Source organism: Lysobacter sp. TY2-98 (assembly GCF_003367355.1).
GTDB lineage: Bacteria > Pseudomonadota > Gammaproteobacteria > Xanthomonadales > Xanthomonadaceae > Cognatilysobacter.
Window position 1 is genome coordinate 1,251,495 of record NZ_CP031413.1, and the last position, 228,343, is coordinate 1,479,837.

Annotated in this window: 208 protein-coding genes, 7 tRNA genes and 3 pseudogenes (2 of these 218 only partly in view); 87 read left to right on the forward strand and 131 right to left on the reverse strand. The window is 67.3% G+C overall.

Going from position 1 to position 228,343, the window contains the following annotated elements:
• Nucleotides 1–1,100: the beginning of an NAD-glutamate dehydrogenase domain-containing protein gene (locus DWG18_RS05875; protein ID WP_115646236.1), read on the reverse strand. It extends 3,856 nt beyond the left edge of the window; the window shows 1,100 of its 4,956 coding nt (coding positions 1–1,100); its start codon is at nt 1,098–1,100; its stop codon lies off the left edge, out of view.
• 136 nt (nt 1,101–1,236) lie between these two features.
• Nucleotides 1,237–2,421: an acyl-CoA dehydrogenase family protein gene (locus tag DWG18_RS05880; protein WP_343195084.1), complete on the reverse strand. Its 1,185-nt coding sequence runs from the start codon at nt 2,419–2,421 to the stop codon at nt 1,237–1,239.
• Nucleotides 2,422–2,538: 117 nt separating this feature from the next.
• Here DWG18_RS05880 and DWG18_RS05885 point away from each other — a divergent pair, with 117 nt between their 5' ends.
• From DWG18_RS05885 to DWG18_RS05900, 4 genes are read left to right on the forward strand one after another with little or no spacing between them, the layout of a single operon-like run.
• Nucleotides 2,539–3,498: a metalloregulator ArsR/SmtB family transcription factor gene (locus DWG18_RS05885; RefSeq protein WP_115646240.1), complete on the forward strand. Its 960-nt coding sequence runs from the start codon at nt 2,539–2,541 to the stop codon at nt 3,496–3,498.
• Nucleotides 3,495–4,589 (forward strand): homocysteine S-methyltransferase family protein, encoded by a 1,095-nt coding sequence (locus DWG18_RS05890; protein ID WP_115646242.1) that lies wholly within the window; start codon nt 3,495–3,497, stop codon nt 4,587–4,589. Before DWG18_RS05885 ends, DWG18_RS05890 begins: the two co-directional genes overlap by 4 nt.
• A 13-nt stretch (nt 4,590–4,602) precedes the next feature.
• A complete protein-coding gene (gene metH, locus DWG18_RS05895) occupies nt 4,603–7,389 on the forward strand; it encodes a methionine synthase (protein ID WP_162823894.1) in 2,787 nt (928 codons plus the stop codon).
• Between the two features lie 28 nt (nt 7,390–7,417).
• Complete coding sequence (locus DWG18_RS05900; protein ID WP_115646246.1) at nt 7,418–8,080, forward strand: hypothetical protein; 663 nt, start codon at nt 7,418–7,420, stop codon at nt 8,078–8,080.
• 4 nt (nt 8,081–8,084) lie between these two features.
• Here the strand turns inward: DWG18_RS05900 and DWG18_RS05905 are convergent, their stop codons facing one another.
• The 5 genes from DWG18_RS05905 to DWG18_RS05925 are packed head-to-tail and all read right to left on the reverse strand — an operon-like array spanning nt 8,085 to nt 12,144.
• Complete coding sequence (locus DWG18_RS05905; protein WP_115646248.1) at nt 8,085–8,717, reverse strand: DUF2058 family protein; 633 nt, start codon at nt 8,715–8,717, stop codon at nt 8,085–8,087.
• 9 nt (nt 8,718–8,726) lie between these two features.
• Entirely contained in the window at nt 8,727–8,957 is a 231-nt protein-coding gene (locus tag DWG18_RS05910; protein WP_115646250.1) for a SlyX family protein, read from the reverse strand.
• Entirely contained in the window at nt 8,954–10,291 is a 1,338-nt protein-coding gene (locus DWG18_RS05915; protein WP_115646252.1) for a UDP-glucose/GDP-mannose dehydrogenase family protein, read from the reverse strand. The genes DWG18_RS05910 and DWG18_RS05915 overlap by 4 nt, the downstream gene beginning before the upstream one ends.
• 31 nt (nt 10,292–10,322) lie before the next feature.
• Nucleotides 10,323–11,117: an FKBP-type peptidyl-prolyl cis-trans isomerase gene (locus DWG18_RS05920; protein WP_205289406.1), complete on the reverse strand. Its 795-nt coding sequence runs from the start codon at nt 11,115–11,117 to the stop codon at nt 10,323–10,325.
• Nucleotides 11,118–11,151: 34 nt separating this feature from the next.
• The gene (locus DWG18_RS05925; RefSeq protein WP_115646256.1) at nt 11,152–12,144 is read right to left on the reverse strand and encodes an FKBP-type peptidyl-prolyl cis-trans isomerase; all 993 of its coding nucleotides are present in this window, start codon (nt 12,142–12,144) and stop codon (nt 11,152–11,154) included.
• Nucleotides 12,145–12,323: 179 nt separating this feature from the next.
• On the opposite strand from DWG18_RS05925, the gene DWG18_RS05930 reads away from it, so the two are divergent.
• The 5 genes from DWG18_RS05930 to DWG18_RS05950 all read left to right on the forward strand — a co-directional run bounded on the left by DWG18_RS05930 (nt 12,324) and on the right by DWG18_RS05950 (nt 15,684).
• Nucleotides 12,324–12,545 (forward strand): hypothetical protein, encoded by a 222-nt coding sequence (locus tag DWG18_RS05930; RefSeq protein WP_115646258.1) that lies wholly within the window; start codon nt 12,324–12,326, stop codon nt 12,543–12,545.
• Between the two features lie 4 nt (nt 12,546–12,549).
• Nucleotides 12,550–12,921 (forward strand): GntR family transcriptional regulator, encoded by a 372-nt coding sequence (locus tag DWG18_RS05935; RefSeq protein ID WP_115646260.1) that lies wholly within the window; start codon nt 12,550–12,552, stop codon nt 12,919–12,921.
• Complete coding sequence (locus DWG18_RS05940; protein WP_115646262.1) at nt 12,918–13,805, forward strand: ABC transporter ATP-binding protein; 888 nt, start codon at nt 12,918–12,920, stop codon at nt 13,803–13,805. Before DWG18_RS05935 ends, DWG18_RS05940 begins: the two co-directional genes overlap by 4 nt.
• Complete coding sequence (locus DWG18_RS05945) at nt 13,802–14,848, forward strand: hypothetical protein (RefSeq protein WP_240318610.1); 1,047 nt, start codon at nt 13,802–13,804, stop codon at nt 14,846–14,848. The genes DWG18_RS05940 and DWG18_RS05945 overlap by 4 nt, the downstream gene beginning before the upstream one ends.
• 128 nt (nt 14,849–14,976) lie before the next feature.
• Nucleotides 14,977–15,684: a hypothetical protein gene (locus DWG18_RS05950; RefSeq protein ID WP_115646264.1), complete on the forward strand. Its 708-nt coding sequence runs from the start codon at nt 14,977–14,979 to the stop codon at nt 15,682–15,684.
• Between the two features lie 453 nt (nt 15,685–16,137).
• Here DWG18_RS05950 and DWG18_RS05955 read toward each other — a convergent pair whose 3' ends face one another.
• Nucleotides 16,138–17,547, reverse strand: a complete 1,410-nt coding sequence (locus DWG18_RS05955) for a class II fumarate hydratase (protein ID WP_115646266.1) — start codon at nt 17,545–17,547, stop codon at nt 16,138–16,140.
• 108 nt (nt 17,548–17,655) lie between these two features.
• Here DWG18_RS05955 and purB point away from each other — a divergent pair, with 108 nt between their 5' ends.
• From purB to DWG18_RS06010, 11 genes are all read left to right on the forward strand, one after another.
• Nucleotides 17,656–19,032 carry an adenylosuccinate lyase gene (gene purB / locus DWG18_RS05960; RefSeq protein ID WP_115646268.1) on the forward strand — a complete coding sequence of 459 codons (1,377 nt, stop codon included), beginning with the start codon at nt 17,656–17,658 and terminating at the stop codon, nt 19,030–19,032.
• A 1-nt stretch (nt 19,033) separates the two neighbouring features.
• Nucleotides 19,034–19,930, forward strand: a complete 897-nt coding sequence (gene bla / locus DWG18_RS05965) for a subclass B3 metallo-beta-lactamase (protein WP_205289407.1) — start codon at nt 19,034–19,036, stop codon at nt 19,928–19,930.
• Nucleotides 19,927–21,102, forward strand: a complete 1,176-nt coding sequence (locus tag DWG18_RS05970) for a cupin domain-containing protein (RefSeq protein WP_240318611.1) — start codon at nt 19,927–19,929, stop codon at nt 21,100–21,102. Before bla ends, DWG18_RS05970 begins: the two co-directional genes overlap by 4 nt.
• Complete coding sequence (locus tag DWG18_RS05975; protein ID WP_115646272.1) at nt 21,099–21,995, forward strand: GNAT family N-acetyltransferase; 897 nt, start codon at nt 21,099–21,101, stop codon at nt 21,993–21,995. Before DWG18_RS05970 ends, DWG18_RS05975 begins: the two co-directional genes overlap by 4 nt.
• 208 nt (nt 21,996–22,203) lie before the next feature.
• The gene (locus DWG18_RS05980) at nt 22,204–25,032 is read left to right on the forward strand and encodes a 2-oxoglutarate dehydrogenase E1 component (RefSeq protein ID WP_115646274.1); all 2,829 of its coding nucleotides are present in this window, start codon (nt 22,204–22,206) and stop codon (nt 25,030–25,032) included.
• A gap of 58 nt (nt 25,033–25,090) precedes the next feature.
• Entirely contained in the window at nt 25,091–26,329 is a 1,239-nt protein-coding gene (sucB, locus tag DWG18_RS05985) for a dihydrolipoyllysine-residue succinyltransferase (protein ID WP_115646276.1), read from the forward strand.
• Between the two features lie 60 nt (nt 26,330–26,389).
• Entirely contained in the window at nt 26,390–27,820 is a 1,431-nt protein-coding gene (gene lpdA / locus DWG18_RS05990) for a dihydrolipoyl dehydrogenase (RefSeq protein ID WP_115646278.1), read from the forward strand.
• Nucleotides 27,821–27,895: 75 nt separating this feature from the next.
• On the forward strand, nt 27,896–28,756 hold the full coding sequence (locus DWG18_RS05995; RefSeq protein WP_115646280.1) for an SAM-dependent methyltransferase: 861 nt from the start codon (nt 27,896–27,898) through the stop codon (nt 28,754–28,756).
• A gap of 8 nt (nt 28,757–28,764) precedes the next feature.
• Complete coding sequence (locus DWG18_RS06000; RefSeq protein WP_115648061.1) at nt 28,765–29,358, forward strand: TIGR00730 family Rossman fold protein; 594 nt, start codon at nt 28,765–28,767, stop codon at nt 29,356–29,358.
• Nucleotides 29,359–29,375: 17 nt separating this feature from the next.
• Entirely contained in the window at nt 29,376–30,365 is a 990-nt protein-coding gene (locus DWG18_RS06005) for a YhdH/YhfP family quinone oxidoreductase (protein WP_115646282.1), read from the forward strand.
• Nucleotides 30,366–30,423: 58 nt separating this feature from the next.
• Nucleotides 30,424–30,789: a response regulator gene (locus DWG18_RS06010; RefSeq protein ID WP_115646284.1), complete on the forward strand. Its 366-nt coding sequence runs from the start codon at nt 30,424–30,426 to the stop codon at nt 30,787–30,789.
• Between the two features lie 67 nt (nt 30,790–30,856).
• Here DWG18_RS06010 and DWG18_RS06015 read toward each other — a convergent pair whose 3' ends face one another.
• Together DWG18_RS06015 and DWG18_RS06020 are read right to left on the reverse strand one after the other, a co-directional pair.
• Complete coding sequence (locus DWG18_RS06015; RefSeq protein WP_115646286.1) at nt 30,857–31,765, reverse strand: DnaJ C-terminal domain-containing protein; 909 nt, start codon at nt 31,763–31,765, stop codon at nt 30,857–30,859.
• A gap of 110 nt (nt 31,766–31,875) precedes the next feature.
• Entirely contained in the window at nt 31,876–32,358 is a 483-nt protein-coding gene (locus DWG18_RS06020; RefSeq protein WP_115646288.1) for an Hsp20/alpha crystallin family protein, read from the reverse strand.
• A gap of 140 nt (nt 32,359–32,498) precedes the next feature.
• Between DWG18_RS06020 and DWG18_RS06025 the strand changes: the two genes are divergently transcribed.
• Nucleotides 32,499–32,978 carry a peroxiredoxin gene (locus DWG18_RS06025; protein WP_115646290.1) on the forward strand — a complete coding sequence of 160 codons (480 nt, stop codon included), beginning with the start codon at nt 32,499–32,501 and terminating at the stop codon, nt 32,976–32,978.
• A 3-nt stretch (nt 32,979–32,981) separates the two neighbouring features.
• Here DWG18_RS06025 and pbpC read toward each other — a convergent pair whose 3' ends face one another.
• The 11 genes from pbpC to pssA all read right to left on the reverse strand — a co-directional run bounded on the left by pbpC (nt 32,982) and on the right by pssA (nt 52,211).
• Nucleotides 32,982–35,252, reverse strand: coding sequence for a penicillin-binding protein 1C (gene pbpC / locus DWG18_RS06030; RefSeq protein WP_240318642.1), 2,271 nt, complete (start codon nt 35,250–35,252; stop codon nt 32,982–32,984).
• Nucleotides 35,253–35,419: 167 nt separating this feature from the next.
• Nucleotides 35,420–35,956 (reverse strand): hypothetical protein, encoded by a 537-nt coding sequence (locus DWG18_RS06035; protein ID WP_115646294.1) that lies wholly within the window; start codon nt 35,954–35,956, stop codon nt 35,420–35,422.
• 28 nt (nt 35,957–35,984) lie between these two features.
• A complete protein-coding gene (locus tag DWG18_RS06040) occupies nt 35,985–40,934 on the reverse strand; it encodes an alpha-2-macroglobulin (RefSeq protein ID WP_115648062.1) in 4,950 nt (1,649 codons plus the stop codon).
• Between the two features lie 271 nt (nt 40,935–41,205).
• A complete protein-coding gene (gene gyrA / locus DWG18_RS06045; RefSeq protein ID WP_115646296.1) occupies nt 41,206–43,854 on the reverse strand; it encodes a DNA gyrase subunit A in 2,649 nt (882 codons plus the stop codon).
• Nucleotides 43,855–44,235: 381 nt separating this feature from the next.
• Nucleotides 44,236–45,294 carry an S-methyl-5-thioribose-1-phosphate isomerase gene (gene mtnA, locus DWG18_RS06050; RefSeq protein ID WP_115646298.1) on the reverse strand — a complete coding sequence of 353 codons (1,059 nt, stop codon included), beginning with the start codon at nt 45,292–45,294 and terminating at the stop codon, nt 44,236–44,238.
• Nucleotides 45,295–45,340: 46 nt separating this feature from the next.
• The gene (locus DWG18_RS06055) at nt 45,341–46,093 is read right to left on the reverse strand and encodes a DUF3011 domain-containing protein (RefSeq protein WP_115646300.1); all 753 of its coding nucleotides are present in this window, start codon (nt 46,091–46,093) and stop codon (nt 45,341–45,343) included.
• A gap of 96 nt (nt 46,094–46,189) precedes the next feature.
• Complete coding sequence (gene epmA, locus DWG18_RS06060; protein ID WP_115646302.1) at nt 46,190–47,167, reverse strand: EF-P lysine aminoacylase EpmA; 978 nt, start codon at nt 47,165–47,167, stop codon at nt 46,190–46,192.
• On the reverse strand, nt 47,164–49,515 hold the full coding sequence (ligA, locus tag DWG18_RS06065) for an NAD-dependent DNA ligase LigA (RefSeq protein ID WP_115646304.1): 2,352 nt from the start codon (nt 49,513–49,515) through the stop codon (nt 47,164–47,166). Before ligA ends, epmA begins: the two co-directional genes overlap by 4 nt.
• 4 nt (nt 49,516–49,519) lie before the next feature.
• Complete coding sequence (locus tag DWG18_RS06070) at nt 49,520–50,614, reverse strand: class III poly(R)-hydroxyalkanoic acid synthase subunit PhaC (RefSeq protein WP_115646306.1); 1,095 nt, start codon at nt 50,612–50,614, stop codon at nt 49,520–49,522.
• Nucleotides 50,614–51,543 (reverse strand): poly(R)-hydroxyalkanoic acid synthase subunit PhaE, encoded by a 930-nt coding sequence (locus DWG18_RS06075; protein ID WP_115646308.1) that lies wholly within the window; start codon nt 51,541–51,543, stop codon nt 50,614–50,616. Before DWG18_RS06075 ends, DWG18_RS06070 begins: the two co-directional genes overlap by 1 nt.
• A gap of 50 nt (nt 51,544–51,593) precedes the next feature.
• Nucleotides 51,594–52,211, reverse strand: a complete 618-nt coding sequence (gene pssA / locus DWG18_RS06080) for a CDP-diacylglycerol--serine O-phosphatidyltransferase (RefSeq protein ID WP_115646310.1) — start codon at nt 52,209–52,211, stop codon at nt 51,594–51,596.
• Nucleotides 52,212–52,392: 181 nt separating this feature from the next.
• Here pssA and DWG18_RS06085 point away from each other — a divergent pair, with 181 nt between their 5' ends.
• Nucleotides 52,393–54,189, forward strand: a complete 1,797-nt coding sequence (locus DWG18_RS06085; RefSeq protein WP_115646312.1) for a DUF1800 domain-containing protein — start codon at nt 52,393–52,395, stop codon at nt 54,187–54,189.
• 10 nt (nt 54,190–54,199) lie between these two features.
• Nucleotides 54,200–55,657 carry a DUF1501 domain-containing protein gene (locus DWG18_RS06090; protein ID WP_115648063.1) on the forward strand — a complete coding sequence of 486 codons (1,458 nt, stop codon included), beginning with the start codon at nt 54,200–54,202 and terminating at the stop codon, nt 55,655–55,657.
• Between the two features lie 162 nt (nt 55,658–55,819).
• On the opposite strand, the gene pnp is transcribed toward DWG18_RS06090, so the two are convergent.
• The 25 genes from pnp to tpiA form a co-directional block, all read right to left on the reverse strand.
• The gene (gene pnp / locus DWG18_RS06095) at nt 55,820–57,928 is read right to left on the reverse strand and encodes a polyribonucleotide nucleotidyltransferase (protein WP_115646314.1); all 2,109 of its coding nucleotides are present in this window, start codon (nt 57,926–57,928) and stop codon (nt 55,820–55,822) included.
• Nucleotides 57,929–58,043: 115 nt separating this feature from the next.
• Nucleotides 58,044–58,304, reverse strand: coding sequence for a 30S ribosomal protein S15 (gene rpsO, locus DWG18_RS06100; RefSeq protein WP_027082997.1), 261 nt, complete (start codon nt 58,302–58,304; stop codon nt 58,044–58,046).
• A 161-nt stretch (nt 58,305–58,465) separates the two neighbouring features.
• Nucleotides 58,466–59,458 (reverse strand): tRNA pseudouridine(55) synthase TruB, encoded by a 993-nt coding sequence (gene truB, locus DWG18_RS06105; protein ID WP_255417411.1) that lies wholly within the window; start codon nt 59,456–59,458, stop codon nt 58,466–58,468.
• A gap of 10 nt (nt 59,459–59,468) precedes the next feature.
• Nucleotides 59,469–59,858 carry a 30S ribosome-binding factor RbfA gene (rbfA, locus tag DWG18_RS06110; protein ID WP_115646316.1) on the reverse strand — a complete coding sequence of 130 codons (390 nt, stop codon included), beginning with the start codon at nt 59,856–59,858 and terminating at the stop codon, nt 59,469–59,471.
• Between the two features lie 3 nt (nt 59,859–59,861).
• A complete protein-coding gene (gene infB / locus DWG18_RS06115; protein WP_115646318.1) occupies nt 59,862–62,450 on the reverse strand; it encodes a translation initiation factor IF-2 in 2,589 nt (862 codons plus the stop codon).
• Nucleotides 62,451–62,571: 121 nt separating this feature from the next.
• Nucleotides 62,572–64,083, reverse strand: a complete 1,512-nt coding sequence (nusA, locus tag DWG18_RS06120) for a transcription termination factor NusA (RefSeq protein WP_115646320.1) — start codon at nt 64,081–64,083, stop codon at nt 62,572–62,574.
• 5 nt (nt 64,084–64,088) lie between these two features.
• Nucleotides 64,089–64,694, reverse strand: a complete 606-nt coding sequence (gene rimP, locus DWG18_RS06125; protein ID WP_115646322.1) for a ribosome maturation factor RimP — start codon at nt 64,692–64,694, stop codon at nt 64,089–64,091.
• A gap of 162 nt (nt 64,695–64,856) precedes the next feature.
• Nucleotides 64,857–64,933, reverse strand: a tRNA-Met gene (locus DWG18_RS06130).
• 79 nt (nt 64,934–65,012) lie between these two features.
• A complete protein-coding gene (gene nuoN, locus DWG18_RS06135; protein ID WP_162823895.1) occupies nt 65,013–66,467 on the reverse strand; it encodes an NADH-quinone oxidoreductase subunit NuoN in 1,455 nt (484 codons plus the stop codon).
• Nucleotides 66,468–66,477: 10 nt separating this feature from the next.
• Entirely contained in the window at nt 66,478–67,992 is a 1,515-nt protein-coding gene (locus DWG18_RS06140; protein ID WP_115646324.1) for an NADH-quinone oxidoreductase subunit M, read from the reverse strand.
• 31 nt (nt 67,993–68,023) lie between these two features.
• A complete protein-coding gene (gene nuoL / locus DWG18_RS06145) occupies nt 68,024–70,180 on the reverse strand; it encodes an NADH-quinone oxidoreductase subunit L (protein WP_115648066.1) in 2,157 nt (718 codons plus the stop codon).
• A 13-nt stretch (nt 70,181–70,193) separates the two neighbouring features.
• Complete coding sequence (gene nuoK, locus DWG18_RS06150) at nt 70,194–70,508, reverse strand: NADH-quinone oxidoreductase subunit NuoK (RefSeq protein ID WP_115646325.1); 315 nt, start codon at nt 70,506–70,508, stop codon at nt 70,194–70,196.
• 8 nt (nt 70,509–70,516) lie between these two features.
• Nucleotides 70,517–71,158, reverse strand: a complete 642-nt coding sequence (locus tag DWG18_RS06155) for an NADH-quinone oxidoreductase subunit J (RefSeq protein WP_115646327.1) — start codon at nt 71,156–71,158, stop codon at nt 70,517–70,519.
• A 7-nt stretch (nt 71,159–71,165) separates the two neighbouring features.
• The gene (gene nuoI / locus DWG18_RS06160; RefSeq protein ID WP_115646329.1) at nt 71,166–71,654 is read right to left on the reverse strand and encodes an NADH-quinone oxidoreductase subunit NuoI; all 489 of its coding nucleotides are present in this window, start codon (nt 71,652–71,654) and stop codon (nt 71,166–71,168) included.
• Between the two features lie 16 nt (nt 71,655–71,670).
• Complete coding sequence (nuoH, locus tag DWG18_RS06165) at nt 71,671–72,732, reverse strand: NADH-quinone oxidoreductase subunit NuoH (RefSeq protein WP_115646331.1); 1,062 nt, start codon at nt 72,730–72,732, stop codon at nt 71,671–71,673.
• Nucleotides 72,733–72,735: 3 nt separating this feature from the next.
• A complete protein-coding gene (gene nuoG / locus DWG18_RS06170) occupies nt 72,736–74,967 on the reverse strand; it encodes an NADH-quinone oxidoreductase subunit NuoG (RefSeq protein WP_115646333.1) in 2,232 nt (743 codons plus the stop codon).
• Nucleotides 74,964–76,331 carry an NADH-quinone oxidoreductase subunit NuoF gene (nuoF, locus tag DWG18_RS06175; RefSeq protein ID WP_115646335.1) on the reverse strand — a complete coding sequence of 456 codons (1,368 nt, stop codon included), beginning with the start codon at nt 76,329–76,331 and terminating at the stop codon, nt 74,964–74,966. Before nuoF ends, nuoG begins: the two co-directional genes overlap by 4 nt.
• Before the next feature lie 7 nt (nt 76,332–76,338).
• Nucleotides 76,339–76,866: an NADH-quinone oxidoreductase subunit NuoE gene (gene nuoE, locus DWG18_RS06180; protein ID WP_115646337.1), complete on the reverse strand. Its 528-nt coding sequence runs from the start codon at nt 76,864–76,866 to the stop codon at nt 76,339–76,341.
• 25 nt (nt 76,867–76,891) lie between these two features.
• Nucleotides 76,892–78,187, reverse strand: a complete 1,296-nt coding sequence (locus DWG18_RS06185) for an NADH-quinone oxidoreductase subunit D (RefSeq protein ID WP_115646339.1) — start codon at nt 78,185–78,187, stop codon at nt 76,892–76,894.
• Nucleotides 78,184–78,924, reverse strand: a complete 741-nt coding sequence (locus DWG18_RS06190) for an NADH-quinone oxidoreductase subunit C (protein WP_115646341.1) — start codon at nt 78,922–78,924, stop codon at nt 78,184–78,186. The genes DWG18_RS06185 and DWG18_RS06190 overlap by 4 nt, the downstream gene beginning before the upstream one ends.
• On the reverse strand, nt 78,921–79,487 hold the full coding sequence (locus tag DWG18_RS06195) for an NADH-quinone oxidoreductase subunit B (RefSeq protein ID WP_115646343.1): 567 nt from the start codon (nt 79,485–79,487) through the stop codon (nt 78,921–78,923). The genes DWG18_RS06190 and DWG18_RS06195 overlap by 4 nt, the downstream gene beginning before the upstream one ends.
• Nucleotides 79,488–79,500: 13 nt before the next feature.
• Nucleotides 79,501–79,857 carry an NADH-quinone oxidoreductase subunit A gene (locus DWG18_RS06200; RefSeq protein ID WP_115646345.1) on the reverse strand — a complete coding sequence of 119 codons (357 nt, stop codon included), beginning with the start codon at nt 79,855–79,857 and terminating at the stop codon, nt 79,501–79,503.
• Nucleotides 79,858–79,951: 94 nt separating this feature from the next.
• Nucleotides 79,952–80,036 (reverse strand) — tRNA-Leu (locus tag DWG18_RS06205).
• 94 nt (nt 80,037–80,130) lie between these two features.
• Nucleotides 80,131–80,595, reverse strand: coding sequence for a preprotein translocase subunit SecG (secG, locus tag DWG18_RS06210; RefSeq protein ID WP_115646347.1), 465 nt, complete (start codon nt 80,593–80,595; stop codon nt 80,131–80,133).
• A gap of 20 nt (nt 80,596–80,615) precedes the next feature.
• Nucleotides 80,616–81,368 carry a triose-phosphate isomerase gene (tpiA, locus tag DWG18_RS06215; RefSeq protein WP_115646349.1) on the reverse strand — a complete coding sequence of 251 codons (753 nt, stop codon included), beginning with the start codon at nt 81,366–81,368 and terminating at the stop codon, nt 80,616–80,618.
• Nucleotides 81,369–81,428: 60 nt separating this feature from the next.
• On the opposite strand from tpiA, the gene DWG18_RS06220 reads away from it, so the two are divergent.
• Both DWG18_RS06220 and DWG18_RS06225 read left to right on the forward strand, forming a co-directional pair.
• Entirely contained in the window at nt 81,429–81,956 is a 528-nt protein-coding gene (locus tag DWG18_RS06220; RefSeq protein ID WP_115646351.1) for a DNA-deoxyinosine glycosylase, read from the forward strand.
• A 7-nt stretch (nt 81,957–81,963) separates the two neighbouring features.
• Nucleotides 81,964–82,635 (forward strand): DUF6445 family protein, encoded by a 672-nt coding sequence (locus DWG18_RS06225; protein WP_115646353.1) that lies wholly within the window; start codon nt 81,964–81,966, stop codon nt 82,633–82,635.
• A 62-nt stretch (nt 82,636–82,697) separates the two neighbouring features.
• Here DWG18_RS06225 and DWG18_RS06230 read toward each other — a convergent pair whose 3' ends face one another.
• The 11 genes from DWG18_RS06230 to prmB form a co-directional block, all read right to left on the reverse strand.
• The gene (locus DWG18_RS06230; RefSeq protein ID WP_115646355.1) at nt 82,698–83,639 is read right to left on the reverse strand and encodes a 2-oxoglutarate and iron-dependent oxygenase domain-containing protein; all 942 of its coding nucleotides are present in this window, start codon (nt 83,637–83,639) and stop codon (nt 82,698–82,700) included.
• A 61-nt stretch (nt 83,640–83,700) separates the two neighbouring features.
• Complete coding sequence (gene glmM / locus DWG18_RS06235) at nt 83,701–85,050, reverse strand: phosphoglucosamine mutase (protein ID WP_115646357.1); 1,350 nt, start codon at nt 85,048–85,050, stop codon at nt 83,701–83,703.
• The gene (accD, locus tag DWG18_RS06240; RefSeq protein WP_115646359.1) at nt 85,047–85,925 is read right to left on the reverse strand and encodes an acetyl-CoA carboxylase, carboxyltransferase subunit beta; all 879 of its coding nucleotides are present in this window, start codon (nt 85,923–85,925) and stop codon (nt 85,047–85,049) included. The genes glmM and accD overlap by 4 nt, the downstream gene beginning before the upstream one ends.
• 120 nt (nt 85,926–86,045) lie before the next feature.
• Nucleotides 86,046–86,840 carry a tryptophan synthase subunit alpha gene (trpA, locus tag DWG18_RS06245; protein ID WP_205289408.1) on the reverse strand — a complete coding sequence of 265 codons (795 nt, stop codon included), beginning with the start codon at nt 86,838–86,840 and terminating at the stop codon, nt 86,046–86,048.
• Between the two features lie 140 nt (nt 86,841–86,980).
• Nucleotides 86,981–88,210, reverse strand: a complete 1,230-nt coding sequence (trpB, locus tag DWG18_RS06250; protein ID WP_115646363.1) for a tryptophan synthase subunit beta — start codon at nt 88,208–88,210, stop codon at nt 86,981–86,983.
• 46 nt (nt 88,211–88,256) lie between these two features.
• Entirely contained in the window at nt 88,257–88,925 is a 669-nt protein-coding gene (locus tag DWG18_RS06255) for a phosphoribosylanthranilate isomerase (RefSeq protein WP_115646365.1), read from the reverse strand.
• The gene (gene truA / locus DWG18_RS06260; RefSeq protein WP_115646367.1) at nt 88,922–89,755 is read right to left on the reverse strand and encodes a tRNA pseudouridine(38-40) synthase TruA; all 834 of its coding nucleotides are present in this window, start codon (nt 89,753–89,755) and stop codon (nt 88,922–88,924) included. Before truA ends, DWG18_RS06255 begins: the two co-directional genes overlap by 4 nt.
• A complete protein-coding gene (locus DWG18_RS06265; protein WP_115646369.1) occupies nt 89,752–91,455 on the reverse strand; it encodes a FimV/HubP family polar landmark protein in 1,704 nt (567 codons plus the stop codon). Before DWG18_RS06265 ends, truA begins: the two co-directional genes overlap by 4 nt.
• An 82-nt stretch (nt 91,456–91,537) precedes the next feature.
• Entirely contained in the window at nt 91,538–92,551 is a 1,014-nt protein-coding gene (locus DWG18_RS06270; protein WP_115646371.1) for an aspartate-semialdehyde dehydrogenase, read from the reverse strand.
• 133 nt (nt 92,552–92,684) lie between these two features.
• Nucleotides 92,685–93,776: a chorismate synthase gene (gene aroC, locus DWG18_RS06275; protein WP_115646373.1), complete on the reverse strand. Its 1,092-nt coding sequence runs from the start codon at nt 93,774–93,776 to the stop codon at nt 92,685–92,687.
• 4 nt (nt 93,777–93,780) lie between these two features.
• The gene (gene prmB, locus DWG18_RS06280; RefSeq protein WP_115646376.1) at nt 93,781–94,713 is read right to left on the reverse strand and encodes a 50S ribosomal protein L3 N(5)-glutamine methyltransferase; all 933 of its coding nucleotides are present in this window, start codon (nt 94,711–94,713) and stop codon (nt 93,781–93,783) included.
• A gap of 82 nt (nt 94,714–94,795) precedes the next feature.
• Between prmB and DWG18_RS06285 the strand changes: the two genes are divergently transcribed.
• The 3 genes from DWG18_RS06285 (at nt 94,796) to DWG18_RS06295 (ending at nt 96,824) form a co-directional block, all read left to right on the forward strand.
• Nucleotides 94,796–95,434 carry an SCO family protein gene (locus DWG18_RS06285; protein ID WP_115646378.1) on the forward strand — a complete coding sequence of 213 codons (639 nt, stop codon included), beginning with the start codon at nt 94,796–94,798 and terminating at the stop codon, nt 95,432–95,434.
• Nucleotides 95,431–96,276, forward strand: coding sequence for an archaetidylserine decarboxylase (asd, locus tag DWG18_RS06290; RefSeq protein ID WP_115646380.1), 846 nt, complete (start codon nt 95,431–95,433; stop codon nt 96,274–96,276). Before DWG18_RS06285 ends, asd begins: the two co-directional genes overlap by 4 nt.
• Before the next feature lie 83 nt (nt 96,277–96,359).
• Nucleotides 96,360–96,824, forward strand: a complete 465-nt coding sequence (locus DWG18_RS06295; protein ID WP_115646382.1) for a hypothetical protein — start codon at nt 96,360–96,362, stop codon at nt 96,822–96,824.
• Between the two features lie 61 nt (nt 96,825–96,885).
• Here DWG18_RS06295 and DWG18_RS06300 read toward each other — a convergent pair whose 3' ends face one another.
• Complete coding sequence (locus DWG18_RS06300; protein WP_115648067.1) at nt 96,886–98,529, reverse strand: transglycosylase SLT domain-containing protein; 1,644 nt, start codon at nt 98,527–98,529, stop codon at nt 96,886–96,888.
• A 129-nt stretch (nt 98,530–98,658) separates the two neighbouring features.
• Here DWG18_RS06300 and DWG18_RS06305 point away from each other — a divergent pair, with 129 nt between their 5' ends.
• Together DWG18_RS06305 and greB are read left to right on the forward strand one after the other, a co-directional pair.
• Nucleotides 98,659–100,146 carry a helicase HerA-like domain-containing protein gene (locus DWG18_RS06305; protein ID WP_115646384.1) on the forward strand — a complete coding sequence of 496 codons (1,488 nt, stop codon included), beginning with the start codon at nt 98,659–98,661 and terminating at the stop codon, nt 100,144–100,146.
• Nucleotides 100,147–100,181: 35 nt separating this feature from the next.
• A complete protein-coding gene (gene greB / locus DWG18_RS06310; protein ID WP_115646386.1) occupies nt 100,182–100,685 on the forward strand; it encodes a transcription elongation factor GreB in 504 nt (167 codons plus the stop codon).
• On the opposite strand, the gene DWG18_RS06315 is transcribed toward greB, so the two are convergent.
• Complete coding sequence (locus DWG18_RS06315) at nt 100,686–101,306, reverse strand: hypothetical protein (RefSeq protein ID WP_162823734.1); 621 nt, start codon at nt 101,304–101,306, stop codon at nt 100,686–100,688. It abuts the gene before it with no gap.
• A gap of 40 nt (nt 101,307–101,346) precedes the next feature.
• A complete protein-coding gene (gene rimO, locus DWG18_RS06320) occupies nt 101,347–102,735 on the reverse strand; it encodes a 30S ribosomal protein S12 methylthiotransferase RimO (RefSeq protein WP_115646390.1) in 1,389 nt (462 codons plus the stop codon).
• A gap of 127 nt (nt 102,736–102,862) precedes the next feature.
• Here rimO and DWG18_RS06325 point away from each other — a divergent pair, with 127 nt between their 5' ends.
• The 8 genes from DWG18_RS06325 (at nt 102,863) to pcp (ending at nt 108,925) form a co-directional block, all read left to right on the forward strand.
• On the forward strand, nt 102,863–103,525 hold the full coding sequence (locus DWG18_RS06325; RefSeq protein WP_115646392.1) for a dienelactone hydrolase family protein: 663 nt from the start codon (nt 102,863–102,865) through the stop codon (nt 103,523–103,525).
• The gene (locus tag DWG18_RS06330; protein WP_205289409.1) at nt 103,522–103,932 is read left to right on the forward strand and encodes an HIT family protein; all 411 of its coding nucleotides are present in this window, start codon (nt 103,522–103,524) and stop codon (nt 103,930–103,932) included. Before DWG18_RS06325 ends, DWG18_RS06330 begins: the two co-directional genes overlap by 4 nt.
• Entirely contained in the window at nt 103,932–104,609 is a 678-nt protein-coding gene (gene pxpB, locus DWG18_RS06335; RefSeq protein WP_115646396.1) for a 5-oxoprolinase subunit PxpB, read from the forward strand. Before DWG18_RS06330 ends, pxpB begins: the two co-directional genes overlap by 1 nt.
• Nucleotides 104,606–105,565: a biotin-dependent carboxyltransferase family protein gene (locus DWG18_RS06340; protein WP_115646397.1), complete on the forward strand. Its 960-nt coding sequence runs from the start codon at nt 104,606–104,608 to the stop codon at nt 105,563–105,565. The genes pxpB and DWG18_RS06340 overlap by 4 nt, the downstream gene beginning before the upstream one ends.
• Before the next feature lie 231 nt (nt 105,566–105,796).
• Nucleotides 105,797–106,594: a 5-oxoprolinase subunit PxpA gene (locus DWG18_RS06345; protein WP_240318612.1), complete on the forward strand. Its 798-nt coding sequence runs from the start codon at nt 105,797–105,799 to the stop codon at nt 106,592–106,594.
• Entirely contained in the window at nt 106,594–107,271 is a 678-nt protein-coding gene (locus tag DWG18_RS06350) for a DUF969 domain-containing protein (protein ID WP_115646399.1), read from the forward strand. The genes DWG18_RS06345 and DWG18_RS06350 overlap by 1 nt, the downstream gene beginning before the upstream one ends.
• On the forward strand, nt 107,268–108,248 hold the full coding sequence (locus DWG18_RS06355; RefSeq protein ID WP_240318613.1) for a DUF979 family protein: 981 nt from the start codon (nt 107,268–107,270) through the stop codon (nt 108,246–108,248). The genes DWG18_RS06350 and DWG18_RS06355 overlap by 4 nt, the downstream gene beginning before the upstream one ends.
• 29 nt (nt 108,249–108,277) lie before the next feature.
• Nucleotides 108,278–108,925, forward strand: coding sequence for a pyroglutamyl-peptidase I (gene pcp / locus DWG18_RS06360; RefSeq protein ID WP_115646400.1), 648 nt, complete (start codon nt 108,278–108,280; stop codon nt 108,923–108,925).
• Between the two features lie 155 nt (nt 108,926–109,080).
• Here pcp and dcd read toward each other — a convergent pair whose 3' ends face one another.
• Nucleotides 109,081–109,650, reverse strand: coding sequence for a dCTP deaminase (gene dcd / locus DWG18_RS06365; protein ID WP_115646402.1), 570 nt, complete (start codon nt 109,648–109,650; stop codon nt 109,081–109,083).
• Between the two features lie 57 nt (nt 109,651–109,707).
• Nucleotides 109,708–110,631, reverse strand: coding sequence for an iron-sulfur cluster carrier protein ApbC (gene apbC, locus DWG18_RS06370; protein ID WP_162823897.1), 924 nt, complete (start codon nt 110,629–110,631; stop codon nt 109,708–109,710).
• A gap of 471 nt (nt 110,632–111,102) precedes the next feature.
• On the opposite strand from apbC, the gene DWG18_RS06375 reads away from it, so the two are divergent.
• Nucleotides 111,103–113,949, forward strand: coding sequence for a TonB-dependent receptor (locus DWG18_RS06375; protein WP_240318614.1), 2,847 nt, complete (start codon nt 111,103–111,105; stop codon nt 113,947–113,949).
• A 78-nt stretch (nt 113,950–114,027) separates the two neighbouring features.
• Here DWG18_RS06375 and DWG18_RS06380 read toward each other — a convergent pair whose 3' ends face one another.
• Nucleotides 114,028–115,593 carry a sulfotransferase gene (locus DWG18_RS06380; protein ID WP_115646406.1) on the reverse strand — a complete coding sequence of 522 codons (1,566 nt, stop codon included), beginning with the start codon at nt 115,591–115,593 and terminating at the stop codon, nt 114,028–114,030.
• A 163-nt stretch (nt 115,594–115,756) separates the two neighbouring features.
• Between DWG18_RS06380 and DWG18_RS06385 the strand changes: the two genes are divergently transcribed.
• From DWG18_RS06385 to rnfB, 3 genes are all read left to right on the forward strand, one after another.
• Nucleotides 115,757–116,182: a DUF2147 domain-containing protein gene (locus tag DWG18_RS06385; protein WP_115646408.1), complete on the forward strand. Its 426-nt coding sequence runs from the start codon at nt 115,757–115,759 to the stop codon at nt 116,180–116,182.
• A gap of 117 nt (nt 116,183–116,299) precedes the next feature.
• On the forward strand, nt 116,300–118,384 hold the full coding sequence (gene metG, locus DWG18_RS06390; RefSeq protein ID WP_115646410.1) for a methionine--tRNA ligase: 2,085 nt from the start codon (nt 116,300–116,302) through the stop codon (nt 118,382–118,384).
• A 36-nt stretch (nt 118,385–118,420) separates the two neighbouring features.
• Complete coding sequence (gene rnfB / locus DWG18_RS06395) at nt 118,421–118,858, forward strand: Rnf electron transport complex subunit RnfB (RefSeq protein WP_115646412.1); 438 nt, start codon at nt 118,421–118,423, stop codon at nt 118,856–118,858.
• A gap of 9 nt (nt 118,859–118,867) precedes the next feature.
• Here the strand turns inward: rnfB and DWG18_RS06400 are convergent, their stop codons facing one another.
• From DWG18_RS06400 to DWG18_RS06425, 6 genes are all read right to left on the reverse strand, one after another.
• Nucleotides 118,868–119,809 (reverse strand): TraB/GumN family protein, encoded by a 942-nt coding sequence (locus tag DWG18_RS06400; protein ID WP_162823735.1) that lies wholly within the window; start codon nt 119,807–119,809, stop codon nt 118,868–118,870.
• Nucleotides 119,809–120,735: a DUF1684 domain-containing protein gene (locus DWG18_RS06405; protein ID WP_162823736.1), complete on the reverse strand. Its 927-nt coding sequence runs from the start codon at nt 120,733–120,735 to the stop codon at nt 119,809–119,811. Before DWG18_RS06405 ends, DWG18_RS06400 begins: the two co-directional genes overlap by 1 nt.
• Nucleotides 120,714–122,516, reverse strand: coding sequence for a DNA mismatch repair endonuclease MutL (mutL, locus tag DWG18_RS06410; RefSeq protein WP_115648072.1), 1,803 nt, complete (start codon nt 122,514–122,516; stop codon nt 120,714–120,716). Before mutL ends, DWG18_RS06405 begins: the two co-directional genes overlap by 22 nt.
• Nucleotides 122,517–122,595: 79 nt before the next feature.
• Entirely contained in the window at nt 122,596–124,041 is a 1,446-nt protein-coding gene (locus tag DWG18_RS06415) for an N-acetylmuramoyl-L-alanine amidase (protein WP_240318644.1), read from the reverse strand.
• Between the two features lie 102 nt (nt 124,042–124,143).
• Nucleotides 124,144–124,617 carry a tRNA (adenosine(37)-N6)-threonylcarbamoyltransferase complex ATPase subunit type 1 TsaE gene (gene tsaE, locus DWG18_RS06420; protein ID WP_115646417.1) on the reverse strand — a complete coding sequence of 158 codons (474 nt, stop codon included), beginning with the start codon at nt 124,615–124,617 and terminating at the stop codon, nt 124,144–124,146.
• Complete coding sequence (locus DWG18_RS06425) at nt 124,614–126,068, reverse strand: NAD(P)H-hydrate dehydratase (protein ID WP_115646419.1); 1,455 nt, start codon at nt 126,066–126,068, stop codon at nt 124,614–124,616. Before DWG18_RS06425 ends, tsaE begins: the two co-directional genes overlap by 4 nt.
• 22 nt (nt 126,069–126,090) lie before the next feature.
• Between DWG18_RS06425 and queG the strand changes: the two genes are divergently transcribed.
• Nucleotides 126,091–127,182 carry a tRNA epoxyqueuosine(34) reductase QueG gene (gene queG, locus DWG18_RS06430; RefSeq protein ID WP_115646420.1) on the forward strand — a complete coding sequence of 364 codons (1,092 nt, stop codon included), beginning with the start codon at nt 126,091–126,093 and terminating at the stop codon, nt 127,180–127,182.
• A 38-nt stretch (nt 127,183–127,220) separates the two neighbouring features.
• The gene (locus DWG18_RS06435) at nt 127,221–127,781 is read left to right on the forward strand and encodes a TfoX/Sxy family protein (protein WP_115646422.1); all 561 of its coding nucleotides are present in this window, start codon (nt 127,221–127,223) and stop codon (nt 127,779–127,781) included.
• Nucleotides 127,782–127,850: 69 nt separating this feature from the next.
• On the opposite strand, the gene pgi is transcribed toward DWG18_RS06435, so the two are convergent.
• From pgi to pcnB, 6 genes and pseudogenes are all read right to left on the reverse strand, one after another.
• Nucleotides 127,851–129,365, reverse strand: coding sequence for a glucose-6-phosphate isomerase (gene pgi, locus DWG18_RS06440; protein WP_115646424.1), 1,515 nt, complete (start codon nt 129,363–129,365; stop codon nt 127,851–127,853).
• A gap of 3 nt (nt 129,366–129,368) precedes the next feature.
• Entirely contained in the window at nt 129,369–129,749 is a 381-nt protein-coding gene (gene panD, locus DWG18_RS06445) for an aspartate 1-decarboxylase (protein ID WP_027082941.1), read from the reverse strand.
• 81 nt (nt 129,750–129,830) lie between these two features.
• Nucleotides 129,831–130,691, reverse strand: coding sequence for a pantoate--beta-alanine ligase (gene panC / locus DWG18_RS06450; protein ID WP_115646426.1), 861 nt, complete (start codon nt 130,689–130,691; stop codon nt 129,831–129,833).
• A 3-nt stretch (nt 130,692–130,694) separates the two neighbouring features.
• Nucleotides 130,695–131,516, reverse strand: coding sequence for a 3-methyl-2-oxobutanoate hydroxymethyltransferase (gene panB, locus DWG18_RS06455; RefSeq protein WP_115646427.1), 822 nt, complete (start codon nt 131,514–131,516; stop codon nt 130,695–130,697).
• 4 nt (nt 131,517–131,520) lie between these two features.
• Nucleotides 131,521–132,015, reverse strand: a complete 495-nt coding sequence (gene folK / locus DWG18_RS06460; RefSeq protein ID WP_115646429.1) for a 2-amino-4-hydroxy-6-hydroxymethyldihydropteridine diphosphokinase — start codon at nt 132,013–132,015, stop codon at nt 131,521–131,523.
• Nucleotides 132,012–133,304, reverse strand: a pseudogene (gene pcnB / locus DWG18_RS06465) (polynucleotide adenylyltransferase PcnB); the annotation flags it as partial. The gene folK and the pseudogene pcnB, both read right to left, overlap by 4 nt.
• Before the next feature lie 128 nt (nt 133,305–133,432).
• Between pcnB and DWG18_RS06470 the strand changes: the two are divergent.
• Nucleotides 133,433–133,508, forward strand: a tRNA-Glu gene (locus DWG18_RS06470).
• A 120-nt stretch (nt 133,509–133,628) separates the two neighbouring features.
• Entirely contained in the window at nt 133,629–133,952 is a 324-nt protein-coding gene (fdxA, locus tag DWG18_RS06475) for a ferredoxin FdxA (RefSeq protein ID WP_115646432.1), read from the forward strand.
• 67 nt (nt 133,953–134,019) lie between these two features.
• On the opposite strand, the gene DWG18_RS06480 is transcribed toward fdxA, so the two are convergent.
• Nucleotides 134,020–134,517, reverse strand: coding sequence for a hypothetical protein (locus tag DWG18_RS06480; protein ID WP_115646434.1), 498 nt, complete (start codon nt 134,515–134,517; stop codon nt 134,020–134,022).
• 13 nt (nt 134,518–134,530) lie between these two features.
• On the reverse strand, nt 134,531–135,433 hold the full coding sequence (gene dapA, locus DWG18_RS06485; protein ID WP_115646436.1) for a 4-hydroxy-tetrahydrodipicolinate synthase: 903 nt from the start codon (nt 135,431–135,433) through the stop codon (nt 134,531–134,533).
• A 167-nt stretch (nt 135,434–135,600) separates the two neighbouring features.
• On the opposite strand from dapA, the gene DWG18_RS06490 reads away from it, so the two are divergent.
• The 5 genes from DWG18_RS06490 to DWG18_RS06510 all read left to right on the forward strand — a co-directional run bounded on the left by DWG18_RS06490 (nt 135,601) and on the right by DWG18_RS06510 (nt 139,742).
• The gene (locus DWG18_RS06490; RefSeq protein WP_115646438.1) at nt 135,601–136,161 is read left to right on the forward strand and encodes a glycine cleavage system protein R; all 561 of its coding nucleotides are present in this window, start codon (nt 135,601–135,603) and stop codon (nt 136,159–136,161) included.
• An 8-nt stretch (nt 136,162–136,169) separates the two neighbouring features.
• On the forward strand, nt 136,170–136,643 hold the full coding sequence (locus tag DWG18_RS06495) for a peroxiredoxin (RefSeq protein ID WP_115646440.1): 474 nt from the start codon (nt 136,170–136,172) through the stop codon (nt 136,641–136,643).
• A gap of 77 nt (nt 136,644–136,720) precedes the next feature.
• Nucleotides 136,721–138,118: a PhoH family protein gene (locus DWG18_RS06500; RefSeq protein WP_115646442.1), complete on the forward strand. Its 1,398-nt coding sequence runs from the start codon at nt 136,721–136,723 to the stop codon at nt 138,116–138,118.
• Nucleotides 138,115–138,909, forward strand: coding sequence for a bifunctional hydroxymethylpyrimidine kinase/phosphomethylpyrimidine kinase (gene thiD, locus DWG18_RS06505; protein WP_115646444.1), 795 nt, complete (start codon nt 138,115–138,117; stop codon nt 138,907–138,909). Before DWG18_RS06500 ends, thiD begins: the two co-directional genes overlap by 4 nt.
• Nucleotides 138,906–139,742 (forward strand): alpha/beta fold hydrolase, encoded by an 837-nt coding sequence (locus tag DWG18_RS06510; protein ID WP_115646446.1) that lies wholly within the window; start codon nt 138,906–138,908, stop codon nt 139,740–139,742. The genes thiD and DWG18_RS06510 overlap by 4 nt, the downstream gene beginning before the upstream one ends.
• A gap of 137 nt (nt 139,743–139,879) precedes the next feature.
• Here DWG18_RS06510 and DWG18_RS06515 read toward each other — a convergent pair.
• The 9 genes from DWG18_RS06515 to DWG18_RS06555 form a co-directional block, all read right to left on the reverse strand.
• Nucleotides 139,880–139,956 (reverse strand) — tRNA-Arg (locus tag DWG18_RS06515).
• Nucleotides 139,957–140,059: 103 nt separating this feature from the next.
• Nucleotides 140,060–140,152: transfer RNA gene (locus DWG18_RS06520), tRNA-Ser, on the reverse strand.
• A 66-nt stretch (nt 140,153–140,218) separates the two neighbouring features.
• Nucleotides 140,219–140,422 carry a carbon storage regulator CsrA gene (gene csrA / locus DWG18_RS06525; RefSeq protein ID WP_115646448.1) on the reverse strand — a complete coding sequence of 68 codons (204 nt, stop codon included), beginning with the start codon at nt 140,420–140,422 and terminating at the stop codon, nt 140,219–140,221.
• A gap of 116 nt (nt 140,423–140,538) precedes the next feature.
• On the reverse strand, nt 140,539–143,184 hold the full coding sequence (gene alaS, locus DWG18_RS06530; RefSeq protein ID WP_115646450.1) for an alanine--tRNA ligase: 2,646 nt from the start codon (nt 143,182–143,184) through the stop codon (nt 140,539–140,541).
• 126 nt (nt 143,185–143,310) lie between these two features.
• Nucleotides 143,311–143,739, reverse strand: coding sequence for a regulatory protein RecX (locus DWG18_RS06535; protein WP_115648073.1), 429 nt, complete (start codon nt 143,737–143,739; stop codon nt 143,311–143,313).
• A 534-nt stretch (nt 143,740–144,273) separates the two neighbouring features.
• On the reverse strand, nt 144,274–145,302 hold the full coding sequence (gene recA / locus DWG18_RS06540) for a recombinase RecA (RefSeq protein ID WP_115646452.1): 1,029 nt from the start codon (nt 145,300–145,302) through the stop codon (nt 144,274–144,276).
• A gap of 154 nt (nt 145,303–145,456) precedes the next feature.
• Nucleotides 145,457–145,648, reverse strand: a complete 192-nt coding sequence (locus DWG18_RS06545) for a DUF1508 domain-containing protein (RefSeq protein WP_115646453.1) — start codon at nt 145,646–145,648, stop codon at nt 145,457–145,459.
• 8 nt (nt 145,649–145,656) lie between these two features.
• The gene (gene lexA / locus DWG18_RS06550; RefSeq protein ID WP_115646455.1) at nt 145,657–146,280 is read right to left on the reverse strand and encodes a transcriptional repressor LexA; all 624 of its coding nucleotides are present in this window, start codon (nt 146,278–146,280) and stop codon (nt 145,657–145,659) included.
• A gap of 45 nt (nt 146,281–146,325) precedes the next feature.
• A complete protein-coding gene (locus DWG18_RS06555) occupies nt 146,326–146,823 on the reverse strand; it encodes a CinA family protein (protein ID WP_115646457.1) in 498 nt (165 codons plus the stop codon).
• Nucleotides 146,824–146,954: 131 nt separating this feature from the next.
• Here DWG18_RS06555 and mutS point away from each other — a divergent pair, with 131 nt between their 5' ends.
• Entirely contained in the window at nt 146,955–149,507 is a 2,553-nt protein-coding gene (gene mutS, locus DWG18_RS06560; protein ID WP_115646459.1) for a DNA mismatch repair protein MutS, read from the forward strand.
• Nucleotides 149,508–149,510: 3 nt separating this feature from the next.
• On the opposite strand, the gene DWG18_RS06565 is transcribed toward mutS, so the two are convergent.
• On the reverse strand, nt 149,511–150,140 hold the full coding sequence (locus DWG18_RS06565; RefSeq protein ID WP_115646461.1) for a TMEM175 family protein: 630 nt from the start codon (nt 150,138–150,140) through the stop codon (nt 149,511–149,513).
• 228 nt (nt 150,141–150,368) lie between these two features.
• On the opposite strand from DWG18_RS06565, the gene DWG18_RS06570 reads away from it, so the two are divergent.
• Entirely contained in the window at nt 150,369–151,019 is a 651-nt protein-coding gene (locus tag DWG18_RS06570) for a DUF937 domain-containing protein (protein WP_162823737.1), read from the forward strand.
• 133 nt (nt 151,020–151,152) lie between these two features.
• Here the strand turns inward: DWG18_RS06570 and DWG18_RS06575 are convergent, their stop codons facing one another.
• The 6 genes from DWG18_RS06575 to ffh form a co-directional block, all read right to left on the reverse strand.
• A complete protein-coding gene (locus DWG18_RS06575) occupies nt 151,153–151,566 on the reverse strand; it encodes an RNA-binding S4 domain-containing protein (RefSeq protein ID WP_115646463.1) in 414 nt (137 codons plus the stop codon).
• Between the two features lie 88 nt (nt 151,567–151,654).
• On the reverse strand, nt 151,655–152,065 hold the full coding sequence (gene rplS, locus DWG18_RS06580; protein ID WP_115646464.1) for a 50S ribosomal protein L19: 411 nt from the start codon (nt 152,063–152,065) through the stop codon (nt 151,655–151,657).
• Nucleotides 152,066–152,180: 115 nt separating this feature from the next.
• Complete coding sequence (gene trmD / locus DWG18_RS06585) at nt 152,181–152,975, reverse strand: tRNA (guanosine(37)-N1)-methyltransferase TrmD (protein ID WP_115648074.1); 795 nt, start codon at nt 152,973–152,975, stop codon at nt 152,181–152,183.
• 102 nt (nt 152,976–153,077) lie between these two features.
• Complete coding sequence (gene rimM, locus DWG18_RS06590) at nt 153,078–153,629, reverse strand: ribosome maturation factor RimM (RefSeq protein WP_115646465.1); 552 nt, start codon at nt 153,627–153,629, stop codon at nt 153,078–153,080.
• The gene (gene rpsP, locus DWG18_RS06595; protein WP_115646466.1) at nt 153,629–153,886 is read right to left on the reverse strand and encodes a 30S ribosomal protein S16; all 258 of its coding nucleotides are present in this window, start codon (nt 153,884–153,886) and stop codon (nt 153,629–153,631) included. Before rpsP ends, rimM begins: the two co-directional genes overlap by 1 nt.
• A gap of 108 nt (nt 153,887–153,994) precedes the next feature.
• Nucleotides 153,995–155,362: a signal recognition particle protein gene (gene ffh, locus DWG18_RS06600; RefSeq protein WP_115646468.1), complete on the reverse strand. Its 1,368-nt coding sequence runs from the start codon at nt 155,360–155,362 to the stop codon at nt 153,995–153,997.
• 84 nt (nt 155,363–155,446) lie between these two features.
• Here ffh and ccsA point away from each other — a divergent pair, with 84 nt between their 5' ends.
• The 6 genes from ccsA to DWG18_RS06630 all read left to right on the forward strand — a co-directional run bounded on the left by ccsA (nt 155,447) and on the right by DWG18_RS06630 (nt 161,394).
• Nucleotides 155,447–156,247 (forward strand): cytochrome c biogenesis protein CcsA, encoded by an 801-nt coding sequence (gene ccsA, locus DWG18_RS06605; protein ID WP_115646470.1) that lies wholly within the window; start codon nt 155,447–155,449, stop codon nt 156,245–156,247.
• Nucleotides 156,248–156,335: 88 nt separating this feature from the next.
• Nucleotides 156,336–156,788 (forward strand): MarR family transcriptional regulator, encoded by a 453-nt coding sequence (locus DWG18_RS06610; RefSeq protein ID WP_115646471.1) that lies wholly within the window; start codon nt 156,336–156,338, stop codon nt 156,786–156,788.
• Between the two features lies 1 nt (nt 156,789).
• A complete protein-coding gene (locus tag DWG18_RS06615) occupies nt 156,790–158,265 on the forward strand; it encodes an efflux transporter outer membrane subunit (protein ID WP_115646472.1) in 1,476 nt (491 codons plus the stop codon).
• Nucleotides 158,262–159,443: an efflux RND transporter periplasmic adaptor subunit gene (locus DWG18_RS06620; protein WP_115646473.1), complete on the forward strand. Its 1,182-nt coding sequence runs from the start codon at nt 158,262–158,264 to the stop codon at nt 159,441–159,443. The genes DWG18_RS06615 and DWG18_RS06620 overlap by 4 nt, the downstream gene beginning before the upstream one ends.
• A 16-nt stretch (nt 159,444–159,459) precedes the next feature.
• Nucleotides 159,460–159,813, forward strand: a complete 354-nt coding sequence (locus tag DWG18_RS06625; protein WP_115646474.1) for a hypothetical protein — start codon at nt 159,460–159,462, stop codon at nt 159,811–159,813.
• Between the two features lie 30 nt (nt 159,814–159,843).
• Nucleotides 159,844–161,394, forward strand: coding sequence for a DHA2 family efflux MFS transporter permease subunit (locus tag DWG18_RS06630; RefSeq protein ID WP_115646475.1), 1,551 nt, complete (start codon nt 159,844–159,846; stop codon nt 161,392–161,394).
• A 59-nt stretch (nt 161,395–161,453) separates the two neighbouring features.
• Here DWG18_RS06630 and DWG18_RS06635 read toward each other — a convergent pair whose 3' ends face one another.
• The 9 genes from DWG18_RS06635 to murJ all read right to left on the reverse strand — a co-directional run bounded on the left by DWG18_RS06635 (nt 161,454) and on the right by murJ (nt 171,682).
• Nucleotides 161,454–161,843: a DUF805 domain-containing protein gene (locus DWG18_RS06635; protein WP_205289410.1), complete on the reverse strand. Its 390-nt coding sequence runs from the start codon at nt 161,841–161,843 to the stop codon at nt 161,454–161,456.
• A gap of 83 nt (nt 161,844–161,926) precedes the next feature.
• The gene (gene radA / locus DWG18_RS06640) at nt 161,927–163,333 is read right to left on the reverse strand and encodes a DNA repair protein RadA (protein ID WP_115646476.1); all 1,407 of its coding nucleotides are present in this window, start codon (nt 163,331–163,333) and stop codon (nt 161,927–161,929) included.
• A 72-nt stretch (nt 163,334–163,405) separates the two neighbouring features.
• Nucleotides 163,406–164,374, reverse strand: coding sequence for an aldose 1-epimerase (locus DWG18_RS06645; RefSeq protein ID WP_162823738.1), 969 nt, complete (start codon nt 164,372–164,374; stop codon nt 163,406–163,408).
• 191 nt (nt 164,375–164,565) lie between these two features.
• Nucleotides 164,566–164,641, reverse strand: a tRNA-Thr gene (locus tag DWG18_RS06650).
• A 67-nt stretch (nt 164,642–164,708) separates the two neighbouring features.
• Nucleotides 164,709–165,659 (reverse strand): 4-hydroxy-3-methylbut-2-enyl diphosphate reductase, encoded by a 951-nt coding sequence (gene ispH, locus DWG18_RS06655; protein WP_115646478.1) that lies wholly within the window; start codon nt 165,657–165,659, stop codon nt 164,709–164,711.
• Between the two features lie 9 nt (nt 165,660–165,668).
• Nucleotides 165,669–166,178 carry a signal peptidase II gene (gene lspA / locus DWG18_RS06660; protein WP_115646479.1) on the reverse strand — a complete coding sequence of 170 codons (510 nt, stop codon included), beginning with the start codon at nt 166,176–166,178 and terminating at the stop codon, nt 165,669–165,671.
• A 49-nt stretch (nt 166,179–166,227) separates the two neighbouring features.
• The gene (gene ileS, locus DWG18_RS06665; RefSeq protein WP_240318645.1) at nt 166,228–169,023 is read right to left on the reverse strand and encodes an isoleucine--tRNA ligase; all 2,796 of its coding nucleotides are present in this window, start codon (nt 169,021–169,023) and stop codon (nt 166,228–166,230) included.
• Between the two features lie 75 nt (nt 169,024–169,098).
• Nucleotides 169,099–170,049 (reverse strand): bifunctional riboflavin kinase/FAD synthetase, encoded by a 951-nt coding sequence (locus DWG18_RS06670; RefSeq protein WP_115646481.1) that lies wholly within the window; start codon nt 170,047–170,049, stop codon nt 169,099–169,101.
• Nucleotides 170,050–170,086: 37 nt separating this feature from the next.
• The gene (gene murJ / locus DWG18_RS06675) at nt 170,087–171,682 is read right to left on the reverse strand and encodes a murein biosynthesis integral membrane protein MurJ (RefSeq protein WP_205289430.1); all 1,596 of its coding nucleotides are present in this window, start codon (nt 171,680–171,682) and stop codon (nt 170,087–170,089) included.
• A gap of 149 nt (nt 171,683–171,831) precedes the next feature.
• Here murJ and rpsT point away from each other — a divergent pair, with 149 nt between their 5' ends.
• A complete protein-coding gene (gene rpsT / locus DWG18_RS06680) occupies nt 171,832–172,104 on the forward strand; it encodes a 30S ribosomal protein S20 (RefSeq protein ID WP_115646483.1) in 273 nt (90 codons plus the stop codon).
• Between the two features lie 197 nt (nt 172,105–172,301).
• On the opposite strand, the gene cgtA is transcribed toward rpsT, so the two are convergent.
• The 3 genes from cgtA to rplU form a co-directional block, all read right to left on the reverse strand.
• The gene (gene cgtA / locus DWG18_RS06685) at nt 172,302–173,393 is read right to left on the reverse strand and encodes an Obg family GTPase CgtA (protein WP_115648075.1); all 1,092 of its coding nucleotides are present in this window, start codon (nt 173,391–173,393) and stop codon (nt 172,302–172,304) included.
• A 133-nt stretch (nt 173,394–173,526) separates the two neighbouring features.
• Nucleotides 173,527–173,778, reverse strand: coding sequence for a 50S ribosomal protein L27 (gene rpmA, locus DWG18_RS06690; protein ID WP_115646484.1), 252 nt, complete (start codon nt 173,776–173,778; stop codon nt 173,527–173,529).
• 12 nt (nt 173,779–173,790) lie between these two features.
• The gene (rplU, locus tag DWG18_RS06695; protein WP_115646485.1) at nt 173,791–174,111 is read right to left on the reverse strand and encodes a 50S ribosomal protein L21; all 321 of its coding nucleotides are present in this window, start codon (nt 174,109–174,111) and stop codon (nt 173,791–173,793) included.
• Between the two features lie 299 nt (nt 174,112–174,410).
• On the opposite strand from rplU, the gene uvrA reads away from it, so the two are divergent.
• Together uvrA and DWG18_RS06705 are read left to right on the forward strand one after the other, a co-directional pair.
• The gene (gene uvrA / locus DWG18_RS06700) at nt 174,411–177,299 is read left to right on the forward strand and encodes an excinuclease ABC subunit UvrA (protein ID WP_115646486.1); all 2,889 of its coding nucleotides are present in this window, start codon (nt 174,411–174,413) and stop codon (nt 177,297–177,299) included.
• Nucleotides 177,300–177,700: 401 nt separating this feature from the next.
• Nucleotides 177,701–178,117, forward strand: coding sequence for a thioesterase family protein (locus tag DWG18_RS06705; protein ID WP_115648076.1), 417 nt, complete (start codon nt 177,701–177,703; stop codon nt 178,115–178,117).
• On the opposite strand, the gene DWG18_RS06710 is transcribed toward DWG18_RS06705, so the two are convergent.
• Nucleotides 178,114–178,566 carry a copper chaperone PCu(A)C gene (locus DWG18_RS06710; RefSeq protein WP_115646487.1) on the reverse strand — a complete coding sequence of 151 codons (453 nt, stop codon included), beginning with the start codon at nt 178,564–178,566 and terminating at the stop codon, nt 178,114–178,116. The genes DWG18_RS06705 and DWG18_RS06710 overlap by 4 nt on opposite strands.
• A gap of 85 nt (nt 178,567–178,651) precedes the next feature.
• On the opposite strand from DWG18_RS06710, the gene DWG18_RS06715 reads away from it, so the two are divergent.
• Nucleotides 178,652–179,431, forward strand: coding sequence for an enoyl-CoA hydratase/isomerase family protein (locus DWG18_RS06715; RefSeq protein WP_115646488.1), 780 nt, complete (start codon nt 178,652–178,654; stop codon nt 179,429–179,431).
• On the opposite strand, the gene DWG18_RS06720 is transcribed toward DWG18_RS06715, so the two are convergent.
• The 3 genes and pseudogenes from DWG18_RS06720 to DWG18_RS06730 form a co-directional block, all read right to left on the reverse strand.
• Nucleotides 179,432–180,286, reverse strand: a complete 855-nt coding sequence (locus DWG18_RS06720) for a sulfurtransferase (RefSeq protein ID WP_115646489.1) — start codon at nt 180,284–180,286, stop codon at nt 179,432–179,434. It abuts the gene before it with no gap.
• Nucleotides 180,283–181,078: pseudogene (locus DWG18_RS06725) on the reverse strand (CoA pyrophosphatase). Before DWG18_RS06725 ends, DWG18_RS06720 begins: the two are co-directional and overlap by 4 nt.
• A gap of 84 nt (nt 181,079–181,162) precedes the next feature.
• On the reverse strand, nt 181,163–181,855 hold the full coding sequence (locus tag DWG18_RS06730) for an FKBP-type peptidyl-prolyl cis-trans isomerase N-terminal domain-containing protein (RefSeq protein ID WP_115646490.1): 693 nt from the start codon (nt 181,853–181,855) through the stop codon (nt 181,163–181,165).
• A 220-nt stretch (nt 181,856–182,075) separates the two neighbouring features.
• On the opposite strand from DWG18_RS06730, the gene DWG18_RS06735 reads away from it, so the two are divergent.
• The 14 genes from DWG18_RS06735 to rnt all read left to right on the forward strand — a co-directional run bounded on the left by DWG18_RS06735 (nt 182,076) and on the right by rnt (nt 194,448).
• Nucleotides 182,076–182,870, forward strand: coding sequence for an enoyl-CoA hydratase-related protein (locus tag DWG18_RS06735; RefSeq protein WP_115646491.1), 795 nt, complete (start codon nt 182,076–182,078; stop codon nt 182,868–182,870).
• Between the two features lie 50 nt (nt 182,871–182,920).
• Nucleotides 182,921–183,238, forward strand: coding sequence for a hypothetical protein (locus DWG18_RS06740; RefSeq protein WP_115648077.1), 318 nt, complete (start codon nt 182,921–182,923; stop codon nt 183,236–183,238).
• Nucleotides 183,239–183,573: 335 nt separating this feature from the next.
• A complete protein-coding gene (nth, locus tag DWG18_RS06745) occupies nt 183,574–184,254 on the forward strand; it encodes an endonuclease III (protein ID WP_115648078.1) in 681 nt (226 codons plus the stop codon).
• Nucleotides 184,255–184,343: 89 nt separating this feature from the next.
• Nucleotides 184,344–185,624 (forward strand): OprO/OprP family phosphate-selective porin, encoded by a 1,281-nt coding sequence (locus DWG18_RS06750; protein ID WP_115646492.1) that lies wholly within the window; start codon nt 184,344–184,346, stop codon nt 185,622–185,624.
• 205 nt (nt 185,625–185,829) lie between these two features.
• A complete protein-coding gene (gene pstS, locus DWG18_RS06755; RefSeq protein WP_162823898.1) occupies nt 185,830–186,834 on the forward strand; it encodes a phosphate ABC transporter substrate-binding protein PstS in 1,005 nt (334 codons plus the stop codon).
• Between the two features lie 145 nt (nt 186,835–186,979).
• Entirely contained in the window at nt 186,980–188,065 is a 1,086-nt protein-coding gene (pstS, locus tag DWG18_RS06760; RefSeq protein WP_115646494.1) for a phosphate ABC transporter substrate-binding protein PstS, read from the forward strand.
• 96 nt (nt 188,066–188,161) lie between these two features.
• Nucleotides 188,162–189,124 carry a phosphate ABC transporter permease subunit PstC gene (pstC, locus tag DWG18_RS06765; protein ID WP_115646495.1) on the forward strand — a complete coding sequence of 321 codons (963 nt, stop codon included), beginning with the start codon at nt 188,162–188,164 and terminating at the stop codon, nt 189,122–189,124.
• On the forward strand, nt 189,124–189,972 hold the full coding sequence (gene pstA / locus DWG18_RS06770) for a phosphate ABC transporter permease PstA (RefSeq protein ID WP_115646496.1): 849 nt from the start codon (nt 189,124–189,126) through the stop codon (nt 189,970–189,972). Before pstC ends, pstA begins: the two co-directional genes overlap by 1 nt.
• A gap of 29 nt (nt 189,973–190,001) precedes the next feature.
• On the forward strand, nt 190,002–190,811 hold the full coding sequence (gene pstB / locus DWG18_RS06775; protein WP_115648079.1) for a phosphate ABC transporter ATP-binding protein PstB: 810 nt from the start codon (nt 190,002–190,004) through the stop codon (nt 190,809–190,811).
• 18 nt (nt 190,812–190,829) lie between these two features.
• The gene (phoU, locus tag DWG18_RS06780) at nt 190,830–191,525 is read left to right on the forward strand and encodes a phosphate signaling complex protein PhoU (protein WP_115646497.1); all 696 of its coding nucleotides are present in this window, start codon (nt 190,830–190,832) and stop codon (nt 191,523–191,525) included.
• A 206-nt stretch (nt 191,526–191,731) separates the two neighbouring features.
• Nucleotides 191,732–192,133, forward strand: coding sequence for a hypothetical protein (locus DWG18_RS06785; RefSeq protein ID WP_115646498.1), 402 nt, complete (start codon nt 191,732–191,734; stop codon nt 192,131–192,133).
• A 10-nt stretch (nt 192,134–192,143) separates the two neighbouring features.
• Complete coding sequence (locus DWG18_RS06790) at nt 192,144–193,010, forward strand: DUF692 domain-containing protein (protein ID WP_115646499.1); 867 nt, start codon at nt 192,144–192,146, stop codon at nt 193,008–193,010.
• A complete protein-coding gene (locus DWG18_RS06795; RefSeq protein WP_115646500.1) occupies nt 193,000–193,755 on the forward strand; it encodes a putative DNA-binding domain-containing protein in 756 nt (251 codons plus the stop codon). Before DWG18_RS06790 ends, DWG18_RS06795 begins: the two co-directional genes overlap by 11 nt.
• 27 nt (nt 193,756–193,782) lie before the next feature.
• Nucleotides 193,783–194,448, forward strand: coding sequence for a ribonuclease T (gene rnt / locus DWG18_RS06800; RefSeq protein WP_115646501.1), 666 nt, complete (start codon nt 193,783–193,785; stop codon nt 194,446–194,448).
• A 4-nt stretch (nt 194,449–194,452) separates the two neighbouring features.
• Here the strand turns inward: rnt and DWG18_RS06805 are convergent, their stop codons facing one another.
• The 6 genes from DWG18_RS06805 to DWG18_RS06830 form a co-directional block, all read right to left on the reverse strand.
• Nucleotides 194,453–195,199 (reverse strand): anti-sigma factor, encoded by a 747-nt coding sequence (locus DWG18_RS06805; RefSeq protein WP_162823739.1) that lies wholly within the window; start codon nt 195,197–195,199, stop codon nt 194,453–194,455.
• 2 nt (nt 195,200–195,201) lie between these two features.
• Nucleotides 195,202–195,762 (reverse strand): sigma-70 family RNA polymerase sigma factor, encoded by a 561-nt coding sequence (locus tag DWG18_RS06810; RefSeq protein ID WP_115646503.1) that lies wholly within the window; start codon nt 195,760–195,762, stop codon nt 195,202–195,204.
• Nucleotides 195,763–195,932: 170 nt separating this feature from the next.
• Complete coding sequence (locus DWG18_RS06815; protein WP_115646504.1) at nt 195,933–196,205, reverse strand: hypothetical protein; 273 nt, start codon at nt 196,203–196,205, stop codon at nt 195,933–195,935.
• Complete coding sequence (gene rlmB / locus DWG18_RS06820) at nt 196,205–196,966, reverse strand: 23S rRNA (guanosine(2251)-2'-O)-methyltransferase RlmB (RefSeq protein ID WP_115646505.1); 762 nt, start codon at nt 196,964–196,966, stop codon at nt 196,205–196,207. The genes DWG18_RS06815 and rlmB overlap by 1 nt, the downstream gene beginning before the upstream one ends.
• A gap of 153 nt (nt 196,967–197,119) precedes the next feature.
• Nucleotides 197,120–199,405, reverse strand: coding sequence for a ribonuclease R (gene rnr / locus DWG18_RS06825; RefSeq protein ID WP_240318646.1), 2,286 nt, complete (start codon nt 199,403–199,405; stop codon nt 197,120–197,122).
• Nucleotides 199,406–199,600: 195 nt separating this feature from the next.
• Nucleotides 199,601–200,599, reverse strand: coding sequence for a CorA family divalent cation transporter (locus DWG18_RS06830; protein ID WP_115646507.1), 999 nt, complete (start codon nt 200,597–200,599; stop codon nt 199,601–199,603).
• Between the two features lie 104 nt (nt 200,600–200,703).
• Between DWG18_RS06830 and DWG18_RS06835 the strand changes: the two genes are divergently transcribed.
• The gene (locus DWG18_RS06835) at nt 200,704–201,327 is read left to right on the forward strand and encodes an RES domain-containing protein (protein ID WP_115646508.1); all 624 of its coding nucleotides are present in this window, start codon (nt 200,704–200,706) and stop codon (nt 201,325–201,327) included.
• Nucleotides 201,328–201,384: 57 nt separating this feature from the next.
• Here DWG18_RS06835 and DWG18_RS06840 read toward each other — a convergent pair whose 3' ends face one another.
• The gene (locus DWG18_RS06840) at nt 201,385–201,573 is read right to left on the reverse strand and encodes a hypothetical protein (protein ID WP_115646509.1); all 189 of its coding nucleotides are present in this window, start codon (nt 201,571–201,573) and stop codon (nt 201,385–201,387) included.
• A gap of 379 nt (nt 201,574–201,952) precedes the next feature.
• Between DWG18_RS06840 and DWG18_RS06845 the strand changes: the two genes are divergently transcribed.
• From DWG18_RS06845 to DWG18_RS06865, 5 genes are all read left to right on the forward strand, one after another.
• Entirely contained in the window at nt 201,953–203,158 is a 1,206-nt protein-coding gene (locus DWG18_RS06845; RefSeq protein WP_115646510.1) for a DUF6161 domain-containing protein, read from the forward strand.
• 7 nt (nt 203,159–203,165) lie between these two features.
• A complete protein-coding gene (locus DWG18_RS06850; protein WP_115646511.1) occupies nt 203,166–204,044 on the forward strand; it encodes a hypothetical protein in 879 nt (292 codons plus the stop codon).
• Complete coding sequence (locus tag DWG18_RS06855; RefSeq protein WP_115646512.1) at nt 204,041–204,835, forward strand: hypothetical protein; 795 nt, start codon at nt 204,041–204,043, stop codon at nt 204,833–204,835. The genes DWG18_RS06850 and DWG18_RS06855 overlap by 4 nt, the downstream gene beginning before the upstream one ends.
• Before the next feature lie 55 nt (nt 204,836–204,890).
• On the forward strand, nt 204,891–205,838 hold the full coding sequence (locus DWG18_RS15250; RefSeq protein ID WP_162823740.1) for a HEPN domain-containing protein: 948 nt from the start codon (nt 204,891–204,893) through the stop codon (nt 205,836–205,838).
• Between the two features lie 345 nt (nt 205,839–206,183).
• A complete protein-coding gene (locus DWG18_RS06865) occupies nt 206,184–207,098 on the forward strand; it encodes a DUF72 domain-containing protein (protein ID WP_115646514.1) in 915 nt (304 codons plus the stop codon).
• A gap of 132 nt (nt 207,099–207,230) precedes the next feature.
• Here the strand turns inward: DWG18_RS06865 and DWG18_RS15255 are convergent, their stop codons facing one another.
• The 5 genes from DWG18_RS15255 to DWG18_RS06890 form a co-directional block, all read right to left on the reverse strand.
• Nucleotides 207,231–207,485: a hypothetical protein gene (locus tag DWG18_RS15255; RefSeq protein ID WP_162823741.1), complete on the reverse strand. Its 255-nt coding sequence runs from the start codon at nt 207,483–207,485 to the stop codon at nt 207,231–207,233.
• A gap of 1,507 nt (nt 207,486–208,992) precedes the next feature.
• Entirely contained in the window at nt 208,993–209,187 is a 195-nt protein-coding gene (locus DWG18_RS06870; protein WP_115646515.1) for a hypothetical protein, read from the reverse strand.
• A gap of 279 nt (nt 209,188–209,466) precedes the next feature.
• Entirely contained in the window at nt 209,467–209,895 is a 429-nt protein-coding gene (locus DWG18_RS06880; protein WP_115646516.1) for a hypothetical protein, read from the reverse strand.
• Between the two features lie 2 nt (nt 209,896–209,897).
• On the reverse strand, nt 209,898–211,088 hold the full coding sequence (locus tag DWG18_RS06885) for an integrase arm-type DNA-binding domain-containing protein (RefSeq protein WP_115646517.1): 1,191 nt from the start codon (nt 211,086–211,088) through the stop codon (nt 209,898–209,900).
• A gap of 180 nt (nt 211,089–211,268) precedes the next feature.
• Nucleotides 211,269–211,353: transfer RNA gene (locus DWG18_RS06890), tRNA-Leu, on the reverse strand.
• Between the two features lie 230 nt (nt 211,354–211,583).
• Here DWG18_RS06890 and parC point away from each other — a divergent pair.
• The 3 genes from parC to DWG18_RS06905 are packed head-to-tail and all read left to right on the forward strand — an operon-like array spanning nt 211,584 to nt 216,899.
• Nucleotides 211,584–213,827 (forward strand): DNA topoisomerase IV subunit A, encoded by a 2,244-nt coding sequence (parC, locus tag DWG18_RS06895; protein WP_115646518.1) that lies wholly within the window; start codon nt 211,584–211,586, stop codon nt 213,825–213,827.
• Between the two features lie 37 nt (nt 213,828–213,864).
• Complete coding sequence (locus DWG18_RS06900; RefSeq protein ID WP_115646519.1) at nt 213,865–214,521, forward strand: thiopurine S-methyltransferase; 657 nt, start codon at nt 213,865–213,867, stop codon at nt 214,519–214,521.
• Between the two features lie 44 nt (nt 214,522–214,565).
• The gene (locus DWG18_RS06905) at nt 214,566–216,899 is read left to right on the forward strand and encodes a penicillin acylase family protein (protein WP_115646520.1); all 2,334 of its coding nucleotides are present in this window, start codon (nt 214,566–214,568) and stop codon (nt 216,897–216,899) included.
• Between the two features lie 18 nt (nt 216,900–216,917).
• Here the strand turns inward: DWG18_RS06905 and DWG18_RS06910 are convergent, their stop codons facing one another.
• The 7 genes and pseudogenes from DWG18_RS06910 to DWG18_RS06940 form a co-directional block, all read right to left on the reverse strand.
• Nucleotides 216,918–220,202, reverse strand: coding sequence for an EAL domain-containing protein (locus tag DWG18_RS06910; RefSeq protein WP_115646521.1), 3,285 nt, complete (start codon nt 220,200–220,202; stop codon nt 216,918–216,920).
• Nucleotides 220,203–220,303: 101 nt separating this feature from the next.
• Entirely contained in the window at nt 220,304–222,010 is a 1,707-nt protein-coding gene (asnB, locus tag DWG18_RS06915) for an asparagine synthase B (protein WP_115646522.1), read from the reverse strand.
• A 282-nt stretch (nt 222,011–222,292) separates the two neighbouring features.
• Nucleotides 222,293–222,664 (reverse strand): VOC family protein, encoded by a 372-nt coding sequence (locus DWG18_RS06920; protein WP_115646523.1) that lies wholly within the window; start codon nt 222,662–222,664, stop codon nt 222,293–222,295.
• Between the two features lie 31 nt (nt 222,665–222,695).
• Complete coding sequence (locus DWG18_RS06925; protein WP_115646524.1) at nt 222,696–224,147, reverse strand: UdgX family uracil-DNA binding protein; 1,452 nt, start codon at nt 224,145–224,147, stop codon at nt 222,696–222,698.
• Nucleotides 224,147–225,379, reverse strand: a complete 1,233-nt coding sequence (locus DWG18_RS06930) for a putative DNA modification/repair radical SAM protein (protein ID WP_115646525.1) — start codon at nt 225,377–225,379, stop codon at nt 224,147–224,149. The genes DWG18_RS06925 and DWG18_RS06930 overlap by 1 nt, the downstream gene beginning before the upstream one ends.
• 73 nt (nt 225,380–225,452) lie before the next feature.
• Nucleotides 225,453–226,058 (reverse strand): annotated as a pseudogene (locus DWG18_RS06935) (UdgX family uracil-DNA binding protein); the annotation flags it as partial.
• 101 nt (nt 226,059–226,159) lie between these two features.
• Nucleotides 226,160–226,849: a DUF3298 and DUF4163 domain-containing protein gene (locus DWG18_RS06940; RefSeq protein WP_115646527.1), complete on the reverse strand. Its 690-nt coding sequence runs from the start codon at nt 226,847–226,849 to the stop codon at nt 226,160–226,162.
• Here DWG18_RS06940 and DWG18_RS06945 point away from each other — a divergent pair.
• A complete protein-coding gene (locus DWG18_RS06945; protein ID WP_115646528.1) occupies nt 226,839–227,057 on the forward strand; it encodes a hypothetical protein in 219 nt (72 codons plus the stop codon). The two genes, DWG18_RS06940 and DWG18_RS06945, sit on opposite strands and share 11 nt — an antisense overlap.
• Before the next feature lie 17 nt (nt 227,058–227,074).
• Here the strand turns inward: DWG18_RS06945 and DWG18_RS06950 are convergent, their stop codons facing one another.
• The 3 genes from DWG18_RS06950 to DWG18_RS06960 form a co-directional block, all read right to left on the reverse strand.
• Nucleotides 227,075–227,788 carry a pseudouridine synthase gene (locus tag DWG18_RS06950; protein ID WP_115646529.1) on the reverse strand — a complete coding sequence of 238 codons (714 nt, stop codon included), beginning with the start codon at nt 227,786–227,788 and terminating at the stop codon, nt 227,075–227,077.
• A 60-nt stretch (nt 227,789–227,848) separates the two neighbouring features.
• Complete coding sequence (locus DWG18_RS06955; RefSeq protein WP_115646530.1) at nt 227,849–228,121, reverse strand: GNAT family N-acetyltransferase; 273 nt, start codon at nt 228,119–228,121, stop codon at nt 227,849–227,851.
• 62 nt (nt 228,122–228,183) lie between these two features.
• On the reverse strand, nt 228,184–228,343 hold the 3' end of the coding sequence (locus DWG18_RS06960; protein WP_115646531.1) for a rhomboid family intramembrane serine protease. It continues 437 nt past the right edge of the window; 160 of the gene's 597 nt are visible here — the last part of the coding sequence; its start codon lies beyond the right edge, outside the window — the gene reads right to left on this strand; it ends in the stop codon at nt 228,184–228,186.

Genomic DNA, 228,343 nt, shown 5'->3' on the forward strand with positions numbered 1-228,343 from the left:
TTGCCGCTGTGGCCATCGGTCGGCAGACCCGACTTCTCCATCACGTGCTCATAGCGACGACGCACCAGCGGGATGTCCCACGGGCGACGGCTGTACGCGCTCGACGTGAAGAGGCCGAGGAAGCGGTCTTCGCGCACCGGCTTGCCGGCCTTGTCGAAGCTCAGCACGCCGATGTAGTCCATGTAACCGCGGCGGTGCACCGTGGCGCGCGCGTTGGTCTTGGTCAGGATCAGCGCATCGACCGAACCCGAATGCTCCATGTAGTGCGCGGCCAGCGTCGACAGCGGGCGCGGCTTGCCGCGCTCTTCGCCATGCAGAAGACCCAAGCCAGTGCCCGGCACCGCCTGCAGCACTTCCTGCTTGCCCTGCTTCACGACTTCGTATTCGCGGAAGCCGAGGAAGGTGAAGTGGTTGTCGGCGGCCCAGCGCAGGAACTCCTGCGCCTCCTGCACATTCTCGGCCTTGAGCGGCGACTTGCGATTGCCGAGGTCGTCTGCGACCTGCAGCATCTTCGCCTGCATCGCCGACCAGTCCCCGACCATCGCACGCACGTCTTCGAGCACGCGTCGCACTGCGGCCTCGATCTCGGTCATCGATTCCGCGCTCTGGCGGTCGATCTCGAGGTGCATCAGCGATTCGCGCTCGCCCTCGCCCACGCCGGTCACGCGGCCCGCGCGATCACGCGCGATCTTGACCACCGGATGACCCATCACGTGCACGGCGATGCCGCGCTCGGCGAGGGCCAGCGTCACCGAGTCGACGAGGAACGGCATGTCGTCGTTGGCGACCTGCAGCACGGTGTGCGCGGACTCCCAACCGTTCGTCTTGACCGTCGGGTTGAACAGACGCACCAGCGCCGTGCCGGGCTTGCGGCTGCGCATGAAGTCGAGGAAGCCGGCGGCGAGCGACGCCCAAGCTTCCGGCGAGTGCTGCGGGAATTCGTCCGCGCTCATGCGCTTGTAGAAAACGCGCGCGAAGGCTTCGGCGAGGCCCTGCTGGGCCTTGGGCAGCGTCGCGGTCAGCGCCTTGGCGATCTGGTCGACAGCGGCGGCGTCATCGACGCGGCGGGCGGTGGTTTTGGCGGTGCGTTTCGTGGTCATGTGAGGCGATTCCCTGTGCCGACATCCGTACGCCGGCGTTCGGATCCTTCAAAAAGGAAACGCCGGCGCCGGCATCGCGCCCGGATGTGCATCCGGGCGTCGACGCCGATTCGCCGGCGAGCTGCTCATCGCGGGCTCAGCGCAGGCCCGTCTCGTTGCGTGCGATCACGAGGCGCTGGATCTCGCTCGTGCCCTCGTAGATCTCGGTGATCTTCGCGTCGCGGAAATAACGCTCGATCGGCATTTCCTTGGAATAGCCCATGCCGCCGTGGATCTGCAGCGCCTGGTGCGTAATCCACATCGCGGCCTCCGATGCGGTGAGCTTGGCGATGGCCGCCTCGTTGCTGAAGCGCGCGCCGCCCTTGTCGAACTCGCCCTTCTGCCACGCAGCGCGAAGCGTCAGCAGCAGCGACGCATCGAGCTTGCACTTCATGTCGGCGATCTTCGCCTGCGTCATCTGGAACGTGCCGATCGCGGCGCCGAACGCCTTGCGCTCCTTCACGTAGCTCAGCGTCGCTTCGTACGCGGCGCGCGCAATGCCAATAGCCTGCGACGCGATGCCGATACGCCCGGCGTCGAGCACGCTCATCGCGATCTTGAAGCCTTCGCCTTCGGCGCCCAGCACTTCATCGGCCTGCACGACGTAGTCATTGAACTCGATCTCGCACGTCGCCGACGCACGGATACCGAGCTTCGGCTCGGTCTTGCCGCGGCCGAAGCCTGCGCGCGTGGTGTCGATCATGAAAGCGGTGATGCCGCGCGCGCCCTTGTCCGGGTCCGTCATCGCGAACAGCACGATGTACTTGGCGACCGGGCCGGAGGTGATCCAGCTCTTCTTGCCGTTGACGAGGAATGTGCCGTCGGGCTGCTTGGTGGCCTTGCAGCGCATCGCGGTGGCGTCGGAACCCGACTGCGGCTCCGTCAGCGCGAACGCGCCGATCTCGCGACCTTCGGCAATCGCGCGCACGTACAGCTGCTTCTGCGCCTCGGTGCCGTACTTCAGGATGCCGTTGCAGAAGAGCGAGTTGTTCACCGACACGATCGTCGAATGGGCGGCATCCGCCGCCGCGATTTCGACCATCGCGAGCACGTAGCTGATCGGGTCCATGCCCGCGCCGCCGTATTCGGCTGGCACCTCGATGCCCATCAGGCCGTTCTCGCCCAGCGTGCGGATGTTGTCGAGCGGGAACTCGCCGGTGCGATCGAAGTGCTCGGCGCTCGGCGCGATCTTGTCCTGCGCGATGCGCCGCGCCACGTCCTGGATCATCAACTGCTCTTCGGTGAAGCGAAAATCCACGTCGGCACCTCGAATTGGGCGAATGACAGCAAAGCCCGCAAATTGTACCGGGATGAACGTTCCGGCCGCCTCCCCGCTTGACCCCCGCGCCCCCGCGGCAGACACTTATCGCTCTATCGCGATACGTTGATAAAGCGCCACATGGACCTCGAAGCCTGGTCGGGCCAGCTCAAGACCTTCGCCGACGCCACCCGCGTGCGCCTGCTCGCCCTGCTGGAGCATGAAGAGCTCACGGTGGCCGAGCTCTCGTCCATCACCCGCCTTGCCCAGCCGCGCGTGTCCACCCACCTTGCGCGCCTCAAGGAAGCGGGCCTCGTGCGCGACCGCCGCGCCGGTGTGTCCGCCTATTACCGCTTCGACGACGAAACGCTGGACCCGGCCCAGGCCGCGCTGTGGCGCATGCTGCGCGACGGGAGCAACGACCCGCTGCTGCGTCAGGACGCCGAACGCGTTCCGGGGGTTCTGGCCGCACGCGCCGTCGAGCAGAACTGGGCGGACTCGGTCGCAGGCGACATGGAGCGTCACTACTCGCCGGGTCGTACCTGGGAGGCGCTCGCGCGCTCCGCGCTGCCGCTGATGGAAACCGGCGACGTGCTCGACATCGCCTCGGGCGACGGCGTGCTCGCTGAGCTCATCGCCCCGCACTCGCGGCGTTATGTCTGCCTCGACGCCAGCAGCAAGGTGGTCGTCGCCGCGTCCGAACGCCTGCGTCGCCTGGGCAATGTCGAGGTGCACGAAGGCGACATGCATGCCCTGGCGTTCGACGACGGCAGCTTCGACCTCGTCGTGCTGATGCACGCGCTGACGTACGCCGATGAACCCGCGAAGGCCGTTGCGGAAGCCGCGCGCGTCCTGCGCCCGGGCGGACGCCTGCTGCTCAGCAGCCTCGCGAAGCACGAGCATCGCGCGGTGGTCGAGGCGTACGGTCACGTCAACCTCGGCTTCAGCGAGAAGGATCTGCAGCGTTTCGCGACAAAAGCCGGGCTCGACGTGCTGAGCAGTGGCGTCGTCACGCGCGAACGCCGCCCACCGCACTTCGAAGTGCTTTCGATCATCGCGCGCAAGCCGGACGCCGCAGCGCGCGGGAGAACCCCACGATGAAGACACTGCCCTACGTGAATCCCGAACGCGCCGCGACGCTGGAGAAGCTGCTGGCCGAGCGCATCCTCGTGCTCGACGGCGCGATGGGCACGATGATCCAGCAGCACGAGCTGTCGGAAGCGGACTACCGTGGCACGCGGTTCGCCGAAGGTTTCGACGCCAGCCGCACCCTGGACGCACACCAGCACGGCACCGGCTGCGGTTGCGCGCACGACCAGCGCGGCAACAACGATCTGCTCAGTCTCACGCGCCCGGAAATCATCGCCGGCATCCATCGCGAATATCTACTCGCCGGTGCCGATCTGGTCGAGACCAACACGTTCAACTCGACGTCCATCTCGCTCGCCGACTACGGCCTGTCGCACCTCGCGCGCGAACTCAACGAGGCCGGCGCGCGGCTCGCGCGTCAGGTCTGCGACGACGTCGAACGCGAGGACGGTCGCCCCCGGTTCGTCATCGGCGTGCTCGGTCCGACCAGCCGTACCGCGTCGCTCAGCCCCGACGTGAATCGCCCCGGCTATCGTGCAGTCACGTTCGACGACCTGCGCCTCGCCTACCGCGAAGCCGCCGACGGACTGATCGACGGTGGCGCCGACGTGCTGATGGTCGAAACCATCTTCGACACGCTCAACGCCAAGGCCGCGCTGTTCGCGATCGAGGAAGCCTTCGATGCACGCGGCGCGCGTCTTCCCGTGCTGATCTCGGGAACCATCACCGACGCATCCGGCCGCACGCTGTCCGGGCAGACGGCCGAGGCGTTCTGGTATTCCGTCCGCCACGCCCGCCCGCTCGCCATCGGTCTCAACTGCGCGCTCGGCGCCAAGGACCTGCGTCAGCATGTCGACGTGCTCGCACAGGTCGCCGACGCCTTCGTGAGCGCGCATCCGAACGCCGGCCTGCCGAACGCGTTCGGCGGTTACGACGAAACGCCCGAGGACATGGCCGAGGTGATCGGCGAGTTCGCGCGCTCGGGTCTCGTCAACGTGGTCGGGGGCTGCTGCGGCACGACGCCCGCGCATATCGCGGCGATCGCAAGCGTCGTTCGCGGACTCACGCCACGCGCATTGCCGCGACTCGCCGACGCGGCCTGATCGCTCCTTTCGAATCACACGCGACGTCGCGGGACGTCGCACGCACTGCAGACCGATGACCGAACTCATCCCCTACACCCGCCTCGCCGGTCTGGAGCCGCTCGTCGTCACGCCGCAGACTAACTTCGTCAACGTCGGCGAGCGCACCAACGTCACCGGATCGGCGCAGTTCAAGAAGCTGATTCTCGACGGCCGCTACGACGAAGCGATCGTCGTGGCGCGCCAACAGGTGGACAACGGCGCGCAGATCATCGACGTCAACATGGACGAAGGGATGCTCGATTCCGAGCACGCCATGGTGACATTCCTCAACCTGATGGCCGCGGAGCCCGACATCGCGCGCGTACCGGTGATGGTCGACAGCTCCAAGTGGAGCGTGATCGAAGCCGGGCTGAAATGCCTGCAGGGCAAAGGCATCGTCAATTCGATCTCGCTGAAGGAAGGCGAAGCCGAGTTCCTGCGGCAGGCGCGGCTGGTGCGTCGCTACGGCGCGGCGGTGGTCGTCATGGCCTTCGACGAACAAGGCCAGGCGGACACGGTGGAGCGCAAGGTCGACATCTGCTCGCGCGCTTACGAACTGCTGACCGGCGAAATCGGTTTTCCGCCGGAAGACATCATCTTCGACCCGAACGTGTTCGCGATCGCGACCGGCATCGAAGAACACGACGATTACGCGGTCGCCTTCATCGAAGCGGCGCGCGAACTCAAGCGTCGCTTCCCGCACAGCCACATCTCCGGCGGCGTCTCGAACGTCTCGTTCTCGTTCCGCGGCAACGAGCCGGTGCGCCAGGCGATCCACGTCGTATTCCTGTACCACGCGATCCGCGCGGGCATGGACATGGGCATCGTCAACGCGGGTGCCCTGCCCCTTTACGACGATCTCGAGCCCGACCTTCGCGAGCGCGTCGAGGACGTGGTGCTCAACCGTCGCAGGGACTCGACCGAACGCCTGCTCGAGATCGCCGACAAGTACAAGGGCAAGAAGGGCGAGAAGAAGGTCGAGGACCTGCGCTGGCGCGAGAAGCCGGTGCGCGAACGTCTGAGCCACTCGCTGGTGCACGGCATCGACGCGTTCATCGACGGTGACGTCGAGGAGGCGCGCATGCTGTCGACGCGTCCGCTCGATGTCATCGAGGGGCCGCTGATGGACGGCATGAACGTCGTGGGCGACCTGTTCGGCGCCGGCAAGATGTTCCTGCCGCAAGTGGTGAAGTCGGCACGCGTGATGAAGAAGGCGGTCGCCTACCTGCTGCCGTATATCGAAGCCGAGAAGTTGCGCACCGGCGACACGGGGCGCTCGAACGGCAAGATCGTGATGGCGACCGTGAAGGGCGACGTGCACGACATCGGCAAGAACATCGTCGGCGTCGTGCTCGCCTGCAACAACTTCGAGGTCATCGACCTCGGCGTGATGGTGCCGGCGCAGGTCATCCTCGACCGCGCCAAAGCCGAGAACGCCGACCTGGTCGGCCTGTCGGGGCTTATCACGCCTTCGCTGGAGGAAATGAGCCACGTCGCGCGCGAAATGCAGCGCCAGGGCCTCACCATGCCGCTGCTGATCGGTGGCGCCACGACCTCGCGCGCGCACACCGCGCTCAAGATCGACCCGCACTACAAGGCGCCCACGATCTGGGTGAAAGACGCCTCGCGTGCCGTCGGCGTCGCGCAGTCGCTGATCTCGATGGATCTGCGCCAGCCGTTCGTTGCCGCGAATGAAGCTGACTACGCCGAGATCCGCGAGCGTCATCGCAATCGCGGTGACGGCAAGCGCCTTGTTTCGCTCGAGAAGGCACGTGGGCAGCGTTTCGACGGCGGCTGGGACACGCACGCTCCGTCGGCGCCCCGCGTCACCGGCCTGCATGTGTTCGACGACTATCCACTCGCCGAACTCGTCGACTACATCGACTGGACGCCATTCTTCAACACGTGGGAACTCGCGGGTCGCTACCCCGAGATCCTCGAGGACAGCATCGTCGGCGCGCAGGCGCGCGAGCTGTATCGCGATGCGCGCGCAATGCTCGATCGCATCGTCAACGAGCGCTGGCTGCGTGCAAGGGCGGTGTTCGGCATCTGGCCAGCGCAGGGCGTGGGTGACGACGTGGACGTGCGTATCGTCGCCGGCACGGCCGCCACGGCGGGGCCGCGGCATGCCGCGGCGGCTGATGACGTCGCCGACGCGACCGTGCGTCTGCATTTCCTCCGCCAGCAGGTCGACAAGCCCGCGGACCGCCCCGATTTCTGCCTCGCCGATTTCATCGCGCCGCAGGACAGCGGCCGCGAGGACTGGATCGGCGCATTCGCGGTGACTGCCGGTCTCGGCATCGAAGAGCACGTCGCGCGCTTCGAAGCGCAGCACGACGACTACAACGCGATCCTGCTGAAGGCGCTCGCGGACCGTTTGGCCGAAGCCCTCGCCGAACGCCTGCATCAGCGCGTACGTCGCGAGTTCTGGGGATACGCGTCGGACGAGACACTCGACAACGATGCGCTGATCGCCGAGCGCTACGTCGGCATCCGCCCAGCACCGGGTTATCCCGCCTGCCCCGAACACAGCGAGAAGGCCACGCTGTTCCGGCTCCTCGATGCGGCGAAGAACACCGGCGTGGAGCTCACCGAGAGCTTCGCGATGTATCCGGCGTCCTCGGTGTCGGGCTACTACTTCAGCCACCCGAAGAGCCAGTATTTCGTGGTCGGGCGCGTGTCGAAGGAGCAGGTCGCAGACTACGCGCGCCGCAAGGGTGTCGAGGTCGCGCAGGCCGAACGTTGGCTGGCGTCGAATCTCGACTACGATCCGGAGTAACGGCGTCGTCGTCGCCTCTCCGGTCACCATGGACAACGTGCAGTTCCTCCTCGAGCACGCCGCCCCGGGCCGCATTGGCCTGTGCGGGGGACGCGACCCGATCAGCCGCCTGATCCGCAAGGCGCAGGCGCCACTGACCGACGACGGCCACCGCAGCCTGTGGTCGCACGCGTTCCTGTTCACCGAGAAGCGCGTCGACGGACGCTGGTGGGTCGTCGAGTCCGACCTGGATGTCCGCTACAAGCAGGTCCGCCTCGGCGCCCAGGAGAATCGTCTCGACCGCTACTTCGACGCGGAAGCGTTTCCGAACGTCGCCGTGCTGGACTTCGGCCTGGACGCGTCGCAGGCCGCTGCATGCCACGCCGCCGCGCTGGATGTCGTGTCGGGACTCGCGCACTACTCGCTCAGCGAGCTCGTCGGCACATTGCTGGGCATGCACAGCACGCGGCTGCGTCGGCGCGACAACCTACTTGCGCGCGAAGGCGCCCTCTACTGCTCGGCGCTCGTGCAGCACTGCTATGCGGCCGCGGGCGTCGAACTTCTGCCCGGCGTGACCGGCAAGAACGTCACGCCGCACGACCTGGCTGCGTCACCGTTGCCGCACACGGCGCACCGACTGGTGCGCGATCTCGGCGTATCGAAAGTGCGACGCGTCGTGCACCAGGTGGCCGACGCACTCGGCGTCGACTGACGCGTTACCAGACCAGATCGTCCGGTATCTGGTACTGCGGGTCGCTGTACGGATCATCGCTAGCCGGCGCGTTCGGATGGACGCGCAACGCAACCGCCTGCGCGAAGATCGCTTCGGCCTCGCCGAGCACCTGCGCGGTCACCAGCACGTAGCGACCGTCGAGCTGCACCACGCCGAGTTCGCCCGCATTGAGCGCGCGCAACTGCTCCGCGTTGACGTAGATGCGCTTGATCTTGCCGCCGTAGGGGAAGTGACGCGCGATCTCCGCGTCCTTGTCGTTGAGCGACTTGTCCTTCAGGAATTCCGAGAGCTTCGCGCGTGCCTCGCGACGCAGGCGTGCCTCTTCCTGACGCGCAGCCTCGGCGGCAATGCGCTCATCCTTTTCCCGCTGTGCACGCAGCGCATAGGCCTTGCCGAGATCGATCTCTTCCTGCGAGCGCGGCTTGCGCGGCGGCGCGCCGCGTCGATCCGCCGGACGCGCGTCCGGACGACCGCCCTTGCCCGCCGGGCGACGCTCATCGCGGCGCGGCGCGCCCGACTTGCCGCCGGGACGATCGTTGCGTTTTTCGGGCTTGGCAGGCGCCGGGGCGGCCTTGAAGCCGAGGCCGAGAAGCTGGTCGCGAAGGCTGTCAGTCATGACCGTCGATCAGTAATGCGGGGGTGGCGGCTCGAGGCCGGGATCGCCGGTGAGGTCACTGGAGAGGCCCGCGCGGATCTGTCGCAGCTCGTCGAGCGCGCGCTGCAGCATCATGACCAGGCGCCCATTCTCCGATCGCAGATCGGCGAGCGCGTCGCTGAGCTCACCCAGCGAGTGTTCCTGGAAGGCGAGCCGCGTTTCCAGTTCGACGAGGCGATCGTCGAGCGTCGATTCGCTCATGCGATGACCGAACGCCCGCGACCGATGCCGTAGTACGCGAGACCCGCGGACTCGACTTCATCGGGGTGGTAGAGATTGCGACCGTCGAACAGCACGGCGTCCGTCAGCCCTGCGCGCAGGCGCGCGAAGTCCGGGCTGCGGAACTGCTTCCACTCGGTGATGACGACGAGCGCATCGGCGTCGACGAGCGCGGCGTTCGCGCTGTCGCAGAGCACGAAGTCGTCACGATCGCCCACGATGCGCCGGGTCTCCTCGCGCGCCTCCGGATCGTAGGCACGTACTTTCGCGCCCGCGTCCAAGAGCTGCTGCAGCAGCACGAGGCTCGAGGCTTCACGCATGTCGTCGGTGTTCGGCTTGAATGCCAAGCCCCACAGCGCGAACGTCTTGCCGGCGACGTTGCCACCGTAATGGCGCTGGATCAGCTCGAAGAGATGCTGCTTCTGACGGTAGTTGACCGCCTCGACCGCGTCGAGGAGTTCGGCCTTGTAGCCCACGCCCTGCGCGGTGCGCGCAAGCGCCTGCACGTCCTTCGGGAAACACGAGCCGCCGTAGCCGGCACCCGGGTAGATGAAGTGCCAGCCGATGCGCGGATCGGAACCGATGCCCTGGCGCACCATCTCGATGTCCGCACCCACGCGCTCGGCGATGTTCGCCATCTCGTTCATGAACGAAATCTTGGTCGCGAGCATCGCGTTCGCGGCGTACTTGGTCAGCTCCGCCGAACGCACATCCATGACGACGATGCGTTCGTGATTGCGATTGAACGGCGCGTACAGGCGCTTCAGTCGATCGATGACCTGCGCATCGCTCGCACCGATGACGATGCGGTCGGGACGCATGAAGTCGTTGACCGCATCGCCTTCCTTCAGGAACTCCGGATTCGACGCGACACCGAATTCGATGTCGACGCCGCGCGCCTTCAACTCAGCCGCGATAGCATCGCGCACCTTGTCCGCGGTACCGACCGGCACCGTCGACTTGTTGACGACGATGCCGGGGCGATCGAGGTGCCGGCCGATCGTGCGCGCCACGGCGAGCACGTACTGCAGGTCCGCGCTGCCGTCCTCACCGGGCGGCGTGCCGACCGCGATGAAGATCACCTCGCCGCGGACGACAGCGTCCGCGGCGTCGGTGGTGAACTGCAGGCGGCCGGCGGCGTGATTCGCACGCACCATCGGCGCGAGGCCCGGCTCGAAGATCGGGATCTCGCCGCGTTGCAATGCCGCGACCTTGCCCGCATCGATGTCGACACAGACCACGTCATGGCCGACATCCGCCAGGCAGGTGCCCGTGACGAGGCCGACGTAGCCGGTGCCGAAGATGGTGACGCGCATCAGGCGCTCCGTTCCGTGCGATCAGGCGCGATCAATGCGCGGGCGACGTGCCGGCGCCATTCGGATTTGCGATGCCGACGAGTTCGACCTCGAACACCAGCGTCGCGTTCGGCGGGATCGGACCGCCCGGCGTGCCCTGCTCGCCATAGCCCAGCGACGCCGGGATCCACAGGCGGTACTTGCTGCCGACCGGCATCAGCTGGATGCCTTCGCGCCAGCCCGGCACGACGGCGTTGAGCGGAAGCGTGGCGGCGCCGCCGTGGTCTTCCGAGCTGTCGAACTTGGTGCCGTCGAGCAGCTTGCCGGTGTAGTTCACGGTGACCTGGTCGTCCGCCTTCGGCTTCGGACCGGTGCCCTGCGTGATCACCTGGTACTGCAGGCCGCTCGCGGTGGTCTGCACGCCGGCGGCCTTCGCGTTCTTCGCGAGGAACTCCTGGCCTTCCTTCGCGTTCTTCGTCGCTGCCTGCATCTGTTCCGCAATGCGCTTGGCCTGCAGCTTCTGCGCGAATGCTTCGCGGATCTGCTGCGCCTGCTGTTCGGTCATCAGCGGCTTGCTGCCGTCGAGCTGCGCCTTCAGGCCCTTCTCGAGCGTCGGAAGATCGATCTCGTCCTTCACCTGCTTGAGCGTCTGGCCCATGTCCATGCCGATCATGTAGCTGACGCGGGCCTTTTCGTCCTTCAGCCCGGGAATGGCGTTCGGGTCCTTCTTCGCATCGGCCGCAGCGTCGGTCTTCGGCGCGGTCGCGTCCTTGTTGCACCCCGCAGCGGCGAGCAGCGCGACGGACAGCGTGCTCAGCGCCAGCAGGCGCATCGGAGAAACGTTCATTCAAAATCCTCGTTCGGGGCGGCGGCAGCCGCGGTCAGGGCGAGATCGCCAGCAGTTCGACATCGAAGGTGAGCGCGGAGTTCGGGCCGATCTGCTCGCCCGCACCCTTCTCACCGTACGCCAACTGCGACGGAATCCAGAAGCGGTATTTCGCGCCGACCGGCATCATCGACACGCCTTCCGTCCAACCCGGGATCACCTGGTTGAGCATGAATTCGACCGGCTGGCCGTTCTTGTACGAGCTGTCGAACACCGTGCCGTCGAGCAGCTTGCCTTCGTAGTTCACGCGGACGCGGTCGGTCGGCTTCGGGCGCGCGCCCGAACCCTGGCGAAGCACCATGTACTGCAGGCCCGACGGCGTCGAGAACACGCCCTTCTTGGTCCTGTTCTCGGCGAGGAACTTCTCGCCGGCTTCCTTGTTGGTGCCTGCCTGCGCGGAACGCTTGGCTTCCATCTTCGCCTTCATGGCGGTGGTGAACTCGGTACGCACACTGTTGCGCGTCGCTTCGTCGAGTACCGGCTGCTGGCCCGCGAGCAGGCCCGACAGTGCCTGGAACACGATCGGGAAATCGACCTCGTTCTTGATCCCCGCGAGCGACGGACCGAGGTCCGCTGCAACCAGGCGCGCGACTTCGGTCTTTGAAACTTCCGGCACCGGGCCCTGCGTCGGTTGACCGCGACGCGCGGCGATGCGCTGCATGAGCGCCTTGTTGATCTGCGCAGCCTTCTCGCGATCCACCTGCGGCGCCTTCCCCGCAACGACGTCGTCGACGGTTGCGCGGAATGTCGCGATGTCGAGATCCGGAGCGATCGGCATGAGCATCTGCGACAGATCGAACGCCACGACATAGCTCGCCTTCTGGCGCGGCGTGGCGAGCGACTGCGCGGTGATCTGGGACGTAGCGGACGCGGCCGCGGCGGGCTTCGCAGGCGCCTTCGTGGGGGCCTTGGCAGCCGGCGGCGCCGCGAACGCGACAGCGGCGGTCGAGGCGAGCAGCGCGGCGAGGCCGCGTGCGGTCAGGTTCATTGCACGACTCCAGGTGCGGGCGCCGGATCGGCGCGAGGGGCCGTATTGTCACGGCCCGTCCTGAACCGGGCAAATCGGAGAGCGGCCGTATGCCATCAGTTGGGGATGCGGTTGTTGACGCTGGCCGAATCGGTGTTATAGTTGCCTACAACACCGGTCTACCAACGAGGAGGTTTGCCATGTACCGCAGGCTCCGTAACAGCCTGAATGCGCTCGTGGTCACGGCGGCCGTATGTGCGACCGGGGCCTTCGCGGCCGCGTCGATCCCGTTCACACCCGCCACGCCCGTCGTCGCTGCACCCGCCGTCGCTGCCGCCGTGGGCGCCCGCAAGGCCAGCAACACCAATCGCATCCGCCACGCGTTGGCGATGCCCTATTTCTCCTTCCTGCCGAGGGGCTGATCCCATGGCCGCCATCCAATGGAGCGACGGCGCTCCGATCTACCGCCAGCTGAAGGAGCGCGTCATCGCGATGATGCTCGACGGCCTCCTCAAGCCGGGCGATCCGCTGCCCTCCGTGCGCCAGGTCGCCGCGGAGTACCAGCTCAACCCCATCACCGTGTCGCGGGCCTACCAGGAGCTCGCTGACGAATCTCTGGTCGAAAAACGCCGAGGACTGGGCATGTACGTCACCGAAGAAGCCGCGAGGAAGCTGCTGGTCACCGAACGCGACCGTTTCCTCAACGAGGAATGGCCGCAGGTGATGGAACGCATCGCCCGCCTCGGGCTGAAGCTCGAGGAACTGATGGCCGCCGGCCGTAAGGAAGGCACGCAATGAACGCCCAGGTCGCCCCGTCCTCTCCCGCCCCGGTGGTGCGTGCGCGCAACCTACGCAAGGGCTACAAGAACAAGATGGCGCTCGACGGCGCCACGTTCGAGATCCCGGCCGGTCGCATCGTCGGCCTGATCGGTCCGAACGGCGCCGGCAAGACCACCGCGCTCAAGGCCATGCTCGGCCTGATCCCGTTCGACGGCGAACTCAGCGTGCTCGGCCGCAACCCCTGCACGCAGCGCGACGACCTCATGCAGGACGTCTGCTTCATCGCCGACGTCGCGGTGCTGCCGCGCTGGATCCGCGTCAAGGAAGCGATCGAGTTCGTTGCCGGCGTGCATCCGCGCTTCGACATGGCCAAGTGCGAGCGCTTCCTCGCCGGCACGCAGCTGAAGCCGAACCTCAAGGTTCGCGAGATGTCCAAGGGCATGATCGTGCAGCTGCACCTCGCACTGGTCATGGCCATCGATGCCAAGCTGCTGGTGCTCGACGAACCGACGCTCGGCCTCGACATCCTCTACCGCAAGCAGTTCTACCAGCGCCTGCTCGAGGACTATTTCGACGAGGAAAAGACGATCATCGTCACCACCCACCAGGTCGAAGAGATCGAGCACATCCTCACCGACGTGCTGTTCATCCGCGACGGCCGCATCACGCTCGACGCCGCCATGGACACGCTCGGCGAGCGCTACGTCGAAGTGCTGGTGGACGGCGCGCATCTGGATGCCGCGCGTGCACTGAAGCCGATCGACGAACGCGCCCTGCCGTTCGGCAAGACCGTGATGCTGTTCGACGGCGTTCCGGAAGCCCAGCTCGCCACGTTCGGGGAAACCCGCACGCCCGGCCTGGCCGACCTGTTCGTCGCCACGATGAAGGGGACCTACGCATGAACGCCATGACCGACACGATGCCGCGCGCGAAAGTCGCCGCGCCGCATGCCACACACAAGTTCAAGCTGCTGCTCAAGCGCGAGTACTGGGAGCACAAGGGCGGCTTCTTCTGGGCCCCCTTCATCGCCGGCGGCGTGTTCCTGCTGCTGACGCTGATGGGCGTGATTACCGCGGAGGTGTTCAAGAGCCGCGCCGCCGACCACAACATCGATATCAACGGCGCACACGTGCAGGTCGGCGCACTCGACCTCTCCAAGCTCACGCAGCACCTGAGCCCGGAGGATCTGCGCCAGTTCGGCGGCGCGGTCGACCTCACGCTGATGATGTCGGCCGGCATCCCCTTCATCGTGCTGGGCTTCGTGGTGTTCTTCTATGCACTCGGCTCGCTGTACGACGACCGTCGCGACCGCAGCGTGCTGTTCTGGAAGTCGATGCCGCTGTCGGATTCGCAGACGGTGCTGTCCAAGCTCGCCAGCGCCACCCTGGTAGCGCCGGGTTTGGCCGCCCTCGCCGGCATCGCCACGATGCTTGTCCTGATGGTGATGCTCAGCCTGCTCGCGCTGGTCCATGGCGGCAATCCGTTCACGCTGCTCTGGGGCCCTGCAAGCCCGCTGTCGGTCGCCACGACGTTCATCGCCGCGATTCCGGTCTACGCAGCGTGGGCGATGCCGACGATCGGCTGGCTGATGCTCTGTTCGGCCTGGGCACGCAGCAAGCCCTTCCTGTGGGCTCTGGTGATTCCGGTCTTCGCGGGCATCTTCGTGAGCTGGTTCGACGTGCTCCACGTCTTCAATCTCGACACGGCGTGGTACTGGCAGCACATCTTCCTGCGACTGCTCGGCAGCACCTTCCCGACCATGCTCGGCGCCGCGGCGAACCTCGACACGATGCAGATCCATGGCCCGGAAGACATCGCCAGCCTGACGACGATCCGCTCGCTGTACTCGCTGTTCGCGACGCCGTCGATGTGGGTGGGTATCGTCGCCGGCTTCGGCATGATCGTCGCCGCCATCCGCCTCCGCCGCTGGCGGGACGAGGGGTGAGCAGGAGGCGCTAGCGAGGCACCGCCTCGCGCCTCCTGCGAACGCCGGGCGCCCAGCGCCCGGCCGGGCGACGAAACTCTCCCCAGCTCGCCTCATAACCGCTTCGCTGCTGTCCCCAGGACCTCGCCATGAAAACCCTCTACACCGCCCTACTCGCCACCGCCCTCCTCGCCAGCGTCACCGCCTGCCAGAAGAACGACCCGCAGCCCGCTAACGGCTCGAAATCGGCGTCAACGACCGGTGTTGGCGACGGCCTCGGTGACGGCGTGGGCGACTCGGTCGACCGCGCGATGAACGAAGCGCGCGTCAAGCTGCAGAACGAGAACGTCAAACTCAGCGAGGGCGGCCGGCATGCCGAGATCACGCCGAAGGGAGACCTGATCATCGACGGCAAGACCATCGCGATCAACGAGGAACAGCGCCGCCTGCTGCTCGAACATCGCGCGCACATCCTCGAGATCGCCGGCGCCGGCATGGACATCGGCAAGGAAGGCGCACGCATGGCCGGCCGCGCGGTGACCGAGGCGATCAGCGGCATCTTCAGCGGCAACACCGACCGCATCCACGATCGTGTGGAAGCACAGGCACAGGGCATCAAGAAGGCGGCCGCGGCGCTGTGCGACAAGTTGCCGGCGATGTACGCGTCGCAGCAGCGCGTCGCCGCGGCGATTCCGGAGTTCGCACCCTTCGCGAAGATGAAGTCGACCGAGCAGGACAAGTGCCACGCCGACATCAATTCGGACGACAAGGCGGATTCGGAGTCGAAGTCGGATGCCGACGGGGATTCGGACAACGAAGCGGCAACGGCGGCGAACGCGGCCGCGAAGTCCAACTGATCGTCGACGAACGCTGGAAAGCTTCAACGCGCCGTCATTGACGGCGCGTTGCCGTTTGTGGGATCCGAAACACCTTCAGAGGAAGCTGCGATGGCAGGCGGCCCGGTGGGCCGGGCCATGTGCGCCTGTCGCGATTTCGCCAACCCGCGAAGTGCCAGTGGGAAACTGGAGCTCGCGTTATCCGGGGCCTGCGACCGAGCCACTGGCATCTGCAAACCGCCAGCGGCGCGCTCCATCGCAATCGGGTGGACGCGTGGCGCAGCCCGCGCCAGTGGCAAGTTCGCCGGGCGACGTCGCTATGCGCCTGCTCGTGCGGGCCAGCGCCGTGCGGTCGCGGTTTGCGATGGGCACAAAGCAGTCCGTCGCAGGCCGTGATTTTCGGCGGCTGGTCGGCGCCAGTGGGGCGCAGGCGTTCGCAAGTTGCGCGAGGCAGTGCGTCGCAAGCGGCCTCGCTCACCCGCCGCCGGACATCCCCTCGCGAATGCCGCCCTTCGTGAGCGCCGCGGGATCCAGCAACCGCCGCAACGCATCGCGCGACATGCCCGTTGCTTCGGCCGCGACGTCGAGCACCGGCCGCCCTTCCTTGTAGGCCTGTTTCGCGATCGCCGCCGCCTTCTCGTAGCCGATCACCGGATTGAGCGCGGTGACCAGGATCGGATTGCGATCCAGCGCTTCGCGGATCCGATCGCTGCGGACCTTCACTCCGGCGATCGCGCGGTCCGCCAGCAGACGCATGACGTTCGACAGCAGGCCGATCGAATCGAGCAGGTCGTACGCGATCAGCGGCAGCATCACGTTGAGCTGGAAGTTGCCGCTCTGCCCGGCGACGGTGATCGCGGTGTGGTGACCCATCACCTGCGCGCAGACCATCGCGACGGCTTCCGGAATCACCGGATTCACCTTGCCCGGCATGATCGAACTGCCCGGCTGCAGGGCCGGCAATTCGATCTCGCCGAGCCCCGCGAGCGGCCCCGAATTCATCCAGCGCAGGTCGTTCGCGATCTTCATCAGCGCGACCGCCAGCGCATTGAGCTGGCCCGATAGCTCGACCGCGTCGTCCTGCGAGGCGATGCCCTCGAAACGATCGGCAGCAGGCGTGAACTTCACGCCGGTGGCCCGTGCCAGCGCCTTCGTCACCTGCTCGCCGAACTTCGGGTGCGCGTTGATACCGGTGCCCACCGCGGTGCCACCGATCGGCAGCCGCTGCAGGCGCACCAGCGCGTCCTCGATGCGCATGCGCGCCGAATCCAGCTGCGAGGCCCAGGCGCCGAATTCCTGCGCGAACGTCACCGGCATAGCGTCCATCAGGTGCGTACGGCCGGTCTTGGCGACCTTGGCGAGCGAGCGGCCCTTCTTCGACACCGTGTTCTGCAAGTGCTTCAGCGCGGGCAGCAACTCGCGCGTGCAGGCGATCGCCGCGGATACGCGGATGGCGGTAGGAATGACGTCGTTCGAGCTCTGGCCGAGATTGACGTGATCGTTCGGATGCACGCGTCGCCGCGTGTTCGAGGCCACGTGCGCGACCACCTCATTCGCGTTCATGTTGCTCGAGGTGCCCGAGCCGGTCTGGTAGACGTCGATCGGGAAATGCGCGTCGAACTCACCGTCGGCCACGCGCCCGGCAGCGGCAGCGACCGCCTTGGCGAAGGCTGGATCGAGCAACTTCAGGCGGCCGTTGACCTCGGCCGCCGATGCCTTGATCAGCCCCAATGCTTCGATGAAGCCGCGCGGCATACGCTGTCCGGAGATCGGGAAGTTCTCCACCGCCCGCTGCGTCTGCGCACCCCACAGTGCGTCGGCCGGTACCTCCAGCTCGCCCATGCTGTCGTGTTCGATGCGGACATTTCCGTCGTTCCCGGCCATCGTCGTCTCCTGTCGAAGCGGCCAGCGTACGACGCGCGGCGTCAACGCGTGCCGGGGCCAAGCGCCCGCGGCAGGTAAAATCGCCGCTCCCTCCCCGCCCGGCCCGCCATGTCCCCGTCCGTCGAAACCTCGCTCCTCGCCCTTTCGCCGCTCGATGGCCGCTATGCGGGCAAGGTCGACGCGCTGCGGCCGGTGTTCTCCGAGTTCGGCCTGATCAGGGCGCGGGTGAAGGTCGAGGTCGAATGGCTGATCGCGCTCGCCGCGGAGCCGGGCATCGCCGAGCTTCCGGCCTTTCCCGATCCCGCGGTCTCCCGCCTGCGCGCATTCGCCGATGGCCTCAGCGTCGCCGATGCCGCACGCGTCAAGGAAATCGAGCGCACCACCAACCACGACGTCAAGGCGGTCGAGTACCTCATCAAGGAAAAGCTCAAGGACGACGCCGAACTCGCGCCCGCGCTGGAGTTCGTGCATTTCGCGTGCACGTCCGAGGACATCAACAACCTCAGCTACGCGCTGATGCTGCGCGAGGCGCGCGACGACGTGATGGCGCCGCGCCTGCGCGAACTCATCGCCAAGCTGCGCGACATGGCGCACCAGCACGCCGCATTGCCGATGCTGTCGCGCACCCATGGCCAGACCGCGTCGCCGACGACGGTGGGCAAGGAGCTCGCCAACGTCGTCGCCCGCCTGGAACGCCAGCGCGAAGTGCTCCAAGCGCTGCCGATGCCGGGCAAGATCAACGGCGCGGTCGGCAACTACAACGCGCACATCGCGTCGTATCCCGACGTCGACTGGGCCGCGTTCTCGCAGCGTTTCGTGCAGTCACTGGGCCTGAGCTGGCAGCCTTACACCACGCAGATCGAGCCGCACGATGGCGTCGCCGAGATCAGCGATTCGATGAAGCGCATCGGCACGATCTGCGTGGATCTCTGCCGCGACGTCTGGGGTTACATCTCGCTCGGCTACTTCAAGCAGGCGGTGAAGGCCGGTGAAGTCGGCAGCTCGACCATGCCGCACAAGGTAAACCCGATCGACTTCGAGAACGCGGAAGGCAACTTCGGCATCGCCAACGCGCTGTTCGAACACTTCGCCGCGAAGCTGCCGATCAGCCGCTGGCAGCGCGACCTCACCGACTCCACCGTGCTCCGCGCACTCGGCACCGCGTTCGGCCATGCGCTGATCGGCTTCGACGCGCTGAGTCGTGGCCTCGGCAAGCTCAGCGTGAACCCCGATCGCCTCGCCGCGGATCTCGACGCAGCGTGGGAAGTCCTCGCCGAAGCTGTGCAGACGGTGATGCGTCGCTACGGCCTGCCGCAGCCCTACGAGCAGCTCAAGGCGCTCACCCGCGGCCATGGCATCAGCGAGCAGGCGATGCGCGAGTTCATCGCCAGCCTCGACTTGCCGGCGGACGCCAAGCAACGCCTCGTCGACATGACACCGTCCACCTACATCGGCCGCGCCGCCGAACTCGCCCGGAACGTCTGACGTGCGGGCCCTCGCCGTCGCGCTCGCCCTGGCCATCCTGTCCGCACCTGCGAGCGCGGCGGTCAAGCCGGCTGCGCCCGCACCCGCCACGACCGAACCCAACCGCTGCGCCGATGACGCCGGCTGGGATGATCCTGCCGTACCGCGGCACGTCTACGGCAATACGTGGTACGTCGGCACCTGCGGCATCAGCGCGTTGCTGGTGACGTCGAAGGATGGCCACGTCCTGATCGATGCCGGCACCGAAGCCGCGGCATCGCAGGTCGAGGCGAACATTCGCGCACTCGGCTTCCGCGTCGAGGACATCCGCGCGATCGTCGGCTCGCATGCACATTCCGACCACGCGGGCGGCCTTGCGAAGTTGCAGAAGGATTCGGGCGCGCCGCTGTACGCGCGTGCTTCGGCGGTGCAACCGCTGTCGACCGGCAACGCGGACCGCAGCGACCCGCAATTGCTCGCGCTCAAGCCGTTCCCTGCCGTTGCGCACGTCGAAACCATCGACGACGGCGGCCACGTGCGCGTCGGCGCAATCGACCTCACCGCGCACGCGACCCCTGGACACACGCCTGGCGGCAGCAGCTGGACGTGGCGCGAATGCGAACGCGATCGCTGCGTCGACATGGCCTATGTCGACAGCCTCAGCGCCGTGTCGGACGACGTGTATCGCTATTCCGACGACGCCGCGTACGTCGCCGCGTTCCGCACGACGCTTACCGCCGTCGCAGCACTGCCCTGTGACGTGCTGGTGACGCCGCATCCGTCGGCCAGCAACCTGTGGGCACGCGTCCCGCCCGTATCGTCGAAGCCGCTGATCGACGCCGGTGCATGCCGCGCCTACGCGCTGGGCGCGACGCAGCGCCTCGACGCACGCCTCGCGAAGGAGGCCGAAGCCAAATGATCGAGATCGATGCTCGCGGAAAATCGCTGCTCGGCATGACCCCGGCGCGCTTCCTGCGCGACTTCTGGCAGAAGAAACCGCTACTGATCCGCAACGCCTTCGCCGACTTCGTGACGCCGATCGAGCCGGAAGATCTCGCCGGCCTCGCCTGCGAGGAGTTCGCACTGTCCCGCATCATCCAGCACGACCGCGCGAGCGATCGCTACACGCTGCGCACCGGCCCGTTCGCCGAGGACGAGTTCCCCGGCATGCCCGACCACGACTGGACGCTGCTGGTGCAGGACGTCGACAAATGGGACGCGGACGTCGCCGCGATTCTCCCGCGTTTCGATTTCCTGCCGCGCTGGCGCGTCGATGACGTGATGATCTCGTTCGCGGCCACGGGAGGTTCCGTCGGCGCGCATGTCGACCAGTACGACGTCTTCCTTCTGCAGGCCCAGGGCCATCGTCGCTGGCAGATCGATGCGTCGAAGAATCCGCCGCTCGATTTCCGCGACGACGCCGACATCAAGCTGCTGCGCGAGTTCACGCCGACTCACGAGTGGGTGCTCGGTCCGGGCGACATGCTGTACCTGCCGCCGGGCGTGCCGCATCACGGCGTGGCCGAGGATCCATGCCTGACGTTCTCCGTCGGCATGCGCGCACCGTCGTCGGCCGAGCTGCTCGGCGATTTCGTCGACACGCTCGCCGCCGAGGCCGATGAAGCGTTGCGTTATGCCGATCCGGATCTTGCGCCGGCAAAGGACAGGTTCGAGATCGACGACGCCGCGATGACGCGCGCGATCGAGGCGCTCAACGCGCTGCGCATGAACGACCAGGATCGCCTGTCCGACTGGTTCGGCCGATTCATCACTGCGTACCGCAGCAGCGGGATCGTTGCGGCGCCGGGCCCCGCGATCGATCGCGCGTCGATCGAGCAGGCACTGACCGAGGGCGAGACGCTTCATCGCAATCCGTTCTCGCGTGTCGCCTGGCGCAGGACTGCGCGTGGCGCACTGCTGTTCGTCGCCGGACATTCATTCGCGATGCCCGTCGCGGACGCGAAACGTCTTTCCGCCGCTGCGGAACTCGACATCGGCGGTTACACGCGACTCGGCGATGCCGCGCGCGAAGCCGTCGCCGACCTCGCGGCCGGCGGCCACTACCAGCTCGCCGGAGGCGAAGAGGAATGAGCGACTTCCGCGTCGAACGCGTCGACTACGGCACGGCGCTGTCCGAACTGCGCGCGATCCGCGACGTCGTCTTCGTCGGCGAGCAGCGCGTGCCGGTCGAGATCGAACGCGACGCGCTCGACGCCAGCTGCACGCATGTGCTCGCGCGCGATGCCGATGGTCGCCCGATCGGTACTGGCCGCCTCGCGCCCAACGGCAAAATCGGCCGCATGGCAGTGCTGGGCGAGTGGCGCGGTCGTGGCGTCGGCCGCGCGATGCTGCTGCGACTGCTCGACGCCGCGCGCGAAGCCGGCCTGTCGGACGTGATGCTGCACGCGCAAGTCGACGCTGAACGCTTCTACGCCGCCGACGGCTTCCTGCCGGTGGGAGACCGATTCGAAGAGGCCGGCATCGTCCACCAGGAAATGCGTCGGTTGCTCGACCGACCGGCCGCGGTCGAAACGGCCGCGCAGGCGATCGCGGCGGTGGTGGGCATCGCCACGAATACGCGCCGCGCGATGGTGATCTACAGCCGCGAGCTGGATCCCGGATTACTGGACCACCCGAACGTCACGACGGCACTGCGCCGACTCGCCACCCGCGGCGGCGAGATCCGCCTGCTGCTGCAGGACGTCGCCGCGCCGCAGCGGGCGCACGCCCCACTGATCGCGCTGGCCCAGCGCCTGTCGTCGGCCTTCTTGGTCCGCGTCATCGAGGAGCCAGTCGACCTCACCTATCCGTCCGCCTTCGTCGCCAACGACACGGGCGGCTGGTACTTCCGGCCGCTCGGGCATCGGCTGGACGGCGAGACCCAGCTCGACGGCGCGGCCCGTGTCCGGCAGCTGCGCACCGTGTTCGACAGCGCCTGGGAACGGGCACGCCCGGCGACCGAGTTGCGCGCGCTGGGGATCTGACCGCCGCGGTCGCGACGTCGCGAAATCCGCTTTCCTGCGGCGATCTCCGCGGATCGGACCCGCTCGCGGCGTCGATCCGCATCGGCGGACGTCATCGTTTCGGGCACGGGCCGGCCGCATCCCGCTATAATTCCGCGTCTTTCGCGCCCGATCGCGACATGCGGCGCGAACTACCCACCTCCCCGCCGAGCCAGACGCCACCGCCATCGTGGATAGCCTTCTGAAGCAGTTTGCCCAGACCTCCCAACTCGGCGCGAACGCCGCCTACGTCGAGGATCTGTACGAGCAGTACCTGGTCGCACCGGACAGCGTCGACCCGAAATGGAAGGCCTACTTCGATGGCGTGAAGAGCGGCTCGACGACTGAGGTGCCGCACTCCGCGGTGCTCGAGTCGATCGCCGAGGCCGGTCGCCAGGCGGCCCGTGGTGCTCTCGCCAGCTGCGGTAGCGCCGCCGACGAGCGCCAGTACGCGGTCGGCAAGCTGATCGTCGCCTACCGTTCGCGCGGCCACCTCGCGGCCAACCTCGATCCGCTCGGCCTCGAGAAGATGCCGCCGGCGCCGGACCTCGAACTCGCCTTCCACGGCCTGTCCGAAAAGGACCTGTCCGCCGAATTCAGCACCGGCGGCGTGGGCGGCAAGGACCGCATGAAGCTGGCCGACCTCGTTGACCTGCTCAAGCGCACCTACACCGGCACCGTCGGCGCCGAGTTCATGCACATCGCCGAGTCCGACCAGCGCCGCTGGATCTACGAGCGCATGGAAAAGGCCGGCGGCCGCTACGCGCGCAGCGCCGACGAGCGCAAGCGCGTGCTCGAGCGCCTGACGGCCGCCGACGGCCTCGAGCGCTACCTCGGCACCAAGTACGTCGGCCAGAAGCGCTTCTCGCTGGAAGGCGGCGACTCGCTCATCCCGCTGCTCGACGACATGGTCCGTCGCGCAGGCACGCAGGACGCCAAGGAAATCGTGATGGGCATGGCCCACCGCGGACGCCTCAACGTGCTGGTCAACACGCTCGGCAAGCCGCCGCGCGACCTGTTCAACGAGTTCGAAGGCAAGTTCGAGCACGTGCACAGCGACCTCGCCCACCAGGGCGACGTCAAGTACCACATGGGCTTCTCCGCCGACGTCGCCACGCCGGGCGGCCCGGTGCACCTCGCGCTGGCCTTCAATCCGTCGCACCTCGAGATCGTCGATCCAGTGGTCGCCGGCAGCGTGCGCTCGCGCCAGACGCGCCGCGGCGATGAGAGCCGCAAGCAGATCCTGCCGGTGCTGATGCACGGCGACGCCGCGTTCGCGGGCCAGGGCGTGGTGATGGAGCTGTTCCAGATGTCGCAGGCGCGCGGTTTCGCCGTCGGCGGCACGGTGCACATCGTCATCAACAACCAGGTCGGCTTCACCACGAGCGAGCGCCAGGACGCGCGTTCGACGCTGTACTGCACCGACGTGTCGAAGATGGTCGGCGCGCCGGTGCTGCACGTGAATGGTGACGACCCGGACGCCGTGCTGTTCTGCGGCGAACTCGCCCTCGATTTCCGCAACACGTTCGGCAAGGACGTGGTCATCGACCTCGTCTGCTACCGCCGCCACGGCCACAACGAGGCCGACGAGCCGGCGGCGACGCAGCCGCTGATGTACCAGGTGATCCGCAAGCACCCGACGCCGCGCGAGCTGTACGCGAAGCGCCTGATCGCCGAGAACGTGATCACCGAGGCCGACGCACAAGCGATGGTCGACGCGTATCGCGCGAAGATGGACGCCGGCGAAGTCACCGCTGAAGTCGTCGACGTCAAGCCCGACGAGTTCACCCCCGACTGGTCGAGCTTCCTCACGGGCAAGCTGTCGGACCCGGTCGATACGCGGTTCGACCGTACGAAGCTCGTCGAACTCGCGACCGCGATCAACACCGTGCCGGATCGCATCACGCTGCATCCGCGCGTCGCCAAGATCTACGACGACCGCCGCAAGATGACGGCCGGCGAGCAGCCGGGCGACTGGGGCTTCGCCGAGAACCTCGCCTACGCGACACTGCTCAAGGAAGGCTACAAGCTGCGCCTTGTGGGCCAGGACTGCGGCCGCGGCACGTTCTTCCACCGCCACGCGATCCTGCACGACCAGAAGACCGACGAGTACTACTTGCCGCTGCGCGAGCTGGTCGGTAACCCGGCGGACGTCGCCGTGATCGACTCGCTGCTGAGCGAGGAAGCGGTGATGGCGTTCGAGTACGGCTATTCGACGGCCGATCCGATGACGCTCGACATCTGGGAAGCCCAGTTCGGCGACTTCGCGAACGGCGCGCAGGTGGTGATCGACCAGTTCCTGTCGTCCGGTGAAGCGAAGTGGGGTCGCCTCTGCGGTCTTGCGCTGTACCTGCCGCACGGTTACGAAGGCCAGGGCCCCGAGCACAGCTCCGCCCGCCTGGAGCGCTACCTGCAGCTGTGCGCGCTCGACAACATGATCGTCTGCACGCCGACGACGCCGGCGCAGGACTTCCACATGATCCGCCGGCAGATGCGCATGACCACGCGCAAGCCGCTGGTCGTCATGACGCCGAAGTCGCTGCTGCGCCACAAGCTCGCGGTGTCGACGCTGGACGAACTCGCGAACGGCGAATTCCAGAAGCTGATCCCGGATTCGGTGACGACGCCGAAGAAGGCCAAGCGCGTCGTCATCTGCGGCGGCAAGGTCTATTACGACCTGCTGGAAGACATGCAGAAGCGCGGCGCCGACGATGTCGCGCTGATCCGCATCGAACAGCTGTATCCGTTCCCGCGCAACGAACTCAAGGCCGAGCTCGCGAAGTATTCGACCAAGGATGTGGTGTGGTGCCAGGAAGAGCCCATGAACCAGGGCGCGTGGTACCAGATCCGCCATCACCTCGTCGCCTGCCTCGGCGCGAAGCAGTCGATCCACTACGCGGGTCGCTCGCGCTCGCCGTCGCCGGCAGCTGGCCACTTCGCCGACCACGTCCGCGAACAGCAGCAGCTGATCGCCGACGCGCTGGTCAATCCGCTCAACGGCGAGGTGTCGGAGGAGTAATCCGTCGACGCCGCGCCAACGCTTGCTGCACCCTTCTATTTCTCAAGGACGCTTTTCCATGAGCACCGAAATCAAGGTTCCCGTGCTGCCCGAGTCGGTCAGCGACGCCACCATCGCCACCTGGCACAAGAAGCCCGGCGACGCGGTCAAGCGCGACGAGAACCTCGTCGACCTCGAGACCGACAAGGTCGTGCTCGAAGTGCCCTCGCCCGTCGACGGTGTGCTCAAGGAAATCAAGTTCGACACCGGCGCGACGGTCAACAGCGAGCAGGTCATCGCGATCGTCGAGGCCGGCGCTGCGGCCGCAACGCCCGCACCCGCTGCCGAAGCGAAGTCGGACAAGGTGATCGACGCCAAGAACACCGCGGCCACCACCGCCGAAGCGCAGCCGATCGTGCCGAAGGCCGCCGCTCCGGCCGCTGCCAGCGGCCAGGCGTCGACCACGAATGCCCAGCTGCCGCCGGGTGCGCGCTTCGCCGCCGAGACGTCGGGCGTCAACGCCGCAGACGTGTCGGGAACGGGCCGCCGTGGCGCGGTGACCAAGGAAGACATCGTCAATTACGCGAAGTCCGGTGGCGTCGGTGCCGCGGGCGGCGCGCGTCCGGAAGAGCGCGTGCCGATGACGCGCATGCGCGCGCGCATCGCCGAGCGCCTGATGCAGTCGAAGAACTCGATCGCGATGCTGACCTCGTTCAACGAGGTCAACCTCGGCAAGGTCATGGCGATGCGTTCTGAGCTTCAGGACGATTTCGTCAAGGCCAACGGCATCAAGCTCGGTTTCATGAGCTTCTTCGCCAAGGCCGCGGCGAACGCGCTGCAGCGCCACCCGATCATCAACGCCTCGGTCGACGGCAACGACGTGATCTATCACGGCTATGCCGACATCTCGATCGCGGTGTCGACCGACAAGGGCCTGGTGACGCCGGTGCTGCGCAACGTCGAGCGCATGTCGTTCGCCGACATCGAGAAGGGCATCGCGGACTACGCCAAGAAGGCGCGCGACGGCAAGCTCGGCCTCGACGACCTGCAGGGCGGCACGTTCACGATCACCAACGGCGGTACGTTCGGCTCGCTGATGTCGACGCCCATCGTCAATCCGCCGCAGAGCGCCATCCTCGGCATGCACGCGATCAAGGAGCGCGCGATCGTCGAGAACGGCCAGGTCGTCGCGGCGCCGATGATGTACATCGCGCTGTCCTACGACCACCGCATCATCGACGGCAAGGACGCGGTGCTGTTCCTGGTCGACATCAAGAACCAGCTCGAGAACCCGCACCGCATGCTGCTGGGCATGTAATGCCCGCCGGGCCCCGCCTCGCGCGGGGCTTTTGCGTCAAGCGAACAAGGAATATCTGAGATGAGCGAACAGCAGCAATTCGACGTCGTCGTCATCGGCGCCGGCCCCGCGGGCTACCACGCCGCCATCCGCGCCGCGCAGCTCGGCCTGAAGACCGCGTGCATCGACGCGGCGCTCGGCAAGGACGGCCAGCCGGCCCTCGGCGGCACCTGCCTGCGCGTGGGCTGCATTCCGTCCAAGGCGCTGCTCGATTCGTCGCGCCAGTTCTGGAACATGCACCACATCTTCGACCAGCACGGCATTTCGTTCTCGAACGAAAAGATCGACGTCGGCACGATGGTTGGTCGCAAGGACAAGATCGTCAAGCAGTTCACCGGCGGCATCGCGCAGCTGTTCAAGGCGAACAAGATCACGACGTTCTACGGCTTCGGCCAGCTGCAGCCGGGCAACGTCGTGGTGGTCAAGCAGCACGACGGCAGCACCGTCGAACTCAAGGGCACGAATGTCATCATTGCCGCGGGTTCGGATTCGATCGAACTGCCGTTCGCGAAGTTCGGCGAGCACATCGTCGACAACGTCGGCGCGCTCGACTTCACCGAAGTGCCGAAGCGCCTCGGCGTGATCGGCGCCGGCGTGATCGGCCTCGAACTCGGCAGCGTGTGGAACCGCCTGGGTTCGCAAGTCACGATCCTCGAAGGCCTGCCCAACTTCCTCGCAGCCGCCGACGGCGAAGTGGCGAAGGTCGCGGCGCGCGAGTTCAAGAAGCAGAACCTCGATATCCGCCTCGGCTGCAAGGTCTCGAACACCGAGGTCAAGAAGGACGGCGTGCACGTCAGCTACACCGACGACAAGGGTGCGACGCAGGAACTCGTGGTCGACAAGCTGCTGGTGGCCGTCGGCCGCCGCGCCGCGACGAAGAACCTGCTCGCCGACGGCACGGGCGTCAAGGTCAACGAGCGCGGCCAGATCGAAGTCGACGAGCACTGCCACACCGGCGTCGACGGCGTGTGGGCGGTCGGCGACTGCGTGCGCGGCCCAATGCTGGCGCACAAGGGCTTCGAGGAAGGCATCGCGGTCGCCGAACTCATCGCCGGCCTGCCGGGCCACGTCAACTTCGACACGATTCCGTGGGTGATCTACACCGAGCCGGAGATCGCCTGGGTCGGCAAGACCGAGGAGCAGCTCAAGGCCGAGGGCATTCCGTACAAGGCCGGCAGCTTCCCGTTCGCCGCGGTGGGGCGCGCGGTCGCGATGGCCGAGCCCGCGGGCTTCGTGAAGGTGCTCGCGCACGCGGAGACCGACACGGTGCTCGGCATGCACCTGGTCGGCGCGAACGTGTCCGAACTCGTGCACGAAGGCGTGCTGACGATGGAGTTCAAGGGTTCGGCCGACGACCTCGCCCGTATCTGCCACGCGCATCCTTCACTGTCGGAAGCCGTGCACGACGCCGCGATGGCCGTCCACAAGCGCGCCATCCACAAGGCGAACTGACCGTCGCATCCGCGTTACCCGGGGCCGCCGTCATCCTGCGATGATGGCGGCCTCGTCGTTTTCGGAGAGCCCGCCATGTCCGACGAAACGCCTGTTCGCAACGTCTCCGACACCGCGCGCTGGGTCGCGATCTATCGCGCGATGGAAAGCGAGCGCAACGACGCGATCTTCAATGATCCCTACGCGCGACGCCTCGGTGGCGAGCACGGCGAACGCATCGTGCGCGAGATGCCGCGCGGCCGCACGATGGCATGGCCGATGGTCGTGCGCACCGCGGTGATGGACGACATCGTGATGCGTTGTGTTCGCGAAGGCGCGCGCACCGTGCTCAACCTCGCCGCAGGCCTCGACGCCCGTCCCTACCGTCTCGACCTGCCCGCCGACCTGCGCTGGATGCACGTCGACCTGCCGGACATGCTCGCCTACTTCCGCGACGCGATGGCCGGCGAAACTCCGCGCTGCAGGCTCGAGTTCCACGCCGTCGACCTGCGCGAGGCCGACGCGCGCCGCGCGCTGTTCGCCGATGCCGCGACGACAGGCCCGGTGCTCGTCATCAGCGAAGGCCTGCTGATCTACCTCGAGCCCGACGACGTCGCCGCCCTCGCCCGCGACCTGCACGACGTCGCGCGCGCACGCTGGTGGCTCAGCGACCTCGCGTCGCCGCTGCTGATCAAGCGCTTCACGAAGCAGTGGGACAAGAAGCTCGCCGCCGGCAATGCGCCGTTCCGCTTCGCGCCGGCCGAAGGCACTGCGTGGTTCGAGCCGATGGGCTGGCGCGAGCGGGAGTTCCGTTCGATGTGGGACGAATCGCTGCGCCTGAAACGCACGGTGCCGTTCGCACCGCTGTGGGTACTGCTGTCGAAATTGCAACCGCGCGAGAAGCGCGATGCGATGCGCCGGATGTCGGGCATCGTGCTGATGGAGAGCGTGGACTGATGCGTGAGATCCGTTCCGTCGCCGTGTACTGCGGCTCCAATGCCGGCAGCCGGCCGATCTATGCCGAGCGCGCGGTCGCGTTGGGCCGGCGCCTCGCCAAGGACGGCGTCAGCGTCGTGTATGGCGGTGGCAACGTCGGCCTGATGGGCATCGTCGCCGACGCCGCGCTCGAGGCCGGTGGCGAAGTCATCGGCGTGATTCCCGAGCAGCTGGTGAACTGGGAAGTCGCGCATCGCGGGCTGACGCGCCTCGAAGTCGTCGCCGACATGCATACGCGCAAGGCGCGCATGTTCGATCTGTCGGACGCGTTCGTCGCGCTGCCCGGCGGCTTCGGCACGCTCGACGAGATGTTCGAGATGCTGACCTGGCGCCAGCTCGGCCTCGGCGATCGCCCCTGCGCCTTCCTCGACATCGACGGGTTTTATTCGCCGCTGATGTCGATGCTCGATCGCATGGTCGCCGAGCGCTTCCTGCATCCGGAGCAGCGCACCGACCTGTGGCATGGCGACGACATCGACGCGATGCTCGCCTGGATGCGCGCGTACCGTCCCGCGCAGGCGGACAAGTGGATGGACGAGAAGCGTCGGCGCGAGATCCGCTGAGCACGCGAGGAATATCGATGAGCCCCACCAACTTCCGCGCCTTCCGCATCCACGACGACGAACGCGGCTATCGAAGCGGCGTCGAGAGCATTTCGGTCGACGACCTTTCGCCCGGCGAAGTCGTCATCCGCACCGCGTATTCGTCGGTGAACTACAAGGACGCGCTTGCCGGCACCGGCAAAGGCAAGATCCTGCGGAAATTCCCGTTGGTGGGCGGCATCGATGCCGCGGGTCACGTGGTCGAAAGCCGCGACCCGCGTTATCGCGAGGGCGACGCGGTACTCGTCACCGGCAGCGGACTGTCGGAGACGCGCGACGGCGGCTACGGCGAATACGCGCGCCTCGAAGCGGAATGGACGATCCCGCTGCCTGCGGGCCTCGACCTGCGCGAAGCGATGATCCTCGGCACCGCGGGCTTCACCGCTGCGCTCGCGCTGTATCGCATGCTCGAAAACGGTCAGACGCGCGACCACGGGCCACTCGCGGTGACGGGTGCAACCGGCGGCCTCGGCTCACTGGCCGTCGACATCTTTACGCGGGCCGGTTTCGAGGTGCACGCGATCAGCGGCAAGCCGGAACACGCGGACTACCTGCGCGCACTCGGAGCAACGGACGTCCTCGGCCGCGATGCCCTGGCGACGACACGCCCTATGGAAAGCGCACGCTTCGGCGGCGGCCTCGACAACGTCGGGGGCGCGATGCTGGCCAGCCTGCTTGCGCAGACCGCGCCCTACGGCAACGTCGCGACCGCCGGCCTCGCGGCGTCGCACGACCTGCCGACCACGGTCATGCCCTTCATCATTCGCGGCGTGTCGCTGCTGGGCGTGGCGTCCGCGGGCACCGCGCGCGCGATCCGCGAACGCGTCTGGGCCCACCTCGCGTCGGACTGGAAGCCCGCCCATCTGGACCGCATCCTGACCCGCGAGGTCGACCTCGACGGCCTGTCCGGCGTTTTCGACGGGATGCTGGCCGGGGGTTCGTTCGGCAGAACACTGGTGCGCCTGTAACGCTTGCGGTTCTGAGGCCTCGCCCCGTTAGAATCGCGTCAACCTCCGAGAGCGCACTATGGCCCGAATCCTCATCGTCGACGACTCGCCCTCCCAGCTGATGGGCATCCGCCGCCTCGTCGAGAAGCTCGGGCATGAAGCCCTCACCGCGGAAGATGGCGCCGCGGGCGTCGAAGCCGCCAAGCGCGAGCTGCCGGACCTCATCCTGATGGACGTGGTGATGCCGAACCTCAACGGCTTCCAGGCGACGCGCGCGATCACGCGCGAAGCCACCACCAAGCACATCCCGATCGTCCTCGTAACGACGAAGGATCAGGACACCGATCGCGTCTGGGGCATGCGGCAAGGCGCGAAGGCGTACATCACCAAGCCGTTCAACGACAACGACCTGGCCGAGATCATCGGTCAGTTGATGCCGGGCTAAGCGCGCGCATCGTGTCAAAGAAAAGCCGCGCATTGCGCGGCTTTTTCTTTGCCCGTTCGCAAGTGTGTTACGCGCGTTCGTCCTCGAACGCATCACGCAGTGCTTCGTAGGCCTGGATCTGCCCCACGGACTGCGCACGCGGCGCGGTGATTTCCAGTTCCACGATCTGGTCACCCGGCGGATCACCGGGAAGCCCGCGTCCACGCAAGCGCAGCTTGCGGCCCGCGTCGGAGTTCGGCGGGATGCGCAGCTCCACGCCGCCACCCAGCGTCGGCACGTGCACGGTCGCGCCGAGTGCGGCATCCCACGGCGTCACCTGCGCAACGTGGATGATGTTGCGGCCATCGACTTCGAACTGCGGATGCGCGGCGTATTCGACCTCGAGCAGGAGATCGCCACCGTTCGAGCCCTGCCCGGCGAGCCGGATCACCTGCCCTTCGCGCACGCCCTTGGGTATGCGCACGTCGAGCGTGCGGCCGTTGATACCGATGCGTACCGATTTGCCTTCGTAGACCGCTTCCAGCGGCACCGCGAGCTTGGCGCGGGTGTCGCTGCGCGGCGGCGCGCCGCGACCCATGCCCGGCCCCGGCCGCCCGCCACCACGGCGCGCCTGCCCGAACAGGCTTTCGAAGAAGTCACTGAAGCCGCCGCCCGCGCCACCGCCGGCGAAGATCTCCTCGAAGTCGACGCCGCTCCCGCCGAAATCCCCGTAATCGCCGAAGCCCTGCGGGCCCGGCTGCACGTCGTCGCCCGGGCGATAGCCGCGCGCGCGCAATTGGTCGTAGGCCTTGCGCTTGGCGGGATCACGCAGCGCCTCGTAGGCCTCGTTGACGGCTTTGAAGCGGTCCTCGGCGTCGGCCTCCTTGCTGACGTCGGGGTGGTACTTGCGCGCCAGCCGGCGGTAGGCCGTCTTGATCTCGGCGTCGCCCGCACTGGGCTCGACGCCGAGAATCTCGTAGTAGTCCTTGAACTGCATCCAGCGCTCCGCGGGTGGGGGAAACGGAAACGGCCCGCAGGCGATGCCGACGGGCCGTCAGTGTAGTGGGCGCGTCCGGACGGCGCCGTCGCGACCCTGCCCGCCCGCGGTTACTGACGCGTCGCGTCGCCCTGAACGCCCGCACCGACCTGGATGCGGCGTGGCGTCGTTTCCGGACGCTTGGGAATGCTGATCTCCAGCACGCCGTTGCGGCCGTTCGCCGTGATGCCCTCGGCATCGGCGCTGTCCGGCAGCGCGAAGCGGCGATGGAACGTGCCGTAGCGCCGCTCGACGCGTGAGTAGCGCCCGGTCTGCGCATTGATCTCGCTCTTGCGCTCGCCGCGGATCGACAGGATGCCCTTGTCCATCAGGACCTCGACGTCCTGCGGGTCGACGCCCGGAAGGTCCGCGAAGATGACGAAGCGGTTCGGCTCTTCGACGATGTCCACGCGCGGCGCCCACTGGCTGGTCACCACCGACGACTCGTCGGTGCCGTTTTCGCCCGCGTTGAAAAAGCGCTCGAAGAGCTGCTTGAACTCGTCCTGGAGCTGCGACGCGCCCGGACGCTGCTGTGGATACTGGTTCAGGCTCATGGCCGGTGTCCTCCCTCGTTGAATGGCGGCGATGCCGCGCTGTCGCGATACGTAGGGCCCGCGCCCAGCCTTTCAAGAGTCGACGCGCGCATCCGCCGACGGCCGTACACTGGCTTCAGACACCAGACAGGAGCACCCCCATGGCCCAGCCCGGCGATCGCATTCCCGAAGTCGTCGTCCAGCAGATCACGTCGAACGGGATCGAGAAGACCGACACGCACTCGCTGTTCGGCGCCGGCAAGTCGGTCGTGTTCGCCGTGCCCGGCGCGTTCACGCCGACCTGCTCCGAGCGTCACCTTCCCGGCTTCATCGAACACTTCGACGAGTTCCGTCGCCGCGGCTACGACGTCGCCTGCATGGCGGTGAACGATCCCTTCGTCATGCAGGCCTGGATGCGCAGCGCCGGCGTGCCGGACGGCATGGTGATGGTGGCCGACGGCAATGCCGAGCTGACGCGCGCGTTGGGCCTCGACCTCGACGCCTCCGCCTACGGCATGGGCATCCGCTCCAAGCGTTTCGCGATGGTCGTTGCCGACGGGGTGATCGAACAGCTGTTCGTCGAAGCGCCCGGCGAGTTCCGGGTGTCGACCGCGGAAAACCTGCTCGACGCGACGGCGTAAGCCTCAGCGCGACAGCACGTCGAACGAAATCCGCGCCCACGCGCCGCCCTGCGCGAGGGCGGTGAGCACGTGCGCGCCGGGTTCGGCGAGTTGCAGCGGCAGCGTCGCTGCGCCCGCGGTTTGCGCAACGAAGTGTCCGTCCAGCAGCCAGCGCACGTCGTCGTTCGTACCCAGCGCACGCACTTCGACGTGCACGGGCTTGCCGTCGCCCGAGGCGAGTGCGGCGCCGTCACGCACACCATCGATGTGCAGCGCCGTGGCGACGGCGCGGCTGTCGTCGCTGCAATCAGGTGCGAGCGGTGGCAATGACGACATCTCGCGCTCGCGCTGCGTCAGCCACGGCGAGGCGAGTACCGGCCAGCGCGCGATCGCGATGGTGCGACGCTCGTGAGGACGCGCGCAATCGGCCGACAGGCGCTGGCCGGATGCCGCATCGACCTCGATGTCGTCGCGACCGGCATTCCAAGCGCGCGCCTGCCGTTCCGGTGGCGTCGGCGGGATCGTGCCGTCGAGCACCCATGCGGTCATGCGGCGATGGCACAGCGACGCGGGTTGCGCGTCGACCGGTGTTCCCAGCGGCCAGCAGATCTCGGCCTCCGACACGGACGCCGGCTTTCGCGACGCCACCGCGCGTGCTCGCGGCAGGCTGTCGACGACCTCGAACAGCAGCGGCAGCGCAGTCACCGCGCCGTACTGGCCCGGCATCGGCGTGCCGTCCGGACGGCCGACCCACACGCCCACGGTGTAGGCCGGCGTCGCGCCGATCGCCCAGGCGTCGCGGTAGCCGTAGCTCGTGCCGGTCTTCCACGCGAGCGGTGCGCGTCCACGCGTGTCGAACAGATCGCCGACCGTGCCCGGTCGCGGCGTCCGCTCGAGGATGTCGCGGATGATCCAGGCCGCGCCTTCGGACATCACCCGACGATCGACCTGCGGATCGCGCGGCGTATAGCGCACGCGTCCCGATACGCCGCCGCGCGCGAGCGATGCATACGCGCCGACGAGATCCTCGAGCTTCGCGCCGGTGCCGCCGAGGATCATCGACAGGTTCGGCGTGGCGCCATCCGGCCATTTCAGGCGCAGCCCGGCATGCGCAAGGCGCGCATCGAAGCGCACGGGGCCGAGCCGGTCGAGCAGGTCCACTGCGGGCACGTTGAGCGAAAGACGCAGGGCTTCCGCGGCGCCAATCGGTCCGTTGAATGCCGCGTCGAAATTGCCGGGGCGGTAGTCGCCGAACGACTGCGGCGCGTCGACGAGCAGCGTTTCCGAATGGATCAGGCCGTCGTCCAGCGCCATGCCGTACAGGAACGGCTTGAGCGTAGAACCTGGCGAGCGCCACGCCCGGACCATGTCGACGTGGCCGAGGCGCGCGTTGTCCTCGATGTCGAGCGACCCGACGTAGGCGCGCGCCTCCATGGTCGCGTTGTCCACGACGAGCAGCGCAGCCGACGTGCGCTCCGGCAGCGTCGAGAAGTACGCGGCGACGCGATCCTCCACGACGCGCTGCAGGTCGAGGTCGATCGTCGACGCGATGCGCGCCTCGCGCGGCGACGCGCTGCGCAGGCGCTGCGCCAGCAGTGGCGCGAGTCGCGGCGCCTGCAGCGATCGCGCGACCACCGGCTCGACACGCGCATCGGCGGTGTCGTGAGCGGACCAGATGCCGAGCGTCGCCATGCGCGCGAGCACCTTGTCGCGTGCGGCGCGCGCCGCTTCGGGGTGGCGATCGGGACGCAGGCGACTCGGCGCCTGCGGCAGCACTGTCAGCAGCGCGGCCTCCGCGTGTGACAGCCGCGACGCGGGTTTGCCGAGGTAGGCCCAGCTCGCCGCTTCGACACCTTCGATCGCACCGCCGAACGGCGCGTGGTCGAGATACAGCTGCAGGATGCCGCGCTTGCCGACATGCACTTCGAGCTGCAGCGCGCGGAAGAGCTGACGGATCTTCCCGCCGACATCGCGTGGATGCGGATCGAGGATGCGTGCGACCTGCATCGTCAGTGTCGAGCCACCCGACACGACGCGTCGATACCGCACCACCTGTCCACCCGCCCGCGCCAGCGCATACGGATTGATGCCCGGATGCCGCCAGAACCAGCGGTCTTCGTAACCGATCAGCGCCTGCAGGTAGAGCGGCGACACCGCGTCGGCACGCACCGGGTAGCGCCAGACGCCGCGACTGTCGGCGAAGGCGCGAAGCGGCGTACCGTCGCGTGCGAGCACTACCGCGCCCCCGTCGCGCGGATTCGGCAGTGGCAGCGGGAATGCAAGGTCGAGCAGCATCGCGGTGACGAGCAGTAGCTCGATCGCGAGTACGCCGGCCAGCACGCGGCGGCCAGATCCGCTCGCACGGCGAATCCGATCGGCACGCGCTCGCAAGCGGCCCGCCGCTATCGCGCTGTCGAGCATCCCGCGAATCCGCTGCATAAAACGCGTAGCCACGCGATTCCTCAGTGCGGCCGCGGCAGCCCGTCGAGATAGGATCGATCGAAACCAACGACCCGGGCGCCACCTTCATCGATGTGTGTCACACGCACGAGGCGCACGTTGATTACCGTCGCGACGAGCGCCGCGAATGCCAGCAGACCGAACAGCCACGACGGACCGTCGATGTCGGCCATCTCGATGCCGAGAATCGCGGCGAGCGAACCGAAGAACGCGACGAGCCCCACTGCCAGCAACGTCCGGCGACGACGTCGATGCGGCTCGCACAGCGCCGGCGATAGTTGCACGCGCTTGCGGACGATCAGCGCGACGATCGCGTACAGCACCAGGTTGAGCAGGATCAGTACGTACCAGCCGCTCGAGTGCCAGTACATCGTGCGTCGCTTCGGCGTACCGGCGGCAGGTGCGTTGCAGCGGATGCAACGCGGCGGAAGATCCATGCCGCGCGGCACGAAGACGCCGAGGCCGTCACGAACGCAGCCGTCGTGATGACGCACTTCGAGTTCCGCGGCAGGCGACTGGTACGGATTGACGACAGACAAGCGACCTCCCCTGTGATGCAACGGCGCCTCAGTGGCCCGGCTCGACGACATTCACCTTGGCCGGCAACGCCTTGCCGACACCTCGGATCCAAGGGCGGTACATGTCCTCGACCAGCGACGGCGGCACGGTGTACGTGCCGGGCGTGACGGCACGAACCATGTAGAACACGCGCGACGTATCGCCCGACGACAGCTTGAGCGCGGCGACGTAGCGGTCCTCGCGGAACTCCTCGTGCTTCATGTCGGCGGCGTTCTTGCGGTCGGCGAGTTCGATGCCGTCGATGCTGACGTCGGCCCACTGCTTCTCGTCGCCGAGATTGAAGTTCTCGATTTCCAGCCCCGCGGGCAGCAGGTCCGTGAGCAGCGCATCGGGCACGTCGTCCTGCGGCGTGATCGCCACGGAAACGATCAGCGCGTCGCCCTCTTCCAGCTTGCCGCCGTCCCACGGCTGACCATCCGGGGTGTACCACTTGCGGACGATGCCGATGCGCGAGTTGTCGAACGGCGGCGGATCACGCGGGATGCCGGCGACGTCGATGGTCGCGTACAGCGTGCCGCTTCCGGTCGGCGCGAACGCCACCCCGCCGCGCAGCGCCTGCATGTCGAACACGCGCGCCTGCAGCTTCGCGGCGGGTGCGTCAGTCGTCGCGCCATTGACGCGCCACGTGCCGGCGACCTGCCGCGACGTATCGACCATGAGCTGCTTGCCCAGGCGCGCCAGCGCGACCTGCTCCTGCGTGCTGAAGTACATGCCGTACGGCGAGCGACGTGCGTCGATCTCGCGCACCAGGGCCATGAGGCGCGTGTCGAACGCCTTGGGCGCGAGGCCGTGGCGCTTCGTCAGCGCGAGCATGAGCGCGTCGTCGCGCACGCGGCTGCCGTAGTCGCCGAGGTAGAACGGACGCGCATCGGGATCGCGATCGAAGCCGTCCTGGATTGCACGCACACCGCGCGCGCGGTCGCCCTGCAGCGCGAGCGCAAGGCCGAGATGCACCAGCGGCAGGCCGGTCTCGCTCTTCTTCCGGTCGTTGTCGTACAGGCCCCGCAGCGTGCCCAGCGGCGCGCGGTTGACGCGGGCAAGCACGTAACCGGCATGCGCCTGATAAGCGAAGCGCAGGTGCTCGCGGTGATCGTAGCCGTAGAACCCGCTGCTGCCGCCGAGCAGGTCCTCGCTCATCGCCTTGAGCGCTTTCTGCAGGACGTTGTCCGGAATCGCGAAGCCCGCATCGCGCGCGTCGAGCAGGAACTCGGCGACGTACGGCGTCAGCAGTGGATTCACCGAATCGTCGTCATCGCCCCACATCGAGAAGTGGCCCGACGCCACCTGCATGCCCGAGATGCGCGCGAACGCGCCGTTCATGCGCTGCAGGCGCTTCTTCGCGTCGAGGCCTTTGACGCCAAGCGCGCGTGCGGTGGCGTCATCGAGCATGAGGCCGGCGTAACCCTTGCTCGTGGTCTGTTCGATGCAGCCGTACGGGTAGTCGATCGCGCCCTGCAACGCGGCGGCGAACGGGATGGGCGGGTTCGGACTGACCGTCAGCCGTGCGGCGACGGAGTCGGCAATCAACCCGTCAGCGAGGTCCGCCGGCAACGTGGTCGAGGCCGGTGCCTCGAAGCTCGTCGATCGCGTGCGCACCACCTCGGGCCACGCCGGACGGACCGGGAGGTCGAAGCCACGATCGATGCGCGTGCCGTTGCCATCGACGCGAATGCGCACGCGGCCGACGCCGAAGCCTTCCTTCGCCGTCAGCGGGAACGTCAGCGAGACCTTCTGCTCCGGCGCCAGCGTGAGGCTGCGTGCGCCGTCGGCGATACCGAGCGGCCCGGTCGTGTCGACATTGACCTTGAAGCTGCCGGCCTTGCCAGTGAAGTTCTGCACGTCGAGCGTGACGCGGCTTGCATCACCCGGCGCGAGCACACGCGGCATGCTCGGCTCGGCCAGGATCGGCGCGCGGATGGTGCTCTCCTTCGCGTTGCTGCCGAAACGTCCGCCGGAATAGACGACCGCGGATACGCGCAGCGTGCCGTTGAAGTCCGGCACGGCGACCTTCAGATGGGCGATGCCCTTGGCGTCGAGCGCCACCGGGCCTGCGAACAGGTCGACCGTCTGCACGTGCGCGGTCGGGCGACGCGCTTGCGGCAGCGTGGGCAGCGCCATGTCGCCACCGAACTTCAGGCGCGCGGTGCCACCGTCGAAACTCTCGATCACGCGACCGTAAATGTCGTAGGCGTCGACCCCGAGCCGGCGCTGCGCGAAGAAATGCTTGGCCGGATCCGGCACCGGGAACTGCGTGATGTTGAGGATGCCTACGTCGACCGCGGACACCACGACGTGCGCGCGTTGACCGGCGAGCTGCGGTACCGCGATCGTCACCGGCAGGTCGCGCTCGGGGCGTGTCTTGGCCGGCACCGAAATACCGACCGCCACGCGACGATCGCGGCGATCCATCGGCACGTGGGCGACGCCCACCGCACGCGCGGGTGTCACCTTGCTGGTCGCGCTGCCGCCACGGAAGACGAGCGCGCTCACGTAGACGTCGTGGCGCTCCCAGTCCTTGGTCACCGGGATTTCGAAGGTGCTGCCGGCCTTCACGTCGACGGACTGCACGTACAGCATGTGGTCCGATTCCACGACGATGAGGCCGCGCCCCGGATTCGGCGGCGTCACCTTTACCTTGAGCGTGTCCCCGGCGCGGTAGCCGGTCTTGTCGAGCGCGAGCTTGACCTTGTCGGGGCGCGCATCGAGCCCGCGGTTCTCGTCGTTCCAGCTCCAGCCCGCGGTGAAGGGATAACGCGACGTGAGCTTCGTGACCGGGTCGTAGACGTCGACGCGGTAGTCGCCCCACTCCACCGGGAAATCGAACGGCACGGCGTCATTGCCGGCATCGACCTTGGTCGTCTGCACGTTCTCGAAGCGACGGGTGAACGCGTAGTCCCAGCCGCTGTCTTCGTCGTAATCCCAATGGTAGTCGCGGCGCTCGCGCACCAGCGTGACCTTCAAACCCTTCGCTGGGCGCGGCTGCCCCTGCGCGTCGACACGCATGAGCTGGAAACGTGCATTGCTGTTCGCGTCGGCGCCGTCGTCCGGATCGAACAACGGGCGCACGCCGACCAATGCATCAGCAGGCCACATCACGCGCTTCACGCTGCGGTTGACGCTGCGTCCGCCGGTTTCGTACACGCTGCCGCTGAGCATCACTGCGATCGGAGAGACCGGCTTCGCTTCCTTCGGCAGCGGGATGTCGCTGTCGAGGCGGCCGTTCGCATCGAGCGTCGTGTCGAGCACGTCTTCGGCCTTGTCCGGCAACGCGAGCGTCGCGTCACCGAAGAAGTAGCCCGGGAACTGCTGGTCGAACGGATGCTGCTCCACCGCGATCGCCAGGCGCGCCGTAAAGCGATTCCCCGCGGCAGGCGCGCCGTAGAGGTAGTCGCCCTGCACGTGCAGTTTCAGCGGCTGGCCCGGCGCAACGACCGGCTGCGCGGACAGATCCAGCTTCAGGCGTTCGGGCAGGAATTCCTCGACGCGCAGGGTCATGCCCTGCACGGCGTCCTTGCTTCCCGGATCGGTGCGGAACTCGACGCGCCAGCGGCCGGTCGGCGCTTCCGCGGGAATGATCTGATCCTGGCGCACGTAACCCTGCGCATCAGGCTGCAACCGCGATTCGATCAGCGTCTTGCCGTCGGGCTGCACGTAGCGCACATAGATCGGTTGCGACGCCTTGCCCGCGGCAGCCGCGATCGGATTGCCGTCGTGATCGCGCAGCAATGCCGAAAGATGCACCGTCTCGCCCGGGCGATACAGGTCGCGACCCGCCCAGGCGAACACGTCGAACCAGGCTTCCTCGCGCCCGGCGACCGCGAACTCCGACAGGTCGAGCGCCGGCTGGTTGAACGGCAGCATGGTGACGTCGCTGCCGCGGCGCGCGACGAGTACGTGCGCTGCGTCCAGTTTGTAGTCGAGCAGCGCGTTGCCGTTGCCGTCCGTGCTGCCCTTGAACACGTGCTCGCCCTTGGCGTCGAGCACGCGCAGGTCGACCCCGCCGGTGCCCGAACCGTCGAGCAGCGACGCGGTGTGGACGAACAGCTTGTCCTTGTAGGCGCGGACGTGCAGGCCGAGGTCGCTGACCGTGAAGAACGCGGTCTCGAAGTCGTCGCTGAACTTGCCGGCCTTCTTCATCACCGCGAAGTAGAGACCGGGCTCCTGCAGCTCCTTGATGTCCTGGATCGGCAGGTAGGTCAGCACGCGCTCGTTCGGCTTGCCGCCGAGCACGAAGCGGTTGACGTACACCGCGTCGGCGATGCGCGAGAGCGAGGCATGCTCCTCGCTCTGATTGTCGAGATCCCAGCCGCCGCGGCGGCCGCCGCGCTGGTACTCGGCAAAGAACTTCGGCAGTTCGGTGTCGCGCACGCGCAGGAACTCGACGTCCACTTCCGGCACGTTGATCGACACCACCGGCAGGCCGCGCGTCTCGCGCGCCGGCAGCACGCTGCCTTGCGAGGCGAAGCCGACGACGGGATCCAGCGGGCCGGTATAGACCTTGCGCTCGAGCTCCTTGCCGATGCGGCTGCCGTCCGCGGCGGTCAGGCCGGGATAGGCGACGACGACGTAGTTCTTGCTCGGTTCGACATGGCGGAAGCGCAGCACCTTGCCGCCGTCGTCCAGCACCCAGCCGCCATCGACGTGGCCGCCCTTGTCGTCGCGGACGACGATGAGCTTGTCGAACTCCTGCGTGGACGCGAGCGGTCGACTGAATTCGACCGCGATCGCGAGCTCGTCGTCCGCCTTGTCGGGATAGGCCGACGCCAGGGTGAATTCGCCCGGAGCGACGCGCTTGGCGTGGATGGCCTCGCCACTCGGTGCGGGCAGCTCGCCGTCGGTGTCGCGCTTGCAGCCACCGAGGCCGAGGGTGAGTGCGAGGAGAAAAACGATCAGCGCGCCGACGTGGCGCGCGGCTGCGGATCCGTCCGCCCGATGCATGCGTTGCATGCCTGCCCCCTTCGAGATTCCGCGAAGTATTGGGCATCCATTTGCGCGCGCAATCGCATCCCGACGGACGGCGACACACGTCGGACGGTGGACGTTTGGGGTGCCCTTCGACGTTCCCGGAACTGACACGCCAGCCTGTCAGCGGACATTGGCTTGGGCGAGGACGTCGTACCGCGGCAGCACGTAACGCACGCGGGAACGCGCCGGATCGACAAAAAAAACGCCGACACGAAGGTCGGCGTTTTCATTCAACCCGGCGGGATCACGCCCCGGGCGTGTCGTCACCGATTTCCGCTTCGGTGACGACCGCGTCGGCCGTCGTCGTCGGACCAGCCAGCATGTCGCCTTCTTCGTCCAGCGACACATCGACACGCTCGATCGCCTGCAGGCACTCGCCCTCGCCGAGGCGGATCAGCGTCACGCCCTGCGTGTTGCGACCGACCTGCGAGATGTCCGCCGCCGGCGTGCGCACCAGCGTGCCCGCGTCGGAGATCAGCAGCACCTCGTGATGGTCGGACAGCTGGATCGCGCCCACCATGTCGCCATTGCGCTCCGTCGTCTTCAGCGCGATCACGCCCTGCGTGCCGCGCCCCTTGCGCGGGAAATCCTCGAGCGGCGTCCGCTTGCCGAAGCCGCGCTGGCTCGCCGTGAGGATGTCGCCGTTGCCGTCGACCACGATCAGGCTGACAACCTTGGCGCCGTCCGCGCCCTCCTCGCCCTCGGCCAGGCGCATGCCGCGCACACCGGTCGCGCCGCGACCCATCGGGCGCACTTCGCTCTCGGAGAAACGCACCGCCTTGCCGTTGCTCGCGAACATCATGATGTCGCGCGTGCCATCGGTGAGCTCCGCATTGACCAGCGCATCGCCCTCGTCGAGCGAGATCGCGATCTTGCCGCGCTGCAGGCGGAACGCGAACTCGGTCAGCGGCGTCTTCTTGACCGTGCCGTTGCGCGTCGCGAAGAACACGTACTGGCCTTCGGTGTACTCGCGCACCGGCACCACGGCCTGTACTTGCTCGCCGGCTTCCAGCGGAATCCAGTTGATGATCGGACGGCCACGCGAGGCCGCGCTGGCCTCCGGCAGCTGGTGTACCGACAGCCAGAACACACGGCCGGCGCTGGTGAACGTCAGCAGCGTGTCGTGCGTGTTCACCAGCCACAGCTGGTCGATGAAATCCTCGTCCTTCGTCTTGGCCGCATTGCGACCGCGGCCGCCGCGCTTCTGCGCGCGGTACGCCGCCACCGGCTGGCGCTTGGCGTAACCCGCGTGCGACAACGTGACCACCACGTCTTCTGGCGCGATGAGGTCAAGGATGTCGAGGTCTTCCTCGCTCTGGCGGATTTCGCTGCGGCGCGCATCGCCGAACTCGGCCTTGAGGTCGAGCAGCTCGGTGCGGATGACTTCGCGCAGGCGATCGGGATTGACGAGAATCTCGATCAGGCCGCGGATCGTCTCCAGCAGTTCCTTGTACTCGTCGGTGAGCTTGTCCTGCTCGAGGCCAGTGAGGCGATGCAGGCGCATCTCGAGGATCTGTTGCGCCTGGGTCTCGGTGAGCTGGTAACGCGGAACACCGTTCTCGTCGCGCAAGCCGACGCCGGCCGGCAGGTCGTCCGGGCGCGACGCATCCGCACCCGCCGCGGCGAGCAGCGAACTGACGAGTCCGGCGTCCCAAGTGCGCGCCAGCATGCGCTCACGCGCTTCGACCGGATTCGCCGACGTCTTGATCAGCTCGATCATCTCGTCGATGTTCGCGAGCGCGACCGTCAGGCCTTCCAGGATGTGCGCACGCGCGCGCGCCTTGCGCAGGTCGAAGATCGTGCGACGCGTGACGACTTCGCGGCGGTGGCGCACGAAGGCTTCGATGATCTCGCGCAGGTTCAGCAGCTTCGGGCGGCCGTCGACCAGCGCCACCATGTTGATGCCGAACACCGACTCCATCTGCGTCTGCTGATAGAGGTTGTTGAGGATGACGTCGGCCGATTCGCCGCGCTTGACCTCGATGTAGATGCGCATGCCGTCCTTGTCGGACTCATCGCGCAGCTCGCTGATGCCTTCGAGCTTCTTTTCCTTCACCAGCTCCGCGATCTTTTCGATCAACCGGGCCTTGTTCACCTGGTACGGGATCTCGGTGACGATGATGGCCTCGCGGCCGTTGTCCATCGTCTCGATGTCGGCCTTCGCACGCATGCGCACGCGGCCGCGGCCCGTGCGGTACGCGGCGACGATGCCGGCGGTGCCGTTGATGATGCCTGCGGTCGGGAAATCCGGGCCCGGGATGAACTCCATCAGGCCTTCGACGTCGATATCGGGCTGATCGATGAGCGCGATCGTCGCGTCGATCACCTCATTGAGGTTGTGCGGCGGGATGTTCGTCGCCATGCCGACCGCGATGCCGGCGGAGCCGTTGACGAGCAGGTTCGGCACACGCGTCGGCATGACGGTGGGCTCGAGTTCCTTCTCGTCGTAGTTCGGCTGGAAGTCGACGGTTTCCTTGTCGATGTCCGCCATCAGCTCGTGCGCGATGCGCGACATGCGCGCCTCGGTGTAACGCATGGCTGCAGCGGAGTCGCCGTCGATCGAGCCGAAGTTGCCTTGGCCGTCGACCAGCATGTAGCGCAGGGAGAACGGCTGCGCCATGCGCACCAGCGTGTCGTAGACCGCCGTGTCGCCGTGCGGGTGGTACTTACCGATGACGTCGCCGACGATGCGCGCCGACTTGTAGTACGGCCGGTTGCTGTGCGCGCCCAGTTCGTTCATCGCGAAGAGCACGCGACGATGCACCGGCTTGAGGCCGTCGCGAACGTCGGGGAGTGCGCGGCCCACGATCACGCTCATGGCGTAATCGAGGTAACTGCGGCGCATCTCGTCTTCGAGGTTGACCGGGATGATTTCTCGGGCGAGTTCCGTCATCGGGATTCCGTCTGGGACGAAGGACACCCCGCCCTCGGACCGTTTCCGGTGCGCTGTTCAGCACGGCCGGAACGGTGGCGTCGGAGGGGTATCCGCAAGAGGTGAAATGTTACCACGCGCGCAGTTTTACCGCACGCGATTTCTGGCGGAAAAACAATAACTTACGGGCACTACAGCCGCTTCGGTGGGTGACTGCTCGATGGCGCCACCATTCGGTTCGCAGCGTGATTGATCGCGACGCTGTTTCAGCGCCTCCAATGGAGCCCCGGGAGGCGACGCTGGACGCCACGAAACTCGGCACCGCACGATCGGGGCTGGCGGCCCGGCGAAGCGCTTCGCTTCATCGCGCGGGTGCTCGACGCACCGGGACGCGCGCTTACCTCACCCCCCGAAAGCCGCCCGCATCGCTGCTTCGTCGGGCCGTTCGATCACGCCGCGCTCGGTCACGATGAAGTCGATCAGCTCGTGCGGCGTGACGTCGAACACCGGGTTCCAGGCCTCGACGCGCTCGGCCGCCGTGCGCACACCACCGAGCGAGAACAGCTCGGTCGCCTCGCGCTCCTCGATGTGGATGGCGTCGCCGTTGGGCGTGTCGAGATCGACCGTCGACGACGGCGCCGCGACCATGAACTTGACCCCGTGATGGCGCGCGGCGATCGCGAGCTGGTAGGTGCCGATCTTGTTGGCGGTATCGCCGTTCGCGCAGATGCGGTCGGCGCCGACGACCACCCACTGCACGCCGCCCGTGCGCATCAGGTGCGCGGCGGCCGAGTCGGCGATCAGCGTCGGCACGATGCCGTCCTGCTCCAGCTCCCACACCGTCAGCCGCGCGCCCTGCAGCCACGGCCGCGTTTCGCCGGCGTAGACCTTGTCGATGCGACCTTGCGCAACACCGGCCCGGATCACGCCGAGCGCGGTACCGAAGCCGGCGGTCGCCAGCGAACCCGTGTTGCAATGCGTGAGGACGCCACTGCCCGGCGCGATCATCGCTGCACCGAGCGATCCCATGCGGCGGTTGGCGGCGAGGTCTTCGGTCGCGATGGCTTCGGCCTCGCGAAGCAGCACGTCGCGCCAGTCGGCGCCGGCACCTTGGACCGCACGGCGCAGGCGCGTGAGCGCCCACGCGAGGTTGACCGCAGTCGGGCGCGCCGCATTAAGGCGCGCGAACGCCGCATCCAGCTTCGACATCGCTTCCGCGCCGTCGGCCGCGTCAACGTCACGCGCCGCAAGCACGGCACCCCAGCCCGCAGCGATGCCGATCGCCGGCGCGCCGCGCACGGTCAAATTCGCAATGGCATCCGCGACTGCGACGGAGTCGTCGCAGCGCACGTATTCGACAGTGAACGGAAGCTTGCGCTGGTCGAGAAGTTCGAGGGCGTCACCCGTCCAGCGAATCGGACGGACGCGGTCGTAGCGGTCGAAATCGAAGTCGGCATTCATCCGGCCATTCTACGGGCCGCCATGCCAACGGGCCGGCGATACCGAGTTAGCGACCGCTGGCGATCGTGCCGCCGCCGACCTCGAATTCCGCGCGGCAGCCCTGGTCAACCCAGACACCGCGGTGGTCAACGCCCCAGGTATCGCCCTCGATGCACGCCGTATGCGACAGCTGCTTCACGAGACGCACGTTTTCGCGCGAGGTGATCGCGCACGTATGCAGCCGGTTGTTGTCGGACGCGCACTGGAAGCGCGTGGCCGCCGGCGGCGTCGGACGCGCCCAGCCGCCGCTGCCGACGACGCGGAATTCCGCGCGGCAGCCGCCGCTCACCCACACGCCTTCGCTGTCGAGCCCCCACGACTGGCCGCGGATGCACTGCGAACGCGAGAGCTGGCGAACGATCTCGATGTGCGTGCCACGGCGCGTCGCGCAATGCGTCCAGCGACCGCTGTCGGAGCCGCAGCGGAACAGGCGATCGCCACCACCGATCGTGCCGATCGAACCCGCACCCTCGCCGTTCGACAGCGCGAGGAATTCGCCACGACATCCTTGCGTCACCCAGATCGAACCGCGCGTGCGGCCCCAGGTTTCGCCTTCGAGGCACGGCGACTTGGAAAGTTGCTTGAGCAGCCGTGCGCCGCCGCTGGCATCGGCGGGACATTCCTTGGTGTGGCCATCGGACGACTCGCAGCGCAACGTGCGGCCGTCGGGCACTTCACCGCCCCACGCGCTCGCGCGCGGCGACACGACGAGGCACGCACCGACGCCGATCACGAAACCGATCGCACCGCGCCTCACCATGACTGCCTCCGGACTGCCCCTTCACGCCGACTGTAACCCGGCGAGGTGAACGTTGCTCGTCCGTAAGCGGCGCGGTCGGTGTTCATTTATCCGGCGTCAGGCGCGCGCGAAATCGAAGGCCAGAACGTCCGCTATGCGGGGCGTGGCTTGCAGGGCCATCAGCAGGCGATCGACCCCCAACGCCACGCCCGCGCACGCCGGCAAACCATGCGCCAGCGCATCGAGCAACGCTTCGTCACGCGGCACCGCGGCCGCGCCTTGTGCGCTGCGTCGAAGAATGTCCGCGTCGAACCGGCGCCGCTGTTCGTCGGTGTCGGCGAGCTCGTGATAGCCGTTCGCGAGTTCCAGCGAACCGAGATAGAGCTCGAAGCGTTCGGCGACCGGCGGATCGCCGTCGCGCACGCGTGCGAGCGCGCACTGCGATGCCGGGTAGTCGTGCACGATCGTGATCGTGTCGTCGGGGAACGCGGGCTGGATGCGATGCGTCATCAGCAGATCGAGCCAGTCGTCGCGCGACAGGCCGTCGGGATCGATCTGCACGTCGCCCAGTGCTGCGCGCAATGTCCCGATGTCCGCGCGATGCGCGTCGATGCCGACGTACGTGCGATACAACTCGGCATACGTCGTCTCGTCGACTCGCGCACTCCGCCCGACCAGCGCCAGGCACGACTCGACCAGTTCCGCGGCTTCGCGCGCCAGCGCGACGTGGTCGATACCGAGCCGATACCACTCCAGCATCGTGAACTCGGGATTGTGACGGCCACCCGCCTCGCCATCACGGAACACGCGACCGAGTTCATAGCAGTCGCCGACTCCGGCTGCGAGCAGGCGCTTGAGCGGAAATTCGGGCGAGGTGCGCAGCCAGCGCGTGCGCGGCGCGCCGTCGGTGCGGCCGCTGAACTCGAGCGCAAACGAGGCGATGTTGGGATCGGTATTGCCCGCGCGCGACATCACCGGCGTCTCGACCTCAAGTACGCCGCGCTCAGTCATGTAGTCCCGGATGCGACGATTGACCGAGGCACGCAACCGCAGTGCATCCAGCGTCGCCGACGGCCGCCACGTGGCGTCGCTCATCCGACGCCGTGCTCTGCGAGGAATGCGGCCAGGCGCGCCTCGTCCCAGACGTCGATACCCAGCTGCTGCGCCTTCTCCAGCTTGGAGCCCGCACTCTCGCCCGCCACCACAAAACCTGTCTTCTTGGAGACGCTGCCCGCAACCTTCGCGCCCAGCGATTCCAGCTTCTCGCCCGCCTGTTCGCGCGTCATCGACGACAGCGAACCGGTGAGCACGACGGTGACGCCATCGAGCACGCCGGCGGATGTGGATGCAGCGGGCAACAGGTCGAGCAGTCGCGCCTGCGACGCGACCGACGCCTCGAGCAGCGCCGCGTTCGCCCTGTCGTCGCGCCAGACCGTAAACGATTCGACGACCGCCTCGGGCACTCCCGCAGCGGAGAGCGCTTCGGCGTCGACACTCACCAGCATCGCGCGATCTAACGCTGCCGCGATCTGCTCCGCACGAATCCGCGTGACCTTCGGGATCTCGAGATCCACGAGCAGGGTCGCCACATCCAGGCGCTCGCGCAGCTTGGCCGACGGCGGATGTTCGTCGCCGGGCATGACGCCGCGTTCGAGCAGCGTGTCGATCACCTGCTGGTTGCCGGGCTGGTCGAAGAAATGACCGAGCGAGCGAGCGACTTCGCCGCCGATGTCGGGCAGCGCCTTGAACAGCGGCCACGGCAGGCGGCGCACGGTATCAAGCGAGCCGAACCATGCAGCCAACGCCTTCGCGGTGCTCTCCCCCACGTGTTCAATACCCAGCGCGAACAGCAGCCGCTCGAGCGTGGTGTGACGGCTGCGGTCGATCGCCGCCAGCAGGTTTTCCGCCCATTTCGTGGCGACCTTGCCGCGCGCCTTCGTCGACGTTTCAGGCTCCGCATCTTCGGCGTCGCGCGCGTCGACCTCCCGCTTCATCGCGAGCAGGTCGTCCAGCGTCAGCGCATACAGATCGCCGAGTTGCTTGACGTAGCCGAGATCGCAGAGGTCCTCGACGATGCGATCGCCAAGGCCCTCGATATCCATCGCGCGACGCGACGCGAAATGCCGCACCGCTTCCTTGCGCTGCGCCGCGCACGTGAGTTCACCCGAGCAACGCCATACCGCCTGCCCTTCCTCGCGCACGATTTCCGAGCCGCAGACCGGGCATGCCGTCGGCATCTGCCACGGTGAGGTACCGCGCGGACGTTCGGACTCGACGACGCGCACGATTTCGGGAATGACGTCACCCGCGCGTCGCACGATCACCGTGTCGCCGATGCGCACGTCGAGACGCGCGACCTGGTCGGCGTTGTGCAGCGTGGCGCTGGTGACGACGACGCCTGCGACATGCACGGGACGCAGACGTGCGACAGGAGTCGCAGCACCGGTGCGACCGATCTGGATCTCGATGCCTTCCAGCACCGTCATCTGTTCCTGCGCGGGGAACTTGTGCGCGATCGCCCAGCGGGGAGCGCGCGAGACGAACCCCATCTCGCGCTGGCCCGCGTAATCGTCGAGCTTGTAGACAACGCCGTCGATGTCGAACGGCAGCGAAGCGCGGCGCTCACCCATGCCGCGGTAGTAATCGAGTAGACCGTCGACGCCGCGCACCACCGCGTTCTCGCCACTGACGGGAAAACCCCAGTCGCGCAGCTTCGCGAGCACGTGCGAGTGCGTGCCGGGCAGCGTCCCGCCTTCGACCGCACCGATCGCATACGCGTAGAACGCGAGCGGACGCTGCGCGGTGATGCGCGGGTCGAGCTGGCGCAGCGAACCCGCCGCACCGTTGCGTGGATTCGCGAGCGGCTTCAAACCCTCGGCAAGCGCCTTCTCGTTGTAGGCATTGAACGCCGCGATCGGCATGAATACTTCGCCGCGCACCTCGAGCACGGCCGGCCAGCCGCCGCCCATCAGGCGCAGCGGCACGCTGCGAATCGTGCGCACGTTCGCGGTTACGTCCTCGCCGGTCGCGCCATCGCCACGCGTGGCCGCCACGGCCAATCGACCCTGTTCGTAGCGCAGGCTGATCGCGAGGCCATCGAGCTTGGGCTCGACCGAGAACGCCGGCGCGGTGACGTCGAGCGTCTGCTCGATGCGACGCACGAAGTCGCCGACTTCCTCGTCGGTGAATGCATTCGACAGCGACAGCATCGGCACCGCATGACGCACCTGCGAGAACGCCGTCGCCGGCGCATTGCCTACGCGTTGGGTCGGCGAGTCCTCGCTCGCGAGATCCGGGTTCTCCGCTTCGAGCGCGAGCAGCTCGCGCATCCAGCGGTCGTACTCGGCGTCGGGCACCGACGGATCGTCGAGGACGTAGTAGCGGTGGTTCGCCTCCGCAATCAGGCGGCGCAGCTCGTCGATGCGTGCAACGGGTTTGGACATGCGGTCAGCGGGCGGTCTTCGAGCGCTGCGAGAGCCAGTCGTGGATGCCCTGAGGAATGTCGCGCTGCGCACGACCCGAGACGTAGATGCCGATGTGGCCGCCGCGGAACGAGAGCTCGCTGTAGTCCTTGCTGCCGACGAGGCCGCGCAGCGGCTTCGATGCATTCGGTGGCACCAGGTGATCCTGCTCGGCGTAGATGTTGAACACCGGCATGTCGATCGCCTTCAGATCGACGGTGCGATCGCCCACGCGCACCGTGCCGTTGACCAGTCCGTTGTCCTGATAGAACTGCTTGATGAATTCGCGGAACGCTTCGCCGGCGAGATCCGGCGAGTCGAAGATCCAGGTCTCCATGCGCAGGAAGTCCTCGACCGCGCGCTTGTCTTCGAGGATGTCGACGAGCCCGACGTACTTCTGCACGAGCAGCCGATACGGCTTCAGCGTGAGGTAGCACCAGTTCATGACGTCGGCCGGCACGTTGCCGAGCGTGTCGACCATGAGGTCGACGTCCAGCGCCCGCGCCCAGCCTGCGAGCATGTTGTCGTCGGTATGGAAATCGACCGGCGTCACCATCGTGACGAGGTTGCGCACCTTGCGCGGATTCAGCGCGGCGTAGCACAGCGAGAACGCGCCGCCCTGGCAGATGCCGAGCAGGTTGACCGCATCGACGCCGTGCGACTTGCGCAGATGGTCCACCGCGCCGCCGAGGTAGCGCTGGATGTAATCCTCGAGCGTCTGGAAGCGATCCGAGCGATCCGGATAGCCCCAGTCGATGATGTAGACGTCCTGCCCGCGTTCGAGCAGGCCGCGCACGATCGACTTGTCACTCTGCAGGTCGACCATGTACGGACGGTTGACCAACGCATACGCGATCAGCAGTGGCACCTTTTCGGTGGCTTCGATGCCATCGCGGCGGAAGCGGTACACCGCGACCTTGCCGTCCCGCCAGACTTCCTCGCGCTCACTCGCACCGACGTCGACCGGGTCCAGCGCCGACAGCGTTTCCATGCCCTTGCGCAGGCGCGACTGCACCTGCAGCGCCTCGCGCGCGAGCGCGTCGAGGCCGATATCGATCGGCGATCCGAACGGCGTGTCCATCAGCGTTTACCGGTTTTGCGCGGCGCGGCCTTGGGGGCGCGCGGCTTGGGGGATTCGGCTTGTTCCGGCGTCGGCGCTGCGCCCGCGCGCGGCGCGCTCATCGCCTCGATGGCTTCGCGAAGGCGACGCAGCTCGCGTTCGAGCTGCGCGACCTTGCGATGCGCGGCGTCGACTTCCGCACGCCCGGGAATGCCCCACTGGGCGCAGGCCAGCTCGACTTCCTTCTGCATGGCGGCGCGCACGCGCATCTGCGCGTTGACGTAGTCGCCGAATGCGGACTGGAAGCGATCGCCGAGGGCGACGTCGGCATAGGCATCCTCCGCGGCGTCGATCCACAGGTCGAACAGGCCGCGCGCGCTTTCGACCGGTTTGCCGTCGTTGCCGCGCTGGGCGAGCAGCGATTCGAAGCGCGCGAAGGCGTCCTGCCCCGCTTCCGCAATGATCGCGTTGAACGCCTGCGAGGCCTGCTGGAACTCGGTCGCCGCCTTCGCGAATGACTGCATACGTTCCTGATGCTCGCGCGTATAACCGAACGCCGGCAGATCGAACGGGCCGCGAGGCGCGCCGTTCGCGCCTGCGCCGAAAAACGCGGCGGGCATGAAAGCGTTCGCGAAACCCGCCTGTGCGAACGGGTTGTCGCCGAGCATCGATCGCCATGCGCGCGTGATATCCGCGGCGTTCGTTTCGACGCTGCCGCCGAACTGCGCGGCCAGCTGCTGCATCTGCGTCATCCACTGGCCGGCGAGCGCGGTCGGATCGAACGACGACGCCTGCGGCGCGGCAGGCTTCCACCATCCGAACGGATCGCTCGGCGCCGGTGCGGGCGCAGCGCCCATCGCGCCGAACCACTGCTGGCCGAGGCGCTGGAACGTGGCGGGATCGAATGCGGGAAATCCGAAGCCCGCGGCTCCGAACGGGGATGTCGACATGGTGGCCTCCGATCGAATGCCGATGATAACGAACGCGGCCGACGCGGCGGTTACGGCTTGGGAATGTGCAGCGTCTTGCTGATCATCAGCGAGCCCGACAGCGCGAACATCAGCACCAGTGGGTGAAGCTGCCACGGACCGAGATGGACCACCCCGCCCCACACGTCCGGACCGATCGCGCCGCGTATCGCGGCGATGGCCAGGACGACGACCAGCACCAGGCTGGTCGGAATCGGCGTGCCCTCGAAATACTTCACCTTGCCTTCGGTGCCCGACAGCTGCTCCGCGGTGACGTTGTAGCGCGCGAGTCGGCTGACGCCGCAACCGACGAAATAGCTCAGCACGACCCAGTCCCACCCGCCCTGCAGGCCGCAGGCGTACGCCAGCGCTGCAGGGGCGACGCCGAACGAGATCACGTCGGCCAGCGAGTCGAGTTCGCGACCGAGCGTCGACGCCGACTGCCGCCAGCGCGCGACACGGCCGTCCAGCGCATCGAACACGAAGGCCAACGGGATCAGCGCCATGCCGGTGAGCAGGTCACGGACGACGCCATCCTGCAGGAAGCGCATGGCCGCGAAGATCGCGCCCGAGCCGCAGAACGCGTTGCCAAGGGTGAACCAGTCCGCGAGCTGGAAATCGCGGAGCATCGAGAAGTGGCGTTGCTTCATCGGGCGCCTGTCCGGTGTTTCGCGGCAGGGTGCCAAACCAGGTGTGACGCCGGCAACAGCAATTCACTTTGCCAACCGGCGGCTGCCAATGTTTTGACACGCAGCCGTGACGGCGCACCCGGTTCGGCATGTCACTGATTTCTATAGTCCCCCGCACTGGAGGGGGATCCAGGGACAGGACATGAAGCGATCGAACTACCCGATGCGGGCCAACCGCGTCGCCCGCCGCGGTGCCTTCTGGACAGTGACGCGCCGCCCCTCCGTACAGGGCCCGACGCTTGCGCAGAAGTACGGCGACGGCCAGCGCATCCGCAGCCAGCCCTTCATCCGCAGCGTCAGCCCGGACGTTGGTGAGGCTGCGTCCCAGCTGCCCGCCGACGTGCTCACCCTCGCCCGTGCGCCGTTCGCGGTGCGCATGCTGCGCAACCTGAGCTTCGGGCCGACCAAGGCCGCGATCGCCGAGTTCCAGGGCCTCGGCTCGACCGACGTACAGCGCCTCGCGAACTGGGTCGACTGGCAGCTCGATTACACGTCGATCGACGACAGCGCGGTCGACGCACGCTTGTCGCGCGGTGGCTACGTCGCGCTGGGCAAGTCGCTCACGCAGCTGTGGACGGACCACGTCGCGCCGAACCCCGCCTGGGAAGTGCGCATGTTGCCCGCGCTCGAGATGCAACGTGCGGCGTTCGTGCGCGCGACCTACTCGCGTCGCCAGCTGCTCGAGATGACGGTGGATTTCTGGCACGACCACTTCAGCGTCTACGGCTACGACTATTCCGCCGGCCCCGTGTTTCCGAGCTTCGATCGCGACGTCATCCGCAAGAACGCGTTCGGCAACTTCCGCACGATGCTCGAGGACGTGGCGAAGCATCCGTCGATGCTCTACTTCCTCGACAACTACTCGAACACCAAGGCGGGCCAAAACGAGAACTGGGCGCGCGAACTAATGGAGCTGCACACGCTCGGCACCGAACACTACTACGGCTTCCAGGATCCCTCGACGCTGCCGCGCGATCCTGCCGATTCGACGTATCCCGCGGGTTACACCGACATCGACGTCTACGAAGTCGCCGCCGCGTTCACCGGCTGGACACTGCGGGACGGCAACTGGCAGTACCCGAATGAGAACGACGGCAGCTTCGTCTATCGCGCCGCGTGGCACGACACGAATCCAAAGACGATCCTCGGTAAGCAGTACTTCCCCGAACAGCCGGACATGAAGGACGGCCGCGACGTCCTCGACCGCCTCGCGTCGCATCCGGCCGTCGCTCGCCACATCTGCGCGAAAATCATTCGTCGCTTCATCAACGACGTGCCGTCGCAGTCGCTGATCTGGAGCGCGGCGCAGGTGTTCCGCGACAACTGGCAGGCGCCCGACCAGCTGACCAGGGTGCTGCGCCACATCCTCAACTCCACGGGGATGTACAACGCGTGGGGCAACAAGACGCGCAAGCCGTTCACCGCGATCGTCGCGGCGATGCGTGCCGGTGGTTCCGACTGGACGCTCGCGACCACCGGCGATCGCAGCAACGAGTTCGCGTGGCGCTTCGGGTTCACCGGCCACACGCCGTTCGGCTGGCCGGCGCCGAACGGCTATCCGGACATCACCGCGCCGTGGTCGGGCTCGAACAGCTACGGCCAGACGTGGCGCATGCTCGACTGGCTGACCGACACCACCGACGGTAGTTTCCCGCTGATCCCAGTGCTTGCGAATACGCGCGCGGACGTCGCGGCGGGATCGTGGACCGCGAACAACCTCGTCGACTACTGGTGCAACCGGTTGCTCGGTTACATCCTGGATGCGACGCGCCGCCAGGTGCTGGCGAAGTTCCTCGCGCAGAACGGTGACCCGGCGACATACGTGATCACCGACACCGAGGCGTGGTCGGGCACCGATCTCAAGAAGCACTACAACCAGTCGCGGCTCAAGAGCATGGTCTCGATGATTCTGCTCTCGCCCGAATTCCTGAGCCGCTGAGGGCGACGTCATGTACACGACACGATTCACCCGTCGCCAGTTCCTCAAGGGCGTTTGCGCGACCGCCGCAGCCACGGCGATCGGCCCGAAGCTCATGTTCGGCAACGACGCGCACGCAGCCGGCGCCGACGGCGATGTCGTGGTCATGCTGTTCCTGCGCGGCGCGATGGACGGCCTCAACTTCGTCGTGCCATTGGGCAGCAGCGATCGCACGTACTACGAGGCGGTGCGCCCGAATCTCAACATCGCGGCCAGCGGCACGTATGGCGCGTTGCCGCTGACATACGCGGACGGCAGCGGCAGCGACTTCGGCCTGCATCCGTCAGCGACCGGCTTGCGTGATCTATGGAACGCGGGACGCGTCGCCATCGTCCATGCCGCTGGCCTGACGAACTCCGCGTCGCGCAGCCACTTCGATGCGCAGATGGCGATCGAACAGGGCGTCGCCCGCGGGCTCAACACGGGTTGGATGGCACGTGCGGTATCGACACAGGCGGGCGTCGCGAACGCGAGCATGGCCGCGCTGGCCTGCATGCCGCGCGAGCCCGTGTCGCTCAACGGCACGACGCGCGCGATCACGATGGACAGCCCGTCCGACTTCCAGCTCAACCTCGGCAACTGGGCTTGGATGAAGACGCGCTCGGATTCGCCTGCGGGCCTCGTCGGCATGCAGGAGACGCTAAAGCAGCTGTGGAGCGGGCAGACGGCGCTGGAGTGCAACGGCGCGCTGGCCGAGACCGCGTTGCGCGTCGTCGGGGCGCAACCCTATGCCGCGGTGCCTGCAGGCTGGCCCACGACGCAGATCGCGCAGGAACTCTGGACCGTAGCGCAGTCGATCAAGTTCGGCATCGGCCTGCGCTATGCGGCCGTCGATCTCGGCGGCTGGGACACGCATGACGCACAGGGCACGGCGGGCTCCGGCTACCACTACTACCAGAACAAGATCGCCGAACTCTCGCAGGCGCTGTCGGCGTTCCAAGCCGAGCTGGAAGCGAACGGCAACACGGGACGCGTCACGACGATCGTGATGTCCGAATTCGGACGCCGCATGCGCCAGAACGCCGCGGGCGGCACGGACCACGGCTATGGCAATCCGATGCTGGTGATGGGTGGCGCGGTGAACGGCCGACGACTGTACGGCCAGTGGCCCGGCCTCACGGGCACGGTGATCGCCGCAGCGAACGGTGATCTACCGGTGACGACCGACTATCGCCGAGTCGTCTCGGAAATCCTCATCCGTCGCATGGGCAACAACAACCTGTCGACGATCTTCCCCGGCTATTCGGGCTACACCCCGCTCGGGATCATGCAGGGCGCCGACATGACCGCCGCGATGGCTCCGATGAGGGCGAGTTCCTCTGCGATGGCGGCAACACCGCAGCAGAGCGAACAGGACATCGCGATCGAACAGGCGCTGCGTGCACGTGGTGGTTCGGTGCGCGACCAGATCCTACGCCGCATGCTCTGATCGTTCGAAGCCGGACATGAGAAGAGCGGGCATTGCCCGCTCTTTTCGTTTGCGCCGCTTTCGCGACCTCCTGGGTACCTGTCCGCGACTTTGGTTCACCGCCAGACAAAGAAAAAGCGGGCCGAAGCCCGCCTCTTCCGAATCCAGCAACGACCGCCGCGCTTACGCCGCCGGCGTGCCCTCGCCTTCCTCGACGGCCTTCATCGACAGGCGGATGCGGCCCTGCTTGTCGACTTCCAGCACCTTGACCTTCACCACGTCGCCTTCCTTCAGCTTGTCCGAGACCTTCTCGACGCGCTCATTGGAGATCTGCGACACGTGCACGAGGCCGTCCTTGCCCGGCAGGATCGTGACGAACGCGCCGAAGTCCATGATCTTGGCGACCTTGCCTTCGTAGATGCGGCCCGGCTCGACGTCCGAGACGATCTGGTCGATGCGCGCCTTCGCGGCCTGCGCGGCAGCGGCGTTGACCGAAGCGATGACGATGGTGCCGTCGTCCTGGATGTCGATCTGCGTGCCGGTTTCCTTGGTGATCGACTGGATCGTCGCGCCACCCTTGCCGATCACTTCGCGGATCTTGTCCGGGTGGATCTTCATGGTGAGCAGGCGCGGCGCGTACTCGGAAAGCTCCGTGCGCGCGGTGGTGATCGCCTTCGCCATCTCGCCGAGGATGTGCAGACGGCCCTGCTTCGCCTGGGCGAGCGCGACCTTCATGATCTCTTCGGTGATGCCCTGGATCTTGATGTCCATCTGCAGGGCGGTGATGCCTTCCGACGTACCGGCGACCTTGAAGTCCATGTCGCCGAGGTGATCCTCGTCACCGAGGATGTCGGACAGGACGGCGAAATCGTCGCCTTCCTTGATCAGGCCCATCGCGATGCCCGCGACCGGCGCCTTGATCGGCACGCCCGCGTCCATCAGGGCCAGCGACGAACCGCAGACCGACGCCATCGACGACGAACCGTTCGACTCGGTGATCTCGGACACGACGCGGATCGTGTACGGGAACTCTTCCATCGTCGGCATCACGGCGAGGATGCCGCGCTTGGCGAGGCGACCGTGGCCGATCTCGCGACGCTTCGGGCCCATCATGCGGCCGGTCTCGCCCACCGAGTACGGCGGGAAGTTGTAGTGGAACAGGAAGTGTTCCTTGTACTCGCCCGAGACGGCGTCGATGATCTGGCCATCACGCGCGGTGCCGAGCGTCGCGACCACGAGCGCCTGCGTCTCGCCGCGCGTGAAGAGCGCCGAGCCGTGGGTACGCGGCAGCACGCCGATCTTGCTGTCGATCGCGCGAACCGTCGTCAGATCACGCCCGTCGATGCGCTTGCGGGTGCGGAGCACCGACTGACGCATCGTCTGGTATTCCTGCTCGCCAAATTCCTTGGACAGGTCGGCCGGGTTCCAGCCGTTGGCCTCGGTATGCGGCTGCAGCATCTCGAGCGCGGCCTTCTTCAGCGTCTGGATCGACGTGCGACGCTCGGCCTTGTTGACGACCTGGTATGCGGCGCCGAGGCGATCACCGATCGCGTTGCGCAGCGCATCGATCATCGACTCGTTCTTGGCCGGCGCTTCCCAGTTCCACGACTGCGTGCCGGCTTCGGCGACGAGCTCGTTAATCGCGTTGATCGCAACCTGCTGCGCCTGGTGACCGAACATCACGGCGCCGAGCATCACGTCTTCCGACAGCACGTCAGCTTCGGACTCGACCATCAGCACGGCGTCCTTGGTGCCGGCGACGACGAGCTCGAGCTGCGATTCCTTCAGCTGCGACGCCGTCGGGTTCAGCACGTACTGACCGTTGATGTAGCCGACCTTGGCCGCGCCGATCGGGCCCTGGAAGGGCGCGCCGGTAAGCGCGAGCGCGGCGGACGCGCCCAGCAGCGCCGGGATGTCGCCGTCGATTTCCGGATTGAGCGAGACCACCGTGGCGATGATCTGGACTTCGTTCTTGAACTCTTCCGGGAAGAGCGGACGGATCGGACGATCGATCAGTCGCGACGTCAGCGTTTCCTTCTCCGTCGCGCGGCCTTCGCGCTTGAAGAAGCCGCCCGGGATGCGGCCACCGGCGTAGAACTTTTCCTGGTAGTCGACGGTGAGCGGGAAGAAGTCCTGGCCTTCACGTGCCGTCTTGGCCGCAACGGCCGCAACGAGCACCACGGTGTCGTCCATCTTCACGATGACGGCGCCGCCCGCCTGGCGGGCAATTTCGCCAGTCTCGAGCGTGACCTGATGGGCGCCGTACTGGAAGGTCTTGGTAATTTTCGCCACGTTGTGTAATTCCTTGAATCGCTTGGTTTCGTCCGGAGCCCCTGCCCCGGCCGGTACATCTTCGTATCCAAAAACGAAACCGCGGCGCATCACTGCGCCGCGGTCGGTATCTCTCTTAGCGGCGCAGACCGAGCTTCTCGATCAGGGCCTTGTAGCGCTCGTTGTCCTTGCGCTTCAGGTAGTCGAGCAGGCTGCGACGGCGGTTGACCATCTGCAGCAGGCCACGACGCGAATGGTGATCCTGCTTGTGGATCTTGAAGTGGCCGGTCAGCTGCTCGATGCGTGCCGTGAGCAGGGCGACCTGCACTTCCGGCGAGCCCGTGTCGTTCGTGCCGCGGGCGTGCTCGCCAATGACCTTGGAGGTATCGATGGACATCGTTTTTCCTTGAGACGCGGAACCTGCAGACACGCTCGGCGACGGAACTACCGCGCCGACGCACCGCCTGGTCCGTCGGGTGAAAAGAAGGGGTGCCCGAAAAGGGCGCGCGTATTGTAGCCGCGGGGGTCCACCCCAACAAGGCGAATCGCACTCCGCCGCTAAGCGGCCGGGGTCGACGCCCAGCTGAAAAGCCGCTGCGGACGAAGCCGTCCGCCGTCGATCGTCGCCAGACCCAGCACGCGCCCGGCGTGATCCCCCACGACCACGAGATCGGCATCGCCGTGGCTCGCCGCGCTGGACGCGCCGGACGCATCGGCACCGAGGCGCGCCCCGGTCGGAATGGCCGCTTCCCCGGGCATTTCGACCGACTGCCCGTAGCCGAAGCGGCGCGCGGTATCAGCGTCCAGATCGACGCGCGCGCGGTGCGCGAGGCCGGCCTCGATCGAGATCAGGCAGCTGTCGAGCGCGTTCTCACCCTCTGGAGCGCGCGTCCGTATCTCCTCGAGGGTCCACATGCGTGGCGTGCGGAACGGATCGACCCAGAGCCGCCGCAGCGTCGTCACATGCGCGCCGCAGCCGAGCGCCTCGCCGAGGTCGCGCACGAGGCTGCGTATATAGGTCCCCGAGCCGCATTCGACAGCCAGTCGCAGATCGTCGCCTTCACGCCCGACCATCTGGAACGACGCCACTTCGACGTCGCGTTCGGGCGCCTCCACCGCTTCACCGCGCCGCGCACGGGCGTACAGCGGTTCGCCGCCCTGCTTAAGCGCCGAATAGATCGGCGCGCGCTGGCGGATGCGGCCACGCAACGGCGTGATCGCGGCGTCGATCGTCGCGTCGTCGATGACCGGAACAGGACGTTCGCGCAGCACGGCGCCATCGGCATCGTCGGTATCGGTGGTGGCGCCGAGGCGCGCGACGGTCTCGTACGCCTTGTGCGCACCGAGCAGCAGGCCGGCGATCTTCGTCGCTTCGCCGAAGCAGACCGGCAGCAGGCCGGTCGCCAGCGGATCCAGGCTGCCGGTGTGGCCGGCCTTCTCCGCGCGGAACAGATGACGGACGCGCTGCAGCGCCTGGTTGGAACTCATGCCCGACGGCTTGTCGAGCAGCAGGATGCCGTCGAGACGACGGAAACGCGTCTTGCCGTTCACGGAACCTCGCTCAGGCGTCGCGCGATGCGTTCGCGTCGTCGTCGGCGTCCTGGATCGGCGGATTGGCGTGCAGCAATTGTTCAATGCGCTCGCCGCGATCGAACGAGGCGTCGTAATGGAAATGCAGTTCCGGCACGTGCCGTAGCTTCATCGCTCGGGCAAGTTCGTAGCGGATCTGCTTCGCCGCCTCTTTGAGGCCTTTCAGCGCCTCTTCGGCACGCTCCGGCTGCAGCGCGGTGACGAAGACCTTGGCGTGCGCCATGTCGCGCGTGACTTCGACGTCGGACACGCTCACCGAAGGAAGTCCCAGCTCGCGCACAGCCTCGTGCACGAGCGTGCCCAGCTCACGGCGGAGCTGGGCGGAAACGCGATCGGTGCGATGGAAGCTCTTGGACGGCATGGGTCAGAGCGTCCGCTGGACCTCGATGCGCTCGAAGCATTCGATCTGGTCGCCCGGCTTGATGTCGTTGTACGCCTTTACGCCGATACCGCATTCGGTGCCCTGACGCACTTCGTCCACGTTCTCCTTGAAGCGACGCAGCGACTCGAGCTCGCCTTCGAAGATGACCGTCTGCTGGCGCAGCACGCGGATCGGCTTGCTGCGCTTCACCACGCCCTCGACGACCATGCAGCCCGCGACCGCGCCGAACTTCGACGAACGGAACACGTCGCGCACTTCGGCGGTACCGATGATCTCCTCGCGGATCTCCTTGCCGAGCACGCCCGACGCGATCTGCTTCACCTGGTCGATGACGTCGTAGATGATCGAGAAGTAACGCAGGTCGACGCCCTGGTTCTCGATGACCTTGCGCGCCGACGCATCGGCACGGACGTTGAAGCCGATGATCGTCGCCTTCGACGTCGCCGCCAGCTGTGCGTCGGACTCGGTGATACCGCCCACGCCCGAACCGATCACATTGATGCGGATCTGGTCGTTGGATAGGCCGGTCAGCGAGTCGCGCAGCGCCTGCACGGAACCCTGCACGTCCGCCTTGACCACGAGGTTGAGCGACAGCTGGCCGGCGCCCTCGCCCATCTGCGCGAGGATGTCTTCCATGCGGTTGCCCGGCTGCGCGACGAGGCGATGCTCGCGACGCTTGGCGTCACGCTGTTGCGCGACGTCCTTCGCCAAGCGCTCGTCGTCGACGACGACCAGGTCGTCGCCCGCATCCGGCACGCCCGACAGACCGAGCACCTGCACCGGAATCGACGGGCCCGCCTTGTCGACCTGCTTGCCGTTCTCGTCGAACAGCGCACGCACGCGGCCGTACTGCACGCCGCAGACCACGTAGTCGCCCTTCTGCAACTCGCCCGACTGCACGAGCAGCGTGGCGACCGGGCCGCGGCCCTTGTCCAGCGACGACTCGATAACGACGCCGGTCGCACGACCGGTCGGCACTGCACGCAACTCGAGCACTTCAGCCTGCAGGCTCAGCGAGTCGAGCAGGTCATCGACGCCCGCGCCGGTCTTCGCCGACAGCTCGACCATCTGCGTATCGCCGCCGAATTCTTCCGCGACGATGTCGTGCGCGAGCAGTTCGTTCTTGACGCGGCTCGGGTCGGCGTCGGACTTGTCGATCTTGTTGATCGCGACCACCAGCGGAACGCCCGCAGACTTCGCGTGCTGGATCGCTTCGATCGTCTGCGGCATGACGCCGTCGTCGGCCGCGACCACCAGGACCACGATGTCGGTCAGCTTCGCCCCGCGGGCACGCATCGCCGAGAACGCGGCGTGGCCCGGCGTATCGAGGAAGCTGATGACGCCCTTCGGCGTTTCGACGTGGTACGCGCCAATGTGCTGCGTGATGCCGCCGGCTTCGCCCGACGCGACCTTCGTGCGACGGATGTAGTCCAGCAGCGACGTCTTGCCGTGGTCGACGTGGCCCATGATCGTGACGACCGGCGGACGCGGCGTCTTCTCGCCCTGCGTCTCCTCGACGTGCGCGATCAGCAGCTCCTCGGCCGAGTTCTCGGACGCGCGAACAGCCGTGTGGCCCAGCTCCTCGGTCACGAGCACCGCGGTGTCGTGGTCGATGGCCTGGTTGATGGTCGCCATCACGCCCATCTTGAAGAGCGCCTTGACGACATCGCCGCCCTTGAGCGCGAGCTTCTGCGCGAGTTCGGCGACGGTGACCGTCTCGCCGATCGCCACTTCACGCCGCACCGGTGCGGTCGGGCGCTGGAAGCCGGTACCGGTACGGCTCTGGTCCGGCTGGCGACGCTGCGGCCTGCCACCCGGCTTGCCGCGTCCACCCGCGCCACGGCGCGCGCGGTCGGCGGCGCTGAGGTGCATCTGACCGGCAAAGCGGCTGGCGCGGTCGTCGTCCTCGACGCCCGCGACCATCGCGTGCGAGCCGCGGGTCTTGTGGGCAGGCGCATGCGCCGGGGCGCGCGCCGGTTCGGCCGCACGCGGCGCCGGGCGGCCATGACCGCCGGTCGGACGGCGCGTTTCCGTCTCCACCTCGGCTGCCGCCTGCTTCTCGCGCTCGGCTTCAAGGCGAGCGCGCTCGGCGGCCTCCGTCTCGAGACGCGCGCGCTCGATTTCCTCTGCGCGGCGACGGTCCGACTCGGCCAGACGCTGCTGCTCGTCGAGGTTGCGCTGACGCGACTCCTCGAGCTTGCGCAGGATCTCGGCGCGCTCGTCGGTTTCACCGCCCGCAGAAGCCGCACCCACTTCCGGGCGCACCAGCGTGACTTTCTTGCGGACGACGACGTCGACCGTCTGCTTCGCCTTGCCGCCGCCCACAGTGATTTCCTGCTTGCGGCTGCGGTTGAGCGTGATCTTCTTGGCCGCGTCGGCCTCGGCGCCCGCACCGTCGCTCTTGCCGTGCGCACGCTTGAGGAAGCCGAGCAGCTTCACCTTCTCCATGCTGGTCACGACCTGATCAGGGCCGCTGAACTTCATGCCGGCTTCCGCCAGCTGTTCCAGCAGCTTCTCGACCGGTGTGTTGACCAGTTCGGCGAGCTTGCGAATCGTGGTTTGCTGCGACATTCGGTTTCCGTTTCTCGTTGCGCGGCCGAAGCCGGGCGTATCCGTTGAATTCTAGCCCGGGCATCCCGCAGCCCCGTCACCGGGGCGGCCGCCGGGCCGGTGCCGGCGGCCTGTCAGCCGCTTACTCGCCGCGTTCCAGACGGGCGATCTCCTCGGCACGAGCGGCGAGGATCAGCGCCGCGGCGCGCTCCTCGTCCAGACCCTCGATGCCGAATTCCGCCACCTCGTCGGCGCCCAGCTCGGACAGGTCCTCGCTGGTGCGGATGCCGTTCGCGGCGAGCGCGTGGGCCGTGGCCTCGTCCATGCCTTCGAGCGCGAGCAGGTCGTCGGCAGGCATCTGCCCCTCCAGCGACTCCTCTTCAGCCAGCGCATCGTTGAGCAGCGAGTCGCGTGCACGCGAACGCAGTTCCTCGACGATGTCCTCGTCGAAGCCTTCGATCGCCAGCAGCTCGCCGACCGGCACGTAGGCGATTTCCTCGACGGTGTTGAAGCCTTCCGTCACTAGGATGGCCGCGATTTCCTCGTCGACTTCGAGCTTGTCCTGGAACAGCTGGCGCGACGCGGCCTGTTCGGCCTCGCTCTTGGCCTGCACCTGGTCGGCGGTCATGACGTTGAGCTGCCAGCCGGTCAGGCGGCTGGCGAGGCGCACGTTCTGGCCACCCTTGCCGATCGCCTGCGCGAGGCGCTCTTCGGCGACGGCGAGATCCATCGAATGCTTGTCCTCGTCGACGACGATCGACTGCACTTCCGCCGGCGCCATCGCGTTGATGACGAACTGCGCCGGATTGTCCGACCACAGGATGATGTCGACGCGCTCGCCGTTGAGCTCGTTGCTCACGGCCTGCACGCGCGAACCGCGCATGCCGATACAGGCGCCGATCGGATCGGTACGGTTGTCGTGCGCGAGCACCGCGATCTTCGCGCGGTCGCCCGGATCACGCGCGCAGGCGCGGATCGTGACGAGGCCCTGGCCGACTTCCGGCACTTCGAGCTTGAACAGCTCCATCATGAATTCGGGTGCGGCGCGGCTGATGAAGATCTGCGGGCCACGCGGCTCCGGGCGCACGTCGTACAGGAAGCCGCGCACGCGGTCGCCGGTGCGCAGCACGTCGCGCGGGATGCCCTTGTCCTTCGGGATGATCGCTTCCGCGTTGCCACCGAGGTCGACATAGATATTGCCGCGCTCGACGCGCTTGACGATGCCCGTCACCAGCTCGCCGATGCGATCCTTCCATGCATCGATGACCTGCTGACGCTCGGCCTCGCGCACCTTCTGTACGATGACCTGCTTCGCAGCCTGCGCGGCGATGCGGCCGAACTCGGCGTTCTCGACCTGCTCCTCGATGAAGTCGCCGACTTCGACACCTTCGACTTCGTCGACGGCATCCATCAGGCGGATCTGGCGATCCGGCGACTCCATGACGACGTCATCGGCCACGACTTCCATGCGGCGGAACGTCTCGTAGCTGCCGTCCTTCCGGTCGATCGTGACGCGCACCAGCACGTCCTCGTCGTGGTACCGCTTCTTCGCGGCCGACGCGAGCGCGGCTTCGATCGCTTCGAAAATGACGTCGCGCGGGACGCCCTTCTCGTTGGCGACCGCGTCCACGACCATCAGAAGTTCCTTGCTCATTTCGATTACTCCGCCTCGGACGGGTTCGAACCCGCCGGCTTAGGTTGGGTGTTCTTCTTCGGCGCCTTGGCAGCCTTGCCACGGCCCTTCGATTCCTTCTGCGGCGCGTAGCCCAGGGCGACCCAATCGGGCACCAGGCGCGCCTTTTCGACGTTGCCGATCGCGATATCGATCGCCAGCGGCTGACCGCCGATGCCCTCGACCTCCATACGCACGACGTCGCCTTCGACGGCGACGATGCGGCCCTGCAAGCGACGGCGCCCATCCTGCGGCAGCTTCAGCGTGACCTTGGCTTCCTCGCCCACGAAGCGCGCGAATTGCGGCGCGGTGAACAAGGGGCGATCGACGCCGGGCGACGACACTTCCAGCGTGTAGTGCACGCTGATCGGATCCTCGACGTCGAGCTGCGCCGACACTTCGCGGCTCACGCTCTCGCAGTCCTCGATGCCCACCATGCGACCGTTCGCGGCATCGGCTTCCGGCACGTCGATGTAAAGGCGCAGCACCGCGCTGCCCGGGGCGGGCAGGTATTCGACGCCGACCAGCTCAAGGCCCAGGGCCTCGACCGTCGGTGCGAGAAGTCCGGTGATCTGTGTGGCTTTGTCCGCCATGCGCTCTACTCCGCTCCGGGCGGCATTGCCGCGTCCGAAAACAACAAGGGGCCCATTGGGCCCCTTGTCCGGTGCTGCTGGATGTCGGTCGATCGCGTGGAGCCGCGATCGTCGAGCCCAAGCATTGTTTCGTCGGCGAACCGCGTTGCCTTCGAATCAATGTGGTAGCGGGGGCAGGATTTGAACCTGCGACCTTCGGGTTATGAGCCCGACGAGCTGCCAGACTGCTCCACCCCGCATCAGGCCGACGATTGTATGGGTGTCACGTAATTCGCGCAAGCCTGAATCGCGCGTCTTCTACGGCCATTCGGCGAACGCTCAGGCGAAGGCGCGCTGGCACCACGCCATCACGGGGCTCCACGCAAGGCCGAGGCCCAGCAGGCCGAGGGCATTGACCGCGAAGATGATGCGAAGCGGGCGCGCTGCGACGACCGGTTGTGCATCGCCGTCCGCCGGGTCGAAGTACATGGCCTTGACCACGCGCAGGTAGTAGAACGCGCCGATCACCGCGAACACCACGCCGACGATCGCGAGCCACATCATCCCGCCGTCGAGTGCTGCACGCAGCACCGCCAGCTTGGCCCAGAAGCCGAGGAACGGCGGCAGGCCGGCCAAAGAGGCCATCACGCACAGCACGAAGCCGGCAAGCCATGGATGACGCGCGTTGAGGCCTTTGTAGTCGTCGATCTGGTCGGCCTCGAAGCCACGCGCCGACATGACGACGATCGTGCCGAAGGCCGCGACCGCCATCAGCGCATAGCTGATCGCGTAGAACATCGCCGCCGAGAAGCCCTGCGCACCGCCGCCCGCGATACCCATGAACAGGAAGCCGACGTGCGACACCGTCGAGTAGGCCAGCATGCGCTTGAGGTTGTTCTGCACCATCGCGCCGAGGTTGCCGATGGCGAGCGAGGCAACGGCGATCACCGCGAACAGAAGGCGCCACTTTTCGTCCAGACCGCCCGCGCCGACCTCGAACAGGCGATACGCCATGCCAAACGACGCAAGCTTCGGCGCGGAACCGACAAACTGCGTGATCGGGGTCGGCGCACCGGTGTAGACGTCTGGCAGCCACATGTGGAACGGCGCGCCGCCGAACTTGAATGCGACGCCACCGAGCATGAAGACCACGCCCGTCACCAGCATCGTCCCACCCTGCCCCTGCGCGACCGCATCCGCGATGCGCGTCAGGTCGAGCGTGCCCGTCGCGCCGTAGACCAGCGACATGCCGTACAGCAGCAGACCCGAAGCCAGCGAGCCGAGCACGAAGTACTTGATCGCCGCCTCCGATGCCAGCGGGCTGTCGCGATCGATCGCGACCAGCGCGTACGAGCACAGTGCCAGCATCTCGAGGCCGAGATAGATCATCACGAGGCTGCCGGCCGACACGAGCAGCATCATGCCGAGCGTCGCGAACAGCACCAGCACCGCGACTTCACCGCGATAGAGCTCGCGTGCGCGCAGGAACGGCCACAGATAGAGCATCGACAGTGCAGACGTCACCAGCACGGCGACCTTGAGCACGTCCGCCGCGACGTCGCGCACGAACATGCCGCCGAGGAACGTGCCGTGGTCGCCGACGCCGCCGGCGACCATCGCCGCGACAGCGACCAGCGCGACGACGGCGAGCGTGTGCGTCACGATGCGGCGGCGCTCATCGAGGAACAGGTCGAGCATCAGAAGGACGAAGGCGGCGCCCGCCAGCACCATCTCCGGGATGAGCGGCATCAGGTCGGCGGCGGTGGGCATCGGGGCGATCATGGGCGGCGGTATTCCGTCGGCATTACAGCTTGGACGACTCGATCTGCTTGGCGAGCTGCGCGATCGAAGGCTGCATCAGGTCGGTGAGCGGCTTGGGCCAGATGCCGAGCACGAGGACGCCGACGGCGAACGCGCCCAGCACGAAGCCTTCGCGCTTGTTGATGTCGGTGAGCTCGGCGACGTGCGCATTGCCCACCTCGCCCCACACCACGCGCTTGACCAGCCAGAGCGTGTAGGCCGCGCCGATGATGAGGGTGAACGCGCCACCGAACGCCAGCAGCGGGTGCTTCTGGAAGCTCGCGACGATGACCATGAATTCGCCAACGAAGCCCGACGTGCCCGGCAGGCCGGCGTTCGCCATCGCGAACAGCACCATGAAGCTGGCGAACCATGGCATGACGTTCGCGACACCGCCGTAATCCTTGATCATGCGGCTGTGCATGCGGTCGTACAGCACGCCGACGCAGCTGAACATCGCGCCCGACACGAAGCCGTGGCTGATCATCTGCACCATCGCGCCCTGCAGGCCGAGTTCCGCGCCGGTCGCGTTTCCGTTCTCGCGCACGAGGCTCAGCGCGATGAACGTGCCGATGGTGACGAAGCCCATGTGCGAGATCGACGAATACGCGATCAGCTTCTTCATGTCGTCCTGCGCCAGGGCGACGAGGCCGACATACACCACCGCGATCACGCTCAGCGCCAGCGGCAACCAGGCCCACGCCCAGCTCGCGTCCGGAACGATCGGCAGCGCGAAGCGCAGGAAGCCGTATCCGCCGATCTTCAGCATGATCGCCGCCAGCACGACGGAACCCGCCGTCGGCGCTTCGACGTGCGCGTCCGGCAACCACGTGTGCACCGGGAACATCGGCACTTTCACCGCGAACGCGATGAAGAACGCGAAGAACAACCAGGTCTGTTCCTTCATGGTCAGCGGCAGCGCGTACATGTCCGCGAGCTGCCAGCTACCGCCCTTGAGGTACAGGTAGATCAGCCCGACCAGCATGAACAGCGAGCCGAGGAACGTGTACAGGAAGAACTTGATCGACGCGTAGATGCGGCGCGGGCCGCCCCACACACCGATGATCAGAAACATCGGAATCAACATGCCTTCGAAGAAGACATAGAAGAGCATCGAGTCCAGCGCGGCGAACACGCCGATCATCAGGCCTTCGAGGATCAGGAACGCGGCGTAGTACTGGCTCACGCGTTCGTCGACCGAACCCCATGCGCCGATCAGCACCAGCACGGACGTGAACGTCGTGAGTGCGATCAGCGCTGCGGAGATGCCGTCGGTGCCGAGGTGGTACTGGATGTCGTAGGCGGCGATCCAGACGCGCGCTTCCTCGAACTGCATGCCGGGATTCGAGAAATCGAAACCGGTGAACAGCGGCACGGTGAGCGCAAGCACGACGACCGAGCTCGCGACGGCGAACCAGCGGGCCGCGTTCGGACGCGCGTTGCCGAAGGCGAGCGTGATGAAGCCGGCCAGGATCGGCAGCCAGATGAGGAGGCTCAGCAAGGGGAAGGTCCCGTTCAAGGGCTCGGGGCTCACGTCGCGATCCCTCGGGTCAGTGCCAGCCGCGGATGAGGTAGGCCAGAAGCAGAATCAGGCCGACGATCATCGCGAACGCGTAGTGGTAGAGGTAGCCGGACTGCAGTCGGCGCGTGACGCGCGCGACCACATCGACCAGTCGGGCGCTGCCGTTAACGACGACGCCATCGATCACTGTCGAATCGAACAGACGCGACACGCGACCGAGGCCGATGCCGCCGCCGGCGAAGCCGTCGATCCAGAGGTTGTCGAAGCCGTACTTGTTCTCGAGCACGCGCACCGGCCACGAGAACATGCGGCGTGCACGATCGGCGAGTTCGGGCTTCCACCAGTACATGACGGTGGCGAGCAGGAATCCCGCGAGCGTCAGCCAGAACGCCGGCGCCAGGAATCCATGCAACGCCAGTGCGACGGGGCCGTGCCAGTCCGCCTTGCCGATCTCCGCCATCGTGTCGCGTGCGGCCTGCAGGTCGATCGCGCCCATGAAGAACGGGAACTGCTTCACGTGGCCGGTCCAGTCCGTACCGAACAGCATGGGACCCGCGGTGAAGAACCCGATCAGCGCCGACGGAATCGCGAGCAAGATCAGCGGGACGGTGACGACCCACGGCGACTCGTGCGGCTCAACCGGGCCGTGGTGGCCATGACCGTGATCGTCGTGATGACCGTGGTCGTCGTCATGCAGCGGCTCGTGCAGCGTCTGCGAACCCTCGGCATGCGCGTCGACGTTGTGGTGCGCGTCCGACGGCGACGCGTCGCGGAAACGCTCCTTGCCGTGGAACGTCATGTACAGCAGGCGGAAGCTGTAGAACGACGTCACGAAGGCGCCGAGCAGCACGCACCAGTACGCATACTTCGGGATCAGCCCTTCGCGATGTTCGGCCGCGAACTTGGCCGCCTCGATGATCATGTCCTTCGAGTAGAAGCCGCTGAAGAACGGCGTCGCCACCAGCGCGAGCGTGCCGATCAGGCTGGTCCAGTAGGTGATCGGCATGTACTTGCGCAGGCCACCCATCTTCCGCATGTCCTGCTCGTGGTGCATGCCGATGATCACGGAGCCCGCGGCGAGGAACAGCAGCGCCTTGAAGAACGCGTGCGTCATCAGGTGGTACACGGCGGTCGAGTATGCGGAGACACCGAGCGCCACCGTCATGTAACCGAGCTGCGACAGCGTCGAGTACGCGACGACGCGCTTGATGTCGTACTGCACCATGCCGATCAGGCCGGTGAAGAATGCCGTCGTCGCGCCAATGAAGAGCACGAAGTTCAGCGCCGTCTGGCTCATCTCGAACAGCGGCGACATGCGCGCCACCATGAAGATGCCGGCGGTCACCATCGTCGCCGCGTGGATCAGCGCCGAGATCGGCGTCGGGCCTTCCATCGAATCGGGCAGCCATACGTGCAGCGGCACCTGCGCCGACTTGCCCATCGCGCCAATGAACAGGCAGATGCAGGCGACGGTCATGATCGACCACGACCACATGCCCGAGGTCGCGCCCGGATGGTTGAACAGGTCGCCCAGCAGATGGCCCGTGGCGATGGGCGCGCGCGCGAACACGGTGCCGTAGTCGAGCGAGCCGAACGCGAACAGGACCAGCGCGATGCCCAGCAGGAAGCCGAAGTCGCCGACGCGGTTGACGAGGAACGCCTTGAGGTTCGCGAACACCGCGGTCGGCTTCTTGAACCAGAAGCCGATCAGCAGGTAAGAGACCAGGCCCACCGCTTCCCAGCCGAAGAACAGCTGCAGGAAGTTGTTGCTCATGACCAGCATGAGCATGGAGAAAGTGAACAGCGAGATGTAGCTGAAGAATCGCTGGTAGCCCGGATCTTCCTCCATGTAGCCAATCGTGTAGATGTGCACGAGCAGCGACACGAAGGTGACGACGACCATCATCATCGCGGTCAGGCGGTCGACCATGAAGCCGACGTTCGCCTGCAGGCCACCGATGTCGAACCACGTGTACAGGTTCTCGTTGAACGGCGGCGCACCGTGATGCACCAGCGTCCACAGCACGCCTATCGACAGCACGCAGCTGGTCGCGACACCGAGAATCGTCACCCAGTGCGCGCCGGCGCGGCCGATCTTCCGGCCGAACAGGCCGGCGACGATCGAGCCGATCAGCGGCGCGAGGACGATCGCGACGAGGATGGACTTGGAGAGGGCGTGTTCCACACCGGGCATCGGATCAACCCTTCAGCGAATCGACTTCGGCGACGTTGATCGTGCGCCGGTTGCGGAACAGCGTGACGAGGATCGCCAGGCCGATGGCGGCTTCGGCCGCTGCGACGGTCAGGATGAAGAAGACGAACACCTGACCCGACGCATCGCCGAGTTGCCGGGAGAACCCGACGAAATTCACGTTCACCGACAGCAGCATCAGCTCGATCGACATCAGGAGCACGATGATGTTGCGGCGGTTGAGGAAGATGCCGGCGACAGCGATGCAGAACAGCACCGCGCCGAGCGCGAGGTAGTGACCGAGCGTGATGCCCTGCGCCATCAACGGATTCATGCGTCACCTCCGGGGGGCTCTGCCGGCGTCGCTTGCGTCGGGCGCACCGCGTCCATGCGCACCATGCGCACGCGATCGGTCGCACGAACACTCGCCTGCCAAGCGGGATCCTGCGTGCGCACGCCGCCGCGGGGACGCAGAGTCAGCATGACCGCCGCTACGACCGCGATGGTCAGGATCACCGCAGCGACCTCGAACGGGAGCAGGAAATCGGTGAACAGGGTGCGGGCCAGCCACACGGTGTTGGGCACATCCGTACCCGCGGCAGCGTTGGCGGGCAAGCCGGACGCCATATGCGCGCGGACGCCGATCAGCGTGAAGATCTCGACCAGCATGACGACCGCGACGACCAGGCCGACCGGCAGGAAGCGCACGAAATGCTTGCGCAATGGCTCGACGTCGATGTCGAGCATCATCACCACGAACATGAAGAGCACCATCACCGCGCCGACGTAGACGAGGATCAGCGCGATGCCGAGGAACTCGGCGCCGGCGACGATCCACGTGCAGGCCACGGAGAAGAACGTCAACACCAGGCACAGCACGGCATGCACCGGGTTGCGCATCGTGATGACGGCACCCGCGGCGACGGTGGCCGTGGCTGCGAAGAGAAGGAAAGCGATCTGCGCGAAGTCCATGGCGGCCTCAGCGGTAAGCGGCGTCGGCGGCGCGACGTTCGGCGAGCTCGCTCTCGAGCCGGTCACCGATCGCCAGCAGCTGCGGCTTGGTCACGACGTTCTGGCCGCGCGTGTCGAAGTGGTACTCGAGCACGTGCGTCTCGACGATCGAGTCCACCGGGCACGACTCCTCGCAGAAGCCGCAGAAGATGCACTTGAACAGGTCGATGTCGTAGCGCGTCGTGCGGCGGGTGCCGTCGGCGCGCTTCTCGGAATCGATCGTGATCGCCAGCGCCGGGCACACCGCCTCGCACAGCTTGCACGCGATGCAGCGCTCTTCGCCGTTGGCATAGCGACGCAGCGCATGGATGCCGCGGAAGCGGTTCGACTGCGGCATCTTCTCCATCGGGTACATGACCGTGTACTTCGGCTTGAAGAGGTACTTCAGCGTCAGCCACAGGCCCTGCATCAGCTCGAGGAGCAGCAGGCTCTTGAAGTAGGACGTGATGCGATTCATGGGATCCGGGCGTCCGTCACTTGTAGGGCACGAAGACGCCGTAATAGGCCATCAGCGCGGTCACGCAGATCCACGCGATGGTCAACGGGATGAAGACCTTCCAGCCGAGTCGCATGATCTGGTCGTAGCGGTAGCGCGGAAACGACGCGCGGAACCAGATGAAGGCGCTGGCGAAGAAGAACACCTTGATCAGCAACCACCACCAGCCATCCACCGACAGGAACGGGATGCCGAGACCCTGGAACGGACTGAGCCAGCCGCCGAGGAAGAAGATCGCCGTCAGGAAGCTGACGAGGATCATGTTCGCGTATTCGGCAAGGAAGAACAGCGCGAACTGCGAACCCGAGTACTCGACCATGTGGCCGGCGACGATTTCCGATTCGCCCTCCACGACGTCGAACGGCGCGCGGTTGGTTTCAGCCACGCCCGAGATGAAGTAGACGACGAACAGCGGCATCAGCGGCCACATGAACCACTCGAACAGACCCGCGTTACCGGACTGAGCGCGCACGATCTCCGAAAGGTTGAGGCTGCCCGCTGCGATCAACACGCCGACGAGCGCGAAACCCATCGCGATCTCGTACGACACCACCTGCGCGGCGGAACGCATCGCGCCAAGGAACGCGTACTTCGAGTTCGATGCCCAGCCCGCGAGGATGATGCCGTACACGCCGAGCGAGGTCATCGCGAGCAGATACAGCAGGCCCGCATTGACGTCGGCCAGAACCAGCTTCGCGTCGAAAGGCACTACCGCCCACGCCGCGAAAGCCGGTGCAAGGCCGATCAGCGGCGCGAGCACGTACAGCACCTTGTCGGCGCGCACGGGTTGGATGACTTCCTTGAACAGGAGCTTGAAGACGTCCGCGAACGCCTGCAGCACGCCCATGCCGACGTACATCGGACCGCGGCGCACGTGCATCCAGCCGATGAGCTTGCGCTCCCAGACGACATAGAACGCGACCGAGATGATCACCGGCATGGCGATCAACAGGATCTTCAGGACGATCCACGCGACGGTTCCAGCGGGACCGAGCCCGTCGAACCAGCCATGCACCGCGTCAATGCGCTCGTGCAACATCCGTCAGGCCCTCCCGGCGTCGACGCGCGCGGTGCCCAGCGGCGCCGTCGCGCCGTGACCGCCTTCGATATGGATCGTGCCCGCCGCGACCTTCGCGCTGACCTCGACCGGCAACTTGGCCGAGCCCGCAGCGACCGCGAAGCGACCGACCGAACCGTGTTCGAGGCCGAGCGACTGGGCGTCCTGCGGGTTCACGTACGCACGCGGCGCATGGTTGAGCGGATGCGATTGCAGCGCCGGCGCACGACGCACGACGGCATCGACGCGATAGATGGCTGGCGACACGGCGAGTTCGAAACCGCCCTGCCCCGCTTCCGGCGCACGACCAGCCGCCACATTGACGTTGCGCGGTGCGATCGACGCGCGCGCACCGGCGAGGTCGACGAACTCGAATCCCGGCGCACCAAGTTCGGTCGCCAGCGCACGCAGCACTCGCCAGCCGGCGCGCGCCTGATCGGGTAGCTTGCCGCCGGCGATCGTCGACTGTTCGCGACCGTCGAGATTCGTGAGCGTTGCATCGATTTCCGGCAGCAGGCCGATCGGCAGGATCACGTCGGCGATCGCACGGGTCGACTCGCAAGCGAAATGGCTGAACGCCACGACCTGTGCACCGTTGAGCGCGGTCATCGCCTTCGCGGTGTCGGCGAAGTCCAGGCCCGGCTCGATGCCGTAGATCACGTAGGCCGAACGCGCATCGGCAAGCATCGCCTGCGCGTCGCGCGAGGTCGGGAGCACGCCATGACGGGTCAGGCCCACCGCATTCGCGCCCTGCGGCACGCGGCAGAGCTTCGCACCCGTCGCATCGGCGAGCTGGCGCGCGGCGGCGCGGATACGCGCGGCGTGCGGGCCGTTCTCGGCGATCGCACCGACGATGATGGCGGCGGACGTGGCGCCGCTCAGCGCATCACGCAGCGAGGCGTCGCCGAGCGCATCGGCAATGCGCGACGGCGCAACGATCTGCTTGCCGGCGAGTTCGAACGTGAAGTCGAAATCGACCGGATTGACGACGTGGATCTTCGCGCCACGCGTCCACGCCTTGCGCAAGCGCGCATGGACGAGCGGCAGCTCATGACGGATGTTCGAACCGACGATGACGATCGTCGAGGCCTTTTCGATATCGGCAACCGGCATCGCGAAGGTTTCAGCGACCGCGGCGTCGGACAGATCGACCTGCGCAATGCGGTGATCGACATTGCCGGTGCCGAGCGCTTCGGCAAGACGCGCAAGCAGCGCGCCCTCCTCGTTCGAGGTCGACGGATGCACCAGCATGCCGAGCTCGTCCGCGCCGTTGTCGCGCAGGATCTGCGCAGCGCGTGCGAGCGCCTGCTCCCACGACACCTCACGCCACTCGCCCGCTTCCTTCACCATCGGACGCGTTGCGCGATCCGCGGCGTACAGGCCCTGGTGCGAATAACGGTCGCGGTCGGACAGCCAGCACTCGTTCACGGCGTCGTTGTCGCGCGGAACGCTGCGCAGCACTTCGCCGCGGCGCACGTGCAGGAACAGGTTGCTGCCGAGCGCGTCGTGATAACCGAGCGACTCGCGCGCCATCAGTTCCCACGGACGCGCCTTGAACTGGAATACCTTGTTGGTCAACGCGCCGACCGGACAGACGTCGATGACGTTGCCCGACAGCTCGGTCGTCAACGGCTTGCCGTCGTACGTACCGATCTGCAGGTTCTCGCCGCGGTACATTCCGCCGAGCTCGTACGTACCCGCGACTTCGGCGGTGAAACGCACACAGCGCGTGCACTGGATGCAACGCGTCATCTCGGTCGCGACCAGCGGACCGATGTCCTCGTCCGGCACCGTGCGCTTGCGCTCGGAGAACCGCGAGATCGATCGGCCGTAGCCCATCGACAGGTCCTGCAGCTCGCACTCGCCGCCCTGGTCGCAGATCGGGCAGTCGAGCGGATGGTTGATCAGCAGGAACTCCATCACGTTGCGCTGCGACTTGAGCGCCTTCTCGCTGCGCGTCACGACCTTCATGCCATCCATCACCGGCGTGGCGCAGGCCGGCGCCGGCTTCGGCATCTTCTCGACTTCGACCAGGCACATGCGGCAATTCGCCGCGACGCTGAGCTTGTCGTGGTAGCAGAAACGCGGGATCGGGATGCCGGCCTTGTCGGCGGCATGGATGATCATCGATCCCTTCGGCGCGGCCATCTCGACACCGTCGATGAAGACCGTGACGTGATCCGGCGGCAGGCTCGGGTTCACGGGCTGGGCGCTCATGCGGCCACCTGCTGCGTCACGACCGTGCCCGCGGCTTCGTCGTCGACGAGGAAGCGCTTGTTGACGATCGCGTATTCGAATTCATGCCAGTAGTGGCGCAGGAAGCCCTGCACCGGCCACGCGGCGGCTTCGCCGAACGCGCAGATGGTGTGGCCTTCGATCTGGCCCGCGGCGGCGCGCAGCATCTGCAGGTCGTCCATCGTCGCTTCACGGTTCACGATGCGCGTGAGCATGCGGTACATCCAGCCGGTGCCTTCGCGGCACGGCGTGCACTGGCCGCAGGACTCCTTGAAATAGAAGCGTGCGATACGCTGGCAGGCGCGCACCATGCAGGTCGTTTCGTCCATCACGATGACCGCGCCCGAGCCGAGGCCCGAACCGGCCTTCTGGATGGCGTCGTAATCCATCGTCAGCGACATCATCGTGTCGCCCGGCAGCACCGGCATCGACGAACCGCCCGGGATCACCGCCTTCAGCTTGCGACCGCCGCGCACACCGCCGGCCATCTGCAGCAGCTCGGCGAACGGCGTGCCCAGACGGATCTCGAAGTTGCCCGGATTGGCGACGTGGCCCGACACCGAGAACACCTTCGGACCGCCATTGTTCGGCTTGCCGAGGTTCGCGAACCACTCCGCGCCGTTGCGGATGATCGCCGGCACGGACGCATAGGTCTCGGTGTTGTTGATCGTCGTCGGCTTGCCGTAGAGGCCGAAGTTCGCCGGGAACGGCGGCTTGTAGCGTGGCTGGCCCTTCTTGCCTTCGAGCGATTCCATCAGCGCTGTTTCTTCGCCACAGATATAGGCGCCGGCGCCGAGCGCGCCGTAGATGTCGACGTCGATGCCGCTGCCGAGCACGTTCTTGCCCAGCCAACCGTTCTCGTACGCTTCCTTCAGCGCCTGCTCGAAATGCTCGAACGGCTCGTGATGGAACTCACCGCGCAAATAGTTATATGCCGCGGTCGAACCCGTCGCGTAACAGGCGATCGCCATGCCCTCGACGACCGCGTGCGGGTTATAGCGCAGGATGTCGCGATCCTTCGCCGTGCCCGGCTCCGATTCGTCGGAGTTGCAGAGGATGTACTTCTGGCCCGGACCCTTCGGCATGAAGGACCACTTGAGACCGGTCGGGAAGCCCGCGCCGCCGCGGCCGCGCAGACCCGACTGCTTGACCATCTCGATCACCGCCGCCGGCTCGATCTTCTCGGTGAGGATCTTGCGCCAGGCGCTGTAACCGCCGGTCTTCAGGTAGTTGTCGTACGACCACGGCGTATCGAAGTGCAGCGTCGTGTAGACGACGTTGTGCTCCTGCGGCGCCGGGCCGACGGGGCCGTAGCCCTTGGAATAGTCGTGGTGCGAGTGCGCCATCGCGCGATTACTCCAACCCGTTGAGCAGCTCGTCCACCTTCGCGGCGTCGAGCTTCTCGTGGTAATGCCCATTGATGACGACGACCGGCGCACCACAGCAGGCGGCGAGGCATTCCTCTTCGCGCTTCAGGTAGACGCGGCCATCGGCGGTCGATTCGCCGAGCTTGCAGCCGAGCTTCTTCTCGGCGTGCTCGACCAGTTCCTGCGCGCCGTTGAGCCAGCAGCTGATGTTGGTGCAGAACGCGACGTTATGACGGCCGACCTTCTCGGTTTCGAACATCGAGTAGAAGCTGGCCACTTCGTACGCCCACACCGGCGGAATGCCGATGTACTTCGCGACCGCAGCGATCAGCTCGTCCGACAGCCAGCCGCCGTTCTGCTCCTGCGCGGCGTGCAGGCCCTGCAGCACCGCCGAGCGGCGACGGTCCGTGGGGAACTTCGACAACCAATGGTCGATGTGCGCGCGCGTGGCATCGCTCAACGCGACCGCGGGGTCGACGTTCTGGCAGGCTTCGAAGTTGCCGGTGGCTTTCATTGCAGTGCTTGCTCCAGCGATCGACTCAGCGGTCGATCTCGCCGAAAACGACGTCGTAGGTGCCGATCATCGCGACCACGTCGGCCAGCATGTGGCCCTTGACGATCGCGTCCATCGAGGAAAGGTGCGCAAAGCCCGGCGCGCGGAGCTTGCAGCGGAATGGCTTGTTCGCACCGTCGGAAACCAGGTACACGCCGAACTCGCCCTTGGGCGCTTCCACCGCCGCATAGGTTTCGCCGGCCGGCACGCAATAGCCTTCCGAGAACAACTTGAAGTGGTGGATGAGGGCTTCCATGTCGTCCTTCATCTCTTCGCGCTTGGGCGGCGCGACCTTGAAGTTGTCGACGATCACGGGACCAGGATTGGCCTTCAGCCACTTCACGCACTGCTGGATGATGCGGTTCGACTCGCGCATTTCGGCCACGCGGACGAGATAGCGGTCATAGCAGTCGCCGGTCTTGCCGACCGGGATGTCGAACTCGACCTGGTCGTAGCGCGCGTAGGGCTGCGTCTTGCGCAGGTCCCACGCAATGCCCGAGCCCCGGATCATCGGGCCGGTCATGCCCCACGCGTACGCGTCTTCGGGCGAGACCACGCCGATGCCGACGGTGCGCTGCTTCCAGATGCGGTTGTCGGTCAGCAGCGTCTCGTACTCGTCGACACGCGTCGGGAAGTCGCGAGTGAAGGCCTCGATGAAATCGAGCATCGTGCCTTCGCGCGACTCGTTGAAGCGCTTCAGCGAATTGCCCTTGCGCCACGGCGACTCGCGATACTTCGACATGCGATCCGGAAGGTCGCGGTACACGCCACCGGGACGGTAGTACGCGGCGTGCATGCGCGCACCCGACACCGCCTCGTACACGTCCATGAGCTCTTCGCGCTCGCGGAACGCATACAGGAACACCGCCATTGCGCCGAGATCGAGCGCGTTCGACCCGATCCACATCAGGTGGTTCAGGATGCGCGTGATCTCGTCGAACATCGTCCGGATCCACTGCGCGCGTTCCGGAGCTTCAATGCCGAGGAGTCGTTCGATGGCGAGCACGTAGGCGTGCTCGTTGCACATCATCGAAACGTAGTCCAAGCGGTCCATGTACGGCACCGACTGGTTGAATGGCTTGGATTCCGCGAGCTTCTCGGTGCCGCGATGCAGCAGACCGATGTGCGGATCCGCGCGACGCACGACTTCGCCGTCCATCTCGAGGATCAGACGCAACACGCCGTGCGCCGCCGGATGCTGCGGGCCGAAGTTCAGCGTGTAGTTGCGGATCTCCGGCGTCGCCGTGCCGGCGATGTCGGCGGGAAGAACCTGGGCGCTCACTTCTTCACCTCCGCGCGCTGCGCGGCTTCGCCGGACGCGGTCGCATAGCGTGCGTCGTCACGGATGACACGCGGCACGCCGACGCGCGGCTCGATCGTGACCGGCTGGTAGACGACGCGGCGACGCTCGGCGTCGTACCGCACTTCGACGTTGCCGATCAGCGGGAAATCCTTGCGGAACGGATGACCGACGAAGCCGTAGTCCGTGAGGATGCGGCGCAGATCCGGGTGGTCGTCGAACACGATGCCGTACAGGTCGAACGCCTCGCGCTCGAACCAGTTCACACCGGGCCAGACGGACACGAGCGAAGCGACGGCGGGCACCGCGTCATCCGGTGCGAAGGTGCGCACGCGAAGGCGTAGGTTGTGCTGCACGGAGAGCAGATGGGCGACGACGGCGTAGCGACGCTCGGGCGCGATGGTCGCGCCGTTCGGCTGCTCGCCCCACACGAAACGACCGGCGCCCTTCCCCTCGACGCCGCGCGAGAATCCTTCCGAGGACACCTCGGTATCCCACTCGTCGCTGCCGTAGCTCAGGTAGTCGACACCGCAGAGATCGACGAGCTGCTCGAAGCCGAACTCGTCGCGCAACGCGCGCGATGCGGCCAGCCATGCGTCGTGCGGAACCTCCAGCGTGACTTCGCCGCGCGGCAGCGCGACCGTCACCACGCCATCTGTGAAGCGTTCGCGCAGTCGCGCGGCGAGAACGGGCTCGACAGCTTCGATCGCAGCGCTCATGCGCGCACGCCCTGCGGCTGCTCACCGAAATTGGTGCCGCGACGGATCTTCTTCTGCAGCTGCAGGATGCCGTAGGTCAGCGCTTCGGCCGTCGGCGGGCAGCCCGGCACGTAGATGTCGACCGGTACGATGCGATCACAACCGCGCACGACCGAATACGAGTAGTGGTAGTAACCGCCGCCGTTGGCGCAGCTGCCCATCGAAATGACCCACTTCGGGTCGGGCATCTGGTCGTAGACGCGGCGCAGCGCCGGCGCCATCTTGTTGACCAGCGTGCCCGCCACGATCATCACGTCGGACTGGCGCGGCGATGGCCGGAACACGACACCGTAGCGATCGAGGTCGATGCGCGCGGCACCCGCGTGCATCATTTCGACCGCGCAGCACGCGAGACCGAACGTCATCGGCCACATCGAGCCGGTGCGCGCCCAGTTCCACAGCGTGTCGAGGTTCGTCGTCACGAAACCCTGCTGCATGACCGGGTTGTCGGCCTCCGGCAGCAGGATGTCGTCCAGCCGCCCTTCGGGCAGCGGATTGAACATGAGGTCGGAAATACTCTTCATGGCGACGGCCGCCTCACTCCCACTCCAGGGCGCCCTTCTTCCACACGTAGGCGAAACCGATCACCAGTAGTGCGAGGAAGGTGCCCATCTCGACGAGGCCGAACGGCCCGAGTTCCCGGAACACGAGCGCCCACGGGAAGACGAACGCGATCTCCAGATCGAAGACGATGAAGATGATCGCGATCAGGTAGTAGCGCACGTTGAACTGCATGCGCGCGTCTTCGAACGCGTTGAAGCCGCTTTCGTAGGGCAGCAGCTTCTCGACCGTCGGGCGCTTGGGCCCGAGGAAGCGTCCGACGATGATCAAGGCGACGCCGATACCGCCGGCGACGATCAGGAACAGCAGGGTCGGCAGATATTCGGCCAGCACTCGTGTTCTCTCTGTTCTCGCGCGGCGGGCCGGCGGAGGCCGCGCGGCGCGCTTTCGACTCCCCGGACCATCGCGGCCGGGGGATTCTGCGGTGTGGTGCCCAAGGGGGGACTCGAACCCCCACGACCTAAGTCGCTACCACCTCAAGGTAGTGCGTCTACCAATTCCGCCACCTGGGCAAAAACGTGTCATCCACGACGTGTTCATCGGGTCGTTGTCGACCCACTCCAGCGTTCCGTACCGGAGCAGCGCATTGTAACTGAATTACGACTTTTAACCAGCAGGTGACGTCGTATTCGGTGGCGTCGTTGCGGGCGCCGACGCGGGCTGTGCGGGCGTCGTGCTCGCAGGCGCCGACTGCACAGGAGCAGGCGCGGCCGGAATGGCGCTCGGCGCCGCCGGAACCGCACCGGTCGGTGCATTCGGAATCGCGCCACCGTTCGACGCGGGCGCATTCGGCACCTGCGCCATGATGCTGCCGCCGGTGTCGGCGTCGGGCTTGCGTGCGCTGCGCGAGACTTCCCACGAGATGAGCAGGCTCAGCACGAAGAACACGACTGCGAGCCACTTCGTCGACTTCGACAGGAAGTTGGCCGAACCGCGCGCGCCGAAGACGGTGCCCGACGCGCCGCCGCCGAAACCGGAGCCGGCCTGCGCGCCCGCGCCACGCTGCATGAGGATCAGCGCGATCATCGCGACCGCCAGCAGCACGTAGATGATGTTCAGGAACAGCAGCATGGGCACAGCCCCGTGGAAGCTCAGTGGGCGGCCGCTCGCGCGATCGCCAGGAAGTCGTCGGCCTTCAGCGATGCGCCTCCGACCAGTCCGCCGTCGACGTCGGGCTGTGCGAAGAGCTCGCCCGCGTTGTCGGCCTTGACGCTGCCGCCGTACAGGATCGGCAGCGAGCCGGCGATTCTAGCATCGCGCTGCGAAATCTCGCCACGAATGAAGGCGTGGATCTCCTGGGCCTGCTCCGGCGTGGCGGTGCGGCCGGTGCCGATCGCCCAGACAGGCTCATAGGCCACGACCGCGCCCTCCAGGTCCGCAACGCCCGTGCCGTCCAGCAGCGGCTCGAGCTGCTGCTCCAGGCGCCACCAGGTGCGACCGGCTTCACGGTCTTCGAGCGTCTCGCCAACGCACAGGATCGGCACCAGGCCGGCGGCCTTTGCGGCGCGGAACTTGCGAGCGACGAGCTCGTTCGATTCGTGGTGGTACTGGCGGCGTTCGGAATGGCCGACCAGGCCATAGACGGCGCCGACATCGAGCAGCATCGCAGCCGACACTTCGCCCGTGTACGCGCCCTTCTCGTTCGCGCTGACGTCTTGCGCACCAAACGCGAGCCCGTGCGCGCCGTAGCGCTCCGCCAGCTCGCCCAGATACGGCAGCGGCGGCAGGATCACGCGTTCCACGCCGGTCGGCGCAGCTTCGGCGACGATCGCGTCCAGCAGCGATTTCGCGAACGCACGGTCTCCGTGCAGCTTCCAGTTTCCAGCGACGATTCGACGACGCATCGCGTGTTCCCCTAGAAAATTCGGCGTGAAAGTCTAGCCCAGGCGCCGCGCCACCGGACCATGACCCGACTTCACGGACTGCCGCCGATCGAGAATCCCGAGGCCTGCGCACTTGTGCTCGGCAGCATGCCGGGTGGTGCGTCGCTGCGCGCGGCGCGCTACTACGCGCATCCACAGAACCTGTTCTGGACGTTCATGGGCGATCTCGTGGGCGCGTCACCGGTCTTGCCGTACGACGTCCGCGTGCAGCATCTGCGCGACGCCGGCATCGCACTCTGGGACGTGATCGGCGCTTGCGAGCGCGAAGGCAGCTTGGACAGCGCGATCCGCGGCGCCGTCGCCAACGACTTCGCGACGTTCTTCGCGACACATACGAAGCTGCGAGCGGTGCTGTTCAACGGTGCGACGGCGGAAACGACGTTTCGACGCCAGCTGCCCGACACCATCGTTCCGGCCGATGTCGCGCTCGTGCGGTTGCCGTCGACCAGTCCGGCGAACCGCTCGATCCCGACTGAAACGAAACGGCTTGCGTGGCGTGATGCACTCGCCGCTGCCGGCGTGCGGGTACGCCCGCTGCCGCCGGTATAGTCGGACGATGCGCCCGACCCTCGCCCGTCTGCCGACCCTGCCCTACCGCAAACCAACGGAGGGCCGCGATTACTGGATCGTCGACGACATGCTTCCGGATCCCGACCGTGTGCGCGGACGCGCGCTCGCCCGGGAGGACTGGACGCTGGGCTGGCCGCATCGCGAGGAGAGCTGGCCTGGCGCGCGGATCATGCCGGGGCTGGAGCCGGAGGAACTCGCGATCGTCGAAGCGCGCGTGAAGGCGCTCACGGGCGCATCGAAACTGTGGGTGCAGACGTCACCGGATGGCACGACGCTCAACCACAACTGCATCCAGGCTGTTGGTGACAACGAAGGCGAAGTGCGTCCGCACACGGATTCGCGCGCACTCTGTCGCTATGCGGCGGTGCTCTATCTCAATCCGAAAGTGCCGGACGACTGCGGCACCAGCTTCTTCCGGCAGCGTCTGCCAACGGGCCAGCTCGGCGGCAATTCGGTGATGCCGCCGCACAACAACCTCGTCGAAGCACTCGGCACGCGTTTCGTCGCCGACGGCAGCTTCGTCGAGGACGTCGCAGTGCCGCATCGCTACAACCGCCTGCTCGTATATCGCGCCAACATCATCCACAGCGCGACGAAGTACTGGGGCCGCACGCTTGAGACCAAGCGCATGGCCGCCGTGTTCTTCTGGATGGCGTGAGTCACGAGCGTCGCAACACACGGCAAAAAAAACCCGGCCGAGGCCGGGTTTTTCACAAATGCTTACTTGAGCTTGATCTCACGCAACCGCTCTTCGAGGTAGCCCTGCGCGGTGATCGACTCCGGGTAGCGACTCGGGTTGTCCGCAGTCACGCAGGACGGCAGCACGTCGATCACGAAATCCGGATTCGGATGCAGGAAGAACGGCGTCGAATAGCGCGGCTGACGCGCCTTCTCGCCCGGCGGATTGGTCACGCGGTGCGTCGTCGACGGATACACGTGGTTCGTCAGGCGCTGCAGCATGTCGCCGATGTTCACGACGATCGTGTCGGCCTGCGCGGTGAACGGAATCCACTCGCCCTTGCGCGACAACACCTCCAGACCCGCCGCGCTCGCACCGACGAGCAGGGTGATCAGGTTGATGTCCTCGTGCGCACCGGCGCGGACGTTCGGCACGTCGGGCGTGGTGATCGGCGGATAGTGGATCGGGCGAAGGATTGAGTTGCCCTGGTTCGTCACGTTGACGAAGTAGTCGCCCGGCAGGCCGATGTGCAGGGCGAGCGCCGACAGCATGCGTGAGCCGAGATCGTCCAGCGCCGTGTACAGGCGATAGCCGACGTCGCGGAACTCCGCAATTTCGGTCGGCCACACGTTCGCCGGCATGACATCGGCGTACTTCGAATCGCGCGCAATCTCGCGGCCGATGTGGAAGAACTCCTTGAGATCGAAGTGCTGCGCGCCCTTCGCGGTCTCGATCCCGAACGGCGTATAACCACGCGCACCGCCACCACCCGGAACGTGGTACTTGCGCTTGACCTCGTCCGGCAGCGCGAAGAACTCGGCGAACACGCGGTAGGCGTCGTCGATGAGCTGCTGCGAAATGCCATGGTTGCGAATGCCGGCGAAGCCCCATTCGCGATAGGTTGCGCCGAGCTCGGCGACGAAGGCGTCGCGCTGCGCGGGATCATCGAAGCGCTGGATGTCGAGGGTCGGAATCTGGCTCATGTCGTTTCTCTGTTCGCGCCGGCAGTGTGCACCACTGCGGGCCTCGTCGATTTGATCGAAATCAGGCGGCCGCAGCGCGCACGGCGGCGGCGAGGCGCTCGAGCGTGGCGTCGACGAGTGCGTCGTCGTCGGCCTCCACGGTCACGCGCACGACCGGCTCGGTGCCGGACGGACGCAGGAAGGCACGCCCGCGACCCGAGACCGCCTGCTGCGCGTCGGCCAGCGCGGCTTTCACGCTATCCGTCTCGACCGGCCTTGCGCCCGCAGCGCAACGCACATTGATCGTCTTCTGCGGCACGCGACGCAGGCCTTCCAGCGCCTGTGACAGCTTGATGCCGCGTCGGCCGAGCACCTCCAGCACCTGCAGCGCGCTGACGATGCCGTCGCCGGTGCTGACACGATCCAGGCACAGCAGATGACCCGACGCCTCGCCGCCCAGCACGCCTTCGTGCGCGACGAGTTGCTGGTGCACGTAGCGATCGCCGACCTTGGCGCGCAGGAAATTGATGCCGCGCTGGCCGAGCGCTTGCTCGAGCCCGAAGTTGCTCATCAGTGTGCCGACCACCGGACCACGCAGGCGCCCATTGGCCTGCCAGTCGGTGGCGAGGATGTAGATCAGATCGTCGCCGTCGCGCACGCGGCCTTCGTTATCGACGAACAGCACGCGATCGCCATCGCCATCGAATGCGATGCCGAGGTCTGCACCCTTCTCCAACACGGTCTGTGCGAGCAGTTCCGGATGCGTCGAGCCGACGCCATCGTTGATGTTGGTGCCGTTCGGCTCGACACCGATCGTGGTCACACGCGCGCCGAGCTCACGGAACACGACCGGCGCGACCTGGTACGTCGCACCGTTCGCGCAGTCGACGACGATGCGCATGCCGGCGAGATCGAAGCGCCGGGGCACGCTCGCCTTGCAGGCCTCGACGTAGCGGCCCAGCGCTTCGCGCGTGCGCAGCGCCTTGCCGAGTTCTTCCGACACAACGGTGCGGAACGGTTCCTCGAGCGCGGCTTCGATCGCGAGTTCGGTCGCGTCGTCGAGCTTCTCGCCTTCCGACGAGAAGAACTTGATGCCGTTGTCGTAATGCGGATTGTGCGACGCCGAGATCACGATGCCGCCGTCCGCACGCAGCGAACGCGTCAGGTGCGCGACCGCGGGCGTCGGCATCGGCCCCATCAACTGCACGTCGACGCCGGCGGCAACAAGGCCTGCTTCCAGCGCCGCCTCGAACATGTAGTTCGAGATGCGGGTGTCCTTGCCGATGATGACGACGGGCTTGCGCCACGCCGGGGCGTGCGCACGCAGCGCATGGCCGTAGGCGTTGCCGAGACGAAGCACGAAGTCCGCCGAGATCGCCCCTTCGCCGACGCGGCCGCGGATGCCGTCGGTACCGAAATATCGACGACTCATGCGACCGCGACCACGGGTGCGGGCTGCTTCATCATCATCGCGAGCAGGTGCGACAGGCGCTCACGCAGCTCGCGGCGGTCGCAGATCATGTCGATCGCGCCGTGCTCGAGCAGGAATTCCGAACGCTGGAAGCCTTCCGGCAGCTTCTCGCGCACGGTCTGCTCGATGACGCGCGGGCCGGCGAAGCCGATCAGCGCTTCGGGTTCGGCGATGTTGAGATCGCCCAGCATCGCGAACGACGCGGACACGCCGCCGGTGGTCGGGTGCGTGAGCACGGAGATGTACGGCAGGCCCGCATCGCGCAGGCGGCCGAGCGCCGCGGACGTCTTGGCCATCTGCATCAGCGAGAACAGCGACTCCTGCATGCGGGCGCCGCCGGAGGCCGAGAAGTTCACGAACGGGCAGCCGATCTCCAGCGCAGTTTCGGCTGCGCGCGTAAAGCGCTCGCCGACCACCGAACCCATCGACCCGCCCATGAAGGCGAAGTCGAAGGAAGCGGCGACCAGATCACGGCCCTCCAGCGTGCCGCGCATGGCGACCAGTGCATCGCGCTCGCCGGTCGACTTCTGTGCGGCCTTGATGCGGTCCGCGTACTTCTTCTGGTCGCGGAACTTGAGCACGTCGGTCGGGCCGAGTTCGGCGGCGATCTCGGTGGTGCTGCCGGCGTCGAACAGCGCGGCCAGGCGCGCGCGGGCGCGGATCGCCATGTGGAAGCCGCACTTCGGGCAGACCTCGAGGTTCTCCTCGAGCTCCGGGCGGTACAGCGCCGAGGCGCAGCGATCGCACTTTTCCCAGAGACCTTCGGGCACGCTGCGGCGGCGCTGCGTGCCTTCGGTGCGGATGCCGGACGGCATCAGTTTCTTGAGCCAGGACATGCTGGAGGCTCTCCCCTGTCGGACAAACGGCCGTCTCGCGGCCAGCGGGTCAGTGTAGCGCAGGGCTCCGGGACGGCCGGCCGCGCGGGAGGCCGGTCCGGAGCGGGACTGCGACGGGTGTCAGGCGTCGAGGGCCGCGCGCAGCGGGGCGAGGAAGGCCCGTGCCGCAGCGGCAGGGTCGGCCGCATCGGCGATCGCCGAGACCAGCGCGCTGCCGACCACCACCCCATCAGCGTCCACCGCCATGGCCGCAGCGCTCGCCGCGTCCTTGATGCCGAAGCCGGCGACGACCGGAACATCGGTGCCCGACCGGATCGCGCGCAGGCGCTCGCCCGCGGCGCGGGCGTCGAGGCGATCGGCGGCCCCGGTCACTCCGGCGAAGCTGACGTAGTAGAGGTAGCCGCGCGCCAGTCGGCGCAGCATGCTGATGCGTGCATCCGACGACGTCGGCGACGCGAGCAGGATCAGCGCGACACCTGCGGCTTCGAACGCATCGCGGAACTCGGCCGCCTCTTCCGGCGGCAGGTCGACCAGCAGGATGCCGTCGACGCCCGACTCCGCCGCGAGCGTCGCGAATGCGCCAGGGCCGCGGATCTCGACCGGATTGAGATAGCCCATCAACACGACCGGCGTCCCGGCATCGCGCTCACGGAACTCGCGCACGCAGCGCATCACGTAGTCGATGCCCACACCGCGGGCGAGCGCGCGTTCGGAGCTGCGCTGGATGGTGGGGCCGTCGGCCATCGGGTCAGAGAACGGAACGCCGAGCTCGATGACGTCGGCGCCCGCCGCGACCAGCGCGTGCATCACCGGGACGGTAGCGTCGAGCGACGGATCGCCGGCGGTGACGAACGGGACGAGTGCCTTGCGACGGGCAGACTTGAGTTGCGCGAAACGCGTGTCGATGCGGGACATGGGGATTGGCGTGCGCTTGGTTTCGCGCCCGATGCGGCGCGGGAGGAATCCAGGTTCAGGAAATCGCCGGCCGCTGACGGACGACGAAAACGCGTCGACTCAGCCACGCCATCGCGTGACGCGGCGGCACACGGCGCAGGTCATAGCGACAACCCGTCGCGAGCAGCGATCGTATGCACATCCTTGTCGCCGCGACCGGACAGGTTGCACAGCACGAGCGCGTCCTTCGGCAGATCGCGCGCGAGCTTCATCGCCTGCGCGATCGCGTGGCTCGATTCGAGCGCCGGCAGGATGCCTTCCGTGCGCGCGAGCGTGTGGAACGCGGCGAGTGCCTCGTCATCCGTGACGCCGACGTACTGCGCGCGGCCGGTGTCCTTGAGGAACGCGTGCTCGGGGCCGACGCCCGGATAGTCGAGGCCGGCCGACACCGAATGCGTCTCGATGATCTGACCGTCGTCGTCGCAGATCACGTAGGTGCGGTTGCCATGCAGAACGCCGGGGCGGCCCGCGGCGAGCGACGCAGCGTGGCGGCCGGTATCGATGCCATCGCCCGCCGCCTCCGCACCGACGAGGCGCACGTCGCGATCGTTGAGGAACGCGTGGAAGATGCCTATCGCGTTGCTGCCGCCGCCGACGCAGGCGGTCACCGCATCCGGGAGACGACCGTATTCGGCGAGCATCTGCGCCCTCGCCTCGCGGCCGACGATCGCGTTGAAGTCGCGCACCATGCGTGGATACGGATCCGGGCCCGCGACCGTACCGATGATGTAGAACGTGTCGCGCACGTTCGTCACCCAGTCGCGCATCGCCTCGTTGAGCGCGTCCTTCAGCGTCGCCGAGCCGCTGCTCACCGGCACGACCGTCGCGCCGAGCAGCTTCATGCGGTAGACGTTGATCTTCTGGCGCTCGATGTCGGTCGCGCCCATGTAGACGACGCATTCGAGGCCGAGTCGCGCCGCGACCGTGGCGCTCGCGACACCGTGCTGGCCGGCGCCCGTCTCCGCGATGATGCGGGTCTTGCCCATGCGGCTGGCGAGCAACGCCTGGCCGATGGTGTTGTTGATCTTGTGCGCGCCGGTGTGGTTGAGGTCTTCGCGCTTGAGCAGGATGCGTGCGCCGCCGACGTCGCGCGTCAGACGCTCGGCGAAATAGATCGGACTCGGGCGACCGACGTAATGCGCGAGGTCGCGATCGAACGCGTCGATGAATTCGGGATCGACGCGCGCAGCGTCGTAGGCGCCCGCCAGTTCCTGCAGCGGGCCCATGAGGGTTTCAGCGACGAAACGCCCGCCGAAGCGGCCGAAATGGCCGTCGGCATCCGGGAACGCGTTGTAATCGTCGACGACGGAAATCGGTGCAGCGTCGGACATCGTGGCAGCCGGCAGGACGCGGGGGAGCGCCCGCCAGTTTAGGCGATCAGCAGGCGGCCGCGATCGCGTCGGTATGGCAGTCGGCGCGGCGCACTTCCTCGACGAACTGGCGCATCTTGTCGCCGTCCTTGATGCCGGGCTCGGTCTCGATGCCGCTGGACACGTCGACGGCCCACGGCGTCGCGGTGGTCACGGCGTCGAACACGTTCTCGGGGCGCAGGCCGCCGGCGAGCGCGTAGGGCTTCTGCAGGTCCTTCGGGATGCGCGACCAGTCGAAGGTCTTGCCGCTGCCGCCAGACTCCCCGCTGCGGTGGCTGTCGAGCAGGAAGCCTGCCGCACCCGGGAACCGCAGCTGCAGGTAGTGGGGCGCCATGATCTCCTCGCCCATCGGCACCACCTTGAGGTACGGCAGGCCGAAGCTGCGGCAGAACGCGTCGTCTTCGTTGCCGTGGAACTGCAGCAGGCTCGGGCGCACCTGGCGCACGACGTCACGCACTTCCTCGAGCGAGTTGTCCTGGAACAACGCCACCGCATCGACCAGCGGCGCCAGCGCCTGGCGCATGGCACGTGCTTCTTCCGGCGCGATGCGGCGCGGGCTACGCGGCGTGAACACGAAGCCGATGCCGTCGACGCCGAGTTCGCAGGCCAGGCGCACGTCGCCCGGACGGGTGAAGCCACAGAACTTGATTCGGGTTCGGAAGAGCGTTCGATTCACAGGGTGACCTCGGGGGGAAGCTGCCACTCCGCGGGATAGCGCGGGCCCAGAAAAACCAGTCCAGCCGACGGTGCCGTCGGGCCGGCACGTGTGCGATCGCGACCTTCGAGCACTTCGGCGATCCAGCCTTCAGGCTTCTCGCCGCGACCGACCATCAGCAGGCTGCCGACGATGTTGCGGACCTGATGGTGCAGGAACGCATTCGCCTGCACTTCGATCTCGACCACCTCGCCGACCCGGCGGACGGTGATCTCCTGCATCTCGCGTCGTGGGTGTGCCGCTTGGCAATGCACCGTGCGAAATGCCGAAAAATCGCGCTCGCCGAGCAGCGACTGTGCCGACCGGTGCATCGCGGTGGCGTCAAGCGGTCGCCGTTCCCAGCCCAATATCTGGCGCTGCAGCGCCGGGCGAACGGGACGGTTGAGGATGCGATAGACGTAGCGACGCGCACGCGCCGAGAAGCGTGCATTGAACTCGCGCGGCACTTCGCGGCACCACAGCGCGGCGACTTCGGGCGGGAGCTTCGACGTCGCGCCCAGCGTCCAGCCGCGTGGGTCGCGGCGAACCGGCGAATCGAAATGCGCAACCTGGCAGGCTGCGTGGACGCCGGCGTCGGTGCGTCCCGCGCAGACGAGCTCGATGGACGTGCCAGCGACGAACGACAGTGCCGCCTCGACAGTCGCCTGCACGGTGGGCAGCGGGGTCGGCTCGGGCTCGCCGTGCGGCGACAGCCGCTGCCAGCCGCTGAAGCCGGTACCGTCGTATTCGACACCGATCGCGTAGCGCGTGGACTCGCCCGGGGCCGGCTCCGTGGCCGCGCCTTCGGTCATCCCATGTCCCGCAGCATCTTGGCCGCGACACCGCGCGTGGTGGTGTCGCCGCTCTCGGCGACCTCGGTCAGCAGGCCGCGCGCACGTTCGGTGTCGCCCATGTCGAGGTAGGCTTGGGCGAGTTCCAGACGTTCGACGTTCGCGCCTTCGGCGGATGGCGCTTCGAGCGGCAGCTCGACCGCCGTAGCGGCCGCCGGCGCCGCGGCCTTCGCGGGCGCGCGACGACGCGAACGGGTGGCGGTGGTGGCCGGTGTGCGATCCCACGACGGCGTCGCGTCGACGGGCTCGTCCGCCACGACCGGTGCGGCGGCGGGCGCGGGCGTCGGCGGGAACGCATCGGCCAGCGACGACCGCGGTTCGGTCGACGGGGCCCGGAATACGGGCTCCTGGCGACCGCGCCGGCGCATCCACAGCGCAGCGAGCACGCCGAGCGCCACGATGACCGCGCCACCGATCCACGGTAGCGGCGACGGCGGCGCGGGCTGCACCGGTGCGGGCGGCGGTGCCTGCGCGGCCTTGTTCTGCTGCGCCGCGGCCATCTGCGAGTTCTGCATCGCGATCAGTTTCTGCTGGTCGGCCTGCAGCTTCTCGAGCTCGGCGACGCGGCTCTTGAGTTCCTGGACCTCGGCGTCGCGCGCGGCGAGCGATTCCTTGGTGGTGGCCAATTCCTGTCGAAGCATTTCCCCCTCGCCTCCGGCTTCCACGCCGGATTGGGTGCCGCCACGGGCCTTGCGGCCCGCACCCGGCGGAACGATTTCAAGACGACCGCCGGTCTCGGCCGGTGCGGATGCGATACGCGACGCAGCGGCCTGCGCGACCGGCGTTTCCGGTTGCGTGCGTGCGCGGCGCACCTGGTGTGTGTAGGTGCGCACGAGGTCGGCCGCTTCCCGTGCCTCGACCCCCTGCAGTTCCGGCGTCGCCGGCACGCGCAGCACGCTGCCGCTGCGGAGCTGGTTGAGGTCGCCGGCGATGAACGCTTCGGGATTGGCGCGCAGCAGGCCGATCATCGTCTGCGCGCTGGTCACGCCTTCGGGCGTCACGCGGGACGCGATCACCGAGGCCGTATCACCCCTGCGAACGCGGTATTCGCCGGGCGCAGGGGCCGCACCCGACGGCTGCGCCGCGATCGGTGCGGGCGTGGTGACGGGTGCCGGCGTCGCCGTCGAAGGCGCAGGCGTGGGTGCTTCCGGCGTCGGCGCGGCAACCGGCGCAGGCGCCGGCTCGACCGCAACCGGGCGTTCGACGACTGCCGGCTCCTCCGCCGTCGGAGCTTCCACCACGACCGCCGGCTGCGCGTCGATCGAGCCCGGAGTCGACACGGTGGCGGTGTATTCGCGGACCAGTCGGCCCTCGCCCCAGTCGACCTGAATGAGGAAGTTCAGCAGCGGCTGCGTAACCGGCTGATTCGTGGTGACGCGGATGATCGGGCGGCCGGCGGTGTCGGTGCCGACCGCAAAGTGAAGGTCGGCGACGATGCCGATCGGGGGCTCCAGGCCGATGCGGGTAAACGTCTCCGGGGACGCCAGCGCCGCCTCGAGATCGATCAGTTCGGACGCGTCGTTGCTGACCACCGGGATCTCGGCGAGCAGCGGCTGGCCGAGTCCCGACTTCACCTGGATCTGTCCGAGCCCGAGCGCGTGGGCCGAGCCGCTCGCCAGCGCGAGGGCCAGCAACACGGCATTTCGCAGACGTGGCCTCACCGATCTCTCCCCTTCATTACGCGCCGACTCTAGCAGGACGGGCCCGCATCGCACGAGCCCGTGCGACGCGGCCCGTTCGGCTCTACTCCGCGATCACCAGCTCGGCGATCTGCACCGCGTTCAGCGCGGCGCCCTTGCGGATGTTGTCGGCGGTGACCCACAGGTCCAGACCGCGCGGATGCGAGATGTCCTCGCGGATGCGGCCGACGTAGACCGGGTCGTTGCCCGATGCGTGCGTCACCGGCGTCGGATAGCCGCCCGCCTTGCGCTCGTCGACCAGCTCGATGCCCGGCGCGGTCGACAGCAGTTCGCGTGCGCGCTCGGCGGTGATCTTCTCGCGGGTCTCAATGTGCACGGCTTCCGAGTGGCCGTAGAACACCGGCACGCGAACGACCGTCGGGTTCACCTGAATCGAGTCGTCGCCCAGGATCTTGCGCGTCTCCCAGACCAGCTTCATTTCCTCGCTCGTGTAGCCGTTGTCGAGGAAGTCGCCGCCGTGCGGGATCACGTTGAACGCGATCTGCACCGGATAGACCTCCGGCTTCGGGTCCTGGAAGTTGAGCAGCGCCGCGGTCTGGCGACCAAGCTCCTCGAGCGCACGGCGGCCAGTGCCCGAGACCGACTGGTAGGTCGCGACGTTGATGCGCTCGATGCCGGCTTCGCGCTGGATCGGCGCGAGCGCGACCATCAACTGCATGGTCGAGCAGTTCGGGTTGGCGATGATTCCGCGCGGGCGGTTCTTCGCGGTCTCGGGATTCACTTCCGACACCACCAGCGGCACGTCGTCGAGGTAGCGGAAGGCCGACGAGTTGTCGATGACGACGGCGCCCGCTTCGGCGAACTTCGGGCCGTATTCCTTCGAAATGTCGCCGCCGGCGGAGAACAGCGCGATGTCGACGCCCTTGGGGTCGAACGTGGCGAGGTCCTGCACAGTAATGTTGCGGCCCTTGAACGTGATCTTCTCGCCGGCGGAGCGCGCGCTCGCAAGCAGGTGCAGCTCGGCGATCGGGAAGTCGCGCTCGGCGAGCACCTTCAGCATGGCTTCGCCGACGGCACCGGTGGCGCCTACGACTGCGACATTCACGGGGTTCTTCATGGATTCGGTCTCTCTGGTGGCCGTCGCGCCGGCCCTCGGCATCGTGCGCGACTGCAAATCATCGGATGGATTCGGCATTACATCGCGGCGCAGACGCGCGTCGCGCCCGAAGGCGCCCGCTGGCGACTGGCCGCTATCGTTTTTTCACGTCGCCGCATTGCGCGCGATGGCGCAGCGCCTGATCCATCAATACGAGCGCGACCATCGCTTCGCAGATCGGCGTCGCGCGGATGCCGACGCAGGGATCGTGGCGACCGGTCGTCACCACTTCCGCCGCATGACCGTCGACGTCCACGCTGTCGACCGGCAGGCGCAGGCTCGACGTGGGCTTGAACGCGACGGAGCAGCGCACTGCCTGTCCCGTGCTGATGCCGCCGAGAATGCCGCCGGCGTGGTTGCTCTCGAAATCGGGAAGACCGTGCGGACCGGGACGCATCGCATCGCGATGCTGCGAGCCGTGCATCGCGACGGCGTCGAAGCCATCGCCGATCTCCACGCCCTTCACCGCGTTGATGCTCATCAGCGCCGACGCGAGCTCGGCGTCGAGCTTGCCGTAGATCGGTTCGCCCCAACCCACCGGCACGCCGGTCGCGACGACTTCCACGCGCGCGCCCACGGAATCGCCCGACTTGCGCAGCGCGTCCATGTAGGCCTCGAGCTCCGCGACCTGCGCGACGTCGGGCCAGAAGAACGGATTGGATTCGACGTCGCTCCAGTCCGGAACGTCGGGGCGTGACGAGCGGATTTCGCCGAGCTGCGACAGGTAGCCGCGCACCTCGACGTCGAACGTCTGCGCGAGCCACTTCTTCGCGATCACGCCGGCCGCCACCCGCATCGTCGTCTCGCGCGCGCTCGACCGGCCGCCGCCGCGCGGATCGCGGACACCGTACTTTGACTGGTACGTGTAGTCGGCATGGCCCGGACGGAACTGCTGCGCGATCGACGCGTAGTCCTTGCTGCGCGCATCCGTGTTGCGGATCAGCAACGCGATCGGCGTGCCCGTGGTCACGCCTTCGTACATGCCGCTGAGGATTTCGACCTCATCGGTTTCGCGACGCTGCGACGTGTGTCGACTGCGGCCCGTCGCGCGACGCTCGAGATCGCGCGCGAAATCCTCCACCGCGATCGGCAGCCCCGGCGGGCAGCCGTCGACCACGCAGCCGATCGCCGGACCGTGGCTTTCGCCGAAGGTCGTGACGCGCAGCAGGTGGCCGAAGGAGTTCATGCGATCAGGCGCGTGCGTCGGCGAGTTCGCGGATGCGCGCGTGGTGCTCGACGAGGTCCGAGCGCTCGACCACGAAAATGCCCATCTGCCCGACCTTGAACTCGACCCACGCCATCGGCAGTTCCGGCAGCAGCTCGACCAGCGCGCGCTCGGCCTCGCCGACTTCGCAGATCAGCAGGCCGTTCTCGGAGAGATGGTCCGGCGCGTCGCGCATGATGCGCAGCGCGAGATCCAAACCGTCGTCGCCGGCGCGCAGGCCAAGTTCCGGCTCGTACGAGTACTCGCGCGGCAGCGCGTCGGTCTCCTCGTTGGTGACGTACGGCGGATTGGTGACGATCAGGTCGAACATCTCGCCCTGCAGGCCGTCGAACAGGTTCGACTTCACGAAGGAAACGTTCGGAACCTGCAGGCGGTCCTTGTTCTCTTCGGCAAGCGTCAGCGCCTCGTCGCTGATGTCGATGCCGACCACCTCCCAGTTCGGGTGGTAGTGCGCGGTCGCGATCGCGATGCAGCCCGAGCCCGTGCAGAGATCGAGTACGCGGTCGACGTCGCGCTCACCCAGCCACGGCTCGAAGCCGGCGATGATGAGTTCGGCGATCGGCGAGCGCGGCACCAGCGCGCGGCGGTCGGACTTGAACGACAGGCCGGCGAACCACGCTTCGCCCGTGAGATACGCGGCGGGCACGCGCTCGTCGATGCGGCGGCGGAAGAGTTCCATCACGCGGCGCGCTTCCTCGTCGGTGACGCGCGACGCGCCGTACACCGGGCTGAGGTCGTGCGGCATGTGCAGCGCGTGCAGGACGAGCTGGGTCGATTCGTCGAGCGCGTTGTCGTAGCTGTGGCCGAACGTCAGGCCGGACGCATTGAAGAGCGAACCGCCGTAGCGGATCAGGTCGATGATCGAGACCTGCTGGAAGGTCGGAAGGCCCGCGTCCATTGACATCGCACACGCATGAAGGCCCGCGATTATAGCGGGCGGCCGGTATCATCGCCGGTCCCGTCGGGGCCCGGAGCCCACCATGTTCAATCGGACGACGCTGCTCGTTCTCGTCGCCGCGCTCGCCGCGGGCCTCGGCCTCGTCGCCGCGCGCCATGTGTTCACGCCCGCGGCGAGCGACGCCCCGGCCATGAAGACCGTGCACCTGATCGCCCCGCGCGAGATCCCCGCGTTCACGCTACGCCAGTCCGACGGCACGCCGCTGGTGCCGGGTGAGCTCAAGGGGCACTGGACGCTCGTATTCCTCGGCTTCACCCACTGCCCCGACGTCTGCCCGACCACGCTCGCGGAGATGGCGAAGGCGCAGAAGCAGTGGGAGGCGCTGCCGGAGACCACCCGCCCGCGCCTGCTGTTCGTATCGGTCGACCCCGACCGCGACACGCCGGATCGTGTCGGCGAATACGCGCACGCCTTCCACCGCGACACCCTCGCCGCCACCGCGGACGTGCCGACGCTGGAGCGTTTCGCCCGTTCCATCGGCCTCGTGTTCGAGAAGATGCCGCCGGCCGACGGCGCGCCTGCCGACGCTTATGCCGTCGATCACAGCGCGACGATGGTCGCCATCGATCCTGAAGGCCGCATGGCGGGCCTGGTGCAGCCGCCGCTCGACCCCGCCGCGATCGCCGCGGACCTCACGACTTTGACGAAGACGATGCGATGAGCCTGGTTACCCGCCTTACGTACGCCCTGCCCCATCGTTTCCTGTCGTCGCTGGCGCGATCGCTGGCGTATTCGAAGCATCCGCGTGTCAGCCAGTGGCTGATCGACACGGTGACGCGCAAGTTCGGCGTCGACCTGCAGGAAGCTGCGATCTCGAATCCGCGCTCGTACGAGTCCTTCAATGCGTTCTTCACTCGCGCGCTGCGACCCGGCGCACGCGAAGCGCATCGCGATGACAACGCCATCCTCATGCCCGCCGATGGCCGCATCAGCCAGTGCGGCCCGATCCGCAACGGCGAGATCTTCCAGGCCAAGGGCCGCAGCTTCACCGCCGCCGAACTGCTCGCGAGCGAGGACGATGCAAAGCCCTTCGCGGATGGCGTGTTCGCCACGGTCTACCTCTCGCCGCGCGACTACCACCGCGTGCACATGCCGTGGACCGGCACGCTGACGCGCACCGTGCACGTGCCGGGTCGCCTGTTCAGTGTCGGACCCGCCGCTGTGCGGCTCGTGCCGCGCCTGTTCGCGCGCAACGAGCGCCTGGTCTGCCATTTCGACACGGACTTCGGGCCGATGTGCGTGGTGATGGTCGGCGCGCTGCTCGTTTCGGGCGTCGAAACGGTGTGGAGCGGTGTCGAGATCCCGCAGTACGGCCACATCGTCACCGAGAAGCGCTACGACGGCGCCGGCATCACGCTGGAGCGTTTCGCTGAAATGGCCCGGTTCAATTACGGCTCGACGGTGATCGTGCTGCTGCCCGCGGGCGTCGCCACGCTGGACCCCTCCCTGCACGCCGAGTCGCCGGTGCGTCTGGGCGAACGCCTCGCCACGCTGCACCGTTAGCCCTGGGTTATATCGACGGACGGCGACGTCGGTGCTGCGGCCGTCTCGTAGCATCGGCCGCTCCTGATGCGACGGAACCGCCCATGCGCTCGATCAACGTCCTTGTTCTGACCCTCGGCTTCGCGGCGACCGGCTTCGCGGCGGCGCAGGCCGCACCGAAGCCGGTCCGCGTGCCCACCGCGACCGCCGGCCGCACTTCGCCGTCGCCGGCGATCATCGTGCAGGGCGGCATCAGCCCGCAGCCGGGCTGCTCGCCGCAGGCCGCCGGCGTCGATTCCACGCCGAGTTCCGCGATCGGCCCGAAGCAGGACGATCCGGTGGGCCCGCACCCGAACGCGCAGATCGCCTCGAGCGCGACGACGTCGTCGAAGGGCGCCGTGGCGATCGGCCCCAAGCAGGACGACCCGGTGGGCCCGCACCCGGGTGCGCAGATGGCATCGAATGCGATGACCTCTTCAAGCGGCGCCGTGGCGATCGGCCCGAAGCAGGATGATCCGAGTCCGCCACCGCCGTCCGCCAACGTGAAGTGCGCCGCCGCCACGCACTGATCCCGGCCCAACGAAAGAAAAAACGCGCCGTCACCGGCGCGTTTTTTTGCTCATCGCGAGATCAGCCCTCGCAACTCGGCAGCTTCAACGCCTGGCCACGCTTGAGCGCGTTCGAGTGCTTGATGCCGTTCGCCTTCGCGAGATCATCGACGTCGCAACCGAACTTGCGCGCAATGGTCGACAGCGATTCCCCCGTCTGCACGCGATAGCTGCGCGGCGCCTTCGCCTTCCTGCCCGGCTTGTCCGCCTCGGCGTCGTCCGCTTTCGCGCTGCGGCGTTCGTCGCGCGCCGGGGTCGGCTTGGCGGCGACCGGCGCAGGCGCGACCACTGGCGACGTCGAAGCGGACGGACCCGCCGGAACCGCGCCGGACGGCACGCCATCGCCGTCAGCGTCGTCGGACGGAATCGTCTGCAACGGCCCCGTGCGCACGATCGCGCGGCTCGGATCGCTCAGTACCAGCGTGCGCGCGAGGTCGGCACGCGCACCGCTCGTGCACCAGCGGTTGTACGCACCGACGATCTTCGTGTTCGCGTTGAGCACTGTGCCGGTCGGCAGGAACGTTTCGGGCTGGTAGCGCGGATTGAGGTTGCGCAGCGTGCGCATGTAGCCGTCGTGCACGCCCTTGTTGCCGAGGCAGACGGTGAGCTGGTAGATCGATGCCGGCTGCGTCAGGCGCAACGGCGCGGGTTTGGCCGACACCTTCGGGAAGGTCAGGCCGTACTCCTTGGGGTGCATGAACAGCCACGACGCGCCGATCACCATCGGGACGTAATCGCGCGTTTCCGCCGGGAACTGGTTGTAGACGCTCTCGTCCCAGAACGACTTCGCGCCGGTGCCCTGGTAGACCCGCAGCGCACGGCCCTCGCCACCGTTGTAGGCAGCAAGCGCAAGCTCGATGTTGCGATTGAGCTGGCCCATGCGTTCGTTGAGGTATTCGGCGCTGGCCTGTGCGGCAGAGCGCGCGTCGTAGCGCGTGTCGAAGCCGGTGCCGTCGTCGCCCAGGCCGAAGCGACGACCCGTCGCCGGCATGAACTGCATGAGACCCGCAGCGCCGGTGCGCGACGTCGCGTGCACCTTGCCGTTGGACTCCTTGGCCATGATGCCGAACAGCAGCGCTTCCGGCAGGCCGCGACGCTCGTACTCCGGCCACATCACGTAGCGCAGCGCCTGGTAGTTCTCGTAGCTCGAGATCAGCGAGCCGCGCATGTCGGTGAGCCAGCGGCGGATCGCCTGCTGCACGGCCGGGTTGTACTCGACCATGCGATCGAAGCGGTGGTCCTCCGACAGCAGCGCCGCGGCGCGCGCGGCCTCCGGCACATTGGCGGCGACGCCCTCGTGGCCGATGGAGTCGGCTGCGGGCTCGTCGTCCCCATCGTCGGCATCGGTGTCGACGGCCTGCTTCAGCAGCCGGTTGTAGCTCGCGAGAAACGTATTGACCGGGCAGCCGCGCAGGCGGATGCAGGCGTTCATCACGTCCTCCATGTCCTGCAGCGCGGCATCACTTTCGGCCTGTGCGCCCGGGTCGTCGTTGCGAACGCCGATCGACGCCTTGGTGAAACGGCTCTCCGCGGCCTGCATGCGGCTATTGAGTTCCTCGACGTTCGCGGTCTCGCGCTTGGCGGCGAGAAGGAGCGTGGGCGCAAGCAGCAGTACAGCAGCGCAGGCGAGCGACAGGCGGTGGCGCAGCGGGAGTGACATCGGCATTCGGGGGATGAACTGCAGGAACGGGCGAGCGTAGGTGCCACGGCCCGGCGCGGCAAGCAACGCAGTGCGCATTCCGGAGCACGCGGGGTGCGTGGTTAGAATCCGGTCATCCCCCGCTGCGAGCGCCCGATGACGCTTTCGATCCTGCTCGGCAAGACCGCACCGCCCGAACTGCAGCCCCTCGAACTTCCCGCCCGCATCGGCAATCGCCACGGCCTCGTCGCCGGCGCCACGGGCACCGGCAAGACGGTGTCGCTGATGACGCTCGCCGAGGGCTTCTCGCGCATCGGCGTTCCGGTGTTCATGGCGGACGTGAAGGGCGACGTCGCCGGCATCGCGATGGCCGGTACCCCGAACGAGCGGCTGCAGTCGCGGTTGAGCACGCTCGGTATCACCGACCACACGCCCGAAGCGAACCCGGTCATCTTCTGGGATCTGTTCGGCACGTCGGGCCATCCGGTGCGCGCGACGATCTCGGAAGTCGGCCCCATCCTGCTCGCGCGCATGCTTGAGCTCAACGACACGCAATCGGGCGTGCTCGACATCGCGTTCAAGCTGGCCGACGACCAGGGCCTGCTGCTGCTCGACCTCGAGGATCTGCGCGCCGTGCTCGGCCACCTCGCCGAGGAGCGCAAGTCGATCTCGACGCAGTACGGCCTGGTGAGTGCGCAGTCGATCGCGGCGATCCAGCGGTCACTGCTGCGTCTCGAGTCCGATGGCGGCCATCAGTTCTTCGGCGAGCCCGCGCTGGAACTCGCCGATCTGATGCGCACCACGCCCGACGGCCGCGGCGTCATCGGCGTACTGGCTGCGGACAGCCTGGTCCTGAAGCCCCGCATCTATTCGACGTTCCTGCTGTGGCTGCTCTCGGAACTCTTCGAGCAGCTGCCGGAAATCGGCGACGTCGACAAACCCAAACTCGTCTTCATCTTCGACGAGGCGCATCTGCTGTTCGACGATGCGACGCCGGCGCTGCAACAGCGTGTCGAACAGGTCGTACGCCTGATCCGTTCGAAGGGCGTCGGCGTCTATTTCTGTTCGCAGTTTCCCGACGACGTGCCCGGCGAGATCCTCGGCCAGCTCGGCAATCGCGTGCAGCACGCGCTGCGTGCCTTCACGCCGCGCGACCAGAAAGCGGTGCGCGTCGCCGCGGAAACCTTCGTGCCGAATCCGAAGATCGATGTCGAAGCCGCGCTGACGCAGCTCGCCATCGGCGAAGCGCTGGTGTCGGTGCTGTCGGCCGAAGGCGTGCCGTCGCCCGTGCAGCGCGTGCTGATTGCGCCGCCGCGGTCGCGCATCGGGCCAATCACACCGGCCGAGCGGCAGCAACTGCGGGCGACGAGCCCGGTCGGCAGCAAGTACGACCAGCCGCTCGATCGCGATTCGGCAGCGGAGACGCTGGCGCGTCGCGCGGAGTCCCCGTCGCCCGCTGCATCGTCGCCGGCGCCTGTCGATGCGCCGCGTCCGCCGGCCCCGCCGCGGGCGTCGAACCGTCAGGGCATCGTCGAGACCATGGCCAAGCAGGCGGCACGCACCGTGGGCAGCCAGATCGGCCGGCAGATCGTGCGCGGCTTGCTCGGCAGCCTGCTCGGCGGGCGCGGACGCAAGAGCTGGTGACGATGCATTCGTTCGTCGACGTGCGAGCCTGACCCGTGGGCCGCTGGCGTCCCCCTGCCGAACACAGCACCGCGCTGATCACGCGCGACGGCTTCGAGCGCATGAAGGCCGAGCTCGACGATCTCTGGCGCGTGCGGCGGCCGGAAATCGTGCGCGCACTTTCAGCCGCCGCCGCGGAAGGCGATCGCTCGGAAAACGCCGAATACATCTATCGCAAGAAGCAGCTGGGCGAACTCGATCGCCGGGTACGCTATCTCAGCAAGCGCGTGCCCGCGCTCAAGGTGATCGAGTCCGCGCCGGCCGATCGCGATGCGATCTTCTTCGGCGCGACAGTGGAGCTCGAGGACACCGCGACCGGCGAATCGCTGTGCTACCGCATCGTCGGCCCGGACGAAGCGGAGCCGTCGAAGGGCGACATCAGCATCGATTCGCCCGTCGCCCGCGCGCTGCTGAAAAAGCGCGTCGATGATGAAGTCGAAGTGCAGCTCCCCATTGGACCGCGACGTGTCGCCGTGGTCGACGTCCGCTATCCCGGCTGATCAGCGACCGCGCGGCTCGGCTTCGAGCGCGGCGTCGATGACGTCGTCGGGCTGGTCGATCAGCGCCATGCAGACCGCGCCCGGTGCGCGCTTGGACACATGCTCCGGCGCAGGCTTCTTGGTCGAACCTTGCGGCCAAGTGCGCTGCGAAATGAATTTGCCGGTGAGCAGGTTCCAGCTGATGCGATAGCCGTCGTTGCCGCCCATGCGGTCGTAACGCTCAGCGTCGAGGCCGATGAGGCCCATGCAGTCCTGATCGGGGTTGAGGCGGAATCGGAAGGTCGACTCGGTGGCCATCGTGCCGCCGGTCATCTGCTCGATGACGACCACATGCTTTTGCACGGTGACGTGCGGCGGATCGAACGGTGAGGACGGCAGCTCCAGCACGTCGATCACCACCGGATCGCTCTCGCGCGGCTTGTGGTCGAAGTGCGCGACCGCGACGCGGTGGCCTTCTTCGCCGCTGTAGACGAACACAACATCGTCGCTGCCGTCGCGAAGGATCGGCGCGTCGACGCGCTGCACGAGCTTCATGCCCGGAAAATGGTCCGCGAGCGATGGTGTCGCCGCCGATGCCACGCACGTCGTCAATGCGAGTCCGACCGCCAGTACAAGACGCATCCTTCGCCCTCCCCGTGCGGCGCCTGCCGCTGGGGCGATGCTACGCCCGGACGGGGAGCGGCGTCAGCGTCGGGGTCTCGGTCTCGAGTGCCTCGCCGAACAGGTCGTGCTCGTCGCTGCCCATGATCTCGACGTCGACGAACTGGCCCGGCTTCAGGCCCATCTCACCGCCGTTCTGGATCTGCACGACGCCGTCGATTTCCGGCGCATCGGCCTTCGACCGCGCGATCGCGAGCTCGCCGTCGACCAGGTCGACCAGGCACTTCTGCACCGTGCCGACCTTGGCTTCGAGGCGCGCCGCGGAAATCTCCGCCTGACGCTCCATGAAGCGCGCGAGGCGCTCCTGCTTCACTTCCTCCGGCACCGGATCCGGCAGCTCGTTCGCTGCCGCGCCTTCGACCGGCGAATACGCGAACGCGCCGACGCGATCGAGCTGTGCCTCGTCGAGGAAATCGAGCAGCTCTTCGAACTCCGCCTCGGTTTCACCCGGGAAGCCGACGATGAAGGTGCTGCGCAGCGTCAAGTCCGGGCAGATGCGACGCCAGTTCTGCACGCGCTCCAGTGTCTTCTCGACCGCGCCCGGGCGCTTCATCAGCCGCAGCACGCGCGGACTGGCGTGCTGGAACGGAATATCGAGGTACGGCAGCACTTTGCCTTCCGCCATCAGCGGAATGACGTCGTCGACGTGCGGATACGGGTAAACGTAATGCAGGCGCGACCACACGCCGAGCTGCGACAGGCCTTCGCACAGCGACTTCATGCGCGTCTGGTACGCGCGGCCGCGCCATTCGCGCTCGGCGTAGCGCACGTCGACGCCGTAGGCGCTGGTGTCCTGGGACACGACAAGCAGTTCGCGCACACCGCCCATGACGAGCTTTTCGGCCTCACGCAGCACGTCGTCGACCGGACGCGACACCAGGTCGCCGCGCATCGACGGGATGATGCAGAAGCTGCAGCGGTGGTTGCAGCCTTCGGAAATCTTCAGGTACGCGTAGTGCTTCGGCGTGAGCTTGATGCCGACGTCGTCGCGTATGGAAGGCAGCAGGTCGATGAAGGGATTGCGCGGCTGCGGCAGAGCGGCGTGCACCGCGGACATCACGCTCGAATAGTCTGCGGGCCCGCTGATGGCCAGCACGTCCGGGTGCGCTTCGCGGATCACGTCCGCGCGCTTGCCGAGGCAGCCGGTGACGATCACCTTGCCGTTTTCCGCCAGCGCTTCGCCGATCGCATCGAGCGACTCCGCGACCGCGCTGTCGATGAAGCCGCAGGTGTTGACGACGACGACGTCGGCGTCGTCGTACGTCTGCACGAGGTCATAGCCCTCGACGCGCAGCTGCGTGAGGATGCGTTCGGAGTCGACGAGGGCCTTCGGGCAGCCGAGGCTGACGAAACCCACCTTGGGGTTCCGGACGGGATTCTGGGTGGACATAAGCGTCGGTCTAGAGGGGCGGTCGGCTCGACGGCCCGGGGGCCACGACGTCGGTCGCGGCGGGCCTCCAGTATAACGGCCGGGGTCGGCCCGCCCGAGCGGCCGTGGATCGCATTCAGGAGGCCCGATGGGCACGTGGCAGGAACTCGAAACTCCCCAGGGTCCGGTGCGCACCTGGCATTCCGCGCCCGCGCAGGAGCCGGTGGGCGGGGTCGTGGTGATCCAGGAAATCTTCGGGGTCAACGGCCATATCCGCGATGTCGCGGAGCGGTTCGCCGCGGAAGGCTTCGAAGTCGCCGCGCCGTCGCTGTTCGACCCGGTCGAACGCGGCGTCGAACTGGACTACGACGCCGACGGCATCGCGCGCGGGCGCGAGCTGGTCGGCAAACTCGGTTTCGACAACGCGATCTCGATCGTGGGCGCGGCGGCGGATTGGCTGCGCGGACGCGGACGTACCGTCGGTGCGGTCGGCTTCTGCTGGGGCGGCAGCGTCGCTCTGCTGGCGAACACGCGCCTCGCACTGCCCGCGGTGAGCTACTACGGCGCGCGCTCGATGCCCTTCCTCGACGAACCGCTGCGCGCCCCGATGATGTTCCATTTCGGCGCGCGAGATCACAGCATTCCGCCCGAAGACGTCGAAACGCATCGTCACAAGCATCCGCTGGCCGAGGTCTACGTCTACGACGCCGGCCATGGCTTCAACTGCGACCGCCGCGCCGACTACGACGCGAGCGCGGCCGCGCAGGCATGGTCACGCACGATCCGCTTCTTCAAGGACGCGCTGGCGTGAGCGACTGGTCGCTGCATCCGCAGCTCACGGCGGACACGCGCCTCGTCGTCACCCTGCCGCTGTGCGACGTGCGACTGATGGACGACGCCAACTACCCGTGGCTCATCCTGGTGCCGCGCGTGACCGGCGCGCGCGAGCTGATCGATCTGGCCGATACCGATCGCCATCAGCTCGCGGACGAGATCGACACCGCGTCGCGCGCACTGCGCAGCGCGTTCCGCCCACACAAGCTCAATGTGGCTGCGTTGGGCAATGTCGTCGCGCAGTTGCACGTGCACGTGATTGCGCGTTTCGAGGACGATCCGGCGTGGCCCGCCCCGGTCTGGGGCCGCGTAGCCGCGCGCCCGCATACGCCGGACGAGCTGGCAACGCGCCTAAAGCGCCTGCGGGGCGCACTGCACGACTGATGGACTGGCGCATCGGCCGCTTGGGCGATGCCGCCCTGCTGATCGAATTCGACGGCGGCATCGACGCTGCGACGAACGCGCGCGTGCACGCACTTGCGAACGCGATGACCGAGCGGCGCGTCGCCTGGATCGCCGAGGTGGTGCCCGCCTACGCAAGCGTCGCGATACATGTGAACGAGGATGCGTTCGATCGCGTCGCGGATCCACTCGCCGACGCCGAGCACCGTTTGCATGGACTGCTGCGCGACATCGCCACTGCGCCGCCCCGAGACCGCACACCCCGTTGCGTCGAAATACCGGTGCACTACGGTGGCGAACACGGCCCCGACCTGCACCGTGTCGCGGACAGCGCGGGCCTGACGGTCGAAGACGCCGTCGCGCGCCACGCGGCCGGCGACTACACCGTCGCGATGCTCGGCTTCGCCCCCGGCTTTCCGTATCTGCTGGGTCTCGATCCACAACTCTCGACGCCGCGCCTGGACAGCCCACGCACGCGGGTACCTGCAGGCAGCGTCGCCATCGGCGGTGCGCAGACCGGCCTGTATCCGCACGGCGGACCGGGCGGCTGGAACCTGATCGGTCGCACCGACCTCGTGCTGTTCGATGCCCGGCGCGATCCACCCGCGTTGCTCATGCCCGGCGATCACGTGCGCTTCGTGGCGGTGAGCGGCGCATGAGCATCGAGGTGCTGTCGCCCGGGCCGCTCACCACGGTGCAGGATCGGGGCCGCACGGGCTGGCGCCATCTCGGTATCGGCGTCGCGGGCGCGCTCGACGACGACGCGCACCAGCGGGCCAACCTGCTCGTTGGCAACCCGCGCGATGCAGCGACACTGGAAATCACGTTGGCTGGCCCGCGCCTGCGGTTTACGCGAGCAACGCGCATCGCGGTGTGCGGCGCCGACATTGAGCTGCGCTGCGACGGCGCTGCGCTGTCCACTGCACGTCCCATCGCTCTCCCCGCGGGCGCGGTGTTGGCGCTTGGCGGCTGTCGTCGCGGCACGCGGGCGTATCTCGCGGTTGCCGGCGGCATCGATGTTCCGCCCGTACTCGGCAGCCGCAGCACGGACCTGCGCGGCGGTTTCGGGGGGCTCGACGGGCGGCCGCTGCGCGCCGGCGACGTGCTCGCCGTCGGCATCGCAGACTGCCCCGACGTCGCCAGCCCGCAGGTCGCGCCGTGGTGGATCGATGATGCGCACGATTCGCCCGTGGACCGGTCCATTCGCGTGCTCCCCGGGGCCGACGCGACGGCGCCGATCGATGCACTCTTCCGGGCCGCATGGCGCCTCGGTGTGCGCAGCGACCGCCAGGGCCTACGACTCGAAGGCGCGCGAATCGCCGCGTCCGACACCGGCGAACGCATTTCCGCGCCAGTGGCACCTGGCACCGTACAGCTCCCGCCCGACGGGCAGCCCATCGTGCTGCTCGCCGACGCACAGACGCACGGCGGCTATCCGCGCATCGGCCACGTCATTCGCGCCGATCTTCCGCGCCTCGCCCGACTGCGTCCCGGCGACGCGGTGCAGTTCGCACCGTGCACGCCCGTCGAGGCGCACGCGGCCTTGCGTGCGCGGCGACAGACGCTTGCCCGCGTCGCGCTGATGATCGAGCTGCAATCGCGCGTTCCGCACTGAAGGCGTGCGCGACGTTGTTCGAGAGCGCAATGTCGACGTCCGAACGGCTGCGACGGTCGAGCACCGCCGGTGCTAGGCTCGACACGTGTCGACCCGTGAAGCACCGATGCATCGACTTCTTCGCCCGATTCCGCTTTCCGCAGGACGCACAAGCCACTCCGCGCTCCTTCGGGGGACCGACGGATCGCGGGATCGTGCGCTGACCTTGTCCAACTTCACGGAGGCGAAGCGGTGACGGGCGCCGCGTCCGACAACCCTGCATCCGGTCGGCACCCGCCGCTGCGCGCGATCGATTTCAACTGCGACCTGGGGGAAGGCTGCGGCACGGACGCGGACATCGTGCCGCTGATCAGTTCCGCCAGCGTCGCCTGCGGCGCCCATGCCGGCGACGCGACCACGATGCGCGAGACCGTGGCGCTCTGCCTCGCGCATGGTGTCGCCGTCGGTGCGCATCCGTCCTTCGAGGATCGCGAGTATTTCGGGCGCCGGGAACTGGACGTGGACGCCGATGCGCTCGAGACTTCCGTGCGACGTCAGATCGAGACACTCGCGGAGTTGTGCGCATCCGCCGGCGGTCGTTTGCATCACGTCAAACCGCATGGCGCGCTCTACAACCTCGCCGCGCGTGATCGCGCGACAGCCGATGTCGTCGCCCGCGCGGTGCACGGGGTCGACCCCACCCTGATGCTCTACGGCCTCGCCGGATCGCATTCGATCGATGCCGCGCTCGAGGTCGGCCTCGCCGCCGCGCATGAGGTGTTCGCCGAACGCGCGTACGACGCCAACGGCCGGCTCGCCCCGCGCGGCACGCCGGGCGCGGTGATCGCGGATGTCGAGCCCGCATTGGCGCAGGTGCGGCGGCTGCTGCACGAAGGCGTCGTCATCGCACGTGACGGCACCCGCGTCCCGCTACGCGCCGATACCCTGTGCCTGCACGGTGATCGCGCCGACGCGCCCGCATTCGCGCACGCCTTGCGCGCTGCACTCCAAACCGAAGGCGTGCGCATTCGCGCGCCCGGGGAGACTTGATGAACTACTGGCCACTGCTCGGAATCGCGATCGTCATCGTGGGTTTCGTGCGTCGCTACAACCCGGTCGCTGTCGTCGTAGCCGCCGGGCTTGCGAGCGGGCTGCTCGCGGGCAAGAGCATCGGCGAGTTGCTCGCGCTGCTCGGCGAGAGCTTCGTCAGCAACCGAACCCTGCTGCTGTTCGCGTTCACCTTGCCCGCCATCGGCGTGCTCGAGCGGGCCGGGCTGCGCGAGCACGTGCAGTCGTGGATCCTCCGACTCCGCGCGCTGACTCTGGGGCGCCTGCTCGTCGGCTACCTCGCGTTGCGTCAGGTGCTGAGCATGCTGGGGCTCGTCGACGTCGCGGGGCACGCGCAAACGGTGCGTCCGCTGCTCGCGCCGATGGCGGAATCGGCGGCGGTCAAGCGCGTCGGCGCACTGTCGCGCGATGACGCGCAGCGGGTGCAGGCGCTGGCGGCCGCCACGGAGAACGTGGGGCGCTTCTTCGGCGAGGACGTGTTCCTCGCCTTCGGTGCCGTGCTGCTGATCCAGGGCTTCTACGCGCAGAACGGCATCCAACTCGAACCTCTGCACATCGCCCTGTGGGCACTGCCGACGGCGATCGCCGCGTTCGTCATCCACGCCGTGCGGATCGTTCTCTTCGCACGCGCGCTGCATGTGCGACGGAGCGCACCATGACGGCCGCCGGTCTGCTCGATATCGGCATGTTCTATTGGTTGCTCGCGGCATTCCTGGCGTATGCCGGGTGGCGCAATCTGCGCGAACGTCGCTGGGCGCACGCCGCATTCTGGTGCGTGATCGCACTGCTGTTCGCGTCGGGCGACCACGTGCTGGCCGCGCGCAAGGCGGGTGATCTGCTGCCGGCGCAGCTGGCCGGGCTCGGCGTGATCGCGCTCGCCGTGCTGTCGCTGCGCATGCATCGCGCGCATGTCGAGGAGGCGCCCGCGTCGGAGCGCGCCGCAGCGGCACTGCGTCTCGGCCATCGCCTACTCGGCCCTGCTCTGCTGATTCCGCTGGTGACACTGCTCGTAGTTCTGCTGGGTCCGAAGCTGTCGATCGCCGGCCGCCCCCTGCTCGGCGATGGCAGCCCGACGCTCATCGGACTGGCGATCGCGAGCGTGCTCGCCGCGGTCGCCGCACTTGTCGTCGCGCGCATGCCGGCGTCGATCGCGCCTGCGGAGGGCCGTCGCCTGCTCGACACCATGGGCTGGGCCGCGTTGCTGCCGATGGTGCTGGCGACGCTCGGCGGCGTATTCGCGGCGAGCGGCGTCGGCGACGCCGTCGCATCGCTGGTGTCGGCCGTGATTCCGGTCGACAACCGCTTCGCCTGCGTGCTGGCCTATGGGCTGGGCATGGCGATGTTCACCGTGATCATGGGCAACGCATTCGCGGCCTTTCCCGTGCTCACGGCGGGCATCGGCCTGCCGTTGCTCATTCACCGCCACGGCGCGGATCCCGCCGTGCTCGGTGCACTGGGCATGGTGACGGGCTACTGCGGCACGCTGCTCACGCCGATGGCGGCGAATTTCAACCTGGTCCCCGCCGCGCTGCTGGAACTCGACGACCCGAACGCCGTGATCCGGATCCAGGTACCGACTGCCCTGACGCTGCTGGCCGTGAACCTGGGCCTGATGGCCTGGCTGGTGTTCCGCTGAGGCGTGGCGCACGCGCCTACACTCGCGCCATGCACTCGGACACGATTCTGCTCACCGGCTTCGCGCCCTTCGGCGGCGAGACCGTCAATCCCAGCTGGCAGGCCGTCGCGCGGCTCGATGGCGAAACCCTCGACGGCCACCGGATCGTCGCGCGGTGTCTGCCCGTCGAATTCGGCACGGCGCTAGACGCGCTGCGCACGGCATTGGCCGAGACGAGGCCCGCGCTCGTGCTGTGCGTCGGCCAGGCCGGGGGCCGAGCCCAGTTGGCGATCGAGCGCGTGGCCATCAACGTCGACGATGCACGCATTCCCGACAACGCGGGTGCGTCGCCCGTCGATGCGCCGGTTGTCGCGGATGGCCCTGCCGCCTACTTCGCCACGCTGCCGATCAAAGCCATGCTCGTCGCGTTGCGCGATGCCGGTATCCCCGCTGAGATCTCGCAGACCGCCGGCACCTACGTCTGCAACCACGTCTTCTACGGCCTCATGCACGCGCTGCGCGACAGCGCGACACGCGGCGGCTTCGTCCATATTCCCTACGCGCCGGAGCAGGCCGCGCGCCTCGCCGGCGCGCCGAGCCTGCATGTCGACACAGTGGTCTCGGGGCTGCGGATCGCGCTGCGTGCGGCACTCGCCCACGATGTGGACCGGCGCATTGCGGCCGGCGCGGAGCACTGAAGGCGTCACGCGACGCGCTGCTCGGTGCACATTTGGCGCGCGGTCCCCGGCAGTCGGCGACGAGGGCGTCCACGATCGCTGCGACAGCGCGGAACGCCCACCGCGCAGCCATCCGCGGCCGCGCCGGCACCGCCCCATGCGACGCGAACCTGCCGTCAGGTCTTCGGCAACGTAACGCCCGTCTGCCCCTGGTACTTGCCGCCGCGGTCGGCATACGACGTCTCGCAGACCTCGTCCGACTGGAAGAACAGCATCTGCGCGACGCCCTCGTTCGCGTAGATGCGCGCGGGCAGCGGGGTCGTGTTGCTGAATTCGAGCGTGACGTGGCCTTCCCATTCCGGCTCGAGCGGCGTCACGTTGACGATGATTCCGCAGCGAGCGTACGTGCTCTTGCCGAGGCAGACCACCAGCGTGTCGCGCGGGATACGGAAGTACTCGACGGTGCGGGCCAACGCGAACGAATTCGGCGGAATGATGCACACGTCCGACTCGATGTCGACGAAGCTGCCCTCGTCGAAATGCTTCGGATCGACGATGGTCGAGTTGATGTTGGTGAACACCTTGAACTCGCGCGAGCAGCGGACGTCGTAGCCGTAGCTGGACGTGCCGTAGCTCACGATGCGGTCGCCGCCCGCGGAGCGCTTGACCTGGCCGGGCTCGAAGGGCTCGATCATCCCCTTCTCCTGCGCCATGCGGCGGATCCAGCGATCGCTCTTGATGCTCATCGGGCGGCCTGTACGGGAAAACCCGCATTCTAGCCGCTGGGGGCCACCGGCCGCCCCTCAGTCCCCGGCGAGATTGATCGCGAGCGAGCGCGCGACGGTCGGGCGCCGCGCGAGCTCTACCGCCACCCGCCGCGCCGCGGCCACGAACGCCTGGGCCGCGGGCGAATCGGGCTCGCTCGCCACCACCGGCGCGCCGGCGTCGCCACGTTCGCGAATCGCACGCTCCAGCGGCAGGCTGCCCAGCAGCGGATAGCCATAGTCGGCGGCGAGCCGCGAACCGCCACCCTCGCCGAAGATGTGCTCGGCCTGCCCGCAGTTCGAGCAGACGTGCAGCGCCATGTTCTCGACGAAGCCGAGGATCGGCACGTTGACCTTCTCGAACATCCGCACGGCCTTGCGCGCGTCGAGCGTCGCGACGTCCTGCGGCGTCGTCACCACGATCGCTCCGGCCACCGGAATCTTCTGCGCGAGCGTGAGCTGGATGTCGCCCGTGCCCGGCGGCAGGTCGAGGATCAGGTAGTCCAGATCGCCCCAGCGTGTGTCGTTGAGCAATTGCGTGAGTGCGGACGTCGCCATCGGGCCGCGCCAGATCATCGGCGTGTCCTGCTCGACCAGCAGGCCGATGGACATCGCTTCGATGCCATGCGCGACGAGCGGCGTGATCGACTTGTTGTCGGGGCTCTCCGGTCGGCCCGACAGACCGAGCATGGTCGGCACGCTCGGTCCGTAGATATCCGCGTCGAGAATGCCGACGCGCGCGCCCTCCTGCGCCAGTGCGACCGCGAGGTTGACCGCGACCGTCGACTTGCCGACGCCGCCCTTGCCGGAGCCGACCACGAGCAGATTGCGAACTGTCGTGAGCGGCGACAGGCCGGGCTGCGTCGCATGCGCATCGATGCGCGGGCGGATCGCGACGCCGCCGTTGGCGAGGCCCGCGGCCACCAGCGCATCACCCAGCCGGCGTTCGATGTCCGCACTCATCCGACCCACCGGCACCTTGGCAACGGCGTCGACGCGCGACCGGCCGTTCTCCGTCTGCACCGTGACACGACTGATGAGGTCGCGCATCGGCATGCCCGCGATGGGCGAATCGGCGGCGAGGAGCATCGCTTCGGTGGCGCTATCGGTCATGTCGGCATCGCGTTCCGCGACGCCCGCGGCGTCGCACCCGCCTATTGTCGCCTGTCGCGCGCCTCGGCTGCACATATGTCGCGAGGCGCGGTGCGACAGGCTGAGGCGCAGTCGATGACTCGTTCGCGCTTCGCGATGCATTCGATGTTGCATGCGTCACACGAAATTCCCCGTGTTCGGTGACGTCTTCAGTTTCGCGATTCCATGCATGACCAATGGCCAGTCAGTCGCGTGTTACGCAACTGTTACGGTCGATCGGTCAATGAACTGACGCATGAAGAGCATGGATGCGAACGCTCTCATCCCACGGGGAATTACTTGATGTCACGCGATGTAACCATCGTGCGCAGTCGCCTTGCGACCGCACTTCTGGCCGCGATGCTCCTGCCGACGGCCGCACTTGCGCAGAACGCCACGCCCGCTACCACCACCGATGATGCGAAGGGCGCCGAGCTCGACCGCGTCGTCGTCACCGGTTCGCTCATCCCGCAGACGTCCAAGGAAACGTCGACGCCGGTCAGCATCATTTCCGCCGAGGACATCAAGGCCCGCGGCTTCACCAGCGTCTCCGACGCGCTCCAGCAGAGCTCGTATTCGACGGGCGGCGTGCAGGGCGGCCAGACCTCGGCCGGCTTCACGCAGGGCGCCGAGACGATGAGCCTGTTCGGCCTGTCCGTCGGCTACACCAAGTACCTGATCGACGGCCGCCCGATGGCCGACTACCCGGCGCTGTACAACGGCAGCGACACGTTCAACAACATCAGCGGCATTCCGATCGACCTCGTCGAGCGCATCGAAATCCTGCCGGGCGGCCAGTCGTCGCTGTACGGTTCGGACGCGATCGCGGGCGTCGTCAACATCATCCTGAAGAAGAAGCTCGATGCGCCGGTGATCAGCGCACGCGTCGGCGGCTACACCGATGGCGGCGGCGACGGCTACCGCGTCAGCGGCGCGACGACGTTCTCGGGTGCTGGAGATCGCTTCAACCTGCTCGTGGGCGCGCAGTACGAAAAGCGCAACCCGATCTGGGCGTACGACCGCGACATCACCAAGCAGTACAACCCGAACGGTACGACGCCGGCGCTGGCCAGCCGTGACTTCCTCGAATACGGCTACCGCAACATCGGCACCGCCGGTTTCGACGACTACGGCTACGTCTTCCTCGATCCGAACAACTGCGCGAACACCACCGCCCTGTTCGGTGGCACCGAAGGTCTGAACACCCGTCCCGGCTACGGCCAGTACTGCGGCTCGCTGTACACGCCGGGCTATCGCACCCTGCTCAACGGCAAGGAAGCGGCGCAGGGCTATGCGCATGCGACCTACGATCTCAGTGCCGATCACCAGCTCTACGCCGACGTTCTCTACAGCCACGAGAACGTGAACTACAACATCGGCGCCGGTTACACGTGGTGGGGCACCGGCGTGAAGTGGGGCTACTTCTACGATCCGAACGTCGACGGCCTGGTCAACCTGCAGCGCGGCTTCGCACCGGAAGACTTCGGACCCGGCGGCTACAAGAACACGATGAGCCGCGACACGAGCAACTCGTGGATGACGACCGTCGGCGCGCGCGGTGCGCTCGGCCAGTCGGGCTGGGACTACGACGCGTTCCTGTCGGGCACGCGCTACGAGCTCAATGAACGCCAGTGGGCGCGTCTGGCGGATCCGATCAACGACTGGTTCGAGCAGAACATCCTCGGACCGCAGCAGGGTCTGGATCCGTACTACGGCGCGTATCCGGTGTTCAGCCCGAACTACGCGCGTTTCTACTCGCCGCTCACCGCCGCGGAGATCGCGAGCTTCAGCGACTTCACGAACTCGAAGAGCCGCACCTCGGATTCGATGGCGCGCGCGCAGCTCACCAACAGCGCGCTGTTCGCGCTGCCGGGCGGCGACGCCGGCATCGCGCTCGCGGTCGAAGGCGGCCACCAGACCTGGGACTACAACCCGGACCCGCGCCTGCTCGACGGCGAAATCTGGGGCACAACGTCGGTCAGCGGTGGCGGCGCGCGCAATCGCTACGCCGCCATCGGCGAACTGCGCCTGCCGGTCTTCAAGCCGCTCACGCTGTCGCTGTCGTCGCGCTATGACAAGTTCGATCCGGATGGCGCGGAAACCGTCAGCAAGGCGACCTACTCGCTCGGCTTCGAATACCGCCCGGTCGAGAGCCTGTTGTTCCGCGGCAAGTACGGCACCGCGTTCAAGGCGCCGACGCTCGCCGACCAGTTCCAGGGCGAGAGCGGCTACTACTCGTTCGTGACCGACTACTACGCCTGCCAGCAGCGTGGCTTCACCCCGGCCGAGATCGACAACTGCCCGGCGCGCTACACCAGCGTGCAGTACTTCGGCACGACGTCGGGCAGCCTCGACCTGCGTCCGATGAACGCCGACGTGTGGAGCGGCGGCGTGGTGTGGGCGCCGACGGCGAAGTTCTCGGTGGGCGCGGACGTGCACCACTGGGCGATCAAGGACGAGGTCGGCCAGCAGAACGCCAACGGCCTCGCCCTGCGCGAGATGTACTGCCGCACCGGCACCGCCGGCTACGACATCAACTCGCCGGTCTGCCAGGACGCGATCTCCAAGATCACCCGCAACGGCGCGGGCACGATCACGGACATCTACACGCCGAAGGTCAACGAAGCACTCGAGGTGCTGACCGCGCTGACGCTCAACGCCAGCTACCGCATCGATGTCGGTTCGTTCGGCAACCTGCTCTTCCGCGGCTCGTACACCAACAACCTGAAGCACGAGTACACGCAGTTCACCGGTGACGAGGCGATCGACCTGCTGCGTCGCCCGGGTTGGAGCACCGATCCGAAGTCGAAGGCGAACGGCTCGGTCACGTGGAGCAACGGTGACTGGGGCACGACGCTCTACGCCAACCGCATCGGCCACACGCCGAATTACCGCGCACAGGTGGATGACAACTATGACGCGGCCACTGCGGGCAAGCTCGATCCGTTCACGCTCTACAACCTCAGCGTCGACTACCAGGTGATGCCGCAGCTCTCGCTGTCGCTGATGGTCAACAACCTGTTCAACACGATGCCGCCGAAGGATCCGACCTATCCGGGCAGCACGGGCGAGCCGTACAACAGCGCCCAGTACAGCCCGTACGGACGCGCCGTCTACCTCGAGGCCCGTTACCAGTTCGGCAAGAAGTAACCGTGTAAGCGTTCCCGTCCCATGGGTGACGCAAAGGGCCCCGATCTCTCCGCGGGGCCCTTTTCTTTTGCGCGGTGTTCAGAGCGGGATGCCGGAATCCTCGAGCACCCGTCGCATGGGAGCCAGCGCATCGCCGTAGCGCTTCCAGCGCTCGAGCGACGTACGGAACATCGGTGACCGCACCTGCACCACGCTCGCGGTCGCGACCGGTGCCTCGTTCTTCTCGAAGGCGAGGCAGGCATCGTTCCAGCCGAGGCCGCAGTGCGCGAGCAGTGCGCGCGTCGTTGATTCCTGCGCGTCGACCAGCTGCTCGTACTGCACCTCGAGCAGGCGCTCGCCGAGCAGCGCGCGCCAGTGGCGCATCAGACGATCGAACAGCACGTAGTAGCGCGCGGTGTCGAGCGGATCGAACGAATAGTCGTAATACGGCGAGCTCAGCGCGAACAGCTGGCGGAAGTTGCTCAAGCACACGTCCATCGGATGACGGCGCACCGCCACCAGCCGCGCATTCGGCAGCGCCGCAGCGATGAAACCGGCGTAGAGGAAGTTGTGCGGCAGCTTGTCGACGAAACGCGGCGTCACACCGGTGCCGGGGCGCGTGCTCGCGATATAGGCCTCGCCCAGACTCGACAGGTCGGCACGACCGGCGGCGTCGACGGTGTCCGGGTCGATCAGCTCCCGCGTGCGACTGCCGGACAGGCGCTTGAGCAACGCGCCGAAGTTCTGCAGCTCCCCGGCCGAATGTACCTCCGGGTGGCTCGAAAGGATGCGGTCGACCAGCGTCGTGCCCGAACGGGGCATGCCGAACACGAAGATCGGTTCGGCGCTGTCGGACGGACTCGCGACGCGCGGGATCGTCTCGAACGCGCGGTGCAACGCCGCGAACAGGCGCTCGTCGCGCTCGCAGCGATACGCGCGTCCGCGCGCGCCTTCGCGTTTGCCGACGACCAGATGTTCGAAGGCCTGCGGATAGCGACGAAGATCCTCCTCCTCCTTCGCGATCGACAGGTGCAGGTACATCGACGGCTCACCGGGCACTGCGGTCGGCAGCAAACCGCGCAGCCGATCGAGATGATTCGACTCGGGCGTCTGCGTGCGCAGTTGCGCGAGCGCCAGGTGCGCGCGGCCGTAGCCGGGATCAAGCGCGAGGCAGGCCTCGTATTCGCGCTCGGCCGCGTCGAGCTCGCCCGCGAACATCAGCGCGGTCGCATGATTGAAGTGGAACGTCGCAACGTCCGGGGCCGCCTCGACCGCGCGGCAAAACAGCTGCGAAGCACGCGCATGATCGTTGGCCTGCGTCAGCACGACACCGAGCGTGTCGAGCGTGAGCGGATCGGAGGGCTGCGCCGCGATGGCTGCATCGGCCGCCTCGATGGCCTCGCGGAACATGCGGGCTGCCGCCAGCGCCCTCGCCCGCTGCGCGTGGTAGTCCGCACGTCCCGGGCTCAATGCGCATGCGCGCTGCAGAAGCGCCAGCGCCTGCGGAACCCGGTCCATCTGCAGCGCCGCGACCCCTCCAATGAAATGCACACCGCCGTGATTCGGTGCAGTCCGGACGACCTGCGCGGCGAGTTCGAAGGCCCGGGGAAACTCGTTGCGATTCAGCGCCGAGACGGCCTCGGCGTACAGCACGGCAGGATCCATTTCCGGATTCTAGGAGGCGTCCGACTCACCACCCGCGATCCGGTCGCCACCCGACGGGGCCGGCATCCTGAACGAGCGGCCGTACCCTCCGACACCGCCCCGAATTTCGGGTTATATAAGGCCACCCGCGCGCCTGCGGCGGGCCACCATACAAGGGGAACCCATGCGCACCACGCTCACCGCACTGCTCCTGCTCGCGCTGCCGCTCGCCGCCAGCGCCGCCGACAACTCGCCGATCGGCCGTTGGAAGACGCTCGACGACGAGACCGGTAAGGCGATGACGATCACCGAGATCTACCAGGCCCAGAACGGAACGCTCGCGGCGAAGATCGTCGAGAACCTCGGCCTGCCGGCCAACTGCGACAAGTGCAGCGCGCCGTACAAGGGCAAGCCCTTCGTCGGCATCGTCACGCTGTGGAACCTCAAGCCCCAGGACGGCGGTTGGGGTGGTGGCAGCGGCTACAAGCCGTCGGATGACCGCAAGTTCAACGCCAAGTCGGTCAAGCTGGTCGATGGCGGCAACAAGCTCGAAGTGAAGGGCTGCGTGGCGTTCTTCTGCAAGACCGCGACCTGGGTCCGCGTGCACTGATCCACGCGACCTCCGTACTTCGAAACGGCCCGGGAAACCGGGCCGTTTTCGTTGGCGCGGCCGGTCGCAGAAGGCCCGCGTGCGATACTGGCCGACCCCCTGCGACACGCGCCCGACATGTCCCGCGAGATCCTGGTCACCTGCGCCCTGCCCTACGCCAACGGCCCGCTGCACCTCGGGCACCTGGTGGGCTACGTCCAAGGCGATATCTGGACGCGCGCACGGCGCATGTCGGGCCACACCGTGCACTTCGTCTGCGCCGACGACACCCATGGCACGCCGATCATGCTCGCCGCCGAGAAGGCCGGCACGACGCCGGAGGCCTTCATCGCCGGCATCCAGGCCAGCCACGAACGTGACTTCGCCGACTTCGGCGTCGCGTTCGATCACTACGACTCGACCAACTCCGACACCAACCGCGAGCTGACCCAGTCGATCTACCGCGCGCTCGAGGCCGAAGGCCACATCACGCGGCGCGCGGTCGCGCAGCTGTTCGACCCGGTCAAGGGCATGTTTCTGCCCGACCGCTACGTGAAGGGCATCTGCCCGAATTGCGGCACGCCCGACCAGTACGGCGACAACTGCGAGAACTGCGGTGCGACGTACGCACCGACGGAACTCGAGGATCCGCGCTCGGTCATCAGCGGCGCGACGCCGGAGCTCCGCGAGTCCGAGCATTTCTTCTTCGAGCTCGGCCATTTTGACGCATTCCTGCGCGAGTGGTTGTCCGGCGACGTCGCCATCGCCGGAGTCAAGGCGAAGCTGCAGGAATGGCTCGACGCCGAGGGCGGACTGCGGGCGTGGGATATCTCCCGCGACGCGCCCTACTTCGGCTTCGAGATCCCGGGCCATCCGGGCAAGTTCCTCTACGTCTGGATCGACGCACCGATCGGCTACCTCGCGAGCTTCAAGGCGCTGGCCGCGCAGCGCGGCATCGATTTCGAATCGTTCCTGCGCGCGGACTCGCAGGCCGAGATGCACCACTTCATCGGCAAGGACATCGTCAATTTCCACGGCCTGTTCTGGCCCGCGGTACTGCACGGTGCCGGCCTGCGCGCACCGACGCGCCTGCACGTCAACGGTTACCTGACGGTGGACGGCGCGAAGATGTCGAAGTCGCGCGGCACCTTCGTCATGGCGCGTACGTATCTCGACTGCGGCCTCGATCCCGAAGCGCTGCGCTACTACTTCGCGGCCAAGACCTCCGGTGGCGTCGATGACGTCGACCTCAACCTCGCCGACTTCATCGCGCGCGTGAACTCCGACATCGTCGGCAAATTCGTGAACCTGGCGAGCCGCTGCGCAGGTTTCATCGAGAAGCGATTCGGCGGTCGCCTCGCCGATGCGTTGCCGGACGCCGGGATGTACGAGCGTTTCGTCGCCCAGCTCCAGCCGATCGCCGACGGCTACGCACGCAACGAAGCCGCGACGGCGCTGCGCCTGACGATGACGCTGGCCGATGAAGCCAACCGCTACATCGACGAAACCAAGCCGTGGGTGCTCGCCAAGCAGGACGGCGCCGAGGCCGAGCTGCAGGCGGTGTGCACGCAGGGCCTCAACTTGTTCCGCGTGCTCGCCGTTGCGCTCAAGCCGGTGCTGCCGCGCGTCGCGACGCAGGCGGAAGGCTTCCTTCGCGCGCCAGTGGCGTGGTGGGGCGATGTCGCCGCACCGCTCTTGGCGCGTGAGATCGCGCCCTACACCCCGCTCTTCACCCGTATCGACCCGAAACAGATCGACGCCATGACCGACGCCAGCAAGGACACCCTGCAGACCACCGACGCCAAGCCGGCGGCGAACACGACGGCGAAGACCGACGCCGCGGCGGGCACTGCGCCTGCCGCGCCGAAGGCGGACGCCGCCGGTGCCGCTGCCCACATCGGCATCGACGATTTCGCGAAGCTCGACCTGCGCATCGGCAAGGTGCTCGAGTGCGCATTCGTTGAAGGTTCGGACAAGCTGCTGCGTTTCCTGCTCGATGCGGGCGACCTTGGCCAGCGCCAGATCTTCTCGGGAATCCGCGGCTCCTACGGCGAGCCGGAAAAGCTCGTGGGTCGCAGCGTGGTCTTCATCGCGAACCTGGCGCCGCGCAAGATGCGCTTCGGCGTGAGCGAGGGAATGATCCTGTCGGCCGGCTTCGACGGCGGCGGGCTGTTCCTGCTGGACGCCGACAGCGGTGCCGCGCCGGGCATGCCGGTTCGCTGAGTCGGGACGCGCGCATTCCTGCGCGCCACACATCCGATGTCCTCGCCTCCACCTGCAGCGACGCCGCACGACGCACTCGTCGAGCGGCTCGATCGCCTGCTGCCGCAGACGCAGTGCGGCCAGTGCGGGTTCGCCGGATGCCGGCCGTACGCGGAAGCGATGGCGCGCGGCGATGCGGGCGTCGACCACTGTCCACCCGGCGGCGATCAAGGCGCGCGCGCGTTGGCGCGCCTGCTCGGCGTAGCAACGCAGCCTTACGACCGCACGCGCGGCGCGCACAAGCCGCCGCAGGTCGCCCTCGTCATCGAGGACGACTGCATCGGCTGCACCAAGTGCATCCAGGCGTGTCCGGTCGACGCCATCATCGGCGGCGCCAAGCACATGCACACGGTCATCGACCCGCTCTGCACCGGCTGCGAGCTCTGCGTGCCCGCGTGCCCGGTCGACTGCATCGTGCTCGTACCCGCGACCTGAGCCGCGCGATCAGTGCGGATTCGCGGAGGCGCAGGCCGTGCAGATGCGTTCGACGCGATAGCCCTTCGCGCGCAGCAGTGCCACCACGCCGTCGTCGCCCAGCAGGTGCAACGCACCGACGACGACGAGCACATCGTGGCCCTTGCCCTGCGCAAGCATCGCTTCGAAACGCGGAATCCACGCGCGGTTGCGATCGACGTTGAGACGCTGGTACGTGACCGGCGTCAGTTCGGCCATCTCTTCGCGCGTCATTCGCTCAAGCGTCGGAATGTCGGCCTCGCGCCAGGCCTTGTGCAGCTCATCGAGCTTCGCTGGCGCGGCGTCGCCTTCGTCGATGAATTCCTTCAGCGAGGCCACCTGTTCGGCCATCGGCGTGCCATCGAGCGTGCTGAGCTGCTCCTGCACGGTTTCGAGTCCGGTCGCCGGCTTGCCTGCGGCTTTCGCGCGTGCCATCAGCTGGCGATCGAGGCCATCGTCAGGGGCGTATCCAGCGCGTTGGCCCAACAACGTGACCAGCATGGTGTCGACGAACCATGGCTCGAACGCGTGCATCTGCTCCGCAGGCAGGCCCAGCCCGCGCATGCGTACGTCGAGCTGCGCCTTGAGATCAGGCGACAGCGTGTGATCGATCGACGACGTGGGATCGGACTTCGCCAGCCCCATCATCATTCCGGTGATCGCGGGATTCTCGAGATCGTCGGGCGCGACTTCGAACACCAGCGATTCGGCGTCGTCGAAGGCGCGATCGATGTCGGTCGACAGCGGATAGTCCGACTTCGCCAACAGATGGAACGAGCCGAGCAGATACAGGCTGTTGTCGGCGTCAGACACTTTCCACAGCAGCGGCACCGGTGGCGCGGATGCGGATGGCGCCACAGGCGTGGAGCCCGCGACGGGGAGCGCGAGCAGGAGGCCGATCAGCGCGAGTGCGTAACGAGGCATCGCGCGCATCAGTGGCCGCCGTAGGCTTTCTCGCCGGCCTGCACGGCGAGATTGAGCCGGTTCATCGGCGGCGGCAGCGGGCACGTCGCGAAGGGCGTGAATGCGCATGGCGGGTTGTAGGCCTGGTTGAAGTCGATGCGGACGCGGCCATTCACCGGCGGCGTGGTGTCGACGAAACGCCCCGCGCCGTAACTGCCATGACCGCTGGTGCGATCGGCGAAGACGAGGAACAGACCGCCGTCGTCATTCGCGAGCGCCTCGAGCGTGTAGCGATTGCCGTTGCGCTTGAACTCGACGCGGCCGGGATTCGGCGTGGGTTCCACGATGCCGACGATGTTCGCGATGTCGATCGTCTGCCCCGGCGGATTCGGCACATACGTCGCGTCGATGATCCAGTCGGGACCGCCCGGCCAGTACGTGATGCCCTTGAACTGCGTGCGCGTCGGCGCGTCGGCGTGCTTGACGCGCAGCGCATAGCGATCGCCGCGGTGGATCACCGTCGCGATGCCCTTGCCGCCGTCGAAATTGATGACGTTGGCACCAGCGGGGTCATCGTCTACCCGCAGCGTCGTCGCCTTAGCGGGTTCGCCGTCGATGGTCAGGTCCGTATGCGCGGCCGGCACGAAGCGCACGTGGCCGTTGCGCACGTCGAACATGCCGAACTGCTCGGGGCCGACCGCGAGACGGATGCCATTGCTCGCCGCACTGCCGACGTAGTGCGAGCCCGGATCGAGCCAGTGCAGACCCACCAGCGACGTCCATCCATCGGGTTTGGTCAGCGACGCGAGGCGCTCGGCGCGCCAGGCCTGCTCAGCCTGCACGTAGGCGGCGGGCAACGCCTTCGGCTTGGGCGCCGGGGGCTGGCGATTGCAGGCTGCGACCGCGAGGCACGCCGTCGCGACGAGGATGCGGGTCAGCGTCCGCGCAGGAACCATTTGTCGATCTCCCCCAGCGAAAAACGCGCCCAGGTCGGACGCCCGTGGTTGCATTGGCCCGAGCGTTCCGTCGCTTCCATCTCGCGCAGAAGCGCATTCATTTCGTGGACGGTCAGGCGACGGTTGGCGCGCACGGCGCCGTGGCAGGCCATCGTCGCAAGCAACTCGTCGCGGGCGGCGGCGATGCGTCGCGTCTCGCCGTGCTCGCGCAGGTCGGCGAGCACGTCGCGCAGCAGGCCTTCGGTGTCGCCACTAGCCAGCAGCGCGGGCACCGAGCGCAGCAGCAGCGACTGCACGCCGGTGCGCGTCACTTCGAATCCAAGTTGCGCCAGCGTGCCGGCCTCGCGTTCGGCGACGTCCGCCTCGCGCTCGGACACCGCCACAGTCTGCGGCACCAGCAGCGGCTGCGTACGCAGGCCCTCGCCGTCGTGCGCGTGTTTGAGCTTCTCGTAGCCGATGCGCTCGTGCGCGGCGTGCATGTCGACGACGATCAGGCCGTCCGCCGACTCGGCCAGGATGTAGATGCCGTGCAGCTGCGCGATCGCGTAGCCGAGCGGCGGCAATGTCGGCTCTTCGTTCGCGGCAAGCGAGGGCGCGAGCGACGACATCGGCATCGACGCCGCGGCGTCCGGCGTCGCATAAAGCGCTTCGTACGCCGCACGCGTCTCCGCTACCTGCAGGCCCAGCGGCGACTGCCGCATCGGCGACGTCCACGCGGAGGGCGCAGTGCCCGGCGTCGACGGTGCAGTGAACGTCGCGACGCCCGCCCCCGCACGTGTTTCCGCGAGCACCCCCTGCAGCGTGCGATAGACGAAGTCGTAGATCAGTCGTCCGTCGCGGAAGCGCACCTCGTGTTTCGCAGGATGCACGTTGACGTCTACGCGGCGTGGATCGAGCGACAGGAACAGCACGTAGGCCGGATGACGGCCGTGGAACAGGACGTCCGCGTACGCCTGCCGCACCGCATGCGACACGCTGCGATCGCGCACCGCGCGTCCGTTGACGAACAGGAACTGCTGGTCGGTGCTTGCGCGGTTGTAGCTCGGTTCGGCGATCCAGCCCTGCAGGCGCAGCGCGCGGCCGTCGTCGCCCACGGTGCCGTGCTCGACGCGCAGCGAATGCTTCACGAAATCCGGACCCAACGCCTCATGCAGTCGTTCGCCCGACAGCAGGTCGCGCTCCCCCTTCCAGCGTCGCGACGGCTTGCCGTTGTGCGAGACGCGCAACTCGACGTCGGGCCGCGCGAGCGCGAGCTGCCGCAGCCAGTCCTCGATGTGCGACAGCTCGGTGCGCTCGGCTTTCAGGAAGCGGCGCCGCGCCGGCACGTTGTAGAACAGGTCGCGCACTTCGACCGTGGTGCCGTGGGGGTGTGCGCGTGGTGTCGGTGGTGCGACGAGTCCGCCGTCGACCTCGATCGCGGTTGCGTGCTCGGCATCGCGCGTGCGCGAGATCAGCGCGAAGCGGCTCACGGACGCGATCGACGGCAGCGCCTCGCCACGGAAGCCGAGCGTTGCCACGCCTTCGAGATCGTCGAGCGATGCGATCTTGCTGGTCGCATGGCGCTGCACGGCGAGCGCTAATTCCTGCGGATCGATGCCGAGCCCATCGTCGCGAATGCGGATCAGGCGGATGCCGCCGTCTTCCAGGTCGATGTCGACGCGCCCTGCGCCGGCGTCGAGCGCGTTCTCGACGAGTTCCTTCACCACGGACGCAGGCCGCTCGACGACCTCGCCGGCAGCGATCTGGTTGATGAGGACGTCGGGAAGCTGTCGGATCGGCACGGCAGGGTTCATCGCGCTCGCGCGCGGTCACGGCCGTCGATGATAGACGCGCGGCACGCCTGCCGCGCGGCTGGGTGTCTCAGCGTCCGCCGCTCGCGGCTGCGCTGCCGGCGAAGGCCGGGGACGCCACCTGCGCCGCGAGCATCGTGCCCGGCGGCGGCGTGCGCACGAAGTAGCTGTTGACGCCGCTGAACACGGCACGCGCGATCGCCGACTGCTGGGTCGGATCGGTCAGGCGACGCTCTTCGTCGGGGTTGGAGATGAAGGCGGTCTCGACCAGCATCGCCGGGATGTCGGACGTGCGCAGCACCGCGAAGTTCGCGCGCTCCACCGTCGACTTGTGGTTCGGACCGAGGCGTGCGAGACCCGACAGCACCTGCCCCGCGACGTCTTCCGATGCCTTGAGGTTGCCGCTCTGCGTGAGATCGAGCAGCACCGAAGCGAGCGTGTTGCCCGGCTCGACCGGCACGCCGCCAATGAGGTCCGCCGCGTTTTCCTTGTCCGCCAGCCAACGCGCGCGCTGCGACGAGGCACCCTTGAGCGACAGCACGAACACGGATGACCCGCGCGCGGCCGGATTCTCTGCGGCGTCGGCGTGGATCGAGACGAACATGTCGGCGCCAGCGCGCTTGGCGAGGCGCGCACGCTCGTTGAGTGGGATGAAGAAGTCCGAGTCGCGCGTCAGGTACGCCTTGTAGCCCGGCGTCGCGTTGACCTGGCGGGCAAGTTCGCGCGCGATCGCGAGGGTGACGTCTTTTTCGCGGCGACCGGTCGGGCCGTGGGCGCCCGGATCCTGGCCGCCGTGGCCCGCGTCGATGGCGATTACGAGTGCACGCAGCGGTCGGCCGTTCGCGTCGCGCAGCGTGGGCTTGGCGGGCGTGAGGACAATGGGCGGCGGAACGTAGGCAGGCGCGGTCGTGACCGGGGCGACCGGAGGATCAATGCGGACCGGCGCGGTCGCGGCGGTCGTCGACGTCGAGGAGGCCGAGACACCGGCCACCAGGCGATCGAGCGAGTCGGTCGACGGCGCGGGCGGCGTCGGCGTCGCTCTCGGGGGGGGATCCATCGCGACCAACGTGCCGGTCGACACCGGCGCAGCCACGGGTGCCGACGTCGCGATCGTCGAAGCCGGCGATTCGTCATCGCCCGGCCACTCGATCACCAGACGCGCGCCGTTGCCCGCCGGCTCCACCTGCGGTTGCAGCGAGGCGATCGGCTGGGCAAGGTCGAACACGACACGGGCGACGCCCGGCTCCGGCTGGCCGTAGCGCACCCCGCGCACGATGCCTGCGGGTGCCGGCAACGACGCGCCGCGTCGCACGGACGACGCCGGAAGGTCAACGACCAGGCGGTCAGGACCGGCAAGACGGATCAAGCGGTAGTCGGCGGGTGCGCCGTCGAGCGCGATTTCGGCACGGGTGCCGGTGGCGCCGCGGCTGAGCTGCACGGAACGGACTTCAGCCGCCTGCGCGAGATTCCACGCGAGCGCGGCAATCAGGGCCGCCCCCAGCAGGACCTTCTGCACCGTAACGGCCTTCACGCGCATGGGCCGTAGTCAACCACCGCGGGAGGCTCAATGCAAGCGACTTTTCCCTTGTGAATCCGTGACCTGGCGCGGATTTCTCCGTCAGGCGTGAAGATCGCCGGCGGTGAAGGCGGCCGCGGCGTTCGTCAGCCACTCGTTAGAGCGGGGTAAACACGCCGTTATCTCAGCGACGCGTCCGTTCCCCAAGAGTTCGAGCGCCACGCGCAGATCCGGCGGCGGCAGAGCCCGCGCGCCGCGCTCGGGCCACTCCACCAGCCACAGCACGGTGTCCACCGCGTCCAGCCCGAGGAAGTCGAGCTCGCCGGGATCGCCGATGCGATAGAGATCGAGGTGCCACGCTTCGCCGCCGGCGACGGCATAGCGCTCGACCAGTGTGTAGGTCGGGCTGCGGATCGCACCGGTTACGCCGAGTTCGCGCAGCAAGGCACGCGCGAGGGTCGACTTGCCGGCGCCGAGGTCCCCCTGCAGATGGATCACGCCGTGCGCCGGCCGCGTGCGCGCGAGCGCGCGACCGAGCGTCGCAGTCGCGTCGGCATCGGGCAGTTCGAACTTCATGCGGGATTCGCCAGTCGACGCAGCGCCGGGAGCAGGTCCGTCGGCAGCAGACCGCGCTCACCTTCGTGAGCGGCCACATCGCCTGCGGCAGAATGGAGCAGCGCGCCGCAGCACGCGGCGTCGAACGCTGAAAGACCCTGCGCACGCAGCGCGGCGATGACGCCGGCGAGCAGATCACCCATTCCCCCGACGGCCATGCCGGGATTGCCCGCATCGAGGATCACCGGCACACCGCCGGGCGCACACACGATCGTGCCGGCGCCCTTGAGCACGACCACCGCGCCGCGCTCCTGCGCGATGCGCACTGCCGCGCCGATCCGGTCACGTTGCACGGCGTCACTGGAAATGCCGAGCAGACGCGCCGCCTCGCCGGGATGCGGCGTCAGCACGGCGGGCGATCTGATGGTGAACGCATGACGCGCAAGAAGGTTCAGCGCATCCGCATCGAGCACCGCGGCAACGTCGCTGTCGACCACGTGGTGCAGATGCGCGAATCCCCAGTTGCCCTGACCCAGTCCCGGGCCGATGACGACGACGTCGGGCCACGCCGCGTCGAACTCCTCGGTCTCGGGCGTCGCCATCGCCTCGGGCAGGCGCGCGAGCAGTGGCGCCACATGCGCATCGCGCGTGTGCACACGCACCAGGCCCGCACCCGCGCGCAACGCACCCTCCGCGCAGAGCAGCACGGCGCCACCGCTGCCGTGATCGCCGCCGATGCACGCGACGCGGCCGTTGTCGCCCTTGTGACTGTCTCGACCGCGCCGGTGCAGCCATCGCGACAATGCAGCGACCGATGCGAGATGCGCACTCGGGTCGGGCATTTCGACTGCAGCCGGAACGTCGAGCGACGCATAGGCGATGGCGCCCGCGGCTGCGAGCGCCGGCCCCGTACGAAGCACCGCCTTCGGCAGCAGGAATTCCAGCGTCGACGACGCGCGCACCGCAGAGCCCGCCACGCCGCGTGAGTCGACACCGCTCGGCACATCCAGCGCCAGCACGGGCGCGCCGTGGATGTTGATTGCATCGATCAGCGCCGCCGCTTCTGCGCGCGGCTCACGCGACAACCCGATGCCGAACAGCGCGTCGATGACGACATCCGCCGCCGGCAACGTCCCGGCCCAGGCCTCGAGTCGCGCGCCGGCGCCAACGTACGCATCGCGCGCTGCGCAGGCCGCCGCATGCGTGGAACCCGTGGGTCGGTATTCGACGACCGACACCTCGCGGCTCGACGCATGCGCCAGCCGCGCCAGCACGAAACCGTCCCCGCCGTTGCCGCCCGCGCCACAGACGACGAGCAGGCGCCTCGCGGCGGGCCACAGCTCCAGCACGCGGTGCCACGCGGCCTGCCCCGCGCGCTCCATGAGGATGGATTCATCGCCGACCGCGGCGATCGCGGCCGCCTCGAAGCGCCGCACTGAATCGGTGTCGAACAGCGGCGGAAGGTCGCGCATCGGGCGATTCTATACTTGGCCCATGAGCCTCGCCGCGGTGTCCGACGCGCCCGTCGACCTCGCCGCGGTCGCGGCGCGGGTGCGCGAACTCGCGCGCGAGATGGGCTTCCAGCGGTGCGGCATCAGCGGCATCGAACTGGCCGAGGACGAGGCCTTCCTCGCCGACTGGCTCGACCGCGGCCTGCACGGAACCATGGACTGGATGGCGCGCCATGGGGTCAAGCGCGCGCGTCCCGCCGAGTTGCTGCCGGGCACGCTGCGCGTGATCAGCGTCGGCCTCGACTACGGGCGCCGCGACGACGAGGAAGCCTGGGCGACACTCGACGACGGCGAACGCGCCTATGTCGCGCGCTACGCGCTGGGCCGGGACTATCACAAGCTCATGCGCGGTCGCCTGCAGAAACTCGCCGACCGGATCGCAGACGAAATCGGACCGTTCGGTCATCGCGTTTTCGTCGACTCGGCGCCCGTGCTCGAGCGCGCGCTCGCCCGCAATGCGGGACTCGGCTGGATCGGCAAGCACACGTGCCTGATCGATCGGAATGGTGGTTCGTGGTTCTTCCTCGGCGAGATCTACGTCGACATCCCGCTGCCCGTCGATCCGCCGGCGACCGCGCACTGCGGCACCTGCACACGCTGCATTGATGTCTGCCCGACGCAGGCGATCATCGGCGCGAACCGGCTCGATGCGCGCCGGTGCATCTCGTATCTCACGATCGAGCACGAAGGCCCCATCGATCCCGAGCTTCGTCCATTGATGGGCAACCGCATCTTCGGCTGCGACGACTGCCAGCTCGTGTGTCCATGGAACAAGTTCGCGAAACGCACCGACGAGCCGGATTTCCGCGCACGCAACGGTCTGGACACGGCGACGCTGCCCGAACTCTTCGCGTGGGCGGAAGACGAATTCCTGCGACGCACCGAGGGCACCGCGATCCGCCGGAGCGGACATTCGCGCTGGCTGCGCAACATCGCGATCGCGCTGGGCAATGCGCCGTCGACGCCCGAGGTGATCGCTGCGCTCGAATCGCGCCGCAGTATCGAGGACGCGGTCGTCCGCGAAAGCATCGAGTGGGCGCTCGCTCGCCACGGCGCAGCGCCAGCGACGAACTGAGCGCATCCCCTACATGCCGTCACGCACAAGGACCTGTCATGGCCACCGATCCCGGCACTGTTGAATTTCTCCTCGACCAGCTCGGCACGCGCGGCGCGTCATACAGCACGCGACGCATGTTCGGCGAGTACTGCCTCTATCGCGAAGGCGCGCCGGTCGCGTTCGTCTGTGACGACGTGCTGTTCATCAAGGACACGTCGGCAGGCCGCGCGTCGATGACAGCGGCGGGCGTGCTCGATTTCGGACCGCCCTACCCCGGTGCCAAGGACTACCTGCGGCTTCCGCCGGATGGCTGGGATGACGGCGACTGGCTGCGAAAGCTGCTCGATGCGACCGCAGCGGAGCTTCCGGTGCCGCGGGCCAAAGGCGCGCCGCGAGCGAAGAAGACAGCTGCGGCAAAGAAGACGATAGCCAAGAAGAACACGGGCGCGGTCAAGAAGTCGACATCAAGAACCGCAGGCCAAGCTCCGCGCGCTGCAAAGAAGAGCGCTTCCCCTATCGCGAAGAAGGCCGCGGCGAAGACCGCCACGAAGACGACGGGCAAACACGCGGCGACACCAGCCCGCACAGCGACCGCGACGCGCGCCAAGAAGCGTTGAAACCCAGGCCCGATCGCGAATCGCGATTCGAGGGTCTGACGGCACGGCGTGTAGCCATGTCGCCCTCGCTCAACGCTGTCGCCCGATCTCCTCGATCAACGCGCGTGTCACCGCATCATCCGCCTCGGTCTCGCCGCGCACCGCCGGCAGCAACGTGTTGGCGATCTGCTTGCCCAGCTCGACCCCGAACTGGTCGAACGCGTTGACGCCCCACACCACCGACTGCAGGTAGACGCTGTGCTCGTACATCGCGATCAGCGCGCCGAGTGCGCGCGGCGTCAGCGCATCCAGCAGCAGCATCGTGTTCGGACGACCGCCCGGATACTGGCGATGCGGGTCATCGCTGTCCTGACCGTTCGCGAACGCTTCGCTCTGCGCGAGCAGATTCGACAGCAGTGCGTCGTGGTTGTCGCGGTACGGCGCGTCAGCTCGGATAACGCCGACGAAATCGCAAGGCACCGTCGAGGTGCCCTGATGCAGGGCCTGGAAGAAGCTGTGCTGCGTATCGGTCCCCGGACCGCCCCACCACACCGGCACGGTGTCGACTTCCACCGGCGAACCGTCGATGTGCACCGACTTGCCGAGGCTCTCCATCACCAGTTGCTGGAGGTAGTTGGGCAGCAGGCGCAGGCGTTCGTCGTAGGGCAGCACCGCCTGGCTGGCGAGATCCAGCGCGTTGCGGTTCCACACCGCCGTCAGCGCATGCCACGCCGCCAGATTGCGACGCACCGGCTCGCGCAGGACGTGGGCGTCCATCTCCGCCGCGCCGTCGAGCAAGGCTTCGAAGCCGTCCATGCCGATGGCGATCGCGATGGGCAGGCCCACCGCCGACCACATGGAATAGCGGCCGCCGACCCAGTCCCACATCGGCAGGATGCGCGTTTCCGGAATACCGAATTCGGCGGCACGCGCGATGTTGGCCGTAATCGCGTAGACGCGCGAATCGTCGCCGAGCCAGCCGCGCAGCACGCCGCCGTTGAGCAGCGTCTCCTGCGTACCGAAGGTCTTCGAAATCAGGAGCGCCGCGGTCCGTGAGGGGTCGAGTCCCGCGAGCACACGGTGCGCGGCGTGACCGTCGACGTTGGACAGGAAGTGCACGCGGATGCGTGCGTCGCCCGCACGCGTCAGCGCATCCACCGCGAGCCGCGGGCCGAGATCGGAGCCGCCGATGCCGACGCTCACGACGTCCGTCACGCCCGACGCGACGATGGCGTCCACCACCGCACGCATCGCCTCGCGGGCCTCGCGCGCCATGCCGTGCGAGACGCGTGCGACCTGCGAATCGACGAGGTCGCTGCGCAGCGCCGTGTGCAGCGCCGGGCGACGTTCGGTGACATTGACCAACTCGCCTTCGAACAGCGCCTGCAGGCGGCCGTCGAAGTCGAACGACTCGCCAAGGCGGAACAGCGTGTCGAGCGCCGCGCGGTCGTAGCGCTGGCGGGCAAAGCTGGCGTGCATGGGACCGACACGCAGTACGAGGTCGCGTGCGCGATCGGGGTCGTCGGCGACTAGATCGCGGAGCGGGGTCTGAGTCACGCGCGCCGCCTCGGCGCGCAACGGGCTGAGGCGGTGGGCGCCGGTCATGCGTTACGCGGCCTGCGCGGGAATCGACTGATTGGTGTGCGTCAGGCGGTTGTCGCGGTCGACGTAGACGCACATCGGCTTGAACTTCGCGGCTTCCGCTTCGTCGCACTGGCCGTAGGCGGCGATGATGACGAGGTCACCCGGCTGCGCGAGGTGCGCGGCGGCGCCGTTGACGGAAATCGTGCCGCTGCCCTCTTCCGCACGGATCGCGTAGGTCACGAAGCGCGTGCCCTGGTTCACGTTCCAGATGTGGATCTGCTCGTACTCGCGGATGCCCGAGATGTCGAGCAGGCGACCGTCGATCGCGCAGGAGCCTTCGTAGTGCAGCTCCGCATGGGTGACGGTGGCGCGGTGGATCTTGGCCTTGAGCATGTTCAGGAGCATGGCGACGAGCTCGTCCCGCGGGCCGCGGGGCTTGGAAAATCAAAGTCTAGCAGCGCATGGCGCGCTGCAACATGAGGCCGTTCAGGCGGCGGATGCCGGGCGGTCGAACTCGAGGTTGTCGATCAGCCGGGTGCGGCCGAGCCGGGCCGCGATCAGCGCCACCAGCGCGCTGTCGCCATCGGACGGCTCGAGCAGGTCCTGGCGGCGAACGACGGCGTAATCGACGTCGAAACCGGCTTCGGCCAGGCGTGTGGCCGCATCGGCTTCCACCGTGCCACGTTCTGCACCGGCGACGATCGCATCGCGCATCGACGTCAGCACGCGATGGATCTCGGCCGCTCGCGGCCGCTCGTCCGCCGACAGGTACTGGTTGCGCGAACTCATCGCCAAGCCATCGGGTTCGCGCACCGTCGGCGCCGCGACGATCGCGACCGGGAACGACATCTCGCGCGCGAGGTAGCGGATAACGGCGAGCTGCTGGTAGTCCTTGCGACCGAACACGGCGACGTCCGGCTGCACCTGCAGGAACAGGCGCGCGACGACTGTCGCAACACCATCAAAATGACCGGGACGATGCGCGCCTTCCAGCACGTCGGTGACGCCGGGCACGCGCACCTGCACCGCCCTGTCGGCGCCGAAGGGATACATGGTCTCGACGTTCGGCATCCACAGCACGTCGCAGCCCGCACCGCGCAAGCCGGCGACGTCCTGCTCCGGCGTGCGCGGATAACGCGCGAAGTCTTCGTTGGGGCCGAACTGCGTGGGATTCACGAACACGCTGGCGACGACGCGATCCGCGTACTCACGCGCCAGTCGCACCAGAGAGAAATGACCCGCGTGCAGGTTGCCCATCGTCGGCACGAACGCCACGCGTTCGCCCGCGCGCGACCAGCCGCGCACCGTTTCGCGCAGCTGCGCGAGGTCGTCGATCACCGTCGTCATGGCTCAGGCGTAGCCGTGCTCGGGCGCGGGGAACGTTCCCTCGCGCACTTCACGCACGTAGGCTTCGAACGCGCCGGAAATGCTGCCCCCCGTCGCGAGGAAATCCTTGACGAAGCGCGGCGAGCGACCGTGACGCAGGCCCAGCATGTCGTGCATTACCAGCACTTGCCCCGTGCAGTCTGGACCTGCGCCGATGCCGATGGTGGGAATAGAAACGGCGGCGGTGATACGCGCGGCGAGCGCACTCGGCACACACTCGAGCACCAGCATGGTCGCACCTGCAGCCTCGACCGCCTGCGCGTCGGCCAGCAGGCGCCCCGCGGCCTCGTCGTCGCGCCCCTGCACCTTGTAACCGCCCAGGCGCAGCACCGACTGCGGCGTCAGCCCCAGATGCGCACACACGGGAATCTCGCGCTCGACGAGGTGACGGATGACATCGAGCTTGAAGCCCGCACCTTCGATCTTGACCATCGATGCGCCCGCTTGGAGGAAACGCGTGGCGGCGTCGAGCGCAGCTTCCCTGGTCGCGTCCGATTGGAACGGCATGTCCGCGATCAGGAACGCGCGACGCAGCCCGCGAGCGACACAGCCGACGTGATATTCGATCGCGCGCACCGACACCGGGATCGTGCTGCGCCGGCCCTGCACCACCATGCCCAGCGAGTCGCCGACCAGCACCGTGTCGACGCCCGCGGCGTCGATCGCGCGTGCGAAGCCGGCGTCGTAACAGGTGAGCATCGTCAGCCGACGGCCTTCATGACGCGCCTGCAGCAGCTGCGGGAGGGTGACGGGCGACGTCGTGTCGCCGGCGGCGTTTGCGTACATGGGCCTAGCGTAGCGCTTGGATGTCGCCGCTCGCCACGCGTTCGCGCAACGCTACGACCGGCCCGTGGCCCGGGACGTGCTTCGATGGTGCGACCTCGGCCAGCGGCACCAGCACGAACGCCCGTTCGTGAAGATGCGGATGCGGGACGCGCAGGCCCGGCTCTTCGATGATCGCGTCGCCGTACAGCAGCACGTCGAGGTCGAGAACGCGCGGCCCCCAGCGCTCGCCGGCGCGGCGGTCGCGGCCCGCCTCGCGCTCGACCGCAAGCAGCGCCTCGAGCAGCGGCAGCGGCCCCAGCGTGGTGGCGATCTCCGCGACCGCATTGATGAAGTCCGGCTGCTCGGTCACGCCCCAGGCGGGCGTGCGGTAGAGGCTGGAGCGCGCGATGACGCGGATGCCGGCCTGCTGGTCGAGGCGATCGAACGCACGTTCGACGGCGGCCGCGGCATCACCGATGTTTGCGCCGAGGCCGATGTAGGCCTCGACCGGCGTGTTCACTCCGCGCCGCCGGTCGCGCGACGACGGCGACGGCGGCGACGGGGCCGATCGCCCGTCTCCGCTTCGGGCGCAACGGCTTCGGCGCTGTCCACGGCAGCGTCGGGATGATGTTGCGCTTCGCGCCAGAACTCGACGTCACCGCGATGCTCGTCCGACGCGGTGAGCCGCAGGACGAGAAAGTCGTACGCCGCGCGGAAGCGCGGATGCGACAGCAGGCGGAACACGCGACGGCGCTGGCGCTGCGAGAAGCGCGTCTGCAGCAGCCAGATCTCCTGCATCGGCAGCGAGAAGCGGCGCGGCAACGCGATGACGTCCATCTGGTGCAGCGTCACGCGGTCGGCAGCGCGCTGCTGCGCTTCGGGTGCATTCACGCCGTCTGCCTGCAGACGCGCGAGTGCACGGCAGTACGCGGGCCACATCAGCAGCGCGAACAGGAACGCCGGCGACACCGGCTCGTCGGCAGCGACGCGCGCATCGGTATCGGCCAGACCCTTCAGCACCATGCGACGCAGCGCGCCGCTGCGGTTCGAACGTAGCGCCGCGGCGGCTTCGGGGAACAGCACCGGCAGCAGCTCGTGCGTTTCGAGGCCGAGGAAACTCTGCACGGCATGGCCGGACAGGAACAGCTTCAGGCACTCCTCGAACAGGCGCGCCGGTGCGGCTTCGCGGAGCAGCGATGCGAGGCGGGGAATCGGCTCGGCGGTGGCGGCGTCGATCGTGAAATCGAGCTTCGCCGACAGACGCACGGCGCGCAGCATGCGCACCGGATCCTCGCGATAGCGACGCTCGGGATCACCGATCAGCCTGAGCACGCGCGCCTGCACGTCCTGGAAGCCGCCGACATAGTCGCGAATCGAGAAGTCCTCGATCGAGTAGTACAGCGCGTTCGCGGTGAAGTCGCGACGCACCGCGTCTTCCTCGATCGTGCCGAAGATGTTGTCGCGCACGACCTGCTCGACTTCGTGCGCTTCGACGTCTTCATCGACCGGCTGGTTGGCGCGGAACGTGGCGACTTCGATGATCTCGCGACCGAACACGACATGCGCAAGACGGAAGCGACGACCGATCAGGCGGCAGTTGCGGAAGAGACCGCGCACCTGCTCCGGCGTCGCATCGGTAGCGATGTCGAAATCCTTCGGATGCCCCCCGACGAGCGCATCGCGCACGGCGCCGCCGACAAGGTACGCACCAAAGCCCGCCTCGCGCAGCCGGTACAGCACACGCAGCGCATTGGGGCTGATGTCGCGACGCGAAACATTGTGCGAATCGCGCGGAATGATCGTCAAGGAGGCGGCGTGGAAATCGTCGGTCATCAGCGGGCGGCGCCGCGAAGTGGAGGTAGCGCCCATTGCCGCAGGACAGTGAGCCCGCCTATACTACCAGCCGCGCTGGACGGAGCTTCCGGCGTATTCCTCTTGCTCCCTTCGTCTAGAGGCCTAGGACGTGGCCCTCTCAAGGCTAAAACACGGGTTCGAATCCCGTAGGGAGCGCCATACACGGCCCGGCGCAGCGTGATCATTGCGACAGGCAATACCGGCAACCCGTGCAGCGATGCACGGGTTGTTTCGTTTCAGGCGGCGTAAGATCGGCCGCGTTCCCTGGAAGCCATCACCATGCCCTTCGTCGTCACCGAGAACTGCATCAAGTGCAAATACACCGACTGCGTCGAAGTGTGTCCGGTCGATTGTTTCCGTGAAGGGCCGAACTTCCTCGTGATCGATCCGGACGAATGCATCGACTGCACGCTGTGCGAGCCCGAGTGCCCCATCAACGCGATCTATCCGGAAGACGACGTGCCGGCCGGACAGGAACATTTCACTGCGCTCAACGCGGAGCTGTCGAAGGCGTGGCCGGCGATCACCGCACGCAAGGACGGGCTGCCGGACGCCAAGGACTGGGAAGGCGTGCCGAACAAGCTGCCGATGCTCGAACGCTGATCGAAGCATCCTCGCGAAACGGAAACGGGCGCCCGAAGGCGCCCGTTTTTGTATCCGGCGTTCGGGATCAGCGCGCGAGTGCGGTCTTCAGTGCATCGATCAGGCGACGCGCGGCTTCGCCCGTGGCGGGCAGACCGCGCGGATCGACCGCCGACACGTACGTCGTGCCGTTCTCGCCCGCCGCAACGCGCACGAGGAAATTCGAACCGCTGTAGTCGACGTCGTACGCACCGATGAGCGGCGCGCGATTGGCGATCGTCAGGCCGGTAATGCCACCGAGCGCGGTGCCGACGCGTGCGTACACGTCGTCCTTGCCGCCCTGCACGGTGAAGCCCAGCGCCGACGACTGGGCCGCGGCCTGCTGCGTGCCCGATGCCGTCGCGCTCGTTGCGTTCGGTGTGGTGGCCGAGGCGTCGAGATCCGGCGGCACTTCCAGCGGGCGCGATTCGGCGGGGCCGGCGTAGAGCTTGTTGCCGCCGCGATGGAACCAGCTGCAGCCCGAGGCGGTGGCGACGATCACGACGGCCAGCAGCGACGTGCGGGCAAGAGGGGACAGCTTGGACATGAAGGCTCCGGGTTCAGGCCGCGACGGCGTCGCGGCAGGCGGTTTCGAGCTGCTGGACGACACCGGCGAATCGCGTCGCGGCATCGGCATGGGTCGCGGACAGATCCGTCAGCGGCAGGCGCAGGCCATGGCCGATGCCGAGGCGCGAGAGGATCGCCTTCACCGGAATCGGGTTCGGCTCCACGCCGATGAAATCGTAGAGGTCGACGAGCTGCGCATCGATCTCGTTCGTGCGCGCATCGCGCGAGCGCGCGGCATCGCACAGACGGCGGAACATACCCGGCACGACGTTCGACACGACGGAAATGACACCGTCGGCGCCTTGCAGCATGGCGCGCGCGGCGGTCGGGTCGTCGCCGCTCAGCACGGCGAAGCCGTCATCGCGCAGTGCGAGCAAGGCCGTCATGCGCTCGGGCTCGCTCTTGGCTTCCTTGATGCCGACGATGCGCGGATGGCCGGCCAGCTCGGCGACCGTCTCCGGCAGCATGTCGCAGCCAGTGCGGCCCGGGACGTTGTAGAGGATCACCGGCAGCGCGGCATCGTTGGCGAGTGCACGGTAGTGCGCGACCAGGCCGGCCTGCGTCGGACGCACGTAAGGCGGCGTCACCACCAGCGCCATGTCCGCGCCGAGCGCGGCCGCGCGGCGGGTCAGCTCGATGGTTTTGAGCGTGTTCGACAGGCCGGTGCCGGCGATGACCGGGATTCGGCCGCCGACCGCCTCCACCGCAGTACGCAGCAAAAGGTCGTACTCGGGGTCCAGCAGGGCCGCGGCCTCGCCGGTCGAGCCGGCCACGACGACCGCCTGGGTGCCGGCGTCCAGCTGCATGCGCAGCAGCCGCTGCCAGGCGTCGAGATCGAGTTCGCCGGACGCGTCGAAGGGCGTGGCCAGCGCGGTGATGCTGCCGCTCAGTCGCAAGGAGAGCCTCCGCGGAACGCGGAAAAGTCGGTGGGGACGCGCAGTATGCGCGCCCCGGATGTTACTTGCGGCGAAAAACCGGCGGCAAGTATCCTGTCGGACCCGCGGATCGCGGCCTTCAGCCGGCGTTTCCGCCGGGCCTCCCCCCTCGAACGCAGGCGACCGCCTTGACCGACACCGCCGCCCGGCCGTCGCCGAACGAAAACTACCTGCTGATCAATGCGTACACGACGCATCCGGCATCGCCGTTGCTCATGGTCACGCGGCGGATCGCCGACAGCGGTTGCAACATGGTCGACGCACGCCTTTCGACGGTGGGTCGCGACGTCTCCGTTACCGCGCTCGCCGTGGGCTCGTGGGACGCGGTCGCCAAGCTCGAAGCGATGCTCACCCGCCTGGAGCGCGAGGAAGGCCTGAAGCTGGTGTGGTACCGCACGGGCTCCAAGCCGGTGCAGTCGAACCTGTTGCCGTACGTGGTCGAGGTCGTCGCCGCCGACAAGCCGGGCATCCTGTTCCAGCTCGCCGACTTCTTCGACCGCCAGGGCATCACCATCGAGACGCTGCACTGCTCGCGCTATCGCGCCATGCAGACCGGCGCGGACATGTTCTCGGCGCAGCTCACCATCGGCGTGCCGTCCAGCATGCACATCGCCGCCCTGCGCGATGACTTCCTCGAGTTCTGCGATCACCTGAACCTCGACGCGATCATGGACCCGATGAAGTTCTGAGGCGCGACATGGCGATCGACATCGGCGACACCGTTCCGGATCTCCCGCTCGCGCTGTCGAGTGACATCACGCGCAAATTGTCGGACTACCGCGGCCACTGGCTGGTGCTCTACTTCTATCCGAAGGACAGCACGCCCGGCTGTACAACCGAAGGCATCGACTTCAATTCGCTGCTCGACCAGTTCAAGCGCGCCGATGCCACGGTCATCGGCGTTTCGCGCGACTCCGTGAAGTCGCACAAGAACTTCTGCGCCAAGCAGGGGTTTCGTTTCGACCTCGCCAGCGATGCCGACAGTGCGATCTGCGACGCCTTCGACGTCATCAAGCCCAAGAAGCTTTACGGCCGCGACTACGTGGGCATCGAGCGCAGCACGTTCCTGATCGATCCGAAGGGTCGCGTGGCCCACGTCTGGCGACCGGTGAAGGTCCCAGGGCACGCCGACGCCGTGCTGGCGAAGCTCCGCGAGCTCCAGGTCGCCTGACCCGCTTCCAACCGTCACCTGCGCGGCGCTAAGGTGGAGCCGTCCGCGCGCGACCCGCGCGCATCACGGAGCGGCAGATGACGGCAGGCAAGCGGATCTACGTGCTGGACACCAACGTCCTGATGCACGACCCGACCGCGTTGTTCAGGTTCGAGGAGCACGACGTCTACCTCCCGATGACCGTCATCGAGGAGTTGGACCGGGGCAAGAAGGGCACCTCCGAAGCCAGCCGTAATGCCCGCCAGGCGAGCCGCTACCTCAACGAGCTAATCCAGTCGCACGGGCACGAGGCGCTGACGGCGGGCATCCCGCTGATCCAGCCCGAAGGCCTCAACCTGCGCGGCGCGCAGAGCATCGGCCGTCTGCGCTTCCAGACCCAGCCCGACGAGATCGCGCCGCGCTTCGGCGCGGTGATCCCCGACAACGCCATCCTCGGCGCAGTCGAAACGCTGCAGAGCCGCGAGCCCGGCACGCAGGTCGTGCTGATCTCGAAGGACATCAACCTCCGCATCAAGGCCGCGATCGCTGGTCTGATGTCGGAGGACTACGAGAACGACCGCGCGCTGTCGGACCTCGACCTGCTCTACACCGGCGTGACCCCTCTGCCCGAGGACTTCTGGTCGCGGCACGGCAAGGGCATGCGTTCGTGGACCGAGCGTGGCCGTACGTACTACGAAGTCGCGCGTGTCGAAGGGGACGACTGGTACGGGAACCAGTTCCTGCATCTGCCGGGTGACGAGGACGCGGAGCTGCGCGTCGTCGACGTCGACGAACAACGCGTGCGTCTGCAGATCGTCGACGACTTCCGCACGCCGCAGCATGCTGTCTGGGGCATTCACGCACGCAACCGGGAGCAGAACTTCGCGCTCAATGCGCTGATGAATCCCGAGATCGATTTCGTCTCCCTGCTCGGCACCGCCGGCACCGGCAAGACGCTGCTCGCGCTTGCGGCAGGCCTTGCGCAGACGATGGACCAGCAGATCTACCGCGAAATCATCATGACTCGCGCGACGGTGAGTGTCGGCGAGGACATCGGCTTCCTGCCAGGCACCGAAGAAGAAAAGATGACGCCGTGGATGGGCGCGCTTACCGACAACCTCGAAGTGCTGACGAGCAACCAGGAAGGCGGCAGCTGGGGCCGTGCGGCGACGAACGACCTGCTCGCGTCGCGCATCAAGATTCGCTCGATGAACTTCATGCGCGGCCGCACGTTCCTGTCGCGCTACGTGATCCTCGACGAGGCCCAGAATCTCACGCCCAAGCAGATGAAGACGCTGATCACCCGCGCCGGCCCGGGCACCAAGATCGTCTGCCTCGGCAACCTCGAGCAGATCGACACGCCCTACCTCACCGAGACGACGTCCGGTCTGACCTACGTGGTCGATCGCTTCAAGGAGTGGCCGCACAGCGCGCACATCACCCTGCGTCGCGGTGAGCGTTCGCGCCTCGCCGACTTCGCCTCCGACGTGCTGTGACGGTCTCGGTCCTGACGATCGCCGGATCGGACTCCGGCGGCGGCGCCGGCATCCAGGCCGATCTCAAGACGTTCGCCGCGCATCGAGTGCACGGCCTGAGCGCGATCGCGGCACTCACCGCGCAGAACACGCGCGGTGTCACGGGTGTCGCGGTCACCGATCCAGCGTTCATCGCCGAGCAGATCGATGCCTGCTTCTCCGATTTCGACATCGCGGCCGTCAAGCTCGGCATGCTCGCGAGTGCGGACGTCATCCACGCCGTCGCGGACGCGCTCGAACGTCAGCATCCCGTGCCGATCGTGCTCGACCCGGTGATGGTCGCGACCTCGGGCGCCTCGCTGCTCGAACCCGACGCGGTCGGCGCGCTGCTCGATCGTCTGCTGCCCATCGCGGCCGTGATCACCCCGAACGTGCCCGAAGCCGAAGTGCTGCTCGCGCGCCACATCATCGATACCGACGACGCACTCGACGCCGCGCAACGACTCATCGCCCGCGGCGCACGTGGCGTGCTGCTCAAGGGCGGGCATCTGCGCGGGAACGGGCCAGTGGTGGACACGCTCGCGATGCCGGGCGGTCGCATCGAACGCTTCGAGCATTCGCGTCTCGACGTGCGTGCGCACGGCACCGGTTGCACGCTGGCGTCGGCGATCGCGGCCGGCCTCGCGCTCGGACACTCGCTCGCGGTCGCGTGCGCACGCGCTGCCGATTACGTGCATCGCGGCCTCGCATTCGGCTATCGCCCGGGACGCAGCGACATCACCGTGATCGATCACTTCGGCGCCGCGCGATGACGGTAGAAGCGCGCTGGACGCCGGTGGTCGCGGCGGACGGGCACCGCTGGGAAGCGCTGGTCGTGGCCGGTACGAATGTGGACCGATGCATTGTCTGGTTGCCGGCGCTCGGCGTTCCTGCGCGCAGCTACGAACCATTCGCGCGTGCGCTTGCGGCGCGCGGCATGGCCGTCGTGGTGCACGAATGGCGCGGCTTCGGGAGCAGCTCGCTGCGGGCGTCGCGGTCGTCGGATTGGGCCTACCGCGAACTGCTCATGCTGGACGTGCCGGCGACGCTCGCGTCTGCTCGCGCGTCGTTCGGTCGCGTGCACGTGCTCGGCGGCCACAGCCTCGGCGGCCAACTCGCGAGTTGCACGCAGGCGCTCGCCGAAGAGCCCGCGGATGCGCTGTGGCTGGTCGCGAGCGGTTCGCCCTTCTGGCGCGTGTTTCCGCGGCCGCTGCGCTTCGGCTTGCCCTGGGCGTATCGACTGCTGAACGCTCTGGCGCGCATGTTCGGCGCCCTGCCCGGTCGCCGGATCGGATTCGGCGGCAACGAAGCGCGCGGCGTGATCCACGACTGGTCGCGCACCGGGCTTACGGGCCACTACCGTGCACCGCATGTCGGCGACATCGAGCCGCGGCTCGTACGCGTCACGTCACCATTGCATGGCGTGCTGTTCGCGCGCGACTGGCTCGCGCCTCGATCGTCGCTGGACTATCTGGTCGGCAAAATGCGTCCGTCGTCAGTCGCCATCACGCAGCTCGACGCCCATGCGCTCGGCACGCACGACGATCATTTCGCATGGATGAAGACGCCGGAGGCGGTCGTCGACGCGCTACTCCCCGACGCATAGCGCGGCTGTCCATGGAGCGATGCCTCGCTCGATCGACCGATACGCATCACTCACGTCACGCGGCCACGCGCACTCGGCTGCACACCAAACGCACAAACAAAAAGACCGACAGTTTCCTGTCGGTCTCTTAGCTTGTATGGCGCGCCCGGAAGGATTCGAACCTCCGACCCCCAAGTTCGTAGCCTGGTGCTCTATCCAGCTGAGCTACGGGCGCGTAGTCGAAAAATTATGACGTTCGATCGATTGCTCGTCAACGATTTTTCGAAGTCGATCGCCGATGTTTCCTGCGATCGTTGCCGCATGCGCGGCGGTACAACTGGCGGAGACGGAGGGATTCGAACCCTCGATGGAGCTTTTGACCCCATACTCCCTTAGCAGGGGAGCCCCTTCGGCCTCTCGGGCACGTCTCCGGGTAATGCTCGCAACAGTCGCTGCGAGCCGGGGATGTTAACGCCCCGACCGCATTGCGGCAATCGTCAGCCTTCCGTGCCGTCGTTCGCTTCGTCGCGCGCGTCGCCGCCACGCTGGATGCGCTGATAAATCTCTTCGCGGTGAACCGCGACGTCCTTCGGTGCAGTGATACCGATTCGCACCTGATTCCCCTTCACGCCGAGCACGGTGACGGACACCGAGTCGCCGATCATCAGGGTTTCGCCGACGCGACGCGTCAGGATGAGCATTACGACCTCCTTGATCCGGCATCTCCGCCGGGCGCGCAGCCTCTGCCACGCACAATATTTGGACACAAACGCCCGCCATGTTAGCGAGCGGCCATTTCATGCCGCAAGGAAGCCGTTCACACTCCTGCAGCGGCGCTACGTTCCTTCACCAGACCGGCGACCCCTGCCAGGGCGGACTCCAGTGCGGGGCCATCGTCACCGCCGCCCTGCGCCATGTCCGGTCGACCGCCGCCCTTGCCGTTGATCTGCCGCGCCACCAGCCCGAGCAGGTCGCCCGCCTTCACCGGACCTAGCGCGCGGCCACCGACGCCCGCGACGAGCGATGCTTTGCCGTCCTGCACGCCCGCAAGAACAACAACGGCATCGACCAGCTGTTGCTTGAGGCGATCGACGGCGTCGCGCAGCGACTTGGCGTCGAAGCCTTCCAGACGGGCCGTGACGACCTTGATGCCGTCGACATCGATCGCCGTACCCGCGAGGTCCGCCGTCGCGCCCGACGCAGCCTTCGCCTTGAGCGACTCCAGCTCGCGTTCGAGGCGGCGCTGGCGGTCGAGTAGCGAACGCAGCTTGTCGGCGACTTCGGCGCGCGGCGCACCGACCAGCCGCGCTGCCTCGTCGAGACGCTGCAGCTCGGACGCCACGTAGTCGAGCGCACCCTGCCCCGTCACCGCCTCGATGCGGCGCACGCCAGCGGAGACGCCGCCTTCCGAAAGAATCTTGAAGATGCCGATGTCGCCGGTGCGCGACACGTGCGTGCCGCCGCACAGCTCCGTCGACGCCTCACCCATCCGCAGCACACGCACGCGATCGCCGTACTTCTCGCCGAACAGCGCGAGCGCACCGAAGTCGATCGCTTCCTGCATGCCCATGTGGTGCACGTCGACGCCGTGGTTCGCGCGGATGTCGGCGTTGACCTGACGCTCGATCTCGGCGAGCTGCGCCGGCGTGATCGGCTCGAAATGCGAGAAGTCGAAACGCAGGCGATCCGGCGCGACGAGCGATCCCTTCTGCTGCACGTGCTCGCCGAGGACGCGACGCAGTGCGGCATGCAGCAGGTGGGTGGCCGAATGATTGAGCACCGTCGACGCACGACGCGCGCCGTCGACCGAACCCATCAGGTGATCGCCGCGCGACAGACGACCCGACTGCAGTGCACCGACGTGGCCGTGGAACTGCCCGGCGAACTTCAGCGTGTCGCGCACGACGAAGCGCGTGCCCTTCTCATCGAGTTCGCCCGCATCACCGACCTGGCCGCCGCTCTCGGCGTAGAACGGCGTGCGATCGAGGATGACGACGGCCTCGTCGCCGGCTTCGATCGAATCGACCGGTCGACCGTCCTTGAGGATCGCGACGACTTCGAGGCCGCCGTCGACGAGCTTGTCATAGCCAAGGAATTCCGTCGCCGGTAGCTGCGCGGCGAGTTCCGCCGGCAGCGTGGTCGCGTTGCCGAACTTGCCGGCGGCGCGCGCGGTGTCGCGCTGCTGGCTCATCGCGGCTTCGAAGCCGTCCATGTCGACGCTGAGGCCGCGCTCGCGCGCGATGTCCGCAGTGAGGTCGACCGGGAAGCCGTAGGTGTCGTAGAGACGGAACGCTTCGACACCCGGAATCACCCCCTTCGATCGCGACGCGACGTCATCGAAGATGCGCATGCCGGACTCGAGCGTTTCCGCAAAGCGCTCTTCCTCGCCGAGCAGCGCGCGCTCGACGAGCTCGCGCTTGGCGGGCAGCTCCGGATACGCGTCGCCCATCAGCTCGGCCAGCGGCGCGACGAGCTTGTGGAAGAACGGGCCCTTCTGGCCGAGCTTCCAGCCGTGGCGCAGTGCGCGGCGGATGATGCGGCGAAGCACGTAGCCGCGACCTTCGTTCGACGGCAGCACGCCATCGACGATCAGGAACGAGCAGGCACGGATGTGATCGGCGATCACGCGCAGCGACTTGTTCTCGAGATCGGTCGTGCCCGTCGCGGCCGCGGCTTCGCGGATGAGGCGCGCGAACAGGTCGATCTCGTAGTTGCTGTGCACGTGCTGCAGGACCGCGGCAATACGCTCGAGGCCCATGCCGGTGTCGACGCACGGCGCCGGCAGCGGCACCAGCGTGCCGTCGGGCTGGCGGTCGAACTGCATGAAAACGTTGTTCCAGATCTCGATGTAGCGATCGCCGTCTTCATCCGGCGAGCCCGGGGGGCCGCCCGGAACGTCGGGACCGTGGTCGTAGAAGATCTCGGTGCACGGGCCGCAGGGGCCCGTGTCGGCCATCTGCCAGAAGTTGTCCGATGCGAACGGCGCGCCCTTGTTATCGCCGATACGCACGATGCGCTCCGGCGGCAGGCCGATGTCGCGATGCCAGATGTCGAAGGCCTCGTCGTCGGTCTGGTAGACGGTAACGAGCAGGCGCTCCGGCGGCAGGCCCCAGACCTTCGTCAGCAATTCCCACGCCCAGGCGATCGCTTCCTTCTTGAAGTAGTCGCCGAACGACCAGTTGCCGAGCATCTCGAAGAAGGTGTGGTGGCGCGCGGTGTAGCCGACCTGGTCGAGGTCGTTGTGCTTGCCGCCCGCGCGCAAGCAGCGCTGCACGTCGGCCGCACGCACGTAGCCCGGCTTTTCGCTGCCGAGGAAGACGTTCTTGAACTGCACCATGCCCGAGTTGGTGAACAGCAGCGTCGGGTCGTTGGCGGGAACCAGCGGGGCCGACGGGACGATCGTGTGGCCCTTGCTGCGGAAGAACTCGATGAAATCGCTGCGGATTTCGGACGTCGTTTTCATGCGGAACCGCGTTCGGAATATGGAAGCCGTGCAGCCGACGGCCGCCAGAGGGCGGCCAACAGGCGCTGGGAGAACCCGGAAGAGTAGCAGGCGGGGCGGCGTCCTATGCGGACGCGAATGGACCGGTCAGTTTTCGGTCGGGAACCGGACGGCAGCGCGAATGACGTCGCCCGGGAAGCCGCGTCGGATCAGGAAGTCCGCAGCCTTGCGCTCGCGGGTGCGCGTGTCCTCGATGCGAGCGAACCGCCGAGCAACCACGTCCCGGGCGAGCTCGGTCCAGTCGCCGTCGAAATCGTCGAGCGCGGCTTGACGGACTTCAGCCGGCAGATCGTGGGTGCCGAGCTCGGCGCGGATGTGCAGCGGGCCGTAGCCACTAGACGCCCGGCTGCGAACGAGGCTTTCGGCGAAGCGGCGGTCGTTCTGCCAACCAGCGTCGACGAGTTTGCCGACGGCGGCCTCGACTTCCGCAGCGTCGACACCCCGGGATACGAGCTTACGGGTCAGCTCCTTGCGCGAATGCTCGCGGCGCGTAAGCAGGCCGAGAGCACGTTGCATCGCGGTGGCCGGCTTGCGTTCGCGGCGAGGTTTGCGCGCGGAATCGCGCGCGGGACCGAAGAGACTTTCATAGCCAGGGCCGTCATCGGACAGCGATGGCGGTTCGCCGATCGATGGATCGAAAGCGCCGGAGGCACCGCGCTGCTCCGAAGGTGCGCAGCACGGCGCGGCGACGGGGTGACGCCGCGCATGCGTATCTTGCCGTCGAGCTTGCTCAGCCTCCGGACGCGTCAACATCGTTTTTTGGCCGCGCGCACCCGACCGGGTCGCCGGGATATCAGCCGCGTTGCTAGCGCATCGGACTTCGTTCGCGCTGTCGCCAATCGATTCCCCACGCTCCCCTGCGCGCACGCTTGCCGAAGCGCCTCCCCTTGGGCGAGGCGGCTCCACCGCCATACCTGCGACCAGATCCGACAGCCGAACGATGCCTTGCGGCTGCCGCCCACCGTCGCGCGAAAACGAGTCGGCCCCGGGCTCATCACCCGGGGCCGCATCGCGATCACGTGGAGGTCGTGGCCGTGCCATTTCCGCCGATTACGCGTCCGCCTCGGCTTCGGCCGGGTTGATCTCCTGCGGCACGAACTTCTCGCGGAGCGCCGCTTCGAGCTTAGCTGCCATGGCCGGGTTCTCCTTGAGGAACTGACGGGCATTCTCCTTGCCCTGCCCGATGCGCTCACCGTCGCAGCTGTACCACGCGCCCGACTTCTCGACGAGCTTGGCGTCGACGCCCATGTCGATCAGCTCGCCCTCGCGCGAGATGCCTTCGCCGTACAGGATTTCGGTGACGACCTGCTTGAACGGAGGCGCGAGCTTGTTCTTGACGACCTTGATGCGCGTCTGGTTACCGATGATCTCGTCGCCCTTCTTGATCGAACCGATGCGGCGGATGTCGAGGCGGACCGAGGCGTAGAACTTCAGGGCGTTGCCGCCCGTGGTGGTTTCGGGACTCTGGCCCGGCATCATGATGCCGATCTTCATACGCAGCTGGTTGATGAAGATCACCAGCGTGTTCGAGCGCTTGATGTTGCCGGTCAGCTTGCGCAGCGCCTGCGACATCAGGCGAGCCTGCAGACCCGGCAGCTGGTCGCCCATCTCGCCTTCGATTTCCGCCTTCGGCGTAAGCGCGGCGACCGAGTCGACGACCACCATGTCGACCGCATTCGAACGCACCAGCATGTCGGCGATTTCGAGCGCCTGCTCACCGGTGTCGGGCTGCGACAGCAGCAGGTCATCGACATTGACGCCGAGTTTCGCGGCGTAGATCGGATCGAGCGCATGCTCGGCGTCGATGAAGGCTGCGGTGCCGCCCTTCTTCTGGCACTCCGCGATCGCCTGCAGCGTCAGCGTGGTCTTACCCGACGATTCCGGGCCGTAAATTTCCACCACGCGACCGCGCGGCAGACCGCCGATACCAAGCGCGATGTCGAGCATCAGGGAACCCGTGCCGACGATCTCGACCGCTTCAACGGCACGGTCACCCATGCGCATCACCGAGCCCTTGCCGAACTGCTTTTCGATCTGGCCGAGGGCGGCTGCGAGCGCGCGCTTCTTGTTCTCATCCATTGCCGGGTTCCTGGTGTTCATGGGTGTAGGAAGACTGTGTGAGCCGGACATCGCACACGTTGAGACGGTGAATCCGGCAAGTGAAATGTGCGATGAGCGGTCGGCGCGATCGATCGGACGACGCACCCGACGGCCGTAGGATTTTGCCGCGCGATCAACCGAAGGCTTCGACGATCGGCGTCGTCGGCGTGGTCGCCTTGACGAGGCCGATGGCGTATTCGCAGTCGTACTTGCTCAGATAGCCCTCGGAGCTGTCCGCGATGATTTCGCCGTTGTCGGCGACGAGCCGCCAGCGCCACTGGAACGCCTGGAGCATCGGATTCGAGCTGTAGATTTCGAACTTCATGGAACGCCTCACCGGTTCGGACGCACGAGGCCGCAGTACAGGCCTTCGATCGCGAAGTCCTGATCCGGCATCACTTCAATCGGATCGAAGTCCGGATTGCGCGGCAGCAGTCGAATGCGGTCCTTCGCGACCTTCAGAAGCTTCACCGTGATTGCGTCATCGACGCGCGCGACGACGATCTGGCCGGAGCGCGCCTCGTTCGTACGATGCACGCCGATGAGGTCGCCGTCGAAGATGCCTTCGTCGCGCATCGAATCGCCCTTCACCCGCAGCAGGTAGTCGGGCGACGGGGCGAACAGGTTCTTGTCGAGCAGGATCATGTCGTCCGAGCCGATGTCGGCGCCGATCGGAAGACCAGCCGCGACCTGGCCGAGCACGGGCAGGTGCAGCATGTCGGACGCGTTCGCCGCCGGCCGGTTCGGCGGGGCGACAAGGCGGATGCCGCGTGCCTGCCCCGGCACGCGACGGATCGCGCCCGCCTGCTCAAGCGCCTGCAGGTGGTACTGGGCTGCCCGGACGCTGCTGAAACCGAAGACCTGGGCGATCTCCGTCTGCGACGGCGGGACGCCGTCGGCCTCGATACGCTCAGCGATCATTTCGAGGATCGCCTGCTGGGTGTCGGTGAGGTTCATTAGTAGCAATACTACTAACCCGACGCCCACCCGCAAGACCGTTCGTCAGGTGGTGAGCTCGATCAGCCCGCCCAGCGCGGCCGCCACGGTCTGGCGGCGGACCGCCTCGCGGTCGCCCCCGAAGTGATGCACCGACGCATGCGGGTAGCCTCCGCGCCGCTTCCAGGCGATCCAGACGGTGCCGACGGGCTTGTCGGCCGTCCCGCCCGTAGGACCCGCGATGCCGGTGACCGCGACCGCCAGAGTCGCCGCAGAGTGCACCAGCGCGCCGGACACCATCTCCACCACCGTCTCCCGGCTGACTGCCCCGTGCTCCTCGAGCGTGTGCGGGTTCACGCCCAGCATCGCCTGCTTGGCTTCGTAGCTGTAGACGACCATCCCGCAGTCGAACCAGCCCGACGAGCCGGCGAGATCCGTCAGAGTCTTGGCGATCCAGCCGCCGGTGCAACTCTCGGCGGTCACGACGGTGAGGCGGCGGTCGATCGCCGCGGTGGCGAGGGTTTCCCCGAGGCGGCGCAGTTCGTCGTCGGAGGGGCTGTGCATCGGCCCATTATGGATGCGGCCGCGCGGCATACTGTCGCCCCGCCGGCCCTGCGCCTGCCTCGCGAAACGTCCTGCCGCCCGTGTCTTCCGTCCGCGCCGACGGCGCTTCCGCCGACGCCCACACCCCGCTCATGCGCCAGTTCTTCGCCGCCAAGGCGGAGCATCCGGACGTCCTGCTGTTCTTCCGGATGGGTGACTTCTACGAGCTGTTCTACGACGACGCCCGCAAGGCGGCGCGGCTGCTCGACATCACGCTGACCCAGCGCGGCCAGTCGGCCGGCCAGCCGATCCCGATGGCGGGCGTTCCGCATCACGCGGCCGAGGGTTACCTCGCGCGGCTGGTCGCGCTCGGCGAATCCGTCGCCATCTGCGAACAGATCGGCGACCCGGCGCTGGCCAAGGGCATCGTCGAACGCAAGGTCGTTCGCATCGTCACGCCGGGCACCGTCACCGACGAAGCGCTGCTGGACCAGCGTCGCGACACGCTGCTGCTCGCCGTCGCGCGCGGAAAGAATGGTTGGGGCCTCGCATGGGCGGATCTCGCCGCCGGCCGCTTCCTCTGCAACGAAGTCGGCAACGAGGATCAGCTCGAGGCCGAGATCGCGCGTCTCGATCCCGCCGAAGTGCTGTATCCGGACGAAGATGCCCTGCCCGCCTGCGTCGCCACGCGCACCGGCCTGCGCCGACGCGCCCCTTGGCTGTTCGACCTCGACAGCGGGCGTCGCCAGCTGCTGCGCTTCTTCGATCTTCACGACCTCAGCGGTTTCGGGATCGACGACCGCCCGCTCGCGATCGCCGCTGCGGCCGCGTTACTCGGCTACGTCGAGGAGACGCAGAAGCAGCGCCTGCCGCACCTGACGTCGATCGCGCTGGAATCCGGTGACGGTGCGATCGCGATGAACGCCGCGACGCGCCGTCATCTGGAACTCGACACCCGCGTCGATGGCGACACGCGGCACACGTTGCTCGGCGTTCTCGATTCGACCGTGACGCCGATGGGCGGCCGACTGCTGCGCCGCTGGCTGCACCGCCCGCTGCGTGATCGCGACGTGCTACGGCTGCGTCACAACGCGGTCGCGACCTTGATCGACACGCGCACGGATGACGCGCTGTTCGAGCGGCTGCGCGCCGTGGGCGATGTCGAACGCATTCTCGCGCGCGTGGCGTTGCGCAGCGCGCGGCCGCGGGACCTTTCCACGCTGCGCGACGCCCTTGCGATGGCGCCCGCATTGCGTGACCTGCTCGCGCCACTCGACGCACCGCGACTGCAAGCGCTGCGCAACGAGCTCGGCGAACACGATGCGATCGCCGCGCACCTCGCCGAGGCGATCGTCCCGCAGCCACCCGTACTCGCACGCGACGGCGGCGTGTTCGCGGAAGGCTACGACGCGGAACTCGACGAGCTGCGCCGCCTCTCGACGAATGCCGACCAGTTCCTCATCGACCTGGAACTCCGCGAGCGCGAGACGACGGGCATTCCGACGCTGAAGGTCGGCTACAACCGCGTCCACGGCTACTACATCGAGATCAGCAAGGCGCAGGCCGGTCGCGCACCGACGCACTACACGCGCCGCCAGACGCTGACCGGCGCCGAGCGCTACATCACCGTGGAGCTCAAGCAGTTCGAGGACAAGGTGCTGTCGGCACGCGAGCGGTCGCTGTCGCGCGAGCGCCTGCTGTACGAGCAGATGCTCGACGCGCTAAACGCGCAACTCGAACCCCTCAAGCGTTGCGCCGCGGCGTTGTCGGAACTCGACGTGCTCGCGACGTTCGCCGAACGCGCGCAGGCGCTGGACTGGGTGCAACCCGAGCTCGCCGAGCATCCGGGCATCCGCATCGAGCGCGGCCGGCATCCGGTCGTGGAAGCGGTACGCGACGCGCCGTTCGAGCCCAACGACCTGATCCTCGACTGCGCGCCGGATCACGTCGGTCGCCGCATGCTCGTCATCACCGGGCCGAACATGGGCGGCAAGTCGACCTACATGCGGCAGAACGCCCTGATCGTGCTGCTCGCGCACATCGGCAGCTTCGTGCCGGCGTCGAAGGCAGTGATCGGTCCGATCGATCGCATCCTCACGCGCATCGGCGCGGGCGACGACCTCGCGCGCGGGCAATCGACCTTCATGGTCGAAATGGCGGAGACCAGCTACATCCTCCACCACGCCACCGACCGCTCGCTGGTGCTGATGGACGAGATCGGTCGCGGCACGTCGACGTATGACGGCCTTGCGCTTGCCGAGGCCTGCGCGCGCCATCTGGCCGCGAGCAATCGCGCCTACACACTGTTCGCCACGCACTACTTTGAACTGACGCGCCTTGCCGAACCCGGCAGCGGGATTGCCAACGTCCACCTCGACGCGGTGGAGCACGGCGACAAGCTCGTCTTCATGCACGCGGTCAAGGACGGGCCGGCAGACCGAAGCTTCGGCCTGCAGGTCGCTGCACTGGCGGGCCTGCCGCGAAGCGTCGTCACCCAGGCGCGTGCGCGACTCGCGGAGCTGGAGCAGCAGCGGCCGGACGACGCACGCGCGCCGATGACGGCATCGACGCTCGATGCTCCGCAACAGGGCGCGCTGTTCGCGCCCTCCTCCGCGGCGATCGACGCGCTCGCCGGCATCGATCCGGACGATCTCACGCCGAAGCAGGCGCTCGAGGCGCTCTATCGACTGCGTTCCCTGTTGTAGGCCTCAGGCGGCCGCGGCATCCGCAACGGCGCGCCGCGGGCGATACAGCATGCGGCGCCACAGCGGCAGCGTAATCATCGCCAGCGGCGCGAAGAACGGCGCGACCTGCGCCAGCGCGAGCGCGCACAACGACGCAGCGATCGTCGCGATGCCGCGTGCGCGGATGTAACGCGCGTCCTCGTCGGTCGTCGTCGCTGCACGCATCTCCGGCCCGACTGCGATCGTGTTGACGCGCAGGTTCAGCAGCGCCATCACCAGCATCCAGAGCCAGTACAACGACGCCGGCACACGCGCACCGGCGTACTCGGCCATGAAGGCGGTCAGGAATGGCATGAACGCGACGCTGCCGAGCAGGAGCAGGTTCCACGCGAGCACGCGCGGCGAATAGTGCGACGCCAGCGAGAACGCACGGTGGTGGCCCATCCAGAACGCGCCGATGACCCCAAAGCTCACGAAGTAGCCGACCAGATTCGGGATGAGATGCGCGAGCGCGATCCAGTAGGCGCGGTCGCCCCCCGCGCGAGGGACTTCGGGCACGTGCACCTCGATCACCAGCAGCGTGATCGCAATGGCGAATACGGCGTCCGAAAAGAACACCATGCGTTCGAGCGCGTGGTCCGTCGTCTGGCTCATGACCCCTCCCCTTTGGCGGCATTGTTTCGCCGTGGTCGCGGCACGGCAAGCGATGCGCCCATCGCTTCCGCGCACTGACCGTGTTGCGATGCATCGACAGATGCGCACTCCGCGTGCAAGGCGCCTGCGATCGCCGCAATTCGCGACGACACGCGGAGCTGACGAAATCCTCACGGAACATCCATGGCGCGCGTGGCTGACTCGTGGCTTCTGCCCGGGAGCACGCCCATGAATGGCCCCCTCTACGACGACCTGCTCGATCAGCTCCGGGGCACGCCGGCGCGCCAGCTCGGCGACCGACTCGGTCTCACCTCCGCGGGGGCGCTGCAGGCCGCGGCGACCGCGCTTCCGGTGCTTCTTGGCGCCCTGCACCACAACACGCGCGCGCCCGACGGCGCCGATTCATTGCTGTCGGCGCTCGACTTCGACCATCGCGGCGTCGATCCCGCCAACGCGCTGGGAACGGCGCTCGCAGGCGGAGGCTCGGGCGCAGGCATCCTCGGCCATCTGTTCGGCGAGCATCGCGCGGGCGCCGCCGATGCCGTCGGGCAGGCCACGGGTCTCGACAGCGATCGCGCGTCGACCCTGCTGCGCGTGCTCGCGCCCGTGGTGATGGCCTACCTGTCACGGCGGTTGTTCACGCCGCAGGAAGCCGATGGCGCGACCACGCCACAGCCGTCCGCGGATGGCCTGCGGGCCGCACTGGGGCAGGAAGTCGACGCGCTGCGCGCGACCGCCGAGCCGCACCCGGGGCTGCTGTCACTGCTCGACCGGGATCACGACGGTGACGTCGACCTGGCCGATTTCACCGGCGTCGACGGGAACGGGCCGCTACCCGTGCAGACGGCCGAGATGCGGAGTCCGCGGCCGAGGATCTGAAATCGCTGCGGGATCCGGCGGCACCACACGGCGGGTGACGTCGCGACGGGTCCCCGAGGCGTCGAGATCGGGTCGAAATTTGCGCTCCATGACGTTTCGCCGCGAGCGATGCGGTTCGCTCACGGCGCATCGCCTAGACCGCGTCGATGTCGCCCAACGCACGAATCAGACGTCGTGCGCGCTTGTCCGGGCGCTGCTCCGGGGCGCGGTAACCATCCCGCATCGCCGCACGTTCGGCGCGCGCCTGTTCGCGACGCTGCTTCGATTCGCCTGTCTCCACATAGAGCGCCTGCGCGACCGGCGCCGATCCGCGTTCGCTGCTGAGCGCGACAACGTCGATATCGAAGCGTTCGTCACCGCGCGTCACGCCGAGACGATCGCCGGTGCGCACGGCGCGCGACGCTTTCACGCGCTGCCTGTCGATCTCGACACGCCCCGTTTCGATCGCCTGCTTGGCGAGCGAACGCGTCCGGAAAAAACGCGCGGCCCAGAGCCACTGATCGAGTCGAACGGTCGGCGTGGTTGCAGGTGTCGTGGCGTCGGTCATGGTCGAGGGAATGATGGAACGCGCGCGATGACGCGTCCCCAAATGCAAACGGCCGCCCGAAGGCGGCCGTTGCAGGAAGACCGTGCGCTTACTGGTTCGAAGCGGCGGCAGCGGCCGTAGCCTTCGCCTTCGCGTTGCCCGCGAGGTCTTCCTTGATGCGCGCCTTCTTGCCCTGCAGACCACGCAGGTAGTACAGCTTGCCGGCGCGGACCTTGCCGCGGCGCTTCACTTCGACGGAGTCGATCGTGGCGCTGTGCGTCTGGAACACGCGCTCGACGCCGAAGCCGTGCGAAATCTTGCGGACGGTGAACGAGGAGTTCAGGCCGCCGTTCTTGATGCCGATGACCACGCCCTCATAGGCCTGGACGCGCTCGCGGTTGCCTTCCTTGACCTTCACGTTGACGACGACGGTGTCGCCCTGGCTGAAGTCCGGAAGCTTGCGGGTGATCTGCTCGGATTCGAAATTCTGGAGCAGCGTATTGAGGGACGGCTTGTTCATTGGCTTGGGCCTGTTGGTGTCGTTGTAGAGCCGCGAGTGCGCGTGGACCCGCGTGCCGGCATCGGTGGAGCGAAGCCCGCAATTCTAGCGGGAATTCTCCTTGCGTGACTAGGGGTTAGCCGATTTCCGGACCGGCGGTGGCGGTATCCGAGGTCGCCGCACCGCTCTCCCTGGCTGCTGCCCCCTCGCGGTATTGCGCGAGCAGTTTGGCGTCTGCCTTCGACAGCACCCGCGCCTCCAACAGGTCCGGCCGCCGCTCCGCAGTCCGACCCAGCGACTGCATGCGCCGCCAGCGGGCGATCTTGGCGTGGTCGCCCGACAGCAGCACCTCGGGGACGGCGCCCAGCGGGTGGTCGACCGGTCGGGTGTAGTGCGGGCAGTCGAGCAGGCCGTCCTCGAAGCTGTCCTGGACGGCGGATTCGGCGTCGTTGAGCGCGCCGTCCTGCAGGCGGGCGATGGCATCGATGACGACGGCCGCAGCCAGTTCGCCCCCCGACAGCACGTAGTCGCCGATCGATATCTCCTCATCGACCTCCGCTTGGATCAGGCGCTCATCGACGCCCTCATAGCGGCCGCAGAGCAGGATCAGCCGCGGTTCGGCGGCTAGTCGGCGCACCGTCTCCTGGTCGAGACGCCGCCCTTGAGGGCTCATGTAGACCACATGCGCCGGCCCCTCGCCCGCGGATCGCGCGGTTTCGATCGCGCGACGCAGCGGGTCGATCAGCATGACCATGCCCGGACCGCCGCCGAACGGGCGGTCGTCGACGCGACGGTAATTGCCCTCGGCATGGTCACGGGGATTCGTCCCGTGGATCGACAACAGGCCGCGTTCGATCGCGCGTCCGACCACGCCGAACCCCGCGCATTGCGCGACGAATTCGGGGAACAGGCTGACGACGTCGATTCGCATGGAGGCCTTCGAGTACGGGCGTGGTGGCATCGAGCGCGGGCCGATGCGTTGAAGCGCGACAAACGACTGCGAACCGCCTTGAAACCTACGCGATCGCTGGGATCAAAAATCCGGATCCCAGTCCACCGTAATGCGACCGGCGTCGAGATCGATGTCGGTGACGAACTGCGGGCGTACGAAGGGCACCATCCATTCACGATCGCCATCGCGCGCGACCAGCACGTCGTTCGCCCCCGTGGCAAACAGGTGCGAAACCCGGCCCATGGCACGACCTTCGACGTTCACCACCTCGAGGCCTTCGAGATCGGCCCAGTAGAACTCGCCTTCCGCGGCCTTCGGCAGCGCCGAGCGCGGGACGTAGATCTCGGTGCCTCGCATCGCATCGGCCGCGTCGCGATCCTCGACGCCCGGAATCTCCGCGGCGAGGCTCTTGCCAACCGCGCGGCCGCGCACGCCCATCAGCTCGCGCTCGACGCCGCGGGCGTCGCGCAGGATCCAGGGCCGGTAGCCGAAGAGCGCCGAGCGCGGCTCGGTCCAGCTCTCGAGTTTCACTTCCCCACGAACGCCGAAGGCGCCGACCACCCTTCCAATAAGGATGCGGCGCCCCGGGTTGTTCGTGCTGCTACCGCCCGCGCCAGGCACGGGCGAGGACATCAGGCCGCGGCCTGCGCCTTGACCGCCGCCTTGTACAGGTCGGCGACCTTGTCGGTCATCTGCGCGCCGTGGCCGATCCAGTGCTGGATGCGCTCGACGTTGAGTTCGACCGGCTTGTCGTTACCCGAAGCCACCGGGTTGTAGTAACCGACGCGCTCGATGTTGCGGCCGTCGCGGGCGCTGCGGCTATCGGTGACGATGATGTGGTAGAAGGGGCGCTTCTTGGCGCCGCCACGCGTCAGGCGGATCTTGACCATTGCTTTTCTCGTGTTGCCCAGCTGCCGGAATGGCAGGGTAAGCCGGCGATTTTAGCGTGAAGCCTGCGTCAGGGTAAACCCGGTCGCCCAAGCGGCCGTGGACCCTGCTCAGCGGAACGGCATTCCGCCCCGCCCGCCCATCATTCCCTTCATCCCGCGCATGAGCCCCTTCATGCCGCCGCCGGCCAGCTTGGACATCATCTTTTCCATCTGCTGGTACTGCTTCATCACCTTGTTGACGTCCGCCGGGGTCAGCCCCGCGCCCTTGGCGATGCGCGCGCGTCGCGAGCCGTTGAGCAGGCCCGGGTTGCGACGCTCCTTCTTGGTCATCGAATTGATGATCGCGATCATCCGCGGCACTTCCTTGCCGGTGACCTGGTTCTTCACCGAATCCGGGATCTGCCCCATGCCCGGCAGCTTGTCCATGAGGCCGTGCAGGCCGCCCATGTTCTGCATCTGCTCGAGCTGGTCGCGCATGTCGTTGAGGTCGAACTTCTTGCCCTTGACGACCTTCTCGGCGAGCTTCGCCGCCTTGTCCTTGTCGACCTGCGCTTCGACCTGCTCGACCAGCGACAGCACGTCGCCCATGTCGAGGATGCGGCTGGCGATTCGATCCGGATGGAACACGTCGAGGCCGTCGGGCTTCTCGCCGGTGCCCATGAACTTGATCGGGCGACCAGTGATGTAGCGCACCGACAGCGCCGCACCGCCGCGTGCGTCACCGTCCGTCTTCGTCAGAACGACGCCGGTGAGCGGCAGCGCTTCAGCGAACGCCTTCGCGGTGACCGCGGCATCCTGGCCGGTCATCGAGTCGACGACGAACAGCGTTTCGACGGGATTGACCGCGCCGTGCAGCGTCTTGATCTCCGCCATCATCGCTTCGTCGATGGCGAGGCGGCCCGCGGTGTCGACGATCAGCACGTCGACATACGACTTGCGCGCATCGTCGATCGCGGCGCGCACGATGGCTTCGGGCTTCTGCGACGGGTCGGACGGGAAGAAGATCACGTCGACCTGCTGGGCGAGCTGGCGCAGCTGTTCGATCGCGGCCGGACGGTAGACGTCGGCCGACACCACCATCACCTTCTTCTTGCGCTTTTCCTTGAGGTGCTTGGCAAGCTTGCCGACAGTGGTTGTCTTGCCCGCGCCCTGCAGGCCGGCCATGAGGATGACCGCCGGCGCCGGCACGTTGAGATTGAGGTCCGACGCCTGCGCGCCCATCACCGCCGACATCTCGTCGCGCACGACCTTGATCAGCGCCTGGCCAGGCGTCAGCGACTTCAGCACTTCCTGGCCGACGGCGCGCACCTTGATGCGCTCGATCAGGCCCTGCACCACCGGCAGCGCGACGTCCGCCTCGAGCAGCGCGATGCGCACCTCGCGCAGCGACTCGCGGATGTTCTCCTCGGTCAGGCGACCGCGGCCGCGCAGGCGCTCGATCGTGCCGGAAAGACGCTGGGAGAGGGATTCGAACATGGACGGTGCCGACGCGAAAAACGGTCGCGAAGTATAGCGGTCGCGCGCCGGCGGCCCGCCGAACGGCTGTGCGACACTTCGAGCATGACGCTTGCTCTCGTGATCGCCTCCGTCCTCCTCTACCTCCTCGCGACCGGCATGCTGGCCGCGGCGCTGCGCGTCGATCCGTCGTCGCCAGCGGACGGTTGGCGCGTGCCATCGGCGCTCGCGCTCGCCCTGCACGCGGCCACGCACATCGTCGCGTGGACCGAGGTGCATGGTCCGGACCTACATTTCTTCGCCGCGCTCTCCCTGGTTGGGCTCGGCATGGCCGCGATGACCACGTTCGTGGCGCGCCGCGAGCGGGTGGCCGCGCTCGCGATCGTCGCGCTACCGCTCGCCGCCGCGATGCTCGTCGCGTATCGCGCGTACGGGCACTCCAGGTCGATGGCGCTGGACTGGCAGCAGCAACTGCACGCAGCCCTGGCGCTGCTCGCCTACGCGACCCTGGCGGTCGCCGCGCTGCTGGCGGTGACGCTGTGGGCGCAGGAACGGGCGCTTCGACGCCGCGAATTCCATGGCTGGCGCCGCGCGCTGCCGCCGCTGATCCAGCTCGAATCGCTGATGTTCCGCACGATCGCGGTCGGTTTCGCCCTGCTGACGGCCACCCTGCTGACCGGCGTGCTGTTCGTCCAGAACCTGTTCGCCCAACACCTGGTGCACAAGACGGTGCTGAGCCTGCTGTCCTGGCTCGCATTCGGCGCGCTGCTCTACGGCCGCCGTCGCCAAGGCTGGCGAGGCGCAAAAGCCGTCCGCTGGACGCTGGCCGCCATGGCCCTGCTGGTGCTCGCCTACTTCGGCAGCAAGGCCGTCCTCGAGCTGATCCTTCACCGCGCGGTCGTCTGACCGTTCGCCGGGGGGAATGCTGGCCGACTATCTGTCGACGCAATAATTGCATTGACAACTATTGCGCGCGCATCTAAAGTACGCCGCCATGACGAACTCCCCCACCTGCAACGGCTCCTCGCTGGGGCTGATGTTCCGGCAGGTCCGCGACGCGATGTGGGCCCGCATGGAACGCGAGCTTGCGGCCGCCGGTCATGACCTGACCTTCAGCCAGTACATCACCCTCAAGACCCTCGGAAACGAGGGCCGCGCGGGCGTCAGCGAACTCGCCCGCGCCGCGCAGCTGCATCCGGGCGCGATGACCCGGCTGCTCGACAAGCTCGAAGCGCAGGGCCTGGTGGCGCGCGTCGCCGATCCACAGGACCGCCGCGCGCTCCACGTCGACCTCACCGACAGCGGCCGCGCACTGTGGACGGCGGTCAGCGACTGCGGACGCCGTGTACACGCGCGCGCCATGCAGGGTCTGGACGATGCGGAACAGGCGCATCTCATGAACCTGCTGGTTCGCGTCCGCGACAACCTTTCTTCCGATCTCGACTGACATGACCCCACGTTCCGTCGCGCCGACGACCCGGCGCCTCGCACCGTTATTCCTCGCGCTCGCACTCGCGGGCTGCGCCAGCATGCGCGGGCTCGAACCGAAGGAGCATCCAATGGATGCGAACGCGGTGGCCGCGTCGAAGACATTGGCCGACGCCGGCACCATCGCGCCGCTCGCGCGCGACTGGTGGCGCGTGTTCGGTGATCCGCAGCTCGACGCACTCGTCGACGAAGCGCTCGCCGGCCAGCCCAGCCTCGCCGCCGCCGACGCGCGCGTCCGCCAGGCCGCCGCGCAGGCGGGGCTTGCCGATGCCGCGCGCAAGCCGACCGTCGGTGCGACCGCGCAGTACTCCGGCTTGCAGATCCCGACGACCGTGGCACCCGATCCCCTCGGCGGCCACTACACCGGCGTGTTCCTGCTCGGCCTCAACATCAAGTGGCCGATCGACGTCTGGGGCGGTGATCGCGCGCGCTACGAAGCGGCGATCGGTCAACTTCGTGCGACGGAAGTCGACGCACAGTCCGCACGCCTGACGCTCGCGTCGAACATCACCCGCGCCTACGTCGGCCTCGCGCAGGCATACGACGCGCTCGACGTCGCGCACAACGAGAAGGCGCGCTCGCAGAAGCTGCTTGGCCTCGGCCAGCAGCGCGTCAAGGCGGGCATCGACAATGCGATGCAGCTGCGCAACGCCGAATCGCTGGTCGCGTCGTCCAACCAGCAGGCCCAAGCGGCGCAACAGCAGATCGATGCGTCCAAGCACGCGATCGCCGCACTGCTCGGCAAGGGTCCGGATCGCGGCGACGCGATCACACGTCCGCAGCTCAGGGCCGCGACGGCGCCGGGCGCTCCGAGCGTGATTCCCAGTGAACTGCTCGGCGCGCGTCCCGACGTCGTGGCCGCGCGTTGGCGTGCCGAAGCGGCGAGCCGCAACATCCGCGCGGCCAAGACGCAGTTTTATCCGTCGGTCAATCTGTCTGCGCTGGTCGGCCTCGCTGCGGTGAGCCTCGGCGACCTGTTCTCGAGCAACGCGTTGCTGACGCAGGGCGGCCCGGCGATTTCGCTGCCGATCTTCGACGGCGGACGCCTGCGCGCGAACCTGTCGAAGTCCGATGCGGACTATGACCTCGCCGTCGCCGCGTACAACGGCAGCCTCGTCACCGGCGCGCGCGAAGTCGCCGACGCGCTCACCAACGCACGCGCGCTCGACGCGCAGATCGCTTCGGTGCGCCAGGCGCGCGATGCCGCACAGTCCGCGCTCTCGCTTGCGAACGCGCGCTACAACGCCGGACTGTCGACGCAGATCGACGTGCTCAATGCACAACGTCCGCTGCTGCTGCTCGACCAGCAACTCGCCGCGCTGCGCGCGCAACGCCTCCTCGCCGTGGTCGACCTCGACCAGGCGCTCGGTGGCGGCCTCGCGCTCACCGCGCCCTCTTCCGATTCCATCTCCGATTCCGCGACCGCCACCCGATGAGCACGCCTACCACCGCCACCGCAGAACCCGCACCCGTGAAGAGCAGCAAGCGCCGCCGCGCGCTGGCGATCCTCGCGCTCGTCGTGATCGTCGCCGGCGTCGCCTGGCTGCTCTATCACTTCCTCGTCGGCCGCTGGCACGAGGAGACCGACGATGCCTACGCGCAGGGCAACATCGTCACCATCACGCCGCAGACCGTCGGCACCGTTACCGGCATCACCGCCGACGACGGCATGCGCGTCGAAGCGGGCCAGGTACTCGTGCAGCTCGACGCCACGGATGCGCAGGTGGCCTACGACCAGGCCATCGCGAACCTCGCGAACACCGTTCGCACGGTGCGCGGCCTGTACAGCAGCGTGAGTTCGTCGGAAGCCGAAATCCGCGCGCGCGAAGTCGCGATCGCCAAGCTGCGTGCGGACGTCGCGCGTCGTAGCGGGCTCGTCGCGACCGGTGCGGTGTCGGCCGAAGAGCTGGCGCATGCGCGTGACGACCTCGCGTCCGCCGAGGCCGCACTCGCCACGTCGCGCGGCAACCTGTCGCGAAACCGCGCGCTGGTCGACGCCACCACCGTGCAGAACCAGCCCCAGGTGCAGGCTGCGGCCGCGCAGGTGCGCTCGGCGTATCTCGCACTGCAGCGCGGTGCGATCGTCGCACCGGTCACCGGTTACGTCGCCAAGCGCAGCGTGCAGCTGGGCCAGCGCGTGCAGCCGGGCCAGACGCTCATGACGGTGATTCCGCTCGAGCAGGTCTGGGTCGAGGCGAACTTCAAGGAAACCCAGCTGGCGAAGATGCGCATCGGCCAACCGGTCGAACTGCATTCGGATCTGTACGGCAAGGACGTGACGTTCAACGGCCGTCTGTCCAGCCTCGGCCTCGGCACGGGCAGTGCGTTCTCGCTGCTGCCGGCGCAGAACGCCAGCGGCAACTGGATCAAGATCGTGCAGCGCGTACCCGTGCGCATCGAAGTGCCGCGCGACCAGCTGGTCAAGCATCCGCTGCGCATCGGCCTGTCGATGAGCGCCGATGTCGACATGCACGACCAGTCGGGCGCGGTACTCGCGAGTGCACCGCCGCAGAAGCCGCTGTTCACCACGTCGGCGTACGAGCGTCAGATGCAGACGGCGCAGGACCGTATCGACCAGGTGATCCGCGAAAACCTGTCCGGTCGCAACGGCTGATCCGGGAATCACGTCGATGCGCTTCACCCTGGTCCCGAAGGTGTTCTTCGACACGCTCGAACAGGGCTTCGACCTCTTCGTCGACGCCCTCCGGTTCGAGGTGAAGTACCAGGACGACGGCTTCGCCGTCGTCGAGCGCAACGGCGCGAAGGCCTACATCGTCGCGAGCCCGGAGTTCGCGGCGAAGGACCGACCGGAAATCGCCATCGAAACCGATGCGATCGACGCACTCCATGCCGACATCGCCGCGCGCCGCCGCGACCTGCTGCATCCGAATCTTCCCGATGTGACGCTCCGCCCGTGGGGCGCGCGCGAATTCGCGCTGCGCGACGCCACCGACGTCTGCATCGTCTTCCGGCAGTTCGACTGAGCTGCCGCCGCACCCGCATCCGAAGGCTCCATGGCTGCTGCCCCTCCCGCCCCCGCGAACAGCTTCCGCCCCCCGAACATGGCGCTGACGACGCTGGGCCTCGCGCTCGCGTCGTTCATGCAGGTGCTCGACACGACGATCGCGAACGTGTCGCTGCCCACCATCGCCGGCAACCTCGGCGCGAGCTCGAACCAGGCGACGTGGGTGATCACGTCGTTCGCGGTCAGCAACGCGATCGCGCTGCCGCTCACCGGCTACCTCACCCGACGTTTCGGTGAGCTGCGCCTGTTCACGCTGGCGACGCTCGCGTTCGTCGTCGCGTCGCTGCTGTGCGGCCTCGCGCACTCGATGGGCTTCCTCGTGTTCGCCCGCGCGCTGCAGGGTTTCGTCTGCGGTCCGATGTATCCGGTCACGCAGGCGCTGCTGCTGTCGATCTATCCACCACAGAAACGTGGACAGGCGATCGCGTTGCTGGCGATGGTCACCGTCGTCGCGCCGATCGCAGGCCCGATCCTCGGCGGCTGGATCACGGACAACTACAGCTGGCAGTGGATCTTCTTCATCAACGTGCCGATCGGCATCTTCTCCAGCTTCGTCGTCGGCCGTCAGCTCAAGGGACGACCGGAGCGACTCGAGAAGCCGAAGATGGACTACATCGGCCTCGCGACGCTGGTGCTCGGCGTCGGCGCACTGCAGACGCTGCTCGATCTCGGCAACGACGAGGACTGGTTCAACTCGACGCGCATCGTGATCCTCGCGATCGTTGCGGCGATCTCGCTGATCGTGTTCGTGATCTGGGAGCTGACGGACAAGGATCCGATCGTCAACCTGCGCCTGTTCCGCCACCGCAACTTCAGCGCGGGCACCGCGGCGATGGTCGTGGCGTACGCGGCGTTCTTCAGCGTCGGCCTGCTGGTGCCGCTGTGGCTGCAGCGCAACCTCGGTTACACGGCGATCTGGGCCGGCTTCGCGAGTGCGCCCATCGGCATATTGCCCGTGATCCTGACGCCATTCGTGGGCAAGTACGCCACGCGTTTCGACCTGCGCATCCTCGCCAGCTTCGCGTTCGTGGTCATGGCGGGCACCAGCTTCATCCGCTCGCACTTCAATCTCGACGTCGACTTCCAGCGCGTCGCGATGGTGCAGTTGTGGCAGGGACTCGGCGTCGCCCTGTTCTTCATGCCCGTGTTGACGATCCTGCTGTCGGATCTCGAACCGCACGAGATCGCCGCAGGCTCCGGCCTTGCGACGTTCATGCGAACACTGGGCGGCAGCTTTGCCGCTTCACTCACGACGTGGGCCTGGAACCAGCGCGGCACGATCCACCACGCGCACCTGACCGAAAGCATCAACGCCTACGACCCGGCGATCCGACAGACCGTCGAACGACTCGGCCAGGGCGATCTCCAGCGCGGTGCGTTCGTACTTGATCGCATGATCCAGCAACAGGCGGTGCAGATCGGCTTCAACGAGATCTTCCACGTGCTGGGCATCGTGTTCCTCGTGGTGATCACGTTCGTCTGGGTCGCGAAACCCCCGTTCGCGGCGAAGATCGGCGGTGCCGCGGCGGGCGGACACTGACGAGCGGAACGAAGAAGCCGGCTTTCGCCGGCTTCTTTTTGGAAGCACCTTTTTTTGCCTCAATGCCCCGGTTCACCAACCTTCGGGTCGGGGCCGTAGCGGTTCGCACCGTACGTGCCTTCCATGCACAGCATCACCAGCACGATCAGGCCGCCGATCGACGGGATCAGGTTGAGCAGCACCAGCCACCCCGACTTGTCCTGATCGTGGAAGCGGCGCGCCTGCACGGCGAGGCTGGGCACGATGAGCGCGAGGCTCACCAGCACCACCACGATGATCGACACGATGCCGATCCCACTCATGCTGCCGTCCCCGTTGCGCGTCGCAAGAATCGCGGCGATGCATAGCGGCACCATTACGATCAGCAGCAAGGTATGGAACAGCACGAACATCCAGTACTCCTTGCGCCGCGAGCGGCCCGAGAAGTCGGCGTAACGTCTAAGCGGCATCTACATCCAGTCCATCGAGCCCTCCCCGGCTCATCGAGTTGGATGGATGGTCGCACGCGCGCGGCGCGCGCCCAAGCGCCCGCTCAGGCGTGTTCGAGCGCGTCTGCGAGGCGCTCCACGGCGATGACCCCCATTCCGGCCACCTTCCCGGACTTCGGCGCATTCGCCTTCGGCACGATCGCGCGCTTGAAGCCGTGCGTCGCCGCCTCCTTCAGGCGCTCGTCGCCGTTCGGCACCGGGCGGATCTCGCCGGACAGGCCGACTTCGCCGAAGGCGACGGTGTGCTCGCCCAGCGGACGGTCGCGCAGCGAGGACAACACCGCGAGCAGCAACGGTAGATCGACCGCCGTCTCCTGCACGCGGATGCCACCGACCACGTTGACGAAGACGTCCTGATCGCCCACTGCGACCCCGCCGTGGCGATGCAGCACGGCCAGCAACATCGCAAGACGATTGCCTTCCATGCCGACCGCAACACGACGCGGATTCGACAGCGGCGACTGATCGACCAGCGCCTGCACTTCGACCATCAGCGGGCGCGTTCCTTCGCGCGTCACCATCACGCAGCTGCCCGGCTGCGCCTCGCGACTGCCGGACAGGAAGATCGCCGAAGGATTCGGGACTTCGCGCAGCCCCTTGTCGCCCATCGCGAACACGCCAAGCTCGTTGACCGCGCCGAAGCGGTTCTTGAATGCGCGCAGCACACGGAAACGGCTGCCGGATTCGCCTTCGAAATACAGCACCGCGTCGACCATGTGCTCGAGCACGCGCGGACCGGCGATGCCGCCTTCCTTGGTGACGTGCCCGACGAGGAACACCGCCGTGCCTGTCTCTTTCGCGTAACGCACCAGACGCGCCGCACTCTCGCGCACCTGACTGACCGAGCCGGGCGCCGCGGTGAGCGTCTCCGTCCACAGCGTCTGGATCGAGTCGGCGACGATCAGCCTCGGCCCCATCGGCGCCGCCTGTTCGAGGATGCGTTCGATGCAGGTTTCGGCCAGCGCGTGCACGCCATCGAGCGGCAATCCGAGGCGAACCGCGCGGCCCGCGACCTGAGCCAACGATTCTTCGCCGGTGACGTACAGGCCCGGCATCGTCTGCGCCATCTGCGTGACGGCCTGCAGCAGCAGCGTCGACTTGCCGATGCCCGGATCGCCACCGACCAGCACCACCGAGCCGTGCACCAGCCCGCCGCCGAGCACGCGATCGAATTCGCTGATCCGGGTCGTCTCGCGCGATTCCTCGGAAACCGTGACGTCCTTGAGCGCAGTGATCGCCGGCGGATCGACCTTGCCCGCCCAGCCGCTGCGGCGGCTCTGCGCGACGCCGGCCTTCTCGGTCATCGCCGGTTCGAGCGCGATCTCGCTGAGCGTGTTCCAGCGCCCGCAGTCGGTGCATTGCCCCTGCCACTTGCTGTGCTCGGAGCCGCACCCCGCACAGACGTAGGCCGTGGCGCGGCGCGCACTGGATTTTCCGGACTTCCCGATCATCGAACCCTCCCGTATCGCGGAAGGGTAAACGCGGCAGGTCGCAGGCGCTAAGACCCGCGTCACTGGCGTCGCTCAGTGCAACGAGTTCGACGTCGACTCGACGCGGATGCGGCAGGTCGCCGTGAAACGCTCGCCCGCCACGACGACCGGAAGGTCCTCGTGGCTGCGAAGCGCGTCCGGCGCCGCCGTCATCGGTGCCAGGGTGACGCTGTCGACGGCCGACGACGCTTCGATCCAGGCGTACGGAAAGTGATCGGCGAAATCGATGCTGATGCGGCGACCGTTGCCTTCCAGCGACATTGTTGCGCCCGTTGTCGGCAGCGCGAAGCCGTGGTCGAAGTCGAGATCGGCGAGGCGACCGTCGTACGGCGGCAACGGCGTGCGCTCGCCGACGGGCAGGAGCTGCTCGTCGAGGACGATGCCCGCCATCGCCGGCATGCTCAGCCGCCACTTTTCGCGTGGCAGGCCGGGAAGGGTCAACCGCGGATTGAGGCCAAAGCTCACCGGCACGCGAGCCTCCGCGTTCGCCAACACCGCGACTGCGATCGTCAGCCCGAGGCCGTCCAAGGTCGCGCTGAGTTCGACATCGTGGGGGAACGGAAAGACCTGCAGCAGCTCGTCGCGCGTCCACGAAATGCGCGCGCGCAGGCGGCGGTCGCTGGCTTCGACCACGCGCCAGTCCAATCTGGACGGACGCACGCCATCGCTCGGCGTGCCGTTGACGTCGGTGGATAACCACGACGACGCGGGATCGAGCTGCACGCAACGTCCGTCGAATGCGTAGCGACCATTTCGAACACGATTCGCGAACGGGTAACGCAGCGCGATGCCGGAGACGACCTCGTCGAACGACGCGGCCGGATTCGACGCCACACGCGACAGAATCTCCTCGCCGCGATGTTTGAGCGACACGCACACCATTCCCCGCATGGGCTCGAACACCGCGAGCAGGTCACCCGCCGCCAACACGTGCGTGCGCGTCGGCTCGCCGGCGGCATGCGCGGCGGAGCTGTCTTGCAACGGGACGGGCTCGATGCTCATGTCGATGATCCGGACACGGGACGAAGGTGCCTGCGGACCGCAGCCTGTCATGCAGCGCGTGATGCGAGCGCCACGCGGATCCGTGTCGCGTGTGAACAATGCCTCGACCGGAAACGAAACAGGCCCGCTTGCGCGGGCCTGTCGTCGCGGCGGAGATCCGCCGGCTCGATGGCGGACGCCATCGGCAGTATTGGTGCCGGAAATAGGAATCGAACCTACGACCTACGCATTACGAATGCGCCGCTCTACCAACTGAGCTATTCCGGCGATTGCCGCGCGGGGCGGCAAGGCGTGGAATTCTAGGCGGCCGTGCGGGGCCGGTCAACGCCGACGTTCACTCGACGAGCTGGAGCCGCAGCGCCTTCGGTAGCGCGAAGACCATGCTCTCCGGCTCGCCGTCGAGCTCGCGGACGCCCGTCGCGCCGAGTTCGCGCAGGCGGTCGATCACGCCCTGGACGAGCACATCCGGCGCCGACGCGCCCGCGGTGACCCCGACCGTGCGCTTGCCGTCCACCCAGCGCGGATCGATCTCCGTCGCGCCGTCGATGAGGTAGGCCTCGACACCCTGCCGCTCCGCGAGTTCGCGCAGCCGGTTCGAATTCGAACTGTTCACCGAGCCGACCACGAGCACCAGATCGCACTTGGCGGCGAGCTCGCGCACCGCGTCCTGCCGGTTCTGGGTGGCGTAGCAGATGTCGTCGTTGCGCGGCCCCTGCAGGGACGGGAATTTCGCGCGCAATGCGTCGATGACCGCGCGCGTGTCGTCGACCGACAGCGTCGTCTGCGTGGTGTAGGCCATGTTGTCCGGCTGGGCGACGTCGAGCTTGGCGACGTCATCCTCGTCCTCGACCAGGTAGATGCGGCCGGTTGCGCCTTCGCGCAGCCACTGCCCCATCGTGCCTTCGACTTCCGGATGGCCTTCATGGCCGATCAGCACGACATCGCGTCCCGCGCGGCAATGGCGCGAGACTTCGAGGTGCACCTTGGTCACCAGCGGACAGGTCGCGTCGAACACGCGCAGGCCGCGGCGGTCGGCTTCGGCACGCACCGCCTTCGACACGCCGTGCGCGCTGAAGATCACCGTCGCGCCGTCGGGCACCTCGTCGAGCTCCTCGACGAAGATCGCGCCGCGCTGGCGCAGGTCATCGACGACGAAACGGTTGTGCACCACCTCGTGGCGGACGTAGATCGGCGCGCCCAGCAGCTCGATCGCGCGCTTGACGATCTCGATGGCGCGGTCGACGCCCGCGCAGAAACCGCGCGGATTGGCGAGCAGGATGTCCATGCGCGAATGCTACCGCCCGAGGCCGTGCCGCGCCTGACGCTGCGGCAACAGCCCCGCCAGGAAGATGGCGACGACGCCGACGCAGATCGCGGCGTCCGCGACGTTGAATGACGGCCAGTAGTGCTTGCCCACGTACCACTGGATGAAATCGACGACGTGGCCGTGCACCAGCCGGTCGATCACGTTACCGGTCGCGCCGCCGATCACCAGCGCATACGGAGCGGCCGTCTTCCACGCACCGCGCGGCATCCGCGCCAGCGCGACCGTCAGGCCGATGCTGATGCCCACCGCCAGCAACATGAACAGGTACTTCTGCCAGCCGCCAGCGTCGCTGAGGAAGCTGAAGGCCGCGCCTTCGTTGTAGGTGCGGAACCAGTTCCAGAAGCCGGGCACGACCGGTACCGCGGTGTACTCCGGCAGGCTGCGCAGCACCCAGGCCTTCGACCACTGGTCGACGCCGACGATCGCAGCCGACAGCAGCAGCCAGCCCAGTGCATTGGATTTGTTGCGATGACGCATCGGAACTCCGTTCGGCCGCTACGCGGCATGCAGCGGCACGTGGCCGCGATCAGAACCAGCGGCGGGTTTCAGCGTGGCCGTCGACGTTGCCGGCGCAGCGCGCGCAGATCGTCGGGTGTGCGAGCACCGCGCCCATATCCGCACGGTAGTGCCAGCAACGCGCGCACTTGGGCTTGTCGGATTTGCGCGCAATCACGCCACCGCTGCCCTCGCCTACTGCGACGTCGCCACTGATGAACAAGAAACGCAGCTCGTCCTGCAGCTCGCGCAGCCAGCTGGCATCGTCTGGCGACGCGGCGATCGCGATCTCCGCCTCGAGTGCGGCACCGATCTCGCCGGCTGCGCGCATCGGCTCGAGCGTGCGGCTCACCTCTTCGCGCAACGCAAGCAGTCGATCGAAACGTGCGACGTCGATCGGCGCATTCGCCGGCATCGGTGCAAGCCCGTCGTACCACGTGGTGAACAGCACGTTGTCCGCGCGCGCGCCCGTTGCCGTCACGGACGGCAGGAAGCGCCACATCTCGTCGGCAGTGAACGTCAGGATCGGCGCGATCCAGCGCACGAACGCCTCGGCGATGTGATACATCGCGGTCTGCGCGGAGCGACGGCCGGCGGAGTCTTCCGGCATCGTGTAGACGCGATCCTTGGTGACGTCGAGATACAGCGAGCCGAGGTCGACGCTGCAGAAGTTCGCGAGCGACTGCACGACTTCCGCGAAGTCGTAGCGCGTATACGCGGCGGCCAGCTTCTGCTGCAGCTCGTACGCGCGATGCACGATCCACTGGTCCAGCGCGACCATGGACTCGAGCGGCTGCACATGCGTGGCCGGATCGAACCCGTCGAGGTTGGCGAGCAGGAAACGCGCCGTATTGCGCAGTCGACGGTACACATCGCCCGAACGCTTGAGGATTTCGTCGGACACCGCGATTTCGCCGCGATAGTCGGTTGACGCGATCCACAGGCGCAGCACGTCGGCGCCCATCTGGTCGATGACCTTCTGCGGCTCGACCGTGTTGCCGATCGACTTCGACATCTTCTTGCCCTGCGCATCGACGGTGAAGCCGTGCGTCAGGACCTGCTTGTAGGGCGCGGCACCATCCATCGCGACGCCGGTCAGCAGCGACGACTGGAACCAGCCGCGATGCTGGTCGGAACCTTCGAGATACAGGTCCGCCGGCTTGTGCAGGCCGTCTTCCGGACGCTGCGCGAGCACGCATTCATGCGTGACGCCGGAGTCGAACCAGACGTCGAGGATGTCGGTGACCTTCTCGTAGTCCGCGGCATCGGCGCCGAGCAGTTCCGTCCCGTCGCAGTCGTACCACGCGTCGACACCCGCGGCTTCCACGCGCGTCGCGACCTCACGCATCAGCTCCGCCGAACGCGGATGCGGCTCGTGCGTCTGGCGGTTGACGAACAAAGCGATCGGCACGCCCCAGGTGCGCTGGCGACTGATGCACCAGTCGGGGCGGCCTTCGATCATGCCGGCGATGCGCGCTTCGCCCCAGTCCGGGAACCAGCCCACGCCCTTGATCGCCTCGAGCGCATCGCGACGCAGGTTCGCCTGCTCCATCGAGATGAACCACTGCGGCGTCGCACGGAACACCACCGGCGTCTTGTGGCGCCAGCAGTGCGGATAGCTGTGCTCGACGACGTGCGCGGCGAGCAGCAGACCGTTGTCACGCACGGCATCGACGATCAGGTCGTTCGCCTTCCACAGGTGCAGGCCGGCGAGTTCGGTCGTACCGGCAGGCGGCGTGCCCGGCAGGTAACGGCCGCGCGCGTCGACCGGATTCATCTCCGCCGCGCTGTACTTGTCGATCAGGCCGTACTTCTGGCTGACGGCGAAGTCTTCCTGGCCATGGCCGGGCGCCGTATGCACGGCACCCGTGCCGTCCTCGGCCGACACGTGGTCACCGAGCAGCACGGGGATGTCGCGCGTGTAGAACGGATGCACGAGCACCGTACCTTCCAGCGGCGCACCGGTCGACGTGCCGAGTACGTGCGCGTCGTCGACGCCGTAGCGCTTCAGCGCGCGCTCGGCCAATGCGCTCGCGAGCACGAGCAGGCGTCGACCATTCGGACCGACCGGCCCTTCCACCAACGAGTACTCGAGGTCCGGACCGACGGAAACCGCCAACGACGCAGGCAGCGTCCACGGCGTGGTGGTCCAGATCGGCACGGCGACTTCGACACCCGCGTCCACTTCGACACCGAACACGCGCGCGAGCGCCTGCGGATCACGCGCGAGATACGCGACGTCGATCGCCGGCGACTTCTTGTCGGCGTATTCGATCTCCGCTTCGGCGAGCGCCGAGCCGCAGTCGAAACACCAGTGCACGGGCTTCGCGCCGCGCACGAGGTGGCCGCGTTCGACGATCTTCGCGAGCGAACGCAGCATGTCCGCTTCGTAGCGGAAATCCATCGTGCGATACGGCCTGTCCCAGTCGCCGAGCACACCGAGGCGCTTGAAGTCGCGACGCTGCAGGTCGATCTGCTCGGCGGCGTATTCGCGGCACTTCTGGCGGAACTGCGCGGCATCGAGCTTGTCGCCGACCTTCCCGAACTTCTTCTCGACCGCGACCTCGATCGGCAGGCCATGGCAGTCCCAGCCCGGCACGTACGGCGCGTCGAAGCCGTCGAGCAGGCGCGACTTCACGACGACGTCCTTCAGTACCTTGTTGACCGCGTGACCGATGTGGATCACGCCGTTCGCATAGGGCGGGCCGTCATGCAGCACGAACGATTTGTCGCGACTACCGACCTGCTCGCGGATTCGGGCATACAGGTTCTCGGACTCCCAGCGCGCGAGCGTCTGCGGCTCGCGCTTGGGCAGGTCGCCGCGCATGGGGAAGTGAGTCGCCGGCAGGTGCAGCGTGGCCTTGTACGGGTTGGCTTCGGGGGTGTCGCGGTCGGTCACGGGTCAGGCGGTCCGTCGGGTATGCGTGGGCGACAGGATTTCGCGCGCCTGGGCTGCGTCGCGATCCATCTGCGCGACCAGGGCGGGAAGTCCGTCGAACTTGAGCTCGTCGCGCAGTTTGGCGACGAATTCGATGCCGATGCGGCGGGTGTACAGGTCCGCATCGAAATCAAAGATATGGGTTTCCAGCAGCGGCTCAACTCCGCCGACGGTGGGACGCGTGCCGAGGCTGGACACCGAGGGTAGCGGCGTCGGCCCGAGGCCGTGGACGCGCGTCGCGAAAATGCCGGAAAGCGGGGGACGGCCCTGCGGCAGGCGAAGGTTCGCGGTCGGATAGCCGAGCGTGCGGCCGAGTTGCTTGCCGCGGACGACGCGGCCTTCGATGAGGTAGGAGCGACCGAGCGACTCCGCCGCGGCGTCGAACCGACCTTCCGCGAGGGCGTCGCGGATGCGGGTGCTGGAGGCGCGCGAACCCGCGGCGTCGATGGGCTCGATCGAGTGCGCGTCGAAGCCGAAATGCGCGCCGATCTCCCGCAGGACAGCGAGGTCGCCGGCGCGCGCGCGGCCAAAGCGGAAATCCGGGCCGACCCAGACCTCGCGGGCACGCAATGCGTCGGCCAGCACGCGCTCGACGAATTCAACAGGCGACATGCCGCTCAGGCGCGCGTCGAAACGCAGCAGGAGGACGGCATCTATGCCCTGCGCGTACAGCGCATCGATGCGCGAGCGCGTCGACATCAGGCGGGACGGTGCGACGTCGCGGGCGAAGAACTCGCGCGGCAAGGGATCGAACGTCACCGCCACCGAATACAGGCCGAACTCGCGTGCACGCGAAACGGCGTGGCGCACCAGCGCCTGATGCCCCAGGTGCAGGCCGTCGAATGCGCCGATGCAGACCACGCTTCCCTGCGGAATCAACACCCCGCGGTCGACGTCTCGGAACAGCCTGCTCATCCGCCGAAGTATAGCCAGCCGGGCACGTTCGCCCGGCTCAGTGTTCGCGGAAATCGCGCGGGCGGAAGCCCAGTGCGAGCAACGCGAGCAGATAAACGAGCCCGCCTGCACAGACGAGCACGATCAGGTTCACCACGCGGGCGCGTGCCGGCGCGATCGTGAATTCCGGCATCAGGTGGAGCCCAAGCCCGACGACGGCCGCCATGACGGCGCAGGCCAGGCCGACCCGGACCACGAACGACCACCAGCCCGGCTGCCGCTCGTAGACGCCGGCGCGGCGCAGCCAGAACCACAGCAGGCCGAGGTTGAGGTAGCTCGCGAGGGTACTGGCGAGTCCGAGCGCAAGATGCAGACCGGGCGTCGTCGCCAGCGCATTCAGCAGACCCGTGCTGCGCGCAGCGGGCGTCGCCCACATCGCGTACAGCACGGCGATCAGGATGGCGCTGAACACCATGTTCGCGAGAAGCGCGGCGACGCCCGCCCGGACCGGCGTCTTCGTGTCCTGTCGCGCGTAAAACGCCGGCAGCACGATCTTGAGCAGCGCGAACGACGGCAGGCCGAAGCTGAGGCCGAACACCGACATCGCGGTCATGCCGCTGTCGAACGCCTCGAAATGGCCGTGCTGGAACACCGTCGCGACCAGCGCCTTCGATAGCAGCATCAGGCCAACGGCCGCAGGCACCGAGATCAGCAGCGTGGTGCGCAGGCCCCAGTCGAACGCCTTCGAGAACCCGGCCCGATCGTCGCGGACGTGGTGCGCCGACAGCGACGGCAGGATCACCGTGCCGAGCGCGACGCCGAACACCCCGAGCGGGAGTTCGAGGAAGCGATCCGCCAGCGACAGCCACGTCTGCGAACCGACGTACAGGCGGGCCGCGACCACGGTGTCGAACAGCAGGTTGATCTGCGCGACCGACGCGCCGAACAGCGTCGGCACCATCAGCGTCATCACCTTGCGCACGCCCGGGTGGGACCAGCCCCATCGCGGCAGGACGAGCAGGTCGAGTTTGGCCAGCGCGGGCAACTGGAACAGCAGCTGGAGGATTCCGGCGAATAGCACGGCCCAGCCGAGCGCCATGATCGGCACCTCCAGATGCGGCGCCACCCAGAGGGCCGCCGCGATCATGCAGAGATTGAGGATGACCGGCGTCAGCGCCGGCATGCCGAACCGGTGGAAGGCGTTGAGCGCCCCGCCCGCCAGCGCCGTCAGCGAAACGAACAGGATGAAGGGGAAGGTCAGCCGTAGCAGGTCGATGGTGAGCTGGTACTTACCCGGCGCGATGCCCGATTCGCCGAGATTGAAAATCCAGGCCACCTGGGGTGTGAAGATCAGCCCCACCGCGGTGATCAGCATCAGGACGCCGGCCAGCGTGCCGGCGACGCGGGACGTCAGCTCCTTCAGCTCGGCGTGGGAGCGCTTTTCCTTGAACTCCGTGAACACGGGGACGAAGGCCGTCGAGAACGACCCCTCGGCGAACAGCCGGCGCATGAAGTTCGGAATCCGGAACGCGATCATGAACGCGTCCGTCGCGGCGGAAACGCCAAAGACCGAGCTGATGGTGATGTCGCGGATCAGACCGAAGACACGGCTGACCATCGTCATGCTGCTGAACGACAGCAGCCCTCGGAGCATGCGGGGCTTGCTCATGCCGCCCGCCTCCACGCCGCGTTGACGCAACCCATTGAAACCGCCATACTTTCCGGTCTAGCTGTCCCCACCTTTACCTCCCTAACGTGCTGTCTCCCGGACAGCCGCTCCATCAAGACTTCCAGGAAACCGCCGTGGCCAACATCAAGTCCGCCAAGAAGCGCGCCAAGCAGACGATCGTGCGCAACATGCGCAACGCCAGCCAGCGCTCGATGCTCCGCACCTCCGTCAAGAAGGTCCTCAAGGCCCTTCACGCCAATGACGCCGCCGGTGCCGAAGCCGCTTTTGCGCAGGCCCAGCCGCTGCTCGACCGTTTCAGCTCGCGCGGCCTGATCCACAAGAACAAGGCTGCTCGCCACAAGAGCCGCCTCAACGCCCGCATCAAGGCGCTCAAGGCTGCTGCCTGAGTCGTTTGCGGCGTGACGAAGAAACCCGGCTCCGGCCGGGTTTTTTTGTGCCACGAGCGCGCGATCGAGGTCGCGTGCATCGCTTCCGAACGGAACGCCGGATCTGACAGCGGACGGCGCCTCGGCATCGGTGGACGCCGCCGCAGCAGCCACCGATCCGCATGCGCTCCTAAGCGACATGAGAGCGCGTCGTTGCATCAGGCAGACGGCGCGGCCGCGTCCCCACCGCGCCGATGCGCATCCTCGCGCGCAGCTTCTTCAGCATCCTCGCGCTGACGATCGAAGAACGCCATGACGTCCTTCATGATCGGCCACGTGCCTTCGCGACCGATCGCGGACACGACATACGAACGATCCGTCCAGCCGAGTTCCGCGATGATCTCGCGCACGAGTTCTTCGCGCTCTTCGTCGAGCAGAAGATCCGCCTTGTTGAGCACCAGCCAGCGCGGCTTCGCAAGCAACTCCGGATCATGCCTTTCGAGCTCACGCTCGATCGCCCGCACCTGCTCGGCAGGCGTCACGCCCTCCACGCCCCCTTCCATCGGCGCGATGTCGACGAGGTGCAGCAACAGGCGCGTGCGCTGCAGATGGCGCAGGAACTGCGCGCCGAGCCCCGCTCCGTCCGCCGCGCCTTCGATCAGGCCGGGGATGTCCGCGATGACGAAGCTGCGATGCGGCTCGACGCTGACGACGCCGAGGTTCGGATAGAGCGTGGTGAACGGATAGTCCGCCACCTTCGGCGTCGCCGCGGACACGGCGCGAATGAAGGTGCTCTTGCCTGCGTTCGGGAAGCCGAGCAGGCCGACGTCGGCCAGCAGCTTCAGCTCGAGCTTGAGCACGCGCTCCTCACCCGGCAGACCCGGCAGCGCCTTGCGCGGCGCACGGTTCACCGAACTCTTGAAATGCATGTTGCCGAGGCCGCCCTTGCCACCCTGCGCGACCAGAAGGCGCTGACCGTGGCGGGTCAGGTCGCCGATGACTTCGTCGGTCTCGACATTGGTGATGACGGTGCCGACCGGCACGGTCACGACCAGGTCGTCGCCCGCCTTGCCGTACATCTGGCGGCCCATGCCGTTCTCGCCGCGCTGCGCCTTGAACATGCGCTGGTGGCGGAAGTCGACGAGCGTGTTGAGATTCTCGTCCGCGACGAGCCAGACGCTGCCGCCGTCCCCGCCATCACCGCCGTCGGGGCCGCCGAGCGGAATGAACTTTTCGCGACGGAAACCGACGCAACCGTTGCCGCCATTGCCTGCGGTGACCTGGATTTCGGCTTCGTCGACGAGCTTCATGGAGAGACCTGCGTGGCCCGGCGCGCAGCCGGCCGGGCATTGTGAACGATAGACGGGCGACGGCACGCAACGCATGGTCCCCGCAAACGAAAAGCCCCGCCGAAGCGGGGCTCGTCGCTGCGTCGGAAATCGCTTACGCGACGCTGACGGTGCGGCGCTTGGCCGGACCCTTGACCGAGAACTCGACCTTGCCGTCGACGAGCGCGAACAGCGTGTGGTCGCGGCCGAGGCCCACGCCCGGACCCGGATGGAACTGGGTGCCGCGCTGACGCACGATGATGTTGCCGGCCTCGATGGCCTGGCCGCCGAAGACCTTGACGCCGAGGTACTTCGGATTGGAGTCGCGGCCGTTGCGGGTGGAACCTACGCCCTTTTTGTGTGCCATGGCGGCTTCTCCTTACTTCTTGCTGCCACCGGCGATGCCGGTGATCTGGATTTCGGTGTAGTGCTGACGGTGGCCCATCTGCTTGCGATGGTGCTTGCGTCGACGGAACTTCACGATCTTGACCTTGTCGTGGCGGCCGTGGCCGACGACCTTGGCCTTGACCGTCGCACCCTTGAGCGCGTCGCCCAGGGTCACGCCGTCACTGCCGCCGAGCATCAGGATGTTGTCGAACGTGATCTCGCTGTCGGCTTCGACATCGAGCAGCTCGACGCGAAGCGTCTCGCCTTCCATCACGCGGTATTGCTTACCGCCGGTGACCAGTACTGCGTACATGACCAGACTTCCTCTGTAGTTATTGTTGGTCGCTGCCTGCCGTCGAGGGCAGACAGAAGCGGAATTCTAGGCGACTCAACGGGTTAGCGCAACCGACCTCCCCTGTCAGCCGCGCGAGGCCCGTCTCACCCGGCGAGACGCCGACCCGTCACGCTATCCCTGTTCAGAGAAGCGGCCGCCGCGCCCCGCTCACGTGCCAGTCAAGGCGCCGGGGCCCAAATTGTCCGGGACCGCGGCTCCCGATACGCTCCCCTGTTCGCCGTTCGACGGCGTCCCCCTGCTCCCCGAGATTTCTCCTGATGGCGATGGAATTCATCCGCGTGCGTGGCGCGCGGACGCACAACCTGAAGAACGTCGACCTCGACCTGCCCCGCGACAAGCTGATCGTCATCACCGGGCTTTCCGGCTCGGGCAAGTCCTCCCTGGCCTTCGACACGATCTACGCGGAGGGCCAGCGCCGCTACGTCGAGTCGCTGTCGGCCTACGCGCGCCAGTTCCTCTCGGTGATGGAGAAGCCTGATGTCGACCACATCGAGGGCCTGTCGCCGGCGATCTCGATCGAGCAGAAGTCCACCTCGCACAACCCGCGTTCGACGGTCGGCACGATCACCGAGATCTACGACTACCTACGCCTGCTGTTCGCGCGCGTCGGCATTCCGCATTGCCCGGACCACGGCTTCCCGCTCGAAGCGCAGACCATCAGCCAGATGGTCGACCAGGCGATCGCGCTCGACCCGGAACAACGCTATGCGTTGCTCGCGCCCGTCGTGCGTGAGCGCAAAGGCGAGCATGCGCAGATCTTCGATCAGCTGCGCGCACAGGGCTACGTGCGCGTGCGCGTCAATGGCGTGATGTACGAGATCGACGAAGTGCCGAAGCTGTCGCTACGCAGCAAGCACACGATCGAGGCGGTGATCGACCGCTTCCGTCCGCGCGAGGACCTCAAGCAGCGCCTCGCCGAATCGTTCGAAACCGCGATCAAACTGGGCGACGGCATGGCCATCGTGCAGTCGCTCGACGACGAAAAGGCTGCACCGACGCTGTTCTCCGCGAAGTACAGCTGCCCCGTCTGCGACTACTCGCTGCCCGAACTCGAGCCGCGACTGTTCTCGTTCAACTCGCCGGTGGGCGCGTGCCCGACGTGCGACGGCCTCGGCGTCAGCCAGTTCTTCGATCCGGCTCGCGTGGTCGTGCATCCTGATCTCTCGCTGTCGGCCGGCGCGGTGCGCGGTTGGGATCGTCGCAACACCTACTACTTCCAGCTGGTGCAGTCGCTCGCGCGGCACTACAGCTTCGACGTCGATGCGCCGTGGAACCAGCTGTCGGAGAAGGCGCGGCAGGCCGTGCTCTACGGCAGCGGCACGGAGGCGATCACCTTCACGTACATCAACGATTCGGGCGGGCGCTACCAGCGTCGTCATCGTTTCGAGGGCGTGATTCCGAACCTCGAGCGCCGCTATCGCGAGACCGAGTCGCAGGCGGTGCGCGAAGAGTTGTCGAAGTACATCAGCGAGCGCCCGTGCACCGACTGTGGCGGCGCGCGCCTCAACCGTGCCGCGCGCAACGTGTTCGTCGGCGAGCACAACATCGCGCACATCGTCGTGCTGCCGATCGACGCGGCGCTGCGACTGTTCAACGAGCTTGACCTGCCCGGCTGGCGCGGCGAGATCGCGACGAAGATCGTCAAGGAAATCGCCGAGCGGCTGACATTCCTGGTCGACGTCGGCCTCGACTATCTCACGCTCGAACGCAAGGCCGATACGCTGTCGGGCGGCGAAGCGCAGCGCATCCGCCTCGCGTCGCAGATCGGCGCCGGTCTCGTCGGCGTGATGTACGTGCTCGACGAGCCGTCGATCGGCCTGCACCAGCGCGACAACGAGCGCCTGCTCGGCACGCTCACGCGCCTGCGCGAACTCGGAAACACGGTCATCGTGGTCGAGCACGACGAGGATGCGATCCGCCTCGCCGACTACGTGCTCGACATCGGCCCAGGCGCGGGCGTGCACGGCGGCCAGATCGTCGCGCGCGGCACGCCGCAGGACGTGATGTCGAATCCCGCCTCGATCACCGGCCAGTTCCTCAGCGGTGCACGCAGGATCGAAATACCGGCAACGCGCCACAAGCCCGACAAGTCGATGATGTTCCGGCTCAAAGGCGCCAAGGGCAACAACCTGCGCGACGTGGACCTCGAGATTCCCGCCGGCCTGTTGACGTGCGTCACGGGCGTGTCGGGTTCGGGCAAGTCGACGCTGATCAACGACACGCTGTACGCGATCACCGCGAACCAACTCAACGGCGCGGCGATGTCACCGTCGCCCTACGAGAGCTACGAGAACATCGAGCTGTGGGACAAGGTCGTCGACATCGACCAATCGCCGATCGGCCGCACGCCGCGCAGTAATCCGGCGACGTACACCGGCCTGTTCACGCCGCTGCGCGAGTTGTTCGCGCAGGTGCCGGAGTCGCGTTCGCGCGGCTACGCACCGGGTCGCTTCAGCTTCAACGTCAAGGGCGGTCGCTGCGAGGCCTGCCAGGGCGATGGCCTGATCAAGGTCGAGATGCACTTCCTTCCGGATGTGTACGTGCCCTGCGATGTCTGCGGCGGCAAGCGCTACAACCGCGAGACGCTGGAGATCCGCTACAAGGGTTACAACATCAACGACGTGCTCGAGATGACCGTCGAAGATGCGTTGCCGCTGTTCGAGGCGATTCCGTCGATTTCGCGCAAGCTCGAAACGTTGATGGACGTCGGCCTGAGCTACATCAAGCTCGGTCAATCTGCGACGACGCTTTCGGGCGGTGAGGCGCAGCGCGTGAAGCTCTCCCGCGAACTGTCGCGTCGCGATACCGGCCGCACGCTGTACATCCTCGACGAGCCGACCACCGGCCTGCACTTCGCCGATATCGAGCAGCTGCTCGGCGTGCTGCATCGCCTGCGCGACGAAGGCAACACGGTGGTCGTCATCGAACACAACCTCGACGTCATCAAGACGGCGGACTGGGTGATCGATCTCGGCCCCGAAGGCGGCCATCGCGGCGGCACGATCCTCGGCTGCGGCACGCCCGAGCAGATCGCCGCGATGCCGCAGTCGTACACGGGCAAATTCCTTGCGCCGTTGCTGCAACGCGATCAAGCTGTCGCGCCCGCGCCGAAGCCCGGCCGCAAGCGTAAGACCGCATCGCGATGAACGACCAGCCGCCTCCGCCCTCCGACAAGAAGCCCGGCCGACGCGGGGCGCCGCGCAAGCGCCCTGCGGCGAAGCGTGCAACCAAGACGAAGGGCGCAGAGGCGACCGTCGCGACTGGCGCCGCGACGGTGACCGAAGCGGAGTCCGCGACGCGTGACGTTGCACGCGATGCGGCGACTGCCGTGGCGGACGTCTCGAACGCGCTGACGAATGGGGGCGGCGGCGCCGAGGCAACTGGCGAAACGGCCAAAAAGAACGCCGGAGCTGGCGATCGCCGCGGGCGCGCATCACGTCGCGACACTGTTCGCGATGGCGCGTTGCCGACCGCAGTAGCGGGCGCCGCAACCGACGCACCGGCTGCGCCCGCTACCGCCGACGCAGCGCCGCCCTCCGCCGCGCCGATGAAGCAGATCGACCTGCGCCCGGGCGAACTGATCCGCGTGCCGCTATCGGTGCGCTGGCGCGATCTCGACGCGTTCAACCACGTCAACAACTCGAAGTACCTCAGCTACCTCGAGGAAGCGCGCCTGCGCTGGATGCTGAGCGTTCCCGGCATGGGCATGGACGACAACGTCGCGCCGGTCGTCGCGGCATCGAACCTCAACTATCGTCGCCCCATCGAATGGCCGGGCGACGTGGTGATCGAGCTGTTCGTCGAACGCCTCGGTGGCAGCAGCATCACCATCGGCCATCGCATCGTCGATGCGAACGAGCCGCGCGCGCTCTACTGCGACGGCAACGTCGTGATGGTGTGGATCGACCGCACCACCGGGCGCTCGGCGCCGCTGCCGGACGAAGTGCGCAAAGCCTGCAGTTAAGGCGTCGCGCTGCGGACGTCGAAGTCGACGGGCAGCCTGCGCCCGTCGGCGAGCTTGAGATCGATACGCACGCGGCCTCCGGCAGCAACGTCGCCCGTCGGCGACATCAGCATGAGATGACGACCGCCTGGATGGAATTCCGCGTTCGCGCCCGGCGCGACGTCGACGCGAGCCAACGGACGCATGCGACTCATGCCGCCTTCGATGCGCGTCTCATGCATCGACACATCGCCGAAGCGCGGTGACGAGGCACCGGTCACCGCGACGGGCGCCTTGCAGCGATTCTCGAGCACGAAGAAACCCGCGCCCATCGGCATCATCGGCGTCATGCGCACCCATGCATCACGAACGATCGGCGCGCACGGCGTCGACTTCGCCGTGCCGGCGAATGTCGCGAACGGAACCAGGGCGAACAGCGCGGCGAGCGCGAGCGATGCGGAGCGGGCCATGCGCGCATTCTAGGCAGTGCGCCACGCGGCGTGGCGAGCACGGCGGCCGCCGGTTAACCTGCGGCACGGTCTTCGGAGGCGAACCATGGCACTGGTGCAGACGCAGGAACACGGCGACATCCTCGAGATCCGGCTGGCACGGCCGCCGGTGAACGCGCTGGATCCCAGCCTCTGCGGCGCCCTGCGCGATGCGGTGACGCATGCAGCCCAGCACGGTGCGCACGGCATCGCGCTGACGGGCGGACCGTCGGTGTTTTCTGCAGGCCTGGACGTTCCCTACCTCATGTCGCTGGGCGACGACCGCGCGGCACTGATACATGCGTGGGAGGCGTTCTTCGGGGCGGCGCGCGCGCTGATCGGCAGCCCGATTCCGGTGGCGGTCGGCCTCGCCGGCCATGCGCCCGCCGGCGGTTGCGTGCTTGCGCTGTGCTGCGACTACCGCGTCATGGCGCGCTCGCCGGATCCGGCCAAGCCCTTCCGCATCGGCCTCAACGAAACGCAGGTCGGTCTCGTCGCGCCGGAGGGCATCCAGCGCCTGCTGCGCCGTGTCGTCGGCGCGCATCGCGCGGAGCGCCTGCTAGTCGGCGGCCTGATGCCGACGACCGACGAAGCTCTCGCGATCGGGCTGATCGACGAGGTCGCGAGCGTCGACGACACGGCGCAGCGCGCGACCGCATGGGCGCAGGCGCTTGCAGCGCTGCCACGGCAGCCGGTGCTCGACACGCGTGCGATCGCTCGTGCCGATGCGATCGAGGCGCTGCATCCGCGCAACATCGAGCTCGAGCGCTTCGTCGCCTCGTGGTACGCGCCGGATACGCAGAACGCGCTGCGTGCCGTGCTGGAACGCCTCGGCAAGTCGCGCTGATCAGCCGCCGGTGGCGATCGGACGCGCGTCGTCCTCGATCCAGCCACTCCACGAACCCTTGAACAGCCGCGCACCGCGCAGGCCGGCGTGCTCCATCGCGAGCAGGTGGTGGCAGGCGGTGACGCCGGAGCCGCAGCTCGCGATGAGCGTGTGCGGCGCGCGGCCATCGAGCAGCGCATCGAACGCCGCACGCAGTTCCGACGCGGGGCGGAAACGGCCATCGGCAAGATTCAATGCGAAAGGCCGATTGAGCGCGCCAGGGATGTGTCCGGCCTTGCGATCGAGTGGCTCGACGTCGCCGCGATAGCGCTCGGCAGCGCGCGCGTCGAGGACCGGTTCGCCCGCGCTGAGCGCCGCTTCGACATCCGACGCATCGAGCAGTCGACCGTTGTCGAACGCACCGGCGTACGGACCGATGTCCGGGGGCGTGGCGGCCCCGCTCTCGACGTCGCCATTCGCGGCGCGCCAGGCCGACCATCCGCCGTCGAGCACGGCCACTGCATCGTGGCCCCACGTCTTCAGCATGAACCACAGCCGCGCCGCGGCGAGCGCGCCCTGCGCATCGTCGTAGACGACGACCTGATGCGCCGGCGTGATGCCGAGGCGTCCCAGCATCGCGGCGAACGCATCATCGGACGGCCATGGATGACGTCCGGCGCCCGGGTAGTGCGGGCCGGACAGATCCGTTTCCAGATCCGCGCGACGCGCACCCGGAATGTGGCCCTCCGCGAATCGTCGCGACCCCGCGCTGCGGTCGGCGAGATCGACGCGCGTATCGATGATGACCAGCGGTCGATCCTGCGCGGCGATGGCGCGCTTCAGCGCGTCCACGTCGACCAGTGTCGTCCAGCTCATCGGTGTGCCTCCAGGCGATCGTGCAGGTTGAGCAGCATCGAGGCGGTCGCGCCCCAGATGCGCTGGTCCGGATAACGGTACTCCCACACGACGCGGCTGCGGCCCTGCACTTCGAAGCGGCGCTCGACGCGATTGTCCGGATCCATCAGGTAGGCAAGCGGCACTTCGAACACGTCCGCGACTTCGGCGGGATCGGGTTGCGCGACGTAGCGCGGATCGATCAGCGCGACGACCGGCAGGACGCGGAAGCCGGTGATCGTCGCCAGCGGATCGAGGAAACCGATCGGCTCCAGTTGCGACGCAGGAATGCCGACTTCCTCGTGTGTCTCGCGCAATGCCGCCGCGATCGCATCGACATCATCGGGGTCGCAACGACCGCCGGGAAAGCTCACCTGCCCTGCGTGCTGACGCAGTGCGTCGTTGCGTCGCGTCAGCAGAACGTGCAGGCCGGCGTCGCGTGGCACTAGGCCGACGAGTACGGCCGCGTCGCGCATGGGCTGGGCGCCGAGCAGGTCATGCAGTTCAACGAGATTCCAGGCCGCACCCCGCGGCGGCGCATCCAGGGGATGCAGCGCACGCTGAAGGTGGGCGAGAACGCCATCAGTCATGCGCGCGATCGGGATCGCGGGTGGGCAACACGCAGTCCATGATGCGCAGGCGTTCGTCGTCGCCCATCATCCCCCAGCGCGCGATCTCGTCGAGCGTGCGCAGGCAGCCGGCGCACAGGCCGTCGTCGCGCATCTCGCAGATGCCGACGCACGGGCTCAGTACGGCGCGGAACGGGGAATTCATGCGGGCATTCTCTCAGACGCACGCCGCCCGGAAACGCGAACGCCGGCGCGAGGCCGGCGTTCGGAGAACCTGGACGGTCCGATCTTACTTGGAGCTGACGAGCTTGATCTCGAACACCACCGCCACGTTCGGCGGGAAGCCGGTGCGCGGGTCGGCGCCGTAGGCCTTGTCGGCCGGTAGCGTCACTTCCCACTTCGAACCGACCGGCATCTGCTGGATCACTTCGCGCATCGCCGGCATTTCGATCTGGCTGACCTTGATCGACGGGATCTTCTGCGGCGCCTGCGCCTGCTGAGGGCGGTTGCCCCACGGGAACGGACCAGCCACTTCCAGCGCAACCGTGCTCGCCATCGTCGGCTTGGCGCCGGTGCCGTTCTCGATCACGCGGTACTGCACGCCGCTCGGCAGGACCTTGATGCCCGGCTTCGCCTTGTTGGCGAGGATGAAGGCATCGCTCTTGCCCTTGTTCTCGGCCGCCGCCTTGTCCCACTCGGCCTTGGCCTTCGTGGCGAGGCGGGTCTGCATGTCCTGCAGCACCTTCTGCAGCTGGTCGACCGGCACGGCAGGCTGCTTCTTCGCATAAGCGTCCTGCAGGCCCTTGGTGATCGCCGCCAGGTCGAGCTGTTCCCCACGATCAATGAGCTCGGCCGCATCGGCGCCGGTCTTGAAGCCGAGCGCGTAGCTGAGCTTGCCCTTGTCGGACGTGATGTCCTGCGCGGACGCGGCGCCTGCAACAACAAACGCCGCAGCAGCGACGGCCATCAGACGAAACTTCATCGGGTGAAACCTCCGAAATGGGGAAAGCCGGGTGCGCTTCGCGCAGCGGCGTTGGACGACCCTGTGCCGCGTACCGGTCGACAGCCCCGAGTGGCGCGCTAGGATACTGAGGGCAGGGCTTAACCGCCACTGACACCGAACCCTCTGACCGCCTCCGGCCGCTCGAGTTCCGCGGCGCGTTCGAGGCGTGAATTTCCGCCCCTTTTCATTCAGGCCCGCCATGACCGACAGCAGCAGCGCTTCGCCGGTGACCGTCGCCGACCGCGACGCCGTCCGCATCATCACCGTCAACCGGCCGGACAAGCTCAACGCGCTCAACGCGGCGACGCTGGATGCGCTCGACGTCGCTTTTGCCGAGGCGATCGCGACGGCCTCGGTCCGCGCGATCGTGCTGACCGGCGCCGGCCCCAAGGCGTTCGTCGCGGGGGCCGACATCGCCGAGATGAACACCCTGACACCCGCGCAGGGCCGCGATTTCTCCCTGCGCGGCCAGCGCATGATGCGTCGCGTCGAGAAGAGCCCGAAGCCGGTGATCGCGATGGTCAACGGCTTCGCACTCGGCGGTGGTCTTGAACTCGCGATGTGCTGCCACCTGCGCATCGCATCGGACAGCGCGCGCGTCGGCCAGCCCGAAATCAATCTCGGCCTGATTCCGGGCTTCGGCGGCACGCAGCGCCTGCTGCGACTTGCCGGTCGTGCCGCAACGCTCGAGCTGTGCCTGCTCGGCGCACCGATCGACGCCCAGCGCGCGCGCGAACTCGGCATCGTGAATCGCGTTGTGCCCGCCGCTGAGCTCGAAGCTCAGACGATGGCCGTCGCGCAGCAGCTTGCGTCGTCCGCGCCGCTCGCGCTGCGGGGCGCGCTCGACTGCATCAACGTCGGCGGCGAATGCGGCATCGAGGAAGGCCTCGAATACGAAGCCGCGCAGTTCGGCCTGATGTTCGCGACGCAGGACATGCGCGAAGGCACGACGGCGTTCCTGGAGCGTCGCAAGCCGTCGTTTACCGGCGCGTGACCGCGGCGCCCTGCCCCGTCTGCGGATGCGGTGCGCCGTCGGCGGCGCATGTGATCGCCGGCTGCCTGCAGGGCGATGATGTGGATGGTGCGATCGAGGCCGGGTTGCTCGATGTCGAGGCCTGCGGGCTGTGCGCACCCGCGTGCACGGCGCAGTTGATCGCCATGCGGGATCAGCGTCGCACCGCGCTCGCCGCGCGTGAACGCTTCCGCGCACGCGAACGACGCCTCGCGCGTCGCGCGGCCGAGCGTGAGGCCGCGCGCAATGCGCGTCCGCCGGCCGCGGCAACGAATGCGCCGGCGCTTCCGCCTTCGGCCGCCGCAGCGCTGCAACGCGCGCTGGCGCGTGCGAAGGGTCCGACCCGATGACGCGTTCTAGCGATACCGGTCGCGGCAAGCCGGCCAGGAAGAAATCAGGCATGCCCACGAAGCGCCCGAAGTTGCGCGTCATGGGAGCTGCATCGACTGATTCGAAGCGAAAGACGGCGACAGCCCGCGCGGGCGCAAAGCCCGCGTCGGCGCGTGCCGCCACGGGCAAGACAACCGCTCGCACTTCGACGACGACGGCCAGCAAGGCCGCACCGAACGCGAAGACCTCGACATCGGCGTCGAAACGCAAGGCCGCACCCGGAGTCGCGACGAAAGCCGGAGTACGCGCTGCCCGACCACTCGGCGGAAGCGAGCGCGTCAAGCCGTCGAAGCGCATGACGCCGAAGGAGATCGACGCGCTGTTCGAGCGCTTCCGCGACGCGAACCCCGAGCCGACCACCGAACTCGAATTCTCGACACCATACGAGCTTCTCGTCGCGGTCGCACTGTCCGCGCAGATGACCGACACCGGCGTCAACATCGCGACGCGCAAGCTGTTTCCCGTCGCGAACACACCACAGGCCATCGCGAAGCTCGGCGTCGAGCGCCTGCTGCCCTACATCGCCAACATCAACTTCAACCGGACCAAGGCGGCGAATGTCGTCGCGATGGCGAAGCAGCTCGTCGAACTGCACGGCGGGCAGGTGCCGCGCGACCGCGAGGCGCTGGAAGCGCTGCCGGGCGTGGGCCGCAAGACCGCCAACGTTGTACTGAACACGGCGTTCGGCGAACACACGATGGCGGTCGATACCCACATCTTCCGCGTCTCCAACCGCACCGGCTTGGCACCGGGGCCCGACGTCCGCGCAGTCGAGGATGAATTGCTGCGCGTCGTTCCTGACCGCTACCTGCAGCACGCCCACCACTGGCTGCTGCTGCACGGCCGCTACGTCTGCACGGCCCGCGTACCCGACTGCCCGCGCTGCATCGTGCGCGATCTGTGCCACTTTCCGGACAAGACGCCGGGGGACGCTCCGCCGCTGGAGATCGCGCCGGGGCGGCCGCGCGCGAAATGACCGTCTTCGGGCAGCGGCCGCGGAACTGTCACATTTACGCAAACTTCACGCCCTAGCCTTCACGGCGTTCCTCCTTCCCAGGACCCTCCATGAAACTCTCGCGTAACACGCTCGCCCTCGCCCTGCTGGGCGTGCTCGCCGCGCCGGCCGCCCACGCCGAGGTCGCCATCGACGTCATCCACGACTCGGAAGTGTCGTTCGAAGGCCTCGTCCAGGCCGATGCCAACTGGTACAACGAAGACAAGGCGTTCCTCGGTGCCAACAGCAACGACGGCGTCGACCACGACTTCGACATGCGTCGCGCCGAACTCGTGCTCAAGGGCAAGGGCCCGGGCAATTACGACTGGGTGCTGGGCTACGACGCCAAGGCCAACAAGTGGCTCGACGTCAACGCGAAGTACAAGCTTGGCGGCGACGCCAACAAGTTCATCCAGATCGGCCAGTTCAAGATGCCGAACAGCCTGGAAGAACTGTCGTCGACCAAGAACAACGATTTCATCGCCAAGGCGTCGATCACGAACACGTTCGGCGTGTCGCGCCGCCTCGGCGGCCAGTTCAGCTATGGCGACACCAACTGGTCGGTGACCGGCGCGTATTTCGAGCGCGAGCTGACCCGCAACCTGGCGCACGGCAACGGCTACGGTCTGCGCGGCACCTGGGCGCCGATCAACGACGGTGACAACATCGTCCACCTCGGCCTGTCGTACGTCGACCTGGACACCGACACCGACACGATCCGCCTGCGCGCGCGCCCGCTCGCTGACCTCGCCGGCACGCGTCTCGTCGACACGGGTGCGACCGGCATCCGCAACTCCGATCGTGAAGCGGTGCTCGGACTCGAAGGCCTGTGGGCGCACGGCCCGTTCAAGCTGCAGGGCGAGTACATGAAGGCCAGCGTCGACCGTTACGACACGGGCTTCGCCGCGCAGCCGGGCAGCTCGTTCGATGCCGACGGTTATTACATCTCGGGCGTGTGGAACATCACGGGCGAGAAGTTCGGCTACAAGGCGGGCGTGCCGACCACGCCGCTGCCGGCCAACCCGGCGTCGGGCATGTTCCAGCTCGGCCTGCGTTACGACCACATCGATCTGGACGACGGCAGCCTGACGCCAGGCGCGACGCCGACGTCGGCGCCGACCGTGAACGGCGTGCTCGGCGGCCGTCAGAACGCGTGGACGATCGGCGCGAACTGGTACTGGCATTCGAACTTCAAGTTCATGTTGAACTACGTCAAGGTCGACAGCTCGCGTTACATCGGCAAGACCAGCGCGACGTACTCCGCTGATCCGGCGCTCAACAACAAGACGTTCAACGCCGTCGTCGACGACAATCCGGACATCATCGAAGCGCGCGTCCAGTTCTACTGGTAATCGCCGCGTCACACTCTCTCCAAGGGTCGAGTCATTGGAGGCGCAGCCATCGCTGCGCCTCCTTTTTTGTTTTCGCGGCGTGTCACGCGAATGTCATCGACGTGCAACCGCCGTGTCATCGCGTCGCGATGGAATGCCGGGAGGCGGGTCGTGCCCGTCCCTTTCCAGGAGTCCATCCGTGCTGAAGTCTTCCGTATCCCGCTCCATGCACGCGCGCGTGCTGGCGCTCTCGTTCGCAGTGGCGTGCTTCGCCGCCCAGGCTGCCGACATCACCGGCGCCGGCTCATCCTTCGTGTATCCGGCGATGTCGAAGTGGTCCTCGGACTACGCGAAGTCGACCGGTCACAAGGTCAATTACCAGTCGATCGGCTCGGGCGGCGGCATTGCCCAGGCCAAGGCCGGCACCGTCGATTTCGGCGCGACCGACATGCCGCTTAAGCCGGAAGACATCGCGTCGGCCGGTCTCGTGCAGTTCCCGATCGTCATCGGCGGCGTGGTGCCGGTGATCAACGTGCCGGGCGTTGCTTCCGGCGCGATGAAGCTCGACGGCGCGACGCTCGGCCGCATCTTCATGGGCGAGATCACGATGTGGAACGACCCTGCGATCGTGGCGCAGAACGGCGGCATCCAGCTGCCGGCGAAGAAGATCACCGTCGTGCACCGTTCGGACGGTTCGGGCACGACGTTCAACTTCGTCAACTATCTCGGCAAGGTCAGCCCTACCTGGAAGCAGAAGGTTGGCGAAGGCACGATGGTGCAGTGGCCGGTCGGCATCGGCGGCAAGGGCAATGAAGGCGTCGCGGCCTACGTCAAGCAGATTCCGGGTGGAATCGGCTACGTCGAGCTGTCGTACGCGCTGCAGAACAAGATGACGTACGCGCGCCTCAAGAACGCGGCCGGCAACTACGTGCTGCCGAGCGACGAAACCTTCGCCGAAGCCGCCAAGAGCGCGAACTGGAGCGATGCGAAGGACTTCTATCTCGTCATGACAAACGCGCCGGGCGAAAAGGCGTGGCCGATCACGGCGACGACGTTCGCGCTGATGAGCCGTAAGCCGCGCAATGCCGCGGGCGCGAAGAACTCGATCGAGTTCTTCCGCTGGGTCTACACGAGCGGCGACGCGCAGGCCCGCGCGCTCGACTACGTGCCGCTGCCCGACTCGCTGATCAAGCAGATCGAACAGTACTGGTCGATCAACGCGAAGTACTGATCGACGGCCGCTTGGCGGCCACCTGGACGGGCCCCTTCGTGGGGCCCGTTCGCATTGCGACAGCGGTGTCATGGTCGTGTAACAAAAACATCATTTCATGGCGGGGCAACGCCGCCACCCGGCGGCACGTCCTCATGGAGTCGCCATGCATCTCGCCCGCCTCGCCGGCCTTGCCGTCGCCCTGACCGTCGCCCTCGCTGCGTGCTCGGGCGGCAACAACGCGTCCACCGACAAGGCATCGACCGCCGCCACTACCGCTGCGTCCGCCCCGGGCGAGAAGAACGAAGCGACGATCACCGGCGCCGGCGCGACCTTCATCTACCCGCTGCTGTCGAAGTGGTCGGCCGAATACGCGCAGAAGAGCGGCGCGAAGATCAACTACCAGTCGATCGGCTCGGGCGGCGGCATCGCGCAGATCAAGGCCGGCACCGTCGACTTCGGTTCCAGCGACAAGCCGCTTTCGTCGGACGAACTCGCGCAGGCGGGCCTCGGCCAGTTTCCCTCGGCCGTCGGCGGCGTGGTGCCGGTCATCAACCTCCCGGGTATCGCTGCGGGTCAGCTCAAGCTCACCGGTCCGGTGCTCGCGGACATCTATCTGGGCAAGGTCACGATGTGGAATGACGCCGCGATCGCGGCGCTCAATCCGGGCGTGGCGCTTCCGGCGATCAAGATCAACGTGGTGAAGCGCTCGGATGGCTCGGGAACCACCTTCAACTTCGTCAACTACCTGTCGAAGGTGAGTCCGGAGTGGAAGACGAAGGTCGGCGAAGGTACATCGGTGAACTGGCCGACCGGCATCGGCGGCAAGGGCAACGAAGGTGTCGCCGCGTACGTGAAGCAGATCAAGGGTTCGATCGGTTACGTCGAGCTCGCCTACGCCGCCGAGAACGGCATGGCGCACGCGCAGATGCAGAACGCCGCCGGCCAGTGGGTGCAGCCGAGCATCGCGTCGTTCCAGGCCGCGGCCGCGACGGCCGACTGGAAGAACGCGAAGGACTTCAGCGTCGTGATCACCAACGCGCCCGGCGAGCAGGCGTGGCCGATCGCCGCGACGAATTTCATCCTCATGTACAAGCAGCCGAAGGATCCGGCGCGTTCGAAGGCCGCGCTCGACTTCTTCCGCTGGGCGCTGCACGACGGTGGCAAGACCGCCGAATCCCTGAACTACGTGCCGCTGCCGCCGGATGTCGTTGCGCAGGTCGAGACGTACTGGACCGCGCAGTTCAAGTGATGCATCGCGTCCGCACCCGGCGGACGACAACGACGGCGTCGCGCTTCGAGGCGACGCCGTTTCCACACGCGAGATCCGGACCAGTCTTCGGGTGACATGAGCGCAATACCCGCCCCCGCCGTCTACACAACTTCGCGCGATGCTAAGGCCGACCGCGGCTTCCGCTGGCTGGTCACGGCCGCCGGCATGTTCGTACTCGTCTCGCTCGCCGCCGCCGCGCTGTCGATGCTGTGGGGCGGTCGCGAGACGTTCCAGACGTTCGGCCTCGGCTTCTTCGCCTCGCGCGACTGGGATCCGGTCGGCCTGAAGTTCGGCGCGCTGGTGCCGATCTACGGCACGGTCGTCACCGCGCTGATCGCGATGATCATCGCCGTGCCGGTGAGCTTCGGCATCGCGATGTTCCTCACCGAGATTGCGCCGAAGTGGATGCGCGGCCTGGTCGGGACCGCGATCGAACTGCTGGCGGGCATCCCGTCGATCATCTACGGCATGTGGGGCCTGTTCGTGCTGGTGCCGTACCTGAGCGAGCACGTGTATCCGTGGATCGACGCGCACCTCGGCACGCTGCCGGTGATCGGTTCGATCTTCGCCGGCCCGCCGCTCGGCCTCGGGATGCTCACCGCGGGCCTGGTGCTGGCCATCATGATCATTCCGTTCATCGCCTCGGTGATGCGCGAGGTGTTCCTGACGGTGCCGAATCGTCTGAAGGAATCGTCGTACGCACTCGGTTCGACGCGTTGGGAAGTGGTCTGGGACGTCGTGCTGCCGTACACGCGCTCGGCCGTCATCGGCGGCATCTTCCTCGGCCTCGGCCGCGCACTCGGCGAGACCATGGCGGTGACGTTCGTGCTCGGCAATGCGCACGAGCTCACGACGTCGCTGCTGATGCCGGGCAACTCCATCGCCGCGACCATCGCCAACGAATTCGCGGAAGCCGATTCCGACCAGTACCGCTCTGCGCTGATCGCGCTCGGCTTCGTGCTGTTCCTGGTCACGTTCGTCGTGCTCGCGGTCGCGCGCCTGATGCTGCGTCGACTGTCCAAGCGGGAGGGCGCGTGATGATTTCGCTCTACGCCCGACGCCGCGCCTTCAACGTCATCGCCCAATCGCTGGCGGTCCTCGCCACGGCATTCGGCCTGTTCTGGCTGGTGTGGATCCTGTGGACCACGCTGCACAACGGCCTGTCGTCGATAAACGTCGCCCTGTTCACCGCAATGACGCCGCCCCCGGGCGAAGAAGGCGGCCTGCTAAACGCGTTCTTCGGCAGCGCGTTGATGAGCCTTCTAGGCATCGCGATGGGTGCGCCGATCGGCGTGCTCGCCGGCACCTATCTCGCCGAGTATTCGAACCGCAGCTGGGTCGGCGACACCGTGCGCTTCGTCAACGACATCCTGCTGTCGGCGCCGTCGATCGTGCTCGGCCTGTTCGTCTATACGCTGGTCGTCGCGCGCATGGGGCACTTCTCGGCACTCGCCGGCGCGATCTCGCTCGCCTTCATCGTGCTGCCGGTGGTGGTGCGCACCACGGATGAAATGCTGCGCCTCGTGCCGACGCAGATGCGCGAGGCCGCGCTGTCGCTCGGCATCCCGCAGTGGAAGGTGATCGTGCAGGTGCTGTACCGCTCGTCCCTGCCCGGCATCATCACCGGCATCCTGCTCGCGCTCGCGCGCATCTCCGGCGAAACCGCGCCGCTGCTCTTCACCGCGCTCAACAACCAGTACTGGTCGACCGACGTCACCTCGCCGATGGCGAACGTGCCGGTGGTGATCTTCCAGTACGCGATGAGCCCCTACGACGCCTGGCATTCGCTCGCATGGGCCGGCGCCTTCGTGCTCATGCTGTTCGTGCTGGCGGTGAGCCTCCTCGCGCGCGCGATCGTCGTGCGCAACCGCGTGACCCACGACTGATGAACGCTGCCCTTCCTTCGGACCTCGCGATGAACGACGCTCCCCGCTTCCACCTGGCGACCGCGCAGACTGCGTCCCCCGCGGCGACGGTGAAGCTCGCCGCCCGCGGGCTCGACTTCTATTACGACAAGTTCCACGCCGTAAAGAACGTCAACCTCGAGATTCCCGAGCGTCAGGTGACTGCGCTGATCGGACCGTCAGGTTGCGGCAAGTCGACGCTGCTGCGCGTCTTCAACCGCATCTACGCGCTCTACCCCAAGCTCACCGCGAAGGGCGAAGTGCTGCTCGACGGCGACAACATCCTCGACCCCCGCTATCCGCTCAATCGCCTGCGCAGCAAGGTCGGCATGGTGTTCCAGAAGCCCGTTCCGTTCCCGATGACGATTTTCGAGAACGTGGCGTACGGCATCCGGCACCACGAGCGCCTGTCGAAGTCCGAGATGAAGGATCGCGTCGAACAGGCGCTGCGCCAGGCCGCGTTGTGGGACGAGGTGAAGGACAAGCTCGGCCAGAGCGCGCTGGGTCTTTCCGGCGGCCAGCAGCAGCGCCTGTGCATCGCGCGCGCCGTGGCGCTGCGGCCGAGCGTGCTGCTGCTCGACGAGCCGACGTCCGCGCTCGACCCGATTTCCACCAGCCGCATCGAGCAGCTCGTCGACGACCTCAAGCGCGACTTCACCATCGTGATCGTCACCCACAACATGCAGCAGGCGGCGCGCATCTCCGACTTCACCGCCTTCATGTACCTGGGCGAGCTGGTCGAGCACGGCACCACGGAAACGATTTTCTCCAATCCCTCGAAGCAGCAGACCGAGGACTACATCACCGGTCGCTTCGGCTGATCCGACGGGGCACAACACATGCACGAACACATCCTCAAGAGCTACGACGCCGAGCAGAAGCGCCTGCTCGACGAAACCCTGCGCATGGGAGAAATGGCCGCGGCGCAGCTGGAGGCCGCACTCGACGTGGTGCAGCGTCGCGACGACAAGGCCGCCGCGCGCATCGTCGCCAACGACGAGGCCATCGACGTGCTCGAGCACGAAGTCAGCCACGACGTCATGAAGCTCGCGCTGCGTGGCCCGATGGCGCGCGACCTGCGCGAGATCCTCGCGGCGATCCGCATCGCGGCGGACATCGAGCGTATCGGCGACTACGCCGCGAACGTCGCCAAGCGCTCGATGGCGCTCAACACCGCGCCGCCGCTGCCGCACGTCGCGGGCCTGCAACTGATCGGCACGCTGGCGGTGCAGCAGGTGCGCGCGGTGATCGCCGCCTACCGCGACAACGACGTCGAGGCGGCGCAGCGCGTCCGTGCGGCCGACACCGAGATCGATGCCGCCTATACGGGCCTGTTCCGCGAACTGCTCACCTACATGATGGAAGACGCGCGCGCGATCACGCCCTGCACGCATCTGCTGTTCATGGCGAAGAACATCGAGCGCATCGGCGACCATGCCACCAACATCGCCGAGAACATCTGGTTCCTGGTGCGCGGCGAGGAAGCGCTGCCGCCCCGCGAGAAGGCGGACGAGAGCAATACCGCGACGCTCTGACCGGGGCGTCGCCTCACGGGCGGCCTGCGGGCCGCCCGTTTCGTTCGTGCGCCGGGCTGCATCCGCAGACCCCGGCGCGCCGTAAGGAAGCTCTGACGCTGGATGAACCGGCGTCCGGCGAACCGGGACCACCGGCTGCCGAACCCTCCCCGCCGCGCTAGCATCGCGGCTTCGCGCGGCAAGGCCGCCCCGATAGAGGTCCTCCCATGTCCCGTTCGCTCAAGACCCCCGCCCTCGCCGCCGTCGCCGGCTCGCTGCTGCTCGCCGGCACCGCCTTCGCGTCCACGCCGCTGTCGCAGGGCTACATGCTGTCCGCCGCCGATGCCCCCGCGAAGACCGACGCCAAGGCGGCGGAAGCCAAGTGCGGTGCCGACAAGGCGAAGGCCGGCGAAGCCAAGTGCGGCGCCGACACCGCCAAGGCCAGCGAAATGAAGTGCGGTGCCGACAAGAAGGCCGCGGAAGCCAAGTGCGGCGCCGACAAGAAGGCCGGCGCGGCCAAGCCGGACGCCGCGGCACCGAAGGCGCAGACCGTCGCCGACAAGAAGGTGGCCGACGCCAAGATGGCCGAAGGCAAGTGCGGCGAAGGCAAGTGCGGCGGCTCGATCTGATCCAGCGGTAATGGCCGCAGCCCGCCCTCTCGCTGCGAATGCTGCCGGCCTCGGCCTGCGGCGGGCCCTTCTGGGTCCGCTGCAGGCGGCCTCCGACGACACCGTCGACTTCATCGAAGTCGCGCCGGAGAACTGGATGGGTGTTGGTGGTGCATCGGGCGATGCGTTCGACGCCGTCGCGTCACGCTGGCCCGTCATCTGCCACGGGTTGTCGTTGTCCCTGGGCGGCCCGGGCGAGCTCGACGAAACGTTCCTCGCCAAGCTGCGACGTTTCCTCGACCGGCTCGGCAGTCCGATCTACAGCGAACACCTTTCGGCCTGCACCGACGCGCGCGGCCAGCTCTACGACCTGATGCCGCTGCCATTCCACCGCGCCGCGGTCGATCACGTCGCCGCCCGCATCCGGCGCACGCAGGACATCCTGGGCCGCCGTATCGCCGTCGAGAACATTTCCTACTACGCGACGCTCGACACCGGCGACGCGGCGGCCATGCGCGAAATCGACTTCATCAACAACGTCCTCGAACGGGCCGACTGCGACCTGCTGCTCGACGTCAACAACATCGTCGTCAACGCGACCAATCACCGCTACGACGCGCACGAATTTCTCGCCGCGCTTCCCGGCGAACGCGTCGCCTACATCCACGTCGCCGGCCATTACGACGAGGCCGACGACCTCAAGGTCGACACGCATGGCACGCCGGTGAGCGCGCCAGTGTGGGAGCTGCTCGACGCCGCCTATGCACGCTTTGGTCCACGACCGACGCTGCTGGAGCGCGACTTCAACCTGCCGCCATTCGATGAACTGCTCGTCGAACTTGGCGGCGTGCGCAGCCGTCTCGCGCAGGCAACGCGCGGGCGACGCGATGCCGCCTGAGGCCTTCGACGCGCTGGCGGCGCTCGGCGCGTACGTGCGCGATCCCGATCATGCTGCCGCGCCCGCGGGTGTCGAAGCGCGGCGCCTGAAGATCTACGCCGAGCTCGTCTTCAACAACGTCGAGTCGCTGCTCGCCGGGACCTTCCCGGTGATGCGGGCGACGCTCGGCGACGGCGTCTGGCTGGCTCTTGTCCGCGACTTCCTGCGCGAACACGACGCGCGCACGCCGGTGTTCACCGAACTGCCGCGCGAACTGATGCGCTACCTCGATGCGCGCGCCGACGCCGGCCGCGATGATCCGCCTTGGCTGCGCGAGCTCGCGCACTACGAATGGGTGGAGCTCGCGCTGCAGATCAGCGACGAAACGCCCGCCGGCATTGCGCATGATCCCCAAGGCGATCTGCGCACCGGCGTGCCACTGCTGTCGCCGCTCGCGTGGCCGCTCGCCTACGACTGGCCGGTGCAGCGCATCGCGCCGGGCGCGATTCCCGATACGCCCGAATCCACGCTGCTGCTCGTGCATCGCCGCGACGACGGCTCCGTCGGTTTCCACACGCTGAGCCCGCTCGCCTTCCACCTGCTACATCGCCTGCCGGAGTCGAATGTCTCCGGCGAATCGCTGCTGCGTTCGCTCGCGCACGATGTCGGCGCGCCCGACGTCGACGCCTTCATCGAGGCCGGGCTCGCACTGCTCGAGACCTACCGTCGGGACGGCATCGTCCTGGGCGCGCGTATCGCCAGCTGACGGCCGCGCCGGGGCCCGTCTGCTAGGCTGCCCGCCCCGCACCACCGCCGGTCCCCTGTGCCCTCACTCGCCACGCGCTTCCGCGGCTTCCTGCCGGTCGTCGTCGACGTCGAAACCGGGGGCTTCGACTGGAACCGTCATGCGCTGCTCGAGATCGCGGCGGTGCCGCTGGATCTGGACGCCGACGGGCGCCTGATTCCCTGCCCGACCACCAGCGCGCACGTCATGCCCGCACCCGGCACCGAGGTCGATCCCAAGTCGCTGGAAGTCACCGGCATCGTCATCGACCACCCGTTCCGCGACGCCAAGAACGAACGGCAGGCGCTCGACATCGTGTTCGCGCCCGTGCGCACGGCGATGAAGAAGCACGGCTGCCAGCGCGCGATCCTGGTCGGCCACAACGCGCACTTCGATCTCAACTTCCTCAATGCGGCGGTCGCGCGATCGCGCCATCAGCGCAATCCCTTCCATCCCTTCAGCGTGTTCGACACGGTGACGCTCGGCGGCGTCGCCTACGGGCAGACGGTACTCGGCCGCGCCCTGCAGGCCGCAGGCATCGAGTGGCGTGCGGAAGAGGCGCATTCGGCGGTGTACGACGCCGAACGCACCGCCGAACTGTTCTGCAAGATCGTCAACGCGTGGCCGATGCTCGGCGGCGTGGGCGCAGCGGCGAACGCCACGCCCGACGCCTGAGGCGTCACAGCGACAGCGTGCCTGCCGCCATCGGCTTGGACGACGGCACCTGCGGGGCGACCGGCTGCACCGGTTCCATCGTGATCGCGATCGTCCACTTCGACGTCATGCCGGCATGCAGTTCGGCCTTCGGCACGTCGACCCAATGCGATTTCCACGCGCCGACGTAGCCGAGCGCCTTCGGCTTCTGGCCCGGCGCGATCAACCACAGCACCGGCGCCATGCCGTCCTCATCCATCGCGCCCGGTACAGGCACCAGCCACATGCCGCCGCCGTGCATGTCGACCGTGGCGAGATAGGCGAGCTGGCCGTCGTTCTTCACCAGGCGCGTGACCGGCATTTCCGGCATCGGCGTGACCGCCTTGGGTGTTGCAGCAACCGGCGTGGATGGCGGGGTCGAACGCGGCACCTGCAGCATGACGACGGCGAGTGCGGCAGCGGTCGCGAAACCGGCCGCCGTCGCCGCCTTCCAGAGGCCGACACGCGGTGTCGAAGCACGCTCGATCGAAGCCCAACCCAGGCGCGTGCGGATGCGCGGCCAGACATGCGTCGGCACGGCGTCCTTCGGCAATTCGTCGTGCAGCGGCTCGAGGCGCCGCGCCCAGTCGTCGATCAGGCGCGCGAAGGCGGGATCGTGCGATGCGCGCAGGCGGGCTTCGCGGCGCGCGTGCGCATCGAGCACGCCGAGGACGTACTCGCCGGCGAGCAGGTCGGCGGACGGCGGATCGCGGTCGAGATCGTGTTCGCGCATGGTCATTGCTCCAGGCACGCGCGCAGCTGCAGCAGGCCGCGTCGGATCCAGCTCTTCACCGATCCCAGCGGCGCGCCGGAGCGCGTCGCCAGCTCTTCGTAGGTCGCGCCGTCGAAAAACGCAGTGCGGATCAGTCCGCGACGGCGTTCGTCGAGCCGCTGCATGCAGCGCTGCAGGCGTTCGCGATCGTCCGAGGCTAGCGCCGCGTCGATCGGCGTCTCGCCGTGGTCCGGCAGTTCCTCACCCAACTCGATCGCCGTGGTGCGCACGGTGTGACCCGGCGAACGCAGGCGGTCGATGCAGCGGTTGCGGGCGATCATCGCCATCCACGCCATCGCACTCGCGCGCGACGGGTCGAATTGTTCCGCCTTGTGCCAGATCGCGGCGAAGACTTCCTGCAGCACGTCCTCGGCCTCCGCGCGGTCCGGTAGCAGTCGCAGGCAGATCGCGAACAGACGCGACGACGCGGCGCGGTAGAGGCGTTCGAACGCGTCGCGGTCGCCCTGCGCGACGTCCAGCAGCAGGTCGACGTGCACGTCCGTGTCGCTCGCGACGGTGAGCATGGGGGCCTCGCGGAATCCGGGATAGGCGATGACGGTCACTGCGTCCCTCGATCGATGTCGGGGCCGGAGCGTTATGCCACCCGCGTCCAGCCCCCGCAAGCGCGCCGGAATGGCGCATATACGGGGCGACTACGGACGGAAGTGGCGGACGGATGCACTGTCCGTCGACCTCAGCTGCGGCCGCGTTCGCGCAGCGAGCGCGCGATGCCGTAGGCGCTGACCGCGATCCACGCGCTCTCCAGCAGCGCGACCGACAGATTGAACGTGCCGACCAGCGAGACCAGCACCGCGGCGGCGCCGAGCAGGTTCAACAACTGGTACGTGATGCCTGTGGCCGAAAGGCGACGCGACTGCGCGAGGTAGAACGCGAGCAGGATCGCGAACGAGCCGCCGAGACCGACGAGGTCGTACCAGTGCAGGGAAACGAGCGCACCGTCGTCCATCAGCGGGCACTCCGCTGGCGCACGGCCTCGAACAGCGTGACGCCCGCCGTCACCGAGACGTTGAGGCTCTCGACGCCGGTCTGCGCTGCGCCGGGCATGGGCACCGAGACGAGACCGTCGCAGGTATCGCGCGTCAGGCGACGCAGGCCGTCCGCTTCGCCACCGAGCACGAGGCCGACGTTGCCGCGCAGGTCGAGCGCGTAGAACGAGCCTTCGGCTTCACCGGCCAAGCCATACAGCCACACGCCGAGCTGCTGCAGATCCTTCATGGTGCGCGCGAGATTGGTGACCGGCACCACCGGCACGGCATCCGCGGCGCCCGCCGAGGTCTTGCGCACGGTCGCATTGACCTGCACCGACTTGTCCTTGGGGATGATCACCGCCGTCGCGCCCGCTGCCGCCGCACTGCGCAGGCAGGCGCCGAGGTTGTGCGGGTCCTGCACGCCGTCGAGGATCAGCACCAGCGCGCGCCCATCCGCCGCCGCGATCAGGTCTTCGAGTTCGTTCTCGCTCCAGGTGCGCGCCGCGATGTAACGCGCGATCGCGCCCTGGTGGCGCAGGCCGCCGGCCGCGCCGTCGAGCGCCTGCTGCGCCACGCGTCGCACCGGAATGTCCAGGCGACGCGCCTGCGATTCGATCTCCTGAATGCGGGGATTCTTCGCGCCCGCCTCCAGCAGCACCTCACGCACGTTCTCGGCGTCGTTCTGGAGCGCCGCCGACACCGCGTTGATGCCGGCGATCCACTGGTTCTGTTTGCTCATGCGCCTATTGTGCAGTGTGGCGCCGCGCCGCGCCGCGGACAGACCCCGCCCGCGACCAGCCCCAACGGGCCGCAACGCGGGAGAAAACCCGCTTCCCGGCTTCGAATGCGGCCGAGAAACCCCGGGGCCGCCGTGAGGCGGCGCGAGGCGAGGTCAATACGCCTGCTTCTTCCGCTTCGCCGGCTGCCCACGCGGCGGCAACGGCTTCAACCCGCCGCCGCCCTCCTCGAGCAGCCGGAAGTCGATGCGACGATCCTCGACACTCGCCTTCAGGACCACGATCCGCACCCGGTCGCCGAGGCGGTATTCGCGTCCACGGCGCTCGCCGGTCAGCGTCTTGCGCACCGGGTCGAAGTGGTAGAAGTCGTTCGGCAGCTGGGTGACGTGCACCAGGCCGTTGACCTTCGACTCGTCGAGTTCGATGAAGAGACCGAAGCTGGTCACGCCGCTGATCGTGCCGTCGAACTCGCCACCGACGTGCTGTTCCATCCACGCGGCGCGATAGCGTTCGTCGACCTCGCGCGCGGCTTCGTCGGCGCGTCGCGAACGCTCGGAACTCTCCAGCGACAGCTGCGCCATCTGGCTCGGTGAATACCTGTACTTCTCCGGCTTCGCACCACTCAACGCGTGCTTGATCGCGCGATGCACGAGCAGGTCGGGATAGCGGCGGATCGGCGACGTGAAGTGGGCGTACGCGTCCAGCGCGAGGCCGAAGTGACCGACGTTGGTCGGCGCGTACACCGCCAGCGCCTGGCTGCGCAGCAGCACCGATTCGAGGAGCGCAGCCTCGGGGCGCTCGCGGATCTTCTTGAGCAGTGCGGTGAAGTCCTTGGGTTTCACCTTCGACCACGCGGGCAGGCTCAGATTGAATTCCTTGAGGAATTCGAGCAGGTCTTCGTACTTCTGCTCCGGTGGGCGCTCGTGGATGCGGAACGGCGCGGGCACATCGGCTTCGATCAGGAACTTCGCGGCCTCGACGTTCGCTGCGATCATGCATTCCTCGATCAGCTTGTGCGCGTCGTTGCGCTGGAGCATGCCGGCCTGCACGACCTCGCCCTTCGGGCCGATCACGAAGCGCACTTCGCTGGATTCGAACTCGATCGCGCCGCGTCGTTCGCGTGCCTTCACGAGGATGTGGAACAGCTGGTGCAGATTCTCGATATTCGGCATCAGCGAACCAATGATGCCGCGGGAATCCTCGCGCTCTGCGTCGGTGACGTCGTCGCCGATCGCGTTCCAGACCTGCGTGTACGTGAGGCGCGCATGCGAATGCATCACCGCCTCGTAGAACTTCGATTCCGTCACCTGCCCCTTGCGATCCACCTGCATGTCGCAGACGAAGCACAGGCGATCAACCTTGGGCTTGAGCGAGCAGATGCCGTTCGATAGCGTCTCCGGCAGCATCGGCACGACGAAACCCGGGAAGTACACGCTGGTCGCGCGCTTCTGCGCCTCCTCGTCGAGCGGCGTGCCCGGACGCACGTAATGCGAGACATCGGCGATCGCGACGACGAGCCGGAACCCGTCTCGATTCGGTTCGGCGTAGACGGCGTCGTCGAAATCCTTAGCGTCCTCGCCGTCGATGGTGACCAGTGACAGCTTGCGCAGGTCCACACGTGTCGCGGCCGTGGCGGCGTCGACATCGACCGGAATCGACGCGGCCTCCTCCAGCACCGGCTGCGGGAATTCGTGCGGAATGTCGTGACCGTGGATCGCCGCCTGCACCGCCAGCGACGCGGTGAGCTTGTCGCCGAGCACGGTGAGGATGCGGCCGACCGGCACGTGCTTGCCGTCCGGCATCTCGGTGATCTCGCACACGACGACCTGGCCGGGGTTCGCATCGTTGCGCGCGTCCGGCGGAATCAGGATGTCCTGCTGCACGCGGCGGTCGTCGGGGATGACGAAGCCGACGCCCGCGCGCGTCTCGTAGCGGCCCATCAGGCGCGTCAGGCGACGCTCGAGGATCTCCGCGATCGCGCCCTGGCGACGACCGCGGCGGTCGACGCTGGTGACGTTCGCCAGCACGCGATCGCCGTGCATGACGCGGCGCATTTCGAACGGCGGCAGGAACAGGTCATCGCCATGCCCCGGATCGGGCTTGAGGAAACCGAAACCGTCGGGATTGGCGATGACGACGCCCGGAATCAGGTCGACCTGCTCCGCGGGGACGTAGGCGCCCTTGCGGTTCTGCAGCAACTGGCCGTCGCGCAGCATCGCGCGCAGGCGGAAATTCAGGGCCTCGCGGCGTTCGTCGTCGTCGATGCCCAGCTGCTCGGCGATCACGTCGATGGGCAGCGGACCGTCGGCCGACGCGAGCAGCCGCAGGATCATTTCGCGGCTGGCGATCGGTTTCTCGTAGCGCGCGGCCTCGCGGTGCGCGTGCGGATCGACCGTCGGCGCTTCGCCGCGGCCCCGCAGTGGACGCGGCGGCTCGGGCATCCAGGCTGGCCGCTGGGATCCATGCTTCCCGTGGCCGCCGGGTTTGCCGTGCTTGCCCGCAGGTTTGTTGGACGATGCACCGCGCGTGGGTGCCGACGGGCCGCCCTTGCCGGTGCCCTTGCCCGCGCCAGCGCGGGAGGATTTCTTTTGCTTCATGAATGGGATCGTCTCACACGTTCATGAAGGGGGTGTCGGCTAACGCCTGCTCCGTCGCAGCCGCCAGGCCGCCCACAGGCCCGAAACGAGCAGGACCGCACCGATCACGCTCGCGGTGATGTAGAACCCCGTCGCACCCGTGTCGAACAGGGGGGCCTGGAAGTTCATGCCCAGCACGCCGGCCAGCGTCGCCGCGAGCCCCATCGCGACGGTCACCACCGTCAGCGTGTAGACCGCCTCGTTCGTGCTCTCGGCGGTGCGCGAGGTGTAGAGGTCGAAACTGCCGTTGACGAGTTCGCGTGCGGCCTCGATCGCCTGCATCACGCGGCTGTAGCGCGCGCTCACCAGTCGGCAGTGGTTCTCCGCGGATTCGGACTGGCGGGGATCGAAGTCGGGGCGCCCCAGCGCATCGAACAGATCGCGTTGCGAGGCGAGGTGCCGGCGCAGGCGCGAAGCGAGATGGCGCAGCGCCTGCAGCTCGCTCAGATGCTCGGGACGCGGGCGGCGCAGGATCAGCAGCTCGAGCCGGTCGAGGCGCGTCTCGAACGCATCGCGGGCGTCGAGGTAGTCGGTGAGCATGCGATCCATCAGCGTGGTCGCGAAGCTGATCGCTTCAAGGCGGCCGACGCGCAGGTGGTCCGCTTCGTTGTCGAGCACGCCTGAAATGAAGTCCACGGGCTCGCGATGCACGGTGAGCACGATGTTGGGCCCGACGCCGAACACCACCGGGACCTCGTTCGGCCGGTTGCCGCTGTGCCAGTTCAGCGCGCGCACGTGCAGGTACTTCCATTCGCCCTGGACCGCCATGCCCAGCTCGCCCGCCGAGCCCGGTTCGAGGCGTTCGGGATCAGCGCCGAGGCGGGCCATCGTTTCGGGCAGGCCATTCGAACGCACGACGTCGACCCACAGCAGGCGATCGTCGGGCACCGGTGCGTACGCCTGCAGTTCGGAGTGGGCGACCTCGCGGCTGCGCTGGTCGCTCTCGAACAGCAGAGCTCGGACGGTGGACGTGGATGCGGGCGTCGCGGGGTTGGTCATGAAAAGCTCCTCGGCCGCTGCAGCTTCACGACTGCCATGAGTACGCCTTGTTAAAACCGGTCGACACGGGCGCTGAGCGCCCCCCCGGTTTCACGAGGTCCCTGATGCACACGCCCCACCCCTCCGTGATCCCTACGGACAAGGAACTCGACAACGCGCTGAAGCACACGTTCCCCGCCAGCGACCCGGTCTCGGCGACCGCCCAACTCACCGCGACGCCCACTTCCGACAGCTTGGGCGCCACCGAGCACAGCGTCGAACATCCGGGGGTGGTGACGGTCTATCGCGTCGTCGACGAGGACCAGAAGGACAAGCCGTTCGGTGCCGGGCCGACCGCCGCGGGGCGCTGGACGTCGGAGGGCACGCCGGCCATCTATGCCTCGCTGTCGCCCGCCGCCGCCTTGCTGGAATTCCTCGCCCACAGCGCGGGCGCGCCGCCGGAATCCGCGTATCTCGCGAAGGCGCACCTCCCGCGCGGCCGGGTGACCGTGGTCCAGGCGTATCCGTCGACGTGGCGCGACAGGCCGTATCACGCAGACGTGCAGCGCGTGGGCGATGCGTGGTCGAGCGAGCACCAATCGCTGGCCGCGCAGGTGCCGAGCGCGCTGTCGGAGGAGAGCTGCAACATCCTCATCAACCCCGAGCACGTCGACGCCCCGCTGATCCAAGGCGTGCACGTCATCCGCATCGACATCGACGAGCGCCTGCGCAACACGACGCGCCATTAGCCGACCTACATACGAGAAACCCGCGGACTCCGCGGGCTTCTCGTTTCGATCCAGTGGTCAATGCTTGCGCGGCTGGTGATCGCCGCGATCGCCCTGACCCGGGCCCGCGTCGTGCTTGGCGTGCTGCCGGCGATCCGCCGCCAGCGACCGCGACACGTTGTCGGACTCGGCGAAGCGGCCCTTCTCGTCGCGTCGCACGTAGCGCTTGTCACCGGGATTGGGTTCGATCAGCTCTCGCTTGCTCATGGGCTCTCCGTTTCGGTGCGCGTGGCCAAAACGTCGCGCCTTGGCGGTGAAGAGCGGGACAAGACCTGCGGCCACGTTCGACGCGCGTTCACTGCCGCGCCAAGGCGATTGCGGGAACGCATCCTCGGAACGCCACGCCGCGGGCGCCCGGAAACGAAAAAACCCCCGATCGCTCGGGGGTTCTTCGTAATGAGTGGTGCCCGGGAGAGAGCCCGAAAGACAGGCGCAACCTATTGATTAATCTGCCATTACCTTGGCTACGGTGCAGGCCGTCTCCCCATCCGTATCCCCACAGTTGCCGGGCAACGTGCGGCGCGCTCACGTGCCGCGCGGCCGTGCGCCGGGGCCGCCAAGCGGGGCGCCCGCTTATGCTCGGCGAATGAACCGATTTCCCGAGCCCATCTCTGCGCGCGTCTACGGCACGTCGCGCGTACTGACGTTCCAGACTGCAGAAGACGTTATCGCTTGGGCGGACAAAGAACGCAGCGTATGGCAGAGCTTTCCGGTTGAAGGCCTAACGTCCGCCATCCTGCGCGCCTATTGGGATGAACAAAGAAGTTACGCCGACGTCCTGCGCTCGCAGGCGAGTCAATACCTGACGCTGTCCGACGAAGAACGCGGCAACACCGTCGGCGGCGGCATTCGTCACCAAATCGCCGCGAATCTTGGCCTTGTGGAGCAGGGAATACGTCTTACCGCTGACCTACCAGCCCTGCCAGCAGTCGAGCGTCTGTGGCCACAAGCGCCGGACGTGGCGGCCCTGATAGTGGTCGCCGGCCGCACGGACGCCGCCAACATCCTCGGCAATTTCGGACCCAACCTCACGTTCGCCAGTCTCGGCCGCGCGTTCGAATTATTCGCCGAAGGACAACCTGCGGAAGATCCTAAATGGCTCCGCGCGCAGCGCGAGGAGATAGCGCAGGTCGTTTCTACACTGGAAGCGTTGCGCTCAGGCCTCGAAGCTTCTCGCGAAGCTGGCTCCGCCGCCGTGGTGGCGATGCAGCGCAAAAACGCCGAGAACTTAGAGGCACACGACGAAGCCGCCACGAAGCTCTTAAACGGCATCGAAGCGCAATGGGCGAAACTCAATCGCGTGTATGACGAGCAGTTGGCCATGGCTGCGCCCACACAGTACTGGTCAAAGCGTGCAAGCCGCCACGCAACAGGCGCTGCGATTGCGGGCGTTGCGTTCGCCGCGCTGGTCGTCGGCAGCTTGACGGCCTTCTTTGTCTACGCAATGCCGCACCTCGGGCTGATCTCGCTGCAGAAGAACACGTCCGTGGTACTGGCACTTGTTCCTGTGGTCGTGCCGGCGTTCGGGCTCATTTGGATCGCAAAGGTCGTCGCGCGACTTCTAAGCGAAAATCTTTCTCTCATGCGCGACGCTAAGGAACGAGAGACCATGGTCAAAACGTTTCTGGCGTTCATGCACGACGAGGAGCGCGGTGAGGCGCTATTAACCGACCAAGATCGGATACTCATCCTGCACGCGTTGTTCCGGCCGTCGAGCATCGCGTCCGTGGACGACAGTCCGCCTGTCCACTGGTTCGATATTCTCGCGAATAAGGTCGCGGACCGAAAATAAGCGATGGATGCAGCCCCGCGTCGCGCCGGATTTGCACTTTCATACTTTTTACGAGGATCCCGTGGGGAGAAAGTCGGCCCGTAGCAACGCCTTCAAGGACGCATTAGCTGTCGTCACCGTCGCGACGCTCTGTGTCGCGCTGTGGCTGCTGTGGGGCGCTGGATTTTTCCGGCCCGGCGGTTTGTACCCGGACGTTGAAGATCTCAACCGCATTGGCGGCTTCCTTGCCGGGGTGCTAGCGCCCGTGGTCCTCGCGTGGGCGGCACGGGGTTATTACCTGCAGCGGCGCCAGATCCTCCAGTCATTGGCCGCCACGCGGCGACAAATCGCACTGCAGCTAAAAGCCAATGATCTGAGTCGACGCGACCTCGAACTGCAGAAGGAATTGCGCGATGCCGCCGTGCGTTCGGAGGACTTGCGTACCGCACCCCGATTCGTCGTGCGGGACGAAGGCGTAACGTGCGGGACGAGACGGCTGGTAATCGGTGCGCTCGACTTCCAAGGCCTTGGAAACGCGCAGGTTCGTCTCGAATACGGACTGATAGCTACCCAAGCTATTGCGCTTGGAATTCGGGTGCGCATGACGTGCCTTGCTCCGGAGCCTGTGCAAGTTGTCGCGTTCGATCACCCCGGCAGTCTCCTTGAAGTCGGCCAGAAGCACGGCGTCTCGATCGACTTTCCACAGCATCGATTCGCTGAGCTAAACGAGCTCCCGCTGGTGTGCGAGGTCGAGGCGCGGCGCGCCGACGGCCGGGTGACATACCAGCGGTGGGTCTCGCCATATGACTGGGTCAGTTTTGCCGAAGACGCGTTCTATCCGGTCGACGAGGCCGGCAGTTTCGACAACGGTCTAGCGGCGTGCGTACGCATCGGAGACGCGGCATGAACGCCTCCTCACCCCCGGCAGGCGCCGTCAATCCCAATAGGCGCCCGCGCACGGACTGGGTAACCACGGCTCTCGTCGGGGCGACGCTGCTTACCTTGGGCGGCACCCTTGTATGGCTAAGGGGCGCCGGCTACCTCCACATCGGCGGCACCTTCCCGAGCTTGGATGAGCTCAACAAAATCGGCGGCTTCGTGGGCGGATTGCTGGCGCCCGTCGTCGTCGCGTGGGCGGCCCGCTCCTTCTACCTGCAGCGCCAGCAGCTCATCGACACGATCGAGGTCGCGCGGACACAGATTGATGTTCAAAAAGAAGCGAACATCCAGTACGCGGCCGACCTCGCCATGCAGAAGGAACAACGCCGCGAAGAGCGAGCCGCAGAGGAATATAGAACCGCACCCAAGTTCGACATCCTTGCCGGTGGAATTTCGTCCGATGCACATAACGGTCGTGAAATCCTGAGTTTCGCGGCGGTCAACGTCGGGCACACAGGAAATGGGCTGGAAATTCGAGTTGTCGCGTTAGGCAACCCCTCACGCTTGCTAGCGAGGCCGCGTTTCGATGGTCTTCATCCACACGGGGCGCGGCTCGAATTCAACGTTGCCGTGGCTGCAGGCGAGCGGCCGACACTGGGAGAACACGGGCTAACAATTTTGATCCGCTCGGAGCGGACGGACGGACGGCACGTCTTCGAGAAGCTTCTAGCGGACACCCAGCTTGCCGACTTCGATCTTGTCGAGTTCGTTCCGGTCGACTCAGAAGGCCGCTACAAACGCGACTGGGTCGAGCTGTGACTTCGCGCGTGCGCGCGTTTTCGTGCGCTGAATTGTGCGCCGGGCGGCGTCCGTCGTGACGACGAAGCCCGCCCCGACGATTCGCGATCTTGTTCCTGCGAGCTGGTCCAACCAGCACGATCACGTATGGCATGCCTTATACAGCATCGCTCTGGGCACGCCGGAAGAATTCAGGCCAGCGAAGCGTGTCGAGATCGATAACGCCGTGCTATTAGCCGGCTGGGGCTCGATAACGTACTTGGATGCAAGCAGTCAGCGCCTAAGCTTTTCCCACACAGGAGACGTCGTCGTCGATGGTGCACTTACACATCGGGACACGGGATTAGGCGCGTGGCTTTCCATACTGCAGCCATGCACGACAAATAGCCCTGCGAACGAATACGCACTGCGCGTCCGGGCAAGCGTGCTTGCATGCCTTCTTAACTGCGTAACCTCACGCAACTATGCTTACGACTTCATTGCAGAGAATTGCCTGTCACTTACGACCGACTTGGTGACCGTATCGGGCAAGACAGTTCTTGGTCCACACGCGTTCCGAGTACCTCGGCGCTCGGGACTGGATACGTTTGGACAAGCCGCCGACCGACTTCACGCGGCGCCCGCTCCACAGCGCAGGCGGATCGAACTATCGCTTCATTGGTACGACAAGGCACAGCGGTCGTTCGGCGTCGATAGCTTTCTCAGTAACTGGATCGCAATCGAAACGTTGGCCATGCCGGACACATCTCATGTGCGTCCTGTAAACGAGCGACTTTCCCGCATTTACGGGGTTTCGCCACCGCAGGCGGCCGCGACATTCCATGTAGGCCGATTGCTCAACCTTCGATCGAAAATCGTGCACGACGGTGAGGACCTGACGATCTATTCGCACCTTTCGGACTACGCATACGCGCTGTACGAGGATCTTCTCCATGACGCGCTCGGCATGCGGACGCACTATCTCGGCGCCTTCGCGTTGCAACCTGGGTTCGATTTCGATGACCTCCTGCGCCCCCGCCCGTAAGCGGTGACTGAGGGCAATCGCCACGGTGACTGGCAGCGCGACGTCTGCCTCGGCCGTTGCGGCGCTCGCCCTAAATGTCGGACACGCCGTCACCACCAGCGCGGACCCCGTCAAAGGTCGCTGGTGGTGACGTGGCCCCGGGCGCGTGGATGATCGGGCTGGAAGCGTCCCTGCCGGTATGGACTCACCGAGGCATCCCTCCTCGGATCAGTAGACCGGTCGCGCCCGGGGCAGAAATAGAATCGCCCGCCACTGCGCCTACGTCCGTCGGAACCGACCGTACCGTTATGTAGGACTTCTCCGCCGTCTCAGCTCGCCATCACGCCGACTGGCTACGATGGCAGCATGGCAATTCGAGTTGGCACGGCGGGCTGGACAGATCCCAGCCTTATCAAGTCGAAGCTCTTTTATCCGAAGGGCGTAAGTACGGCCGAAGAGCGGTTGCGGTACTACGCAAGTGTCTTCCCTATGGTCGAAGTCGATTCGACCTACTACGCGCTGCCGAGCGAATCGAACGCCAAGCTCTGGGTCGAGCGCACACCCGAAGACTTCGTTTGGAATATCAAGGCGTTCCGACTTTTCACCGGACACCAGACGCCTGCGAACGCCCTGCCCAAGGACATTGCGGAAGAGCTGTCGTCGCATTTCGAGGGCAAGCGGAACCTGTACTACAAGGACGTTCCGGCGGAGATCCGCGATGAACTGTGGAAACGATATGAGCGCGGCGTGCGCCCCTTACACAAGGCGGGCCGCCTCGCAGCGCTGCATTTCCAGTTCCCAAGGTGGGTGACGCCCGCGCCGGATTGGCAGCATCATCTGGAGGAATGCGTGGGCCGCCTGCCCGGATACCGGTTGGCCTTCGAATTTCGTAACCGGACGTGGTACGACGGCAAGCACGACCACAAAACGATTGCCATGGAGCGGGATCTAGGCGTCGCCCATGTTGTAGTCGATGAGCCGCAGACGGGCGCGTCGTCCATCCCGCAGGTATGGGAAATCGCGACACCGGACCTCGTCATTGTCCGCATGCACGGGCGCAATCACGAAACGTGGGACAAGAAGGGCCTCAAGGCGGCCAGCGATCGATTCGACTACGACTATTCCGACGCCGAGTTGCGTGAAGTTGCGAAGCCCATCGTCAAGCTTTCGCGGGATGTTAAGGACGTGCACGTCGTCTTCAATAACAACCGCGAAGACCAAGGGCAGCGAAACGGTCTGGCTCTGATGAAGATCCTTGGCAAGCTCGCGATTCGACCGTAGAGATCCTTCAACAGCTAAAGCGGCGTAGCAACAACGTGCTTGCCGACGCGCAGTCAAACGCAGGCGCACAGGCAGGAGCCCTTCCCGGACCGGCACTGTAAAGCGCTATTGCGCCACATGCTCAATCGGACGTTAGCGCCGCTCGTGTTTTCGAGGACCGGCCCAGAACATCCCCTGCTTGTCGACCCACCGCTCGGTGTAACGCTTGCCGGTGGACCTCGAAGCAACACGAAAGGTCATCGTCCCTTTCCAGTGGTGCAACTCGACGAACCAACAACCATCCCGCCGGCGGACCCATGCCGGCGTACAAAAATTGAAGCGAAGGTTGGAGCCTTCGTCATGGTCGAGCCAATAGAACGGGCCGCGAATCTTTGCCTTCTGCCACATGGTCAGCGACGTTCCGTCTGCCGCCACGCGAACTGCCGCGCCCAGCCGACCATTTCCCGCAATGCAGCGTCGTAGTCGGCGTGCGATGTCGGCTCGCAGTCGTGACTGCACCGAAGTTCCCAACACCCTGACGCGAGCAAGCTCGCATACGCGATGCGCGAGCCGCGGAAGCGGCATTCCAACATCTTCGCGGTGCGTCGATAACGCAAATCTGGGTGCGGATCCATGCGCGCATTGTCTGAGAGCCCGTCTCATCGGCTGCGCGCCCCTGTGGACAAGCGTCAACGCATCAAGCCCGGTCCACGCGCCGAGGCAAAGGCTTCGTGCCCGCTGAGTCGCTCGCCGGTTGCGTGCTGTTGTTGTGGAACAACTCCCGCCAATTATGGTTTCCGCGCGCAGGCGGGTCGTAGGCAGAACCATCGTCGCGCATGGCGCCGTGCGCGAGGACGCCAGCACGCCGTGGGCTCTGCCGCGACTGCGGCGACAGTCGAAGCGCCCGCCGCGCGGACTGACAAAGCGCCATGCACGCACGCCAATGCGTCATGGTGTCGCGTGTACGCTCCTTCCTCATGGCGACGAGCGCCTTGGAGGTTTCATCTACGAGCGTGCAAAGGTCGAGCATTGCACTGCGGTCGGCGGCGACGAAATGACCGGACGCAACGTCGTCGAACTCGGCAGCCCATATAGGGCGGAGATGAGCAGGCAGGTCGTCTGGCGGGAAAACGCGGTTCGGCCGATGGGACCATGCAGCATCACGTTTCATCGCGGCCTCCGGTTTTCGAAATTGTGGCCATTGTCGAAAAGGGCGTGGTGGGATCCGGTGGGGCGCCGTTCGCTAGGAATTGGGCGAATCCCCCCCGGGGGTCCCGGTCGAGGCGCGACGAGACGACGGGTCATCCGCCGTCCGCGCCACTTTCTCCGCCGGGCGAGCAACACGGCACATGGCACAGTCTCAGAGGTGCCCGCCGCAAGGGCCACAGCGGGCGGGCTTAACGCTATGACCGGCCCGACTTCCGGGCCTACGGCGCGGCTGCAGCGCCCACTGCTAGGGCTGCGTTGGCCCGTGGGACGGGCCATGGTGGCCCGCCCACGAGGCTTGCGATCGCATTTCGGTCGGCGAGGCAGCGGCTGCTTCCACAAGCCGGATGCGACGCCCGTTTCCGGCGCGTCGAGCTTGCCGTCGCAGCGATTGATCGGCTGCCACGTGAACCCGTAGAGGGCGGCCCGATGCCGCCCTCCCTGTCGCGTCAGTTGAATGAGCCCTGCGTCCGCCAGTTCCGCAATCCCCGCCTGCAGCGACGCGTGTGACGTCCATCCCCGAGCCTTCATCAGCGTTCGAGACGGCGACAGATCGCCGTTGTGTCCGTAGCGGTACTGCGCGAAGAGGTCGACGAGAAGGCGCTTCGCGTTTGCGGACAATCCCACGACCGCTTCGCTGTTGAGGACGGCGATCGGGACTGCGATGAACGCACCGTCCACGACGCGGCCCTTTTCCCGACGGCGGCGGTCAGACGCCATTGCGCACCCCATGACCGGCGATGCCCACGCTCACCACGGCGACGATATGACGTGCAAGGGCAAGCGCGGCGTCGGCACGCATCACGGTTTCCGCGCTTGGCGCGTGCGCCAGCTCCGCCAATGCCGCGCCGAGCTCGTCAGCGACCCGGTGCAGGTCGTCGAGAACGCGTCCATCCACGTTCACGGCGCACCTCCTTTCGAGTCGGCGGTTACCACGTCGGCAATCCAGCGGTCGACGGCGGTCGAAGCCCACCGGGCGCTGCGGCCGACGTGAAGGGGGCGCGGGAACGTGCCATTGCGGGCCATTCGCCAGAGCTGCGAGCGGGACAAACCGCACCGGCGCATCACCTCGCTCTGGGGAAGCAGGCACACCGGTTCGAAGGACTCTGCGTGTTTCATGGGGCTGCCAGGTATCGCCCGCGGTTCGGGCAACGCGACCATCGCAGCGCGCGCGCCGGTACAGTTATTGACCGGCGGCTCTTCTCACGTCGCGGACATGCCCGGGACTGCACTTGACCCGCCGAGCCACCTCCTCTGTCGACAGTGTGCGCGGCAGCGCCAGAATCCGTGCCTTCTTGGTAAGCGGGGCGTCGCGCTCGATTCTCGCGCGCATGCCCTTCGCTTGTTTCTGCGACGCACTCGACCGCCGTAGCGCCAAGCGGACGATCTCCTCGCGCTCGGCACACCATTCGCCCATTAGCTGGCTCGTGATGTGGAAGGCATCGGTCCATTGCCCTTCCGGCAGCAACCCGGCTTGCCCGAGCCGCAGGGCGAGCCTCTGCGCAAAAGCATCTCCTTCGGCCTTGCTCCAACCGATATCCGTCACCGGGCCCGGCCGCTCGAACTCGTAGCGAATCGACAAAGGCTGCGGCGGCGGCTTCTTGCGCGGCATCGCTACGCAACCAACTCGTCGAGGAAGTCTGCCCATGCCTGCATCACGCGGCGGCGCGCAGCTAGATGTTGCGTGCGGTCGTATGCCTTCGCGACATCACCCTTTTTCGCGTGGGCGAGCTGCGCCTCCAGCACATCGGCGTCAATGTTTAGGCGCTCCCGTCCTATCGTGCGTAGCGTTGCCCTAAACCCATGCGTGGCGTGTCGGCCCTTGAAGCCCATGTCACGCAGCGCCTTCGACAGGGAGTCACGATGGAGATGCGGCGTGGACTGCCGTGCTTGCGCCGGAAACACATATTCGTGCCCGCCGCTGAACTGACGCACGAACTGCAGGTCCTCCACTGCCTGCCGGGGCAACGGCACGATATGCGCGTGCCGGGTCTTCATGCGCGACGCCGGCACATGCCACTCGGACGCCACCAGATCGATTTCGTCCCAACGCGCGCCCGCCACGACGCCCGGCCGCATTGCGGTGTACATGGCGAGTCGCAACGCGCAGCGCGTCACGGGAGACCTGTAGTCGCGTAGAGCGATAAGCAGGTTACGCAGCTCCCGCATTTCGGTCGCTGCGCTGATGTGCGACTTCCCGTGCTTCGGCACGGTTCCCTTCAACGACAGAGTGCGGCCATCCTCACGCATACCCCGCTTGATCGCGAAGTCCACGATGCCGGCCAAATACTGCCGGGCCTTCACGGCAAGACTGGGCGCCACCTCGGCAATCGAGGCCAACACCTCGGCAGCATCTCGGGTCCGTAAGGCTGCGATGGATTTCCGCTTCAACCTCGGCACGAGGTATTCGGACACCACGTAGGTCGCTTTCCGCAGCGTCTCCGGCGCCCATTCCTTCGCCTTGAAGGCCAGCCACTGGTGCGCTACTGCCTCGAATGCCCCTGCCGTCTCCAATCGCGCGTCCGCTCGGGCTGTCTGCCGCGCGACGCCCGGGTCGGTACCGTTCCTGAGCAGCGCTCGCGCCTGATCGCGGTACTGCCTCGCTTCGGCGAGCGAGACCTCGCGCAGGTTTCCGAAGGCGATACGGTTCTCGCGGCCGTCGGGCCGGCGGTACTTGAAGCGCCAATGCCGCTCGCCTGAAGGGGTAACGATGGCGTGGAGACCGCCGCCGTCCCACAGCGGGAAATCGTTGTCCTTCGCACTGCGCAGGCGGACCTGCGTGAGCGGCGTAGCTTGGCGAGGCATAGCGTAGGGAGATTCTGGGCCCATACGCCGGATGGCGCTGGCGGCCGTCTCCCCAACCGTATCCTTACAACACCCGCCATGCAACGGGACTTCCGGGGCTTGCAAGCAACAAAAAAGCCCCGCTTTCGCGAGGCTTTTTGGTCGTTCCAGATCCGCGAGGGACTTCCTGAAACATTTGGATGGTGCCCGGGAGAGGACTCGAACCTCCACGGTTTTACCCGCTAGTACCTGAAACTAGTGCGTCTACCAATTCCGCCACCCGGGCCCGGCCAGCGACGTGGTCACTGGCGAGGGCGCGTATGTTCGCTGCCGGTGCACGCGATGTCAACGGGACGGCGTCCACAAGTCGCGCGCCGAAAGCGGTCGCGGCCGCTGAGACCTCCGACGCGGATGCTGAACGCCTCCAGCGCGCACGTAGAATCCATGCGAAATCGAACTCCCGCGGGCCGCGCCCGCGCCATCGCGAGCGCCGCTCGCGTCGCCTCCCGGACCTCCATGACCGATTCGCCCCGCTCCACCTTCCACGGCTTCGAGCAGATCCCGCTGCGCGAATACGCCGAGCGCGCCTATCTCGACTACTCGATGTACGTGGTGCTCGACCGCGCGCTGCCCTTCATCGGCGACGGCCTGAAGCCCGTGCAGCGCCGCATCGTCTACGCGATGAGCGAACTCGGCCTCAACGCGGGCGCCAAGCCGAAGAAGTCGGCGCGCACCGTCGGTGACGTCATCGGTAAATTCCACCCGCACGGCGACTCGGCCTGCTACGAAGCGCTGGTGCTGATGGCGCAGCCGTTCTCGTATCGCTATCCGCTGATCGAAGGCCAGGGCAACTTCGGTTCGCCGGACGACCCGAAGTCGTTCGCGGCGATGCGCTACACCGAATCCAAGCTGACGCCGATCGCCGAAGTGCTGCTCGGCGAACTCGCGCACGGCACGGTGGACTGGGATCCGAACTTCGACGGCACGCTCGAGGAACCGAGCTGGCTGCCCGCGCGCCTGCCGCACCTGCTGCTCAACGGCACCACAGGCATCGCCGTCGGCATGGCGACGGACGTGCCGCCGCACAACCTGACCGAAGTCGTCAGCGCCTGCGTGCGACTGCTCGACGATCCGGACGCCACCACCCGCGATCTCTGCGAATACGTGCAGGGCCCGGACTATCCGACCACTGCGGAAATCATCACGCCACGCAACGACCTGCTGCAGATGTACGAGACGGGCACCGGCAGCGTGCGTGCACGTGCGATCTGGCAGAAGGACGGCCAGAACATCGTCATCACCGCACTGCCGTACCAGGTCTCGCCCGGCAAGGTGATCGAGCAGATCGCGACGCAGATGCGTGCGAAGAAGTTGCCGTGGCTGGAGGACATCCGCGACGAATCGGACCACGCGAACCCGACGCGCATCGTGCTGGTGACGCGCAGCAATCGTGTCGACGTCGACCCGCTGATGGGCCACCTGTTCGCGACAACCGATCTAGAACGCTCGTATCGCGTCAACTTCAACATCATCGGCCTCGATGGCAAACCGCAGGTCAAGGGACTGAAGGCGCTGCTGAGCGAGTGGCTGCAGTTCCGCAGCGACACGGTGACACGCCGACTCACCCATCGCCTCGAGCGTGTCGAGCGTCGCCTGCACCTGCTCGAAGGCCTGCTGGTCGCGTTCCTCAATCTCGATGAAGTCATCCGCATCATCCGTTCGGAGGACGAGCCCAAGCCGGTGCTGATGGCACGCTTCGGCCTGACCGAGGAGCAGACCGACTACATCCTCGAAACGCGCCTGCGCCAGCTCGCGCGCCTCGAGGAGATGAAGATCCGCGGCGAGCAGGAAGACCTCGCCACCGAGCGCGACCGCATCCAGGCCATCCTGGCGAGCAAGGCGAAGCTGCGCAAGCTCATCAAGGACGAGCTGCTCGCCGACGCCAAGAAGTTCGGCGACGCCCGCCGTTCGCCGCTCGTCGCGCGCGGCGCCGCCCAGGCGATCTCGGAAAGCGAGCTCGTCGCCAGCGAGCCGATGACGGTCGTCGTCAGCCAGAAGGGGTGGGTGCGCGCGGCCAAGGGTCACGAGATCGATGCCGCGGGCCTGAGCTACCGTGAAGGCGATGAGCTGCTCTCCGCCGTGCGCACGCGCAGTACCGCGCAGGTCGCGTTCCTCGATTCGACCGGTCGCGCGTATTCGGCGGCCGTGCACACGCTGCCTTCGGCGCGCGGCAACGGCGAACCGCTGACGGGTCGCTTCTCGCTGCCATCGGGTGCGGCGATCCAGGCGCTCGCGAGTGGCGAGGGCGAACAGACCTTCCTGCTCGCCAGCAGCCACGGCTATGGCTTCGTCACCAGGTTCGACAACCTCGTCGGCCGCAACAAGGCCGGCAAGGCGATGCTGTCGCTGACGCCGAACGCCGAGGTGCTGCAGCCCGCCATCGCGCCGACGAGCAAGGGCGCGCGCGTCGTCGCCGCCACGAGTGCCGGCCACGTGCTGGCCTTCGCGGTCGACCAGTTGCCCGAGATGGATCGCGGCAAGGGCAACAAGATCATCGACATTCCTAAGGCGAAGCTCGGCACGGAGCGCGTCGTCGACGTGGTCGTGGTGACCCCGGAGCAGTCGGTAGTGGTGATGTCGGGCGCACGCACGATGACGCTGTCGTACAAGGACCTCGACACTTATGTCGGCCAGCGCGCCACGCGCGGCGGGCTCTTGCCGCGCGGTTGGCAGAAGGTCGAGGGGCTCGTCGTCGAGTAAGCGACGCGCCCTTCCTACAGCCCACCCGAGGAACGCAATGGACGCAAGCTTCTGGCATCAGCGCTGGCAGGACAACCGCATCGGCTTCCATCAGGACAAACCGACGCCGCTGATGCTCAAGCATTGGCCGTCGCTCGGCGTGGCGGCCGGCGCGCGAGTGTTCGTGCCGCTGTGCGGCAAGTCGCTTGATCTCGCGTGGTTCGCGTCGCAGGGGTACGAGGTACTTGGCGTCGAGCTGTCGTCGCGTGCGATCGAGCAGTTCTTCGCCGAGCACGCATTGACGCCGGATATCGTGGACACACGTTACGGCCGTCACTACCGAGCCAACGGCATCGAGATCATCTGCGGCGATGCGTTCGCGCTCGACAACGACGCTCTGCGCGAGTGCGACGCGGTATTCGATCGCGCTGCGCTGATCGCCCTGCCCGACCCCATGCGCGAGCGCTACGTGGCCGAGCTCTACGCCCGCCTGCCGGCGCACTGTCGCGGCCTGCTGATCACGTTGGAATATCCGCAGCACGAGAAGTCGGGGCCGCCGTTTTCGGTGGACGAGCCCGAAGTGCGCGAGCGTTTCGGCCGCGACTGGCGTGTCGAGCTGTTGGAGCGTCGCGAGATCCTCGGATCGCAGCAATCCTTCGTCGACGAAGGCGTGACCCGACTGTCGACCGCCGTCTACCGCCTCGACCGCCGCTGATTCCCGCCGCGCGTACAGTACGGCGGGGATCGCGAGGGGACGGCATGAAGCGTTGGATACGGTGGATCGCGCGACTTGCCGTCGCGCTGGTGGTGCTCGTCGCGGTGGTCGCTGCGGGCATCTGGTTCGCGATGCGGGGCAGCGTGCCGCGCATGGATGGCCGCGTCGCCCTGCCCGGTCTCTCCGCACCCGTCACCATCCAGCGCGACGCGCTCGGCGTGGTCACCATCGACGCGGCGAACGAAGCCGATGCGATGCGCGCGCTGGGCTACGTGCACGGGCAGGAACGCTATTTCGAGATGGACCTGATGCGGCGCGTTGCCGCGGGCGAACTGTCGGAGCTGTTCGGCATGCGCGCGTTTCCAATGGACGCGAAGCATCGTCAGGATCGGCTGCGCGCGCGTGTCGCCTCGCATCTCGACGCCGCGCTGGGCGAGCGCCGCAGCGTCGTCGAAGCTTACGTAGCGGGCGTCAATACCGGCGCCCACTCGCTGAAGGTGCGGCCATGGCCCTACCTGCTGCTGCGACAGTCGCCGCGCAAGTGGGCGATCGAGGACACGCCCCTGGTCGGGTATGCGATGTATTACGACCTGCAGGATGCGACCGGTGCGCGCGAACTCGCGCTGTCGCGCGTGCTGCCGACGCTGCCGGCACCGTTGCAGACCCTGGTCCGCCACGACGGCAGCAGCTGGGATGCGCCGCTGGAAGGCGAGCCGCGCGGCGATGCCACGTTGCCGACCGCCGCTCAGATCGACCTGCGCCGCTGGGCAACGCAGGCCAAGCGCATCGAGCCGCTGACGCCGAAGCAGGAAGTCGGCAGCAATAACTTCGCCGTTGCCGGCGCCCTGACACACGATGGCCGCGCCATCCTCGCCGACGACATGCACCTCGGCCTGCGCGTGCCTGACATCTGGCTTCGCGCGCGCCTGCGCTATGCCGACGCACGCGCACCCGGTGGCCGCGTCGACGTCACCGGCTTCACCCTGCCCGGCCTGCCGGGCGTCATCGTCGGCAGCAATACGCACGTCGCCTGGGGTTTCACCAACAGCTATGGCGACTGGCTGGACTGGGTGGTGGTGCCGAACTGCCACCGCGCCTCGTGCCCGGCCGCGCGCAAGGTGCGCGAGCGCGTGCTGCCGAACGCGACGGTCGTGGTCTACGACACGCCGTGGGGCCCGATCGACCACTTCGATGCGCAGGACCGCGCGCTTGCGCGTCGCTGGGTCGCCCACCTGCCGGGTGCGTTGAACCTCGGCCTGCTCGACATGGCGACCGCCGGCTCGATCGACGATGCGATGCGCGTCGCCGACCGCACCGCGATCCCCGCACAGAACCTGCTGCTCGCCGATCGCAGCGGACGCATCGCGTGGCGGCTGCTCGGGCCGGTGCCGCAGCGCGCGCCGGGCTGCGAGGCTGCAGGCGTTTCGGACGGTGCGACCTGTCCGCCGTGGTCGTTCTCGACCGCCGGGGCGCCCGCAGTCATCGATCCCGCGTCCGGCCGCGCATGGTCGGCGAACGCACGCGTTACCGACGGCGACGATCTACACCGCATTGGCGACGGCGGCTACGTGCTCGCGGTGCGCGCGCGCCGCATCCGCGACGACCTAATGGCCAAGCAGCAGTTCAACGAACGCGACCTGCTCGCGATCCAACTCGACGATCGCAGCGTATTCCTGCAGCGCTGGGCGACGCTGTTGCACGAGGCGGCATCGCGCAGCCCGAAAGATTCCCCGTTGCGTGCGCTGGATCTCCGCCCGCTGGAACCGCGGGCGAGTGCCGATGCCGTGCAGTACCGCCTCGTCCGTGCCTGGCGGCAGTCGGTGCTCGATCGCGTGCGCGAAGGCCTGCTGATGCCGGCACGCATCGCGCTCGGCGCAGACGCCGACATGCCCGAGCTGCCTCAGCTCGAAGGCGTCGCATGGCCACTGGTCACGCAGCGCCCCGCGAACCTGCTGAACCCGCGCTTCGCGTCATGGGACGCGCTGTTCGACGACGCCGCGGCGCACGTCCGTGATTCGCTGGGAAAGAAGGGTCCGCTGCGCGACCGCACCTGGGGCGAGCGCAACACCGCGGCGATCTGCCACCCACTCGCCGCCGCGCTGCCCTTCGCGCGCCGCCTGCTGTGCATGCCGATGGAACCCCTGGACGGCGATGGCCTGACGCCGCGCGCCGTTGCGCCGGATTTCGGTGCGTCGCAGCGCATGGTGGTGGCGCCGGGTCATGAAGCCGATGGCATCGCGCATGTGCCCGGCGGCCCGACCGGCAATCCCGCATCGCCCTACTGGGGCGCCGGCCACGACGACTGGGTGCACGGTCGCCCCACGCCATTCCTGCCCGGCGCGACCACGCATCGCATGACACTGGAGCCGGCGCGCTGACGGCGCGCGATTTAGGAGTCAGACGACTGCTGGCGCCGGAACGGCGGACGCGACCGCATTGCGTTCGCGTTCGACGTAGCGCATGAGCAGCGGCAGCAGTTCGTCGAACGGCATCGGGCGACCGAGCAGGTAGCCCTGCACTTCGTCGATGTGGCGCTCGCGCAGCCAGTCCAGCTGCAGTGACGTTTCGACACCTTCCGCGACGGTGCGGATGTCCAGCGCGTGCGCGAGGCCGATGATCGAGTTGCAGATCGCGGCGTCGTCCTCGTCGCTGCCGAGGTCGCGCACGAACGATCGATCGATCTTCAGACGATCGATCGGGAAACGCTTGAGGTAAGCCAGCGACGAATAGCCCGTGCCGAAGTCGTCGATCGAGAAGCTCACGCCGAGGCCGGCGATCTGGCGCATCAGCTCGATCGCACGTTCCGGATCCTGCATCAGCAAGCCTTCGGTGATTTCGAGTTCCAGCACCTCCGCCGGTAGGCGATGACGCTGCACCGTCTCCGCCACGTACTGCACGAGTTCGTCGTTGAACTGTGCCGGCGACACGTTAACGGCGACGCGCAGTTGCGGCAGGCCGGCGTCGGCCAGCAGGCGGTAGTGGCGGGCCGCCTGGTCGAGCACGCGCCGGCCGAGATCGACGATCAGACCACTCTCTTCGCAGACCGGAATGAACTCGCCCGGCATCAGCAGGCCGCGTTCCGGGTGGTTCCAGCGCACCAGCGTTTCCAGCGCGACCGGACGTTCGTTGGCATCGAACAGCGGCTGGAACACCGGAACGAATTCGTCGCGCTCCAGTGCTCGGCGCAGCTCGGCGACGAGCTGCACGCGGCGTGACACGCCGTCGACGAACTCGGCCTGGAACGGCACCGCGCGATTGCGGCCCTGGCGCTTCGCCTGGTGCATCGCGAGATCGCCGTGCTTGAGCAGCGTCTCGACGTCCTTGCCAGCTTCGGGGAAGCGGCACCAGCCCAGGCTGGCCGTCAGCGTGTGCTGCGTGTCGCCGAGGTCCATCGGGCGCGAAAGCGCCTCGGTGATGCGACGGATGACTTCGGTCGCGCCGCTGTCACCCATCTGTTCGGTCAGGACGATGACGAACTCGTCGCCGCCGAAACGCGCGACGGTGTCGGTTTCGCGCGCAACGCTGCGCAGGCGGTCGGCGACTTCGCGCAGCACCTGGTCGCCCGCGCCGTGGCCGAGCGCGTCGTTGACCAGCTTGAAGTCGTCGAGGTCGATGAAGATCAGCACGCCGCCGCGGCCGTAGCGCTGTGCATTGAGCAGCGCCTGCTGCAGGCGGTCCTGCAGGAGCTGGCGGTTCGGCAGATCGGTCAGGGAATCGTGCGTGGCGCGGTACGCGAGACGCTCTTCGTAGCTTTCACGCTCGCTCATGTCGAGCATGCCACCGACGACGCGCAACGCGCGGCCGGTGCTGTCACGCTGGATGAAGGCGCGGTCGATGACGAGTGCGTAGCTGCCGTCGCCGCGGCGGTAGCGATACTGCTCACGCCACTCGCCGTCGTCGCTTTCCAGTGCGTGCTTGAGGCCGTTGGTCACGCGCGCGTGGTCCGTCGGGTGCACGCGGGTCGACCACTCCTCGATCGGCGAGACGTCCTGCGGCAGGGTGCCGAAGCGCGTGTAGTAGCTCTCGCTCCACCACACTTCGCCGCTCTGCACGTCGTAGTCGTAGACCGCGTCGCTGGTCGCGCGCGAGACGAGATGGAAGCGTTCCTGCGCGCGCTCGCGCTCGGTCACGTCTTCGGCGGCGACCAGGCGCGCGTTGCGGCCGTGGAAGTCGATGTCATGGTTGTAGATGGCCATGCGCATGACATGGCCATTGCGATGCAGGTGCGTCCACACCTTGCCCTGCGGGCGGCGCGAAGAGGCGTCCGCCGCCGCGGCGCGCACCGCCTCGTGCTCGGAGTCGGGGCGGAAGGACAGCATGCTCGCGCCGATCAGTTCGTCGCGCGTGTAGCCGTAGTGCGAAACCATCGCGTCGTTGATCGCGAGGATCTGCAGCGTGTCGCGGTCGAACACCCACATCGGCAGCGGGTTGTGTTCGAAGAGGAAGCGGTACTCCTCCTCCGCTTCGTGCGCGCGCTCGCGGGCTTCGACCAGTTCGGTTACGTCCTGCTGGATGCCGCGCACGATCGTCTGGCCATACTCGTCGTGCGTGACGAGCGACCGCGCGAGAACGACACGCTCGGCGCCATCGGTACGGCGGATGCGGAACTGGACGTCGGTGGGGCCGCCGCTGGCCATGACCTCGACACCGCCCGCTTGCACGATCGCGTGGTCGTCGGGATGCACCAGCTCCATGACGTCGTCCAGCGGCATCGCGCGGGTGGTTTCCGGCAGGCCGTAGATCCGCGCGCCCTGGCGGCTGACCTGGATGATCCCGGTGCGCGGATCCCATTCGTATTCGCCGAGCATGGCGAGCGTCTTCGCCTGCTCCAAGCGCTCCTCGCGGTTCTCGAGCTGGTGCAGCACGCGATCGAAGCGGCGGACCAGCCAGCTCCACGCGAGCGCCAGCAGCAGCGCGATGATGCAGATCGCGCCCGCGGGCCGGCCCCAGAGGTCCAGCATCTGCGGCGGTTCGGTGCCCACGATGATCGCGAGGCCGGTGCCTGGCAGCCGGCGGAACGCATGCTCCCGCCAGCGTCCGTCGCTCAGCGTCGCCGAGACGTAGCGCCCTTCGCGCAGGCGCGCGTAGTGCGGTTCGAACAGCGGCGAGCGGCCTACGGGCGAGCCCAGGCCGCGTTCCGTGCGCGGCCAGCGCGCGACGAGCACGCGGCTGTCCTGCACGAGGCTTACAAAATCGTGCCGATCCAGGCGGTACCCGCGGACGACGGCGGTGAGTACTTCGGGGTCGATCGTCGCCCGGACGATGCGGTCGCCCACGCGACGCGAGACCGGAAGGCGCCACCGTCCGCCGATGCGCGTCGGCGCGCCCACGCGCGCCCCGGATGCGCCCATCGAATCCGCCGCGGTTGCCGGCGTGACCGTGACGTCGGCCATCGGCACGAGTGCGGTGCCATCCGACGTGGAGGCCGCGCCCGCCAGCTGGCGTCCGAGCAGCCCGAGTCGATCGAGGAGCTGGCGCTGTACCGCGTCGGCGACCAGCCGGCTGCGAACCTCGCGCGCGTCCTGGTATTCGCGATAGTCGGTGACCGCGAGCACGACGGCGATCACCGGCAGGAGCGCGGCCAGTCCCCAGCCCACGGCGAGCAGCCGCAGCCGGCGCCGCTCGCGCGCCGGACGGGCGCCGACGGCGGATGTGCTGGTGCTCGCCATTGTGGAAGTCATGCCGCTCCGGTCACTACAGGCGGAACGGCCGGGCACCCCAAGGCACCCGCCACGCCCGCGTTCTCCCGATCGTTAACGGGCGCGGGCGGGCCGGTCTTGAGTCATGCAGCCGTGACGCGCGTCTCGCCTGCCGGTGCCAGTGCCGCTTCGTGGACGCCAGCAACCGCGCGGCCCGACGGATCGGCGGCATTCGCGAAGGCAGCGTCCCAAGCGATCGCGGCCGGCGTCGAGCAGGCGATCGACTTGCCGCCCGGCACCGTGCGCGCACAGGCCTCGCCCGGATACCAGCGCTCGAACAGCGTCCGGTAGAGGTAGGCCTCCTTGGCCTGGGGCGGGTTGATCGGGTAGCGGAACTCGGCGGTGGCGAGCGCGGCATCGGTCACCTGCGCGTCGGCATGCGCCTTCAGCGAATCGATCCAGCCGTAGCCGACGCCGTCGCTGAACTGCTCCTTCTGCCGCCACAGGATGGAATCGGGCAGCGCACCTTCGAATGCTTCGCGCAGCACGGCCTTCTCGATGCGGCCCTTGCCCGCCATCTTCGCGGTCGCGTCCATGTGCATGGCGACGTCGAGGAACTCGGTGTCGAGGAACGGCACGCGTGCTTCCACACCCCAGGCCATCATCGACTTGTTCGCGCGCAGGCAGTCGAACTGGTGCAGCGCCTCGAGCTTGCGCACCGTTTCCTCGTGGAATTCGCGCGCGTTCGGCGCCTTGTGGAAATAGAGATAGCCGCCGAAGATTTCGTCGCTGCCCTCGCCCGACAGCACCATCTTGATGCCCATGGCACGGATGCGGCGCGCGAGCAGGAACATCGGTGTCGACGCGCGGATCGTGGTGACGTCATATGTTTCGATGTGACGGATGACTTCGGGCAGTGCGTCGATGCCCTCCTCCACCGTGTAAGTGAAGCCGTGATGCACGGTGCCGATCGCATCGGCCGCGATCTGCGCAGCGGCGAGATCCGGTGAGCCTTCGAGACCGATCGCGAACGAGTGCAGGCGCGGCCACCACGCCTCACTCTGATCGTCGTCCTCGATGCGACGCCGCGCATAACGTGCGGCGACGGCGGCGACCAGCGACGAATCCAGGCCGCCGGACAGCAATACGCCGTACGGCACGTCGCTCATCATCTGGCGATGCACGGCGCGTTCGAACGCGTCGCGTAGCTCGGCCTTCGATACCTGCACGCCTTCGGTCGCTTCGAAGCGACGCCAGTCACGCACGTGGTAGCGACGGAGCTGACCGGTCGCGCTGTCGTACCAGTGCCCAGGCGGGAAGGGGCCCACGTCGGGGCAGTTGCGCGCGATCGCCTTCATTTCCGATGCCACCCACACGCGACCATCGGCATCGTGCCCCCAGTACAACGGGCAGACGCCGATCGGATCGCGCGCGATCACGAAGCGGCGCGCTTCGCGATCCCACAGCGCGAACGCGAAGATGCCGTTGAGCCGGTCGAGCCACGCGCCGATGTCGGCCTCATGCGTGTAGAGCGCGCTGATCGGTTCGCAGTCCGAGCCGGTGGTGAACGCGTAGTCCGGCATGGACGCACGCAGCTCGCGGTGGTTGTAGATCTCGCCGTTGACCGCGAGCACGACGCGGCCGTCCTGCGACACGATCGGCTGCGCGCCGCCAACCGGGTCGACGATGGCGAGGCGCTCGTGCACCAGCAGCGCCGCGTCGTCGGCGTGCACGCCACTCCAGTCGGGGCCGCGATGGCGTTGTCGCGCCGACATGGCGAGCGCGAGGGGCCGAAGCACGTGGAGATCGGCGTCGGGACGGAGGTCGAACGCGGCGAGGATCGAGCACATGGTGGGGAGCCTTCTTCGTGGGGTTTGATGTTCGGGATGCAGAAACGAAGAAGCCCGCACTTCTCAGTGCGGGCTTCGTGGTCGATCAGCGTGTGTTGCGCGCGCTAATCGCCGGCCCGCGGGAGGCTGGCGTTATTGCGATTGTTATTGACGCGCGCGTCGACGCGCCCGAAGCGGGCGGCGTTCAATGCGAGGGCGGGCGTCGAGACCATGGGTCGATCCTGCCCGCGATTCCAGCAGCAGGCAACCCGCGTTCGCGACCGTTCGTCCGAACGCGCGCCTTCACGCCATCGAGTGCAGGCCGAACATGTTGCCCTCGGTGTCGACGGCGAGCGCGATGAATCCGTACGGCCCGATCGACATCTTGGGCTTGTGGATGCGGCCCCCAGCCGCTTCCACGCGTGACGCCTCGACGGCGCAGTCGGCTGTGCGGAAGTAGACGATCGTCGATGCACCGCCTGCCTTCAGTCCGTCGTAGTGCACCAGCGCGCCGCCGGCGCCGGGCTGATCGGGCGTGGCGTCGAACGCCCACATCTGGATCTCGGGCGACGGCAGCTGCGAGAGACGGCGCTCCAGCACCGTCTCGTAGAAGCGGCGTGCGCGCGCCATGTCGTCGACGTAGATCTCGAACCAGTTGACGGGGTTGAACGACATGGCGCTTCTCCGCGGGGACGAAGGTCGGATGCTAGTCCGCGCCGATCAATGCAGGTGTTGCGAGCGTCGGCGCGTCCCTCGGCGTTGCGTGCGCCACACGACGCAGATCCTCGAGCAGACCGCGGTACGCCTCGTCCTGTACATCCAGCGGCTGTCGCAGCACCCACGACGGATGCACCGTCGCGAGCACGGGCGTGCCATCCGGCGCCGGATGCCAGCGTCCGCGTTCGCGCATCAACGGAAACCCACGACCGAGCAGTGCCGTCGCCGCCGTCGCGCCGAGGCCGACGATGTATTCGGGCTGCAGCAGTTCCAGCTCTCGCTCCAGCCAGCCACGACACGCCGCCTGTTCCGCTGCGTTCGCGCGCTGGTGGATGCGCCGCTTGCCGCGCTGCTCGAACTTGAAATGCTTGACCGCGTTGGTGACATACACGGCACTGCGATCCAGTCCCGCCTCCGCCATCGCGCGGTCGAACAGGCGACCGGCGGGCCCAGCGAACGGCCGACCGCACAGGTCTTCCTCGTCGCCCGGCTGTTCACCGACGAAGACGATGCGCGCATCACGCGGACCTTCGCCCGGCACCGCCTGCGTCGCCGGCTGCCACAGCGGGCAGTTGCGACAGTCACGAAGCGCGAGATGCAACGCGTCGAGATCGTCGACCGGCGTTGCCTGCGCAAAGACCGGCGCCGGAATCACGCGTCTCGCCGGCTCGGGCGAGCGCGCCACCATCGCATCGACGCGACGCGAAGCATCGCGCATCAGCTCGGGCAGATCCTGCGCTTCGGGCAGGTGCTTCCAGAACCGCACCGGCATCTCGGCCTTCATCGCGCGCGGATTCAATCGTGCGGGATTGAAGATGCTCGCGTAATAGCGCCGCCATAGCGCCTCGCCCGCATCCTCGCGTGGCACTTCGCTGCGATCGCCCCCATCGCCGAGTGCAAGCGCCTCGCCATCCCAGATCGCGCGCCGGTACGGCGTGAGGATCGCCCAGCGCATGCCGGCGAAGCGCTTGGCAAAGAATGGCGCGACCAGATCGACGACGTGATGATCCGGCTCGTACCAGGCGACGAACGTGTTCGCTTCGCCCGGCACTTCGCGGAAGCGCACGAACGCCTTCATCTTGTGCGAATCGCGGTGCACCGCCTTTTCCATCTGTGCCGCGCGACGCACCTCGACATCGGCGTTGTGCTCGAGCAGCGACGTCTCGCCCTGCGTGATGCGCCACAGCAACCGGTACAGCAGCGCGTGCCGCTGCAAATCGCGGTGCGCGACCACGGCCTGCGCAAGTCGAAGGAACGCACCGGGAACGTTCGGTGCGGCGTGCACGACCGGAGCATCGTCGAGCGCACGCCCGCCGAGCAGGCCGTCGACATCACCGTTCCATTCAATCGACTCCGGCGCGATGCCCGCCTGCAGCGCGCGACGCGCCGCATCACGCCACGCGCCAAGGTCCCATGCCGGCTCGACGACTGCACGCCACATCAGAACAGCGTCGCCTGCATCGGTGGCGGCGCGAGGCTGGCACGCAGACGGTCCGGGCGTTCAAGCGTGCCGCTCGGACGATGATCGAGCGTCTGCACGAATGGCCCGACCTTGCGCAGGCTGGCGCCCAAGCGCGCCAGATCGTCGAAGCGCAGGCGCGCGAAGCGGCGCGACGACAGCACGCGCTTGACGGTCTTGGTGCCGAGGCCCGGCACGCGCAGCAGCATTTCCTGCGGCGCGGTGTTCACGTCGACCGGAAACTTCGCCGGATGGCGCAGCGCCCAGGCGAGCTTGGGATCGATGTCGAGATCGAGCATGGCCGCGCCGGAATCGCGCGGCGCGATTTCATCGACATCGAAGCCGTAGAAGCGCATCAACCAGTCGGCCTGATACAGGCGATGTTCGCGCACCAGCGGCGGCGATTTCAGCGGCAGCGCAACTGACGCATCGGGAATCGGACTGAAGGCCGAGTAGTAGACGCGCCGCAGTCGATAGTTGCCGTAGAGGTTCGCGCTGGTGTCGAGGATGCTGCGGTCGTCCGCATCGTCCGCGCCGACGATCATCTGGGTACTCTGCCCCGCCGGCGCGAAAACCGGCGCGTGGCGGGTGGCCTTTCGCTCTTCCTTCGCTTCCTCGATGCGCCAGCGCAGCTGCCCCATCGCGCCGCGAATGCTGCGCGACGTCTTTTCCGGCGCGAGCGACGACAGCCCGCCTTCGGTCGGCAATTCGATGTTGATGCTGAGCCGATCAGCGTGTCGGCCCGCTGCGGCGAGCAGCTCCGGTGAGGCTTCCGGAATCGTCTTCAGATGGATGTAGCCGCCGAAAGCGTGGTCCTCGCGCAACGAGCGCGCGACTTCCACCAGCTCCTCCATCGTGTAGTCCGCATTGCGGATGATGCCGCTCGAGAGGAACAGGCCTTCGATATAGTTGCGACGGTAGAAATCGAGCGTCAGCCGCACGACTTCGTCGGTGGCGAAGCGCGCACGACGCACGTTGCTGCTCCGCCGGTTGACGCAGTACGCGCAGTCGTAGACGCAGAAGTTCGTGAGCAGGATCTTCAGCAGCGACACGCACCGGCCGTCGGGCGTGTAGGAATGGCAGATGCCCATGCCGCCGGTGCTGCCGATACCGCCCGTGCCCGACGAGTCGCGCACCTTGCCGCCGCTCGATGCACAGGACGCGTCGTACTTGGCGGCGTCGGCGAGGATCGCGAGCTTGTCGATCGTATTCACGGCCGGCTCCGTCGGGGAGCGGCCGATAGTGGCGATGGCGCGTCTCGGCCCGTGAGACGCGGCCGGCGCGGGCTCAGCCGTCGTCGTTCATCTCGCTGAGCAGCGCCAGGTCATCGCGGAACGTTCGGTACGCCGCGCGGCGATCGGCATCGCCGCGCTGGCGCAGCACCCAGGACGGGTGCACGGTCGCAAAGGCACGACGGCCGTCCGGCAGCGACTGCCATTGCCCGTGCTGTTTCATCAGCGCGAACTTGGAGCCGAAGATCGCCTTCGCCGCGATCGCTCCGAGGCACACGATCACGTCGGCCTTCACCGCTTTCAGTTCGCGCTCCAACCAGAGGTGGCAGGCCTTCTGCTCGGCAGGATCGGGCTGCTTGTGGATGCGTCGCTTGCCGCGCGGTTCGAACTTGAAGTGCTTCACCGCATTGGTGACGTACATCGTCTTGCGATCGATGCCGAGCTCATCGAGCGCACGATCGAACAATTGACCCGCCGGACCCACGAAGGGCTCGCCCGCGATGTCCTCGCTGTCGCCCGGTTGTTCGCCGACGACGAAGATGCGCGCTTTCGGCGAGCCGCGGCCGAACACGGTCTGCGTGGCGGGCCGCCACAGGTCGCAGCGCTTGCAGGCCTCGGCCGCCTCGCGAAGTGCGCGCAGGCTGCTGCCGGCGGGTTCAGGGGCGGTGCCTTCGGGGACGTCGGGAAAGCGTTCGTCTCGTCGACGCGCGGCCGGCGCGCGAGTGCGCGTCGCCGGGGCGTGCGTCGCCGGACGCGGCGTCATCAGCCGGTTGTCGCGAACAGTGCGCGGTACGCCGGAGCGACGTCCTGCACCAGCTGCGCCGCCGGCAACTCGACCGTGTGGGTGCCATCGGAAAACGGCCCGACCTGGTACGGCGGGAACACGAAGCGCAGCGCGCTGATGTGCCCGGCGTCGTCGAAGACCGGCTCGAACACCGCGAAATCGTCGGCCTTCGGTTCGGTGCCGCCTTCGATCATCGCCGTCGCCGACTTCAGCAGCTGCGCGCGCTCATGCGGCGCGATCTCATCGGCGTCCAGGCGCTGCTGCAGTTCGGTCTGCAGCTGCGTGCGCACGTCGGTCGCGATGCGCTGCCAGCTCTGCGCCTGCGGGAACAGCTCGGCGGCGGTCAGCTGGCGGTTCTGCGCAGGCAGCCAGACCCAGCGCTGGATCATCGGCGTGCTGTGCGCGCCGCCGGTAAAGGTGCTGCCGTCGACCGCGAGCACAACGAGCTGCGGCGATTCGTGGCGAAGCTGGAACTCCAGCGACAGCTCGTACGGCCCCGCAGCCGTGCCCGGCGGGCGCTGGCGTTCGGCGTCGAGCACCTGCTGGCGCGCCTGCGCGGCGTAACGCTGCGCGAGTGCGGCGAGCCCGGGATATTTCGACAGGTCCTTGGGGTAGCTGACGCCGATGACGTGCTTCGACGAGGTGTCGAGCACGTCCTTGATCTCCACGCGCGATGTCGCCGGGATCGCGGCCGTCGGCGATGCAGCCGACCGCGCTCCCGGCGTCGAGGCGTCGTGCTTCTGGCAGGCGACAAGCAACACGCAGGCGACCGCGGACGCGGCCAGCCAGGGCGCACGGCGGGAAATCATCGAAGAGGGGGTCATGCAGCGTCGAATTGAACGGGGCGTCGACGCGAAATTAATGGGCCGCGTGTGACGCCCGCATCCACGCGACTACCAGTCGGTACGACCCGGCACCAGCCCGTGCAGTTCGGCGTCGGTGAGGTTGCGCCACTGCCCGACCTTCAGATGGGCGAGCTTGACGCCGCCGATGCGCACGCGCACCAGCGTCTTGACCCGATAACCGAAGTGCGCGGCCATCAGGCGGATCTGCCGGTTCAGGCCCTGCACCAGCGTGATGCGGAAACCGAAGCGCCCGAGCTTTCCGGTGCGGCACGGCAGCGTCATCTGCCCATGCACCGGCACGCCACGCGCCATGCCGCGCAGGAATTCGTCGGTCACCGGGTTATTCACCGCGACCAGGTATTCCTTCTCCAGCTTGTTCTCCGCGCGCAGGATCTCGTTGACGATGTCGCCGTTGCTGGTGAGCAGGATCAGGCCTTCGGAATCCTTGTCGAGGCGGCCGATCGGAAAGATGCGCTCCTGGTGGCCGACGAACTCCACGATGTTGCCGGGGACTGAACTCTCGGTCGTGCAGGTCACGCCCACCGGCTTGTTGAGCGCGATGTAGACATGGCGACGCTTGCCCGGTGCCGCCTTGCGAACGGCGAGCTTCTGCCCGTCGAGCAGCACCTCGTCGCCTTCGGCCATTTCCGCGCCGACGCGGGCGCGCAGGCCGTTGACGGTGACGCGGCCTTCCGCGATCAGGCGGTCCGCTTCGCGTCGCGAGCAGAGGCCGGTGTCGCTGATGTATTTGCTGATTCGCATGGCGGGGTCGGGCCGGCGTGGGGCGCGGATGCTGTCACAACCGCGCGCTGCGTGCAGCGGTCAGCTTGCGAGCACGTCCGCATAGTCGGGGTGGCGCTGCGCCCAGGCGACCGCGTAGCTGCAGGCCGGACGGACACGGAGGCCGTGGGCACGCGCGTAGTCGAAGCCGGCACGCACCAGGTCACCCGCGATGCCGCGCCCGCCGATTTCGGACGGAACGCCGGTGTGCGTGATGACCAGGACGTCGCCCTCGCGGCGGTAGTTCATCTCGGCCTCGTGGCCGTCGGTGAGCACGACGAAACGCTCGTTCTCGGGCTGGTGCTGGATGTCCATCGAAGGCTCCTCGTGTCGAAAGCGGTGAGCAGACACCGGCCGTGATGCAGACGCGGTGAGCGTCAGAAGTGCGGCGACATCAGCGCGGCGAGGAAGTGCGGGCCCACCGCGGGATTCATGACCAGCATGAACAGCACGCCGTAGATCGCGCCGGACAGGTGCGCGTTGTGGTTCACGCCATCCTGGCTGTTGCGATCGGCCCACCACGACCAGCCGACGTAG

Bases quoted from the DNA above. Each gene is read 5' to 3' on its own strand.
- DWG18_RS06750 (WP_115646492.1), top strand. From the start codon at position 184,344: ATGAAACTCTCGCGTAACACGCTCGCCCTCGCCCTGCTGGGCGTGCTC.
- csrA (WP_115646448.1), bottom strand. From the start codon at position 140,422: ATGCTCATCCTGACGCGTCGCGTCGGCGAAACCCTGATGATCGGCGAC.
- DWG18_RS06670 (WP_115646481.1), bottom strand. From the start codon at position 170,049: ATGAGCAGGCTGTTCCGAGACGTCGACCGCGGGGTGTTGATTCCGCAG.
- trpA (WP_205289408.1), bottom strand. From the start codon at position 86,840: ATGTCCCGCATCGACACGCGTTTCGCGCAACTCAAGTCTGCCCGTCGC.
- pxpB (WP_115646396.1), top strand. From the start codon at position 103,932: ATGGACTGGCGCATCGGCCGCTTGGGCGATGCCGCCCTGCTGATCGAA.
- DWG18_RS06555 (WP_115646457.1), bottom strand. From the start codon at position 146,823: ATGCACAGCCCCTCCGACGACGAACTGCGCCGCCTCGGGGAAACCCTC.
- DWG18_RS06920 (WP_115646523.1), bottom strand. From the start codon at position 222,664: ATGTCGTTCAACCCCGTCAACTGGTTCGAGATCTACGTCGACGACATG.
- secG (WP_115646347.1), bottom strand. From the start codon at position 80,595: ATGCTGCTGTTCCTGAACATCATCTACGTGCTGCTGGCGGTCGCGATG.
- DWG18_RS06155 (WP_115646327.1), bottom strand. From the start codon at position 71,158: ATGGACTTCGCGCAGATCGCTTTCCTTCTCTTCGCAGCCACGGCCACC.
- DWG18_RS05940 (WP_115646262.1), top strand. From the start codon at position 12,918: ATGAACGCCCAGGTCGCCCCGTCCTCTCCCGCCCCGGTGGTGCGTGCG.
- panC (WP_115646426.1), bottom strand. From the start codon at position 130,691: ATGACGACGGTGATCGACGACCTCGCGCAGCTGCGCGAAACGGTGCGC.
- trmD (WP_115648074.1), bottom strand. From the start codon at position 152,975: ATGCGAATCGACGTCGTCAGCCTGTTCCCCGAATTCGTCGCGCAATGC.
- DWG18_RS06015 (WP_115646286.1), bottom strand. From the start codon at position 31,765: ATGCAGTTCAAGGACTACTACGAGATTCTCGGCGTCGAGCCCAGTGCG.
- nuoF (WP_115646335.1), bottom strand. From the start codon at position 76,331: ATGGCGCACTCGCACCACGACTATTCCAAGGGCTACGGCCCCGTCGGC.
- alaS (WP_115646450.1), bottom strand. From the start codon at position 143,184: ATGAAAACGACGTCCGAAATCCGCAGCGATTTCATCGAGTTCTTCCGC.
- rnfB (WP_115646412.1), top strand. From the start codon at position 118,421: ATGTCCTCGCCTCCACCTGCAGCGACGCCGCACGACGCACTCGTCGAG.
- DWG18_RS05920 (WP_205289406.1), bottom strand. From the start codon at position 11,117: ATGAACGTTTCTCCGATGCGCCTGCTGGCGCTGAGCACGCTGTCCGTC.
- phoU (WP_115646497.1), top strand. From the start codon at position 190,830: ATGCACGAACACATCCTCAAGAGCTACGACGCCGAGCAGAAGCGCCTG.
- DWG18_RS06010 (WP_115646284.1), top strand. From the start codon at position 30,424: ATGGCCCGAATCCTCATCGTCGACGACTCGCCCTCCCAGCTGATGGGC.
- DWG18_RS06480 (WP_115646434.1), bottom strand. From the start codon at position 134,517: ATGTCCAAGCTGTCCCCTCTTGCCCGCACGTCGCTGCTGGCCGTCGTG.
- tpiA (WP_115646349.1), bottom strand. From the start codon at position 81,368: ATGCGTCGTCGAATCGTCGCTGGAAACTGGAAGCTGCACGGAGACCGT.
- DWG18_RS06615 (WP_115646472.1), top strand. From the start codon at position 156,790: ATGACCCCACGTTCCGTCGCGCCGACGACCCGGCGCCTCGCACCGTTA.
- DWG18_RS06635 (WP_205289410.1), bottom strand. From the start codon at position 161,843: ATGCCGCTTAGACGTTACGCCGACTTCTCGGGCCGCTCGCGGCGCAAG.
- pstC (WP_115646495.1), top strand. From the start codon at position 188,162: ATGAGCGCAATACCCGCCCCCGCCGTCTACACAACTTCGCGCGATGCT.
- lspA (WP_115646479.1), bottom strand. From the start codon at position 166,178: ATGCGTCATCGCAACAAATCCAATGCACTGGGCTGGCTGCTGCTGTCG.
- rnr (WP_240318646.1), bottom strand. From the start codon at position 199,405: ATGCCCGAGCCGCCGCGTCCACTGCGGGGCCGCGGCGAAGCGCCGACG.
- glmM (WP_115646357.1), bottom strand. From the start codon at position 85,050: ATGAGTCGTCGATATTTCGGTACCGACGGCATCCGCGGCCGCGTCGGC.
- ffh (WP_115646468.1), bottom strand. From the start codon at position 155,362: ATGTTCGAATCCCTCTCCCAGCGTCTTTCCGGCACGATCGAGCGCCTG.
- DWG18_RS06350 (WP_115646399.1), top strand. From the start codon at position 106,594: ATGAACTACTGGCCACTGCTCGGAATCGCGATCGTCATCGTGGGTTTC.
- nuoK (WP_115646325.1), bottom strand. From the start codon at position 70,508: ATGGCGCAGGGCATCACGCTCGGTCACTACCTCGCGCTCGGCGCGGTG.
- DWG18_RS06835 (WP_115646508.1), top strand. From the start codon at position 200,704: ATGCACACGCCCCACCCCTCCGTGATCCCTACGGACAAGGAACTCGAC.
- queG (WP_115646420.1), top strand. From the start codon at position 126,091: ATGAGCCTCGCCGCGGTGTCCGACGCGCCCGTCGACCTCGCCGCGGTC.
- DWG18_RS05900 (WP_115646246.1), top strand. From the start codon at position 7,418: ATGGACAACGTGCAGTTCCTCCTCGAGCACGCCGCCCCGGGCCGCATT.
- DWG18_RS06070 (WP_115646306.1), bottom strand. From the start codon at position 50,614: ATGGACACGCCGTTCGGATCGCCGATCGATATCGGCCTCGACGCGCTC.
- pstS (WP_162823898.1), top strand. From the start codon at position 185,830: ATGCACGCGCGCGTGCTGGCGCTCTCGTTCGCAGTGGCGTGCTTCGCC.
- nuoI (WP_115646329.1), bottom strand. From the start codon at position 71,654: ATGAATCGCATCACGTCCTACTTCAAGAGCCTGCTGCTCCTCGAGCTG.
- murJ (WP_205289430.1), bottom strand. From the start codon at position 171,682: ATGCTCCGAGGGCTGCTGTCGTTCAGCAGCATGACGATGGTCAGCCGT.
- prmB (WP_115646376.1), bottom strand. From the start codon at position 94,713: ATGGACGCGGGCCTTCCGACCTTCCAGCAGGTCTCGATCATCGACCTG.
- pssA (WP_115646310.1), bottom strand. From the start codon at position 52,211: ATGAAGCAACGCCACTTCTCGATGCTCCGCGATTTCCAGCTCGCGGAC.
- DWG18_RS06805 (WP_162823739.1), bottom strand. From the start codon at position 195,199: ATGCGCGAACACGATCTCGACCGCGATCCGCCGTCCGCCGACCTGCTC.
- DWG18_RS06510 (WP_115646446.1), top strand. From the start codon at position 138,906: ATGACGGTAGAAGCGCGCTGGACGCCGGTGGTCGCGGCGGACGGGCAC.
- DWG18_RS06300 (WP_115648067.1), bottom strand. From the start codon at position 98,529: ATGCCGATGTCACTCCCGCTGCGCCACCGCCTGTCGCTCGCCTGCGCT.
- DWG18_RS06830 (WP_115646507.1), bottom strand. From the start codon at position 200,599: ATGACCAACCCCGCGACGCCCGCATCCACGTCCACCGTCCGAGCTCTG.
- DWG18_RS06925 (WP_115646524.1), bottom strand. From the start codon at position 224,147: ATGTGGCGTGCAGTCGTCGAGCCGGCATGGGACCTTGGCGCGTGGCGT.
- ispH (WP_115646478.1), bottom strand. From the start codon at position 165,659: ATGGACATCCTGCTCGCCAATCCGCGCGGTTTCTGCGCGGGCGTCGAC.
- ligA (WP_115646304.1), bottom strand. From the start codon at position 49,515: ATGTCCAAACCCGTTGCACGCATCGACGAGCTGCGCCGCCTGATTGCG.
- DWG18_RS06730 (WP_115646490.1), bottom strand. From the start codon at position 181,855: ATGAAGTTTCGTCTGATGGCCGTCGCTGCTGCGGCGTTTGTTGTTGCA.
- DWG18_RS05950 (WP_115646264.1), top strand. From the start codon at position 14,977: ATGAAAACCCTCTACACCGCCCTACTCGCCACCGCCCTCCTCGCCAGC.
- DWG18_RS06865 (WP_115646514.1), top strand. From the start codon at position 206,184: ATGGCAATTCGAGTTGGCACGGCGGGCTGGACAGATCCCAGCCTTATC.
- DWG18_RS06735 (WP_115646491.1), top strand. From the start codon at position 182,076: ATGACCGACAGCAGCAGCGCTTCGCCGGTGACCGTCGCCGACCGCGAC.
- DWG18_RS06630 (WP_115646475.1), top strand. From the start codon at position 159,844: ATGGCTGCTGCCCCTCCCGCCCCCGCGAACAGCTTCCGCCCCCCGAAC.
- DWG18_RS06270 (WP_115646371.1), bottom strand. From the start codon at position 92,551: ATGAAGAACCCCGTGAATGTCGCAGTCGTAGGCGCCACCGGTGCCGTC.
- nuoG (WP_115646333.1), bottom strand. From the start codon at position 74,967: ATGAGCGCCCAGCCCGTGAACCCGAGCCTGCCGCCGGATCACGTCACG.
- accD (WP_115646359.1), bottom strand. From the start codon at position 85,925: ATGTCCTGGCTCAAGAAACTGATGCCGTCCGGCATCCGCACCGAAGGC.
- DWG18_RS06810 (WP_115646503.1), bottom strand. From the start codon at position 195,762: ATGCTCACCGTCGCGAGCGACACGGACGTGCACGTCGACCTGCTGCTG.
- DWG18_RS05910 (WP_115646250.1), bottom strand. From the start codon at position 8,957: ATGAGCGAATCGACGCTCGACGATCGCCTCGTCGAACTGGAAACGCGG.
- DWG18_RS06195 (WP_115646343.1), bottom strand. From the start codon at position 79,487: ATGAAGAGTATTTCCGACCTCATGTTCAATCCGCTGCCCGAAGGGCGG.
- DWG18_RS06885 (WP_115646517.1), bottom strand. From the start codon at position 211,088: ATGCCTCGCCAAGCTACGCCGCTCACGCAGGTCCGCCTGCGCAGTGCG.
- DWG18_RS06225 (WP_115646353.1), top strand. From the start codon at position 81,964: ATGCGCCCGACCCTCGCCCGTCTGCCGACCCTGCCCTACCGCAAACCA.
- DWG18_RS06950 (WP_115646529.1), bottom strand. From the start codon at position 227,788: ATGCGAATCAGCAAATACATCAGCGACACCGGCCTCTGCTCGCGACGC.
- pstB (WP_115648079.1), top strand. From the start codon at position 190,002: ATGAACGACGCTCCCCGCTTCCACCTGGCGACCGCGCAGACTGCGTCC.
- DWG18_RS06040 (WP_115648062.1), bottom strand. From the start codon at position 40,934: ATGCATCGGGCGGACGGATCCGCAGCCGCGCGCCACGTCGGCGCGCTG.
- DWG18_RS06715 (WP_115646488.1), top strand. From the start codon at position 178,652: ATGGCACTGGTGCAGACGCAGGAACACGGCGACATCCTCGAGATCCGG.
- rlmB (WP_115646505.1), bottom strand. From the start codon at position 196,966: ATGAGCAAACAGAACCAGTGGATCGCCGGCATCAACGCGGTGTCGGCG.
- DWG18_RS06785 (WP_115646498.1), top strand. From the start codon at position 191,732: ATGTCCCGTTCGCTCAAGACCCCCGCCCTCGCCGCCGTCGCCGGCTCG.
- DWG18_RS06400 (WP_162823735.1), bottom strand. From the start codon at position 119,809: ATGCGCGCGATGCCTCGTTACGCACTCGCGCTGATCGGCCTCCTGCTC.
- DWG18_RS05945 (WP_240318610.1), top strand. From the start codon at position 13,802: ATGAACGCCATGACCGACACGATGCCGCGCGCGAAAGTCGCCGCGCCG.
- DWG18_RS06850 (WP_115646511.1), top strand. From the start codon at position 203,166: ATGCAGCCCCGCGTCGCGCCGGATTTGCACTTTCATACTTTTTACGAG.
- epmA (WP_115646302.1), bottom strand. From the start codon at position 47,167: ATGAGCGACGCCACGTGGCGGCCGTCGGCGACGCTGGATGCACTGCGG.
- DWG18_RS06840 (WP_115646509.1), bottom strand. From the start codon at position 201,573: ATGAGCAAGCGAGAGCTGATCGAACCCAATCCCGGTGACAAGCGCTAC.
- gyrA (WP_115646296.1), bottom strand. From the start codon at position 43,854: ATGACGGAACTCGCCCGAGAAATCATCCCGGTCAACCTCGAAGACGAG.
- tsaE (WP_115646417.1), bottom strand. From the start codon at position 124,617: ATGAAGTTCGAACTGCCCGATGCCGACGCGACTGCGACGCTCGGTCGC.
- DWG18_RS06610 (WP_115646471.1), top strand. From the start codon at position 156,336: ATGACGAACTCCCCCACCTGCAACGGCTCCTCGCTGGGGCTGATGTTC.
- DWG18_RS05935 (WP_115646260.1), top strand. From the start codon at position 12,550: ATGGCCGCCATCCAATGGAGCGACGGCGCTCCGATCTACCGCCAGCTG.
- pstS (WP_115646494.1), top strand. From the start codon at position 186,980: ATGCATCTCGCCCGCCTCGCCGGCCTTGCCGTCGCCCTGACCGTCGCC.
- infB (WP_115646318.1), bottom strand. From the start codon at position 62,450: ATGTCGCAGCAAACCACGATTCGCAAGCTCGCCGAACTGGTCAACACA.
- sucB (WP_115646276.1), top strand. From the start codon at position 25,091: ATGAGCACCGAAATCAAGGTTCCCGTGCTGCCCGAGTCGGTCAGCGAC.
- cgtA (WP_115648075.1), bottom strand. From the start codon at position 173,393: ATGAAGCTCGTCGACGAAGCCGAAATCCAGGTCACCGCAGGCAATGGC.
- DWG18_RS05970 (WP_240318611.1), top strand. From the start codon at position 19,927: ATGATCGAGATCGATGCTCGCGGAAAATCGCTGCTCGGCATGACCCCG.
- DWG18_RS06535 (WP_115648073.1), bottom strand. From the start codon at position 143,739: ATGCAACGTGCTCTCGGCCTGCTTACGCGCCGCGAGCATTCGCGCAAG.
- nuoH (WP_115646331.1), bottom strand. From the start codon at position 72,732: ATGTTGCACGAGCGCATTGACGCGGTGCATGGCTGGTTCGACGGGCTC.
- DWG18_RS06025 (WP_115646290.1), top strand. From the start codon at position 32,499: ATGGCCCAGCCCGGCGATCGCATTCCCGAAGTCGTCGTCCAGCAGATC.
- DWG18_RS05890 (WP_115646242.1), top strand. From the start codon at position 3,495: ATGAAGACACTGCCCTACGTGAATCCCGAACGCGCCGCGACGCTGGAG.
- DWG18_RS06710 (WP_115646487.1), bottom strand. From the start codon at position 178,566: ATGGCCCGCTCCGCATCGCTCGCGCTCGCCGCGCTGTTCGCCCTGGTT.
- DWG18_RS06425 (WP_115646419.1), bottom strand. From the start codon at position 126,068: ATGCGCGACCTTCCGCCGCTGTTCGACACCGATTCAGTGCGGCGCTTC.
- DWG18_RS06305 (WP_115646384.1), top strand. From the start codon at position 98,659: ATGACGCTTTCGATCCTGCTCGGCAAGACCGCACCGCCCGAACTGCAG.
- DWG18_RS05995 (WP_115646280.1), top strand. From the start codon at position 27,896: ATGTCCGACGAAACGCCTGTTCGCAACGTCTCCGACACCGCGCGCTGG.
- rpsP (WP_115646466.1), bottom strand. From the start codon at position 153,886: ATGGTCAAGATCCGCCTGACGCGTGGCGGCGCCAAGAAGCGCCCCTTC.
- pcp (WP_115646400.1), top strand. From the start codon at position 108,278: ATGCACTCGGACACGATTCTGCTCACCGGCTTCGCGCCCTTCGGCGGC.
- DWG18_RS05930 (WP_115646258.1), top strand. From the start codon at position 12,324: ATGTACCGCAGGCTCCGTAACAGCCTGAATGCGCTCGTGGTCACGGCG.
- DWG18_RS06090 (WP_115648063.1), top strand. From the start codon at position 54,200: ATGTACACGACACGATTCACCCGTCGCCAGTTCCTCAAGGGCGTTTGC.
- DWG18_RS06295 (WP_115646382.1), top strand. From the start codon at position 96,360: ATGCGCTCGATCAACGTCCTTGTTCTGACCCTCGGCTTCGCGGCGACC.
- rimM (WP_115646465.1), bottom strand. From the start codon at position 153,629: ATGTCCTCGCCCGTGCCTGGCGCGGGCGGTAGCAGCACGAACAACCCG.
- DWG18_RS06855 (WP_115646512.1), top strand. From the start codon at position 204,041: ATGAACGCCTCCTCACCCCCGGCAGGCGCCGTCAATCCCAATAGGCGC.
- DWG18_RS06325 (WP_115646392.1), top strand. From the start codon at position 102,863: ATGGGCACGTGGCAGGAACTCGAAACTCCCCAGGGTCCGGTGCGCACC.
- ccsA (WP_115646470.1), top strand. From the start codon at position 155,447: ATGACGCTTGCTCTCGTGATCGCCTCCGTCCTCCTCTACCTCCTCGCG.
- DWG18_RS06315 (WP_162823734.1), bottom strand. From the start codon at position 101,306: ATGCGTCTTGTACTGGCGGTCGGACTCGCATTGACGACGTGCGTGGCA.
- DWG18_RS06905 (WP_115646520.1), top strand. From the start codon at position 214,566: ATGAAGCGTTGGATACGGTGGATCGCGCGACTTGCCGTCGCGCTGGTG.
- rpmA (WP_115646484.1), bottom strand. From the start codon at position 173,778: ATGGCACACAAAAAGGGCGTAGGTTCCACCCGCAACGGCCGCGACTCC.
- DWG18_RS06075 (WP_115646308.1), bottom strand. From the start codon at position 51,543: ATGTCGACATCCCCGTTCGGAGCCGCGGGCTTCGGATTTCCCGCATTC.
- DWG18_RS05975 (WP_115646272.1), top strand. From the start codon at position 21,099: ATGAGCGACTTCCGCGTCGAACGCGTCGACTACGGCACGGCGCTGTCC.
- DWG18_RS05885 (WP_115646240.1), top strand. From the start codon at position 2,539: ATGGACCTCGAAGCCTGGTCGGGCCAGCTCAAGACCTTCGCCGACGCC.
- DWG18_RS06790 (WP_115646499.1), top strand. From the start codon at position 192,144: ATGGCCGCAGCCCGCCCTCTCGCTGCGAATGCTGCCGGCCTCGGCCTG.
- pstA (WP_115646496.1), top strand. From the start codon at position 189,124: ATGATTTCGCTCTACGCCCGACGCCGCGCCTTCAACGTCATCGCCCAA.
- rpsO (WP_027082997.1), bottom strand. From the start codon at position 58,304: ATGTCCATCGATACCTCCAAGGTCATTGGCGAGCACGCCCGCGGCACG.
- uvrA (WP_115646486.1), top strand. From the start codon at position 174,411: ATGGCGATGGAATTCATCCGCGTGCGTGGCGCGCGGACGCACAACCTG.
- panB (WP_115646427.1), bottom strand. From the start codon at position 131,516: ATGTACGCAAACGCCGCCGGCGACACGACGTCGCCCGTCACCCTCCCG.
- aroC (WP_115646373.1), bottom strand. From the start codon at position 93,776: ATGAACTCCTTCGGCCACCTGCTGCGCGTCACGACCTTCGGCGAAAGC.
- DWG18_RS06900 (WP_115646519.1), top strand. From the start codon at position 213,865: ATGGACGCAAGCTTCTGGCATCAGCGCTGGCAGGACAACCGCATCGGC.
- lpdA (WP_115646278.1), top strand. From the start codon at position 26,390: ATGAGCGAACAGCAGCAATTCGACGTCGTCGTCATCGGCGCCGGCCCC.
- recA (WP_115646452.1), bottom strand. From the start codon at position 145,302: ATGGATGAGAACAAGAAGCGCGCGCTCGCAGCCGCCCTCGGCCAGATC.
- DWG18_RS06720 (WP_115646489.1), bottom strand. From the start codon at position 180,286: ATGAGCTGGACGACACTGGTCGACGTGGACGCGCTGAAGCGCGCCATC.
- metG (WP_115646410.1), top strand. From the start codon at position 116,300: ATGTCCCGCGAGATCCTGGTCACCTGCGCCCTGCCCTACGCCAACGGC.
- DWG18_RS05915 (WP_115646252.1), bottom strand. From the start codon at position 10,291: ATGCGCGTCACCATCTTCGGCACCGGCTACGTCGGCCTCGTCACGGGC.
- DWG18_RS06570 (WP_162823737.1), top strand. From the start codon at position 150,369: ATGAATGGCCCCCTCTACGACGACCTGCTCGATCAGCTCCGGGGCACG.
- DWG18_RS05955 (WP_115646266.1), bottom strand. From the start codon at position 17,547: ATGGCCGGGAACGACGGAAATGTCCGCATCGAACACGACAGCATGGGC.
- mtnA (WP_115646298.1), bottom strand. From the start codon at position 45,294: ATGAATGCCGACTTCGATTTCGACCGCTACGACCGCGTCCGTCCGATT.
- DWG18_RS06495 (WP_115646440.1), top strand. From the start codon at position 136,170: ATGGCGATCGACATCGGCGACACCGTTCCGGATCTCCCGCTCGCGCTG.
- pbpC (WP_240318642.1), bottom strand. From the start codon at position 35,252: ATGCTGCTCGACCTTGCATTCCCGCTGCCACTGCCGAATCCGCGCGAC.
- mutS (WP_115646459.1), top strand. From the start codon at position 146,955: ATGCGCCAGTTCTTCGCCGCCAAGGCGGAGCATCCGGACGTCCTGCTG.
- rplS (WP_115646464.1), bottom strand. From the start codon at position 152,065: ATGAACAAGCCGTCCCTCAATACGCTGCTCCAGAATTTCGAATCCGAG.
- rimO (WP_115646390.1), bottom strand. From the start codon at position 102,735: ATGTCCACCCAGAATCCCGTCCGGAACCCCAAGGTGGGTTTCGTCAGC.
- DWG18_RS06435 (WP_115646422.1), top strand. From the start codon at position 127,221: ATGGCCACCGATCCCGGCACTGTTGAATTTCTCCTCGACCAGCTCGGC.
- DWG18_RS06955 (WP_115646530.1), bottom strand. From the start codon at position 228,121: ATGGACATCCAGCACCAGCCCGAGAACGAGCGTTTCGTCGTGCTCACC.
- lexA (WP_115646455.1), bottom strand. From the start codon at position 146,280: ATGAACCTCACCGACACCCAGCAGGCGATCCTCGAAATGATCGCTGAG.
- DWG18_RS06230 (WP_115646355.1), bottom strand. From the start codon at position 83,639: ATGAGCCAGATTCCGACCCTCGACATCCAGCGCTTCGATGATCCCGCG.
- dcd (WP_115646402.1), bottom strand. From the start codon at position 109,650: ATGAGCATCAAGAGCGATCGCTGGATCCGCCGCATGGCGCAGGAGAAG.
- DWG18_RS15255 (WP_162823741.1), bottom strand. From the start codon at position 207,485: ATGTGGCAGAAGGCAAAGATTCGCGGCCCGTTCTATTGGCTCGACCAT.
- nuoE (WP_115646337.1), bottom strand. From the start codon at position 76,866: ATGAAAGCCACCGGCAACTTCGAAGCCTGCCAGAACGTCGACCCCGCG.
- DWG18_RS06545 (WP_115646453.1), bottom strand. From the start codon at position 145,648: ATGAAGTTCGAAATCTACAGCTCGAATCCGATGCTCCAGGCGTTCCAG.
- purB (WP_115646268.1), top strand. From the start codon at position 17,656: ATGTCCCCGTCCGTCGAAACCTCGCTCCTCGCCCTTTCGCCGCTCGAT.
- truA (WP_115646367.1), bottom strand. From the start codon at position 89,755: ATGACCGAAGGCGCGGCCACGGAGCCGGCCCCGGGCGAGTCCACGCGC.
- DWG18_RS06355 (WP_240318613.1), top strand. From the start codon at position 107,268: ATGACGGCCGCCGGTCTGCTCGATATCGGCATGTTCTATTGGTTGCTC.
- DWG18_RS06285 (WP_115646378.1), top strand. From the start codon at position 94,796: ATGTTCAATCGGACGACGCTGCTCGTTCTCGTCGCCGCGCTCGCCGCG.
- DWG18_RS06880 (WP_115646516.1), bottom strand. From the start codon at position 209,895: ATGCCGCGCAAGAAGCCGCCGCCGCAGCCTTTGTCGATTCGCTACGAG.
- DWG18_RS06705 (WP_115648076.1), top strand. From the start codon at position 177,701: ATGAAGCAGATCGACCTGCGCCCGGGCGAACTGATCCGCGTGCCGCTA.
- trpB (WP_115646363.1), bottom strand. From the start codon at position 88,210: ATGTCCGACGCTGCACCGATTTCCGTCGTCGACGATTACAACGCGTTC.
- fdxA (WP_115646432.1), top strand. From the start codon at position 133,629: ATGCCCTTCGTCGTCACCGAGAACTGCATCAAGTGCAAATACACCGAC.
- DWG18_RS06500 (WP_115646442.1), top strand. From the start codon at position 136,721: ATGACGGCAGGCAAGCGGATCTACGTGCTGGACACCAACGTCCTGATG.
- DWG18_RS06055 (WP_115646300.1), bottom strand. From the start codon at position 46,093: ATGGTGAGGCGCGGTGCGATCGGTTTCGTGATCGGCGTCGGTGCGTGC.
- DWG18_RS06380 (WP_115646406.1), bottom strand. From the start codon at position 115,593: ATGGATCCTGCCGTGCTGTACGCCGAGGCCGTCTCGGCGCTGAATCGC.
- DWG18_RS06020 (WP_115646288.1), bottom strand. From the start codon at position 32,358: ATGAGCCTGAACCAGTATCCACAGCAGCGTCCGGGCGCGTCGCAGCTC.
- pgi (WP_115646424.1), bottom strand. From the start codon at position 129,365: ATGACCGGCGCCCACCGCCTCAGCCCGTTGCGCGCCGAGGCGGCGCGC.
- asnB (WP_115646522.1), bottom strand. From the start codon at position 222,010: ATGTGCTCGATCCTCGCCGCGTTCGACCTCCGTCCCGACGCCGATCTC.
- panD (WP_027082941.1), bottom strand. From the start codon at position 129,749: ATGCTCCTGAACATGCTCAAGGCCAAGATCCACCGCGCCACCGTCACC.
- DWG18_RS06795 (WP_115646500.1), top strand. From the start codon at position 193,000: ATGCCGCCTGAGGCCTTCGACGCGCTGGCGGCGCTCGGCGCGTACGTG.
- rimP (WP_115646322.1), bottom strand. From the start codon at position 64,694: ATGGCGGACAAAGCCACACAGATCACCGGACTTCTCGCACCGACGGTC.
- rbfA (WP_115646316.1), bottom strand. From the start codon at position 59,858: ATGCCGTCCAAGAGCTTCCATCGCACCGATCGCGTTTCCGCCCAGCTC.
- DWG18_RS05905 (WP_115646248.1), bottom strand. From the start codon at position 8,717: ATGACTGACAGCCTTCGCGACCAGCTTCTCGGCCTCGGCTTCAAGGCC.
- DWG18_RS06375 (WP_240318614.1), top strand. From the start codon at position 111,103: ATGTCACGCGATGTAACCATCGTGCGCAGTCGCCTTGCGACCGCACTT.
- DWG18_RS06815 (WP_115646504.1), bottom strand. From the start codon at position 196,205: ATGGACGACGGTGCGCTCGTTTCCCTGCACTGGTACGACCTCGTCGGT.
- DWG18_RS05925 (WP_115646256.1), bottom strand. From the start codon at position 12,144: ATGAACCTGACCGCACGCGGCCTCGCCGCGCTGCTCGCCTCGACCGCC.
- DWG18_RS06220 (WP_115646351.1), top strand. From the start codon at position 81,429: ATGACCCGACTTCACGGACTGCCGCCGATCGAGAATCCCGAGGCCTGC.
- DWG18_RS06845 (WP_115646510.1), top strand. From the start codon at position 201,953: ATGAACCGATTTCCCGAGCCCATCTCTGCGCGCGTCTACGGCACGTCG.
- DWG18_RS06565 (WP_115646461.1), bottom strand. From the start codon at position 150,140: ATGAGCCAGACGACGGACCACGCGCTCGAACGCATGGTGTTCTTTTCG.
- DWG18_RS06005 (WP_115646282.1), top strand. From the start codon at position 29,376: ATGAGCCCCACCAACTTCCGCGCCTTCCGCATCCACGACGACGAACGC.
- radA (WP_115646476.1), bottom strand. From the start codon at position 163,333: ATGATCGGGAAGTCCGGAAAATCCAGTGCGCGCCGCGCCACGGCCTAC.
- DWG18_RS06910 (WP_115646521.1), bottom strand. From the start codon at position 220,202: ATGACTTCCACAATGGCGAGCACCAGCACATCCGCCGTCGGCGCCCGT.
- DWG18_RS06190 (WP_115646341.1), bottom strand. From the start codon at position 78,924: ATGAGCGCTGCGATCGAAGCTGTCGAGCCCGTTCTCGCCGCGCGACTG.
- parC (WP_115646518.1), top strand. From the start codon at position 211,584: ATGACCGATTCGCCCCGCTCCACCTTCCACGGCTTCGAGCAGATCCCG.
- rplU (WP_115646485.1), bottom strand. From the start codon at position 174,111: ATGTACGCAGTACTGGTCACCGGCGGTAAGCAATACCGCGTGATGGAA.
- nth (WP_115648078.1), top strand. From the start codon at position 183,574: ATGACGCCGAAGGAGATCGACGCGCTGTTCGAGCGCTTCCGCGACGCG.
- nusA (WP_115646320.1), bottom strand. From the start codon at position 64,083: ATGAGCAAGGAACTTCTGATGGTCGTGGACGCGGTCGCCAACGAGAAG.
- DWG18_RS06385 (WP_115646408.1), top strand. From the start codon at position 115,757: ATGCGCACCACGCTCACCGCACTGCTCCTGCTCGCGCTGCCGCTCGCC.
- DWG18_RS06575 (WP_115646463.1), bottom strand. From the start codon at position 151,566: ATGACCGACGCCACGACACCTGCAACCACGCCGACCGTTCGACTCGAT.
- ileS (WP_240318645.1), bottom strand. From the start codon at position 169,023: ATGCGCGGCGACCTGCCCAAGCGCGAGCCGCAGACGCTCGCGCGCTGG.
- DWG18_RS06405 (WP_162823736.1), bottom strand. From the start codon at position 120,735: ATGGTTCCTGCGCGGACGCTGACCCGCATCCTCGTCGCGACGGCGTGC.
- DWG18_RS06625 (WP_115646474.1), top strand. From the start codon at position 159,460: ATGCGCTTCACCCTGGTCCCGAAGGTGTTCTTCGACACGCTCGAACAG.
- apbC (WP_162823897.1), bottom strand. From the start codon at position 110,631: ATGAGTGCGGACATCGAACGCCGGCTGGGTGATGCGCTGGTGGCCGCG.
- DWG18_RS06645 (WP_162823738.1), bottom strand. From the start codon at position 164,374: ATGAGCATCGAGCCCGTCCCGTTGCAAGACAGCTCCGCCGCGCATGCC.
- DWG18_RS06085 (WP_115646312.1), top strand. From the start codon at position 52,393: ATGAAGCGATCGAACTACCCGATGCGGGCCAACCGCGTCGCCCGCCGC.
- DWG18_RS06340 (WP_115646397.1), top strand. From the start codon at position 104,606: ATGAGCATCGAGGTGCTGTCGCCCGGGCCGCTCACCACGGTGCAGGAT.
- DWG18_RS06620 (WP_115646473.1), top strand. From the start codon at position 158,262: ATGAGCACGCCTACCACCGCCACCGCAGAACCCGCACCCGTGAAGAGC.
- asd (WP_115646380.1), top strand. From the start codon at position 95,431: ATGAGCCTGGTTACCCGCCTTACGTACGCCCTGCCCCATCGTTTCCTG.